Here is a 230,686-nt window from a genome sequence, read left to right as displayed (position 1 = left end):
GACGTGCTATCAGGCACATTGGGCCAGGACGAAATTGATATTCGTACCCTCGGCTCAAAAGGCTTGTTCACCTTTGACCCAGGCTTTACCTCTACTGCATCCTGTGAATCCAAAATTACTTATATCGATGGTGATGAAGGCATTTTATTGCACCGTGGGTTCCCAATAGACCAGTTGGCTAAAGAGTCCAACTTCCTCGAAGTGAGCTACCTGCTGCTGTACGGCGAGGTACCTACCCAGAAACAATACGACGACTTCCGAAAAATCGTTGAACGCCACACCATGGTTCACGAACAAATCACGCGTCTGTTCCACGGCTTCCGTCGTGACTCGCACCCGATGGCCGTACTGTGCGGCGTGACCGGCGCGCTGGCAGCGTTCTATCACGACTCAATTGACGTTGAAAATGAACGTCACCGTGAAATTGCCGCTTACCGTCTGCTGTCAAAAATGCCGACCGTGGCGGCGATGTGTTACAAATATTCCATCGGACAGCCGTTCGTCTATCCGCGTAACGAACTCTCTTATGCCGGTAACTTCCTGCATATGATGTTTGCCACGCCTTGCGAAGAGTACATTGTGAACCCCGTTCTGGAACGCGCCATGGACCGTATTCTGATCCTGCACGCTGACCACGAACAGAATGCCTCCACCTCGACAGTGCGTACGGCTGGCTCAAGCGGCGCTAACCCGTTCGCCTGTATCGCTGCAGGGATTGCTTCTCTGTGGGGACCCGCTCACGGCGGCGCCAACGAAGCAGCTCTGAAAATGCTGGAAGAGATCAGCAGTGTTGAGCACATTCCAGGCTTTATCAAACGTGCGAAAGACAAAAACGATTCATTCCGGCTGATGGGCTTCGGTCATCGTGTTTACAAAAACTATGACCCACGTGCCACCGTTATGCGTGATACCTGCCATGAAGTACTGAAAGAACTCGATCTAAAAGATAACAACCTGCTGGAAGTGGCGATGGAGTTAGAGCACATCGCACTGAACGACCCGTACTTCATCGAGAAGAAACTCTACCCTAACGTCGACTTCTACTCAGGTATCATTCTGAAAGCCATGGGTATTCCGTCCTCGATGTTCACCGTCATCTTCGCTATGGCCCGTACCGTTGGCTGGATAGCGCACTGGAATGAAATGCACCAGGATGGCATTAAAATCGCCCGTCCTCGTCAGTTGTATACCGGCTATGACAAGCGTGATTTCCATTCTCAGCTGAAAAAATAAGCGCTAACTTTCAGCACAAAGAAAGCCTATAGACACAAGAATGGCACCTTCGCGGGTGCCATTTTTTATTCGCTCGATCCACAAGATCCTATTGCTACACCTGCCACACCAGCTACACGTCGTGCGACGAATTCCCGGGCCTTCAGGTATCAGTGCGTTGCGCCCTCCGCCACGCGAAGATCCTGCTCAGTATGCAGGGCAATCGCGATGGTCAGTTCCAGCGCTTCAAGCACGGTTTTCACCGACATGCTCGGCTGACCTGGGTGCGCCGCCGCTTGCTCAGGCGAGTACGGAATATGAATAAATCCGCCCTTCACAACCTGGCAACTCGGCTGTGCCAGACGGTGCAGTAAGCCATACATCACGTGATTGCAGACATAGGTCCCGGCCGTTTGAGAAACAGAGGCCGGAATGCCCGCTTCGCATAATCCGTTCACAATCGCCTTGATAGGCAGCTGTGAAAAATAGGCAGCCGGGCCATCGCTGACAATCGGCCTGTCAATCGGCTGATTGCCGTCGTTATCGGGAATACGTGCGTCATCAATGTTTATTGCCACGCGCTCGACGCTGAAATCAGCCCGTCCACCAGCCTGCCCTACCGCAATAACCATCACAGGATCGACCTCATCGATCGCCGCATTAAGTGCTTCAATGGCTTTGCCAAACACGCAGGGAAGCTGGCGTATAACAATGCGAACCCCCGAAAGCTCGAGGTCTTCCAGCAGTTTCACGACTTCCCATGACGGATTAAGACGTTCGCCACCAAAGGGGTCAAATCCGGTCACCAAAACCTTACGCATAGCCTCTCCTGATATTGTTAACAAAATCAGCCTGCGCTGACCAAAATACCCTGTTCACGGAACGCTTCCTGCAAGCGGCGGGCAAAGTCGAGAGCATGTTCGCCGTCACCGTGCAGGCAGACAGTATCCGCCTGTACCGGAACGCGGACCGCATCGCGGCTGATGACCGTCTGTTGCTGCACCATCATCAGCGTTTGCTGTAAGGCCAGTTCATCGCTTTCAATTAGCGCACCAGGCTGGCTGCGTGGCACCAGTGTGCCGTTGCTTTGATAGCCACGGTCGGCAAAAACTTCCTGACGGGTTGTCAGGCCCAAACGTTCACCGGCACGAATCAATTCACTGCCAGCTAGTCCCACAAGTCGCAATGTCGAGTCAACACTGAAGACCGCCCGAGCAATGACCTCGGCAAGCAGGGGATCGGTCGCCGCTTGGTTGTAGAGCATGCCGTGTGGTTTGACATGAACCATTCTGCCGCCTTCGGCATGACAGAGGGCGCCCAGTGCACCGAGCTGATAGACCACCTGAGCAAAGACGGTCTCTGGCGGTAATTGCATGGCCGTGCGCCCAAAATTTTCACGGTCAGGAAAACTGGGGTGAGCGCCAATCGCCACACCATATTTCAGCGCCCAGCGGACTGACTGTTGCATGATCTGTGGATCGCCAGCATGAAATCCGCAGGCGATGTTAGCCGAGCTGACCAGTTGCAATAGGGCTTCGTCATTGGCGCAGCCTTCGCCAAGATCGGCATTCAAATCCACAGTAATGTTAGCGCCCATGCAGACCCCACTTTATCTGCTCGATAAACCGCTGCTGCTCATGTAATACCGTTTGCGCTTCATCCAGTGAACACTTCACAAAATGCACCGGTTCACCAAGACGAATTTGCGCCAGATTGTACAAATCAGCTTCAATCACACAAGCAATACGCGGGTAACCACCGGTGGTCTGGGCATCCGCCATCAGCACGATCGGTTGACCCGCATGTGGCACCTGAACGACGCCCGGTAACAGACCGTGTGACAGCATTTCGCGTTCAGTGTCACGTTTAAGTGCATTACCATGGAGACGGTAACCCATACGATTACTCTGCGGGCTGAGCTGCCAGGAAGTACGCCAGAAAGCGTCGCGAGCCTCCGTGCTGAACTCTTGATATTCAGGACCCGGCAATGCGCGGATGCGATTGCCGAACAGCAGCTGTTTAACACCGAGAGATTGCTTCGGTTCCGACTCATTTTTACCGATCGCCAGATGGTCACCATCACGTAGCGGCCGCCCGAAAAAACCGCCGAAACCGGTTTTCAGATCGGTGCTCCGTGAGCCCAACACCTCAGGGACATCTATGCCACCAGAGACTGCCAGATAGCTGCGCATTCCGCGCGTTGGGGTTCTCATGCTCAGTCTCTGACCCGGTTTTACGGCATAACGCCAGCCGGTCCAGAGGGATTTTCCATCCAGTTCAGCGTGGCAGCCCGCCCCCGTCAGCGCAATCCAGCCCGCACGAGTAAATTCAGTACTGAACTGGCCGAGAGTGATTTCCAGACCCGCTGCGTTTTCATCATTACCCACCAGCAAATTGCCAATACGCAGCGCAGGTATATCCAACGCCCCCGTCTGGCTAACGCCAAATTGACGATAGCCGCTACGGCCTAAATCCTGCACGGTGGTAAATATTCCTGCGCGAAGAATGTTTAACATACGCCATCCTTATGCGGTACAAAGCGGACTTTATCGCCTGGGCACAACAACGCTGGCAGGGACTTTTGTGGATCAAACATCGCCAGTGGCGTATGGCCGATCACCTGCCAACCGCCTGGGGTGATCAGCGGATAGATACCTGTCTGGCCGCCGCCGATACCCACAGAACCGGCTGGCACGGCCAGGCGTGGCTCAGCGTGACGCGGAGTCGCCAGGGCTTCAGGCATTCCTCCAAGATAAGGAAAACCGGGCTGAAAACCGAGGAAATAGACAATGTACTCAGCGCCAGAGTGCATATCGACCACCTGACGCGGGCTCAAACCAGTATGCTGTGCGACAAACGCCAGGTCGGGGCCTCCACTGCCGCCATAAACCACTGGGATCTCAATCAGCCGTGATTCGGGTTCAATAGCCTCACTCTCTTCCCACCAGCGTTGTAAACGCTCTATGGCATCCAGCGCAGAACCCTGCGCATCGTTTAGCAACACGGTCAGATTATTCATTCCCGGAATGGTTTCACGGACATCTGGATAGACGCAGTGGTCCAGCAAACGTTGTGCCAGACCCCAGATCCGTTGCTGGCTCGCCAAAGAGACCGGTGGCTCAAGCTCCAGTACGACCGCGCGTTCGCCCAGCAGATAACATCGTGCTCGTTGCACTAAACACTCCTAAGAAAAGATGGCTGTGATACACATTAACCGCAAAAAATCGTTAGACTGGAAACAGTTATGCGCGAAACAGGCCGACGATGTCAACTCGACAACGACCTGTTTCCAACCCTTCGGGTTTCGCCCGTGGGTTTCAACTGCTACTCTCACCCTTGTTGTTGTCTTCTACCCAGAATAATTGAAGCAGCAGCAAGAGAAAGAACCCAGATGGGCTGCCTTTTTTATTGATCGAGAGCAGTGAAGGATTCGGGTTCTAAAGCGCAGCAAAGAGTGCTGCACATTCAAATACAAAGGGATGACAGTGAAAAAGCCGCTGGCCGTATTTTTTCCGCTATATACCACCACGTTGCTGATGCTGCTCGGCTCCGGTTTACTCACCACCTACATCTCTTTAAGGCTGTCGGCTATCCATGTCAGTGGCGCAATGATCGGGGCGATCATTGCTGCCAATTACGCAGGGTTAGTTATCGGCGGTAAAATCGGGCATTTCCTGATCGCTCGCGTGGGCCACATCCGCGCTTACGTCTCCTGCTCTGGGATCATCACCGCCGCCGTTCTCGGGCATGGTTTAACTGAAATGATCCCGATATGGGTGGTCCTTCGGCTGATCATCGGTCTGTGTATGATGGTGCAGTATATGGTACTGGAAAGCTGGCTGAACGATCAGGCTGAACCAGCGCAACGCGGTGTGGTATTTGGCTTTTATATGGTGGCATCCTATCTGGGTATGTCGCTTGGCCAGGTGGTTCTGATGGTCAGCGATGGCCTGGGAATGAGCACACTCATCATCATCGCACTCTGTTTCGCCCTTTGTCTGGTGCCGATTGCCCTGACCACGCGAACCAATGTCGGGCATATGTCTCCTGCTCCTATGGAGCTCAAATTCTTTATCAGTGCTATTCCCAAAGTGTTGGCCATCACCCTAGTGATCGGCATGGTGGTCGGTTCGTTCTATGGTCTGGCACCCATTTATTCGAGCCAGCAGGAGTTTAGTACCCAGCAAACGGGCCTGTTTATGGCGCTGGCGATTTTCGCCGGCCTGCTGGCCCAGTTCCCTCTAAGCTGGCTGTCCGATCACTACAACCGTAATATGCTGATGCGCATCAACGCCATACTGCTGGCACTGGTCGCGTTGCCATTGGCGATCCTCACGCATATCTCTTTCCCAATGCTGCTTGGCATTGGGTTTATTGTCAGCCTGATGCAATTTACGCTCTATCCACTGGTGGTCGCGCTGGCAAATGACATGATTGAACCAGAGCGGCGCGTGTCACTTTCCGCCTGTCTATTGATGGCCTTTGGGGTCGGAGCCTGTATTGGGCCATTGGCAGTAGGTGCGCTGATTGAACCGCTGGGCGGGAATATTTTGTACGCGTTCTTCGCACTGTGTGGTGTCGGGATCGTGGCATTGAGCCGAACGTCCGCCAAGGAAGAGGAGAGGGTTATGGCGGTAGATGCTCCGCTGCCGCATATCGCCATGCCGGACAGCTTGAGTAGCTCGCCTCTTTCACCTGCACTAAACCCGGCATTCGATGAACAGATGATTCAGGAAACCATGCCCGCGCCGGAAATGAGCAGCGAAGATGCCGCCGCCAATGACATCGCCAATGAAAATACGGCGCAGGATGAAACCGAAGAAGAGAGCCAGTTTGCACCGCAGGGTGCCGATCCGGACGCCGACACCGGCTTACAACGTGCCTTTACTCTGCTGGAAGACAGCGTACCGGAAGATGCGTTGACCGAGGCAGAAAAGCAAACAAAATAGACTGTTACGCTGGGTTATCGATATCGATGAATTTAACCTCAAATCCATGTTCGCTTTGAAGCCATTCACCCAGTGCTTTCACGCCGTAACGTTCGGTGGCGTGATGGCCTGCGGCGTAAAAATGCAAGCCCATTTCGCGGGCAATGTGAATAGTTTGTTCTGAAACTTCACCGCTAATATACGCATCAACACCAAACTCCGCAGCCTGCTGAATAAAGCCCTGACCACCACCTGAACACCAAGCAACACGGCGGATTTCGTCCGGCCCGCCCTGTGCACTGTGCAATACGTTTCGGTCGAGCAATACTTCTATACGCTGACGCAACGCCTCACCACTCAGCGGAACATCCAGCTCACCGTAAGGCACCAGCGGCATCACTTCACCTTGCACCTGGATACCAAACATTTTTGCTAACTGAGCGTTATTGCCCAATTGCGGATGCGCATCGAGCGGCAGATGATAACCGTATAAATTAATGTCGTTGAGCAGCAAGGTTTTCAGGCGATGACGCTTCATGCCGCGAACCACCGCCGGTTCGTTTTTCCAGAAATAGCCATGGTGTACGACGATAGCGTCCGCTTGATACTCCACTGCGGCATCGAGCAGTGCTTGTGAGGCCGTTACACCCGTGACAATCCGCCTGACGTCAGTACAACCTTCCACCTGCAAACCGTTGGGTGCGTAATCCTGGAAGCTATTAACGTCGAGTTTATGATTGATCAGGGCTTCTAGCTGAAGGTTATTCATGGCGGTAGGTATCTCTGTTAGGGTCTATAGGATGGATAATAACCCATGAGTCGCCATGCCCCAAAAACGCGCACAATAAAGCCCCCTGTTGTACGGCAGATTAGCCTGAAAGCGAAAGCCATAAGTGGGTCGCTTGATTGAGTTAATCAAGCTTCAGCGAATCACCCTGCTGTAAACGCACAAATTTCACGCCCAGCGCATCGCCGGCTGAAAGTTGCTGCATAATCTCGGCTTGCGGATCGGCATCAGCTTTCAGGCTGGGTTTGATGTGGCTGATGATCACGGTCAGCCCGTTGAGTGAACCATTACCCCCGCTGTTTTGCTCCAACACTTTTAACTCTTTCAGCAGCCAGACCGGTGTTAAATGGCCAAACAGTTTGCTGTCCGACACGCCGTCTGGATACGACGTTTCAATGATGATACCTTTCAGCCGTTTAGCCTTCACTTCTCCACTCAGCACCCGCCAGATGGTCTCAAGGTTTTTGGATTTTTCCACTGCATCCGGGCCCGTATCGCCAAAATAGGCAAAAGACTCATTATTACGGCTGACTAAAATCATACTCGAAGGGGTACCGCCGTGGCTGAGCGGATAAATAGTACCATCCAGGCCAGTCAGTCCGATGGAGAAACGCTGTGCCGGACGCGGCGCATTCAGCCGGTAGGTGCCTATGCGCATACCGCTGCCAGAATCACTGAAATTCGGCCACACTCGGCCATTGAAGTAGTGCTGCCGCAGAGTGCCAATAGTGTCTGCGGAGCCGTAAATCGGTTTGCGGCTGTCTTCCGGCGAGCTGATGATAAGCCCGGCGAGATGGTCGAGATGACCATGACTGATGAAATAACCCCCGATCAAATTGCGGAACACCGCGCCCTGTGGGGTATAAGGTGCGGAATTTTCCACCGTCACCTGCGGGAAAGCCCCTTTTTCCAGCGCCTTGCTGATGCCGGGCAGAACCGAACCGGCATCCAACCCGAGATACAATTTTTGAGAGTCACTGCGAATCAAATAGGAAGTGAGATTCCCCTCTTCCACCCCGCCGTCAACGCCAAGCGCCACTACGTTAAAACCAGCAATTGCCTGACCGGCAGTACACGCCAGGATCAGCGCCAACATCTTGTGTTTCATCACATCGCTCCGTGTGTGGTGAAGAATTCTTTGGGTGATCAGCCCGTTGGCTGATTCCTGCGTTTTGCCGATTCGAACGCCGCCAGCGTCTCTTTGCGGGCGAGGGAGTGATCGATAACCGGTGCCGGGTAGTCTAACACGCACTGTTGTTTCTCCGCCCAACGATGCGGCTGATGGATCGCTTTTTCTGGGACATGGCTCAACTCCGGCACCCAGGTTTTAATAAAACGACCCGCCGTATCAAATCTTTCGCCCTGAGTGGTCGGGTTGAAAATACGAAAGTAGGGTGCAGCGTCCGTCCCTGTCGATGCGGCCCACTGCCAGCCGCCGTTATTGGCGGCCAGATCACCATCGAGCAATTGCGACATGAAGTAGCGCTCACCTTCGCGCCAGTCGATCAGCAAATCCTTTACCAAAAAGCTCGCGACAATCATCCGCAGCCGGTTGTGCATCCAGCCGGTATCGTTGAGTTGACGCATGGCGGCATCGACAATGGGATAGCCGGTCTTACCCTCTTTCCACGCTTGTAAATCTTGTGGCGCATGACGCCAGCTCACGTTGTCGGTCCATTCGATAAACGGCTGATGTTTGCAAAGTTTCGGCCAGGCCACCAGTAGATGGCGATAGAACTCACGCCATATCAGCTCATTGAGCCAACCGAAGGCACCACCGTCTCGGCGTTCGAGTACGTCCGGACATTCAGTGCGCAGACGGTTAAAACATTGGCGCGGTGACAACACGCCAATGGCCAGATACGGCGATAGCAAACTGGTCCCATCCTCGGCCGGCAGGTCACGCTGTCCCAGGTAATCCTGCACGGTTTCACGGCAGAATGTGCGCAGACGATCGCGCGCGGCCTCTTCACCGACAGGAAAGTCTTCACCGACCGACTGCTGAGGAAAGTCGAAGGGTGTCAGCCGATGTAAACTCACGTCATTCTGGGTGTTGCGGGCTTTCGGCGCAGGCAGTGAACGGCTGTCGGATTCCGTAAGGCGGTCGAGAAAAGCGCGCCGAAATGGCGTATACACCTTATACATCGAGCCTTCGCCGGTGGTAACCGAACCCGGCGGTAATAGCAGGCTGTCATCAAACGCATGGCACAATACGTCTGAGCTGACCGCTTTTTCCAGCGCGTCATCGCGCAGGCGTTCGTTGATTTCATACTGTTTGTTGTAAAACAGCGCATCCACCTTTTCGCTGGCGCAAAACGCTTTCAGCCAGTTCACGCTGTCCACGAAATCATCGCACTGATGGTAATGCAGCGGGATCCTGCGTTCGGCCAGCGAATGTTGCAGCGTCTGAAGATGCTGATAAATAAACGCCGCCTGACGCGGTGCCATCTCATGCTGTTTCCATTGCTCGGGCGTGGCAATAAAGACGGCCATCACGCGCGCCTGCGGATCTTCACAGGCGGCGTGCAACGCGCGGTTGTCGGTCATGCGCAAATCATTGCGAAACCAGACGAGATGCGTGGTCATAAAGATCCTTTTTAGTGTCCGTAACGTAAGCGCAGAGCTTCAGGATAGGGTTCGAAATAGCGCTGACCGGCCAGATACTCATCTGGATATTCCGACATGTAATGCTTCAGCAAGGTAATCGGGGCCAGTAAGGGCTGCACACCTTGACGATAACGGTCGATAAGCTGGGTCAACTCCTGCCGTTGATGTGCATTCAGTTGGCTGCGGAAGTAGCCTTGTACATGCATCAGCACGTTGGTGTGGTTGCGGCGCGTGGCCTTGTGTTGCAACAAATCCATCAGTCTCTGGCGATACTCAATGAAGTAGTCTTCCAGCGACGACCACTCAGCCATACTGGCCACAAAACGACCCAGCTCCCGGTATTGTGGCTGGGAGTGCGACAACAGTGAAAGTTTGTAACGGCTGTGGAAATCCATCAGTTTTCCGCGCGTCAGACCGCTGGCGCGCAGCTGATTCAGCTCGTACAGCGCAAATACTCGCTCCACAAAATTCTCACGCAGCACCGGATCATTCAGGCGGCCATCTTCTTCCACCGGCAACCACGGGAAACGTTTCATCAGCGCCGCGGCGTAAATGCCCACACCCACTTTTTTGCCATCTTTGCCGTTAGCGCTGTATACCCGCACGCGCTCCATACCGCAGCTTGGCGATTTGGCACACAGGATATATCCGCATAAATGCCCGAGTGGTTCGATGCGCTGTTCAGCGTAGCCTTGCATTTTCTCAGTGATATCGATGCTTTCATCATTGCTAAAACGCATCGCCACGCCGTCATCGAGCCTGACCAGGCGCAGCGCAGGCCTTGGCGTCGGGAGGCCAATCGCCATCTCCGGACAAATCGCTTCGAACCGCACATAAGGTGCCAGTTGTTCGACGGCAAACGCCAACCGCTTATGTCCGCCATCAAACCGGACATTTTCCCCTAACAGGCAGGCGCTGATCCCAACCGGAATATGTTCACTCATGGCGACTCCCTGACTCTCATGTGGAAAAAGGGTTGAAGAAGAACATTCATCAACCTTCGTTATGATTCAGTATAAGTTATACAAAAAAATAATGTTGTACAGGTTTGGGATTCAGGCAATAAAAAACCCCGATCGGCTAATCGGGGTTAAAGCAGGTAGTGAGAAAACCTTCATTAAATGAGGCAAATCCACTGAGTCATTAACGTTACAGCAAGGCAGAAAACACGAGAATCTCGATGAATTGACTAAAGTCGTTGATTCGGGCGAGCACCTGCAGCTAACACTACGGGTGCGCCAAAGACAACAAAGGTTTAGTAAAAGTCCTGGGTAGCGACCTCGGCGTGGCTCAGCCAGACCGGTTTATCGCTGGTTTTTAGCCAGACGCGGTGTAAATAGCTGTAAAAGCGGGCGCGGTCCTGGCGGAACAGCATCACCGGTAATGCCAGCAGGCCAGCGGCCAGCACCAGAGCGCGGCGGGTGATAATACGGGTCAGCGTATACGGCGTGTAATCAGACATAGCGTTGCTCCTTTCGGCAATCCCCTTCGTCTTTCAAGCCATCGCATGGTTGGCAGTCCTCTCTCATCCCGGTCACTGACTTAAGTAAGCACAAGGATTCACTGGTTGGCCGCCTGTCTACGACTTGAAGTCCATTGGGTATAAATTTGAGGTTGATGGAAATTGAACAAATTTTATCGTAATTGATGAAAGTTTACTACTCGTCTGACCACTTAATGTGTAAAAAAACGCCATTTTTTATCTATGGCTGTAACTCGGTTACGAAAAAGTTAAATAAGTACATCACATAGGTTTCATTTCAGTTTCATTTTCAGCCATTTTTATACTTTATTTACACCCGAGCCCCTTATCTTTTCAGGATCTTTCCCCGCATTTTCCTATTCTCGCTGCCATATAAAAAACACACCTGTGGAGGTGGACTGTGACTGTTGGCGTAATCTGCGGCGCACTGCTGGTTCTTTTGCTGCTCGGCTATCTGGTTTATGCCTTGCTGAATGCGGAGGAATTTTAAATGGCAGCTTCGGCATTCTTACTTATCGCCAGTTTTATGCTGGTGCTATTGCTGCTTTCGAAACCACTGGGCAGTTTTATTGCTCAGTTGATTGAAGGTCAACCTGTTCCGTTTTTACAAGGGTTTGAACGAGGGATATTACACACGGCGGGCAGCGCTAAAACCGAAATGACATGGTGGCAATACGCACTGGCGATCATGGTTTTCAACATTCTGGGGATGGTGATTCTGATGTCGCTGCTGATGGCGCAAGGCTCATTACCGCTCAACCCGCAGAATTTTGGCGGTTTGTCATGGGATCTGGCCTTTAACACTGCCGTCAGTTTTGTCACTAATACTAACTGGCAAGCCTATAGCGGCGAAAATACGCTGAGCTATTTGAGCCAAATGGTTGGCCTAACGGTGCAAAACTTCCTGTCCGCGGCCACCGGGATTGCCGTAGCCTTTGCGCTGATTCGTGCTTTTGCACGCCCTTCGGCACAAACAATAGGTAACGCCTGGACTGACTTGTGGCGTATCACCATTTACCTGCTGCTCCCAATATCGCTGCTGATCGCCCTTTTTTTCGTCAGCCAAGGCGTGCTGCAAAACTTTGAAGCCTATCAGCACGTCACCACACTTGAAGGTTTGCAACAAACGTTGCCGATGGGGCCGGTGGCTTCGCAGGAAGCGATCAAGATGCTTGGAACCAATGGCGGCGGCTTCTTTGGCGCTAACTCATCTCATCCATTTGAAAACCCAACGGCACTGAGCAACATGGTGCAGATGCTGGCGATTTTCCTCATCCCTTGTGCCCTGTGCTTCGCCTTTGGCCGCGTGGTTGGTGACAACCGTCAGGGCCATGCGTTGGTGTGGGCCATGTCGCTGATTTTTGTCGTTTCAGTGGTCGTTATCATGTACGCCGAACTGCAAGGTAACCCGCATTTCACCCAGCTCGGCGCTACCAGCAATATCAATATGGAAGGCAAAGAGAGTCGTTTCGGCATCCTGGCATCCAGCCTGTTTGCCGCAATCACCACGGCGGCCTCATGCGGTGCGGTAAACGCGATGCATGACTCCTTCACCGCCATGGGCGGGATGATGCCGATGTGGCTTATCCAGATTGGTGAAGTGGTATTTGGCGGTGTGGGTTCAGGTCTTTACGGCATGCTGCTGTTCGTCCTTCTGACGGTATTCATCGCGGGTCTGATGATTGGCCGCACACCGGAATATCTCGGCAAGAAGATTGACGTTTACGACATGAAGATGACCGCGCTGGCGATCCTGGTCACGCCAACACTGGTGTTGCTTGGCACCGCGCTGGCACTGGTCACCGATGCCGGACGCGCAGGAATACTCAATCCTGGCGCACATGGTTTCAGCGAGGTGTTGTACGCCGTCTCTTCTGCCGCTAACAACAACGGCAGCGCCTTCGGGGGCCTGAGCGTCAATACACCGTTTTACAACGTGCTGCTGGCTATATGTATGTTCGTTGGCCGCTTCGGGGTGATCTTACCGGTTCTCGCCATCGCAGGTTCACTGGTCGCGAAAAAACGCCAGAAAGCGGGTAACGGTACGCTGCCGACTTCAGGCCCGCTGTTTATCGGCCTACTGGTCGGTACCGTACTGTTAGTCGGTGCGCTGACTTTCATTCCTGCGTTGGCTCTGGGCCCCGTTGCAGAGCATCTGCAAGTGTGGTCAGCACAGTAATGCCATGACCCCGTTGATTCATGAACAGTGAGATGAAGAAAATGACTCGTAAGAAACGTGCGCTGTTTGATTCGCGCCTGCTCCGCACCGCGGTGATCGACTCGGTGAAGAAACTGGATCCCCGGGTCCAGTGGCGAAACCCGGTGATGTTCGTGGTTTACCTGGGCAGTATCCTGACCACGGTAATCTGGCTGGCTATTCTTTTTAGACAAACGGATGGCAGCGCCGGATTTACCGGCAGTGTGTCACTGTGGCTGTGGTTCACCGTACTGTTTGCCAATTTTGCCGAAGCGCTGGCCGAGGGTCGCAGTAAGGCGCAGGCAGAAAGTCTGAAAGGGGTACAGAAAACCAGTTGGGCGAAAAAGATTAACGAACCGCGCCCTGATTCGCCGGTGAGTAAAGTCGCGGCGGACGAGCTGCGTAAAGGCGATATGGTGTTGATTGAAGCCGGTGATACCGTGCCCTGCGATGGTGAAGTCCTGGTCGGTGGCGCCTCGGTGGATGAAAGCGCGATCACCGGTGAGTCTGCGCCGGTGATCCGCGAGTCCGGTGGTGACTTCTCCTCCGTCACCGGCGGTACCCGCGTGCTGTCTGACTGGCTGATTGTCGAGTGCTCGGCTAACCCTGGCGACACTTTCCTCGACCGGATGATCGCCATGGTAGAAGGCGCGAAACGTCGAAAAACACCAAACGAAGTCGCGCTGACCATTCTGTTGGTCGCACTGACGCTGGTATTCGTACTGGCAACCGCGACGCTGTATCCGTTCTCACTGTTTAGCGTGGACGCCAGCCACGTAGGTATTCCGGTGTCAGTTACCGTGCTGGTGGCGCTGCTGGTTTGTCTGATCCCAACCACCATCGGTGGCCTACTGTCGGCGATCGGCGTGGCAGGGATGAGTCGTATGCTGGAAGCCAACGTGATCGCCACCAGTGGCCGTGCGGTAGAAGCGGCCGGTGATGTCGACGTGTTACTACTGGATAAAACCGGCACCATTACTTTAGGTAACCGACAGGCATCGCAGTTCCTGCCAGCGCCGCAAGTCACGGAGCAGGAACTGGCCGATGCCGCACAGTTGTCTTCGCTGGCCGACGAAACGCCAGAAGGCCGCAGTATCGTGGTGCTGGCAAAACAGCGCTTCAATCTGCGTGAGCGCGACATTCATTCGCTTAATGCTACCTTTGTGCCCTTTTCGGCACAAACCCGCATGAGCGGCGTAAACATCGGCGATCGCAGCATTCGTAAAGGTGCCGTCGACGCCATCCGCCGTCATGTGGAATCCAACGGGGGTCACTTCCCGCAGGCCATCGAAGGGCTGGTGGAAACCGTCGCCCGCAAAGGCGGCACTCCGCTGGTTGTGGCCGAAGGTGCCCGTGTACTTGGCGTGGTCGAGCTGAAGGATATCGTCAAAGGCGGCATTAAAGAGCGCTTCGCCGAACTGCGTAAGATGGGCATCAAAACGGTGATGATCACCGGGGATAACCGTCTGACCGCCGCTGCGATTGCTGCCGAAGCGGGTGTAGATGATTTTCTGGCCGAAGCCACACCAGAAGCCAAACTGGCATTGATTCGTCAATACCAGTCCGAAGGCCGTTTAGTCGCAATGACCGGCGACGGTACCAATGATGCCCCGGCGCTGGCGCAAGCGGACGTGGCGGTCGCGATGAACTCCGGGACTCAGGCCGCAAAAGAAGCCGGTAATATGGTCGATTTGGACTCCAACCCGACCAAGCTGATCGAAGTGGTGCACATTGGTAAACAGATGCTGATGACCCGCGGCTCACTGACTACCTTCAGCATCGCCAACGACGTTGCCAAGTATTTCGCCATCATTCCGGCAGCCTTCGCAGCAACTTATCCGCAGCTGAATTCGCTGAACGTGATGCACTTGCACTCACCGTCGTCCGCCATTTTGTCAGCGGTTATTTTCAACGCCCTGGTGATTGTGTTTCTGATCCCGCTGGCGCTGCGCGGTGTCAGTTATAAAGCCATGAGTGCCGCATCGCTATTGCGCCGTAACCTGTGGATTTATGGTGTGGGTGGATTGCTGGTGCCGTTTGCGGGTATCAAGCTAATTGACGTGATTCTGACCGTTTTACATTTGAGCTAAGCTTTCTTTGAGGACAATGCACATGTCTGTTACGACAATCAAAAGTACCCGCCACAGTTATCTCCGTCCGGCTATCGTGATGATGATATTACTGACGCTGGCGACCGGGGTAATTTACCCGCTGATCACTACCGGCATTTCAACTGCCCTGTTCCATAAGCAGGCGCAAGGGTCACTGATTATGGACGGTGATAAATTAATAGGCTCTGAACTGATTGGGCAGAATTTTACCCACAATAACTATTTCTGGGGACGCCCGTCGGCGACATCCGATACACCCTATAATGCAATGGCATCCGGTGGCAGCAACCTGGCAGTGAGCAATCCGGCGCTGGACAAAGCCGTGGCTGATCGCGTGGCGGCACTGCGCCGGGCCAATCCGCAAAGTTCACCACAGGTTCCGGTGGATCTGGTCACAGCATCCGCCAGTGGTTTAGACCCGCAAATCTCTGTGGAAGCGGCACAATGGCAGACTCAGCGCGTCGCCAGCGCCCGTGGTTTAACGGTGGCGCAAGTGACTAAATTGATTGATGATAATACCGCCTCGCCGCTGGTGAATTTTCTCGGCCCAACCGTGGTGAATGTGGTGCAATTAAACCATGCATTGGATCAAATAAAGCCAGCACAGTAGCCAGCCGAATCTATTCAGGGCGCAGCAAGCTGCGCCCGTTCGGCATTAAATTAAACAAGGATCATGATGGTTGAAGAATCAAACCGACCCGACCCGGATACTCTTCTGGCACTAGCCAATGAGAAACCTCGCGGGCAGTTGAAGGTCTTTTTCGGTGCCTGCGCTGGCGTCGGGAAGACTTACGCCATGTTACAGGAGGCAAAACAACTGCGTGTCACGGGTCTGGACGTTCTGATCGGCGTGGTGGAAACTCATGGCCGTAAAGAGACCGAAGCGATGCTGCCGGGCCTGAGCCTATTGCCGCTGAAGCGTATTCAACATCGTGGGCGTCAGGTGCAGGAGTTTGATCTTGATGCTGCCCTCGCCCGCCATCCGGCACTGATTCTCATGGACGAACTGGCGCACAGTAATGCCGCGGGTTCACGCCACCCCAAACGCTGGCAAGATATTGAAGAGTTACTCGACGCGGGTATTGACGTCTTCACCACCGTCAACGTCCAGCATCTGGAAAGCCTGAATGATGTGGTCAGCGGCGTCACTGGCATTCTTATTCGTGAAACCGTGCCTGATCGCCTGTTTGATGATGCTACCGAAGTGGTCCTGGTAGACCTGCCGCCCGATTCGCTGCGTCAGCGTCTGAAAGAGGGCAAAGTCTATATTCCCGGTCAGGCCGAGCGCGCCATTGAGCATTTTTTCCGTAAAGGCAACCTGATTGCCCTGCGTGAGCTGGCGCTGCGCCGTACCGCCGACCGGGTTGATGGCCAGATGCGCGAATACCGTGATGATCGGGGTGTTCACCGCGTATTGCATACTCGCGATGCGTTGCTGTTGTGCATTGGACATGGCGGCGGCAATGAAAAACTGGTGCGCGTGGCCTCGCGTCTGGCCGCCAAATTGGGCTGCGTCTGGCACGCGGTTTATGTTGAAACACCGCGTCTGCACCGCCTACCGGAAGGCCAGCGCCGGGGGATTTTACGCTCGCTGAAACTGGCCCAGGAACTGGGCGCTGAAACCGCTACCCTCTCGGACCCGCAGGAGGATCAGGGGATTTTACGCTACGCTCGTGAACACCGGCTGGGCAAAATCATCATGGGCCGCCGTAAAGAGCAACGCTGGAGAATAGGCGGCAGTTTCGCTGACCGTCTGGCCCGCATCGGCCCGGATTTGGATCTGATCATTGTCGGGCTGGAAGATGCCCCGCAGGTCCAGACGCGTAAAGAGCATGATGTGCGTACTTTCGCCGAGAAATTCAGCCGCCAGCTGCAAGGCTGCGCAGTTGCCGTAGCGTTGTGTGCAGTGATCACTGTGTTTTCCCAGTGGCTGTTACCCACCTTCGATCAAGCCAACCTGGTCATGGTCTACCTACTCGGTGTGGTCGTCGTGGCACTGTTTTATGGTCGTTGGCCGTCAGCGCTGGCGGCCGTGATCAACGTCGTCAGCTTTGATTTGTTCTTCGTGCAGCCACGCGGTTCACTGGCGGTCACTGACGCGCAATACCTGGTGACCTTCGTGGTTATGCTGATTGTCGGTATTTTGATTGGTAATCTGACCGCCGGAGTCCGCTATCAGGCACGCATCGCCCGCCACCGCGAAAAACGGGCGCAACATCTTTATGAGATGTCAAAAGGACTGAGTCAGGCGCTGACGCCAGAGACCGTTGCACAGACCAGCCGCCACTTTATCTCCTCCAGTCTTAACGCCAAAACAGCGGTGCTGTTGCCGCAGGAGAATGGCAGTTTACAGCTGGCCGCTTTCGCAGAAGGCGCCAGCATTATGGTGGATGACGCCATAGCACGCTGGAGTTTCGATAAACAGATGCCCGCCGGGGCCGGCACCGATACCCTGCCAGGCGTGCCTTATCAGCTTCTACCGCTGGTGGCATCCGGTCAATCACTCGGTCTACTGGCGGTTGAGCCAGCTAACGTGCGCCAACTGATGGTGCCGGAACAGCAGCGGTTGTTACAGACCTTTACCGTACTGATTGCCAACGCCCTGGAGCGCCTGCATCTGTCGGCCAGCGCTGAATCTGCACGACTCGACACCGAACGAGAGCAACTCCGTAACTCCCTGCTGTCCGCCCTCTCCCATGATTTGCGTACGCCGCTGACCGTGCTATTTGGTCAGGCCGAAATACTGACCCTGGATCTGGCGGCTGAGGGGTCAAAACACGGCCCGCAAGCCAACCAGATCCGCCAACAGGTATTGAGTACCACGCGTCTGGTGAACAATTTACTGGATATGGCGCGGATTCAATCAGGCGGTTTTAATCTGCGTAAAGAGTGGCAGTCGGTCGAGGAGATTGTCGGCAGCGCCTTGCGAATGCTGGAAACCGTGCTCAGTTCCCATGAAATAAAGATCGCATTGCCAGAGACGTTATTGCTGGTCAACTGCGATGGCAGCCTGCTCGAACGCGTGTTCATCAACCTGCTGGAGAATGCCCATAAATATGCAGGCACCGGAGCCATCATCGGTATCCGTGCCACGCCGTTGGACGACTGGCTGGAGATGGAAGTATGGGATAACGGCCCGGGGATCGTGCCCGGCAGTGAACGTGCCATCTTCGACAAGTTCTCTCGCGGTAATAAAGAATCCGCAATACCGGGCGTAGGCTTGGGGTTAGCGATTTGTCGTGCCATTATTGATGTGCACGACGGACGGATTTGGGCCGAAAATGGTCCGAACGGCGGTGCGCGTTTCCGCTTCCGTCTGCCGCTCGAAAGTCTGCCCGAAATGGAAACTGACATGAAAGAGGATCTGTGACTGCTTCCCCCATTAATATTTTGATTGTTGAAGATGAAAAAGAGATCCGGCGTTTTGTCCGTACCGCGCTGGAAGGAGAAGGTTTACGCGTATTTGAGAGCGATACACTGCAACGAGGATTGATTGAAGCCGGCACCCGCAAACCGGATCTGATTATTCTCGATCTCGGTTTGCCGGACGGTGATGGCCTGACGTACATTCGTGATTTGCGCCACTGGAGCAGTATCCCGGTGATCGTGCTGTCGGCCCGAACCCGCGAAGAGGACAAGATTGCCGCACTGGATGCGGGTGCCGATGACTTTCTGACTAAGCCATTTGGCGTCGGCGAGTTGCTGGCCAGGGTACGCGTGGCGTTGCGTCGGCATGCGGGCGGTAACCAAGAGAGCCCACTGGTCACCTTTTCAGATGTCACGGTAGATTTAATCAACCGCCGCGTTCAGCGAAGCGGGGAAGATTGTCACCTGACACCGATTGAATTTCGCCTGTTGGCTGAGCTGCTGGCTAACAGCGGTAAAGTGATCACTCAACGCCAGTTATTGAGCCATGTCTGGGGCCCGAACTACGTCGAACACAATCACTATCTGCGTATTTATATGGGCCATTTGCGCCAGAAACTGGAAGCAGATGCCACCCGTCCACGTCATCTGCTGACTGAAACGGGTGTCGGCTACCGCTTTCTGCCTTAAGGTGCCGTGGTCGCGACCGCTTCGAAGAAACCCTGCTCTTCGAGCAGCATCAGATAAATGACGGCCTTCAAACAGTTTACTTAACATAGATACGATCCTTAAAAGTGGTGTCATTTAGATATATCTTTTTTATTTCTAAACAACAGACATAAAAAAAGCGCTGAATATTCAGCGCTTTTGATAAGGATTAGAAACTAGCTTACTTCGCGTCGGCAAGCACTTTGCTGACAATATCCACAGCTTCTTTCTCAATTTTTTCCCGGTGTTCAGCACCGAGGAAACTTTCACAGTAAATCTTGTAAGCTTCTTCTGTACCCGACGGGCGCGCGGCGAACCAGCCATTTTTTGTCATCACTTTCAGACCGCCAATAGAAGCACCATTACCCGGTGCATTCGTCAGACGCGCGGTGATCGGGTCGCCAGCCAAAGTGTCAGCGGTTACCTGTTCAGGTGAAAGTTTAGACAACGCCGCTTTCTGTGCATGCGTGGCCGGTGCCTGAATACGGTTGTAGCTTGGTGCGCCGAAACGGGCAGCCAGCTCATCGTAATGTTCCTGCGGATTTTTACCGGTGACGGCCGTGATCTCCGCCGCCAGCAAGCACATGATGATACCGTCTTTGTCCGTAGACCAAGGCGTACCATCAAAGCGCAGGAAGGAAGCCCCCGCACTCTCTTCACCACCGAAACCAAAGCTGCCATCGAACAGACCGTCAACGAACCATTTGAAACCAACTGGCACTTCCACCAGCTTACGGCCCAAATCTTCGACCACGCGGTCGATCATCGCGCTGGACACCAGCGTTTTACCTACAGCCACCTCTTTGCCCCATTGCGGGCGATGCTGGAATAGATATTGGATAGCAACGGCCAGATAGTGGTTCGGATTCATCAACCCTTTCGGCGTGACGATACCGTGACGGTCATAGTCCGGATCATTGGCAAAGGCCAGCTCGAACTTGTCACGCAGAGCCAGCAGGCCAGCCATGGCAAATTCAGACGAACAGTCCATGCGGATCACTCCGTCATGGTCGAGATGCATGAAGCGGAAAGTTTGGTCTACCGAGTCATTCACCAGCGTTAAATCTAGCTGATAATGTGCCGCGATGCGTTTCCAGTATTCAATACCGGAGCCACCAAGCGGATCAACGCCCAGCTTCAGGCCCGCTTTCTGAATCGCTTTCATGTCAACGATATCGCCCAAGCCTTCAATGTAAGGCTGAACTAAATCAATCGCAGTCAGGTGTCCGCTTTTCCAGGCAGCATCCAGAGTCTGGCGCTGTACACCGTCGAGTTTAGCGGCCAGCAGAGCGTTGGCACGTTTTTCAATCACCGACGTCAGATCGGTATCAGCCGGTCCGCCGTTGGTAGGATTATATTTGATGCCACCATCTTCAGGAGGGTTGTGTGATGGCGTGATAACAATGCCATCAGCCAGTGCGCCGCCTTTAAGATTATGGGTGAGGATCGCATGCGATACCGCAGGCGTCGGCGTGAAGCCGTTGTCTTCCTGAACGATAACGTCAACGCCGTTAGCGGTCAGCACTTCCAGCACAGAAATAAAAGCCGGCTCCGACAGCGCATGGGTATCTTTGCCCACGTAGCACGGACCGGTAGTACCATGCTCTTTACGCACTTCGGCGATCGCCTGAGCGATGGCCAGAATGTGATTCTCGTTAAAGCTGTGGCGCTCTGCGCTGCCTCGGTGGCCGGAAGTACCGAATTTCACCGCATGCGCAGTATTCGCTGGGTCGGGTTGCAGCACGAAATATTGTGACGTCAACTGCGCCACGTTAATCAAATCGCTTTGCTTAGCAGGTTGCCCTGCACGGGGGTGATTAGCCACGGACGCTTCTCCCTTATGCTGAAAATTAGAGGGTGCCGCACACTTTGTCTGTCAGCTCCACCGGGAACTGCATCAATTGCATGATGTGTTCAATCATGCTGCGTTTGCGACCTGTGTTGGTATTTGTGATCACCCAATACGGCGTTCCGGGAACGTGTTTAGGTTTGGTATGAATGCCATTTTGCAACAGCGTTTGCTGGTCACCAGCAAAATAGGTGCGCGTGCGGCCACGAAGGGAATCTGTCGCGACAGCGAATTCTTTAGGATTCAGGCAATACAGCGTAGACAGAATAAGCATAAAACGGTTTACGGCTTTGGTCTGCTCCGCGTACTCATCAGAAAGCAGCAGTTCTCGCACAGCACGAACTTTGTCACGCGCGGTGTTAGCAGCAACCGCAGGGGCTCTCTCTTGGGCGGCAGCAACAACCGACGCCGCTGAGCTCGCAACGGCAGGTGTAGACTTCACTTCCTGACCTGCAGAAAACTTCAGCATACGGCGCAAAATATCCGACGCTGTTTCACCAATATGCTGCGTATGGCTGGCAATATAACGGTAGAGTTCTTCGTCAACCTCAATAGTTTTCATCTTTTTCCAGTACTGTTTTTCTACTAAATTCATTTGAAAGGATTATACAAATTTATCTGCACCAGCAAACAGCTGAATAGTGGCGCGGCACAAAAAGCAGATTTAACCCTACTTCCCTCTCGCGCACTCATCTGTTGGCTCAGCACTGTCATATCCCACTCAGTTGTCTCACAGAAAACTTTCCGTTTTAAAAATTTTCAGCCACTCATGATAACCTAATGAGATTGTTTCTCTGTATGAACTTCGCCATGAAATTACATTACCGTCTGCAAGGATCCGCCACACCAGAAATAGCCACCTTACCAGTTTTGCTGATCCACGGTTTGTTCGGCACGCTGGATAACCTAGGCGTGCTGGCTCGTGACCTGAAACAACAGCATAGCTTGTTGCAGGTCGATATGCGTAATCACGGTCAATCAGGACGTTCCCATGATATGTCTTACGCAGCAATGGCGGAGGATTTACTGGAAACAATGGATGATGTGGGTTTACAGAAAGCTCTTGTTATCGGCCATTCCATGGGCGGTAAAGCTGCGATGGCGATGACCGCGCTGGCCCCAGATCGGGTAGCAAAACTGGTGGTCATTGACGTGGCACCGGTGGATTACCAGACGCACCGCCACGACGAGATATTTGCCGCTATTAACGCCGTAACCCATGCCAGCATCAGCGATCGCAGTGCCGCCGCCGCATGTATGCGTGAGTATATAAAGGAGGAAGGCGTGATTCAGTTCCTGCTGAAATCATTCCAACAGGGAGAATGGCGTTTTAATGTGCCTGTATTGATGGACGAGTACGAAAAGATCACCGGCTGGGAGAACATTCCTGCATGGCCGCATCCGACGCTGTTTATTCGCGGAGGACTTTCGCCTTATGTACAGGATAAATATCGCGACGCCATTGCCAGTCAATTTCCGCAGGCGCGGGCGCATGTGGTGGCCGGAACCGGCCATTGGGTACATGCCGAAAAACCTGAAGCCGTACTGCGTGCTGTACACCGTTTCATCGATGAAGCCTGATGTTTAATAAGCTGGGGATAAATTGTGCAAAAAGGCTGCATAACTTAACCACTTAGCCATAATTCAGGGCTTTTAACCGTTGTGAACCCCAGCGTGGCTGGGGTATGATTGCGCGCTGAAATTTTGCCTTCTCACGCTCTGTTGTACCGCGTGGTGCAGGGCAAATAGGGTTAGGGTTATTTAACCCGAAATATATAAGGCAACCGTCTGAAACGGCGTGCCGTTTTCCGATGTAACTTTCCTGGTTGTACCGCTACCTATGGCAAAAGAACAACTGGATCGCACGACGATTGATCTGTTCGCAGATGACCGCCGTCCGGGACGTCCAAAAACAAATCCGCTATCCCGTGATGAACAGCTCAGGATCAACAAGCGCAACCAGTTACGTCGAGATAAAGCGAGTGGTTTGCGTCGCGTAGAGCTGAAAATGAATGCTGAGGCTGTTGATACGCTCAATAAGCTGGCAGAAGAACGCAATATCAGTCGTAGCGAATTGATTGAAGAGATGCTTTTAGCCCATCTTAACGGTCATCAAGGCTGATTGAATACGGGTACCCCTTTCTGGCTACCCGTTGGTTTCTCTTTTTAATTCAAGACTTCCCACTTCACAACATGTTCACTACATCACTCAAAATTTTTCCCAGTTTTCAGAACTTTTTACCGAAATCATTCCCGTATCAGGCCGCAATAATGGCGCAGAAATCGCGCTGTTTGGCTTTGCCCCAACGCGAGAGAGGTTGTCTTTCAGCTTAAACGTCGCCACCACGTTGTTGAGCAATGAAGCCTGTTCTTCCAGCGATACCGCAGCCTGTGATGCTTCTTCAACCAGCGCAGCGTTCTGCTGGGTGACACTGTCCATTTGTGTGACGGCAATGGCAACCTGACTAATGCCCTTGCTTTGCTCATCTGACGCCGAGGCAATTTCAGCCATGATGTCAGTGACGTGCGTTATCGATCGCACCACGTCATCCATGGTCGAGCCGGCGGTTTCCACCAATTTTGATCCACTGTCAACTCTTGATACCGACTCACTGATCAGTTGTTCGATCTCTTTGGCAGCCTGTGCACTACGTTGCGCTAAATTCCGAACTTCGCTGGCGACCACAGCAAAACCGCGTCCCTGTTCACCGGCACGGGCAGCTTCAACAGCGGCATTCAGCGCCAAGATATTGGTTTGAAAAGCGATACTGTTAATGACGGAGGTGATCTCAGCGATCTTCTTGGAACTGCCAGAGATCTCTTTCATCGTGCTGACAACATCAGCCACAATGCTGCCACCTTTACGGGCAGTCGAAGAGGCTTCCACGACCAACTGGCTGGCATGATGGGCATTGTCAGTATTATGTTTCACTGTCGCAGTGAGCTGCTCTATGCTGGCTGCCGTCTCTTCAAGAGCCGATGCCTGCTGCTCGGTGCGTGATGAAAGATCATTGTTTCCGGCTGATATCTCTGACGCTCCCTGATAAAGACTGTGAGTACTGTTACGAATGGTTTGTACTGTATTGATCAGACTGGCCTGCATCGAATTAAGCAACGGGATCAGTTTGCCTGTGCAGTTTTTACCGAACTCCTCCAATTCATGCGTCAGGTCGCCTCGTTCAATATGCGCAAATTGCTCACGGATTTTATCCAGCGGTTTAACTAATGCCATCACCAAATAACGGTCAGTCAGCAACAAGAGAACCAGGCCGATCCCAAACGCCGTCAACTGGATCACTTTACTCAACATCGTTAGACGGTTGGATTGAGTTTGCGCAGCGCTGAAGTTCACCGCAATCTGGCTGCTGACTTTCCCCATTGCAGCACCGAAATTGCGGCTCAGTGACGGTACCGTTGAATTCGCTAACTGATTATACGCATCGATATTTTTACTGTTGGCGGCCTCAAATAACGGCATCACACCTTGTGTAACAAGACTCTCCCAACGGGTGACCAATTCCTGAATCGCCGCCTCTTCCAGACCCGGATGAGGGACAGTCTTAAAATCTGCCAGAGCCTGAGTCATGGCATCAAGGGCTTGCTTTGCGGTATCAAAAATCTCCGGCCCTTGGGTTGGGTCAGCCTGAAGCTGCCCCACTGCGCGACTTAAACGGGTTACCATACGGAAATACTGATCATTCCCTTTGTTGATCAACGACATATTGTTGACGAGTTCAGAACTGCTCTTGGTGTTTTGAGTCAGTGTGTTGAGTGAGCTAACGGTGTAAAGAGATACACCAGCCCACATAACGCAAAATATACCGAGTATTGAAAGCAACGCTGTTCTGATCGTAATGTTTTTCAAAAATTGCACAATGTACCTCTCGCGAAACAATAACGTCTCTTTTTTGAGGATTAATAGGGATGCTGAGAATCAAAACATACCCCCGTCAGGTTTGAGTCTCGGGATATGGTTGAACACCTCTCAGGGCATCGATTTCTTTATTATATTGAGATTCCTCTCGCATCATTTATCGGCGATATCAGCGCAATATTTAGTAAAATCGATAACTTTATCTCATATTTGTGAGCACTCGTATTAAACGCAGAGACAGGCGATACCCACACAAAGCGCACGATGGCGATAACGCTTCGCATTAATGCCCGATAAACTTGTGCTTCGATCCGCAAGGTGTGCAGTAGGCGTGTTCTCCGTGCGGCGAGTTTGCTATTATCTGCAGCATTATTGCCTGCAGAGTAAGGCTTTTCATTGAGAACAAGAGGTTAGAAATCTTATGGCCGTAGTAGGAATCTTCTTTGGATCCGATACTGGTAACACCGAAAACATCGCAAAAATGATCCAAAAACAGCTGGGTAAAGATATTGCCGAAGTCCACGACATTGCGAAAAGTAGCAAAGAAGATCTGGAAAAATTCGATATTTTGCTGATCGGTATTCCTACCTGGTATTACGGTGAAGCGCAGTGTGACTGGGACGACTTTTTCCCAACGCTAGAAGAGATAGATTTCGAAGGTAAGCTGGTCGCGCTATTTGGTTGTGGCGACCAGGAAGATTATGCCGAGTATTTTTGTGATGCAATGGGCACCGTGCGTGACATCATCGAGCCGCGTGGCGCGGTGATTGTTGGTCACTGGCCAACTGAGGGTTACCACTTCGAAGCCTCTAAAGGTACCGCTGATGACAAACACTTCATTGGTCTGGCGATTGACGAAGATCGTCAACCAGAGCTGACCAATGAACGCGTTGATGGATGGGTTAAGCAGATTTCACAAGAATTGAGCCTGGCAGAGATCGTAGGTTGAGTTGTCTAACTCAATTTATTTAGGCGTTAGGTTATTGGCCTTGCGTCGTTGATAATGGATTGAAAGGGTTAGTCTATTACTGAAATTAATAATTTAATCGCTACAAAATTGTAACTTTCGACGGGATCAAGGTACACTGAAATCCGCTGTTTTTACTCATGATCAATCCGTTGCGACCTCTTCACTGCAACGTTAAAAGATGTGATGTTTGTTAACAGGAAATCGTTTTATCTTGAACCACAGGCTTCATGCCTCAACGTGACTCGCATAGTAACAGGACTGAATCCGCATGACTGACAATAATACCGCACTGAAAAAAGCTGGCTTAAAAGTCACGCTTCCGCGACTCAAGATCCTGGAAGTGCTGCAAGCGCCGGAAGGTCATCACGTCAGTGCGGAAGATTTGTACAAGAAACTGATAGATATGGGCGAAGAAATTGGTCTGGCGACAGTGTACCGCGTACTGAACCAATTTGATGACGCGGGCATCGTTACCCGTCACAATTTCGAAGGCGGTAAATCTGTTTTCGAACTGACCCAGCAGCATCACCATGATCACCTGATTTGCCTGGATTGCGGCCGTGTGATTGAATTCCGTGATGAATATATTGAAGGTCGTCAGCGTGAAATTGCCAAGAGACATGGCATCAAACTGACTAACCACAGCCTTTATCTTTACGGCCACTGTGAACTCGGTGATTGCCGTGAAGATGACAATTTGCATAACGATAAACCCGCTCTGTAAAACTCAGGTTTTGACGTGATGCATTCTGCTATGAAGAATGACAATTAACCGCTGAAAAGCGGTTTTTTTATGCCTGTAATTTTCACACCCATTCTCTTCGGCAGAGATAAAAAACCCCGGCGAGCCGGGGCTAGATTGTCTTAAAAGAGAATTAGGGCTTACCATCAACCTGCTCGGCACGGCTGAAGCGCTTACCCTCTGCTGACGCGGCTCGGACCCAAACCTTGCCGCTGACCTGCGGTTTTTGCGCGTCATCATAACGCAACCACTGTTCACCGCCATCCAGTGAATACTCGATAGCCAGGCCCGGCAGCGAAACGTTCGCTTCCAGTTTGCCATCCACAACACGGGCCCCGGGAACAGGTATTCGGTAAGCCACGCCTGCCGCATCCATTTTCGGTAATTCACGCTGCCCTATCAGATTAGCGAACAGCATCCATTCTTTATGTAACGCCTGCGTATCAACGTTGTGTGTTTTGCCGCCAGCAAATTCACGCCCGGCTTTATACTCCATTTCCCAGTCGGCACGGTGCCATGCCCGTTCAGCCAGTGGCAATAGGCGCGGATAAATCATGTATTCCATACGTTCATCAGTACGTACCACTTCGCTCCACAACTGAGCTGAAATCCCAAAGGCACCAGGCCACGGTTTATCACTTTTGGCTTCGAAGGCGTTACCGTCGCGGTCAACCGAAGTTTCAGCGTTCTGCGGTAGGTTGTCAGGTGCAAAGCTGAATACTTTGGCTTCATCGCTGAAACGCGTGCCCCAGTAGAAGCCCTTTTCTTGCGGATTAACTTCATACGGGAAGTCGAAATAGACGTAATCCGGGTTGGAGATGATGACGTCGTAACCTTTGTTGGCCCAGTCATTCACACTGTCAAAACCGCCCCAGTAGAGCGTGTCCCAGAAGTTGACACCGGTTCGTTTGGTAGCAAAAGATGAGGCATCTTTGGCATCTTTCAATCCATCCTGCCATGCCTGCATTTTCTCAATGCCGTGAGCGTTGACTATTTTGCTAACTTCAACGGCGAAGTAGCTGGTCAAATGCTCAACGTCCTGAACTTTGCCCTGTTTGACCATCGCCTGACAAGCCTGCGACTGCGCCCACGGCTTGTCCTCCTTGCTAAGGTCAATCAGACCTTTGCCCGGTTCAACGTTGCCGTTTTTATCTTGATAGCCCGGCCCGAGGAAGATATTTTTCGCTTCATCACCGCCGAAGTGCCAGGTCGTCAATGGCTGTCCAGCCTCTTTATGCATCTGTGCAATTTCGCCAATCACTTTATCCGCAAAGCGTTTTGACGAGTCCATGCACGGATTCAGATAACCGTGACGGTCGTAGAACTGTACACCTGTCGTGTTAGAGGTATCTGTTGGGTCCAGCAGGCGGAACTCATTAGCCTCTTTCTCTTTGCCTTGCTGCATCAGTTTTTTGTAGCGCACTTCCATGGAGATCACCGCGGCGCGGGCGTGCGCTGGCATATCGATTTCTGGAATGACGTTTATCTGACGTGCCTTAGCGTATTTTACGATGTCGATATAGTCCTGACGCGAGAAGAAACCGCTGCCGTTATTGGTGGAGTCAGGCCCTGAACCCAATTGAGGCAACAGACATGTCGTTTCGGTCAGGTCGTGGCAGCGCTTGCCGCCGATTTCCGTCAGTTCCGGTAGACCGGGGATCTCAATACGCCAGCCTTCATCATCACTGAGATGGAAGTGGAAAGTATTAAGCTTGTAAGCCGACATTTGATCCAGCAGGCGCAGCACCACAGCTTTGGTGTGGAAGTTGCGTCCTACGTCGAGGAAGATCGCACGGTAATCGAAACGCGGGGCATCTTTGGCGTTCAACTGGGCAATTTTCTTGCTGCCGTCGGACGGCACTAAGCTCAGGATCGATTGCAAACCGTAGAACACGCCAGTTTGATCGTAACCCGTCACTTCCGCCCCTTTCTTGCCAATACTCAGGATGTACGCCCCGGACACCGCCAGTTTCCCCGTAAATCTAGATTTCTCAATACGAGTGGTTATCGGATAACCACCTGCGTTTGCGGCAATCCCCAACAAGGTAAAGCGTTGGGAAACCGCCTGCGCCGCCATTTTCTCCAACGCGCTGAGATCCAGTGCCACACCTTGGGTTAAATCAACATCGCCGGCATGGACCTTCACCTCCAGTGGCGTCGGTACAATTTGCCCACGCAGCGCGGCAGCCGGTAATACTGCCAGCATTTCATTTTTCACAAAACGACTGGCCGGTGTCATTAGCACGTTGTTATCCGTGGAGGTGCGTTTCCACTGGTCGCCTTTAAACGGCGTGACAAACTGATGTAAATCTTCGGTGTCAGTGTTCACCAACACTTTTGGTTGGGCGTCTCCGGATGTCGCATACCAACGCGGGATCAGGTCACTTTCGAACAACTGCCAGTATTCTCCAACGATCGGAATGCTGACGGTCTGATTAGCGGCAAAACCGGTGAATTTATCTGTCGGCTCGAGTTTGTGCAGATCGCCGGTGATGTGTGTAATGGTGAACTGATCGTTATCCACGTCTAAAATACGGCGAATGTTATGGAAGTAGATCGCCCAGTCTTTACCTTTTATCTCTTCACCGGCGTTTGTCAGCGCAATCGTTGCGGTGTTACAAGCTGCCCAGTCAGCGCCGAGTACACTGCAGTGGGTACCATGTTCTCCAGCCTGATTATCCTGCAGGGCATAGTTCACTTTTAATTGGCTGAGTTGATCAACCAGCTGCTGGTCGGCCATCGCACTGCCAGCCCCGCCAAGCATTCCTCCCATCAGGGTTGCAGCGACCAGCGCTTTCAATCTGAATTTTTTCATCTGCAGTCACATCCTTAATTTATTGTGTCAGGTGCATTGTTGGTTCTGATTTCTTATCAAATTTTGCTGTAATCTTCGGCATAGGCCTACCCGTCATCACTTTTACGCATAGACTGCAGACAAAAGTAGGCCATTTCGAATGGATCTCATTTTCATCGGTTCTTCAACATGGCAGCAAACCTCAGAAGATAGTGAACGGCGCGATGACGATAAACTTCACGTCTTTCTCATCCTGGAAGATGTTGCCGTAACCCCCTCCCCAGCTTGGGTTGTCAGAGTGATTGTCGTACTGGGTGTAGTGCAGTTTGAACAGCGTGCCTTTGGCACGGCCTTCCTGAATGGTGTAAAGGGCGTCAAGGCTCCAGGCGCTCTCTTTCAGGCGCTGGCTCTGATCGTACGCAGCATTGGTACTGGGTTTGGCATCCCACGCATAGACATAGGAACCGCCAACCGCCAAGCCGGGAAGATTCCATTTAGCGAGATCGTAAAGCACTCCGGCATACACGGATTTTTCGCCATTAGCGTTGAAATCTGAGCGGTTATCCCACCACACATCCAGGCGTCCGTTTGAGGAGGCATAGGTTGGCGTCATACGTTGCAGGAAGAAACCCTGGTTGCCTTCTGCTTTGACCATCGTGCCTTCAAGACGCCAGTTAAACTGGCCAGTGGTATAACCGAAGGTCAGAGCCTGTAACCAAGCGAGTCCGTCATAAATACTGTTGGGATCGTTTTTGTCGTTAATACGGTCCTGAGCACCATAAAACTGATAGCTGGTAGTCAGCGGATTTCCCGCCAGCTCCATTTTGTAAGAGGCTTTTGCAAAGTACTGATCGATATAGTTTTCGGCCTGGCCGTAAGCCCCTTCCAGCACGAAATCATTTTTGAAGTCATATTTTGCACCGAGGGAGTGAATGTAAGAGACGCCAGTTTTTCGGTCGTTTTGGCGGAAATCATCCATCTCCAGATGCCACGGTGATTTGTACTTGTCCGCCCACATATAGGAAAAACTCAACTCACCTGGCTCGCCGAAATCATGTTTGTAACCAGCTTCAACACCCCGATAAGTGCCCGGCATCAAGCTCCAGTGTGGCGCAATCAGCGTTTGCCCGGCTGGCTGGATATAACCTGCGTGGCCCCAGAAGCCGCCATACTTGAATTTAGCCGCTGCTTTATACAGGCTGACTCCACTTTTATCGCCGGAATAGCTCTCGTTATAGGCGTGGTTGCTAGAGGAGAAGGCAATTTCATTCGGATGGCCACTGTCACTGGCTTCAGCCATTTCGATAGCGGTAAACGCAGCAACGTCGAGGCCCAATACGTTCCAAGCATAGCCCGATGAGAAGTCCAGACTCAGGTTGGCAGTAGAGTGTGAAAGGTTGGTGGCATATTTATTGTAAGCCGGGTTGTTCACCGTCACGTTGCTACCGTCAGGACGGGTTTCTTCTTGGGTTTTATTCAGATCTTTACGGTCACGTTCACGCTGCCAGTAATACACTCCACCCGTCAGTGTTGAGTCATCAATAAAACCTGCGGCATGCGCGTCAGGTGTGGCCATCATTCCGCCGGCCAACGATATACTGGCAAGTGCGAAGGCAACCGGTTTTATTCTGGCTGGCGAGTTCAGACCAGCCGCAGTCCTGCCTTGGTTAGGGTGTTTAGACATAAAAATCCTTTTTTATTGAAAGTTAACGCAAACCCAAAGGGTCATTGACCGGGTGCCAATCAGCTAAATCAGCACAAAGAACAGGGTTAAGAGTATTTTTCGTGACGCGAATTATCAATCAATAATTAAAGACAATTCCCAGAAGTATGACAAAGTGCACATAAATGTGTATTTGTGTTGCGCATTAATAAGGCGGGATAATCATGAATAAAATCAATAAATAAAAATTATAAATCAAAGAGGTAAGCTTTAATAAGTACGATTACCCAGTCCCTAGTCAGAATACATTCGGATTCAAGCGTTTGTTTTCGAGGAGTCTAAGGATGGCGTTAATTCGTGATGAGAAATATAACTGCACTCTTTTTTTTTAATCAAATAATTTAAGATAATTCGTATCTTACTGGCGGCGAGTTTGATACAAGGCAGAATGTTGATGTAAAAAAACGCAGCCGAAGCTGCGCTTTTTATTATCGTGCGAGATCAGTAGGAAACGATCAAACGGCCGGTTTGCTTTCCCAGGTATCACGCAGACCCACGGTGCGGTTAAACACCAAGTGATCGGCACTGGAATAGCGGTTGTCAGCACAGAAATAGCCTTCACGTTCGAACTGGAAACTCACTTCAGGCTGCACGCCGGCAAGACCGGGCTCGACAAAGCCCTGAGCAATAACCAAAGACTCCGGATTAATTGTGGTCAGGAAGTCTTCAGCCTGTGCCGGGTTGGCCACGTTAAACAGGCGGTCATACAGGCGGAACTCTGCTGGTTTTCCTTCTGTCGCGGAAACCCAGTGAATCACACCTTTCACCTTGCGGCCATCGGCAGGATCTTTGCTTAACGTATCAATATCATAGCTACAGAAAATGGTAGTAATGTTACCTTCGGCATCTTTATCAATACGTTCAGCTTTGATAACAAACGCATTGCGCAAACGGACTTCTTTACCCAGCACCAGACGCTTGTACTGCTTGTTGGCTTCTTCGCGGAAGTCAGCCTGATCGATGTAAATCTCACGGGTGAACGGCACGTCACGAGTGCCCATTTCTGGCTTGCCAGGATGATTCGGCATTTTGACCATTTGCACTGCGTCGCCGGCGAAGTTCTCAATGACCACTTTCAGCGGGTTGATCACTGCCATCGCACGCGGAGCATTTTCATTCAGGTCATCACGGATACACGATTCCAGTGCCATCATCTCGACATTGTTGTCCTGCTTAGTCACACCGATACGACGGCAGAATTCGCGGATAGACGCCGCACTGTAGCCACGGCGGCGCAAACCTGAGACCGTTGGCATACGTGGGTCATCCCACCCTTCTACGATGTTCTCAGACACCAGTTGCTGCAGCTTACGCTTAGACATGATGGCGTATTCGAGATTCAGACGAGAAAACTCGTACTGACGCGGATGACAAGGGATAGTGATGTTATCCAGCACCCAGTCATACAAACGGCGGTTATCCTGAAACTCCAGCGTACAGAGCGAATGGGTGATTCCTTCCAGCGCATCGGATATGCAGTGGGTGAAATCGTACATCGGGTAGATGCACCATTTATCGGCCGTCTGGTGATGATGTGCAAATTTAATGCGATAGATCACGGGGTCACGCATGACGAAGAATGGCGAAGCCATATCGATTTTAGCGCGCAAACATGCGGCGCCTTCGGCAAACTCGCCGTTACGCATTTTAGCAAACAGCGCGATATTTTCTTCAACAGTGCGATCGCGATACGGACTGTTCTTGCCTGGTGCAGTCAATGTTCCGCGATACTCACGGATCTGCTCAGGCGACAGTTCATCAACGTAAGCCAGACCTTTATTAATCAGCTCCAGCGCATAGTCATGTAACTGATCAAAGTAGTTGGAAGAGTATTGAATCTCTCCACTCCACTGGAACCCCAGCCATTGCACATCATGCTTAATGGACTCGACGAATTCGATGTCTTCTTTGGCTGGGTTGGTATCGTCAAAACGCAGGTTGCATTGCCCCTGATAGTCTTGCGCGATACCAAAGTTCAGGCAGATGGACTTAGCATGACCGATATGCAAATAGCCATTAGGCTCAGGCGGGAAACGGGTATGAACCTTGTTGTGTTTCCCGGACGCCAGATCTTCATCGATAATCTGACGGATGAAATTTGTTGGGCGGGCTTCAGCCTCACTCATTATGCAATTCCTCTACGCGACATGGACTCTACGGATAACCGCTTATGTTCCAACAAGCCACGTCGGGAAACAACCGTTAGTTACAGAAAATAGGGGTTAAGCGGTTTTGAGACAAAAAAACGGGAAGAGATCTCTCTCTTCCCGTTCAGTTCTAGTGCGAAAACAGGTGAATGATTTGCCCTGCTTATTTGCCTTGAATCTCGAACAGTTTAGTCTGACCAGCCACTACAGAGCCGCTTGCCAGTGATACAACACCTGAATAGTCATCAATATTGCTGACAACAACAGGACTTATCATCGAACGTGCGTTGGCGTTCAGGAAATCCAGATCCAGCTCAAGCACAGGCTGGCCGGCTTTCACCGTTGCCCCTTCCTCAACCAGACGGGTGAAACCTTTACCTTCCAGCGCTACGGTATCAATCCCCATATGCACCACAACTTCAGCACCGGCATCAGTTTCGAGGCAGAACGCATGGTTGGTGTTGAAGATTTTCACGATAGTACCCGCAGCAGGCGATACCACGGTTTTACCGGTTGGGCGAATCGCCACGCCGTCACCGACAGCTTTGCTGGCAAAGGCTTCATCAGGCACCTGATCAAGCGCCACAACATCACCGGTTACCGGAGACACCAGCGTTTCAACCACGGCTTTCACTGTGTTTGGCACCGCCTGAGGCTTAATATCAGCCGCTGGCGTGACAGGCGCAGTGCTTGCGGCAGCAATCGGGCCAGCCGTCATGGCAGTGCGCATAGCCCCTGCGATGATTTCAGCACGTGTACCAACAATCACCTGAACACTCTGTTTGTTAAGACGGATAACACCGGAAGCCCCCAGACGTTTAGCCAGAGCGTCATTGACCAGTCCGGAATCTTTCACGCTCAAACGTAAACGGGTGATGCAGGCATCGATACCGGTCAGGTTTTCTGAACCACCAATCGCGCTGATGTAACGACGCGCCAAAGCCACAGTTTCGTCAACTTTATTACCGGCTGATTCCACATCAACGTTGTAACCGTCAGTTTCGTCGCCCGCAACGGCCAGTTCACGACCTGGAGTCAGCAGATTGAATTTATTGATAGTGAAACGGAACACCACGTAGTAGATAACGAAGAACACCAGACCTTGCGGGATCAGCATGTACCAATGGGTCGCCAACGGATTGCGCGAGGAGAGCACCATATCCACCAGCCCAGCGCTGAAGCCGAAACCGGCGATCCAATGCATGCTTGCTGCGATGTACACAGAAAGACCTGTCAGCACGGCGTGGATGAAGTACAGGACCGGGGCCACGAACATGAAGGAGAACTCCAACGGTTCAGTGATACCCGTAAAGAAGGAGGCAAACGCAGCCGCCATCATGATACCCGCCACTTTCGCGCGGTTTTCTGGACGTGCACAATGGTAGATTGCCAGCGCAGCACCCGGCAGACCGAACATCATGATCGGGAAGAAGCCCGCCTGATAGCGACCTGTGATACCCACAACCGCTTTACCTGACTGGATAGATTCCTGACCGCCAAGGAAGTTAGGAATATCATTAATGCCAGCGACGTCAAACCAGAACACGGAGTTCAGCGCGTGGTGCAAACCAACCGGAATTAACAGGCGGTTAAAGAAGGCGTAGATACCCGCACCGGCAGAACCGAGTTGCTGGATGTGTTCACCGAAGGTCACCAGTCCGTTGAAAATCAGTGGCCATACGTACATCAGAATAAATGCGACAGCAATCATCAAGAATGATGTGAGAATGGGGACCAAACGACGACCACTGAAGAAGGAAAGCGCCTTCGGCAGTTCGACGTGGCTGAAACGGTTATACAGTTCAGCAGAAATGATACCCACCAGGATACCGATGAACTGGTTGTTGATTTTACCGAAAGCAGCCGGAACTTGATCCAATGGAATTTTCTGAATCATTGACACCGCGGCAGGTGAACACAGCGTTGTTAATACCAGGAAACCGACAAAACCCGTCAGCGCGGCGGCGCCATCTTTATCTTTGGACATCCCATACGCAACACCGATCGCAAACAATACGGCCATGTTTTCGATGATTGCGGAACCGGACTTGATGAAAAGTGCTGCCAGAGCATTGTCGCCCCCCCAACCTACCGGGTCGATCCAATAGCCAACACCCATTAAAATGGCTGCGGCTGGCAGCGTCGCGACAGGGACCATCAAGGCCCGGCCTATTTTTTGTAAATAACTAAGAATGTTCAATATTTCCCCCTATTCGCCCCAAAGCGAATCACCTAAGTAGTTTAATAACTATGGTTACTACCTTTATAAATACTGCATAGAAAATCTGATTTCACTGATTACCCAGTCGAGTGTAAAAAATTTATTTCGCATCGCAAATTAAAACCTCGTTTTTTGTGATAATTGTCACTAAAAAACAGTATCCATAAGCCACAAAGCTGGTCAATATGCGAAACTTATTTTATCATTAAAAAAATCTAGACGGCTTTGTGCCACTTCGTAAGCCCGCAGTCTGGTTTACGCTTACAGTGACGAACTTTTGAGCCACAGCTTTCGAACCCCATACAGCATATTCAAATTCTGACAACTAAGAGGTATGTAATGAGACTAATTCCTTTAAACAACCCGACCGAAGTTGGCAAATGGGCAGCACGCCATATCGTTGAGCGTATTAATGCATTCAAACCGACTGCCGAACGCCCTTTCATTTTGGGCCTTCCCACCGGTGGTACCCCGCTTGAAGCTTATAAGCACCTTATCGCTATGCATAAAGCAGGCCAGGTAAGCTTCAAAAACGTGGTTACTTTCAACATGGATGAATATGTTGGCCTGCCGCAGGAACACCCTGAGAGCTACCATACCTTCATGTACAAAAACTTCTTTGATCACGTTGATATCCCAAGCGAAAATATCAACCTGCTGGATGGTAATGCACCAGACATCGACGAAGAATGTCGCCAATACGAAGCAAAAATTAAGTCTTATGGCAAAATTAACCTGTTCATGGGCGGCGTGGGCAATGATGGTCACATCGCGTTCAACGAACCGGCTTCTTCTCTGGCATCACGTACTCGTATCAAAACGCTGACGCATGAGACCCGTATCGCCAACTCTCGCTTCTTCGACAATGATGTGTCTCAGGTGCCAAAATACGCCCTGACCGTTGGCGTGGGTACGCTGTTGGATGCTGAAGAAGTAATGATTCTGGTTATCGGTCATGCCAAAGCGCAGGCTCTGGAAGCCGCGGTTGAAGGCAACATTAACCACATGTGGACGATCAGTTGCCTGCAACTGCACGCAAAAGCCATTATGGTGTGTGATGAACCGTCCACCATGGAATTAAAAGTCAAAACTGTTAAATATTTCCGCGAGTTAGAAGCGGAAAATATGAAGAATCTTTAATTTAACTACATCCCAAAATCATTCGAGTCGCAGCAAGGTGGCAGCACTAAGGTGGCAATAGAGCAACGCTCCGGGAGCTGGCTCAAGTAAGTGGCCGGAGTAAGTGAAAGTAGCCAACGCAGCGGCGGCTCGAAGGATGAAAGGGAATGGGGGCATGATGTACGCATTAATTAACGGCCGGATCTACACCGGTCATGACGTTCTCGATAACCACGCGGTGGTGATTGCCGACGGAAAGATCGACCGTGTCTGCCCGATAGCCGAACTGCCATCAAATATTGAAACCCAAGATCTGGGCGGCGCACATCTCGCCCCCGGATTTATCGACTTGCAGCTTAATGGCTGTGGCGGCGTGCAATTCAACGACTCACTGGAAGCTATTTCCGTTGAAACGTTAGAAATAATGCAGAAAGCTAACCAAAAATCGGGTTGCACTAGCTATTTACCGACGCTTATCACCTGTAGCGATGAGTACATGAAGCACGGCATCAACGTGATGCGTACCTATTTAGAAAAACACCCCAATCAGGCGCTGGGTCTGCATCTTGAAGGGCCTTACCTCAGCCCGGAGAAAAAAGGCACCCACAATCCGGCCTTTATCCGCCTGCCGGATAGCGCAATGATCGACTTCCTGTGTGCAAACGCCGAGGTGATCACTCAACTGACCCTTGCGCCTGAACAAGTCGATGCGAAGTATATTCGTCAGTTGCGTGACGCAGGGATCATGGTATCTGCGGGCCACTCCAATTCAACGTATGAGCAGGCGCGTGCTGGTTTCGCCGCTGGAATCTCCTTTGCCACGCACCTTTATAATGCAATGCCAGCCATTACCGGCCGTCAGCCCGGCCTGATTGGTGCAATTTTCGATACGCCGGAAGTCTATACCGGTGTGATCGCCGACGGTCTGCACGTTGACTGGGCGAATATCCGCAACGCGAAAAAGCTCAAAGGCGACAAGCTGGTACTGGTCACCGATGCTACCGCGCCAGCGGGTGCGAATATTGATGAGTTCATTTTTGCCGGTAAAACAATATACTACCGTGATGGACTCTGTGTGGACGAGAACGGAACACTGAGCGGCTCTGCGCTGACCATGATCGAAGCGGTGCAAAACAGCGTCGAACATATCGGCATCGCACTGGATGAAACGCTGCGTATGGCATCGCTCTATCCAGCACGTGCGATTGGTTTCGATGACCATTTAGGCAGCATCGAAGCAGGTAAAGTCGCCAACCTCACCGCGTTCACTCATGATTTTAAAATCACAAAAACTATCGTTAACGGTGACGAAGTTTAATTGAGCGGATAAAAGTACTGATGACAACTGGCGGACAGCAGGCACAAATCGGCAACGTTGATCTGGTTAAGCAGTTAAACGGCGCGGCGGTTTACCGCCTGATTGATCAGCAAGGGCCGATTTCCCGTATACAGATTGCCGATCACAGTCATCTGGCGCCGGCTAGCGTCACAAAAATCACCCGCCAACTTTTAGAGCGCGGCCTGATCAAAGAAGTCGATCAGCAAGCTTCCACAGGAGGCCGCCGCGCAATTTCGATTATCACCGCAACCCGACCTTTCCATACTGTGGCTATCCGTCTTGGCCGCAATGATGCGACGATTACGCTTTATGACCTCAGCGCTAAAGCCCTTGCAGAACAGCATTATGCTCTGCCAGAACGCACACAGGAGACGCTGGAAAACGCACTCATCTCGGCCATCGCTCAGTTTATTGAATCAAATCAGCGCAAGATTCGTGAGTTAATTTCTATCTCTGTGATCCTTCCCGGTTTAGTTGATCCCAACAAAGGAATTGTGCGCTACATGCCGCATATCAGTGTCGGCAACTGGAGATTGGTCGATGCGCTGGAAGCAAAATTCAACGTCACCAGCTTTGTGGGTCACGATATCCGCAGCCTGGCACTCGCAGAGCACTATTTCGGTGCGACACGCGACTGTCAGGACTCCATTTTGGTTCGTCTGCACCGCGGTACGGGTGCCGGGATCATCGTTAATGGGCAGATTTTTCTCGGCAGCAACGGCAACGTAGGTGAGATTGGTCATATTCAGGTTGACCCATTAGGTGAACGTTGTCACTGCGGTAACTTCGGCTGTCTGGAGACAGTGGCAGCAAACTCGGCGATTGAAAACCGTGTTCGCCATATGTTAACCCAGGGTTATCCGAGCAAACTGACGCTTGATAACTGCTCAATCAGCGCTATCTGTAAAGCGGCAAACCGCAGCGATGGACTGGCCTGCGAAGTCATTGCAGACGTCGGCCGCCAGTTGGGCAAAGGCGTAGCTATCGCCATTAACCTGTTCAATCCGCAAAAAGTCGTGATTGCCGGTGAGATCACCGATGCCGAAAAAGTGCTGATGCCAGCCATTCAAAGCTGCATCAACGCCCAGGTTTTGAAAGATTTCCGCCATAATCTGCCGATAGTGAGATCAGAACTTAACCATCAGTCTGCAATTGGCGCTTTTGCGCTGGTCAAGCGGGCTATGCTCAATGGCGTTCTACTACAGCGTCTGATGGAAAATTAAGCCGTGGTATCGTGCTACATTGCAAGGAAGGGAATAAAGAACTTATGACGATTAAGAACGTAATTTGTGATATCGACGGCGTGCTGTTGCACGACAATACCCCAATTCCAGGTGCCGATCTGTTTCTCGCCCGCATCCAGGAACAGGGCATGCCGCTGGTCGTTCTGACCAACTACCCGTCGCAAACTGCGCAGGACTTAGCCAACCGCTTTTCGGCCGCCGGTCTTGATGTGCCTGAAAGTGCATTTTATACCTCGGCGATGGCAACCGCTGATTTCCTTAAACGTCAGGAAGGTAAAAAAGCCTATGTCGTCGGCGAAGGCGCATTGATTCATGAGCTGTATAAAGCTGGTTTCACCATCACTGATATCAACCCAGACTTCGTGATCGTCGGCGAAACACGCTCTTATAACTGGGATATGATCCATAAAGCGGCTTTCTTTGTTGCTAATGGCGCGCGTTTTATTGCGACTAACCCCGACAGTCACGGCCATGGTTTCTCACCAGCCTGTGGCGCTCTTTGCGCACCGATTGAAAAAATCACGGGTCGCAAGCCGTTTTATGTGGGTAAACCGAGCCCATGGATCATTCGATCAGCACTGAACAAAATGCAGGGCCATTCAGAAGAGACGGTGATTGTCGGTGATAACTTGCGTACTGACATTCTTGCGGGCTTTCAGGCGGGTCTGGAGACCATTCTCGTGCTGTCAGGCGTATCCACATTAAATGATGTCGAAGAGATGCCGTTTCGCCCATCATGGATTTATCCGTCAGTGGCTGATATCGAAATTATTTAGTGCCCGACATAACGTCTGCTCGCCAGAACAGACGGTTTTCCTCTCCTGATTATTTCCTTGCTGTATTTTTACAGCATGTCGAATCGTCTGGAAAAATTGCACATTCTTCAATTTAAATAGTCATAAACTGAGAATCCATCAAAGTTCGACCGACATCTACAAACTATTTTTCAGAAGAAGGTGAAACCACTTGCACACTATAGTGGTTTTGCCGCATTTTCTTAGTCAACCACGCAGCGAAGTCGAACCTTCTATGAGAATTCGGCAAAACGCTTAACAAAAAAACAAAAAAGTTATACCCAAAAACATTCGTGTTGCCGGTGCGTTGGCGGCAACTCGAAGGATGAAGGGTATTGAGAAAAGTCGTTAGGAGAAAGAGATATGTGTTCTATTTTTGGTGTGCTCGATATCAAGACAGACTCTATTGAACTGCGTAAAAAAGCACTGGAGTTGTCCCGCCTGATGCGCCATCGCGGCCCCGACTGGTCCGGTGTCTACGCCAGCGATAAAGCCATTCTGTGCCACGAGCGCCTGTCGATTGTCGACGTCAACAACGGCGCGCAGCCGCTGTATAACGCCGCACACACTCACGTATTGGCCGTTAACGGTGAAATCTACAACCATCAGGCTCTACGTGCTGAATTGGGCGACCGTTACGCGTTTCAGACCGAATCTGACTGCGAAGTGATCCTGGCGCTTTACCAGGAAAAAGGCCCGGAATTCCTCGATGAGCTTCAGGGCATGTTTGCCTTCATCCTGTATGACACAGAAAAAGAGGCCTACATGATTGGCCGTGACCATCTCGGCATCATCCCTCTTTATTACGGCCATGATGAGCATGGCAACATGTACGTAGCCTCAGAAATGAAGTCGCTGGTACCGGTTTGCCGCACGATCAAAGAATTCCCGGCAGGCAGCTATCTGTGGAGTCCGGACGGTGAGATCCGCGAGTATTACCATCGCGACTGGTTCGATTATGACAACGTCAAAGACAACGTCACTGACGCCAAAGCGCTGAAAGACGCACTGGAAGAGTCCGTAAAAAGTCACCTGATGTCTGACGTGCCTTACGGCGTGCTGCTGTCCGGCGGTCTGGATTCCTCCGTGATTTCTGCGATTACCAAGAAATTTGCCGGTCGCCGTATCGAAGACAAAGATCAAAGCGAAGCCTGGTGGCCACAGTTGCACTCCTTTGCCGTTGGTCTGGAAGGTTCTCCGGACCTGAAAGCAGCGCAGGAAGTGGCAACGCATCTGGGTACTGTTCATCATGAAATTCACTTCACCGTTCAGGAAGGCCTTGATGCCATCCGTGACGTGATTTATCACATCGAAACTTATGACGTCACCACCATCCGCGCCTCAACGCCGATGTATTTAATGTCACGTAAAATCAAAGCGATGGGCATTAAGATGGTGTTGTCTGGCGAAGGGGCTGACGAAGTGCTGGGCGGTTACCTGTACTTCCATAAAGCGCCAAATGCTAAAGAGTTCCACGAAGAGACCGTGCGTAAACTGCTGGCATTACACATGTATGACTGTGCACGTGCTAACAAAGCAATGTCGGCTTGGGGCGTGGAAGCGCGCGTGCCATTCCTGGATAAAAAATTCCTCGACGTTGCTATGCGCATTAACCCTAAAGATAAAATGTGCGGCAATGGAAAAATGGAAAAACATATCCTGCGTGAATGTTTTGAATCTTACCTGCCACACAGTGTTGCCTGGCGCCAGAAAGAACAGTTCTCCGACGGTGTGGGTTACAGCTGGATTGACACCTTAAAAGAGGTCGCAGGCCAGCAAATTACCGACCAACAGCTCGAAACTGCGCATTTCCGCTTCCCCTATAACACGCCGGGTTCGAAAGAAGCATACTTATATCGGACTATTTTCGAAGAGTTATTCCCGATCCCAAGCGCTGCAGAATGTGTGCCTGGTGGCCCGTCAGTCGCCTGCTCTTCAGCCAAAGCCATTGAGTGGGATGCGTCATTCAAAAATATGAACGATCCATCAGGACGCGCAGTAGGGGTGCATCAGTCAGCTTACTGATCCTTAGTCGTCGTCATGATTTACCCTAATTAACGGGCCTTTCCAGGCCCGTTTTTTCGTCACTAAAGACATTAGAAATAATGTGTTTTGCTGATTTAATCGCCACACTGGTTATAAGCCAGACAAATGATAGCTCTCAGGGCTTTTTCGTCAAAAAAGAGGTTGACGCAAAACGGTCAACTCCGCATAATGCGCCCCGCAACGCCGATGAAGGTTGCACAAGAAAAGATGGCTACGTAGCTCAGTTGGTTAGAGCACATCACTCATAATGATGGGGTCACAGGTTCGAATCCCGTCGTAGCCACCATCTTTTTTTATGCGGGAGTGGCGAAATTGGTAGACGCACTAGATTTAGGTTCTAGCGCCGCAAGGTGTGCGAGTTCAAGTCTCGCCTCCCGCACCATTTCCTGATATCGGTAAGCACAGTTGGGGTATCGCCAAGCGGTAAGGCACTGGTTTTTGATACCAGCATTCCCAGGTTCGAATCCTGGTACCCCAGCCATTTCTTTCTTGTTATATCTTTGATATATCGCTAAAGAAAACCCAATTTGAAGTGGTTGTACTGTTGGGGTATCGCCAAGCGGTAAGGCACTGGTTTTTGATACCAGCATACCCTGGTTCGAATCCAGGTACCCCAGCCATACTTCTTATTGATAAGCACTTGAAATTCATTAGTAAACGAGTCAACTAGTGCTTGAAGTTTTGCAGTAAGTCAGTAGAATTTGGCTACGTAGCTCAGCTGGTTAGAGCACATCACTCATAATGATGGGGTCACAGGTTCAAATCCCGTCGTAGCCACCATTTTATTGTGTGATGAGTATTTAGATTTACCTTGTTCTTTTGGGGTGTCGCCAAGCGGTAAGGCTCTGGTTTCTGATACCAGCATACCCAGGTTCGAATCCTGGCACCCCAGCCACATTAGAAAAGCCTGCAATTCACGTTGCGGGCTTTTTGCTTTTAAATATCTCCCTTAATACTTCAGGCTACAGATGCGTTGGCTGTACTCAGTCACCCGAATCCCTTACCTGAGTAAGCTCATCGGGTTCCTTCCTCTGCCTAATAACTCAGCCTGGAGTGCCGGCGCAAGGGCTATTCAAAAAGCGCCAAAGGCGTTTCTGTCCTGCCACTCGAATTATTTTGGGGACGGCTTCCGTCTCATTTAAATCCCCAGTGCGTATTTCAATGCTTTGGTTTTCAGGCCACCTGCACGCTCGGCGGTCATCAGCGCCAGATTTCGCAACACTTTCACCGGTGCTAAATCATTGCTGAAAGCAGTATAGAAAAGATCCATCCCGCTTTGCATCAGCAAATTGTCCAGACGGCGCTGACGCTGGTAGCGTAGCAACACGTTCTCGCTGCCCCACGTTTCCCCACTTTCACGCGCTTTTTCCAGCACCGACAATAACGCTGCGACATCCCGGTAACCGAGATTTACGCCCTGCCCCGCCAGCGGATTAATGGTATGTGCCGCATCGCCCACCAACGCCAGTCCCGGTAAGACATAGCGCTGCGCGTGCCGGCGAACCAGCGGGAAAGCGCCCGAAGACAATGCGGTCACCTTCCCAAGACGGGCCGGGAATGCCTGCATGACTTCATTAGTCAGCTGTTTCATGTTCAGCGTTTGCAGATAACGGATGCGCTGCGGGCTGTCGTACCAAACCAGCGACGCCTGACGCCCAAACAACGGCAGGAATGCGCGCGGGCCTGAAGGGAAAAATTGTTGCCAGGTGACATCCTGATCCGGCGTTTCGGTTTCGACGTTAATCAGCATGCAGTTCTGACGGTATTGCCAGCCATCCACACCAATGCCTGCCAGCTGGCGCACCAGGGAATTCGCGCCATCGGCAGCAATCACCAACTGCGTGCGCAGCAGTTCGCCGGTAGTGAGCTGAAGTGACCAGGTTTGGTCATCATGCTGCACAAGATGACACAGTTTAGCCGGGCAAAAACGGGTCAGAGAGGGGAACGCATCAAACTGTTGCCACAATGCCCGCTGAAGGACTGAGTTCTCGACCATGAACCCCAGCTCCGGCAACCCGAGCGATTGCGCATCAAACTTCACTTCGGAGCCATCAAGCTCCCAGGTCTCCAGACGGCGGTATGGCACAGCTCGCATTTGTTCAACGCCCGGCCATGCACCAAGTGTTTTCAGAAAACGTACGGACGCACAGCCAATTGCGGAAATCCGTAAATCGGCGGGCGCTGACGGGTCAAATCCCGCGGGTTCTTCATTCTCGATAACCGCCACCTGAAGACCCTGCTGTGCCAGCCCCAGCGCCGCAGCGGCACCAACCATGCCTCCGCCAACAATCACTGCATCAAATAACTTCTCAGAATTATTCATTTTATTCCGGCTTTTTGTTCAGTTCATTAAGCAAAGTGTACCGGATTTTTGTGTCTGCATCAGAGACTAAGCTGCTTTCCTGCGCTGGTCACCACCGGAGCGAGGGTTTACAATAGCATCCATGAACTGCGCTATACGCTGCGGCATGACCAAACTCCCGTATTTTCCTCCGTTTTGAGTACTGACACACTGATGACGAAAAAACTGCACATAAAAACCTGGGGCTGCCAGATGAATGAATACGATTCATCAAAAATGGCCGACCTTCTCGAAAGCACCCACGGTTACCAGCTCACAGATAATGCTGAAGAGGCAGATATTCTGCTGCTGAACACTTGTTCAATCAGGGAAAAAGCACAGGAAAAAGTGTTCAGCCTGCTCGGTCACTGGAAATTACTTAAAAAGAAAAACCCGGATGTGATCATCGGTGTCGGTGGCTGCGTGGCCTCACAGGAAGGTGAGATGCTGCGCCAGCGTGCGCCTTGTGTCGATGTAGTATTTGGACCTCAAACGTTGCACCGTCTGCCGGAAATGATCAACCACGTACGGGGGACTAAAAGCCCGATTGTCGATATCAGCTTTCCCGAGATTGAGAAATTTGACCGTCTGCCCGAACCGCGCGCCGACGGCCCAACAGCGTTTGTATCGATCATGGAGGGCTGCAACAAATATTGCAGCTTCTGCGTCGTGCCTTATACCCGTGGTGAAGAAGTCAGCCGTCCAAGCGATGATGTGTTGTTCGAAATCGCCCAACTCGCCGCGCAGGGCGTCCGGGAAGTCAACCTCCTCGGGCAGAACGTTAACGCCTACCGTGGCTGCACCTTTGACGGTGGAACATGCAGTTTTGCTGACCTGTTACGCCTGGTTGCGACTATCGACGGCATTGATCGCATCCGCTTCACCACCAGCCATCCAGTGGAGTTCACCGATGACATCATCGACGTCTATAAAGATACGCCTGAGCTAGTGAACTTCCTGCACCTGCCGATTCAGAGCGGTTCTGACCGCATCCTGACCATGATGAAACGCCCACACACAGTGCTGGAATATAAAGCGATTATTCGCAAGCTACGTGCGGTGCGCCCAGATATTCATATGAGTTCTGACTTCATCATTGGCTTTCCAGGAGAGACCAACGAAGATTTCGAAAAAACCATGAAGCTGATTGCTGAGATTAATTACGACGTGAGCTTCAGTTTCATTTACTCTTCCCGGCCCGGTACGCCAGCCGCCGACATGGAGGACAATGTTAGCCTGGAAGAGAAGAAGCAGCGTTTACAGATTTTGCAGGACCGTATTACGCAGCAGGTAGTGCGTTTCAGCCGCGCAACGCTAGGTACCGTACAGCGTATTTTGGTAGAAGGTACTTCCCGCAAAAGCGTGATGGAACTGACAGGACGCACCGAGTGCAACCGCGTGGTGAACTTCGAAGGGACACCGGACATGATCGGCAAATTTGTCGATGTGGAAATTGTTGATGTCTACACCAACTCCCTGCGAGGTGTGGTGGTGCGCACCGAACAGCAAATGGCAATGCGCCTGCATGAATCACCGGAATCGGTGATTGCACGTACCCGTAAAGAAAATGAGATGGGTGTCGGTCTCTATCAGCCCTGATCTGCTCTTTTTGTATGGGCCTTTCATCGACAGGGCGCTTCGGCGTCCTGTTTTTTTTATTGATTGGTATAAGAAAATTGCCAACGTACCTTTCACTACGGTTTAATTTTTCGAGACAGGCCGCATATTGTAACTAAGGTATGCCCGGTTCAACGGGTAACAAGGCATATTTTGCCAACGGCATGTATTATTAACCAAGGTATGGTGAGTTTTGAGCCTCAGTTTCATAATGCGCTGAAGCAAAAATGTCAGGCACGTCAACAGGCCCTGTGTGGCCCAGAGGAATAGTTTGAACGTTGTAACACAAGAGATTTTACTGGAGCCCGAAGACAATCAGCGTTTGCTGAGCCTGTGCGGGCCGTTTGATGACAACATCAAGCAACTGGAGCGCCGGTTGGGCGTTGAAATCAACCGTCGTGATAACGCATTTAAACTGGTCGGGAAAAGCTTGGCCGTCGCCGCAGCCGCCGACATCCTGCGTGACTTATACGTAGACACAGCACCGGTGCGTGGTGAGACGCAGGATATCGATCCTGAGAAAATCCATCTGGCGATCAAAGAAAGCCGGGTGCTGGAACAAACCGCAGAAAGCGTGCCGGATTACGGCAAATCGGTCATCATCAAGACCAAACGTGGCATGGTGAAACCGCGCACGCCAAATCAGGCACAGTACATCGCCAATATTTTCGACCACGACATCACTTTCGGCATCGGCCCGGCCGGTACCGGTAAAACCTATCTGGCGGTAGCAGCCGCTGTCGATGCCCTTGAACGCCAGCAAGTAAGACGCATTCTGCTGACCCGCCCTGCCGTCGAAGCGGGTGAAAAACTGGGCTTCCTGCCAGGCGACCTCAGCCAGAAAGTCGATCCTTATTTGCGCCCGCTGTATGACGCGCTGTTCGAAATGTTAGGTTTCGAGAAAGTCGAGAAGCTGATTGAACGTAACGTGATTGAAGTTGCGCCGCTGGCTTACATGCGTGGGCGTACGCTCAATGACGCTTTTATTATTTTGGATGAAAGCCAGAACACCTCGATTGAACAAATGAAAATGTTCCTGACCCGTATCGGCTTCAATTCAAAAGCCGTGATCACAGGTGACGTGACGCAAATCGACTTGCCACGCCATCAGAAGTCCGGCCTACGCCATGCCATTGAAGTGCTTTCTTCCGTCGAAGAGTTGAGTTTTAACTTCTTTCACAGCGAAGACGTCGTCCGCCATCCCGTGGTTGCACGTATCGTTGTCGCTTATGAAGCCTGGGAAGAAGAAGACCAGAAACGACGAGACGCCATTACAGAGCAACGCCGTCATGAATCCCATCATCCGTCGTCCCAACAGGTTACTCAATGAGTCAGGTTATTCTCGATTTACAGATTGCATGTGAAAGCAGCGACGGCTTACCCACTGAAAGTGATTTTCAGAAATGGCTGGATGTGGTCTTGCCACAGTTTCAGGAAGAGTCAGAAGTCACCATCCGTATTGTGGATGACGCCGAAAGCCACGAGCTGAATATGACATATCGTGGTAAAGACAAATCGACCAACGTGTTATCCTTCCCGTTTGAGGCACCTCCAGGTATGGAGTTACCGCTGCTGGGTGATCTGGTCATCTGCCGACAGGTAGTTGAAAAAGAGGCAGGGGAGCAGCAAAAAGCCCTGCTGGCGCATTGGGCGCATATGGTTGTTCACGGCAGTCTTCATCTGCTAGGGTATGACCACATCGTCGATGAAGAAGCCGAAGAAATGGAGTCTATTGAGATCGAAATTATGCAAAGTCTGGGCTACCCGGATCCGTATATTTTCATTGAAGACACTGGCAAAGACGACCTTCGAGATTAGCGTGATGACTTCCCCCAAAGTCATTGGAGTTGCAGCAAGGCGGCTAACACCACTGCAGCTTCAAGTACCAAGGGACCGCTGATTATTTTATTTTCATCTATATGAGTAAACTTAACCAAACGCCATGAGCGATGACCATTCACAAAATAGTGACAGCCCCAGTCCCAAGAAGGGCTTCTTTTCCCTTATTCTTAGCCAATTGTTTCACGGTGAACCCAAAAACCGTGGCGATCTGGTTGAGCTGATCCGTGATTCCGAGCAGAACGACCTGATCGATCCCGATACCCGTGACATGCTGGAAGGCGTGATGGATATCGCCGAACAACGTGTTCGCGACATCATGATCCCGCGTTCGCAAATGATCACACTCAAACGTAATCAGCCGCTGGAAGAGTGCCTCGATGTGATCATCGAATCCGCACACTCACGCTTCCCGGTGATCAGCGAAGATAAGGACCACATTGAAGGCATCCTGATGGCCAAGGATTTGTTGCCGTTTATGCGCACATCCTCTGAGCCATTCAGCATTGATAAAGTGCTGAGAACCGCCGTGGTGGTGCCTGAAAGCAAGCGCGTTGATCGCATGCTGAAGGAGTTCCGTTCACAGCGTTACCATATGGCTATCGTGGTCGATGAATTCGGCGGGGTTTCTGGCCTGGTCACCATCGAAGACATCCTTGAACTCATTGTCGGTGAAATCGATGACGAATATGATGAAGTGGAAGATCTTGATATCCGCCAGCTAAGTCGTCACACCTACACCGTCCGTGCTCTGGCACCGATTGAAGATTTTAACGACGTCTTCCAGACTCAGTACAGTGACGACGAAGTGGATACGATCGGCGGGCTGGTAATGCAGTCGTTTGGTCATTTACCCGCACGCGGCGAAACCATTGAAATCGGCGGTTACCTGTTCAAAGTTGCGATGGCAGACAGCCGACGTATTATCCAGGTTCACGTAAAAATACCGGACGACGCGCCGCAACCGATACTGGAAGAATAATTACTCCATGGCAATAGCCTCTTTATACCAACGCCAGTGGGTTCGCACCCTACTGGCGCTCTTATTCGGTGCCTGTGGCACACTCTCCTTTTCACCTTACGATTGTTGGCCGGCAGCTTTTGTTTCACTGTTTGGCTTACTGGCGCTTACCCTCGACCGCCGTTCAGGCCAGTCCGCTTGGATAGGTTTTTGGTGGGGCATGGGAATATTTGGCAGCGGCGTAAACTGGGTGTATGTCAGCATTGCCACCTTTGGCGGAATGCCGGAAGCCATTAATCTGTTTTTAGTGGTACTGCTGGCCGGCTATCTATCCCTTTATACCATGCTATTTGCCGGTTTATTAACTCGCCTATTTCCTAACACGACCTGGTGGAAATTGGCGCTGGCAGCCCCTGCCCTATGGCAAGCCACCGAGTTTCTGCGTGGCTGGGTGCTAACCGGCTTCCCATGGTTGCAGTTTGGCTACAGTCAGATTGACGGCCCACTCAAAGGTCTCGCACCTATTGCTGGCGTCGATAGCATCACACTGATAATGACCTCTATTAGTGGCTTGCTGGTTTATGCCGTGCATCAGCGTCGTAAATTGCCCGCCATCATTGCATTGGCATTGCTGTTGTTTCCCTGGTCGCTACGCTATGTCCACTGGTATCAGCCACAGGAAGACAAAAAGGTTGATGTCGCGCTGGTGCAGGGCAACATCGAACAGTCTATGAAATGGGATCCGAATTCGTTAGTCAGCGCACTGCAAACCTATATGGATCTCAGCCGCCCTTATCTCGGTAAGGCGAAGATAATTATTTGGCCGGAATCAGCCATTTCAGATATCGAATCTGACCAGCAGCAGTTCTTGACCATGGTCGATGACCTCTACCGCGCGAAAGGCTCACAGCTCGTGACCGGCATTATTGATGCACGTCGCACCAGCACGGATATGCACGTTTACAACAGCGCGATTGTACTGGGCGGCGACAAACAGTACCGCTACCCGGACAGCAACCGCTTTGATAAACATCATCTGGTGCCGTTCGGCGAGTATGTTCCGCTGGAATCGATCCTGCGGCCATTGGCCCCCCTCTTTGATTTACCCATGTCGGGATTGAGCCGTGGTAATTATATTCAGAAACCACTGCGGGTCAGTGGGCTGAATCTGACCACCGCCATCTGCTATGAAATTGTCTACGGCGAGCAGGTGCGCGACAACCTTCGCCCGGATACAGACTTCCTGCTGACCATTTCTAACGATGCCTGGTTCGGCCACTCTATTGGGCCGTGGCAGCATTTTCAGATGGCACGGATGCGGGCTCTGGAACTGGGACGCCCACTGTTGCGCAGCACCAACAATGGCGTCACGGCAGCCGTCGATGCCAATGGCGAAGTGATTGCTCAGATTCCACAATTCACCCGCCAGGTACTGAACGTGGAGGTCACCCCAACCACAGGGCTTACACCTTATGCTCGCTTTGGCTGGTGGCCAACCTGGCTTATCACTCTCTTAATGGTAGGTGTTGCGTTAACGCTCAACCGACGCCATATCCTGAAATAATCTTGATTGATACAGAACTACGGGCGCTCAATGAGCGCCCGTTTTTTTACGCTGAAAAACCTGCCAGTGGCACGCATCTTGCTTCATCTAATTGAAAGTTATCCGTTTACTGGCTTTAGCTGACAATATGCATCATTTCGGAACATATCGTTTAAAAAACACACACCAGAATGGTGCAGTGATATTTTGTTGCTTTTATTTGGTGCGTGCTTCGTCTCAAAAAAGAAACATTATTGTTTCATTATCTTCACATTGAGCTATTTTCGAGTCAGGTAAATTGAGTAGATACATACTTCACGACCTATAAGTGCTTCCTGATCCATCCGTTTGGATCCTTAATGACAGCAAAGGAGTTGGAACATGCAAATGCGCAAATTGGCGTTATCGGTACTGCTGGCAAGCCTGGCAGCAAGTAGCGTAGCCCATGCAGAGGACCTGACCGGTACCCTGAAAAAAATCAAAGATAACGGTGTTATCGTCGTTGGTCACCGTGAATCCTCTGTGCCATTTTCTTACTACAACAATGAACAAAAAGTGGTGGGCTATTCTCAGGATTACTCCAACGCCATCGTTGATGCGGTGAAGAAAAAGCTGAATATGCCTAACCTGCAAGTGAAGATGATGCCTATCACTTCGCAAAACCGTATTCCTTTACTGCAAAACGGCACTTTCGATTTCGAATGCGGTTCCACCACCAATAATCTAGAACGTCAGCAACAAGCGGCTTTCTCTGACACCATTTTCATCATCGGTACCCGTCTGCTGGTGAAAAAAGGCTCAGACATTAAAGATTTCGATGATCTCAAAGGCAAGACTGTGGTTGTCACGTCCGGCACCACTTCTGAAGTTCTGCTGCATAAATTAAATGAAGACAAGAAGCTGGGCATGCGCATCATCAGTGCCAAAGACCACGGCGACTCATTCCGTACTCTGGAAACCGGCCGCGCCGTTGCTTTCATGATGGATGACGCCCTGCTGGCAGGTGAACGCGCTAAATCCAAAGAACCCAATAACTGGGTGATCGTCGGAACGCCACAATCCAAAGAAGCTTATGGCTGTATGATGCGTAAAGATGATGCCAGTTTCAAAACGCTGGTTGATGACACCATTGCGAAAGCGCAAACCTCTGGTGAAGCCAATAAGTGGTTTGATAAATGGTTCAAACAGCCTATTCCTCCGAAAAACCTGAACATGAACTTTGAATTGTCAGACGACATGAAAGCGCTGTTCAAAGCACCAAACGATAAAGCACTGTAAAAAATACCCGTCAGACAGGTATAACCAAGAGAAGTATCAAGTATAAGAGCTGGCCCACCAGCTTGTGATGATGGCCCGAAAGGGCATACAGACCGGATGCGGGGTGGTCGTTCCCCACCCCGCATTTTTCCGCCACTCAACCGTGTGTTGGTTTCGTCATCACTCAGAGGGGTAGTCTATTACCCACGTCATGGAGTTTTTATGTCAATAGATTGGAACTGGGGCATTTTTCTGCAAGAAGCCCCCTTCGGTAATACCACTTATCTGGGCTGGATTTGGAATGGATTTCAGGTCACTGTCGCCCTGTCGATTTGTGCCTGGTTTATCGCTTTCTTCGTCGGCTCCCTGTTCGGTATTCTACGTACCGTCCCCAACCGCTTTCTCTCCGGCATCGGTACCTGTTACGTCGAACTGTTCCGTAATGTGCCGTTGATTGTGCAATTCTTTATTTGGTATCTGGTGGTGCCTGAGCTGCTGCCGGAAAACATCGGCATGTGGTTCAAGGCAGAACTGGCGCCAAACATACAGTTTTTCACCTCATCCGTTATTTGTCTTGGGCTGTTCACCGCCGCCCGCGTTTGTGAGCAAGTACGTGCAGCGATCCAGTCACTGCCGAGTGGGCAACGCAACGCAGGACTGGCAATGGGGTTGACCCTGCCTCAGACCTACCGCTACGTTCTGCTACCGAATGCTTACCGCGTCATCGTTCCGCCAATGACCTCTGAGATGGTTAACCTAGTGAAAAACTCGGCTATCGCCTCAACCATTGGTCTGGTCGACATGGCAGCACAAGCCGGCAAATTGCTGGATTATTCAGCTCATGCTTATGAGTCATTTACGGCCATTACCGTTGCCTACGTCATCATCAACGCGGTGATCATGCTGCTGATGCATTTTGTAGAACGTAAAGTACGCCTGCCGGGCAATATGGGAGGTAAATAATCATGTATGATTTTGACTGGAGTTCTATTGGTCCTGGCCTGCCCTATTTATGGCAAGGAATGCTGATCACGCTGAAGATCACCGGCGTTGCGATTGTGTTCGGTATTTTGTGGGGAACCTTGCTGGCTGTGATGCGCTTGTCGACATTCAAGCCAATCAGCTGGTTTGCTGCTGCTTATGTGAATTTGTTCCGCGCCGTCCCGCTGGTCATGGTCCTGCTGTGGTTTTATCTGATTGTGCCAAGTTTCCTACAAAAGGTACTGGGATTATCACCGAAAACCGATATCCGCCTGATTTCCGCTATGGTGGCCTTTGCACTGTTTGAAGCGGCTTATTATTCCGAAATTATTCGTGCCGGGATCATCAGTATCGCGCGGGGACAATCCTCCGCTGCGTTGGCGCTTGGTATGACCCAATGGCAGTCGATGAAGCTGGTGATTTTACCGCAGGCGTTCCGCGCCATGGTGCCGCTGCTGCTCACTCAGGCCATTGTGTTATTCCAGGATACCTCGCTGGTCTTCGTTCTCGGCCTGGCGGATTTCTTCCGCAGCGCATCGAATATTGGCGACCGTGACGGTACGCTGGTTGAGATGGTGTTGTTTGCAGGAGTTATCTACTTTGTTATCAGCCTTTCCGCTTCCTTGCTGGTGCGCTATTTGAAGAAAAGGACCGTTTCATGATTTCACTGAAAAATGTTTCTAAGTGGTATGGGCACTTCCAGGTGCTGGCCGATTGCAGCACTGAGGTTAAAAAAGGTGAGGTTGTGGTGGTTTGCGGCCCGTCAGGATCAGGGAAGTCGACACTGATTAAAACCGTTAACGGCCTGGAACCGATTCAGAAAGGGGAGATCCTGGTCAACGGTACGCCAGTCAACGATAAGAAAACCAATCTGGCGCAGTTGCGTGCAAAAGTCGGTATGGTTTTCCAGCACTTCGAGCTTTTCCCACACCTGTCGATCATTGAAAACCTGACGCTGGCGCAGGTAAAAGTACTCAAACGCAACAATGATGAGGCAAAAGATAAAGGACTAAAACTGCTCGAACGCGTTGGGTTATCGGCACATGCTAATAAATTTCCCGGGCAGCTATCCGGCGGTCAACAGCAGCGTGTCGCAATAGCCCGTGCATTATGTATGGATCCCATAGCGATGCTGTTTGATGAACCGACCTCAGCACTTGACCCAGAGATGATCAACGAAGTTCTGGATGTCATGGTGGAACTGGCGAACGAGGGCATGACCATGATGGTGGTTACCCACGAAATGGGCTTCGCACGTAAAGTAGCCAACCGGGTGATTTTCATGGATGAAGGTAAAATTGTCGAAGATCGTAACAAAGACGACTTCTTCAATAATCCGGAATCAGATCGTGCCCGTGATTTCCTGGCGAAGATCCTGCACTAAGCAAACTTATAGCGTCAGGCGTCATCTGCGCAGCCAGTTTGTGTTCAGCCAACATACAGTGCCCAGAGCGTACATAAAGTACGTGAAGAGCACGAGCACTGGCCGAGCACAAACTGGCAAGTAAAATAGCCTGATACTTATTTAGGGTTCGAAGGCTTTTCTGCTGAACTCCGTTCCGCCGCACTCCGGGCACTTACTCAGGACTTCAGGCGTATAGACCGCAAGCGTAAAGTGGCATTTTTCACACACCAGATTCCCGAGCCCCACGACTTCACCACTATGATAGATACCGTGATGGTTAACGTCCTTAAATACCTCCTTCCATTCCAGCTGAGTTTTATCCGTCATATCAGCCAGTTCTTTCCAGAGGCTCTCTTTGATGATGCGCATAAAGACGCTGTCATCTTCATCCTCAACCGGAGTTGCCTGCTGGTTTTCTTTATACTGACGTGCAAACTCGTGAAGATCGCGGCGTACGGAATAGATTAACTGCTCAATTTGCAAGTCGGTCAGCTTTCCTTCCCTTTCCAGCGTAGCGCGGGCATCCTGAACCAGGACATCGATATCGCGTTCACCATTTTGCAAACGCTCAGTTAATGACGTCACTAACTGACGATAATATTGCGCAGCAATGTTCATAAAATCTCCTTAGCAAAACAACATTTAACCGACTTAACCCATGACTTAATCAACGTAACTCTTTATTTAACCGATGTAACGCCATCGAGCTTCTCCATTTACTTTAGCCGTAAATCACTGATCCAGTAAGGACAATATCCCGAGGTGTCTCGCACTTTGAGAATAATCACGCCCCATCACGCAGAAAACCCCCTCCAGATCGTGCTTGGTGTTGTTGCCTCAGGCGCTTATCAGCTATGCTATGCGGATCTTTTGATTAAAACTATTTGAGCTACAAGCGTAGCTGTTTTCACTCACAGGACCACCGGCTGCCATGCAAGAGCAATACCGCCCAGAAGACATAGAGACACAGGTTCAACTTCACTGGCAAGAGAAGCAGACCTTCAAAGTTACCGAGCAACCTGGAAAAGAGAAATATTACTGCCTCTCCATGCTGCCCTACCCGTCAGGCCGCCTGCATATGGGCCACGTACGTAACTACACCATTGGCGATGTGATCTCCCGCTATCAGCGCATGCTCGGCAAAAACGTTCTGCAGCCGATTGGCTGGGACGCATTTGGTTTGCCGGCGGAAGGCGCCGCAGTGAAAAACAACACGGCACCTGCTCCGTGGACTTACGAAAATATCGAATACATGAAGAACCAGCTGAAATTGCTGGGCTTCGGCTATGACTGGGATCGCGAACTGGCAACCTGTCAGCCTGATTACTATCGTTGGGAGCAGTGGTTCTTCACCAAGCTGTATGAAAAAGGCATGGTTTATAAGAAGACCTCTGCGGTGAACTGGTGTCCACATGACCTCACCGTTTTAGCGAACGAACAGGTTATCGACGGCTGCTGCTGGCGTTGTGATACCAAGGTGGAACGCAAAGAAATTCCTCAGTGGTTCATTAAAATCACCGCTTACGCAGACCAATTGCTGAACGATTTGGACACGCTGGAAAATTGGCCTGAACAGGTCAAAACGATGCAGCGTAACTGGATTGGCCGTTCTGAAGGCGTCGAGATCACTTTCGACGTCGAGAACAGTGAAGAGAAAGTCACCGTGTACACCACGCGTCCTGACACCTTCATGGGCGCGACTTACGTCGCCGTGGCTGCAGGACATCCGCTGTCCATGCAAGCCTCTGCCACGCAGCCTGTACTGGCTGATTTTATCGACGAATGCCGCAACACTAAAGTTGCCGAAGCCGAAATGGCGACGATGGAGAAAAAAGGCATGGCCACCGGCCTGTTTGCCATCCATCCGCTGACGGGCGAGAAAGTGGCCATTTGGGTGGCTAACTTTGTACTCATGGAATACGGCACTGGCGCGGTGATGGCAGTCCCTGCCCATGATCAGCGTGACTGGGAATTTGCCACCAAATATCATCTGCCTATTAACCCGGTTATTCTGAATTCGGATGGCACCGAGCCGGATGTCACATCACAAGCCCTGCTGGAAAAAGGCACGCTGTATAATTCCGGTGAATTTGACGGTCTGACTTACGAGCAAGGCTTTAATGCCATCGCAGATAAACTGGTCAGCCTTGGTGTTGGCCAGCGTAAAGTAAACTATCGTCTGCGCGACTGGGGCGTTTCCCGTCAGCGTTACTGGGGCGCACCGATTCCGATGATCACGCTCGAAGATGGTACCGTGATCCCAACGCCAGAAGATCAACTGCCGGTGATCCTGCCGGAAGACGTGGTAATGGACGGGATCACCAGCCCCATCAAAGCCGATCCTGAGTGGGCGAAAACCACCGTGAACGGTATGCCAGGCCTGCGTGAGACGGATACCTTTGACACCTTCATGGAGTCTTCTTGGTATTATGCGCGCTATACCTGCCCACAATACGACCAAGGTATGCTGGACCCAGCGGCCGCCAACTACTGGCTGCCAGTTGACCAATACGTTGGGGGTATTGAACACGCCATCATGCACCTGATGTATTTCCGCTTCTTCCACAAACTGATGCGGGATGCGGGCTTGGTTAATTCTGATGAGCCAGCCAAGCGCCTGCTGTGTCAGGGCATGGTTCTGGCTGATGCCTTCTATTACCCCGGCAACAGCGGTGAGCGCGTCTGGGTTTCCCCGGCCAATGCGACCGTAGAGCGTGATGAGAAAGGTCGTATCGTGAAAGCCAGCGACCCGCAGGGCCGTGAACTGGTTTACGCGGGCATGAGTAAGATGTCCAAATCGAAAAATAACGGCATTGATCCGCAGATCATGGTGGAAAAATACGGTGCCGATACCGTACGCCTATTCATGATGTTTGCTTCTCCGGCAGAAATGACGCTGGAATGGCAGGAGTCAGGCGTCGAAGGGGCGAATCGCTTCCTGAAACGTGTCTGGAAATTGGCATTTGAGCATTCAGAAAAAGGAGCCGCGATCGCTCTGGATGTTGCATCATTAAGTGAAGTGCAAAAAGATCTGCGTCGCGATCTGCACAAAACCATCGCTAAAGTTACCGATGATATTGGCCGTCGTCAGACCTTTAACACCGCCATTGCGGCCGTGATGGAGCTGATGAACAAACTGGGCCGTGCTCCGCAGGATTCCGAGCAAGACCGTGCGTTAATGCAGGAAGCGCTGCTGGCTGTAGTTCGCATGCTTTATCCATTCACTCCACATATCTGTTTCAGTTTGTGGCAGACTCTGGGTGGAGAAGGCGATATCGATACTGCTCCATGGCCGCAAGCTGACGAAAAAGCCATGGTCGAAGATTCCAAGCTGGTCGTGGTTCAGGTTAACGGCAAAGTTCGCGGCAAAATTACGGTCCCAGCAGACTCGACTGAAGAGTTCGTGCGAGAACGTGCTGCGCAGGAACATCTGGTCGCTAAATATCTGGATGGAGTTACTGTACGTAAAGTAATCTACGTTCCGGGCAAACTGCTTAACCTGGTTGTGGGTTGAGTCAAGGAGGCGTTGTGCAACATCGTATTGTGATGCTGTTACTGAGTGCGGCAGTTTTGATCACGTCCGGCTGCGGGTTCCACTTACGTGGAGTCACCAACGTGCCGGACAACATGAAAACCATCGTTCTCGACAGTTCCGACCCTTACGGGCCGTTGACGCGTAATATCCGAACGCAATTGCGTCTTAACGGCGTGACTATTGTTGATGATGTGAAGCGCAAAGATATTCCGTCACTGCGTATCTTGGGTGAAACATCCGGGCAGACGACTGCGTCAATCTTCCAGGACGGTAAAACAGCTGAATACCAAATGGAGATGACGGTCAACGCTCAGGTGCTACTGCCAGGTAAAGATCTTTATCCTTTGCAGGTTAAAGTGTTCCGTTCATTCTTCGACAACCCGTTGGCAGCATTGGCGAAAGATAACGAACAGGACATTATTAGCCAAGAGATGCGCCAACAAGCCGCTCAGCAATTGATACGTAAACTGCTCACCGTGCGTGCATCCGAGAAAGAGAAACAGGAAGCGGCCGCCGTTGATGGCACACCGATGGTTATCACAACCAAATCCTCGGCCAGCGAAATGGCTGAGCAAAACGGGACAAGCGTATCAGACGGTAAAACTGTCCCGTCTAAACCGGTCAGTTCTTCTGCTCAATGATTCGACTTTATCCTGAACAACTTGCTGCGCAGCTCCGTGAGGGGCTGCGCGCATGTTATCTGTTATGCGGGAACGATCCTCTGCTGCTCCAGGAAAGTCAGGACAGCATTCGTAAAGCAGCGCAGGCTGCCGCTTTTGAAGAACACTACACCTTTACTCTTGATGCACATACCGAGTGGGATGCTATTTTCAGCATCTGCCAGGCACTCAGCCTGTTCGCTACCCGTCAAACCCTGCTGCTGATCTTGCCTGAAAATGGCCCACCGGCACCAATGGGTGAACAGCTAGTGAAACTCACCACGCTTTTACACGACGATATTTTGCTGGTTCTACGTGGCACCAAATTGACCAAAGCACAAGAGAACAGTGCCTGGTTCAAAACCCTCAGTGATCGCAGCGTCTTTGTCACTTGTCAGACGCCGGAACAGGCGCAACTCCCACGTTGGGTAGCCAAACGCGCTAAAGAATTATCACTTGAACTCGATGAACCGGCAAATCAACTTTTATGCTACTGCTATGAAGGCAATCTGCTCGCGCTGGCACAGTCACTCGAAAGGCTTTCCCTGCTCTATCCTGACGGGAAACTGACCCTACCTCGAGTTGAAGAAGCCGTTAACGATGCCGCGCACTTTTCACCCTATCATTGGTTAGATGCGCTGCTGGCAGGGAAAAGTAAACGCGCATGGCATATTCTGCGCCAGTTACAGCAGGAAGATAGCGAGCCGGTGATCCTGTTACGCACTCTGCAGCGCGAGCTGCTAATGCTACTGAACCTCAAACGCAAAATGGACGTTACCCCACTTCGCACTCTGTTTGATCAGTACAAAGTGTGGCAGAACCGCCGCACAATGGTGACACAGGCTCTGCAACGGCTATCACTCCGCCAATTGCAGCAAGCCGTCCATTTGCTGACAAAAATGGAAATCACGCTCAAACAGGACTACGGTCAATCTATCTGGCCTGAGCTTGAGAGTCTTTCCATGCTGCTATGCGGAAAACCTCTGCCTGAAAGCTTTATTGAGACACGCGACTTTTGAAAGCCGGAAAGTTGCCCGTTGTGAGCCCTAATCCTGGAACGCATTGATGGTACTGAACACCTCTTCTGATGACACTTTACTCGCGCTATTTGGTGGCACTTTTGATCCCATCCATTATGGTCATCTCAGGCCAGTGGAGCAGTTGGCGAAAGAAACGGCTCTGGATGAAGTGATATTGCTACCAAACAATGTGCCGCCGCATCGTTCCCAACCTCAGGCTTCGGCGCAGCAACGGTTAAAAATGGTCGAGCTGGCCGTGGAAGGTAATCCACTGTTTTCAGTCGACTCGCGTGAACTTGCGGTGGATAAACCCTCATATACCATTGAGACGCTTGAAACGTTACGTAAAGAACATGGCGCGCAGCGTCCGATGGCGTTTATCATCGGTCAAGATTCATTAATTTCACTCTATAAATGGCATCGGTGGGAAGAGTTACTGGATTTTTGTCATTTGCTGGTTATGGCGCGTCCCGGTTATTCAGAGTCCCCCGATACGCCACCCTTACAGCGCTGGTATGACAAACATCGGGTCACCACGCCGGCAGAGCTGAAGCGCCGCCCGCACGGCTTGATTTATCAAGCGAATACGCCATTGCTGGACATCTCGGGGACTGAAATTCGTCAGCGTCGGCAGGAAGGTAAAAGCTGCTCAGATCTCTTGCCAGCCGCCGTTGAGCGCTATATCGATTCGCAGGGCTTATACCACGCGTAGTTAACGCGTGGTATACTGCGCCGCTTAATTTCGGCTTGCGGTAAGGCTGTGATAATAACGAATGTAATTCATTGATTACCCGTAATTTTCAGCATCAATCCCGTATGTCGGCATACACTCTTTTTTGAAAGCCCTCTTCTGCACGCCGCGCAAGCGCCCTTGCAGCAGAAGGTTTTCATCAAGCTAACTCGTTTCAACATCCCCAGGGGGAACCTTTGCAAGGTAAAGCGCTCCAAGATTTTGTTATCGATAAAGTCGATGACCTGAAAGCACAAGACATCATTGCTATTGATGTTATCGGTAAATCCAGCATTACTGACTGTATGATCATTTGCACCGGGACTTCCAGCCGCCATGTCATGTCTATCGCAGGACATCTGGTTGAAGAAGTCAAAGCATTAGGCCTCGACGCCATGGGCGTTAAAGGTATTAATGAAGCTGATTGGGTGGTTGTCGACCTGGGAGAAGTGATTGTTCACGTCATGCAGGAAGAGAGTCGCCAATTGTATGAGCTTGAGAAACTCTGGGCTTAGGTGTGAAACTGCAACTCATCGCTGTCGGCACGAAAATGCCCGACTGGGTTCAGACCGGATTTAACGATTATTTAAACCGTTTTCCGAAAGATATGCCCTTCGAGCTGACCGAAGTTACGGCTGGTAAGCGCGGCAAAAACGCTGATATAAAACGTATCCTTGAAAAAGAGGGCGAACAGATGTTAGCGGCTGTCGGAAAAGGTAATCGTATTGTGACCCTGGATATTCCAGGGACACCGTGGGAGACACCCCAGCTTGCGCAACAGCTAGAGCGCTGGAAACAGGATGGCCGCAACGTCAGCCTGTTGATCGGTGGCCCTGAAGGATTAGCTCCAGCCTGTAAAGCCGCAGCGGAGCAGAGCTGGTCGCTCTCTCAACTGACGTTGCCGCACCCTTTAGTGCGAGTGCTGGTTGCGGAAAGTCTTTACCGCGCATGGAGTATTACCACAAATCATCCATACCACCGGGAATAATCGGTTGGTGAATGTCAGCAACATGAATTAAGTAGTGGGATGAAAATAGATCGTAACCCCTTTCGCGACTATACGGCTGAATCAGCCCTCTTTGTGCGCCGTGCACTGGTGGCGTTCGTCGGTATTCTGCTACTCAGTGGTATTTTGGCATTCAATCTGTACAACTTACAGATTGTCCGCTTTCAAGATTACCAGACCCGTTCTAACGACAACCGCATTAAGCTGGTACCTATCGCACCCAGTCGCGGCATTATTTATGACCGTTACGGTACGCCGCTCGCGCTGAACCGCACTATTTATCAACTCGAACTGATGCCGGAAAAAGTCGACAATCTTAAGGCAACCCTTGAAGGGCTAAAACCGATTGTCGATTTAACACCGGAAGATATCGAAAATTTCCAAAAAGAGCGCAAACGTTCGCGCCGTTTCACGTCGATTGCAGTTAAAACTGGCCTGACCGAAGTTCAGGTCGCCCGGTTTGCGGTCAATCAGTTCAACTTCCCCGGCGTTGAAGTCAAAGGCTATCAGCGGCGTTATTATCCCTATGGTTCCGCTCTCACACACGTCATTGGCTATGTGTCGAAAATTAATGACCGCGACGTCGAACGTCTGGATAAAGACGGCATACTGGCAAACTACGCCGCTACACACGACATTGGCAAACTGGGCATCGAGCGCTATTACGAAGAGACGCTGCATGGTAAAACCGGCTATGAAGAAGTTGAGGTCAATAACCGTGGCCGGGTGATCCGTCAACTTCATGAAGAGGCACCACAGGCAGGTAAAGATATCTATCTGACCATCGATTTACCGCTGCAAACCTATATTGAAGCATTACTGGCAGGCAGCCGCTCTGCCGTGGTGGTCTCCGACCCGCGTGATGGCAGCATACGTGCTCTGGTATCGAACCCCAGCTATGATCCGAACCTGTTCGTTGACGGTATTTCGAGCAAGGATTATCGCACGCTATTGGAAGATCTGAACAAACCACTGATTAACCGTGCCACGCAGGGGATCTACCCCCCAGCCTCGACGGTAAAACCCTATATTGCGGTCTCTGCGTTAACCGCTGGTGTGATCACAAAAAGCACTTCGCTGTTTGACCCTGGCTGGTGGCAGCTCCCTGGCTCTGAAAAGCGATTTCGTGACTGGAAACACTGGGGACACGGTCATCTGAATGTTACCAAAGCACTGGAAGAGTCCGCTGACACCTTCTTCTATCAGGTCGCCTATGACATGGGGATAGACCGCCTGTCAGAGTGGATGGAGAAATTCGGTTACGGACATTATTCTGGCATTGATCTGTCCGAAGAGCGCAGCGGCAACATGCCGAATCGCGACTGGAAATTCAAACGCTACAAGAAACCCTGGTATCAGGGCGATACCATTCCGGTCGGCATCGGGCAAGGTTACTGGACCGCGACGCCAATCCAGATAATGAAAGCGATGACGACACTGATTAATGACGGTACGGTGAAGACGCCGCACCTGCTACTCAGCACCAAGGAGGATGGCAAACTCGTCCCTTATCAGCAGCAGGAAACAACACAGATCGGCGATGTCCATTCTGGCTATTGGGAAATAGCGAAAGATGGGATGTATGGCGTGGCCAATCGGCCAAACGGTACGGCTCGCAAGAGTTTCGCTGATGCGCCTTATAAAGCCGCAGCGAAGTCCGGTACAGCACAAGTTTACGGTTTGAAAGCCAATGAAATATATAATGCGCATAAGATAGCCGAACATCTGCGCGACCATAAATTGATGACTGCCTTTGCGCCATTCAATAATCCGACCGTTGCCGTTGCTGTTATTCTTGAAAATGGCGGCGCTGGTCCTGCTGTGGGTACCATCACCCGCCAGATACTCGACCATATTTTGTTGGGCGATAACACGACACAATTACCGGCTGACGCACCACCGCCGGGAACCGAAGGTGATTAACTGATCATGACTGAAAGCCAACAAAAAGGGTCTCTGTGGTCGAAGATGCACATCGACATTACCCTGTTACTGATCGTGCTGGCATTGCTTGCCTACAGCGCCTTCGTAATGTGGAGTGCCAGCGGCCAGGATGTTGGCATGATGGAGCGCAAAATCGGCCAGATCGTGATGGGGTTAATCATCATGCTGGTGATGGCGCAAATCCCTCCGCGTGTGTACGAAAGTTGGGCGCCCTATTTGTACCTGTTATGCGTGCTGCTACTGGTGATGGTCGATGCTTTCGGAACGATCAGTAAAGGCGCACAGCGCTGGCTTGATCTTGGCGTGGTGCGTTTTCAGCCATCAGAGCTGGCGAAAATTGCCGTACCACTGATGGTGGCTCGCTTCATCAACCGTGACATCTGTCCTCCGTCACTGAAAAATACCGCCATTGCACTGGCGCTGATATTTATTCCAACCCTGCTGGTAGCCGCGCAGCCCGATCTTGGCACCTCAATTCTGATCGCTGCCTCTGGCCTGTTCGTGCTGTTCTTATCAGGGATGAGCTGGAAGCTGATTGCCGTCGCGGCACTGCTGGTGGCAGCATTCATCCCAATCCTGTGGTTCTTCCTGATGCACGACTATCAACGCGATCGCGTGATGATGCTACTGGATCCGGAGAGCGATCCGCTTGGGGCTGGATACCATATTATTCAGTCCAAAATCGCTATCGGTTCCGGCGGATTGTCTGGGAAAGGCTGGCTGCATGGGACACAGTCCCAGCTCGAATTTCTGCCCGAACGTCATACTGACTTTATCTTTGCTGTATTGGCAGAAGAACTCGGTCTGATTGGCGTACTGGTGCTACTTGGGCTCTACTTATGTCTGATCATGCGCGGTCTGGTGATCGCTGCCCACGCACAAACCACCTTTGGCCGCGTAATGGCTGGGGGTCTGATGTTAATTTTATTCGTCTATGTGTTTGTTAACATCGGCATGGTCAGTGGTATTGTCCCGGTGGTTGGGGTACCTTTGCCACTGGTCAGCTATGGTGGCTCAGCGCTCATGGTGCTAATGGCAGGGTTTGGTATCGTCATGTCGATACATACTCATCGAAAAATGTTGTCGAAAAATTTATAGAGGTGAGCAATGCGTAAGGAGTGGCTTGGAGCTGTCATCATTGGGTTGCTGTTGAGTGGTTGTGTGTCTGACGAGACACAACCACAACAAGCTGCGCCACAACAAGCCTATAACGGCCCAGTGGTAGAAATTGGTGGGGCTGACCCGCGTTACGAACCTTACAACCCAGGCACCAGCCAGGATTATTCCGTCAACGGCAAAACCTACAAAATCGTCAAAGATCCGTCTAACTTCTCGCAGATAGGGCAGGCAGCCTGGTACGGGCAGGAAAACGGCGGCAATACCACTGCAATTGGTGAAGAATTCGATCCTAATGCCATGACCGCCGCCCACCCTACACTGCCGATCCCAAGTTACGTACGTGTCACCAACTTAGCCAACGGACGTATGTTAGTGGTACGCGTGAATGATCGCGGTCCTTATGTCGCTGGCAAAATTATTGACCTGTCACAGGCCGCTGCTGAGCGCCTGAATCTGACCAACAGCACCAAAGTGAGAATCGATTTTATTAAGGTGGCACCGGACGGTTCACTGTCTGGTCCCGGCACTGTCGGTACGACCGTCGCCAAGCAGTCCTACGCATTACCTGGTCGTCCTGATTTAGGGTCAAGCGAAATGGGAACGCCGGTGCAAAACACACCAACGAACACCAGCGTAAATGTCCATCCGGTTGATAACAGCACGCTGAGCAATGGGGATGAAACAAACACGCCTGATTCCGCGACAACCGGCGCAAGCGGAAGTTTTCTGAAAGCCCCTTCTGCCGTACCGCAGGGGATCCTGGAAAAAGATGAGCCTGCGGCACCAGCGATGGCCGCCGTTGCCGCTCCGGTCGCTGTCACCGCGCCGTCCACATCTGCTTCATCAACCACCACCGGCCGTTATATGGTGCAGGTCGGCGCGCTGAGCAATCCGCAAAACGCCGCGTTGTGGCAGAAAAGTCTGAGCCAGAAGTTCTCAGTGCCTGGCAAAGTTCAGCCTAATGCTGGGATGTATCGCGTTCAGCTCGGGCCATTAACCCGCCAGCAGGCTGAGCAGCTAAAACAGCGCCTGGCAAGCGAAGATCAACAACAATCTTTTGTTGTTTCAGTGATGTAATTGCAGCGTAAAATCTTTACTGGAATGGGGCTACGGCCCCGTTTCTGTCCGTCGCCTTTTAAAAGTAAAAAAGGGTAAACACTTTCAAGCCGCTGTAATGGCAGATGTCCGAATATGTCGATTCTGCTATAGTGTGGCACGTTTTTAACTTACTTCTACGGATGTTGCTGTCCCCTCATGAAACTTGTAAATACCCCACTTTTAGTCAAGAGCCTCGCTTTTGGCACAGCCCTGACCCTCTGCGCAGCGTCCGCCTATGCCGACGATGTTAACTTAAAGACGATGATCCCAGGCGTTCCGCAAATTGATGCCGAAGCCTACATTCTGATCGACTATAACTCAGGTAAAGTGCTGGCAGAAAAGAACGCCGATGCACGCCGTGACCCAGCCAGCCTGACTAAAATGATGACCAGCTACGTCATCGGCCAGTCAATCAAAGCCGGTAAAATCACGCCAAACGACATCGTTACCGTTGGGCAGGATGCCTGGGCAACCGGCAATCCGGTGTTCAAGGGCTCTTCCCTGATGTTCCTCAAGCCAGGCGATCGCGTGGCGGTATCTGAGTTGAACCGTGGCATTATTTTACAATCAGGTAACGATGCCTGTGTGGCGATGGCTGATTATGTCGCTGGCAGCCAAGATGCCTTCGTCGGTTTGATGAACAATTACGTCAACGCATTGGGCCTGAAAAACACCCACTTCGGTACGGTGCATGGTCTTGATGCTGCTGGGCAGTTCAGTTCAGCGCGTGATATGGCACTGATTGGCCAGGCGCTGATCCGTGATGTACCGGATGAATATGCGACCTACAAAGAAAAAGAGTTCACCTTCAACAAAATCCGCCAAATGAACCGCAATGGCCTGCTGTGGGATTCCAGCATGAACGTGGACGGCATAAAAACCGGCCACACCGAATCAGCCGGTTATAATCTGGTTGCTTCTGCAACCGAAGGTCAGATGCGCCTGATCTCAGCGGTCATGGGCGGTCATACCTATAAAGGCCGCGAAGTTGAAAGCAAAAAACTCCTGACCTGGGGCTTCCGCTTCTTCGAAACAGTTTCTCCACTCAAAGCGGGTAAAGAGTTCGCTTCAGAGCCAGTATGGTTTGGTGATACCGATCGTGTGGTGCTGGGCGTAGATAAAGACGCATACCTGACCATTCCACGTGGCCGCATGAAAGATCTGAAAGCGAGCTATGTACTGAATAGTCCTGAGCTACATGCGCCATTGCAGAAAAATCAGGTCGTTGGCTCAATCAACTTCCAGCTAGATGGCAAAACCATTGACGAGCGCCCATTGGTGGTGCTGAATGAAGTCAAAGAAGGCGGCTTCTTCGGACGTATCATCGATTATATCAAGCTGATGTTCCATCATTGGTTCGGCTAAGTCGGCTTGAAATAACCCACAACGTCCCCATTTGATGGTAATGCATTTAATATTAATAATAGTGCCATCAAATTTCATAACTCCCGCACTGGCGGGAGTTATGATTTTATCAATACGCTGTTAACCACGCTGGAGTGCACATGAAAACCAAACTTAACGAACTGCTCGAATTTCCATGCTCCTTTACTTATAAAGTAATGGGCCTGGCACAACCCGAGTTAGTTGATCAGGTTGTGGAAGTCGTGCAACGCCATGCCCCTGGCGACTACAATCCTCAGGTGAAACCGAGCAGTAAAGGGAATTATCACTCCGTCTCAATCACGATTAATGCTACTCATATCGATCAGGTCGAAACCCTGTATGACGAGTTGGGTAATATCGAAATTGTTCGCATGGTGCTGTAAACCTCTCCTCACAAATGACTAACGCAGCGCCCTGACAGGTGCTGCGTTAATTTTTGGTCACTCTTCTTTTCTAAATAGCGATGGCGGCTGTGCTACAAGATAAACTGCAACAACGCATTGTATTACGTCAGCTAGGTCTGCAGCCTTACGAACCCGTATCGCGCGCGATGCATCTGTTCACCGATACGCGTACCGCCGACACGCAGGATGAAATCTGGCTGGTTGAGCACCAGAAAGTCTTCACGCAAGGCCAGGCAGGCAAAGCGGAACACCTTCTGCTTCCCGGTGATATTCCGGTGATTCAAAGCGATCGTGGCGGGCAGGTGACTTATCACGGTCCCGGCCAGCAGGTAATGTACGTGATGGTCGACTTGAAGCGCAAAAAAATGGGCGTCCGTCAGCTCGTCACAGCGATTGAACAAACGGTTGTCGATACGCTGGCACATTTCGCTATCGACGCCTATCCTCGTGCCGATGCTCCCGGGGTTTACGTCGATGACAAGAAAATCTGCTCTCTGGGACTGCGGATCCGCAAAGGTTGTTCACTGCATGGCCTGGCGCTCAACATCAATATGGATCTTGAACCCTTCCTGCGCATAAATCCCTGCGGATATGCCGGCCTGCAAATGACCCAGGTGAGCGTTGAGAAGCCGGGGATCAGCGTCGAAGACGTCATGCCTGTGTTGGTGAAATCTTTTAATGATCTGATGAATTATCAGCAGATTGATTATCTTCCGTGGCAGGAAGACATCTATTGATGTTAAAAAATTGTACGTTTTGTTGCCTGTAAGCACGTCAAGGGGCTGAATCTTGACCGGCATCAGTGTTATAATTTTTTGAATATTTCTCATTTTTAATCAATCAGCCCGTTCATTGAATGTCCTGAAAACTCGAGTGACGAGAGACAAACCTGGAACCTGCAAGCTTATGAGTAAACCGATTCAGATGGAACGCGGTGTTAAGTACCGCGATGCAGATAAGATGGCGTTAATCCCGGTGAAAACCGTGGTCACTGACCGGCAGGAAATGTTACGTAAGCCGGCATGGATGAAAATCAAACTTCCAGCCGATTCGACCCGAATTCAGGGCATCAAAGCCGCACTGCGTAAGAATGGCCTGCACTCAGTTTGTGAAGAGGCGGCCTGCCCTAACCTCTCCGAATGCTTCAATCACGGCACCGCGACCTTTATGATCCTCGGCGCAATTTGTACGCGTCGTTGTCCATTCTGCGACGTTGCCCATGGTCGCCCGACGGCACCGGACACCAACGAACCTGAAAAGTTGGCACAAACTATCGCTGATATGGGCCTGCGCTACGTAGTGATCACCTCAGTAGACCGTGACGATCTGCGTGACGGCGGAGCTCAACACTTTGCCGATTGTATCGCCGCCATTCGCGCCAAGAACCCGACCATTAAAATCGAGACGCTGGTGCCCGATTTCAGGGGCCGCATGGATCGCGCACTGGATATCCTGACCACGACGCCGCCAGACGTCTTTAACCACAACCTTGAGAATGTGCCACGCGTGTATCGCCAGGTTCGTCCTGGGGCAAACTACGAATGGTCACTCACGCTACTGCAACGTTTCAAAGCCGCGCATCCTGACATCCCAACTAAATCGGGTTTGATGGTGGGCTTGGGTGAAACCAATGCGGAGATTGTGGAAGTGATGCGCGACCTACGCCGCCACGGCGTCACTATGCTGACACTCGGCCAGTATTTGCAGCCAAGCCGTCACCATTTACCGGTTCAGCGCTATGTCAGCCCGGAAGAATTTGATGAAATGAAAGCCGAAGCGATGGCAATGGGCTTTACCCATGCCGCCTGCGGACCTTTCGTGCGTTCGTCATACCATGCGGATCTGCAAGCTAAAGGCCTTGAAGTGAAATAAAGGTTACACTTTGTTACCTTTAAAGGCCCATAAATGACAAAAACGGTTGCTCGCAAGAGCAACCGTTTTTAGTTATACGCAAACCTTCGGGCGTCGGAACAATCGTATCAGGATAAAAGGTGGGGCAATACACCCTACCCTAAAATCAATCTTTGTGTTCTACGCGATCGGCTGGCTGTGCATCAGACTTTGCCGCTGGAGTTGGCTCATCGCTCATGGCTTTCTTGAAGCCACGCAGTGCAGCGCCCAAGTCTCCACCCAGAGAACGCAGTTTACTGGTACCGAACAGTAGAACGATTAACACGCCCACGACCAACAATTTAGTGATGCTTAAACCTTCCATACACACCTTCTTCTAACGAATTGCGAAACTGTTGCCGGCATGATGATAGCCGGTACTTTTTACAGCAAAAATAACCGAATCTATGGGCGTTATTTACAAATAATAATGGCGGAAATACAAGCAAAATATGTAACAGAAATCATCGCACAGCGATCTCAGCAATGCGTATTATGGCCAGACAGTGCTCCCCGCCCCATCATAAGATCTGATGTCAAAAACGGCGGATGCAGCCGAATCGCAACACAATTTAACTCCCCTTTTCACGCCAGCCCGCCGCTTTCAGATAAAACGGCTGAGAAATGCCTGAGTGCGTGGATGCTGCGGATTGACCAACACCTCATCTGCCGTACCCTGCTCCACCACATAGCCACCATCCATAAACACCACCCGATCCGCAGCCTCCCTGGCGAAACCGATCTCATGCGTCACCACGATCATCGTCAGCCCTTGCTGCGCAAGGTCACGCATCGCCGCCAGTACTTCGCCCACCAGCTCAGGGTCTAGTGCCGAGGTGGGTTCATCAAACAGCATCAGCTTGGGTTTAATCGCCAAGGCACGTGCAATGGCAACACGCTGCTGCTGCCCGCCGGAAAGATGGCGCGGATAGGCATTGGCTTTATCGCTCAGTCCGACCTTTTCCAGCAACTCACGAGCATACTTCTCTGCTGCCTGGCGACTCTCTTTATGCACGCCAACCGGTGCTTCAACAATGTTCTGCAACACGGTCATGTGCGGGTAAAGATTAAATTGCTGAAATACCATGCCGATATTGCGCCGCTGGCGGGCGATCGCCTTTTCCGGCAGCTTATGTAACCGGCTACCATGCAGCACGTAGCCAATCTGCTCGCCGCCCACCATGATCGAACCTCGATCAATATCTTCCAGATGATTAATACAGCGCAGAAACGTGGATTTCCCAGAACCTGACGGCCCGAGGATCACGACGACTTCGCCAGGCCTGACATCCAGATCAATCCCCTTAAGCACTTCGTTTTCGCCATAGCTTTTATGCACATTACGCGCAATGACCAGCGGTGCCTGCTCGTCGCTCTGATAGTGACTCATCGATCCTCCTTCTGGGCGACGCCCGGTTGCCTGACAATCGGGATAGTCTTTTCTTCAGCGGAAGTCTGGCGGCGTTTGGTGGCGGATCCCGAACTGCGTGTACCACGGGCGTAATAGCGTTCGATGACTGACTGACCGACATTCAACACTGAAGTGATCAGCAAATACCAGATCACCGCGACCATCAGCAGCGGCACGACTTCGAAGGTACGGTTGTAAATGGTTTGCACCGAGTACAGCAAGTCCCCCATGGCGATCACGCTGACCAGCGAGGTGGCTTTGATCATGCTGATCAACTGATTACCGGTTGGTGGGATGATCGCCCGCATCGCCTGCGGGATAATGATCCGGCGTAATGCCCGGCCACGGCTCATGCCGAATGCTTGGGCAGTTTCTGCCTGACCATTATCCACTGACAGCAGCCCGGCACGGATAATCTCCGCCATATAGGCCGCTTCGTTCAGCGCCAGACCGGCGATCGCTGCAGTCAATGGGGTAATCAGATCGTTGGTATTCCAGCTCATGTACTCGGGGCCAAACGGAATACCCAGTACCACTCGCGGGAACAACGTCGACATGTTGTACCAGAACAACAGTTGCACCAGCAGCGGTGTGCCTCGAAAAAACCAGATGAACATGCCCGACAGGCGACGCAACAGCATGCTTTGCGACAGCCGGGCAATCGCCAGCATCAATCCCAGAAGCACACCCAGCAGCATCGAAATCACGGTAAGGCCGAGTGTGACACCCAACCCCTTCATCACCGTGGCTTCGGTAAACCACTGCGCCACCACATGCCATTCAAAATTAGGATTGCGGGCGACGTTCCAGATAACATCGATGGCGATCAGCAGCACGATAATCCACGCCAGCCAGCGTCCGTAGCGCCGTGGCACATGGGAAAATTCCACGTTACGACGCAAATCTTGCGTATAGTCGTCCTTGACAGCAGGTGGAGAACTATACGTCTTATCCGTCATTGGGGCTGCACCTTGGCCAGATTGATACCAGGCGCGGCGATCATATTCTCTTCCAGACCCCATTTTTTCATGATGATGGCGTAAGTCCCGTTATCAAATAATTTCTGATATCCCGCCAGAATCGCGTCACGCACGGCGGAATCTTTCGGCACTACCGTACCCTGGAAGATATCGCCAAACCCGTTAGCTTTACCAGTGCCTGTCAGCTCCAACTGACCGTTGGCTTTCTGTACGAAATAGGTCAGCGGTGCCTGGGAAGAGAAGAATGCGTCGGATCGGTTGGAACGCACCGCCAGAATCGAGGTGGGCTGATCGGCGTAAGACTGAATGGTAACCGCCGGTTTACCGCCTTTCACGCACAACGCCGACTGCTTACGGATCACCTGCTCAGCCGAGCCACCAGCCATCACCGCGATGCGTTTACCGCAAGTGTCTTCCAGTGCATTGATCTTTTGTGGGTTGCCTTTATGCACAGCAAACACCACGAATTCTTTGACGAAATCGACGAAATCATTTTTCGCCTGACGGTCTGGGTAATCACCAATCGGGCCGATCCCCATCTGATAACGCCCGGCCGCCATGCCGCTCAAAATACCGGACAATCCGCTGACCGAAGCATGTTCAATTTTCACGCCCAGCACGCCCCCTAATGCACGGGCCAGATCGGCGCTGGCACCGTCAAGGGAGTTACTGCCGGTGACAATTTCATAGGGGGGAAACGAGCCATTATTCACCGACGTCATGACCCCGGATTTTTGGATCTCAGCCGGTAATTTTGCATGCAGCGCCGGATCCATCGTTTGAGCCGGGATTGCCACATTTTCAGCAGCCATAACATGGCTGGCGAATATCGAAAATATCGCCGCCGCCAGTAGCGAAGCCTGACGTAATGGTTTTGCCATCATCTCTATTTCCTCTGTTTAAAAGTCGACCTGGATGTTGTGAAAAAATAATAGGAATCATTTTATTTTTGTTAACACCTTCCCTGGTGTTGTTCGCGCCATCTACGTGTTATACCGTCGATTCTGGCGCTAAAGCGACGGGTTTACTGCAGCGCTCCCTGGTGTTGTTCGCGCTTTATTTTTACTGCACGCCCAGCCGCTGAGGATCAGCATGGCATGTTCAAAACTTGTCGTTGCGTAGCTGTGGGATATCAAAGCAGCGATTTTCCAGCACCGGCAATACCTTACGTGCGTGAATAAGACGATCTTTATCCAATTGAGCAAACACCAGAGCCGGTGCTTCGGCAGCGCGGGCAATGGCCACACCAAGTGGGTCAACGACCATGCTGTTACCGATATTGCGCTCGCCGCACTCACCGACTGCCACCATATAAGTGGTATTTTCCAGCGCACGAGCGGTCACCAGCACTTCCCAGTGCATCTCTTTGAGTGGACCTTTTACCCAAGCGGCAGGCAACACTAATACCTCGGCACCGTCGAGCACCAGACGGCGTGCCAACTCAGGAAAACGCACGTCATAACAGGTCATTAAGCCGACTTTAAAACCCGCCACCTCAACCAGCGGCGGAACCTCTTTACCGGGCGTAACATTTTTAGACTCTTGCGCTGAAAATGCGTCATACAAGTGCAGCTTGCGGTACTCAGAAATGATCTCGCCGTTGCGGATGGAGATCAGCACATTCCAGACGCGGCCATCGGGTGCAGGAATATGCACACTCATCATGGTGGTCATCTGATTGCCAACGCTGGCTGCCAGTAGCTGGCTGACAAATGGGCCATCGAGCGGCTGGGCTGCTTTCAACACCAAATCAGGATCAGCGATATCTCGCGCCAGGATGCCTTCCGGCAACACCAGTAAATCAATCCCGGCTTCGCGAGACGTCGCCATCAGCGAAAGACAGGTTTCTGCATTGGCTTGCCACTCTTTGGCAACAGCGAACTGCCCTAATGCAACTTTCATGTTCATTCCTTAACTTCAGTGGCTGTCAGATTCAGCGGCAAATTGCGGGAAAAGGTCTGCCGCACTTAAGGGCCGGGCGATCAGATTCTGCTGATGTAACTCCTTAGCAAAATCTTCAATCATTCGTTTGTTGGCAACGTAACCGTTTGCATTCCAGTCCACAGGTAAATCCATCACGGTGCGACGCAGATCGTCCAGCAACCAAGGTGTGGTATCGGCATATTTGGCACGTTTATCCATCCAAACCTGATAAGAGCGTTCAATAATGTCGCTCAAGGCCTGGGGTAACCACGGATGCGCTTCGGCCAGCGCGGGTTTGATCGCCAGTAGGTGAATGCCGGGAACGTAACCCACCTTATTAAAATAGGTCAGTTCGGCCTGACGGAAATCGGGCTGGAATTGACGAAACCCGGAGTCCGGCCTGAAAAAACCCTCTGGCATAAAAGGCGTGAACACGGCATCGAGCCAGCCTTCCTGCAACAGCTCCATCATCGGACGCTCTTTGGGTACCACTTCAATACGCCCCGCACGGCCAAAACCGGCCAGCCGGTCAACAATCGGATGATCGGCCGTCAAGCGCCCCACATACCAGTTGGCATCTTCAATCCCTACCCCTTCGAGCGCCAGCAGCGTGCGTGTCCATGTATTGCCTGAATCCTGCCAGCCCGTTAGCCCAATTCGCTTACCTGCCAGTTGTGACAGTTCGGTCAACGGACTGTCGTCACGGGTGATAATGCAGCGCTGACGAAAGCCGCGCATCAGGAAGTGGGGTATGGCCAGCAGATCGTTTTCTCTTTTGGCACATCTCTGAGCATAACGGCTGAAGGAGACTTCGCCCGCGTCGTAGCGATCGCTGGTAGCTAAATCGCCCACCAAAGTGTCGACGCGGTCAACTTCAAGATTGAAACCCTCTGGTTTAACATCGCCTAACGCCAGCGGCGTAAAGTAATCCCAGTCACGAACTGCCAGTCTGATGGTGATTGCCACAGTGTTCCTCGTATGAATGTGTAGAAATGAGACATCACGAAAACAACATCCCATTGAGCATTAGCGATCACATTGATGTCAGTGTGATTATTTTATCGTCCAATTGGTTAAGTTTGATACTAATGTCATAATATAATATGTACAATATATTCTTTGTTACTGAACAAAAGGAAAATAATGAGTGACCGTCTGCAGGTAAAAACACGGGATGCTGAGTGGTTCGCCGCTCATTTGGAAGACCGTTCAATGCGCGGCATTGCGCTCGAAACGGCGTCGATGATCCGCTCGGGTATTATTGAGATTGGCACACACTTACCGGCGGTACGTGAACTGGCGCAGGCACTGGGCGTCAGCCCGGCTACGGTATCGGCCGCATGGAGTCAGCTTCGTCGCCAGAAAGTGATTGCCGGGCGCGGGCGCAACGGCGTCTGGGTATGCGGCGATACGCTCTCTCCTCGCCCCGCGCGTTTTGAGAAAATCGGTAACTTCGGGGATCACATCATTGCCGATTTAGCCCTGTCGTCACCGGACCCCACCCTATTGCCTGATCTTAGCGCCGCACTCCAGGCCGGTGTCAGCGCAGATAATCTCAATAGCTATCAGCGCGAGGCGATTGCGCCTGCACTGTTGAAGGCGATTAAACCCAGCTGGCCTTATGAAGCCGGGGCTTTTATGGCGGCAGACGGTGGTTTTGACGCCATGAACCTGACGCTGCAAACCCTGCTGATGCAAGGCTCGGTGGTCGCCATTGAAGATCCGACAGCCACCCGCCTGCTGGATATGCTGGACAATCTGGGGGCGCAGGTTCTGCCAGTAAAATGTGATGAATTTGGTCCCATTCCCGAATCATTACAGATGGCGTTGGCGAAAAAACCGTCCTGTTTTATCTATCAACCACGGACGCATTCTCACTGTGGCCACGCACTGAATGCCGAACGTTATGCGGTACTGGCGGAGATCCTCAGTGCGAGCAATACACTGATCATTGAAGATGATGGCATCGGCCAGTTGTCGCGAGAAAAACCAATCAGCATGGGTAGCGTGCTGCCACTGCGCACCGTCCACGTTCGCTCGTATTCCAAAGCCTACGGGCCAGATCTGCGTCTGGCGGTGATATCCAGCTCTGAAGATTTGATCAAACAGATCAAATCATTCCGCAATTTTGGCGCAGGCTGGTCGAGCCGTATTTTGCAGCAGGCGCTGGCCTATCTGATCAATGATCAAAAAACGCAAGAAGGGATTGAACAGGCTAAGCGGGTTTACGCAGAACGGCGCAAGGCGATGTCGGATGCGCTAAAAATACGCGGGGTTAATATCCCTCACCGGGACGGTCTTTCGATCCTGATCCCGGTGCCTTCTGAGCAGTTTGCCTTGGTCACTCTTGCCGCCAGAGGTATTGCCGTGCTGCCCGGTGAACGCAGCCGGACCGGGCCAGGACAGTTTATTCGTATCAGTACGTCGCAGCTCAAAGCCGAACAGATTGATGTGATTGCCGATGCGATTGTATTGGCCCTTGGCTAAGTTCATTAATCTCTTGATGAGACGCTACAAATTATTGCCTTAGCCGTGTAAAATCCCGCGACATGATGGAGATGACATTCCTCCGAAACCGCCTTTACCGGCTAATGATGTCTACGTAATCTCATTGAGAGGTTCGTAGCATGACGCCGGAACCTTTCTAAATAATCACTCAACCTCACGAAAGGCTTTTATGTTCAGTACATTACTTGCAGTATTTATTGGTGGCGGTTTGGGCAGTATGGCCCGTTGGTATGTCAGTATGAAAATGAATGGTATGACGCCCGTTCTGCCTCTCGGAACCTTGACCGTCAATCTGGTCGGCGCGTTTATCATCGGACTCTGTATTGCTACTTTCAGTCGTCTTACCCACCTTGACCCGGTATGGAAACTGCTGCTGACTACCGGTTTTTGCGGCGGGCTGACCACCTTCTCGACCTTCTCACTGGAAGTGGTCTACATGTTGCAAAATGGCCGCTTTGCCGGTGCGCTACTCAATATGTTCGTGAACCTGGCTGGATCGCTGACCATGACATTGCTGGCCTTTATGCTGGTCAGTTGGTACACCGCACACTAGTTTTGAATCACAACGATGCCTTTTTATGATCAAGGCATCGTTAGCGGCTCATTCTGTGAGATAAATCCGTTGGCATTAGGTATTTCCCCCACCGTCTTAATGTTTCCTTCATTTTAGAACTTCATACTGGTAGGCATAAACTGTGGATTATCCGGAGCCTATAATGTTCTCAATGCCAAAAAATTTTTCAGAAATGCTGGTAGTGTCGCTGTGTCTACTGGTTAGCGCCATTTTCCTACACGACTATTTTATCTCCTGACCCGATTTCCACTGCCCGCACCTCGACGGCGTAGACTTTCTGAGTCTGCGCTGTTTTTTTAGTATTTACCTTCAACACTTCGTAATCTATACTTGAGAACGAACGTTCACACCCACTGTGCACGCCTAACCTCAGGTCATCCAACCCAATGCTTCATCCTCAGGAAAGTAAAGAACAGCGCATCTGCGCCAGACGGGATCAAATTATCGCCGCATCACGGATTTGCTTTCGAAAACATGGATTCCACGGTGCTGGCATGGCGGAAATAGCCAAGACATCGCGGCTTAGCGTTGGGCAGATTTATCGCTATTTCGCCAATAAAGATGCCATTATCGAAGAGATCGTAAGACGCATCGTATTTAAGAAAATCAGTCTGATGACCGGCAATGCCCATAATCTACGGCAGATGGCCGAGAATCTTGCCCACCGGCGTATTGGCAGCTTGCATGTCGAACACCCACGGAACGCCAGCCCTGAGCGGAGTCTGGAACAGCCCGAAATAGATCATGCCCTGATGTTAGAAGTGACCGCCGAAGCGACACGTAACCCCGTGGTGGAACAGATTTGGCGCGATGCAGAAGGCCAACTGTTTAATGAAGCCAAAGCCATGCTGGCAAGAACCTATTCCCACTTGTCGGATGATGAATTAGCCGCCAGAGTCGAAATACTGGCGGTCATTTGTGAAGGCACGGCATTTCGCCACCTGACGACCCAGCATGCCGATCCCATTCATCTTGATGTACTTTATGATCGGCTGTTTAGCCGACTGTTTGATCCTGCAATGCTACCTCCCCAGCCTTAACCCTCGTTTTCATCCCAAAAACCACCAGAAATGGATAAAGTAATGAGCAATCACCTGACAGAAAAACGCCTGGGTTATGCCTTGGTTTTGGGTTCACTCGCAGCGCTCGGGCCGCTGTGTACGGACCTTTATTTGCCTGCACTGCCCGAAATGGCGGTCGAGCTTAATACCACCACCGCCACCAGTCAGTTGAGTCTGACCGCCGGTTTGTTGGGGCTCGGTCTGGGCCAGCTGATTTTTGGCCCGCTGAGTGACAAATATGGCCGTATGCGCCCGCTGTTGTGGTCGCTGGCACTGCTGTTGGTGGCTTCAGTGGGCTGTGCCGTCGCGCAAAATATTGACCAACTGATCGTTGCCCGTCTGTTACAGGGTGTTGCGGGCGCAGGTGGTGCGGTGCTGTCGCGCGCCGTGGCCCGTGACTTATATAATGGTCACGAGCTGACACGGTTCTTTGCGCTGCTGATGCTGGTCAATGGACTGGCACCGATTATCGCGCCGGTATTGGGCGGCGGCTTACTGAACTTTATGAGCTGGCGCGGGGTTTTCGGCGCACTGGCGATAATTTCCGTGCTGCTTTTCAGCTTCTCCCTGCTGAAGTTGCACGAAACACTCCCCATTGAGCGGCGCTCACAAGGGGGTGTGATGGTGATGGTACGTTCGATTGGCCGTCTAATGAAAGACCGGCAATTTATGGGATTATGTTTAACTCAGGGCTTTACGATGGCCGGTATGTTCGCCTATATCGGTGCATCGCCTTTTGTTTTGCAGCAAATCTATCACCTCAGTCCGCAGATGTTCAGCCTGTGCTTTGCCGCCAATGGTCTTGGCCTGGTGATTGCCGCACAGGTCTCAACGCGCCTGAGCCGCAAGTGGGGCGAGCTGGCACTGGTTAAAATCGGCCTGTGTCTCGCCGCAGTCGGTTCTGTCTCTCTGGTTATTGCGGCAAGCCTGCACGCTCCACTGATCCTGCTGATGGTGCCACTGTTCTTCTCAGTCATTACTATCGGGATTGTTGGTCCGAATGCGGGTTCACTGGCGATGCAAAGTCAGGGGAAGAATGCGGGCAGCGCGTCGGCACTGATTGGTGTGTGCATGTTCGCTCTGGGAGCGATTAGTGTTCCACTCAGTGGGCTGGGCGGCACGTCGGCGTTGTCGATGGGACTGACGATCCTCGGCTGTTACGCGATCGCCATCATACTGTTTGTCTCACTGGTACGTAAAAATACGGCGGCGGCGTGAACCCTGCCTAACCGATAGAAGAATAAAAAAAACCCGCATCAGCGGGTTTTTTCAAAATTTGGCTAGAGTTAAATAGGTTTAACGTCAGCAGCCGATGGACCTTTAGCGCCCTGTGTGATTTCGAACTCAACACGTTGGCCTTCAGCGAGGGTTTTAAAACCATTGCTGGCAATAGCAGAGAAATGCACGAAAACATCTTTGCTACCATCTTCAGGGGTAATGAAACCAAAACCTTTAGATTCATTGAACCACTTAACGCTACCTGTAATCTTTGACATCAAACTTACCTTTACGTTAATGAACGACACAAAACGTGTGTCAGTTACAGTACAGCAACAGATTCAGCTTTTGTCCAGAATTCCGATTGCAATAAGCGATAAACCTCTCACTCTTACAACTTGTACGATAATTCCTACTGTAAAAACGCCTTCGAAAACCATAAAACATTAGAAAAAGGAGTCGTCGTCATTACTAAAATCATCGGAGCTGCCATCGTCAGCGCCAAAACCAAAACCTGAATTGTCGCTGTTATCACTCATTGAGGCATCCTGCCAGTCCGGCTGACCGCTGTCGAAATTTTGCTGTTGGAAATCATTATTATTGAGGAAGCTGGCGTCGTTCGGATCCAGATTCTGCACCGGTGGCTCTTGAATAATATTCATGATTTCCTGCGGCTGGCTTTGATGGAACATGCCGGTTAGCATCTCGGCCAGCACCACGCCGCCGGCCACACCGGTCGCCGTACGCAAGGCGCTGCCGAGGAACCCTGGCTGCTGAGGTGCCGCCTGTTGTGGTGCTGCTTGTGGCTGGTAAGCCTGTTGCTGCTGCGGTGGCGCGTTGCGGTTATCCCAGCCGCTGGTACCGGGGATCGGCTGGCTGCCTGCATGACTTTGCCCTGCAGACTGCGGTTGAGTTTGCGCCGATGATCCGCCGCCAAACAACCCGGACAGGAACCCACTGCTTGCCGGACGCACGGATTTAGCCTGCTCTTGTAACTGCTCAATTTGTTGCTGCTGCGCCTGAACCTGCTGATTCAGCCTGGTTAGCGCCGCTTCCTGAATGATCATCGCCTGCGCCATATAATAAGGCGCTGACGGCTGCTTACTGATGCAAGCCTGAATCACACGTTCTGCATCGGCGTCGCGCGGTGCCGTGCCGGACTCAGCCTGTTGCAAACGGCTAAAAAGACCTTCGATTAAACGCTGTTCTTCGGATTGCATAAATTCACCTTGTCGATGTGTGTTGCTCCCCCTTCGCGTTGTCAAAAACGCATAGCGGAAAGAGGGAATCTATCGATCACACTAAACCAAATAGTGACCGGGATGAATTAACCGAGTGTCAACAAATGTGATCAGGGTAAATAATGGCGTCGCAGACGTCAGAGAGGGGCTTCGTTGGATCATACTCTGCCTGCCGGGAAGGCAGACAGAGTGCGTGAAAGTCGCCGTTACTTAGCCTCTGACCAGCCGAAAATGAACGCAGTGTCTGGCAGTTGGGTGTAGTTACGCACCAGATCGTGGTAAGTCTTCGCCGGATCCAAATCCTTAAACTGCTGCGGATAGATAAACTTCGCCAAATACTCCATACCGACAATATTGTACGGATGGTCGTAGAACTGATGATAAACGCCGTAAGCGCGCTTGTCGGTCACAGCAGAGATCTGCGAGATACCGTTACGGGACAGTAGCGCCAAACCTTCACGATCGACGCTGGCTTGGTCAGCACCGTAGCCCAGCGGCAGAATATGCGACACGCTGCCATTACTCGGCCGCGCCGAACCGGTCATGATGTAGGCATCGGGCTTCATGCTGATCACTTTTTCCAACGACACGTCACCCGACGCTCCCGGCAACAGATCAGTGCCGATATTGTCAGCGCCCACCGCCTGAACCAGTTTTCCCCAACCAGAATCACCATGGGTGAAGCAGCAGGAGTCGGAACGTCCGGCGATAGCTTCAATAAATACCTTAGGCTTCGGATTCACTGACGCCACGACCTGCTGAATATGCTGATAGTGCTGCTGGTAAAAGGTACTGTAAGCGCGGGCGTTATCTTCCTGGTTAAGAACCTTGCCAAGTAGTTCAATACTCGGCGCGGTATTTTTCGCCGGATCACGCTCGTAATCGACGAACAGAACAGGGATCTTCAACGCACTGAGTTTGTCGAGAACCCCCGCCTCTTTCAGCGAATCTTTTGCCCGTAGCTGCGCCACCATCAGGTCAGGTTTTTGGGCGATCACCGTTTCGAGATCAACCTGCCCTTTGTCGCTGAATCCCATATCCAGAATTTTGGCAGAATCCGGCCATTTGCTTTTCAGCATGTCCCAGGTGCCGCTGTCGGTTTTCTTCAGAAGATTATTCCACGCCACCACATGCTGGAACGGATTGGCTTTATCAAGCACGGCCAGCGAAAGAATATCGCGGCCATCCTGCAAAATAATGCGCTGTGGCGCTTTGGTGAACGTCAGTTTCTGACCATCAAGGTCAGTGACAGTCAGTGGATAGGTGGTGGCAAAACTGGCAAAAGAGATAGCCATCAAGCCTGAGACAGACAGTACACGAGCGGTATTCTTCAACATGTTCGTACCCGGCAATGAGAATTAAAAATAAATGATTTTGAGAACCATTATCAAATGATGTCAGAATCATAAACAATCCCTGATCCGCAGAGCAATGTTTTTAAAGCGCAAAATGTTACTAAAACATGTCGAAATATAAATAGAAGGGTTTCAATAAAAAAGTCTGGCCATCATTGACCCGACTTTTTCAGCCATTATACCGCACGGCGTTTAACGGCAGCTCTGCCCGGTGAAGCGCAGCAAGAATTCGCTGACCATCGCACGTTTGAACGCGGATTGCGCCTTGTCGGCCGCGGCGCTGTGACCTCCCTCCGTGTTCTCATAGAACCAGACCTCCGGTAAGCCCAGCGCCTGCATTTTGGCTGCCATTTTACGGGCATGTCCCGGCCCGACCCGGTCATCACTGGTGGCCGTGGTGAACAGCACCGGCGGATATTTTTTAGTGGCATCGATATTATGATACGGCGAAAAATCCTGGATGAACGCCCACTCTTCCGGCTTCTGCGGATCGCCATATTCAGCAATCCATGAGGCACCAGCCGAAATTTGTGTATAGCGTTGCATGTCTAGCAAAGGGACTTCACAGACAATGGCGGCAAACAACTCAGGGTACAGCGTCAGCATGTTGCCGACCAACAGGCCACCGTTACTCCCGCCCTGCGCCGCCAGATGTTGCGCAGAAGTGATATTGCTGTTCGCCAACGCTTTACCGACAGCGGCAAAATCTTCATAGGCACGCAGACGCTTGTCCTTCAACGCTGCCTGATGCCAGCGCGGGCCATATTCCCCGCCGCCGCGAATATTGGCGAGAACAAACACCCCACCGCGATCCAGCCACGCCGGGCCGCTGACGCCAAGATAATAAGGTTCGAGTGAGACCTCAAACCCCCCATAACCGTACAACAGCGTTGGGTTCTGACCGTCGTACACCAGATCTTTTTTTGCTACGACAAAATAAGGTACGCGGGTTCCGTCATCCGAGTGCGCAAAATGCTGGCTCACCGTATACCCCGATGCGTCAAAATGCGCAGGATCCTGTTTGAGGATTTCAGCCGGCAGGTCCTTGCGGTCAAGGTTGCCGAGGTAGAGCGTCGTCGGTTGTAGAAAACTGCTCACCGTCATCATGTAGTCATTACTGTCATCATCGACGCCGTGGGCGCTGATGTTACTCATCGCAGGCGCATTGCCAAAAGGTTCACGCAGCCAGTCATCTCTCTGAGGCGTCAAAATTTCCAGACGGTTCACCACATCTTCGGAAATGCTGAGGATCAGGAAGTCACGGGTCATTGAGTAGTCGCTCAGCGCCGTCGTCTCGCCGGGTATAAATAGCGTGGTCATCTGACGACTGCCCGCCATAAAGTCATCAAATTTTATCGCCAACAACGCGCCAGAGGGAAAGCTCTGCCCGTCGACATCCCACTGGCTGGCAGGCTGAACCAATAGCCACTCACGCCACCAGCTGGATTTGGCATCTTGCGGTAAATCCACTTTATGGAGAGTGTTCTGCGCGTCGAGCAAAAAAGTTTCGCGGCGATAAAAGTCGATCACACGGACAACGAAATTACGCTTATAGCCCTGAGAATCGCTGTGATAACCCACCACCATCATGTCGTCATGTTCAGCACTGAACTGGGTTTGTGCCGCACTCAGCGGCGTGCCGCGCTGCCAGATTTTGGTGAGGCGCGGGTAGCCAGAAGCCGTCATCGATCCTGCCCCAAAATCGGTGGAAACAAACAGACGATCGCGGTCTATCCAGCACACTCGGCTTTTGGCCGAAGCTAAATTGAAACCGTCCGTGACGAAACTCAGCGTTTGCAGGTCAAACTCACGAATCGCCGATGCGTCACCGCCGTCAGGAGAAAGATGCAACAGTGCGCGCTGGTAATCAGGTTTGAGTACCTGGATACCGTGATAAACCCACTCTTGATCCTCGGCTTTACCGAGTGCATCGATGTCCAGCACGGTTTCCCATGCCGGTTCGGCCTTACGGTATTCATCAAGTGTGGTGCGGCGTAGCAGGCCGCGTGGATTTTTTTCATCCTGCCAGAAGTTGTACCACTGGTTTCCACACTTATGGATACCTGGGATCTGTGCCGGTGAGTTCAGCCCGCTGAGCACTTGGTGGCGAATACGTTCGAAATCATTGCCGTTGGCAAACTGGCTCACGGTCAGGTCATTTTGCTGCTGTGCCCACTCGAGTGCGGGCTGTTCGCGAATACCTTCAAGCCAGATAAAGGGATCCTGCGTCTCGGTGTGCTGTTCCGGTGATACGCTATTTTCAGATGACATAATGGGGGCTCCTGCAGGTCTAAAAGTGAGAATTCGAGGTTTGCCGCTGTCGGCTTATTGCAACAGAATGCCCTGAATCAGGCTGGCTTTCACCACCCTCACTTAAGGTATTTTCAGCCATTGCAGGAAAGCGGTAAGCCAATGCGTAAATCCTCACCGGTTTTTTGATTGGCTTCATAAATAAAAGTATGACACAGGTAAATGGGAGAATGATGGGGGAATGGGGGCTAAAGGAATTTGGCTATTCAGGAAATCATTCGAATGTATTAGGGGAAAAGCATTACACAGCCCACCCGCACTGAATGTGCAGCAGGCCGCGGTCGCGCTCAGCTAATTACATTCAGCCTTTGCTCACAGAGACAATATCTTTGATCTGGCTAAAGTTAGAATCACCGTGATCGGTTTTAACGGTTGGGTAAACGCGTTCCCCTTTTTTCACAAAGCCTGTTACCACGTGGGTAGAACCGCTCTTTACAGTAAGAGTATCGCCAACACTGATCGAACTTTCGACTTCGCTCATAACAATCCTTAATACTTACAATAGATTAACTTCAGAGTGCCCAATTAATACCTATAAAGAGTAGGCCTTTATCTCGCACATAACCAGCGGCATCGCTTTCTGCTTGTTATCGCTCACCGTATAGCCACTCGCCTAGGAAAATTCCTGAAGGGTTTAACATAAGTAAAATTAGTGAAAGTTATGCTTGGCCTATTTAATACCCTAAGTTACTATAAGCGCGCAATTACTTATTTCCCTATAGGTCATTGCACCTCATTGGACTATCCCCTTGTAAGGTATTACGACATCCCGCCCTCCTTGAGCGGGATTTTTTTTATCTATCATTTGCCAGCGCTTAGCCTTCGTCGACCCACACACGCATCTCCCCTTCCCCGCGATTCGCCCAACTGAAATAGGGAACAAACGTCAAGGTTTGTGGCTGCATCTGCGCAGGAGGAGAGTTAAAACTGTAGAGCGGCTGCTGCAAGGCTTGGGTAGAGTTCACCCTCGTTCCTTGCGTTTGCAGTAGGGTTTTTCCTTTGAACAAACCGCTGCCGGCAATCAGCTTGAACGGCGCATCAGCCGGCAATTGCAGGTTATGCAGTTCGCTGCCGTTATCTGCCTGCTCGAGGCAATAGACCAACGGTCCTCGCTGAATCGCCACTTTGCCAGCTAAGTGGCGCAGCAGAGGATTCCCCTTCACGCGCGTCACGGGCATCGGCAACGTTAGCTGTAAAACGTCGCCGTTCTGCCAATAGCGTGTCAGGCGCACGTAACCACGATGCACATAGCCGTGAAGTTCCAGCGGCTCTCCATTGACCAGCAACTGTGGGCTGGCACACCAGTCCGGCAGACGCAGTGCCAGTGTCGTTTTCAGGGGTTTTGCGATTTCCAACTCTATCTTCACCGTGTCTTGCCACGGATAACCCCCGCTCTGTTTGAGCCGCAAGGTTTCCCCCTCCACCTCAATCTCCACGTCGCTGCCGATATACAGATTGATATCCACGCCGTCGTCACGCCGGGTATAAATATAACTGCCAAGTGAAGCCAGTAGCCGCGCGATATTCGGTGGACAACAGGCACAGCCGAACCAGCGCTGGCGTACCGGTTTAACATGATCATAAATATGGTTGAACTGAATACTTTTTGGATGCACTTCCAGCGGATTAACGTAGAAGAAGTGCTTACCGTCAAGCGCCATTCCAGCCAGCACGGTGTTATACAATGCGCGTTCCATCACGTCGCCATAACGGCTGTCAGCCTCCAGTTGCAACATCCGATTGGCAAACATCATCAGACCGATGGACGCGCAGGTTTCGGTATACGCCGTATCGTTCGGCAGATCGTAATCACAACTGAACGCCTCGCCGCTGCTTTGTGAACCGATGGAACCGGTGATGTACATCTGGCGTTGGGTCATGTTTTCCCATAGCCGCTGACACACGTCGCGCTTTTCCTGATCCTGACTGAGACGTGCCAGATGTGCCACGCCAGCATACAAATAGACGAAGCGTACCGCATGGCCGATAGCGGTTTTCTGTAACGCGACCGGCAGATGCGCCTGACTGTAGGCTTTGTCTTTGACCATCCAAGCGGGACCGTGAATATTCCAGTGCGAGGTGCGCCCACGCTTTTCATACTCAAGATCGTAAAAATGGGGCTGAGTACCGCGCTGCTCGACGAAATAACGGGTCAGATCAAGATAACGCCGCTCGCCGGTCGCTTCATACAACCGCATCAGTGCCAACTCAATTTCCGGGTGACCGGGATAGCCTTGAATCTGTCCATTTTCCGGGCCGAACACCTGCGCGATATGGTCAGCCAGTTTACAGACGACCTCCAGCAGACGGTTTTTCCCGGTGGCCTGCGCATAGGCCACACCCGCCTCAATCAAGTGCCCGGCGCAATACAACTCATGGCATTCCGCCAAATTGCTCCAGCGCAGTTCGGGCGCTTTAACGGTGAAATAGGTATTCAGGTAACCGTCGGGCTGCTGAACGGCGGCAACCCGTTCAATCACCTGATCAGCCGTCTCTTCCAGCGTAGCGTCAGGGTTCTTCACCAGCAGATAAGCCACGGCTTCCAGCCATTTCGCCACGTCACTGTCCTGAAATACCATGCCGTAAAATTCACCGTCACTCTGGCCAGCAGCAATGCGAAAATTTTCAATTGCATGGCTGGGTTCGGCTTCCGCCACCTGATCATTGAGCGCCAGCCACTGATAAGGCACTACCACCTCTTTCACCAGACGCTGATACTCGAGCCAAAATGCATCGGTTATCTGGACTTTATCCAGCGGGACCTCAAGGCAATCAATAGGATGAAAAGACATGCAACCTCCTGAATTTGTGTCGTTAAACAATGTCGTAAAATTAAATGTTTTTGACCAGCGCGTCGAACATACGATTGAGTAGGCTGTTATCGAGCTTGCAGAAGGTAATGGTGATAGCCAGCATCAGATGCAGTGCGGCAGGCAGTAGCGTTTCAAACAGCCGGATGCCGGTCAGCGAGGCTGACGTTTGATGGTCAACACCGGCATGATAGGAAACCAGAATAAACACCAGCGCGATGATCCCGGCACTGGAAGCCCAGGCCAGTTTGATGAAAAAAAGATTGAAGGCGAAGTTCATGCCCGAAGAGCGGATACCATTTTTCCAATATCCATAGTCGTCAGCAAACGCCATGATGGAAAAGTGCAGCGGCAGCGTGAAGCCAAGGATCACACAGTGTACAAAGATGATACCCAGCCATAGCGACTGCCACTGTTCACCCACCGGCACAAACCACATCAGCAGTGAGAACACCGCCAGCACGAGGTTAGTCAGCATGTACAGGCGCACAGTGTCGATAAACTTGGTCAATTGATTAACGATCACCGCGCCAAGAATCGACGCCAGCGTCACCATGCCAAAAAACATCGAGGCATATCCGGCTCCTCCCTTCAACACATAGGTGATGAAATACATATAGCCGCCTCCGCGTAGGTTAAACACATTGATCAGCAGGAAGGACATCAGCAGCACCAGTAGCAACTGATCATTTTTCAACATACCGCGAATATGCTCACGCACGCTGAACTGGCCGAGCATAGACAATGGCAGACGTTCACGGACGGTAAAAAAGCACCACAGGAACATCACGACGGCGACCGCGCACAATAGTCCCACACCCTGCTGATAACCGAGCGCGACGTTACCATGGCCAAAATATTCCACCAGCCACGGCAGCCCCACCGACACCAAGAACCCGGCAACACCGCACAGCACAAAGCGCCACGCCTGACAGGAGATAACTTCATGGTGATCGGTGGTCATGGTGTTGATCAGTGCGCAGTACGGCACATTGATCGCGGTGTAAGAGACGGAGAGCAAAAAGTAAGTGAAGAAGGCATAGGCAATTTTGGTATCACCACTGAGACTGGGCACGGTGAAGGTCAAAAAACCGATCACACCAATAGGCAAGGCGATCCACAATTGCCATGGGCGAAAGCGTCCCCAGCGGCTTTGGGTACGGTCAGCCAAAATCCCCATCAGCGGATCGGAGATGGCATCGATAATACGCAGGGAAATAAATAGCGTGCCGACAATCGCCGGGGTCAGACCAAAAATATCGGTATAAAAAAAGGTCAAAAAGTTGGCAATCAGGCAAGTAATAATTGTGCCACCAGCATCACCGAGTCCGTAACCTATTTTCTCACTGACCGTTATTTGGCTATTCTTTTCTTTAATCTGCGCTGGGACAGTATCAATTGAAGTGGTTTGCATCATTTCCTCGCTCATATTTATACTTTTTATTCTCAGCAATAAGAAACAGACAGCCATAATATAAATAATCATGGCATCGGGACATTTTTAAATAATAAGGTACACACCTAATCTGACATGACAGCAAAAGGACAACAAGTGGTGAATCAAGTAGTAAAAAGGGACAATTCCGACCTGTATCTGGTTTTGTGAAGCGGATCAAATCTTGCACAGCCCAGTCAATGTTCGAAACGCCACTCTGCTAGCCTAAAGCCTGTACATACCCGTCTTCCATTACCGGAGTGCAGAATGAAATGCTTTCTATTTCCGTAAGTTATCCGCTACGCGTGCAAAATGGTGGCCTGTTTATCTCTCGCGGTATAGGCACACATCCGACCCGCACATTGACCTCTTTTGAACTGATCTATGTCGTGCGTGGGTCGCTCTCATTACAGGAAGAAAATACCCGTTTTGATTTGCAAGCCGGTGAAAGTCTGATTCTATTTCCCGATAGAAAACATCAGGGCATCGGGGTATTTGACGCACAATTAAAATTTTATTGGCTGCACTTTGATATTTTACAACATCAGCAAAAAGATCCTTCTTTACAGCTGAATATTCCACAGCACTGTAAAGTTAGCGATGCTGAGAGAATATTGGCGTTATTCAGATTATTTTTAAATGAGCAGCAGCGCAGTGCGCAAAGCCCTTCGCTGGAACTGTTTTTGTTATTGTTATTACAGGAAGTCGGACAGGCGCCCGTCGGCGTTCCCGAACCGGGTGGTCCTGGTGTAGCGCTGGCCTATAAAGCCCGGCAGTTGATTGCTACGCGTTATCACCAACCGCTGGGTACCGCTGAACTGGCGGCATTACTCCACTGTAATGCGGACTACCTTGGTCGCGTTTTTCGCTCTACCTTTAACCTCACGCTCACCGATGCCTTGCACCAGCAGCGCGTTTCGGCAGCAGAAAACCTACTGCTGACCGATAGCGATAGTCTGGCGGAGGTGGCACGGCGAACCGGTTTTAATGATGTGGCTTATTTCCGGCGGATATTCAGGAAACGAGTCGGGATAACACCGGCTGCTTATAAAAAAAGATACTGCCGTGAACACATTAATTCTGACTAAGCACTCATCGGATCTGTTATGAACAATGAGGTAACAATCTCAAAATTCTGAGGAAAGTCATGATACTATTGGGCTATTCAAGCTGCTGAAAATGTCAATTTGCCTATGACTAAATCCTACGAATTTCTCAATAATATGCCGGTAAATCAGCAGATCTACCGGGCCTTGCGTCAGGACATCGTCACCTGTGAGATCCCGCCGGGAACGCTGCTGTCCGAAAAAGAAATTTCGTCACGCTTTAACGTCTCGCGCCAACCGGTGCGTGAAGCCTTTATTAAACTGGCGGAAGCGGGTCTGGTACAGGTTTTACCCCAGCGAGGAACCTTCGTGATGAAGATTTCCGCCAAACGTGTGGCCGATGGCCGTTTCATCCGTGAAGCGGTGGAAACCGCGGTGGTGCGCCGCGCGGCCATGGTAGCGACGCCCAATGACCTGGCACTTTTAGAACATAATCTGCAGCGCCAGCGGCTGGCAGCAAAAAGCCAACAGACGCAGGAATTTCTGCTGCTCGACGACGAATTTCACCGCACGATCGCGCAAGTCATTGACTGCCGCCTGGCGTGGGAAACCGTCGAGCACATCAAGGCCACGATGGATCGCGTACGTTTCCTCACCCTGAGCAAGGTCTCGCCGCCAGAAAATTTGATCGAGCAACACGACAACATTTTTGCGGCGCTGAAAGCCCATGATCCGGACGCCGCCGAGCGCGCCATCCGCATTCATCTGCAAGAGATGATCTCGACCATCACACCTATCGCCGAGCAAAATAGCGACTGGTTCGAGGCCGAATAACCGCTGGGCTGTCATGCGCCTATTCGGTTCGGTCCGTACAGGCGTTTTACCGCAATAATCTATAAAAAAATGCAGTTTATGTTAGCCGTGACATAAATATGTATAACAACTTAAGTTAAGCTATAAACCGTGTGCTTTCCATGGAATTCCAGCTATGACATCTGCTCCGTCTTTAACACCCGATACGTTGAAAAAATGCTATTACAGCAATGAAGAAACCCTTTCTCTCAGTCTGCTGGATGTAGAGAAAATTGAACAGATCGCCCGCGATTTGGATATTGCCGATAGCGAAAAAGAGCATTATGTCACCGGTTGGATGGGCCAAAATAGCGTGGTTCTGGTTCGGAATTATCAGGAAAAACGAGGCACATCCAATGGACTGGTGATGTCACGTGGCCAGCGCTACAAACTCAGCGTACAAGCGATAAAATTCCGGATTCCAAAGTTTCTGTTGTGGATAACCTTACGCCGCAAACCACGCACTATGTCGGTGGTCGGTTATACCAAGTTGGGTGAACAGGCCAGCGGCTTACAGCAATTTCACAATATCCTCGACGATGAGCTTAAACTTCAGCTGCAAAACGACTGGCGGGAGTTGAATGACTATCTCGGCATGGCCTGCTGGCAGATGGAAAATAATCAGCCACTATGGCGCACTTTACAGCGGGAAATCACGCCGCAAGCCTTGTGGTTCCTGGCCGACAGCAACTGGTTCAATGGTAAGAAGTTGCAAAAAGATGGCGACTGCGAAAGCCTTTGGGCTCACAACCGTTTTGTGGGCCGCCGTACCGGCGAACATGCCGCCTTGATGATCTCCTGGCGTGATGAAGAGAACGACGACATCGCCAGCTATTTTTTCGAGCGTGTTTCTGCCACACAGATCCGGTTGTCACTGCGTCCCCGCAAAGACGAAAAATTCTACCCACTCAACCCGTTTGATGCCCGACATTTACAGAACGCGCTGGCGCTATTTCAGCAGGTGGAAACCGAATTATGTCGTGAGAAAATTCGCGCCTGATAAAAATTTAAGTCCCCTTTCAGGTGCGACTGGAAGGGGATTTTCGCTTACCACCATGCGTGAAAATGGTGTACCGGTCCGATCCCGTGTCCTACGTCCAGCGAGTCAGCCTGCATCAGCGCCAGCTGTAAATACGCTTTGGCAGCACGTACGGTATCTGGCCAGTTATCATGGCGTGGACGCAGTGCTGCCAGCGCAGCCGACAGCGTACAGCCAGTACCGTGAGTGTGTCTGGTGTTTACGCGCGGCGCAGTAAAACGCTGGCGGAAATCGTGCATAAATAGCCAGTCAGGGCTTTCATCGTTCTTACCCGTCTGCAAATGCCCACCCTTCATCAGTACCGCTTCACACCCCATTGCCAGCAACGCCTCGCCCTGCTCCTGCATCGCCTGTTCGCTCTGCGCAATGTCGCATTGCAGCAACGCGGCGGCTTCCGGCAGGTTCGGCGTGATCATTGACACCTGCGGCAGTAATGATCGTCGTAGCGCCTCTATTGCATCCGGTTGTAATAATGCATCGCCACTTTTTGCCAGCATCACGGTATCAAGCACCACAAAGGGCAGCGCATAATGGCGCAGCCGCTCCGCGACCACGTCAACGATCGCCGAGTTGGCCAACATGCCGATTTTTGCGCTATCAATACGCACATCGCTCAGAACGGAATCTAGCTGGGCCGCCACAAACGCCGGCTCAATGTGGTGAACCGATTGCACGCCACGGGTGTTTTGCGCCACCAGTGCGGTGATCACGCTGGTGCCGTAGGCGGCGAGCGCAGAGAAGGTTTTGAGGTCGGCCTGAATACCCGCCCCGCCGCTTGGATCGGTACCGGCGATGGTTAATGCGTTGATACGCTTCATGCCAATGCCTCTTGATCCAGAAGATAGAGATTATCGAGAAATGCAGGGATGAAACTGCCCGGTCCTCGCGTTTGCTGGCATGCCAGCTCACCGGCGCACGACATCACGCGACAGGCTGCCGCCACGTTCTCCAACCGGTCGCCCGGCAAGGCAACAAAAGCCGCCACCACCGCCGACAACGCACAGCCAGTGCCAACCACGCGGGTCATCAACGCATCGCCGCCGGACACTGCCAGACATCGTTCCCCCTCAGTAACGTAATCAACATCTCCTGTCACGGCGACAATCGCCCCGGTTTGCTTCGCCAGAAGCCTGGCCGCCGGTAAGGCTGAGAGGGCATTATCGCCGCTGTCAACGCCACGACCGGACGCACTCATGCCACTCAGTGCAAGGATTTCAGAAGCATTGCCACGTATAGCCGCCGGCCTGAGTTTAATAAGTTCCAGACAGAATTCAGTTCGCAGCGTCAACCCCCCTACGGCCACGGGGTCAAGCACCCAGGGCTTTCCAGCTCGATTAGCAGCCTGCACCGCAGCGCGAATGGCGTCGGCGTGAGGCAGGGTCAAGGTGCCGACATTCACCAACAGCGCATCGGCTATGGTGGCAAACTGCGCGGCTTCAGTTGGGTCCACCACCATCGCGGGTGATGCTCCTACCGCCAGCAGCACGTTGGCGGTAAAGGATTGCACCACGTCATTGGTCAGGCAATGCACCAGAGGTGCGGTATTACGAAGGTTTTGCAAAGCATTGGCAGCATACACGCCGGAAAAATCGACAGGTTGGATATTCATACTTCTCCCCACCGGCGCTCAAGAAGGCGGTATCGGGAGAGATACCTGACTTCCCTACGCTGGCATAATCCAGATCAGGTAATACGGGTAAGCTCTCAGCCCTTTCTTTTGCAAGCGGGCACCCCGAGTCAACGACAGTCATTATTGGTGGGCGCTGCAGGAAGATCAACCTACAATCATCCCAAGACAATAAAAACGGAGAGTGCCCCCTTGCAGATTCGCCCTTACCAGGAAGCTGACCGACCCTTTTTACGTACGCTTTATCTGGCGTCGCGCAAAGACACCTGGACATGGATGGACACGGAAAATTTACAACTGGAAGATTTTGACCGCGCAACGCTTGGCGAAACAGTGATCGTGGCCGTTCGCGACAGCAAGTTAGTCGGTTTCGCGTCAATATTCACGCAGGAGAATTTTCTGCATAACCTGTTTGTCGATCCGGCGGTCAAAGGCACAGGCGTAGGTACCGCACTGCTTCGTGCGGTTGAGGCGATGTTTACCGGCACCGGTTCACTGAAATGCCTGATCAAAAGTGAAAGCTCAGTGGAATTTTATCTCGCCAAAGGGTGGAAGATTATCGCCGAGGGCGAAAGCCCAAAAGGGAATTACTATCTTTTCCATTGCTTAAAGAAATAGCCTCCAACGCATCTCACCCTTCGGACACTCTCAGTGGATGTCGACAAATGACGATGATCCGGATAAATCTGTTAATCGGCCCAGCCGACTCCCAACGGCCTGTTAATGACTATACTTATCCTCAATGTTCAACAAACCGGAGGATTAACATGACCATTCATAAAAAAGGACAGGCACACTGGGAAGGCGACATTAAGAAAGGGAAAGGCACGATTTCTACCGAAAGTGGCGCGCTGGAAAAACAACCTTATGGTTTCAATACACGCTTTGAAGGCAAACCGGGAACCAATCCAGAAGAACTGATTGGTGCGGCGCATTCAGCGTGTTTTTCAATGGCACTGTCACTGATGCTCGGCGAAGCGGGGCATACTCCAGAAAGTATTGATACCGTCGCTGACGTATCACTTGATAAAGTCGATGGGGGTTTTGCTATCACCAGCGTGGCGTTGCAAAGCAAGGTGAAGCTACCCGGTATTGAGAAAGCGGAATTTGATAAAATCATTCAGGCAGCCAAAGCCGGGTGTCCGATTTCTAAATTGCTTAAAACAGAGATCACCCTCGATTATCAGCTTGAAAACTAAGCCCGCCTGACACCCTATATTTTCCCTTTTTAATCGATAAAGCCTTCTGCAAATGCAGAGGGCTTACTGCGTTGTGGCGATCGACTAAGAGGACGATTCAGAGCCAAATCACTCCTTATTTCCATCACCGAGAAGTGAGATCTAACTCACAAATTTCAATCAGTTAGCTGACGACACAAACCGCTTAGCCTGCCAAATAGCCGCTTATCTTCCTATATGACCGCTTAACCACTCTTTCGCCCGTACTGTGGTGAAAGTCGCCATCATATAGGCGACACCCCTCTCTTATAAAAGCCCCATTCAACAATATGGAGAGGGATTTTTTTGGCTATTCAAATAACCGGGTCTCTTATGAATAAAAAAACGCTACTCAAGCACATACCCTGGATGATTCTTGGAATCATCGGTGCTTTTTGTCTGGCAGTGGTTGCCCTACGGCGGGGTGAAAGCATCAGTGCGCTGTGGATTGTCGTGGCATCGGTTTCGGTGTATCTCGTGGCCTACCGCTATTACAGTCTTTATATCGCGCAGAAAGTCATGAAGCTGGACCCTACACGCGCGACGCCGGCAGTGATCAACAATGATGGTCTGAACTACGTCCCGACTCACCGTAATGTCCTGTTCGGTCACCATTTCGCCGCTATTGCTGGCGCGGGTCCGTTAGTCGGGCCGGTGCTTGCTGCACAAATGGGTTACCTACCCGGCGTGCTGTGGCTGCTGGCTGGCGTGGTCATTGCCGGTGCGGTACAGGACTTTATGGTGCTGTTTATCTCGTCCCGCCGTAACGGTGCCTCTCTGGGGGAAATGATCAAAGAAGAGATGGGGCCTATTCCGGGCACTATTGCTTTGTTCGGCTGTTTTCTGATCATGATTATTATTCTGGCTGTGCTGGCACTCATCGTGGTGAAAGCACTGGCGGAAAGCCCATGGGGCGTATTTACGGTGTGTTCGACCGTGCCTATTGCGCTGTTTATGGGGATTTACATGCGCTTTATTCGCCCCGGACAGGTAGGCGAAATTTCGGTGATTGGGGTAATACTGCTGGTCGCCTCCATTTGGTTCGGCGGTGTTATTGCCAGCGACCCTTACTGGGGCCCGGCGCTGACCTTCAAAGATACCACCATTACATTTACCCTGATTGGCTACGCATTTGTCTCTGCTCTATTGCCCGTGTGGCTGATTCTGGCCCCGCGTGACTATCTGGCAACCTTCTTGAAAATTGGGGTGATTGTCGGCCTGGCTATCGGCATCGTGATCCTTAATCCTGTGCTGAAAATGCCCGCTATCACCCAGTACATCGATGGTACGGGCCCGCTGTGGAAAGGGGCATTATTCCCGTTCCTGTTTATTACTATTGCCTGTGGCGCGGTATCTGGCTTCCATGCTCTGATCGCCTCTGGCACGACACCAAAACTGCTGGCCTGCGAAACTGACGCTCGTTTTATCGGTTACGGCGCGATGCTGATGGAATCCTTTGTGGCCGTGATGGCGCTGGTAGCCGCTTCAATCATCGAACCGGGTCTCTACTTCGCCATGAACACGCCGCCAGCCGCTCTGGGTTTTACCATGCCAAATCTGCATGAGCTTAGCAGCGGTAACGCGCCGATGATCATGGCACAACTGAAAGATGTGACTGCTCATGCCGCCGCCACCGTCAGTTCCTGGGGTTTTGTGATTTCACCTGAACAAATCATGCAAACCGCCAAAGACATCGGTGAACCTTCAGTGCTGAACCGGGCAGGTGGCGCACCGACGCTGGCGGTAGGCCTTGCCCATGTATTCCACAAGATTTTACCTGTGGCGGATATGGGGTTCTGGTATCACTTTGGTATTCTGTTTGAAGCACTGTTTATCCTGACGGCGCTGGATGCCGGTACCCGTTCCGGGCGCTTTATGCTGCAGGATCTGTTGGGTAACTTTATTCCCTTCCTGAAAAAGACCGATTCGCTGGTCGCTGGGGTAGTGGGTACTGCGGGTTGTGTCGGGCTCTGGGGCTACCTGTTGTATCAGGGCGTAGTCGATCCGCTGGGCGGCGTGAAAAGCCTGTGGCCGCTGTTCGGGATCTCAAACCAGATGCTGGCAACGGTGGCGCTGGTGCTGGCGACCGTGGTCCTGGTGAAGATGAAGCGCACCCAGTATGTCTGGGTCACCATCGTTCCGGCTATCTGGCTGTTGATTTGTACCAGCTGGGCGCTGGGTTTGAAGTTGTTCAGCAGCAATCCGCAGTTGGAAGGCTTCTTCTTTATGGCAAACCAGTATAAAGAGCGGATTAATGCGGGGGGTGCCGAGCTAACGGCTCTGCAGATCAGAAATATGAATCATATTGTGGTCAACAACTACACCAACGCCGGTCTGAGTATTCTATTCCTGTTTGTGGTGTACAGTATTATTTACTACGGTATCCGTTCTTGCATTCAGGCGAGCAAAACCGAAGCGCGTACGGACAAAGAAACGCCGTATATTCCGGTGCCAAAAGAAGGCATTAAGCTTTCTTCAGGCCACTAGATAACAGAGTCTCATTGCCCCGCTAATGCGGGGCTTTCTTCCCGGTCGCAGGCGATGTCAGCCGGCAACCGGGAGACACGATAAGGAGCCGCGTATGTTCGACAATTTAGGCGCTGCTAAAAAATATCTCGGTCAGGCGGCACGCATGCTGGTAGGTATCCCCGACTACGATACCTACGTCCTGCACATGCAAACCAATCATCCGGATAAACCGGCGATGACCTACGAAGAATTTTTCCGTGAACGCCAGCAGGCTCGCTACGGCGGCGACGGTAAAGGCGGAATGCGCTGCTGTTAACAGGAATGACGCTATGACACCGATTGCGGTAACCGTATTAACCGGTTTTCTGGGCGCAGGAAAAACAACACTGCTGCGTCAGATGCTGCACCAGCAGCACGACTATAATATTGCCGTCATTGAGAATGAATTTGGCGAAACCGCCATCGATAGCCAGTTGATTGGCGATCGTGCCACCCGCATTACTACACTGACCAACGGCTGTATCTGCTGTAGCCGCTCACGTGAGCTGGAGGACGCACTACTCGATCTGCTCGATAGCCTCGATAAAGGCGAAGTGCAGTTTGACAGGCTGGTCATTGAGTGCACCGGCATGGCCGACCCTGGGCCGATCCTGCAGGCATTTTTTTCCCATGAGATTATCTGTCAACGCTATCTGCTGGACGGCGTCATTACCCTGGTGGATGCGGTACATGCTGCGCAGCAGCTGGATAAGTTCCCTCTGGCTCAGTCGCAGATTGGCTATGCCGACCGTATTTTACTGACTAAAACGGATGTGGCCGGTGACAGCACGGTGCTGACGGAGCGCCTGCAACGCATCAACGCCCGCGCGCCCATTTATACGGTGGTCAATGGCAATATCGATCTGGCACTGCTGTTTGATACCCGCGGATTTATGCTTGAAGAGGCCGTGGTGGTGGCGAAGCCCCGCTTCCAGCGTATTGCACAGCCGGAGAACAGCATTTCGTCCATTGTGGTGGAGTTTGGCTATCCGGTGGCGCTGCCAGCCGTGTCTGCGGTGATGGAGAATCTACTCTCCGGTTTTGCTGATAATCTACTGCGCTATAAAGGCATGCTATGGATTGAAAATCAGCCATGCCGTTTACTGTTTCAGGGGGTTCAACGGCTGTACAGTGCGGATTGGGACCGACCGTGGCAGCCCGATGAGATACCGGGAAGCACGCTGGTGTTTATCGGTATCGCGCTGCCAGAAGCAGACATTCGAGCTGCGTTCGCCGGGCTGCAACAGGTTTGAACCAGGGTGGGGATCACAGCCCCACCGCCTCTTTCAGTGATTTCAAATAACGGCGACTGACTGGCACCGTTTGACCATCACGCAGTAACAGCTCGGCCTGGCTGTTATCTTCCAGGCGGATCTCTTTCAAATAATCCATATTGACCAGATACTGCCGGTGGCAGCGCATCAATGGTGTACGAATTTCCAGCGTGCGCAGAGTCAGTTCAGTAAAGCCCTCTTTGCCATCCTGACTGGTCACGTAGACTCCGCTCATCCGGCTGCTCACATAGGCGACTTCTTCGATCTGTAACAGACGGATACGACTGTGGCCGCTACAGGGTATGAATTTCAGTGATTGCAGGGTTTCCGGCATTGGCGGAATGTCCTGCACCTGCTCTTTCTGCCGCAGCCTCGCCAGCGTTTTTTGCAGCCGCAGGGGTTCAATCGGTTTCAGCAGATAGTCAAAAGCGCACTCTTCAAAAGCCTGTACCGCGTATTCATCAAAAGCGGTGAGGAAGACAATATGCGGACGATGACGGGTATCGAGCATCCCGACCATCTCCAGCCCGCTAATGCGTGGCATCTGAATGTCGAGGAACAGCACATCGGGGTGAAGTTTATGCACCGCACCGATCGCTTCAATCGCATTGGCACATTCGCCGACAATGTCAATATCGCCCTCATCCTGCAGCTGAATACGCAGGTTCTCGCGCGCCAGGGGTTCATCATCAACAATCAGCACTCTCAACATGCAGGTTCCTCTATCGGCAGACGCAATGTGACGCGAGTGAAACGGTCCATATCACAATTGACCGTAACACCGTAACTGTCGCCAAAGCGTGCGCGCAGACGTTTATCCACCAGGCTCATGCCCAATCCATTACTGTTAACTTTCGGTTGATACAATCCGGCATTGTCCTCCACCTCCACGATAACGTGGCGCCCATCAATGCGGGCACGGATGGTGATGACACCGTTACCCAGCAACTGAGAAGTGCCGTGCTTAATCGCATTTTCCACAATCGGCTGAAGGATGAAGGCGGGCAAGTGCTGAGACGCCAGTGAGTCCGGCACCTGGAACTTAACGTTCAGTTTAGATTGAAAGCGCGCCCGTTCGATTTGCAAATAGGCGTTTACGTGCTCAATCTCGTTAGCCAGCGTGACAATCTCAGAGGAACGTTTCAGGTTTTTACGAAAAAATGTCGACAGATACTGCACGAGTTGCCCGGCTTTATCACTGTCATGGCGGATCACAGCCATTAGCGTATTCAGCGCATTGAATAAGAAATGCGGATTAACCTGCGCGTGTAGCAATTTGATCTCTGACTGGGCGAGCAGAGCCTTCTGCTGCTCATATTTGCCAGCCAGAATTTGTGCTGACAGTAACTGAGCTATACCTTCCCCCAGCGTACGGTTGATTGAGCTGAACAGGCGATTGCGTGCTTCATACAGTTTTATCGTCCCGATAACACGTTGATTTTCACCCCGCAAAGGGATCACCAGCGTTGACCCGAGCTTGCAACTGGGATGCAGCGAACAGCGGTAAGGCAGTTCGTTGCCATCGGCATATACGACTTCGTCGTTCTCAATGGCCCGCAGCGTATAGGCGGAAGAGATCGTTGTACCGGGCAGATGGTGATCATCGCCGACACCGGTAAACGCCAGCAGTTTCTCTCGATCGGTGATAGCCACGGCGCTGATATCCAGTTCTTTATGGAGCACCAGCGCCACCTTCATACTGTTCTCTTGATTAAAGCCCTGTCGCAGTATCCCTTCGGTAGAGGCGGCCACCTTTAACGCCGTGGCGGAAAAAGCAGAAGTGTATTTCTCAAACATGGCTCGTTTATCGAGCAAGATACGCATAAACATCGCCGCGCCGAGAGTGTTGGTCACCATCATCGGCGCGGCGATGTTGCTCACTAAATGTAGCGCGTCCTGAAAGGGTCGGGTGATCAGCAGGATAATCAGCATCTGCGCCAGCTCGGCGATAAGCGTCGTTACCCCGGCAGTCAGTGGGCTAAACAATTTATCGGTACGCCCGCGTTTAATCAGAATGCTGTGGATCAAGCCACCGAGCAGACCTTCCACAATGGTGGATACCATACAGCTGAGCGCCGTCATCCCGCCCAGTGAATAGCGGTGTACCCCTCCGGTAAGTCCGACCAGTCCTCCGACCAGTGGTCCACCGAGCAACCCTCCCATCACCGCACCGATAGCACGTGTGTTGGCAATGGAGTCGTCTATATGCAGGCCCAGATAAGTGCCCAAAATGCAGAAAACGGAAAAGGTGATATAGCACAGCAGTTTATGCGGCAAGCGCACAGTAACCTGCATTAGCGGTATAAACAGACGCGTTTTACTCATCAGCCAGGCAATAACCAGAAAGACACACATCTGCTGTAAAAGCAGTAAAATCAACTTGAACTCATACATGCCCTGACATCCACAACCCATGATGTGGACAACTTAGCGTGATTAACAAAAAATTTCTTAGGCACAGCCCAGAAAAACGAGATCAGTTTCTCAATTTTTGGGGATATATTGCGTCAGTATCAGCGTGCATCAGCAATCAATCGCTCACCTTTCGGCCAAGGCCGCGTCAATGCATTAAACAACGTTGATGCTGCCAATCCTGATTCTCTGGATAGAGCAGCGAGTGTTGTTTAACGTTTTTTGAAACCCGCGAGAATGTCAGCTCGCTGCCAATATCCGCATTAGCCTGCCGGTTATCACCTTTATAACGGTTTTATCTCATAGTCCGGCAGAGCAAATTGGCCAATAAATGCATCAAGTGCCTGAGTATCCGGCAAGGCAGTTAAGGCACCTTTGCGGGTAGTGGCAAGTGCGCCACAGGCGCTGGACTGGGTGATGGCTTGCCGGAGCTGAGCAAAACTCTGCGGCATACCGGCATGCGCTATGTATGCCAGCAAACCGGCCAGGAAAGCATCGCCCGCCCCGGTCGTATCGACGCTCTCGACGGTATAGCCGTTGAAGTGGATGACGCTATCGCGCCAGAGCACCATGGCACCTTGTTCGCCGTAGGTCACGACTTTGAGCTGAGCGGGCAGCGTTTTAAGGGCATCCAGCGCTCGGGTAAAATCGTGAGTGCCGGTCATCCAGTACCACTCTTCTTCCGATAATTTCAGGATATCGGCCTGAAGAGCAAAATGGTGCACGCAAGCAAGCATGTCTTGCTTATCACTCCACATTTGTTCACGTAAGTTCACATCGAAACTCAACAGTCCGCCGCGCTGTTTTACTTCCCCTATCGCGGTAGCTAACGTATCGCGGCAAGCTTCGGCGACCAGTGCCAGCGAGCAGAAGTGCAGAATGTCGTTGCTAAAGTCGGGAAGCGCATCCGGCGTTAAAAATTGATCGGCAGAAGGATTAGTCAGAAACGTAAATCCACGCTCTCCGCCACTGTTCAGGGAAACCAGTACCGTACTGGTTCTGTGCTGGCTATCCATCTGAACGCTTTGGGTTGAGACACCTGAATCACACAGTGTTTTTTTTAAAAAATGCCCAAAGTCGTCATCGCCAACCCGACCAATAAAGCCACTATGGCAGTCTAAACGGGCGGTACCCACCGCAACGTTGAAGGGCGCGCCACCGGCACAGGCGTGATACTGCATATTGGAAAGCGGTAAGAGATCGACCACCGCATCGCCAAGCGTCCAGATATTCATGACATTTCCTTAAATAATAATTAAACAGCGCTGTTCTGGAATAACCCGCGGTGGAGGCACGGTGATTTCGATAATGTGTTATCCGCTGCTCTTGCACCGCTGGTCATGGAAACCCTATTTTTAAAAGTTATAATCCAGCATTAACTTATAATCAGTGGTAATGGCATCGCCATTGGTTACCCAGCTCCCATTCTGATTCATCAACGCACCAGTGACTTCTCCGGAAACCGTGAATCGTTGAGTCAAAGGATAATTTACCGACACCTTCAGGAAGCGATTGCGGGTATTTTGGAATACCTCACCATCTTCGGGTTGCGCATTATTTTTCTTATAATGGCCGTAGCCGCCGCTGAGCGTGGTTGATAATTTCCCCCAGTTGTGCCAGACACCCATTGATGTAGTCCAGCTCTTGTCATCGATATCGACCCATTGTTTTCTGTCTAATATTGCAGAGGCGAATTGCTGGCGGAACCAGACGCCGGTTGTGTTGTTAATAATATATTGCACACCAGGTTCGATTCTAAATGAGCGCACGTCACGGTCATTTTGTGAAGCGCCGCTGCGGCGATGATCAATCTGCTGATACAAGTAATTGAAGAAGGAGAAGCGGTCCGTTACGCGGAGATCACTAAAGAACTTGATGCGCCCTTGCCAGCGGTCCTCGATTGACGAACTTCCTCCCATCACATCCCAGCCAAAACGTAGACGCTTGTAGAAGTATTCATGGCCAATAATCAGTTGCGTCCACTGATTTTGGTCGAGGTAAGTCTGGTTCTCCCACGTACCGTTATAATCTGTGGTTCTGCCTTCAGAAAATGCCAGATACCACCCAGGTAAAGCATCGTGGCGCATAACGCCCTGAACGAAAGTCAGTGAATCATTCCCATTGTGGAAATGGCTGTTACGCCAGTTATTATCCTCAATCGAATATTTCATCTTAAGCTGGCCGTGAACACGACCGCCGGCAGGATTGGAGGAGCGGGTTGAGGTCCACATAACGTCCTCATCCAAATATGACCACGGATCAACAGCAATCACCTTTCCCGATAAATCCTTCATGATGCTCATGCTGGCATGGGCCAGAGATGGAAGCATAAGGGCAAAAATAACCGCCACGGCATGATGTATTTTCATAATAATATCCCGTTATTTCATTTCTTGAATTTTCAACGTGGCGTGAAAACTATCGCTTTGAGGCAGACTGATACTCCATGGTTTTCCTGGCATGGAATACATCCGGGTACTGAATGCCGCTGTGTTATTAATATAAAAAACAGCCATTGAGTCCTGAATCAGGATGTGTAGTTCAATTTTTTCTCCCATCGGAACATCCATCCAGGATTCTGCATTTGCGCGATGAATTGACGTAAGTGGGGAATTAAAGAAATAGATTTTTCCTTTTGTTTTATTAAATACAACATTTAGCGTTGAATCACTGATGTGATCATCCGTCAGACCAAAACTCATGATCATGCCAGCAGAAGGGATATCAACGGTTGCCGTAAGCTCGCCGCGCTTAGGCAGTGGAGGATAAACATAGGATTGTAATGGACCAAACTGCGTTGCCGTTTTTAGCGTTTTTACAGGCTGCAATGAGCGAACGGAGCCAGGGTTGTCATTAATAACCCCCTGCAGTTCCTGCGGTATAACGCTTTTGAGCTGCCCGTCCTTATCCGCGATCAGTTCATGAACAACCAGATTTCCTGCCCAGTCGATGTTGCCTTGGTCGCTATTTCCCGCTTTGGTCGGAATCCAGCCGAAAATAAATAAACGGTCGTCTTTGATGGCCAGTTTACCCGCGTAGAAGCCTGCCCCATCCACAGCATAATTACCCAGTTTGCGCCACGGCCCTTCCGGATTGTCCGCAACACGGTACTGCGTCAAGCGCAGCGGCCACTGATCGCTAAAACTCAGATACCAGCGCCCGTTAAAGAAGATAAGCATAGGACATTCAAGGTTTGAATTGCTGGTCAGGGTATCGTTGTCAAAAAATACGCCGCGATCTTCCCAGTTTTTTAAATCCGTTGAGCTGTAACGCGCAATAACACCGCGACCGTTACTGCGGGTGGTAATCAGCATCCAGTATTCTTTCTTTTCTGCCACCCAGACGACGTGAGGATCGCGGAAGTCATTACCCCGATAGTTATCGCCCGGCAGAATAGTGTCCTGCGGGTGTTTCACCCAGTGAAGGCGGTCTTTACTGGTGGCATGCATGATTGACTCAACCGGGAACACGTTTTCATTGTGTGCGGTATACCAGGCATGCCAGGTATCGCCCACTTTGATAATAGAGCCAGTCCCCAAAAGCAGCTCGGGATCGTTAACATTGTTAACGTAAGGAATCACCTCCGAATGGTTCTGATAATGATATAAGTCGGTGGTGGATAGCAGATGAATGGCATGCACGCCTAAATCACTGCCGCCGCGCACGTCATTAAGGTAAAAAATATCGAACTCGCCTTCGTTATAGACCGGCATCGGATCGCCAACAAATGACCCGTCTACCCGAGGGAAAAACGCATTAATATGGGTGATACTTTTATTCTGTAGTGTTTCTTTAGACATTTTTGAATACGCAGGCGTATTGCTAATATATATCGCCAACAGAGCAAAAATTATCGCTGAAGTTAATTTTTTCATGCTAAACCCTGAGTCTCAGAAGTTATAAGTAACACCCACCACGGTGAATGGATTCCATGAGTGACCGGCGGATGTCCAAAGCCCGGTTTCTTTCGTGAATCTCGCTTTAAATTCACCATACAGACGAACGTCGCCAAAGACCGGATAGCTAATGGTGCCACCAATGAATTTATAACGACCGTCGTAAAAGATTTCCTGGGCGTTGCTGGCGTTATCCGTTTTGTCCTGCCCGAAGCCGATATATATTGACGTTAACAGTGGATACCAGTTTTTCCAGAGTCCGGCCGTCACTTTCCATTCCTGCTCAACAATATCCCCCCAATTTTCACGCACCTGGCGGTTATAGTAATAATAAGGACGTAAATACAGCCCGAGATCCGGGTTCACGCGATATTGAATGGCGGGCTCTATTTCGAAAATATACTGTTCAAGATCGCCATTTCCTGGCTGATTGCCCTGAGGTTGATATTCGCCATAGGCATATCCGGCAAGGCTCCATTTACTGGAAAGGCGTAAGTCCTGCCAGACTTTAAAACGGTTTTTCCAGCGTTTGGTTGTCGTTTCTGAACCGAGCATCACTTCTGTACCAATATTTCCTCGCCAGGTTTCGAAAATATGCCCGATGAAAAATTCATTAATGGTGTTAGTGCCTTGATAGCTTTGATTACTGAATTGTCCTTTATAGCTATCTTCCCTGGCATTCCAGAAGCCGAAGTACCAGTTAGGCAGTTCATCATGCCTTAAAAAAGCCTGAATGGTTGCGAGTTTAAATTTGCCGCTATTTTTCTGATTATCGCTCCTGCGAACATCATCAATTTCTATCTGGCTGCCGATGTTGCCGTGCAGGCCACCCGCCTCCATATTCCGGCCAATATTGTTCCAGTGAACCGGAGGATCTTCCTGCCTTAAGCGCAACAGACTGACGTCTGCCTGTTTACCCGCAGCACTCTTTTTTTGAGGACTTGGTGTTTTTTTATCGGTCTCAGAGGTTAAGGCTACCGGTGCTGAAGATGCCGCCTGCCCGGTTGCTCTGCCCGCCGGAACAGGGGTTGGTGAAACGCGGGTTGTCGAATGTTGACTTCCCTCTTTAACAGGAGAGATATTGCTCTGCAGGTTATCAGAGTCCTCGTGAAAATAGCTTTGATAGTTTCCGATATAAATATCCGGCTTCTCGGCTGTCTCTTCGGCGAAGGCAGGCAAAGCGGCTAATGACATCAGAATCGCCAGCGTTTTTTTCTTTAAAGGGAATATTTTTTTATTCATCGTAATAAGGTGATGATGAGGTATTAATATTTTATTCATTTTGCTATCTCATTATTTCAGACAATATAATGCCAGCCAGAGACTGGCAGAAATAAAAATTCACAATGTAAAAAGCAAGGTATTTTTAGCTGTGTTATTTATTCAAAGACCAATATCCAGCATCTTTTAAAGTAGCGGTTCCGTGATTCGCGAACAGTATGAGATCGCGCTGACCCGGCTGCGGATAAATTCGGCTGCTTAAACAGGCTTCACCCTCATTGACAAACACTTCCACGGAGGAGCGGTCGATGAAAATTCGCAAAGAAAGTGTACTGTCAGCGGGCAGCGCAATACTGCGTGTTCCTTCAAGCGAGAATTCAGGATAGCGACGGTCCACCACCAGACGCTGGGCCTGATTATCAACATAAATACTCAGCCCCTCGCCCAGCGCAATGCCATATTGTTCAGCCGTAGAAGCGTTACGCTCCCATGTCAGCAGTACCTCCACCGCGTCGGCATCTGACGCGACAAATATCTTCTGATTATTCAGGTTATGAGCTGGCGCAGGATAATAGTTACCGCGCAAGGCCGTGACTTCTGCGGCGGGTTTTATCAGCACGCAATTATTGTCACCAAGGCTTAATTCTCGCGGCAGAGAGAGCATACCGGCCCATCCGTCCTGCTGTTCCGGCAGCGGTGATTCCCACATATCCAGCCAGCCGATGACAATGCGGCGGCCATCCGGGCTCAGGAAACTTTGTGGGGCATAAAAATCGTGGCCGTTGTCCATTTCGATGAATTGTCCGTCATGGCTGAAAGGTTGGCCTGACTGCCACTCGCCGAGCAAATACCCACTCTGGAAGAGGTTGCGATTTTTATAGCCTTCCGCCGCCAGACCCTGCGGGGAGAACATCAGCACGCGTTTACCGCCCAGAGTAAAGAAGTCAGGGCACTCCCACATATAGCCCATATCGTCTTCGGCCTCGGCGAGGATGCCTTCGTCGTGCCATTCGCGAAGGTCGGTAGAGCGGTACAGGCGCACCTGGCCGGTATTCTCCACGCGGGAGCCGACAACCATGTACCAGTATTCACCTTCGCGCCATACCTTTGGATCGCGGAAATGATGTAGGCCTGGCGGTGTATCAATCACCATTCCATGACGTTCGAAATGGATGCCGTCACGACTGGTTGCCAGACACTGTACCTGGTAGAGGTTGTCGTCAGTGTCCACTGAGCCGTGAAATTTATGTCCGGTATAAATCAGCGCCAGCGTATCGCCGTCCACCACCGCAGAGCCGGAGAAGCAACCGTCTTTATCCGCCGGACCTTCCGGTGCCAGTGCGACAGGCAGATGCTCCCAGTGAACCAAATCTTTACTGCGGGCGTGACCCCAGTGCATCGGGCCCCATTTTATTGAATAGGGATGATGTTGATAAAACGCATGATACCAACCATCAAACCATACCAGGCCATTAGGGTCGTTCATCCAGCCTGCGCGAGCAGCAAGGTGATAGCGCGGATACCAGCGAGGATTAATCCCGGACTGTGCTTTTTCAAGCGTCTGTTCAGCCTGTTCTAATAAGGATGTCATTGTGGTTGCTCCCGATAAATTACACAGCGCCTTGCTGCAAAAAAGATTGCTCAGAAGAAGACTTATTTGAGCGCAAAAGGAAAATGGAAATAAACGTGGTGCAGAACACCATGATGCCCATGATCAGATAGGATTGGGCAAAGCCAAATTTCTCATAGCTGAAGCCAGCCAGCGGTGATAACACGGTGCCAATAATTGAGCTGGTGCAGGCGAATCCCACCAGATAAATCGTGGAGGACAAGCGCTTATCGAAATTCAGGCTGTTGTATTTGAAAATGGAGACTAGCAGTATCGGCAGCTCTACAGCGTGCAGTAGTTTGGTGATCGAAATAAGCAGCGGTCCCGCCACCATTCCTGAGGCGATCATGCGCAGCGCCATGACCATACCTGCGAATATCAGGCCATTTTTAGCGCCAATCCGGTTAACCAGCCACGGGGCACAGAACATGCCTGCCGCTTCCAGGAAGACCTGTAAGGAATTTAAATAGCCGAACATGGCGTTCCCTTCTTTTAATGTCGGGAACTGCGAGGAAAAATAGACCGGGAATTGCTGATCGTAGACGCCGTAAATACAGGTTCCGATCACGAAAAAGATCAGTGCCCAAAAGCGCGGCAGCGTCAGCAGACGCAGGGCATCTTCAAGGGAGACACTTTTAGCCCCTATTTCTAGTTTCTCCATACTCGCGGGTACCGCAATTTTTAAGCGGGCCAGCAGGCAGAAGAAGACCACCCCAGAGCATGACGCCACCAGGAAGTTAAGGTTGGGGTTGATATTAAACAGCAGCCCGGCAAAAAACGTGGCGACGGCCCACCCCAGTGAACCCCACATGCGGGCTCGACCAAATTCAAAGGTACTCTGACGCGAAACTCGCTCGGTATAGGACTCCAGCACGCCGATCCCGCCATTAAACGTCAACCCGACAAACAGGCCGCCGAAAACACTCCCCAGCAAAATATTTACGCTAAGCAAATAGCTAAAAAGGAGATAAGCAGGCCCGGACAGAATCAACAGTGCGGTGATAAGCCACAGGAGATTTTTTCGCAGACCAAGCCGGTCCTGAATAAAGCCATAGAAGACTTGGGCGAACAGCGCGGAGACCGATAAAACAGAAAAAATAATGCCCATGTCTGCCGAATTTAACCCAACCTCCTGATGAAGCCAGATAGAGAGAAGTGAACTGGACGAGGACCAGGTAACAAAGAAAAAGAACAGCAAAGCACTGAGCAGCAGATAACTGCGGGAAGGCCGTTTTTTCATCAGAGCAATCTCATAGCGGATTATATGCCAAGATGATAACGTTAACATTTAAGGTATTCCTGACGTTTTGGCCTGATATCCGATGTTAATCACAAAAGTTAACGTTAACATAAATTGTTTGGGATCGAGATCAAATTTTGCCCCCCGACTTGCAAGAAAACGGGGATCAATGCTTAGAATAGGAATTCACTTTTACTGAAAATCTTTGTGATTGGATTTAATTGCGCAACAAGGATTGGTTTATTTGCTAAATGGAAGGTTATGGCGTCTTTAAAAGATGTGGCCAAACTGGCTAATGTGTCATTAATGACAGTGTCGCGGGCGCTGAACAACCCTGAACGTGTAAAGCCTGAAACCCTTTCCCGAGTGCAGGAGGCTATTCTACACCTGAACTATGTACCGGACCTGTCTGCCAAACAGATTCGGAGTGTCGGCACCAAAAATAAAACGATTGGTGTACTGGCGCTGGATACCGTAACCACGCCTTTCTCGGTCGAAATCACGCTGTCTATTGAGGAAACCGCCCGCGCACACGGCTGGAATAGCTTCGTGGTTAACATGTTCTCTGATGATAACCCCGATGATATTGTCGATCTGCTCCTCGCTCACCGGCCGGGGGGCATTATTTTCACTACCATGGGGCTGCGCGAAGTGCGCGTTCCGCCCAAATTACTGACGCATCCCTGCGTACTGGCAAACTGCGAGAACAAAGGCGAGCCAGTTGCCTGCTATATCCCGAACGATGAACAGGGCCAGTACACCGCAGTGCAGGCGCTGCTGGCGGCGGGGTACCGTCGCCCCATCTGCCTACATTTACCGGTTAATCATCTGGCGACGACTCGCCGTCGTCAGGGGCTGGAACGCGCCTGCCGTGAAGCTAACATCAATCCCGATTCGCTTGAGCACTGCTATATGCAATTTGGCGATGAACATTATCGTGATATTCCGGGCATCCTGCTTGCGCATATTCATCAGGGTAAACCGCAGTTTGATTCCGTGATATGTGGCAATGACCGTATTGCATTCATGGTGTATCAGACGCTACTGGCTCAGGGAATACGTATCCCTCAGGATATTGCCGTTCTTGGGTACGATAACCTGGTGGGCATCGGTAACCTGTTTTTGCCTCCGCTGTCTACGGTACAGTTACCGCATTACGAAATTGGTCGCCTGAGTACATTGCACATTATTAATGGTGACAGCCATCGAGAAAGAGTGCTGGTTGATAGCCCGTGGCTATCGCGCGAGTCATTTTAAGAGTGCATTGCCTGAGCTTGCGGGTCTAAGCATCGATGAGATAGAGGGGCGTGCCCGTTTGACCACACAACGTCTATCGCCCCTCTATTTATGAGGTCCCCTCTTCCCAAACCGCTCTATTTCGACCTCCGGCCTTTGCTTTGTAAAGACGTTCATCAGCCGTGATTAAAAGATCCGTCAGACTCCGTGTTTCTTGAGATTGTGATGTTACAACCCCAATACTGACTGTTATCCGAAGTATTTTTTGATCAGCCAGAACAATGGAAGTCTCTTCGACTTTCCGGCAAAGTCTCTGCGCGAATTGAAGTGCCTCCTCCCTGGGAACATTGCTGGCAAGCACAGAAAACTCCTCTCCACCCAAGCGTCCAAAAAGATCTCTTTCCCGCAACTCACTCTTTATCGCCTGGCAAAATGCAACAAGTGCCGTGTCACCGACATGGTGACCAAACTGATCATTCACTGATTTAAAATGATCAATGTCCAATAACAGTAATACCGCGGCTGATCGCGAGAGTTCCGCTTTCGCTTTTTTCAAGAAAGCGGCTCGACTTAAAATTCCCGTGAGTGAATCGTAGGTGACCGTTTTTTTTAGCTCGAGTAATAGTTTGTTACGGCTAATATTGATGCTGCCAACGGTTAGCGGTGCGAGCGCCAGTAGTGCAATGCCTATTCGCAATGAAACCACATCAGCGACGTCATTAAGGGGTATTCCGACATCAACCCAGCCCAGCATAATTGCAGCCTGACACCACTGTACATAGGCAAGAACAATACATGTTGTAGCAAAGAGCGAGAACGTCATTGCCATCCAAAGCAGGGCTGGAACGGCAAAAATGATGGCACCGGGGCCACCCACTTGAACGCCAAGAACGCAGCTTCCAAAAAATAACATCCATATGAGTATATTCATGCCTGTTGCTGAGGGGGTATCCGGCTTGCTTGGTCGAGACCCTTTGCTCCAGAAACCCCAACGCTCAGGAAGCGTTAAAATGAAGGGCATGAATGCCAGATAATTAACCATTTCTTCGGAAAACCATATGGCGAGAGCTGGAAAGTAATTTCCACCCGATATAAAAGTCGATGCCCCTGCGCCTAAGATTGACGTGACACCCGCCGTTGCAACGCTGACACCGATGAGAGTGGTTGTGGACATGGGCCGCCGCAAAAGGCGGAGTTCTCGCGGATACTGCATATAGATGTAATAACCAATGGCAACACCGGTCAAGTTCGAAGCATCCATCAGAAGGGTTGAAAAAAGACTACTGCCGGTCACAACATCGGCCAAGACGTAAGCCATGCTTGCGGCCAACCAATTTATTGGCGTAGCTAATGATGGAAATCTCACAAACATGGCGACCAGAATGGCATTCGCGGACCACATCGATGTGAAGAAGCCGAACTGGCTGGATAAAATTCCGCTCAGGCAGGCAATGCCTACAACCAAAAAGACAACAACACAATCTCGCGTGGCACTGTGAGCAAACAACTTCATGCCACCCGCCTCAGAAAGTCATATTTCATATTGATCACTTTTAAATTTGGTAAAACCGATGATCGTAACTGTCGGCGATCAAGTACGGTTGCAGATGTTTGGATGTTTGCCGGTGACTCTTCTGGAGAAAATCCAGCCGAAGCCGAGGACGTCCCAGAATGTCTCCCCGACGCACGAATCATTGGACAATTTAACAGTGTGGCTCAGATACGCAAAGCTGCAACAACTTACCGACAAAAGCCCGCAATTACGCGGGCTTTGGGGAGTTATTACAGCTTGGTGCCGGTCTATGCCGGACGCGAGATCATTCCCACTCGATCGTCGCTGGTGGCTTCCCTGAGATGTCATACACGACGCGGGAAATGCCGTCGACTTCGTTGATGATGCGGTTGGAGCAGCGGCCGAGGAAATCGTACGGCAGGTGTGCCCAATGCGCAGTCATGAAATCGATGGTTTCTACTGCACGCAGTGACACCACCCAGTCGTATTTACGGCCATCGCCCATGACGCCAACCGAGCGCACTGGCAGGAAGACGGTGAACGCCTGACTGACTTTGTTGTAGAGATCCGCTTTGTGCAACTCTTCGATGAAGATAGCATCGGCACGGCGCAACAGGTCGCAGTACTCTTTCTTCACTTCGCCCAGCACGCGCACACCCAGACCTGGCCCTGGGAACGGGTGACGGAACAGCATGTCGTATGGCAGGCCGAGTTCCAGACCGATTTTACGCACTTCGTCTTTGAACAGCTCTTTCAGCGGCTCAACCAGACCCAGCTTCATCTCTTTTGGCAGACCGCCCACATTATGGTGCGATTTGATCACGTGCGCTTTGCCGGTGGCAGAGGCAGCGGATTCAATCACGTCAGGGTAGATAGTGCCCTGCGCCAGCCATTTCACTTGCTCTTGTTTACAGGCTTCTTCATCGAACAACTCGACAAATACGCGGCCAATAATCTTGCGTTTAGCTTCCGGCTCATCAACACCCGCCAGCGCTGACAGGAAACGATCTTCGGCAGCAACGTGAACGATGTTCAAACCAAAACGGTCACCGAACATTTCCAGCACCTGATCGGCTTCGTTCAAACGCAGCAAACCGTTGTCTACGAAGACGCAGGTCAGACGGTCGCCGATGGCGCGGTGCAGCAGCATGGCGGTGACAGAAGAGTCAACGCCGCCGGACAGACCAAGGATCACGTGATCATCGCCAATCTGCACACGCAGGCGCTCAATGGCGTCTTCGATGATCTTCGCTGGCGTCCATAGCGCTTCGCACTGGCAGATATCCATCACGAAACGTTCCAGGATGCGCAGGCCCTGACGGGTATGCGTCACTTCCGGGTGGAACTGTACGCCGTAGAAACGTTTTTCTTCGTTAGCCATAATGGCAAACGGGCATGTGTCGGTGCTGGCAACGGTGACGAAATCAGACGGGATGGCGGTGACTTTATCGCCGTGGCTCATCCAGACGTCGAGCAACGGTTGGTTGTTTTCGCTCAAGGCATCCTGAATGTCGCTGATTAAGGCACTGTCAATTTGAACTTCAACCTGCGCATAACCAAATTCGCGCTGGTTGGAGCCTTCAACGTGACCGCCTAACTGTATCGCCATGGTCTGCATGCCGTAGCACACACCAAGAACCGGTACACCGGCTTCGAAGACGTAGTCTGGCGCACGCGGGCTGTTATGCTCGGTGGTACTTTCCGGGCCGCCGGACAGGATGATCCCGTTCGGATTGAATTCGCGGATTTGGGCTTCGGTTACGTCCCAGGCCCAAAGTTCGCAATAGACACCCAGTTCACGTACGCGGCGCGCAACAAGTTGAGTGTACTGAGAGCCGAAATCGAGGATCAGGATACGGTGCTTGTGAATATTTTCGCTCATGAGGGGCGTTTTCCAGAAAGCAATAAAAGCGTTAAAACGGAATGTTAATCAGCCCGGCAAACGCCGGACTGGATAAGAATCTACTTTGTGATAATTCGGTCCCAGCGCTCGCGCACTGGGTAAGATGAGGCAAGGCGGAAGCGGGTAAAAAAGCGCAGTGTACATGGCGTAAATGCGCATTTTGAGCCAGTTTCCCACCCCGCATCACCAACGCGCAGCAGTGTCTGTAGAATCAAGACCCCATGCGGTAATTTGGCGACTCCTTGGTAATCGTCACGTCATGTACGTGACTCTCCTGGATCCCGGCACCGCTGATGCGAACAAATTCAGCCTTGGTACGCAGTTCGAGGATGGTCGCACAACCGGTCAGCCCCATACATGAACGCAACCCGCCCATTTGCTGGTGCACAATCTCTTTCAGGCGACCTTTATAGGCTACGCGACCTTCGATACCTTCAGGGACTAATTTGTCAGCAGCATTATCGCTCTGGAAGTAGCGGTCAGAAGAGCCTTTGGACATCGCACCCAGAGAACCCATCCCACGATAAGATTTGAATGAACGGCCCTGGTACAGCTCGATTTCACCCGGAGATTCTTCCGTTCCTGCCAGCATCCCGCCGACCATCACGCAGCTCGCGCCAGCAGCGATGGCTTTCGCGATGTCACCAGAGAAGCGGATACCACCATCGGCGATAACCGGAATACCTGTGCCTTCCAGCGCAGCAACGGCGTCAGAAACAGCAGTGATTTGCGGAACCCCCACACCCGTCACAATACGGGTGGTACAGATAGAACCAGGACCGATTCCGACTTTCACAGCACTCACGCCAGCTTCAACCAGTGCCAGTGCGCCAGCGCCAGTCGCGACGTTACCGCCGATGATTTGGAGGTCAGGATATTTTGCGCGGGTAGCACGAATACGGGTAAGAACGCCTTCAGAATGGCCATGCGAGGAGTCAATCAGCAACACGTCAACGCCAGCGGCGACCAGTGCGTCAATTCGCTCTTCGTTGCCTTCGCCAGCACCTACTGCCGCGCCAACGCGCAGACTGCCCTGCTCATCTTTACAGGCATTAGGTTTACGTTCGGCTTTCTGGAAATCTTTAACGGTGATCATACCGACCAGATGGAATTGCGCGTCAACAACCAGCGCTTTCTCAACGCGCTTTTCGTGCATTTTCTGCAACACGATTTCGCGGGACTCACCTTCTTTGACCGTCACCAGACGCTCTTTCGGGGTCATCACGGCGGTGACAGGTTGTTCCAGATCGGTGACGAAGCGCACGTCACGACCGGTAATAATACCGACCAGTTCGTTCTCTTCGGTAACGACCGGATAACCGGCAAAGCCGTTAATTGCAGTGAGCTCTTTAACCTGACGCAGAGTGGTCGCCGGGGTGACCGTTTTAGGGTCAGCAACAACGCCGCTTTCATGCTTCTTAACGCGGCGAACTTCTTCGGCCTGACGTTCAATAGACATGTTCTTATGTATGAACCCCAGACCGCCTTCTTGCGCGAGAGCAATCGCCAGATTCGCTTCAGTCACGGTATCCATTGCTGCGGAGAGCATAGGGATATTTAGACGGATTTTAGCGGTCAGTTGAGTGCTTAGATCTGCGGTATTAGGCAGTACTGTGGAGTGGGCTGGGACAAGGAGGACGTCGTCGAACGTTAGTGCTTCTTTTGCGATGCGTAGCATGGGCAATATCTCACCAGGGTGGATGCGGAAAGGGGAAAATATTGCAGCGGGATTATACAGGTGAGCAGGCAAAGCCACCAGAACTATTTTGAGAAACTCCTTGATTACCTATTTCGTGCATGTAGTATCGACCGATTAAGTCTCTGTTTTTGAATTTGAACTGGATCACATGTCGCTACCTTCTTCCCCATCAATTTTTACCGTAAGCCGCCTCAATCAGACGGTCCGACAGTTGCTGGAGAATGAAATGGGCCAGGTCTGGCTCTCCGGTGAGATCTCAAATTTCTCTCAGCCCGCTTCCGGCCACTGGTATTTCACGCTCAAAGATGACCGTGCGCAGGTTAAATGCGCCATGTTCCGCAATACCAATCGGCGCACGACGTTCCGTCCGCAAAATGGCCAGCAGGTTTTAGTCCGCGCGACCATTACGCTGTATGAACCGCGCGGTGATTATCAACTGATTGCCGAAAGTATGCAGGAAGCCGGTGACGGTCTGTTGCAGCAAAAATTCGATTTGCTGAAACAGCAGTTGGCGGCCGAAGGGTTGTTCGATACCCAGTTCAAACAACCTCTGCCCTCACCGGCCAAATGCGTCGGGGTGATCACCTCGTCAAGCGGCGCGGCTTTGCATGACGTGTTAAACGTACTGAAACGCCGAGATCCGTCACTGCCCGTCATTGTTTATCCGACTGCCGTTCAGGGTGTCGATGCACCGATGCAAATTGTCCGGGCTATCGAACTCGCTAACGCGCGCGAAGAAGTGGATGTCTTGATTGTCGGGCGCGGCGGCGGTTCGCTGGAAGATTTATGGAGCTTCAATGACGAACGTGTGGCGCGGGCGATTTTTGCCAGCCGCATTCCGATTGTCAGCGCCGTCGGCCATGAAACGGACGTCACTATTGCCGATTTTGTCGCTGATTTACGCGCGCCGACACCGTCGGCCGCCGCCGAGTTGATCAGCCGTAATCAGTTGGAGCTGCTGCGTCAGATCCAGTCCCAGCAGCAGCGGCTTGAAATGGCGATGGACTACTACCTCGCCCAGTTGGCCCAGCGGTTTACCCGTCTAAATCATCGTCTGCAACAACAGCACCCACATTTGCGTCTGGCACGTCAGCAAACCGCACTGTTTAAACTGCGCCGGCGCTTAGATGAAGCCATGCAAAACCAACTGCGCCAGATGTTGCGTCGTGCCGATCGCTTGCAGCAGCGTTTAACGCAGCAACAACCTCAGCCACGCATACATCGCGCTCAGCAAAAAATTCAGCAACTGCAGTATCGACTGCAACAGGCGCTCACCACCCAGCTCTCAGACCGCCGCCAACGTTTCGGCACGCTATGTGCGCAGTTGGAAGGCGTCAGTCCGCTGGCGACGCTGGCACGAGGTTATAGCGTGACGACCACGCCCCAAGGCACATTGCTGAAGAAAACCACCCAGACCGCACCGGGCGAGACACTGAAAACACGTCTGGCCGATGGCTGGATCGAAAGCGAAGTGAAATCGATTGTGGTGGAAAAGAAAGCGCGGAAACGGGTGGTAAAAGGGGCCTGAAACAGGCCCCGGAATTGATCATCAGATCGTATAACTTTTTGTGGGTTCACCGTTCACCCACACGCCACGCGTCTCCCCCTTCGGCAGCACGATATTCAACGTTTTCCACGCCGGTTTGAAATCACCGCGCTGAGTGATAGTGATGTCGATGCGTTGCTGGTTACTGAGAATTTCCCAGTTCAGCCACAGTGCATGATTTTGCTGCCAGCGATGGCTTTCACCGTCATCTTCAAACAATATTCCCGCCGATTTCACCTGACCCGGTGCCGGATAAACATGCAGCTCCCGCGTGATGTCTTGGGTGACATCGACGTGCGCCAGACGAACTGATTGAGGCAGTGCAGCACCAGCGCGTACCAGAAGCGGCAATCGGTCGAGCGGTGCATCGAGGGTGATCATCTGCCCACCGGCGAACCATTCTCCAGTGTAGAAATCGCACCAACCGATGCCGTTATCCGGCAGATAAACCGCGCGCGCTCGTTGCCCCTCTTCGACCACACTGGCCACCAGCAGGTCTTGTCCCATCAGGAAATCATCGGTTTCGGTGAAGGTCTTTTCATCATGCTCGTGATCGAGGAAAGTTGGACGCAGCATCGGCTCATCGTCGGCATGTGCCTGCCATAACAGTGTGTAAAAATAAGGCAACAAGCGGTAACGCAGGCGGATTGCATCGCGGATCAACGGCGTCACTTGCGGGTACATCCACGGCTCGTTGACGGTGTGATCATCATTCCACGAGTGAATGGTGAAGCGCGGATGCATCACGCCGTTCTGTACCCAACGCACAAACAGTTCAGCATCAGGCTTATCGCCGGAAAACCCGCCGACATCGTGGCCGACATTGTACAAGCCGGACAAACTCATGCCGATGCCCATCCGCGTGTTGTAGCGTAGCGTCTGCCAGTTGGTGCGGTTGTCGCCGCTCCAGGTCTGTACGTAACGCTGCATACCTGCGCAGCCTGAGCGGGAGATCAGATACGGCCTCAGGTTAGGTGCAAAGGTTTGCTGGGCTTCAAACGATGCGCGCATCATCAGCAGCGGCATCACCGGGCGCATATGTTTGATGGCGATAGACTTACCGAAACCGTGACAACGCGCGTCACTGTCCCAGACTTCGTATTCGTTATTGTCGTTCCAGGTCGAACCGATGCCTTTTTTGAGCAACTGTTGTGTTACGCCATCCTGCCACCAGCGAACGGCGGCTGGATGGGTGAAATCGAGGTGAGATCCTTCGTCATCCCAGAACACCGAGCGCTCAGGTTGATCACTTTCACTGTCGCGAACAAACAGTCCCTGCTCTGCTACCTGTGCATACTGCGGGTGATCCTGTAACAAACAAGGTTTGATATTGGCAGCCAGGCGGATACCGGCGTCAAGAAACGCCTGTGACATCACTTCCGGCTGCGGCACTTTGTCGTAGTTCCAGTTGAAGACGTAACGCTTGTTACCAATCGACGTATAGCCTGATGAAAGCTGGAACGAGTCGCAGGGAATGTCATGCTGCTGGCACAGGGTGATAAATTTCATCAGTTGCTGCTGGGCATCCGGCGCGTCGGTGTAATACATGGTCGAACCGCTATAACCGAGGCTCCATTTTGGGCCAAACGTGGTTTTACCGGTCAACTTCACCAGCTTTTTAGTGACATCCAGCGAGGTCGGTCCGATAAAAAGATAATAATCCAGATCGCCCGCTTCGGCGCTGAAACGTCGATATGGCAGGTGGTAGTTATCAAGCTCATTGCCGAGATCAAGCCAGACATTGCTAAGATTGTCGTAGAACAGGCCAAAACTGACGTCATTACGACGCGTCATGGTAAACGGAATGTGTTTGTACAGCGGATCGGTAGTGGCGGCGTTATACCCCATGGCATCAAGATTGCGCATTTCAAAGCGGCGACCGCTGCGGTTAAGGTCACCGGATTTTTCACCCAATCCGTAAACGCCATCCTGCGCCTCACGCAGCTGATAGTGTGCTGACGCATCGCCTTTTAGCGCCAGCATATATGCGCCGGTTTTACGGTCGCTGACCAACGGTAGCCATTCGCCCGCCGCATTTTTATGCTCCCACTCCAGCCACAGCGGCTGATGTACGGTGATGCGCAACGCTTCGGTCGTCACCGTCAGGCTATTTTCGCCCTGCGTCATCTGATAACCCGGCAGCGTGAAACCTTCATTACTCAGGCGATCGCGCCCTTCCCAGGGCACATCATTTTGCGGCGCGATGCTCCAGGTGCGATCCAGCGCCAGCTCGCCGTTACGCTGGATGAACACGCGCACTAATCCTTGCTCCAGTACGCGCAGACAAAACAGATGCTTACCTTCGACACGCAGATCCACACCGGCGTCATGATGTCCGGCCAGCTCCCAGTGTTTCAACGTCTTCATACACTCTCCCTTTTTGCCGGATTACGGCGTTCAGCGATCAGCGCAATCAGGAATACCGCACCGATCAAATCAAAGAATCCCATCGCGATAAATAACGGGTTAAAGCCAATATTGTCGGCAACAGCGCCGATCAGCAGCGAAAAAAGAAAGCTGGCAATCCACGCCGACGAGCCACGCATGCCGTTGACGGTCGCGACCTGGCTTTTGTCAAACGTCTCGACCACCACAGCACTCAACATGCAGGAGATCACCTGATGCCCAAAGCCGCCGATGGAAATCAACGCAATCGCGGCATAAGGACTTTGCGTGAGTGCAACCAGCGCCAGCGACAGCATCATGAAAGCGCCGGTAACCGAACTGGCGACGATAGAATTAATACGCGTGCAGCCAAACACTTTGCGGTACAGCGTGGTGAGATAACCGCTGGCAATACTGCCGAGGTCAGCGGCCAGGAACGGCAACCAGGCAAACATAACAATGTGTTTTAAATCCATTCCGCGTTCGTTGGCGAGATACAGCGGTACCCAGAAACTGAACACTGCCCACGCCGGTTCAGCCAAAAATGCGGGGATGGCAATCCCGTAGAATTTTTTGTTTTTACAGACGGTTTTCATCGACTGGATAAACGGCAGGCGCGTCTGCTGCGGTTCATTGTCCTGACGGATCAGCGCCAGCTCCTCTTTGCTCAGGTTCGGGTGGTTTTCCGGCGAATGGTAGAACTTCCACCACAGCAACACCCACAGCATCGACAATACACCGCAGAACAAGAACGCACCGCGCCAGCCAAAGGACATATGGGCTACCAAAATGATCGGCGGCGCCAACATGGCACCAATCGAGAAGCCCACGCCAGCCCAGCCTGACGCTACCGGCCGCTCTTTACGCGGGAACCAGTCGGAAATCGCTTTGGCGTTGGCCGGCGTGGCCGCCGCTTCGGCGCTACCCATGAAGAAGCGCAAGATCGCCAGTTGGACCCAGCTTCCGGCTCCGGCATGCAACATGCACACCACAGCCCAGATGGAGGCGCAAATCAGGAAGCCAAGCTTCAATCCAATGACGTCAATCAGCCAGCCACACAGTGGTTGGAATAGGGTGTAGGCCGCCTGAAACGCCGCCACAACGTAAGAGTATTGTTCGGTCGTCATGCCCAAACTGGTTTTCAATTCGGCAGCCAGCAAGCCCAGTGAATTACGAGTGATGTAATTGACGGTTACCCCAAGTAAAAACAGCGACAGCATCCACCAGCGTAATGCCTTTATTTTCCTGCGTGCTGTCACCGCAGTTGTCTCCGTGTTGATTTGACTTGTCATGCCCATTCTCCCCCCGTCAGCCAATGCCGCAGATGATGTGTTATGTAAGGTACTTCTGCAGAGTAGGCAGACGAATTTGTGAGCGGAACGTGATTCTTTGCAAGAACTTTCACGGTATAAATTTTAACGCTGATTTTTGCCATTAAAGCCAGATAACACGGCACCTTTAAGCCATGAAAATTTATTCATTTTCGAATTTGAACAGGATCACACTTTGAAAGGAAAACTAAAAATCCAGCAAATTGCCGACCAAACGGGGCTATCGATCAGCACCGTTTCGCGCGTTTTAGCGGGGAAAAATAATACCAGCGCCAAAGCTCGTGCCCAGGTGATGGAATGTGCAAAGTCACAGGGCATCTTTACCGGGCTGTCGACCGGCCGGCTAATGCTGAACAACATTATGATTTTCGCCCCGGCCCGCGCCTTCGATGTGCGTAGCGATATTTTCTATTACAAAGTGGTTCAGGGCATTCTGGAGGCTACCGCACCTCATGAAGTGCGCGTGCGTTATTGCGCGATGGAAGAAGAGAATGCCGATGCAGCCCTGTTTATCGCAAAGATGACCGACCCGTTGACCGAAGCAGCATTGTTGGTTGGCATTGACGATCCGCATATCCATCAGCTTGCCGCCGAAATGGGTAAACCCTGTGTACTGGTGAACTGCCATGACCGGTATATGCGCCACGACAGCGTGAGCCCAGATCATCAAACCATGGGCGATTTTGCCTGCGACTATCTGTTCTCTCAGGGACATCAACATATCGTGACGCTGCAATGCCTGCGCCGTCATACCATGGAATTGCGCCTGACGGGCATCAAGCAGGCGTTCTCGCGCCATCATCATACCTTTAGCGACAGCCATCATTTGCTTGTCACCTCGGGATTTGGTGCGCAGGAAAGTGAACAGGTGCTGCTTAACTATCTGGATGCCTTACCGCCGGGCCAGCCGCTGCCGACGGCGATTCTGGCCGGTGGTGACTTCATGGCATCCGGCGTGGTTGCCGCACTGAGTAAGAAAGGGCTGTCAGTGCCTGGAAATATCAGCGTGCTCAGCACCGATGGGTTTAATCTGGCGGAAATTCATGATGTGCCACTGACAGCTGTGCACGTTCCGCGCGATGAGCTGGGAACAGAGACCATTGCACTCTTACAGCGGCGTATGCTGCGTCCTGACGCGCCATACACGACACAGTTATTGCAGGGAAGGTTAGTGGTCAGGGAATCGGTGTGTAAGGCCTCCGGCCGCGCAGTGACGCCCCACCCCCATCAATTGTATGACCTGCAGCCGGACAGATAAATCTCATCTTTAATGGTATGACGTGGAGCAGTTCTATACTAAATGGTGACGGCTATTCATTAGCCGCTTTTCAGTATCTGACTTTCAGAACACCTTTCTTTCACCTCAGGGTGAACCTTGATAAGGAGATTCACGATGAATCATCGTTCAGCGAAACGTTATAGCAGCGTCATCCCGCCCTACATGCTCAACCGCATCATCGAACATGGCTCAGAACCGCAGAAACGATGTGCGCGCCAGACCCTGGTCCATGTCAATACGCTGATGGCAGAACCTTATGCCAAGTCTACAGCGGTGAAAACAGCCAAAGCGGGCCAGGTGGAGCGGGATATTTATGATGCTAAAAACGCGACCACCTTACCGGGCGAATCCGTTCGCAAAGAGGGCCAGGCCAGCAACGGTGATATCACCGTTGATGAAGCTTATGATTATCTTGGCGTCACTTATGATTTCTTCTGGCAGGCGTACCAACGTAACTCACTCGATAACAAAGGGCTGCCGCTGTTAGGGACAGTGCACTACGATAAGGACTACGAGAACGCCTTCTGGAATGGTCAACAGATGGTGTTTGGCGACGGTGACGGCGAGATCTTCAATCGTTTCACGATTGCCATCGATGTCGTCGGCCATGAGCTTGCCCACGGTGTCACGGAAAGCGAAGCCGGACTGGAATATAACGGGCAATCTGGCGCATTGAATGAATCGCTGTCTGACGTGTTTGGCTCGCTGGTTAAACAGTTTCACCTGAAACAAACCGCCGATAAAGCAGACTGGATCATCGGAGAAGGTTTACTGGCTAAAGGCATTCATGGCACCGGCCTGCGTTCAATGTCGCATCCCGGCACCGCCTACGATGATCCGCTGCTCGGCAAAGATCCGCAGCCTGCCGACATGGGTGGTTACGTGAAAACCCGCGACGATAACGGCGGTGTACACATCAATTCCGGGATCCCCAATCGTGCATTTTATCTTGCTGCAACCAAACTGGGCGGTAATGCCTGGGAGCGCGCTGGGTATGTGTGGTATGACACCCTGTGCGACAAGTCACTGCCGCAAGATGCCGACTTTGCTACCTTTGCCCAGAAGACCATTGCACATGCTGAAAAGCGTTTTGACAGCGCCGCCGCACAGGCGGTACGGGAAGCCTGGGAGCAAGTCGGAGTGATGTAAATGAAACCATTGGACACACTGGATAGCAGTGCCGTAATTGAAATGTATCGGGAAGGTGGAATAGCGTTTATGCCAAAACTCAACGGGCCTCGTCGTGTTGAACTGGCCGGAATGAGCGATGATAAACGCCGCAAAATTTGCCAGCTGATTAATCAGTCCCTGCCCTATGCCAAACCGCCCGAAAAGGTTGGGCATGGCGATCAACGCTATTATCGGCTGGATATTCACTATGCCACACCCGGTCAGTCCGGCAGTCTGATGGTGATTATTCCTGAAAATCAAATCCCCGCTGAACTGGTCGAGTTGTGGAAAGCGGCCTCGCCAGACGGTTAATCGCCCAAAGGCGCATAGCTGAACACCACCCGCTTTTTAGAGATCATCCCATGCTCGTTTTGGCAGAAGTAATCTACCGCACCGCAGGCTTTCAACGCCTGTAATGGCAGATGACAATCAGGGCAGTGAGGCGTTTGTTTATACTCCGCATGGCAAGTGTCACAATGGAAGTGACCACTTACCCAGCTCATCGGCTGGCCGCAAACCGGACAGTATGCATCCATCTCTTTATCCCCCAATGATAATGTTAGACCACGCCCAGCGTCCGTAATAAATACAGCCCCAATGCGGTAGTCAAAAATGATCCCAGGGTAGTCACGGCAATGATATTTGCAGCCAATGTCGCGTTTCCCCCCATTGCGCGGGTCATGACGTAACTTCCCGCCGCCGTTGGTGTACAAGAAAAGAGGAAAATAACACCAAGCGGCACACCGCGAAAACCCAAGGCCCAGGCCCCGAAGGTCATCAGTGCGGGAACAAATACCACTCGCGATGCCGATGACCATGCTGCGACGCCAGAACTGCGGAACATTGCCCGCCAGTCCAGACTCGCGCCGGCACACAACATCGCCAGCGGCAGCGCCATACCTGAGATAAATGACCCCGTGCTGGCAATGGTATTCGGCATCGGCAAATGGCTGTACTGAAATGCCAGACCTGAAACCAGCCCGAGAATCAGCGGATTCGTCACGATGCCGCGTAAAATCGACTGTATCCCGATCCCTTTGCCCTGCCCACCTTGCAAACTTCGGGTCAGCGTGATCACCGACAGTACGTTGAACAAAATGACGGTTACTGCCAAATACATTGAGCCGAGAGCAACACCTTCTCTGCCAAATGCCAGCGAAGCATAAGCCAGGCCAGCGATCCCCGTATTGGCGCGAAATCCCCCCTGAACAAAAATTCCGCGTTCTCGCGGATTTTTCACCAGCTTCAGTGCGACCAGTTCAAGCAACAAGAAAGCGACCACCGTTGCAACGCCGCCATAAATGGCCAGCGGCAGGTTGGAGCCGGAAGAGTCGTGCCCTTGCGCTACGCTGAAGAAAAGCAGGCAAGGTAGCGCGATATTGAACACCAACCGGCTGGCTTTCTCATTAAAACTGTCGTCCATCAGGCCAGTCCGACGCAGCAACATGCCTAATAACAGGATCAATAAATTGGGAACCGTCACACCAAATGCAAAACTCCAGGTCTGCCAAAACATCCGGACTGCTCCTTGCGAGGGAAATGAGACAAAAAAAGGGGGTACATTTTCATGCACCCCATCAATTTAGGATTTGTTTTTCAGATGCTGCAGAAGACGTCTGCGCTTACGCTGCTGGTGTGGCGACAGCGAGTTCTTTTTGCCTTCATAAGGGTTTTCACCCTCTTTGAACTGGATGCGGATCGGTGTTCCCATCACTTTCAATGAACGACGGAAATAGTTCATCAGATAACGCTTGTAGGAATCAGCCAGGTCTTTCACCTGATTGCCGTGGATGACCACGATCGGCGGGTTATACCCACCAGCGTGAGCATACTTCAGTTTCACGCGACGACCATTAACCAACGGCGGCTGATGATCGTCAGCGGCCATCTGCATGATACGCGTCAGCATCGAGGTGCTGACGCGGGTGGTCGCACAGGTATAGGCCTCTATCACTGATTCGAACAGATTACCCACGCCGCTGCCGTGCAGAGCGGAGATAAAGTGAATACGTGCGAAATCGACGAAACCGAGACGCAGATCCAACTGATCCTTAACCTGAGCACGCTCATCTTCGCTCATGCCATCCCATTTATTGACTACGATCAGCAGTGAGCGCCCACTATTAAGAATGAAGCCCAACAGCGAAAGGTCCTGATCCGAGATGCCGTCGCGTGCATCGATAACCAGCATCACCACGTTGGCATCTTCGATGGCTTTCAACGTCTTGATAACGGAGAATTTCTCAACGGTTTCCGTCACTTTGCCGCGTTTACGTACACCCGCGGTATCGATCAGGACGTATTCACGTTCATCGCGGATCATCGGAATATAAATACTGTCACGGGTGGTGCCCGGCATGTCGTAAACCACGACGCGCTCTTCGCCCAGAATACGGTTAGTAAGTGTGGACTTACCTACGTTAGGACGCCCAACGATAGCCAGTTTGATCGGTAAAGAGCGTGGGTCGAAGTCATCTTCGACGTCGGCTGGGATTTCGTCTTCTTCAAGGCCAGCTTCCTGCTCCGCCCAATAGGCGGCATTCGCCTCTTCTTCGGTCAGTTCCACTTCTTCTGGCGCGGCACCCACGAATGGCACCAGCACGTGCTCAATCAGTTGTGCCACACCACGGCCATGCGAAGCCGCAATGGGATAGACTTCGCCTAACCCCAGCGCGTAAAAATCGCCTACGGCGCTGTCAGGATCAAGACCATCCGTTTTGTTAGCGACCAGGAAGGTGGCTTTGTCACGGCTGCGAAGATGCTGGGCAATGCCCTGATCAGCAGGCATCAGGCCCGCTCGCGCATCAACCATAAACAGCACGATGTCCGCTTCTTCGATAGCCAGCAGTGACTGCCCCGCCATACGGGTTTCTACGCCATCTTCTGTACCGTCAATACCTCCGGTATCAACGATGATGAATTCGTTACCCTCAATCTCAGCACGACCATACTTGCGGTCACGCGTTAGCCCCGGGAAATCCGCGACCAACGCATCACGCGTTTTGGTCAAACGGTTAAATAAAGTGGATTTACCCACATTCGGGCGCCCAACCAGCGCGACGACAGGTATCATTTTTGAAGCCTCAATTTTTTTATTGCAAAAAGTTCTAATGCAAAAATTCTAATGCACAAGTTATAACGCAAAACATTAAGAGTGACATCGCGATAAAAAACCGCAAATCACTATAAATCAATTCATTACATCGCAGCCGAAGGTGGCAGGCTGCGTATATTTCAGAATACGAAACGGCCCCTGATACATTCAGGAGCCGTTTTTAAGCCCGGTTAACTTCAATCCCGGGCCAGACGCTGTTAGCGAAAGTTAGCGGGTGAAGGAGTAAACTTCACCGCCTTTTGCCTGGATAACCAGCTTATCGCTTGCGACGATTGGCGCACCGAGGAAGCCGGAACTATCGACTTTCTGCTGCACCACGAAACGGCCATCAGTGGTATTGATCCAGTGCAGATAACCTTCGGAATCACCGACCACAATATACCCATTATACAACACAGGCGCTGTCAGGTTACGGTGCAATAAATCACTTTGACGCCACAGGCTTACACCGCCCTGGGTATCAAGAGCCATGACACGGTCGTCCTGATCAACAATATAAATGTGACCAGCATCGACGATAAAGTCACTGATCGAACCGACATCACGTTTCCACGCTATCTGGCCAGAACGGAGGTCCATCGCCACCAGACTGCCATTGTAAGCCAGCGCATAAACTACGCCATCAACGATAATCGGCGTGGTATCAACATCACTCAGACGGTCAATCTCTGTTGCACCACTCGGCTGAGAAATACGTTGCTGCCAGATCATCTGGCCTTCTTTCATCATCACAGCGCTCACGCGACCATTGTCACCACCAACAATGGCAGCGCCAAATGCGGTAGCCGGAGCAGACTCGCCGCGCAGGGAGAGCGTTGGCATATCAAGGTTAGCCGTCCACTGGATGCTGCCATCCGTTTCACTCAGCCCTTGTAACATACCGTTGCCGGTGTGAATCAGTACCAAGCCGTCACTGACCACTGGGCGTGAAAGCGCTTCACCCGCCACACTGGTCTGCCACGCGATGCTGCCATCACTGCTGTTCAATGCGTAAACGATAGCTTTCTCGCTACCAATATAGACATGCGAACCTGCGGCGGTAACACCACCTGAAAGTTGCGCTGAGTTATTGCTGGAGAAGAAACCCGTTTTTTCAGACAGGTTCACTTTCCACTTTTCTTTACCACTGTCTGCATCAAGTGCTTTTACGATGCCAAAACGGTCAGCTGCATAAATTGTATTATCTTGCCAGGCCGGACGTAGGTGCGAGTAGTAATCACCAACACCATCACCGACGGATGTACTCCAGACTTTCGTCGGTGTGAATTGATTTTCAACTTTCGGCAATGGGGACATCTTGACGACATCTTCTTCGCTGTTAAACAAAGAACAGCCACTCAGCAGGGCAACAGAGACCCATCCTACCAAGAGTGTTTTACGCAATTGCATCGGGGTTCCCCTTAGCTGGATAAGTTGTTCAATTTCATACGCAACATGTTTTGCAGCGTTTGAGAAGGTTTAGAATCGAGGCCTTTGCTGTAGGCTTCACGTGCGCCTTTTGCATCGCCTTTCGCCAGCAGGACATTACCGCGAACATCTTGTTGCAGCGCTGTCCAGCCTTCACCCTTCACGCCATCTAACGTTTTGAGTGCGTCATCGAACTTGTTTTGCTGTATCTGGATACGCGCTAAACGCAGATTCACCAGCGACAGTAAATTCTCTTCTTTTGCCTGTCCCTGTGCCTGAGTCAGTTGCTTCTCGGCATTGGCAAAGTCTTTGACTTGCGCAAAATGGTCAGCCAATTGCAAAGCAGCAAATACGCCGTAATTGTTACTATTGCTCTGGACAAATTTTTCCAGGTCTTCAACACCCTGGGCTTTTTTATCCGTCATGGCCTGATTGGCTTGCTGAAAAGCAGCGGAAGCTTGTGTCATCTCAGAACTTTGATGGGTTTGCCAGTAACGCCAGCCACCCAATGCGGCAATGCCCAGCACAACGCCTATCGCCAATGCTTTTCCATTTTCAGCAAAGAAACGACGAACGGCATCAGCTTGTTCGTTTTCAGTGGTATAGACTTCCACGTGGTCTTTCTCCTTAACCTATCATCGAGGCCAAACGCGCAGCGAGGGAGCTTTGCGCCAGCGTTTCTTGCTCACCACTTCGCAGATCTTTAACCACTACCTGCCGGGCCGCGACTTCGTTTTCACCTAATACCAGAGCGACACGCGCTCCCCATTTGTCAGCGCGGGCAAACTGCTTCTTGAAGTTGCCACCGCCGTAGTTAGTCATCACTTTCATCTCTGGCAGCGCATCACGCAGGGATTCAGCCAGTTGCATAGCCACGCCCTGAGTACCAGCACCGGAAGAAATCACATAAGCATCCACCGTGGCAGGCGCTTTGAAATCAGGATTGACAGCCTGAACCAATAACACCAACCGCTCAAGACCCATTGCAAAGCCAACCGCAGGTGTTGCACGCCCGCCTAACTGTTCTACTAAGCCATCATAACGGCCACCGGCACAGACGGTTCCCTGTGCGCCAAGATTGGTGGTTACCCATTCGAAGACGGTACGGTTGTAGTAATCAAGGCCACGAACCAGACGCTGATTTACCGTATATGGGATACCTGCTTGCTCTAAAAGTTCACACAGACCAGCAAAGTGTTCTTTAGATTCGGGATCCAGGTATTCAGCCAGTTCCGGTGCATCGTTCAATAGAACCTGCACATCTGGATTTTTAGAGTCCAGAACGCGCAGCGGATTGGTGTACATGCGACGTTTACAGTCTTCGTCCAGCTTATCTTTATGCTGCTCGAGATAGGCTACCAGCGCCTCGCGGTAATCGGCACGGGCTTCAAGCGAGCCAATAGAGTTCAGTTCGAGTGCAACATGCTCAGAAATACCCAGCGCACGCCACCAGCGCGCAGTCAGCAGGATCAGTTCAGCATCAATGTCCGGGCCCTGCAGGCCGAAGACTTCAACACCCAACTGGTTAAACTGGCGATAGCGCCCTTTTTGCGGGCGTTCGTAGCGGAACATCGGGCCGATGTACCACAAACGCTGTTCCTGATTGTACAGCAGACCATGCTCAATACCGGCACGCACACAGCCCGCCGTTCCTTCAGGCCGCAGCGTCAGACTTTCACCGTTGCGATCTTCGAAGGAATACATCTCTTTTTCTACGACATCAGTCACTTCACCAATGGCGCGTTTAAATAACGGGGTCTGCTCTACAATCGGCATACGGATTTCACTGTATCCGTAATTACCCAGCACCTGCTTAAGGATGCCTTCGATCTTCTGCCACAGCGCGGTATCTTCCGGCAGGTAATCGTTCATGCCACGAATGGCCTGGATATTCTTTGCCACGTCAATTCTCTACCGTTTTATAAAAAATGAACCCGATTATAAGGGCTTTGCGTCACGCGGTTCAACGCACAGACGCTTCCCACTGTCGGGTCCAATATAATGCAGGGGCTTAAACGCGCCCGCAACCGATGTTACTTTTCGATATGATTGATAACGATACGATTACTCTTATCCATGATGGCTGCCTTCGCGCGGATCTTCGCTTCAAGCTGGTCGATCATTTTTTCGTTATCAAAACGCTCTCTCTGACGCACGCCGTCTTCGTAAAAACCGCTCTTGTTATGACCGCCGGTAACGCCAATGGTGGAAACCAGTGCTTCGCCAGGTCCGTTCACCACACATCCGATAATAGAGATATCCATCGGGGTGATCAGATCCTCAAGGCGCTGTTCCAATGCATTAACGGTACCGATAACGTCAAACTCTTGGCGCGAACACGTCGGGCAGGCAATGAAGTTAATACCACGGGCTCGAATACGCAGGGATTTTAGAATGTCAAAACCGACTTTGACTTCTTCCACAGGATCGGCAGCCAGTGAGATACGCAACGTATCACCAATACCTTCGGACAACAGCAAACCAAGACCAATTGCAGATTTCACGGACCCACTGCGCATCCCCCCCGCTTCGGTAATACCTAAATGAAGGGGTTGATCGATACGCGAAGCCAACAGGCGATATGACTCAACGGCCAGGAAAACATCAGAGGCTTTTACGCTGACTTTAAACTGATCAAAATTAAGACGATCGAGGATATCGACATGACGCATGGCAGATTCAAGCAGCGCTTCAGGCGTGGGTTCGCCATACTTTTCCTGGATATCTTTTTCCAGAGAACCGCCGTTCACACCAATACGTATAGGAATATTGTGGTCACGCGCGCAGTCGACCACAGAGCGAATGCGGGACTCGTTACCGATGTTGCCCGGATTAATACGCAGGCAATCCACGCCATATTCTGCAACCTGCAGCGCAATACGGTAGTCGAAGTGGATATCGGCAACCAGTGGGACATTGACCTGTTGCTTGATCAGTTTGAAGGCTTCAGCAGCATCCATTGTCGGCACCGACACACGCACAATATCAACGCCAACACGTTCCAGCGCTTTAATTTGCGCTACAGTCGCAGCGACATCAGTAGTACGTGTGTTGGTCATTGATTGCACAGCAATCGGCGCACCATCACCGATTGGCACCTTGCCGACGTAAATCCGGGTTGATTTTCGACGGGTAATGGGTGCTTGGTTATGCATGACTTACTCTCCCTTGCTGCAAGAATTTACGAGCCGCCGAATTATTCGGCAGCCAGAGTAAACCGCGCAACACGGCTTGATTTAACAAAACGGCTCAAATCAACAGGTTTACCTTGGAACTGGATTTCAACAGCACCAGGTGCACCAATTTTCAATTTGTATGGGGCAGTTCCTTTAACCGTTAAGGATTCGCCACCTTTCTTCATGCCGCTGAACAAGGTTTTGCCAGAAGCATCATCAATCTGCAACCAACAATCCGACTTGAACGTCAGCGCCACAGCATCAGCGGTTTGCGCATTGGTATTTGTACTCGCATCTGCCGTCGGCAGACTGTTCTCAGCCGTATTTTGGCTGGTCGATACTGCGACAGGCGCTTGCTGGGCTTGAGTAGCCGGAGCATTAGATGCCGCAGAGGTACTCATAGGTACTGAATTCGCAGGCTGTGCCGGAACGGCACCGGTGACGTCATCAGCAGGCGGCGTGCCTTGACTCGGCTCGCCTTCTGTTGGTGCCGAATTAGCATTGTCACCGTTGCTCAGGGCAATTGACTGCCCCTGAGCGTTATCCTGATTTAACTGCGCCGTTGACTGATCAGCCATCGCGACAATATCTTTCTGCTGTGCCTGATGGTTTTGCCACCACCATGCGCAAGTCAGACCGAGAACCACGAGCACGACTAACCATGTAAAGCCCATCAGCCAGCCATCACGTTTCTTACGTGATTTACCGAGTGAAAAACCTTGCATGGAGACAACTTTCGGCACTTTGATTGGCGCTTGTTTGCCAATCATGCTTGAAAGTTCATCTTCAGGTACATGGACTAATTTAGCGTAGGAACGAATGTAACCACGTAAAAACGTTGGCGCAAGATCGGCCGGCGTGGTCCCGTCTTCAATTTGGCGAATAGTCGAGACTTTGAGACACAGGCGTTCTGCAACGGCCTGATGAGTCAATCCCAGCTGTTCACGAGCTTGACTCAGGCGTGCACCTGTCGTCATTGTTTCTTTATTTTCTTTGGGGGCTTCAGTATTCATTAGCTAAGAACTGCTGGTACTGTTGAGATTGTGGAAAACTTCGCGCCAGTTGCTTGCCGTAGCGCTGAACGCTAACCGGATTGCTTGCTGACGCAGCGAATCGAATCTGTAACATGAGGCTTTCAGCACTGGCTGGCTGCACATGTTGGTAGACATCCAGTAGTACTTGCGCATGCGCGCGTTTCCCTTCGCCAAATTGTTTAGTTGCTTCAGCAAGCAAAGGCCCACCTTTATCAGGATCAATTTTTAATGCCCGACTCAGTAACACGCTTGCCTCCTCATTCTGATTGGCCTTCAGAAAACAGTAGCCTGCGTTTTCAAGACTGTCAGCCACCTGACCGTAATCTGGAACATTAGCCGCCGCGCTAAACTGCTGTTGTGCCGGTACATACTGCCCTAAACTACACAGAAACGCACCGTAATTATTCAGCACGGTTCCATTTTGCGGGGCCAGCTTCAAAGCCTGTTGATAGCGGCTTCGGGCCGCGTCGTTATCGCCGTTTTTTTGCTCGTAAAGCGCCATACCCAACTGAGTACGATAATCGTCTGGTGCGCCTTTTACTGCCTGCTGTAAATTTGACTTAGCGCCGTCCATATTGCCCTGAGACAAATAGGCCATACCCAGCTCAAGGCGGGTTTGCAACGCACCAGTGGCCTGCTCAGGCGCAGGTTTAGAACTTGAGCAACCTGCGAGCAGGCAGAAGGTAAAGCTTAGCGCAAATGCCTGTCTCCATCCGAGTTCAATCGTCATACTTATTAAATCCCTTTATTTGCCATCGGCCGGACCTCAAAAAAACATAACTGTCTGCCTTACACCCGGTGACATCCGTCGTAAGGCAGATCAGCACATCACTGTTTTTAGACTGCCTTGATAGCGATAGATTCACCCGCCATCTTTTTCTTTAAAGCACGCTTGGTCCGGTCAATCACTTCACCCGCCAGTTGACCACAGGCGGCATCAATGTCATCACCACGGGTTTTACGTACAATGACAGTAAAACCATAATCCATCAGTACTTTAGAGAAGCGATCAATTCGGCTGTTTGAACTACGCCCATAAGGCGCGCCAGGGAACGGGTTCCACGGAATCAAGTTGATTTTACACGGCGTATTTTTCAGACGTTCTGCCAACTCGTGAGCATGCTCAGTACCATCGTTGATATGATCCAGCATCACATATTCAATCGTCACCCGGCCCTGATTAGCGTTGGATTTACTGATGTAACGCGCTACGGCCGCAAGGAAAGCGTCCATGTTGTATTTGCGGTTAATCGGGACGATTTCATCACGAATGGCGTCATTCGGCGCATGCAGTGAGATGGCCAGCGCCACGTCAATCATATCGCCCAGTTTATCCAGCGCAGGTACCACACCTGACGTTGAGAGCGTCACACGGCGCTTGGAAAGACCAAAACCGAAGTCGTCGAGCATGATTTCCATCGCCGGAACAACGTTATTCAGGTTGAGCAAAGGTTCCCCCATGCCCATCATCACCACATTGGTGATCGGGCGGGTGCCGGTCACTTTGGCCGCCCCTATGATTTTCGCCGCACGCCACACCTGACCGATAATCTCGGATACGCGCAGGTTACGGTTAAAACCTTGCTGAGCCGTTGAGCAGAAAGGACATTCCAGCGCACAACCCACCTGCGAAGAAACGCAAAGCGTGGCACGATCGCCATCCGGGATATACACGGTTTCGACCTGTTGATCGCCTACTTTGATGGCCCATTTAATGGTGCCATCAGTAGAGCGCTGTTCCAGTGCGACTTCCGGCGCGCGGATCTCGGCAACTCGGGCCAGCTTTTCACGCAGTGGACGGTTGATATCGGTCATCTGCTCGAAATCATCACTGCAATAATGGTACATCCACTTCATGACCTGATCGGCACGGAAGGGTTTTTCGCCCATGTTGGCAAAAAACTCACGCATCTGTTTGCGATTAAGATCGAGGAGGTTAATTTTGGCCACCACGGGTGCCACAGTATTCACGGCATCAGCGGGTTGAGAAGTCAGGTCAGTCAAGTTTTGCTCGGGCGTGTTTGATTCAAACATAATACGAATTGGCCTCGTTATTACACGTTATGGCATCAGGGAAGTGCAGAACTAATAAAGAACAGCCTGCAATACATTCTTTAACTATGGCTCTAGTTACGGCACGTTCAAAAATACATGCGCCCCAAAGAGGCTGGCTCATTCGGGGCGCAACATTGTACAAATTCTAGGGCAGGGTTTCTATGTTTGAAAGGCCAGACCCACATATTTATTGTATCTGTGGGTGAATGCTTCCAAAAATTCCAGCCACAAAATCTTAACGCGGACAGATTTCGCTTTCGGTGAAGAAGTAAGCGATTTCACGCTGTGCTGATTCAACAGCATCAGAACCGTGCACGGCATTAGCGGTAAAGCTGTCAGCGAAGTCAGCACGCAGAGTACCGGCAAGCGCGTTGTCTGGGTTAGTTGCCCCCATAATGTCACGGTTGCGCTGAACGGCATTTTCGCCTTCCAGAACCTGAACCATAATTGGGCCAGAGGTCATGAATTCAACCAGACCATCGAAGAAAGGACGACCTTTATGTTCAGCGTAAAAGCCCTCAGCCTGCTCTTTAGTCAATTTCAGCATTTTAGATGCGATGATCGTGAAACCAGCACGTTCAAAACGCGCGTAGATTGCGCCGATGTCGTTGTTAGCTACGGAGTTTGGCTTGATGATGGAAAAAGTACGTTGGATAGTCATGTAAAACCTCTGGCTGACTCTTATAGGTAGGGCCGGTTAATTTAATGTTACACCTGCCGTAAAATGGCGCAAATTATAGGGGGCGAAGTTAAGATTGCCTACCAGTATCACGCTATTTAGTTAAAAAAATGTGTCACTAAATGACTTTTGCAACTGAAGTCGCTATTTCTTTAGTATCTTGCTCGCCAACATCCGCGCGTTTAGCAAAATGAAAAGGAGCCAATGGCCCCTTTTCTATGACACGACGGGATCAGGCCTTACCGGATGAAGGAATGATGTTGCGTAGCCAACTGCCCCATTTGCGCTGATAAAAAGGCTGAGTGTGGCTAATCAAATAGTGGCTGATACCACGCTCTTTTTCAGAAACAACACAAAAATCAACCGGCAAATCATCTGGCGACGTTTCGCTGGCGACATTGCCCGCTTCGCGAATCAACTCATCCACTTCAGCTTCAGTCCCCTCAGCTTCAATACCGACCAAGAGGTTAGGCTGCTCATCAACGGCTTTATCGTGGATTAGCGCTAAGAAAGCACGACGGATCTGCTTTTTCTGGGTAAATAACGTGGTCAGGGCATCGACCATTGCCGATGGGTACTCCTCCGGCTGGCCAATCATCAGTTGGCTCTCTTTATCCAGCACCAGCTCAACCGGTGCAGTCAACCCTCCGGTTTTTAACAGCAGTGTCACCTCGCTCGCCGTGAACTCTTTACCGTACTCAGATTTTGGATTGAGGAACAGTTCCTCACCCAAGGTCATTTCAAACAAAACACGGGCAGGAAGCGCCACAAATGCCTGCTCTTCAGGACTTTCGCCCGCACTGGCGCGCTCAAGAACCTCGATAGATGAAAAAAGGGGAATGACTGAACTGCCTTCCTGTTTTTCCCAATGCAACAGATTGAGTTCACTGCCCGCGGTGATAGCCACCTCGCCCGCCCCTTCTTCCTGCTGGCCCGCATCGCCAAGCACATAGACCGTTGCATCAAGCAAAACCTGGTAGAACGCCGGGCGGTACGCCGCTTCAGTAACAGACAGGCGCAGCAAACGCTCAAGTTCATTTTCATTGTTAACCGCAGCTGCCGCTGGCAGGTGATCGTGCGGGACACTCATGTTATTTCACTCCGATAAAACAGGGCACCTTCCAGTGCCCTATTATAGTCTTTCTGTCACACCAGAAAATTTACTTCGCTTTTGCCAACAGCAGGTTAGCCACCGTTCTCACACCCAGGCCGGTTGCGCCAGCAGACCACTGGTCAGCCGCGCTTTTACGGTAGGTCGCTGAACAGTCGATGTGCAACCAGCCCTTTTTGTAGTTCTTAACAAAGTGAGACAAGAACGCCGCGGCGGTACTCGCCCCAGCGGTATGTGCCGGGCCTGCAATGTTGTTCAGCTCTGCAAAGTTGGACGGCAGATGCGAACGATGGAACTCTTCCAGCGGCAGACGCCAGAAAGGTTCGTGCTCGGCTTTGGCGCTGTTTTGCAATTCAGCCGCCAGTTCGTCGTCAAAGCTGAACACCGCATGATAATCATTACCCAGCGCCGTTTTGGCCGCGCCAGTCAGGGTCGCTGCGTCGATAATCAGTTCAGGATTTTGCTCAGAGGCATCAATCAGGCCATCAGCCAGCACCAGGCGGCCTTCCGCGTCGGTATTCATCACTTCAACCGTTTTACCGTTACGGTAGCGGATGATATCGCCCAATTTCAGTGCGTTACCGCTGACCATATTGTCCGCGCAGCACAGATAAAGCTTCACGCGCTTGTTTAGCCCGTTAGCCGCTGCCAATGCCAGAGCGCCGGTCAACGTGGCCGCACCACCCATATCGGCCTTCATGGAATCCATGCCCGCACTCGGTTTCAGGCTGTAACCTCCCGTATCAAAGGTGATCCCTTTACCAACCAGACAGGCATAAACCGGTTCGTCAGCGTTGCCGCTCGGGTTGTAGTCCAGTGCCAACAGCACAGGCGAACGGTCAGAACCGCGACCCACAATGTGTAAACCCGCATAGTTTTGCTGACGCAGGTCCTCGCCTTTGGTAATGCGGTAATTCACGTTGCCATTGCCAAATTCACACATCAAATCAACAGCACGGGTAGCCAGTTGCTCCGGCCCTAACTCTTCAGCCGGAAGATTGATGGTGTTACGGACCCAATCGATGATTTTCAGGCGTTGTTGCAAGGTCTGAGCGTCTTCAACTGACAGTTCAGCCCACTTCACGGTGCGGTTGCCTTTTGGCCCACGAAAACCCTGCCAGAAAGACCAGCTATTTTCCAGATCCCAGCCATCTCCGGCCAGTGTAACGTTCTTAATCCCCTGACCGTCGATACGGCGTGCCGCACGGGCAATCGTGGTCAATGCCTCGTCTGAGGTCAGATGAATAGTCATGCCTTCTGCATGAGCCGTTAGTGTCGCTTTTTCACCCCAGCGCGCATCAGCGGGCTGAGAGGAGATGAAAATGGGCATGGATTCATGGGTGGTGACTTCGGAACTCATAACTGCACTCCTGATTTTTTATCTTCAAAGAAAGTCATATTTTCAATGAACGTTTATTTTCAATGGCAGGCTTTTTTGTCCTGGCGTTCAATAGCGCTTTAATCAACACTATTAAGACGAAAATACTGGTGGCAATTCACGCAACCGATTGACAGATTTAACTATAAGTTCAATAGCATAGTCGACTTCATGCTGAGTGGTGAAGCGCCCCAGGGAGAAACGGATAGAACTGTGGGCCAGCTCTTCACTCAGACCCAAAGCGCGTAAAACATAAGACGGCTCAAGGCTGGCGGATGTACAGGCCGAACCTGATGACACCGCCAAATCTTTCAGCGCCATGATCAGTGATTCACCATCAACACCGGCAAAACTGACATTCAGGATATTGGGTGCTGCGCGTTTGGGCGTGCCATTGAGATGCACGTCTTGTAATTGCTGTATACCTTGCCACAAGCGATCGCGTAATGCATGCAGGCGCTGTGCTTCTTCGGCCATCTCTTCTTTCGCAATGCGAAACGCTTCTCCCATGCCAACAATCTGATGCACCGGCAATGTCCCTGAACGCATACCGCGCTCATGTCCGCCGCCGTGGATCTGCGCTTCGATGCGAACCTTCGGTTTACGACCAACGTACAAGCCGCCGATACCTTTAGGACCATAGATTTTATGTGCAGAGAAAGACATCAAATCCACCGGTAGCACATGCAGGTTTACCGGGATTTTGCCAACACTTTGCGTGGCGTCCACGTGGAAAATAATGCCACGACTGCGGCACAGTTCACCAATGGCGGCAATATCCTGAATCACACCAATTTCATTATTCACATGCATGATTGAGACCAGAATGGTGTCATCACGCAACGCAGCCTCAACGGCAGCGGGAGTAATAAAACCGTCCCGGCTCGGTGCCAGATAGGTCACCTCAAAACCTTCATTCTCCAATTGACGGCAGGTGTCCAGCACCGCTTTATGCTCAGTCTGACTCGTAATGATGTGCTGACCTTTATCGCGGTAGGCGTGCGCGGCACCTTTAATCGCCAGATTATCCGACTCAGTAGCACCCGAAGTGAACACTACTTCGCGGGGATCGGCGTTGATCAAGTCGGCAATCTGATTGCGGGCAACATCCACGGCCTCTTCCGCCTGCCAGCCAAAGCGATGCGAACGGGAAGCTGGATTACCGAAAATACCGTCCAAAGTGAGGCACTGCATCATGACCTGCGCAACCCGCGGATCGGCAGGTGTCGTGGCAGAATAATCCAGGTAGATAGGTAGTTTCATGGTGGGCATACTCCGTACTGCGCATTTGGGACGAACAAAAGTGGAAAAAGAAAGTTAGTTTAAAACGGCTTCCCTGATTGTTAAAAGGGAAATAGTGCCGTGGCTGAAATGATAAAAAAAAGGCTGCCATTGGCAGCCCTCTCATCATGCTAGAAATCGTCAGTCTAAAGACACACTCAGGCTCTTAAATTGACGTTGATGGTTTCAAGAATGCGGCTACTGGCCTGACGGCGTGGTTCACCGTTCTGGCGGTCGGCTACTTGCAGGATTTCCTGATTGTTGACCAATTCACCCAGCGTAATATTGTTGAGGAAGCCGCTGATGCGCTCACTCAGATCACGCCACAGAGTGTGGGTAAGACAACGTTCGCCATTCTGGCAGCCTTCTTTACCCTGGCAGCGCGTGGCGTCAACTGATTCATCAACGGCGGTGATCACCGCGCCAACGGCTATCTCACCAGCATCTTTACCCAGCAGATAACCACCACCCGGGCCACGCACGCTAGCGACCAGACCGTTTTTACGCAAACGCGAAAACAGCTGCTCAAGGTAAGAAAGAGAGATGCCCTGGCGTTCGGAGATATCGGCTAAAGGCACCGGACCTTCCTGTGAATGCAGTGCCACGTCAAGCATAGCGGTTACGGCATAACGACCCTTGGATGTCAGTCTCATAGCATGGTTACCTGTTGATGAATACGATGGGGTAGAACATACAAATAAGTCTGCCATTCCCGAGTAAAACAGTCAACTATTTAACCTAGTATTTTACTCAAGTATTATTTATGGCCTTTATCGACAGAGGTCAAAATGCCCCGCAGGATATTCAACTCCTGAGATTCAGGATGCGCACGGGTGAACAAACGGCGCAGTTTACTCATCACCTGGCCCGGATGCGCCGGACGGATAAAGCCAGTTTGCAGCAGGGTTTGTTCAAGATGCTGATAGAAGCGCTCGAGGTCATCCACCAACGGATAAGCGTCTTCTTCCGTCTGAACAGCCGGTTTGTCTGCTTCGAGCAAAGCCAGATGCGCGACGCGGACTTCATAAGCAATAATTTGCACCGCCATTGCCAGATTTAACGAGCTATATTCCGGATTCGCCGGAATGCAGACGTGGTAGTTACATTTTTGCAGCTCTTCGTTAGTCAGCCCTACACGTTCGCGGCCAAATACCAGCGCGACCGGCGCGGTTGCCGCCGTTTTGGCGCTTTTCTCACCGCATTCACGCGGTTCGAGCATTGGCCACGGCAGCGTGCGTGAGCGGGCACTGGTGCCGATCACTAAACTACAACCGGCCAGCGCGTCGTCGAGCGTATCAACGATTTTAGCATTGCCGATAACATCACTGGCGCCAGCGGACAAAGAGATGGCCTGAGAATCAGGCTTAACCAACGGGTTAACCAGATACAGGTTAGATAAGCCCATGGTTTTCATGGCGCGGGCAGTCGAACCCATGTTACCCGTGTGGGAGGTTTCAACCAAAACGATGCGGATATTGTGCAGCATAGAGACTCTGAGCGTAGCGGAAAATCACAACAGCTTAACACAGCGGTAGTCAACTTTACGAACCCCTGCTATACTGCGCGCCGTTTCCCGTATTCCCGTTCTTTAACATCCTAGTTGGAAGATATCCATGCATCCGATGCTCACCATCGCCGTGCGCGCTGCGCGCAAGGCCGGTAACCTGATTGCCAAACATTATGAAACGCCAGACTCTGTAGAAACGACTCAAAAAGGTACCAATGATTTTGTTACCAACGTAGATCGCGATGCAGAACACATGATTATCGACGTCATTCGCAAGTCTTATCCAAAACACACCATCATCAGTGAAGAGTGTGGCGAACTTGCAGGCGAAGACAAAGATGTACAATGGATTATCGACCCACTGGATGGCACCACCAACTTCGTTAAACGTCTCCCTCATTTTGCTGTTTCTATCGCCGTGCGCATCAAAGGCCGCACTGAAGTTGCGGTAGTTTACGACCCTATGCGTAACGAACTCTTCACCGCCAGCCGCGGTCAGGGCGCACAGCTCAACGGTTATCGTCTGCGCGGCACCAGCGCCAAAGATCTGGACGGCACTATTCTGGCGACCGGCTTCCCTTTCAAAGTGAAGCAACACGCAAACAGCTACATGAATATCCTCGGCAAACTGTTTGGCGAATGTGCTGACTTCCGCCGTACCGGTTCTGCTGCGCTGGATCTGGCCTACGTGGCTGCCGGCCGCGTTGACGGTTTCTTCGAAATCGGTCTGAAACCCTGGGATTTCGCCGGTGGCGAACTGCTGGTTCGTGAGTCAGGCGGTGTCGTGACCGATTTTGTTGGCGGCCATAACCATTACACTTCTGGCAACGTGGTTGCCGGTAACCCACGCGTGGTGAAAGGTATTCTGACAACTATGCGTGATGAACTGAGCGAAGCCCTGAAGCGCTAATTCTGTTTCAGACCGCTCAGTAATAAAAAACGGGTGCCAAAAGCACCCGTTTTTTATTACCTCAAATCTGGCCACTATCCTCGGCCGAAGGGACCTATCCCGCCACCAGCCGACGCTGCGCTGGCATTATAAAGCAACACTCCCGCCAACAGCAGGATCACTCCGCCCGCCAGCGCCAGTAATGACCACGCCACTGTTTGCCATGCCGCTGGCGTTCGTTTCGCACTAAGCTTTACGGCTACCGCCCGGCTGTAAAACACCAGCAGACCGATCAACGACACCGTAATCGACGTGCCGAGCGCCATCATCAGCGCGGAAAGCACGCCCCAGACATAGACACCAATCACTTTAGAAAACAGCAATACCATGATTGCCCCGGAGCAAGGCCGCAACCCCATCGCCAGAACGATCGTTGCCTGCGTGCGCCAGTCACTGCCCGCCTGAAGTTGTTGATCGGTGGGAAGATGCTGATGCCCACAGCCACAGTGATCATCATGAACATGTGGCCGAAGACGATGAATATGTAAACCTGGCTGTGGCCTGAGACTTTTCAGGGTGAGGTAACAACGCCGGATAGCACGCCAGCAAAGCAACACACCCAGCAGCATCACTAACAGGAAACTGCCCTTCTCCAACCAAAAACTGCTTTCGTGCAGCTGGCGCGACGAAAGCTGAAGCACTCCCAGCATCACCGTGACCAACAATACCGCCACCAGACCTTGCAGCACCGCGGAGGCGAATGTCAGTCTCAGACTATTTTTCAACCGGGAAGGATGGGTCGCTAAATAGGTGGTGATGACAATTTTGCCATGCCCAGGCCCTACTGCGTGGATGATGCCGTAAATCAGACTAAAGCCCATCAGCGTCAGACCAGCTTGGTGCGGACTGGCTTTCACTCGCTGTAAAAGATTGGCCAGTTCTTGGTGTAACTCCCGCTGCCAGATAATACTATTGAGCAAAATTCGCGGCCAGTATTGCCACAACAGCACACCACCTGTAGCCAGCAGCAGCAAAAACACCAGTAGAGGCCAGAGATCCCAGGCCCAATGGCGGCGGTTCTCACTTATATTCAATGACATTGTACGGTGACCTTTTGTGCGAACTGCTGGCCAAGATCCATGTCTTCCGGCGGCGCATCAGCCTTATCCAGTGACAGCGCATAACTTTGCAGTGAAGCATTCGGCATAGGGGTAAATAAACTTAGCGTGCAGGATTGTTCCAGTTCCGGCGGCAAATGCAGCGCACTCTGATCTTTATAGGTCATATCCACGAAGTAACTCGGATCGAAAGTGGAGAAAATCATCGGTTTTCCACTTAAAGGCTGCGGGACGGCCAGCGGCATCACAAACTCCAGCACCGCCTGATCGCCTTTGCGCGACAGCTTATATTCGCTGGGAAGGTCCCGATATTTAACCGGTTTACCGTCGCGATAAAAATCCGTGAAATAGTGCTGGCTGAGCACGCGGGCCATCACTTCGGCAGCCAGCTTTTTCCAGATATCCGAACCGGCTTTGGCTTTTTGTGCGTCATAGAGAAGATCTGCAGAAGTGATCACATCCATCGTCCAGACCATTTTCAGACCGGTCAACTGCTGTTGGTGAACCACCAGCGTGGTTTGCATATCGATAAAGCTGTGTGGGTGCGCCGAGACGGCCACTGGCCAAGCCAGACAGCTGCTCAGCAGCAGCATATTACAGCGAATATAGCGCCGATTTTTGGCGTAAAAAGAGATCTTTTCCATGGTTAAGGCCCGTAAAATCAATTATATGTCGTATATAACTGTTACAAAGTAACAGCTTTTTCTTAACCAATTAAGCCATCGAAAGAAATATCTGTGATCTGAGTTGTAACCCGGTGTAAAACCGTGAACTCCAGCCCGATGCGCAACAGCTCATTTGCTATGCTTAACTCATAATTTCATATTGAATGGTTACCGATAACGCTATGAGCCTGGACACTAACCCCGTGCCTGAGCTCTCCTGTCAACAACGACGCTGCCATGTTCTGTTGATGCTGTATGCGCCATTATCGGCGGTGCAACTGGAGACGATCAGCCGAATCAACGGCACAGATCTCCCGACAACCCGGCAGGATATTGCCGAGGTCACCCGCGAGATCCAGCGCTTACATCATCTTGATATTCTCCCCTACGGCGAAGATGCCTGCCATTTACAGGGAAGATTGCTGGATCAGCGACTGTGTCTGTTCAACGGACTACGGCGTGCTCTACGCACATCCCCGTGGTTTATCGACGATCATTTTACGCCCTGGCTGCATCAGGCTATGCAACCGCACCCCTTTGCTGACGACCATTTTCGCCAACAACAGCTGACGAACTTAATTGAGCGTTGCGCCATACGACTGGGTCGAGAATTCAGCGAGCGCGATCAGGCGTTCCTACGTATCTATCTACAATATTGCCTGTGGCAGAATGCCGGGCAAGGTCGCTCGCCTGTCGGCCCGCTCCAGTTTAATGCCCGACAATGTCAGTGGTTACGTGAGAAGCCGGAATACACTGCGGCCAGTATGCTGTTCAACGAATTGCAGCAGCTCAGTGCGGGTCTGTTGGCTGAAGAAGAGCGTGACTTTTTTATCCTGCTGCTCAGGTTACTGAAGAATCACAGTTATCACAGTTCAGGCTCAACGGAAGATCAACGACTGATGCGCCAAATTGAGCGGATGGTGGCAAACTTTCAGGATGTTGCCGGAATGAAATTCAGCAGCGACGAAGGGTTAATTCGTCAGTTGTTTGCTCATCTCGGTCCGGCCATTGAACGTTGCCATTTTGCCATCGGCATCGACAATTTATTGCAAGATGAAGTGACCCGCATGTATCCGCGGCTGGTGCGTACCTCTCGCAAAGCACTGGAGAGTTTTCAACTGGAGTATCAAATTCGTCTTTCAGAAGAGGAAATTGGACTGGTCGCCGTGACTTTTGGCGCCTGGCTGATGCAAGGCAATGCGCTACAGGAGAAACAGATTCTGCTGCTGATCAACGATAACCGGTCACTGGAAGAGGCTGTCGAGCAGCAAATCCGCGAAGCGACGTTACTGCCGCTCAACATTCAATATCAAACGCTGCTGGCGTTTCAACAACATGGTGCGCCGGATGGCGTTGCAATGATCGTTACGCCTTACGCCACCAAAAAAACCGATGCCGACCCTTTGGTGATCCATACTCAGCTTCCACTGACCAAAGAGCAGCGAAAACGTATCCGCTCACTGCTCGAAGCCCCTTAAGTCGCCGCGCTCGGTGTCACTCTTGGCCGAAGGAAAATAGCCGGAATCGCCAGTGCTGCCATCACGAAGAATAGCCCTGCATGCAAATATTCAAACAGGAAGCCCGACACCATGGTCATTACCGCGATACCGCCGCCCATCGCCAGTGCGGAATAGACCGACTGTAAACGGATCACCTGATCCCTTGGCCGTGACGCGATAAACCGCATCGCCGCCAAATGGCAAACAGTGAAAGTGCCGCAGTGCAGAATCTGAATCAAAATCAGCCAGGGCAGTTCAATAAAGGCACCCATCAGCGCCCAGCGCACCACGCCGCAGCAGGCCGATAGCAGTAACAGATCGCGCGCTGACCAGCGGCGAAAAAGCTGATTACTGAACGTGAAGACCAGCACTTCCGCCACGACACCCAGTGACCATAAATAGCCCACCACTGACGCTGAATACCCCTGCTCCTGCCAGTAAATAGCACTGAATCCGTAATACGCCGCATGCGCACCTTGTAATAAGGTGACGCACAGCAAAAAGCGCCAGACCGGGGTTTCACTGAGCAGGGCTTTCAATGAAATGGTCGGCGCATTGCTTTCGCGCTTCTCGCCTGCCGGTTTCACGCTTGGGCGCAGCAACATGCCGAGGAACATGGCCGCCACGGCAACGATCAGCGAGTACAGAATCGCATTGTGGCCGAACACTGAGATCAGCTTGCCGGTGAGGGCAGAGCCAATCACGAAGGCAATCGATCCCCAGACGCGGACTTTGCCGTAGTCCATGTTGATTTGTCGTTGCAACGTGCCGGATAAAGCATCCGTTAGCGGAACCAGTGGACCGAAGAACAGGCTGAAACCTGCGATGTTGATCATCAACCACGCCCAACTGTTGCCGAAGCAATAACCGACGGCAAAGACCAGGGTGAGCAGCGCCAGAATACGCAGACCGGTGACTAAATGTGCCGGGTCTTTGATGGCAGGGGAAATAATCAAGGTACCGAGGAAGCGTGAAACCAGACCGGCTCCCAGCAACAAACCAATACTTTCAGAAGAGATGCCCTCACCTTTGAGCCACACGCCAAAGAAAGGCAGGAAAATGCCATAACTGAAAAAATAGGTGAAATAGCTCAGTGCCAGCCAATAGGTTGAACGCAATACCATAATTCCTCCGGTTTGAGGACGATACTTTGACAGAGGTCACAATTGCTAGCAATCAGCAGTGATGTTCCTTATGGAAGAATGCAAACCAGATCACAGTTATGTCCTTATTCCAAAAAAAAACCCGCCGCAGCGGGTTTTTTCATTCGAAAACAAAGCGTTTTAACTGAGTCGATTAGGCATAAACCGGGAAGCGCTCGCAGATATCGAGAACTTTCTGTTTAACGCGTTCGATTGTCGCTTCATCGTTAACGTTGTCGAGAACGTCGCAGATCCAGCCAGCCAGTTCACGGACTTCCGCTTCTTTGAAGCCACGGCGAGTCACAGCCGGAGTACCAATACGCACACCAGAGGTCACGAAAGCACTTTTCGGATCGTTTGGCACGCTGTTTTTGTTCACGGTAATATTGGCACGGCCAAGCGCAGCATCAGCTTCTTTACCGGTCAGGTTTTTATCCACCAGATCCATCAGGAACAGATGGTTATGCGTACCACCGGAAACAACCTTGTAGCCACGTTCCAACACTACGGCGACCATCGCCTGCGCATTTTTAGCCACTTGTTGCTGGTAAATTTTAAACTCAGGTTCCATCGCTTCTTTCAGCGCTACCGCTTTACCGGCAATCACATGCATGAGCGGGCCGCCCTGGCCCCCAGGGAATACGGCTGAGTTGAGTTTTTTGTAGAACTCTTCGCTACCGCCTTTAGCCAGAATCAAACCACCGCGCGGACCGGCCAGCGTTTTATGCGTGGTCGTGGTAACAATGTGGGCGTGTGGCACTGGGTTCGGGTAAACACCCGCAGCAATCAGGCCTGCAACATGCGCCATATCCACGAAGAAGTAAGCGCCAACGCTGTCAGCGATTTCGCGCATTTTTGCCCAATCAACGATACCGGAGAAAGCGGAGAAGCCACCGATGATCATTTTTGGCTTGTGAAGTTCAGCCTGATTTTTCACATCGTCGTAATCGATATCGCCGCTTTCGTTAATGCCGTAAGGCACCACGTTGTACAGTTTACCGGACAGGTTTACCGGTGAACCGTGGGTGAGGTGACCGCCATGGCCCAGGTTCATCCCCAGAATGGTGTCACCCGGTTGCAGCAGTGCGGTATAGACCGCGAAGTTAGCCTGTGAGCCGGAGTGCGGCTGAACGTTGGCAAAATCTGCGCCAAACAGCTCTTTTGCGCGATCAATAGCCAGTTGCTCTACGATATCAACATACTCACAGCCGCCGTAATAGCGTTTGCCCGGATAGCCTTCGGCATATTTGTTGGTCAGTTGAGAACCCTGTGCCTGCATAACACGCGGGCTGGTATAGTTTTCTGACGCAATCAGCTCGATATGTTCTTCCTGACGAACAACTTCTTTCTCCATTGCTGCCCACAGCTCAGCATCATAGTCGGCAATGTTCATTTCACGCTTTAACATCTGCATCTCCTGACTCAACAAACTAAAGATTAAATGCCCCTTCCGGGTTCTGCGCCACAGTGTAAATGTTTAGGACGCCTGCGGATAGGGTCAGTTAAAGGTTTTTAGGCAAACGATTGGCTCTAGTTGTGGCAAGGCTTTGATCTACTAAACACTCTGCATAATCAAGGGAGATATCTTCAACATGCCATGCATATTTTTCAGCTTTGTGACTGTACGCGCAGCGTTGATAAGTCCTGGGTCAGACCGTTCCTGGCGAGTGTCGGCCAAACTCGAAGGCTCGGCATGCTGAATGTATGGGCGGCGCAGTAACGGCTGGCGGGGAATAGCGGCTGTTTGCCTTCGCTAAGTCGCCATCACAAAAAAAGCTGACGCAATGTCAGCTTTTTCACTTTCAGCGAAGTTAACCGTGCTGAAAATCAGATGGCTTCTTCGTCCTGTTCGCCGGTACGGATACGCACTACGCGGGATACATCGAAAACAAAGATTTTACCGTCGCCAATTTTACCGGTCTGCGCGGTGGTCATGATCGTTTCAACACAGGTATCTACGATGTCGTCAGCCACGACGATTTCAATCTTCACTTTTGGCAGGAAATCCACCATGTACTCCGCACCGCGATACAGTTCAGTATGGCCTTTTTGACGCCCGAACCCTTTTACTTCAGTGACGGTCATCCCGGTGATCCCGACTTCGGCCAGCGCTTCGCGCACATCATCGAGTTTGAACGGCTTAATAATCGCATCAATTTTCTTCATGGCGGACCCTTATCATCATTCGTTTGCTCTCCGCCTTCCTGAGCGGCAGCATGATTCACATTTGCGCTGCCGTCGTGAACGTACAGGCAGGTGCTAAAGGTATCATAGTAGCAGAGCAGAGTGGCTACTCTTTAAAGTCGGTGGCTTCCAGCTCGTGACGGGAGAGCAACTTGTAGAATTCGGTTCGGTTACGCCCGGCGATCCGCGCCGCATTGGTGACGTTACCTTTGGTTATCTGCAATAACTTACGCAGGTAATTCAATTCGAACTGATGACGAGCTTCAACAAAGGTTGGCAACGCCGTGTTCTCGCCTTCCAGCGCCTGCTCCACTAACGCTTCACTAATCACCGGTGCCGACGTCAGTGCTACGCACTGCTCAATAACGTTGACCAGTTGGCGAACATTGCCGGGCCAGCTGGCAGCCATCAACCGCTTCATGGCATCGGTGGAAAAACTGCGCACAAAACTTTTGTGACGCTGGGCGGAAGCCCGCAGCAAATGAATAGCCAGCAGCGGAATATCTTCGGCGCGTTCAGCGAGCGTAGGTAACTTCAGGCTCACCACATTCAACCGATAAAACAGATCTTCGCGAAACTCCCCTTTTTCCATGGCTTTAGGTAGGTTGCGGTGAGTCGCAGAAATGATGCGGACATCGACGTCAATATCATGATTACTGCCGAGCGGACGCACTTTGCGCTCCTGTAATACTCGCAGTAGCTTAACCTGCAATGACAGTGGCATGTCACCGATTTCATCGAGAAACAGCGTGCCGCCGGTCGCAGCCTGGAACAACCCTTCACGGCTGCTTACGGCACCGGTGAAGGCACCTTTGGCATGACCGAACAGCTCAGACTCCAGCAGTTGCTCGGGCAACGCGCCGCAGTTGATCGCTGTAAAGGCTTTTTTAGCTCTCGGGCTGGCAGCGTGAATGGCCTGCGCCAGCACCTCTTTGCCCGTGCCACTCTGGCCGTTAATCAGTACGCTGACGTCAGACTGTGCCACCATATTGGCCTGCTCCAGTAAACGTTGCATCGTTGGATTACGCGTCACGATAGCCTCGCGCCAGCTTTCATCACTCGCAGGAGCAGAGAGTGCGAGTGCCGCATCAATGGCTTTGTACAGCGCGTCGCGGTCAACCGGTTTGGTCAGAAAGCTAAACACACCCTGCTGGGTAGCGGCCACCGCATCGGGGATCGAACCATGCGCGGTAAGAATGATCACCGGCATACCCGGCTGATGTTTCTGGATTTCGGCAAACAGCGCCATTCCGTCCATTTCATCCATGCGCAAATCGCTCAGTACCAGATCAATGCGCTCGCGGTTTAGCAAACGCAAGGCTTCAGCGCCACTCCCGGCGGTCGTGACACGAAAACCTTCACTGGTCAGGCGCATACCCAGCAATTTAAGCAAGCTGGGGTCGTCATCAACCAACAATAAGCTGTAGGCTTTGCGCAGGGTCATGGGGTCTTTTTCTCCCTGGTTGGCGGCTGGTAAGTTTCTTGCGGTTTAACCTGAGGAGCTAAGGTACTGTCGCTGTCCGGCAAATCACTCTGCATCTGTTTGCGCGAAGAGAGCTGACGTTCAATATCTGTCAGGTTTTTCAGCTTACGCTGCGTATCTGCCAGACTGGCCTGCAATTCGGCTTGCTGCTGCGCCATCAGCGCCACCTTACTCTCCTCAACCTGTTGCTGGCGGGCATTACGGCTTTTTTCATCACTCAGCGTGACTTGCAGCGTCTGTCGTTCGCGCCAGAGTTGTACCAAAGGACGGATAGCACCGGGCATCTGTGCACGGTACTGATTGACATGGGCGAGCAAAGCACGCCGCTGCTGCGGTTCGGGATCGGTGCCGGAGATCAAAATACTCTGCTTGAACACTGTATCCCAGCTGTTCGCCTTGATCTGCTGCGCCTGAAACCGAGCCTGCGTATCGCTCATCCGCTCGGCACAGTCCATGGCCCGTAACCAGTAAAGTGAGTTAGTCATGGCCTCGCTATCATCAAGAGCCCATAAAGTTTCACAAGGCGCGACGCGAAAATCGACCACTTTACTGGTCGGGATCATATCCTCAATCGTGCGGAAATGGGCTTCGCTGGCAGAATGGGGTGTACAACCCATGAGCAAGGCGGGCACGGCGACCAGCGCCAGTGCAGCGCGGCGCGAAGCAACATTCAGCCAATGCACAACGGGCACGAATAAAGGGCTTACTGTTGCCATCGGATGCTCCTGCATGAAGATGGGATCATTTTGGGGATTTCTCAGCAGTTAAGGGTAATTCAATACGAAAACAGACGTCAGCGTCCTCTACGACCACCAGTCTTAATTCACCGCGCATCCTGCGTATGCAATCTTTTGCAATACTCAACCCCAAACCGCTGCCTTTTACAGCACCTTTGCGTTGCTGGCTTCCCTGATAAAAAGGTTCGAATATCATCGTCTGTTCTGCCTCTGGAATGGGAGTGCCGCTGTTAGCGACATCAATAACCACCCGATTTTCCAGCTGCTGACTACGCACCCAAATGGTACCGGATTCAGCACCGTAGTGCACCGCATTGGAATAGAGATTATCCAGCACGCGCATCAGTAATGCCGGTTCTGCCCAGCAAGATTGTGCGCCAATGCTCACTTCACTGCGGATCTGTTTGGCCCGCGCGGGCAAACTGTTCGAGGCCACGACGCTTTGGATGATAGCAGTGAGATCGACCTGCTTTTTTTCTGTCGGGCCATCGGCCAGTTTGCGGTTGTAGTCGAGCAGTTGTTCGATCAGTGTCTGTAGATGACGACTGCTGTCATTTAGGATCGCCACCACTTCTTTTTGATCCGGCGTCAACGGCCCCGCCACCTCATCTTGCAATAATTCAGTGCCTTCCCGCATGCTGGCCAATGGCGTTTTCAGTTCATGCGAGATGTGACGTAAGAACTCATGCCGCTGTGACTCCAGCCAGGCCAGTCGCTCACTCAGCCAAACAATGCGCTGTGCCAGAGAGCGGATCTCGCGTGGCCCTTTAAATTTGACAGTATTCCCGAGCGGCCTGCCTTCCCCCAGTCGGTTAATCATCCTTTCCACCCCTTTCACCGGGCCGATGATCATACGTGTAAACAACAGTACCAGTGCACCGCTGAGCAAAAACAGTACCAGCGCCTGCCAGCCAAAGAATTGCCCGCGTTCGGCAATCGCCTGCTGCAATTGCTGACCGCGAGAAAAAATCACTTCACGGGTGGCTTGTACCATTTCAGCGTTGGAGCGGGCAAAATTTTCCAGTTCGCCCGCAGAAGCCGGAGTCGGATCGTTACTTGCGCATTTTAGTTCGGTTAATTGAGTGAGCAGTGCACGTAGAGTCTGGTAATAGCGCACGTCAGGCAGCACTGGCGCATGAGCATCCAGCATTTGTGAATAACGTTTGTGTTGTGTCTGATAGAGGCGGGACAAGGTGACATCGTCCAACACGCAGTACTGGCGATAACTACGCTCCATTTCCAGCGCCACACTAGACATCGCTTCACTGCGGCGGGCATCGGTCAGTGTCGTGCGGTTGATTTCGGCCGCTTGAGAACTGAGATGGTCCAGACTCTGGTAAGCCTGATAGGCCAGTACCAGCAAAGGCAGCATCACCAGCAAAAAGGCCATCAGCACTAACTGACGCAGGGATCCGGGAAATAGGCTTCCTCTTTTCAACGCATTCATCTCATTGGCTGGCGATCTGTAAATGCTAACTGAGTAACGCGGTGACAGCCAGAAAAGAGTCAGGCAAAAGATACATTGAAGAGGGTGAGGAAAAATAGGGAATTGAATTTTTGGACTTTGGTGTTGCCGAACGCCATGATAGCGTTCAGCAAACCGGAAGAGGTGGTGCCTCACTCAACGTGTCGTTCGATGCTTGATAACGAGCTTTCGCCGCGATTATCGGTATTGTGAACGATAGGCACCTTTCTTTGGCGTCATTCGGGCATTATGGGCGTTGATTGCGGATTAGCGCATGCTTTCATAATCAATTGAATGAGCAACTGAATGTATTAATGCAGAATATGTGCCAACCTTTAAAATAAACCCATAATACATTGTTTTTATTGGGTTAATAAAAACTCTGCGTTTTAATGCCTCATTAAAAATGAACAACACGACGTGAAAATTCAATAAAGTGTCGCCAAAAAACAACACACAACGACATGAAATTTAAAATCATTTAAAATCAATGAGTTAAATGTCTCCATCTTGAGACACTCCCTGTGGCCTTTTGTCGTCATTTTTAGACACCGCTCTCCAGCCTCAACAGGAACAATCAATGTTCACTGAAACCTAACCCAGCCGCAGTAGGAACGTCCTGCTCACAGTTGGCTGGATTATCCACCTTGGCAGGATCACATTTCGCCACAGCTTCAGGCGGCAGGAAAATATGGTCCAGGATCGCCCGGGCTGTCGGACCCGCCACCACACCATCACCACCGCCGTTCTCCAAAATCAGCGCCATCACTACCGTCGGATTTTTATAGGGTGCAAACGCGGTATAAAAGATGTGGTCACGCAGGCGGACCGGCGTCATCTTGGCATTGTAAGTCTCGTTCTCGCCTAAGCTAAAGACCTGCGATGTCCCTGATTTTGCGGCGATCTGATACGGTGCGGTATGAAATAACTTATAGCCGGTACCATTGGGGAAGTTCGCCATACCAAACATGCCGTTACGTACGAGCGCCCAGATAGGTGATTTCGGATCGGCAATTTGCACGGCGGGCGGCTGTATATACGGGGTGATGACTTTACCCTTTTTGCTCGAATAAAGGAGATGTGGGGTTTTCAACTTGCCGTTGTCCACCAGTGCACTTAACGCGCGCACCATCTGAAGCGGCGTCGCCACCCAATAACCCTGCCCGATGCCCACTGACACGGTATCTCCCTGATACCAGACTTTCTTGTGGACGCGCATTTTCCACTCACGGCTGGGTAATAAGCCGCTGTACTGCTCGTCCAGGTCAATACCCGTGGGCTGACCATAACCAAATTTAGTCAGCCATTCATGAATGCGATCAATACCCATCTCATAGGCCACCTGATAGAAAAAGGTATCGGCGGACTCCTCAATGGCTTTGGTCACATTAAGCAGACCATGGCCCGTTTTAAGCCAGTCGCGATAATGCCGGTCGGTTCCCGGCAGAGTCCAGGTGGGTGCGCCGAAGAAAGTGGTTTGCGGCGTGATCACCCCAGCAAACAGTGCCGACGTCGCCATAAAAGGTTTGACCGTAGATGCTGGCGGATAGAGGCCTTGCGTCACACGGTTGATCAGCGGCAGATCCGGATTTTTCAGCAAGGCACGGTACTGCTTGCTGGAGATACCGTTAACAAACGGATTGGGATCGTAACTCGGGCTGGATACCATCGCCCTAATACCGCCATCGCGCGGATCCATTACGACCACGGCTGCCCGCTGGCCTTTAAGCACTTTCTCAATGTACTGCTGTAAACCAAGATCCAGTGTCAGATAGATATTTTGGCCGGCCTGCGGTGGCACCTCTCGCAGCAGGCGGACAATATGGCCATGATTATCCACTTCGACTTCCTGGTATCCCGTGTGACCATGCAGGATATTTTCGTAGTACTTCTCTATGCCTAGCTTACCAATGTTATGATCGGCGGCGTAGTTCTCGGAAATGCCCTCTTTTTCAAGCCGTTTTTCATCTCTATCATTAATTTTAGAGACATAACCCACCACATGAGCCAGCTCCGCGCCGTAAGGGTATTGCCGTTGCTGATAGGTGCTGATCGACACGCCGGGAAATTTGAACTGATTGACGGAGAAACGTGCGACTTCGAGGTCACTGAGTGCCAGTTTCAGCGGAATCTCGGCGAACTTCCGCCCGTGGTACATCGCATCATGGAAAGCATCAATGTCATCTTTGGTCAGATCAATAATTGGCGTCAACGCCCGTAATGTGGCTTTCAGATCATCCACTTTGCCAGGGATCACCTCAATCTGATAGAGGGTGATATTACGCGCCAGGATCACGCCATTACGGTCCATGATCAGCCCTCGACTCGGCGCTATGGGCAGCATTTTTATATCGTTCTGATTGGAGCGAGTCTGGTAAAAATCATGCATTCCTACCTGTAAATGATACAGGTTGAACACCAGAATGGCTGAGAGCAGTATCACCACCACAAAGGCAATGACGGCCCGGCGGACGAAAAGAACGGACTCGGCGGTGTGGTCACGGATTTCGTCATTGAGTAGAGCCATAAGTGGGCAAGTACCTTTCTGGTCGGTTTCTTATGCGGTAGATAAAGCGCAGAGGCGAAAAGTGCGCAAGTCTAGCCCGTAAGCGCGAGAGCGACTACCAGAAGTGTGCTAATGAAGTGGCAGTAATGTTTCTATTTATGAATACTTCGATCATACCTGCACTGGACAATAAAAAACCCGGCACGGTGGCCAGGTTCAGTCTGCCCGGACTTAATACCTATTTTGTGCTGATTTGCACGCAGTCGCCATAGACGTAACCTTCACTCTCAGTGGCGACGACAAAGCTATTTTTAACGTGAATATACATCAGGTTATTTTCTGTCCCGGCTTTCATCGGCTGGTTATTTTGACCAATAATATCGGTCAACTCTGGGCTGGTGGCCATTTTGGCCCCATCTGGCGAGAAGGTGAAAGTGTTTCCTGCATCAAATACATGTGCATCTTTATTGATCACAGTTGCAGTTTCCGTTCCGTCTGCCGCCTGCACATTGTGTGTCAGCACGCATTTATATACCGTAACCGCAGAGGCTGAAAAAGAAGTCAGCGCCAGTAAAACCGCCACCAAAGCACCCAACCTGAACATAAGAATATTCCTAGCATGAAAGTTGCGCCACATCCTATCACTTGAGCCTTTTATAGAAAGGGGCTGGCGAAAAAATATTCACGTTGGGGTGATCACATCAACGCCATAAAACTAACATCGCAAAGCATGACCCAGATCAAACAAAACCTGCCACCTGACTGGCCTGCAAGGCCGTTTTAACTGAAATTACCGGCGTACTTTAGGCCAAAAAACGCCGTTCATACCGCCAATGATGCAATTCATTCCTGTCACGCGGCATCTCATGCCGCAAACGGATCACCTGACGAAGTTCGATTTATCATACAAACAGATTAATTGACTTCACTTCGCTCGGGAGAACCCACTAATGAGTGACACATCAGGCATGCAGAATTATAACCGCACCCGTTGGCTGACACTGTTCGGCACCATTATTACTCAGTTTGCCCTCGGCTCTGTTTATACATGGAGTTTGTTCAACGGCCAATTGTCGCAAAAGCTGGATGAGCCGATCAGTCGCGTTGCATTCTCTTTCGGTTTACTGAGTCTTGGTCTGGCGATTGCTTCTTCCGTGGCCGGTAAACTTCAGGAACGTTTCGGGGTGAAGAAAGTCACCATGGCAGCCGGTGTGATGATGGCCGTCGGTTTTGCCCTGACGGCTCATTCCAATAACCTGATCATGCTATATCTCAGCGCGGGTATATTGGTCGGTCTGGCCGATGGTGCCGGGTATCTGATGACCCTCTCCAACTGTGTGAAATGGTTCCCGGAACGCAAAGGAATGATCTCCGCTTGTGCCATCGGCGCTTATGGCCTTGGCAGTTTGGGGTTCAAATTCATTTGTGGGCATTTACTGGCGGTCAACTCGCTGGAAAACACCTTTATCATCTGGGGTGTGATGGCGATGGTAATGATCATTATCGGTGGTCTGATGATGACTGATGCGCCAAAACAGGCCGCAAAAACCGTCACCTTTGATGAGAATAACCTGAGCAACAGCCGCGATTTCACGCTGGCTGAAGCCGTTCGCATGCCGCAGTACTGGATGCTGGCGCTAATGTTCCTGACGGCCTGCATGAGCGGTCTGTATGTCATCGGCGTGGCGAAAGATATCGGTGAAGGTATGGTACATATGAGTGCCATCACGGCAGCCAATGCGGTGACGGTGATCGCGATTGCCAACCTGAGTGGACGCCTGATCCTTGGCGTGCTGTCAGACAAAATGGCGCGTATCCGGGTGATCTCAATGGCGCAAGTCATCTCCCTGGTGGGCATGAGCATCCTGCTGTTCTCCAGCATGAATGAGACGCTGTTCTTTATCTCCGTGGCCTGTATCGCTTTCAGCTTCGGCGGGACCATCACCGTTTATCCTTCACTGGTGAGCGACTTCTTTGGTTTGAATAATCTGACCAAAAACTACGGCCTGTTGTATCTCGGTTTCGGTATCGGCAGCGTTATGGGCTCGTTGATTGCCTCTCTGTTCGGCGGCTTCGTGGTGACCTTCACCTTCATCACTGTGTTACTGATTGTGTCATTAATTCTGTCTGCCACAATTCGCCTACCGAATAAATTAGAGCAAGGGCATAATGCGCCACAGCATGCATAGGGCAGTTGTTGTGAGAAGTTAAAATGATGAAAGGGAGCATAATTCGCTCCCTTTATTTATGGCTTAAAGCGTTATCACTGAGCGCTGTCCTCTGCATAATTTACTCATATTTTGATCGGACACGTACCAATGAACCGCACTATTGCCGTACTTTTCATTCTGACTTTCAGCACTCTGGCATTCAACAGCGTTGCCGCGCAGCCATCAACCGCGCGGGATATTGCGTCAGAACTGAGCCGCAGAGCACATGAAGGTGGGGAGCCACATAACACCACGATCAGCGCCAGTGCGCAGAATAAACTATCTGCTCCTGCCGATACGCTGAATTAATCAACAGCATCGATCGCGGACGAGAAATCATAAGCAGGAAGCCGTGATAAAAATATTAAAGACTGCTTTTACATCTTCTGCCTAAACCTTACCGAGCGATGACAAAAACATACAGAGCGTTTGGTAACGTAGAGACATCAAGAAGTTGTGTGATGTCCCTGTGTAGAAAGTCCCTTGTAGAACCCTGTTATTTTGCCCGCCTAGTGCGGGCTTTTTTTTAGCGTTAATTTGCCGAAGTCAGGCGAAAAAGGGCTGAAGGACAAAAACGAAAAAAGCCGCGCCTGGGCGCAGCTTTTATTGATAAGTACCGGTAACTTTCCCGGTCGTCATATTGTGGCGCAAGCGTTCATCGAACACTCCAACATTGCGCAGTCTGAGCATGACCATTTCACAACAGAAAAATAGGCTCGCTATAAACTCTTATTTATCCGGTAAGAAAACAGATTAAGAGTAAACCGACTTTTCTGTTGGTAAACAGATAAAGCAAAAATACAGTTCCAGAGAGCAATAAACCCCGGTTTTCACCGAGGTTTATTTGTATCGTAATCATCGCTGTCTTAATTATTTGCCTGTCTGCTCCGGGTTATCCCCATCATCGCTATTGCAGGTTAAAAACAATATGACAGACCAATGTTACAGTACGACTACGTTGCCGGCTGATGGGCCTTTCATACCATTTTCAATGGTAAATTCAACGTTTTGGCCTTCGTCCAGAGTTTTGAAATCATTGCTCTGGATTGCAGAGAAGTGTACGAACACATCTTTGCTGCCGTCTGCAGGGCTAATGAAACCAAAACCTTTACCAGCGTCAAACCATTTTACTAAACCAGTCATTTTATTAGACATAAGAAATACCTTCTTCGATTTTATTTTTTAGATGCCATAGGGCAGTGAGGGTCTGTTTTTATTATGAGTTACTTATGGGGGCACTAGAGAAGAAAATTCGTCGGAGAAGAGATTTGTTATATCACTTGGACCAGGAACTGCTTTACTAAAATGTCTTTCATAAATAGGTCTTAACGACAAACCGTTGAAGCTATTTACTCATAGATAACTATTTGACGCAAGCTTTATTTCAGAACACTTTGAATAGGGCGATCTTTATTCTCTAGAATTATAAACCGCCAGACGTCTATTCAAATCGCCCATGCACCCTGTGCGTCACCCCGCGTTCGCCACACACTTCCGCCGCCGTTCATCAACACGCTTAGCGAACCAGGCCGTCGTCAGCTTGCGGGTGATTTTCGGGCTTTCCAATTGGATGCCCGGCAATATTTCCCGTGGCTGACGCTTCGCGGTGGCTTTATCTGCCAGCGCAAAAACCTGTTTATATAAAGACGACTGCTCAAAATCTGGCTGATCGCCTTTTTCCAGCGCACGCCGGATCGCAGAATGGCTCATGCCCAGACGTTTACCTAAGACCCGCACCGCCAATTCGGTCGAACCAGGTCTATCTGTACCGAAGTTGATCAGGTCACCGTCCAGCGCTAACGGAATACCCGAAGTCAGGCTGACCGCACGCTGAAACGCCGCATTTCGGCTGGCATACCAACCGGCATTGAAATCGGCAAAACGGTATAGCGTCTGGCTGTAGCTGGCCGGATAGCCCAGTAAATGCAGAATGCCAAAATACATTCCACCGCGACGGCTAAACACTTCATGTCGAATAGTCCCCGCCACCGGATACGGATAATTTTGGGTATGGGCTTCGGCAAAAGCCATACTCACCTGCATCGGGCCACCGGTATGCACTGGATTGAGATTGCCAAACAGCTTCTGCCCCATCGGCACCATACTGATGAAATCATCAAAAATGGCGCTCAGCTCTTTCTCACTGCGCACCTTATCCAGGCGCTCACTGTATGATTTACCGTTGGGCGATTTCAGCATCAGCGCAGTGTGTACCAGGAAATTCGGCACATGAACCGCATCAGCACGCCGGTCAATCTCCTTCCACGCAATTTTCCCAAGGCCAGGCACGGGCGCATCAACGCTAAAATTAGACTCCTGCGCTGTCACCGCCAGCACCGCACAGATATTCTCTGTGGTGGGGGCAATATTCTGCGCGGCAAACGCCGCTGTAATATCCTTAGCCCAGCCCTGCCGGTCAGATACGTTGGCTGGCATCAGGTGGACAATTTGGGTTTTTACGTCAGCCGGATGCTTCACCGCGGGTTCACTCGGCTTTTTACTGCTGCATCCTGCCAGCACCAACAGTGCAGCAAGGGATAGTACGTACTTACTTTTATAACGAATCATACGTCCACGTTTTATCATTCTGTTTTATATAAAGTTACCCATACCTACCGATTGAGATAAGCGAGGTATAGTCTATATTTGTAGCCTGGGATGTCTCAAACAAGGAACAGAAGTTAATGTACACCAGCAATAATCATACCCGTTTTATACGCTATTTAATGCTGTCACTGATGCTGGCAATGTTGATTCTATCGGTCAGCGGCTGCGGTGATAAAGAACCGGCACAGCGCAAAGCGTTTATCGATTTCCTGCAGACACGTATTCTCGCTAAGCAGACGGTTTCGGTGCCACCGCTCACCGAAAAAGAACGCGAGCAGTTTGGCCCTTACAGCGATGACTACACCCTTATCACCGATTTCCACCAGCAGATGAACAGCGAAATGAATGCCTCACTCGGGCCGGTTTTCAGCAGTCTGAACGAGACCGTCACGGTGAGTAAATTGCTGGAAAAACGTGACGATCTGCAAAAAATGGTCGAAAGCAGTACCCATTGGCGTGAAAAGTTAGTGATATTGCGCAAGCAGGCCGACACGCGCCACACGGCATTGAAACAACCGGATGATCTAAAAAAGGTGTATGACCAGGCCTACACCAAAGTCATCGTGCAGCCAAGTGAAGTGGCCGAACAGGCATTCACGCTGCTGCCGAAAGTACTGACGCTGGTCGTCGCCAAATCAGATTTCATCAAAGCTCAGGGCAAAAAAGTCACTATCTCAGGCAACACTCTACAGTTTGATAAGCAAGCCACTCTCGATAAATACAACGCGATTCAGCAACAGTTACTGCCGCTGAACGCCGAGTTAATCAAGCTGAGTAGACAGATGCAAAGCATGGTGCGCTGACCCCTCATAGTGACTCAACCGCCGCAAGGCGGTTTTTTTTGTGCCAGATATTTTGTTAAGGTGTGCGCCATTACTTTTAAGGAGATAACCATGAGCGATGATATTCAGGCTAAACGTATTGATCAGCTGGAACGCGTGAACCGCGAACTGCTGGTACAGATTTCGGCCATGCGTATTCTGTTCGGCACCGTCGGCAATGTAATTAATGCACAGCACGACAATGCTTTCACAACTGCCGTGAATGAGACCATCAACGCAGGCAAAGCCGATGTCGACAGCACACCGGACCTTGACGACGCATCAAAGAAATTCCGCGAAGACGTCTTCAAATGCGCGCAATCACTACTGCCTGGCACCAAAGCCTGACAGCACGCGCACAAAACAACGTCAGGCGCAGTAAAAAATTGGCCTGACGTTGCTATACCTGACGATGCTAGTCCCTACAACTTCCGCTAATACTGTCACGACCATGTGTGCACACATCCGTCGATGTGGGTATTAGTCCCCACAAATGGCTGTCTGCAACACACCCAGATAACATTGCTATCACTGCGAGCATTAGGATGATTTTGCCACTCTGAAATTTTGGGCTTTTAAGCATAATTCCTACTATTACGGCTCTGTGGTCAATAGGTCTGACAATTTTTCTTCGACTGGCTCATGGAGCCATCACGACAAAGGAATTTCTCACCATAGCAGTGCGAAATACCGCCTTTACGGCCAGAACATGGCGTATTCGCAGCGGTGGCTGTCAATGTAAACAAAAGGAAGGAGAGTGCAATAAGGCATTGGTTCATTTTCATTCCCTGGTAATAATGTTGAACAGAAACTTTCCTGCTCAACATCTTAGCGATCACACGCACTCACTGATGTGACTCCATACTCATATCACCGCTGTTTTTACTTGCGCAATATTTTCTGTAACCTCGCCTGCTCCAAACGGATCAGCCAGTCACGCATAACAAATATCCGCAGCCCCCGAAAAATAAGTAACCCACCCCATATCCCCAATGGCCAGAAGAACCAGTGATTGCCTGGCGTGGTGACCTGGTTAATAACGAATAAAATAACATTGACGATCATGAAAGTGACCAATCCGCGATAAAAATTGCTTTCACTTCGTACCTGCCGTCTCGCTGCCTGGATCTGTTCATCCAGCGCCCGACCCGGCGTGCTATTTTCGCTCATCTCGGCTGGCGCGATTAGTTCAGCGACTTTAATGTCGAAGGCTGCAGCGATAGCACCCAAGGTTTCCAGGCTGGCCTGTTCGCCGTTTTCGATACGCTGGATAGTACGAACACTGAGTGACGAAAGTTCAGCCAGTTGCTCCTGTGACCACGCACGGGAAATTCTCAATTGTTTAATACGGTTTAGGTTCATGGATATCACCTTTAGCTGTTTGTTGAACACCTAAGTAGCATGTATTCAACGGCAAACATTCAACACGACAGCAACCTGACATCAACGCGACACGGTGCCGACAGGCATGAACAGTGTAGAGTTTACAGCCCCGACGACAATGACGGTTTGTCGATTATTCACTATCTGAGGGGATCAAACCTGCTTTACCCACGGGTTTGTCGAAGGAAAGAGGCGAAAAACCTGCCCGTGCGCAACGTTCGCTGGGTTAAATGCACCCCGGAAGCGGTTCAGGCTTGAATCCTGAGGCTATGCGGGTCAAAATATGTCCTGTCCCTCTGCGGAGTTCATATTATTATCAAAACTATCAGTACTGACAAACCACGCCGCCCACATGGGCGATGGACCTACTTCATCATGCATGAAGACATTCTCTGGCCATGCCCTGTTCACTGGGAATGGGAAGACAGCTACGGCGGCTGGATACCCTATTATTTATCACCAACGCTTGAGTTTGTTGCAGGCGATCCCCTTCTCGCGTCGAAAGTATCGAGAGACAAGCCAGCGCCAGACAATAATCCTGAAATATAACCCCGCTCCTTAGGGTATTCACTGCTACACTTAAACTAACCGGTTGTCACCTACACCGTCCATCCGTGAAGCTTCCCAGCTCGTTCTTCACTCACTCAGCGTACGTACACATTCAGCCATACCGATAACTGTCCTTTTGCGTACGCATAAGGAATGTTCGTGTGAAAAACCCTTTCAATGTCTGGTTAAAGGATCGAAGAGATCTCCCCGTATCGACGGGCGCAATGCCCCGCACTACTCGGGAGAATCAGGAAAACATTCCTATTGCAGCAGAACTTTTCTCTGCTGACCAGATGGAACGTTATGGTCAAAAGTTGGCGCAATCCCACAAGCTGTCCAGTAAAAAAGCGCCCTACTATCTATTAAAACGGCTGGCCGCAAATGAAACACTGCTGACCCGTAATTGCCATATTCTCAGCAGTGGCGAGAAAAATAGCATCGCGCCCGCCGGTGAGTGGTTGCTCGACAATTTTTATCTGATTGAAGAACAGATCCGTCTGGTGCGTCAGCTGCTGCCGAAAAATTTTGGCAAAGGCCTGCCGGCACTCGCCGCGCCACATTCTTGCCCGCGCATTTATGACATTGCCACTGAAGCCATCGCCCACAGCGATGGCCACTGGGATCCCGCGACCCTAACGCGCTTTATCGCCGCCTATCAAAAAGTCACACCACTAAAACTCGGTGAACTGTGGGCGCTACCCGGTATGCTGCGCCTGGCACTGATCGAAAATCTGCGCCGTGTAAGTATTGACGTCGCAAAAGCCCAGCAGGAACGTAATCTGGCTGACCGTTGGGTGGCCAAAATGCAGGATGCCGCCGAGAACGATCCAGCCCGTCTTATCATCGTTATCGCCGATATGGCGCGCGCCAACCCGCCGCGCACCAGTGCTTTTGTCGCTGAACTGGTACGCCGTCTACAGGGTCACGGCTCGATGCTGGCACTGCCATTGACCTGGATTGAACAGCGACTGGCGGAAGCGGGCCTGACCACGGCCGAACTTATTGCGCGTTTTAACCAGCATCTGGCGGTCAGTCAACTCTCGGTTAGCAACAGCATCACCGGTCTGCGCCAGCTCAACGAAATGAACTGGGCGGACTTCGCTGAAAGCATGAGTCTGGTCGAACATATCCTGCATCAGGATCCGTCTGGTGTTTATCCGACCATGCATTTTGACACCCGCGATAACTACCGCCACGTGATCGAAATGCTGGCGCGACATTCCCCGTATGACGAACCCGGCGTTGCGCGTCAGGTCATTCAGTTGACCAAAAATGCAGAACAGGGCAGCCGGATGCAGCATGTCGGTTATTTTCTGGTGGATAAAGGCCGCGAAGCGCTGGAAAAACACCTTAAGGTCCGCTTCTCATCCCTCAGCAGTTTTCGCTCTCAGCTCAATAAAACCACGCTGCTCTCCTGGCTCGGCAGCCTGAGCCTGCTCATTACCGCCATGACTGCCGACTTGCTTTTCCGCACCCATACGCATGGCATGAACTGGGTATTGTGGCTGCTGGCAATACCGGTGGTGATCGCGTGCAGCCAGTTCATCATGAACCTGTTGAGCGAGGTCACCACCCGCGCTCGTACACCACATCCGTTGCCGCGACTGGATTTCTCCGAAGAGATCCCCGAAGCATTCAGCACGTTGGTGGCCATCCCCAGCCTACTCGGTAGCCGTAGCGGCATTGATACCCTGCTCAACAGCCTTGAAGTCTGTTACCTGGGCAATATTCACGCGCATCTCTATTTTGCGTTGGTCACCGATTTCTACGACAGAAGTACCCAGTCTCACCCCGCCGACGATCTGTTGTTAGAGTATGCCAGCGCGCAAATTAACCAACTCAACCGGAAATATCCAGACAGTGGTGGGCATCGATTTACCCTGCTGCACCGCGAAAACCAGTTCAACACGGCGCAGGGTGTCTGGATGGGGTATGAGCGCAAACGCGGCAAACTCGGTGCGCTGAACCGCTGGCTGCGCGGTGAAGCACAGCAGTTCAGCACCGTAGTCGGGGCAACCCAAAGCCAGCTCGGCATCATCAAATATGTCATCACGCTCGACAGCGATACTGTGCTGCCGCGTGCCACTGCGCATCAATTGATCGCCGCGATGGCTCATCCGCTCAACCATCCCGTCTATGATCCCAAACGGTTACGGGTGGTGGAGGGTTACGCTATTTTGCAACCGCGTCTGGCCGAAGAGATCCCGCGCTATGGTCAGAGCCGTTATGCGGCAATGAGCAGCAGTATTCCTGGCAATGATCCTTACTCGTCAATGTCTTCCGATATTTATCAGGACCTGTTTGGCGAAGGTTCTTTTGTCGGCAAAGGCATTTACGACGTGGATATGTTCAAACAAGCCACCGCCAATGCCTGTCCGGAAAATCTGGTGCTCAGCCACGACCTGCTGGAAGGCTGTCATGCCCGTTCAGGCATGCTGAGTGATGTGGTGCTATATGAGCAATATCCAGCCAATTATTTGGTCGATGTGTCGCGCCGTTCGCGCTGGATCCGGGGCGACTGGCAGTTGCTCAACTGGCTGGGCCTGCGCGTGCGTCAGGCTGAAGGCCGCCGCTGCACCAACCCGCTTACCACACTATCTCGCTGGAAACTGCTGGATAACCTGCGTCGCAGTCTGGTCGCGCCAAGCTTGCTGGTGATGATTTTCGCCACCTTGTCACTGGTGCCAAACTCGGGTTACTGGCTGGCGTTTACCGCCACACTGCTCCTGTTCCCTATCGCCATTGCGCTGGTGCTGGATCTGCTCAATAAGGGACCACGTCGTCCGCTTCTCCAGCATATTCGTAGTGTCATTTCCGGCACCTTGAGCCGCCTTTCACACATTGTTCTGTATCTGGCTACCTTGCCGCATGAGAGTCTCTATACCCTCAAAGCGATTGTAGTCACACTGTGGCGGCTGGTTGTCAGCCATAAACATTTGCAGGAGTGGGACAGCTTTGACGCCAGCAAAGCACGCTTTTCGCTGGCACCGGAGAACTTCTACCGCGCAATGTGGATAAACCCGCTGGCGGGCGTGGGGCTGATTTTGCTGACCATGCACTTCAACCCGATGCTGATGATTATTGCTGCGCCTCTCGGTGCGTTGTGGTTCCTGGCGCCGCGTCTGCTGAGCTGGCTGAGCAAAACACCGACACAACCGAAGGCCAGCATTAACCTCCGGCAGCGCCGCTTCCTGCGCCAGACCGGCCGCGAGACCTGGTCATTTTTTGCCACCTTCGTCAACCAGCAAGAGAACTGGCTACCACCGGATAACTATCAGGAAGTACCGGAACCGGTGATTGCCCACCGCACCTCGCCAACCAACATCGGCCTGTCGCTGCTGGCTAACATGACCGCGCTGGATTTCGGTTACATCACGCAGGGTGAACTGCTGCTGCGAACCACCAGGACGTTGGATACCCTCGACAAACTCGAGCATTTCCGTGGACATCTTTATAACTGGTATGACACTCGCACGCTAGCACCGCTCAACCCACGCTATATTTCCAGTGTCGACAGTGGCAATCTGGCGGGCCATCTGCTCACTCTCAGTACCGGGTTTTCCGGAATGTGCAACCAGCCCGCCATGAGTATCACGGACGTGCTCGCCGGCCTGGAAGATACCTTGAATTTGGTAGAAAGTGGCGCAGGCACAGCCAAACGCGAAACGCTCAAGCCATTGCGTCAGCACTGGATGAATGCAGGCGCCTTGCCTGTGCATCAAGTGTTTGGCGAATTAAATGTCATGCTGACGCTCACCTCGACCCTGTTGCATGACACCACCGATGACCCTCGCTGGCTGAGTGCGCTGCAACACCAATTGAGTGAGTTCTGCGAAGAGTGGGCGTTGCTGTTTGGCTGGATGCAGAAAGAACCGGCCACAAAAGTGCTGCCATCGCTGGTATGGCTATCGCGGCTGGAAGCCGAGATGCCGGGCTTGAACCGGGCAAAAACTGCCCTGACGGTGAAACTGGCGTGCAAGCGCTTGGTCTTGATAAGCGAACTGGAACAGCGGTTGGCTGAACATGCCAGGATGGACTTCAAATTCCTCTATAACAGTACCACCAGCCTGCTGAGCGTCGGTTTTAACTGTGACATCGGCAAGCTCGACAGCGGCAGTTATGACCTGCTGCCCTCAGAGATCCGCCTGACCAACTACTTCACCATCGCCACCAACCAGTTGCCGCAAAAAAGCTGGTTTGCGCTGGGACGTCTCTTCACGGTGATCAACAAGCAACCCTCGCTGATGTCGTGGAGCGGTTCAATGTTTGAGTACCTGATGCCACAACTGGTGATGCCGGGCTATCCCGACACGCTGCTGGTGCAGATGTGTAAAGCAGCGGTTAACCGGCAGATTGAGTGGGGTAACGAGCACGACTTGCCGTGGGGGATTTCTGAATCCGCCTACGCGTCCTTCGACCCGAACCATAACTATCAATATCACGCGTTCGGCGTACCGGGCCTCGGCCTCAGACGCGGTCTGGGTGAAGACATGGTGATCGCGCCTTACGCGACGATGATGGCGCTCGTGGTTGAACCGCAAAAGGCCTGCGATAACCTGATTGAACTTGAAAAAATGGGCGCACGCGGTATGTATGGCTTCTATGAAGCCCTGGACCACTCGCCGTCGCGGCTTAATCGTGGCCAAACCTACGTGATTGTCCGCTCCTACATGGCGCACCATCAGGGCATGAGCCTCCTTGCGCTTTCCCATCTGCTGCTCGATGCGCCGATGGTGGATCGCTTCGCTGCCAATCCCTGGTTCCAGTCCGCACGTCTGCTGTTGCAGGAACGGGTGCCAGACGCCGTTGAATTCTACAGCCCACGCCGTCAGTTTGACGCGATAGAGGTGGGACTCAAAGCCACCAACGTGGAGATCCGCCAGTTCCACAACGTGGACAGCCCGATTCCAGAAGTTCAACTTCTCTCCAACCCCCACTACCATCTGATGCTGACACAGGCTGGCGGCGGCTATAGCACCTGGCGAAATCTGGCACTGACTCGCTGGCGGGAAGATGTGACCCGCGATAACCGCGGCACCTTCTGTTATATCAGCGACCCGCAGTCAGGCGAGATGTGGAGCAATACCTGGCAGCCGGTAGGTAAAAAAGCCAAACAGTATCAGGCAGTATTTACCGATGCCGGTGTGGAGTTTAAACGTACCGAAGGCGCACTGACTATTCACACCAAAATCGTGGTATCGCCAGAAGATGACGTTGAACTGCGACGCATGACCCTAACTCACCGCGGCCGCCAGCCGCGCACCATTGAAATCACCACCTATGCCGAAGTGGTGCTGGCACCCGCGGCCAATGATCTGACGCATCCGGCCTTCAGCAACCTGTTTATTCAGACTGAACTGGTGCCCGACCGAGAAGGGATCCTCTGTCACCGTCGTCCTCGTGAAGAGAACGAAGCCTGCCCGTGGCTGTTCCATATGATGGCTATCCACGGTCCGACCGATCGTGAGACGTCATTTGAGACTGACCGCGCGGCCTTTATTGGCCGAGGCCAGACCACCGCCGCCCCCCAGGCGCTGCGCACCCACGGACCGCTCGGCAACAGTGCCGGACCAGTGCTTGATCCTATCATTGCGATCCGCCAGCGCGTGGTGCTCAAACCCGGTATTCCGTTGATCATCGACATGGTATACGGCATTACAGAAGAGCGTGATCTCAGCCTGGCGTTGATGGAAAAGTACCGCGACCACAATATCGCCGACCGCGTATTCGAAATGGCCTGGTCACACAGTCAGGTATTACTGCGCCAGATTAATGCCAATGAGGATGATGCCAATCTATTTAATCGACTGGCCAGTGCCGTACTGTTCCCGAGTGCAGAAATGCGCGCCGACGCACACACGCTAACGCTCAACCGACGTGGACAGTCCGGTCTGTGGGGCTATGCGCTCTCAGGTGACCTGCCTATCGTGCTGCTGTCAGTGACCAACAATGAAAATATGCTGATGGTCACCTGCCTTATTCAAGCGCATACCTACTGGCGGCTGAAAGGGCTGAGTGTCGATTTAGTGATCCTCAGTAACGATCAGGGCGGTTATCAGCAGGAGTTGCACAACGAGATCATGAGCCGCGTGGCCGCAGGGGCAGAATCGAGCCTGATCGACAAACCGGGCGGGATTTTTGTGCGTAAAGCTGAACATATGGCTTTAGAAGATCGTACCTTGCTGATGAGCGTAGCGAGTATTTTGATTGACGACCGTCGCGGCAGCCTGATTGACCAGGTAAACCAGAAAATGCAAGCCCCACTTAACACACCGCCAGCACTGGTCGTGCTGCCTGGCCTGCCGAATAAGCACTATATGCCGCGTAAGTTCGACACTTCATCGCTGGCCTTCTTTAACGGTTTCGGCGGTTTCTCACCGGATGGTCGCGAATATCAGATCCTGCTGGGCGAAGGAAAAAATACGCCGGCACCTTGGTCTAACGTCATCGCCAACGCGAATTTTGGGACGGTAGTGTCTGAAAGTGGACAGGCTTACACCTGGTTTGAGAATGCGCATGAATACCGGCTGACGCCGTGGGAGAACGATCCCGTCAGCGACAGTTCTGGCGAAGCCTTCTATCTACGAGATGAAGAGAGCGGAGAAGTGTGGTCGCCGACACCGTTGCCGGTACGTGGCACCGGCGAATACCTCACGCGTCACGGTTTTGGTTATAGCATCTTCGAGCACCGCCAGAGCGGTATCGACAGTGAACTGACGGTACTGGTGGCCGAACATGCACCGGTCAAACTGTTCATCCTCACACTGAGTAATCACTCCGGGCGACCGCGCAGGTTATCGGCCACCGGATATGTCGAGTGGATCATGGCGGATCTGCGCGCTAAATCTGCTATGCATATCATTACCCGTTCCGGCCCTACAGACCGGGGTTGCAGCGTGCTCGCAACCAACCTTTATGGCGGAAATGGTGCTGAGCGCACCGGTTTCTTTGCCGTTACCGGCGTACACTGTTCAGTGAGCGGCGACCGCCGCGAGTTTCTGGGCCGCAACGGATCGGCGGCCTCGCCAGCCAGTATGTTGCAGCAACGGCTGTCAGGTAAAACCGGCGCGGCCCTCGATCCGTGCGGCGCGGTGCAATCTGCCACCACGCTGATTGACGGCGACCAACGCACTTTCGTCTTCGCCTTAGGTTTAGGGCAGAGCGCACAAGAGGCAGAACAGCTTATCGGCCAGTTCCTCAATGAAGGCACGGCCCGCAGCGAACTGGATAATATTCACCAGCACTGGCATCAGGTGTTGGATAGAATTCAGATCACTACCCCGGAACCGGCGGTCAATTTGCTGGCTAACGGCTGGCTGATTTACCAGACGCTGGCCTGCCGTATCATGGCGCGCAGCGGCTATTACCAATCTGGTGGCGCATTTGGATTCCGCGACCAGTTGCAGGACACCCTCTCATTGACCCACGCGGCACCGGAGCGGATGCGCGAGCAGATCCTGCTGTGTGCATCACGTCAATTTGTCGAAGGCGATGTCCAGCACTGGTGGCATCCGCCATCCGGTAATGGTGTGCGTACCCGCTGTTCAGATGACTACCTGTGGCTGCCGCTGGCGATGTGCCACTACATCGACGTGACCGGCGACACCGGCATCGCGCAACAGCCAGTCGGCTATATCGAAGCACGCCTGCTGGCACCGGAAGAGGAGTCATTCTACGAGCAGCCAACCCTCAGTCAACTGAGCGAATCGCTGTTTGAGCATGGCGTGCGTGCCATCAAACATGGCCTGAACTTTGGCAAAAACGGCCTGCCGCTGATGGGCGCCGGGGACTGGAATGACGGCATGAATAATGTCGGCATCAAGGGCCAGGGCGAAAGCGTGTGGCTCGGTTTCTTCCTTTACAATGTCCTGCAACGCTTCGCGGCGCTGGCCGAACGGCTGGATCATCCCGACGTCGCCACCCTGTGCCGCCAACAGGCTGCCACGCTTAAACAGAACCTGCACGATAACGCCTGGGACGGTGAATGGTATCTGCGTGGCTATTTTGACAACGGAGAAACTCTCGGATCGCACCTTAACAATGAGTGTCAGATTGACGCCATCGCACAGAGTTGGTCGGTCATTTCCGGCGCAGGCGACCCGCAACGCAGCCAGCAGGCCATGAAAGAACTGGATGCGCGGCTGGTCGACGATGAAACAGGAGTGATTAAACTACTGACCCCCCCATTCAATGGTGACGGACCGAACCCCGGCTACATTCGGGGTTACCTGCCTGGCGTGCGCGAGAACGGCGGCCAGTACACTCACGGTGCTATTTGGGCGGTCATGGCCTTCGCCGAAATGGGTAACATTGAGCGGGCGTGGCAGCTAATGCGGCTGATTAACCCAATCAATCACAGCCTCACGACTGACGCTGTTGAACGCTATAAAGTCGAGCCATACGTCATCACGGCTGATATTTACACCGTCGACCCACATAACGGACGCGGTGGCTGGAGCTGGTACACCGGTTCCGCCGGCTGGACCTACCGGTTGATCACTGAGTCACTGCTGGGTATTCAGCGTCATGGCGAGTTTATCTCCATCAATACCCGCCTGCCTGCTGACTGGCCGCAGGTTACCCTCACCTATCAACAAGGCAATAGCCAGTACCAGATCACCGTCCAACGCGGCGAAGGAACCTATCAGGTAATGATGGATGAACAACCGCTGGCGGACGGAATGATCCCGCTGACCGACGACGGTGAAAATCATGTGGTGAAAGTGTGGCTGGCGGAGTGATGCACATTTCGCTCCACACCGAAGCATCACATGTTGAATCCAGTAAAGTGATGCTCATTCCTACACCAGAGAGAAGAATGATGATCGCAGTGATTTTCGAGGCGGATACCGTTCCGGCTAAACAAGCGCGCTATCTTGAGCTCGCTGCCGAATTAAAACCCCTGCTGGCTGACATAGCCGGTTTTATTTCTATAGAGCGTTTCCAAAGCCTGACGACGGAGGGGAAAATCCTTTCGTTATCGTGGTGGCAAGATGAAGAGTCGGTGCTTGCCTGGAAGAAAAATATCTTTCACAAAGCGGCACAAGCTGAAGGACGTGAATCCGTATTTTCCTTTTACCGGATCCGCATTGCGCATGTTGTCAGAGATTACTCATCAGAAAACAGGAGGTTAAGCCATGCATGATATTCATGTCATTTTGAAAAATGTGCCGGGTGAACTGGCCCTTTTAGGCGCAACCCTCGGGCATAATGGCGTGGGACTTGAAGGCGGCGGCCTATTTACAATAGGTTCACAGTGCCACGCCCATTTTCTGGTTGAAGATGGCCTGAAAGCCAGGCTCGCGCTTGAAAGCGCAGGTATTGAGGTGCGAAAAATTCATCGGCCTCTGATCCGAAAACTCAAGCAGGAACGCCCCGGCGAGTTGGGGGAAATAGCCGCAGCGTTGGCTGAAAAAGGCATCAACATCCTGACGCAATACAGTGACCATGCAAATCAACTCATCCTCATTACGGACAATGATATTATCGCGCGCCAATTAACCGAAAAGTGGGCCGTTCAGGGTGAGTAAACATGCTTAAAAAACGTGAACCGGTTGAAGATAATGACTCACTCGAACGCTCAATATCAGCCATTGCGGCGGCGATGTCTGATCCCTCCAGAGTCAAAATGCTTTGCGCTTTAATGGATGGACGGGCATGGACAGCAACGGAGCTCAGCATAGTGGCAGATATCGCCTCTTCGACGGCCAGCGCGCATCTGTCCCGGCTTTTCAATGAAAAAATGGTGACCTGCCTTTCGCAAGGACGGCACCGCTATTATCGTCTGGCGGGACATGACATTGCCGAATTGATTGAGACGATGATGGGGGTGTCATGGAAAAGGATCGTGCCTCCGGAAACCCGCGCACCGATGGGGTTAAGAACCACCCGCACCTGTTACGACCATCTGGCCGGTGAAGTCGCCGTTAAGATCTATGACGTGATGGTCAATGAAGGATGGTTTGACTCTGAGGGTACGTCAATGACGCCTGAAGGCCGCAAAAGGTTTCAAGCGTTAGGCGTTGTTCTGGATACAAAGACAAGGCGTAAAGCCTGCTGCGCCTGCCTCGACTGGAGCGAACGACGTTTTCACCTCGGCGGAGATGCGGGTGCAGCGTTCTTCACCCACTGCGAACAAAAAGGTTGGTTAACCCGCGTGCCGGGCTTCCGGGAAGTCAACATCACCTCCAGCGGCAAACTGGCCTTCAGAAGGTTATTTACTCTCGAAGTCTGATTTTCCCGGGTCTCTGATAGACCATGACAACATCGTGGGCAGGACGTCCCATAGGGATAGGCTGTTTTTTGCGCGTTATAAATAGAAGGTGATGGTGATGAAACCGCAAAGGATCAGTCCACTCAGGGTGATTTCAAACCGGTATCGATGCAGCATCATGGTTCAATACCTCAGGCCAAAGCGGAAGACAAAAACACCCGGCAAGCCGGGTGTTTAATCATCAGTCAGGATAATGGGGAGTCATATTACTCACCCCACTGTTTGACTTATGCTGCTGGAGTACTTTTTGCAGCTGGAGCCGCTTTTTTAACGTGTTTCACATGTTTAACGTGTTTTTTAGCAGCCTGTGCTTTCTGAGCAACAGGAGCCGCTTTCTTAGCGTGTTTCACGTGTTTTTTAGCAGCCTGCGCTTTCTGAGCAACAGGAGCCGCTTTCTTAGCGTGTTTCACGTGTTTTTTAGCAGCCTGCGCTTTCTCCGCTTTCTTAGCGTGTTTCACGTGTTTCTTAGCAGCCTGCGCTTTCTGAGCAACAGGAGCCGCTTTCTTAGCGTGTTTCACGTGTTTCTTAGCAGCCTGCGCTTTCTGAGCAGGTTTTTTATGTGATTTTTTAACAACATGTTTAGCCGGAGCTTTAACTGCCGCAGCAGTCGTTGTAGCAGGTGCTGGCGTCGCGGTAGTTTCAGCAGCGAACGCAACAGAAGACAGACCCATCGCAGCAGCAACAACCAGAGCTAATACTTTTTTCATTTTAATTCCTTTGCGTTTTATTGTTTAGGTATGCCCTACACTGCCGGGCCGTTGAAAAAAGATTAAGCTTTTGTAGGCGGGAAGTAAGTGAGTGAATGGTGTCGGTAAGTAACCATATGTACATTCACTCACAATACTGCCGTTTTGACGCTGGTGCGAAGGTCAGGTGCGGGCGATTACCAGGTGGTTCCATTGGAGCGGTTAATATAAATAGCCCCAGATGGCACCAAATTTTTGGTACATAAGAACGTCAGGTGAACTTCACGTCCGTCGTTGCTTTCACCCAAAATGTCGTACTTTCCGCCGCAAAAGTCATAGATTTTTTTGAAGGTATCTTCGCGGCGGCTACGTTCAAGCGGAGCAATTATGGACAAGGTGTAACTCGCTTCACCTTTGATCCCGCTGGCGTTGAGCGGGCGGTAGGTGGCAGAACCGACCGGTTTATCAATGCTTGAACAACCCGACAGAAGGCTGATGCCCGCAGCCACCACTAGAACGCTGATGTATTTCATAACGATCTCTGAAAATAAAGGAGTGATACCAGTGTATCGGCTGAAAAGGCAGAGACATGAATTTTTCAGCATCTCCAGTATCAGGAAGGAATTATCTCCCCTTTATGATGTTGCATGAAGCGTTGGTGATGCTCGCCATCATCGCGGTCTGAATCAGTAATAAAGGAAAGTGAGAATGTCATGACAACGCAACTGATAGACGCCCTCAAAGCGCATTCCGGCACGCAAACGCTCATTTAACGTCATGGTTAACTCCAGCGTGAAGCGGCATTCCTCTTCATTCAGGGAGACGAGCTGTGCGTCAAGAAAACCAAACAACCTGCCCACCTGCGGATAGAGCATTTTAAACAGGCTCTCTTTCGCCGAGAAGGTTAAAGTCAGTAATACAGAAAGAGAGAGCTGCGGGTGACGGCGAAGCCGTTCATATTCCGCGCCGTTGACAATCATCGGCAAAAAATCCAGCGCCTGCTGCTCTTCCATCAAGGTTTCAACATCAATACCTACGCCGCCCAACGGCGGTGAAGTCTCGTAACGCTGCGCCACACACAGCACCGTATCTTGGTTATGACTGATCGAACCTCTGACGGTTTGCGGCCAACGCGGTGCGCGATCCTCGCCGATCTCAATAGTGAAGTGCGGGTAGCCGAGTGAGTCTAAAACCCTCGACGCCAGATAGCGCCCAGCCAAAAACTCAGCGCGTCGTTTGGGTACGGCGCGGAGTAAGGAGGAAGGGAAAACCACGCCAAGCTCCGCAAACAACGCGTCGCAATAGGCTGTCACCGCAAAGTGACAGCGCGCAATTTTACCCGGAAACGGCGCCGCCTGCGGCAGGTTCAGCCACTCGACGGCGGTAATAAATGAGTCAGGCACTCAGTGTCGCGCCACCGTCGATCACCATATCCTGCATCGTAATATGGCTCGCGCTGTCGGAGGCCAGGAACAACACGGCGTCGGCCACCTCCTGCGGCAGCGCAATTTTGCCGAGCGGAATCCCCAGTTTGAACTGGTCGGGAAATCCGGCAATGGTGCGCTGTTCGGCGTCGGGCGTTTGCCACATCGCCTGCTGCATTGGCGTATTGGTCGAGCCCGGCGACACCAGATTACAACGCACGCCGAACGGGGCCATTTCCAGGCCGACGGTTAAACACAAGCTCCGCAGCGCCGCTTTCGAGGCGCAGTAGGCCGACATCCCGACGCGCGGCACATGGGCAGCGTTGGAGGCAATACTGACAATCGCGCCGCGTTTTTGGCGGCGGAATACCGGCAGCGTATGACGGAACAGGTTGAATGCCCCGCCCGCATTCACTGCCAGACACTCCTGCCAATCGCTGTCGCTGATGTCATCCGTCGCGCCCATGCGCAAAATACCTGCGCCATTGACCAGCACGTCCAGCACCGGTTGTTCAACCAACAACCGTTGGCAAACAGACATCACCGACTGGCTGTCGGTGATGTCCATCACTTGCGTACGAAATGGATAGGTCTCGCCGCTGAACGCTTTATCAAAACCTGTCACTGTCGCGCCCGCGTTCTGAAACGCCAGCGCGGTGTGCAGACCAATCCCCTGCCCCGCGCCGGTCACCCAAACTTGCTTACCGCTAAAATCCCATACCGTACTCATTACACTTTCTCCCCGGACAGCAGCCGCCACCAGCCATCAAGGGTCGGCGTTTTGGCCAGCGCGACAAAATCGATATCAGCGCGGATTTTACGCCAGCGAGTCGCCAGCGCCATAATACGCACAGAATCCAGACCGTAGTCGATCAAGTTCTCATCGTCGGCGATGTCGCCGCTATCGTCATCCAATAATGGCAAAATCATCGCTCGCAATGCCGCTTTACTGGCCATGCCCTGACTGCCGGTATCCGGCAACAGTTCGGCGGTCGTCACCACCTGCCCACAGCGACCGGCGGTATAGCGCAGCGCCATCAAATGCTCGTCACGGGAGAAGTCAGCCAGACCGTCGGCCACCATAAAAGGTTGAATGTTGCGCATAAAGGCATCAATGGCCGTCGTCAGGCAGCCGATGTGTGCGTAAACACCACAGATGAGTAGTTGGTCACGGCCGCTCTCTTGCAAAATATCCTGCAACGGTGAACGATGAAATGCGCTGTAGCGCCACTTAACGAGGACCTGATCATCAGCGTCGGGAGCGAGTGTATCCACCACCGCCTGCTGGTCAGGATGTTTATTCAGCCCCGGTCCCCACATGTCGTTGAGTAGCGCGCGATCTTCATCGCTCTGATTATTGGGTTGAGCGGTATAAAAAACCGGGATCCCGACTGACTTGCAGTAACGGCGCAGGTTAGCAATATTCTCTACAACTTGCTGAATCAGCGGGCTATCTTCGCTCCAGAAGTTAAGAAAATATTTCTGCATATCGTGGATCAACAACGCTGCGCGCTGCGGCTCAACCGTCCATTTGACTTTATTGACGGGCAGTTCACTCACCGCAGGCAATGCGTAGGATTCGAGTTTTGGAATGGCCATGAATTATTCTCCCTGAGGCTCAGTCTGTTCTGGTGCAACCATTGAGAGTTGCGTATCCAGGGTTTCGCGCAGATGTTTTTTATCCACCTTGCCGACCGGTGTCAGCGGTAGCCGGTCAACCCGCACAAAGCGATCGGGCAGTTTGAATTCCGCGACGCCCAGCTCACGCAGATGGCGGCGCAGTTGTACCGGTTTGAACGCTGAGTGAGTCACCACAAATGCGCAGCTTTTCTCGCCCATTAAGCTGTCAGGCATCGACACCAACGCGGCGTTAATCACACTGGCGTGGCGCAATAGCAGATTCTCAATCTCTTCCGCCGCGATTTTTTCGCCGCCACGATTGATCTGATCTTTCAGCCGCCCCTGCACCTGCACATAGCCGTCTTCGGTCAGGGAAATCAGATCGCCTGAACAGTAAAAACCCTGTGGGTCGAAAGCTTCGGCATTATGTTCAGGGCTTAAATAGTAACCGCGGAAGGTATAAGGCCCACGCGTCATCAGGCGGCCGGTCTGGCCGACAGGTAACGCATTCCCCTGTTCGTCAGCAACCCAGACTTCATCATCGGGTGACATCGGCGTGCCTTGCGTAGTGAAAATGTGCCGCTCATCGTCATCCAGCAGGGTGTAGTTCACCAGCCCTTCGGCCATGCCAAATACCTGCTGCAACGCGCAGCCGATTTCCGCCGGGATGCGCGCCGCCAGCGTTTCACTCAGTTTTGCGCCGCCCACCTGCAACAACTGCAAGCTGTCGAGAGACGGATGCGCTTCCCATTCACTCATCGCCTGCAACCACAGCGTCACCGCCGGGGGAACCAGCGCGGTGACCGTGATAGCGTGCTGTTCAATCAGCGGGAAACACACTTGTGCGCTCGGGTCGCTGGCCAGAATGACCTGGCCGCCGCCAAAAAATACGCCGAGCGCGCCGGGCGAACTCATTGGGTAGTTATGAGCAATTGGCAATGCGCATAAATAGCGGGTATGAGCATCGAAACGGCAAATTTCTACGCTGCGCCGGATGCTGTAGTAGTAATCATTATGGGTACGCGGGATCAGCTTCGGCGTACCTGTGCTGCCACCAGAGAGTTGGAAAAAGGCGACTTCGTTGGCCGGGGTCGGCGTGGCGTGAAAGTCATCGGCATCTTCGGCAATCCAGGCCGTCAGCGAATATTCTTCATCCGCCGCCGCATTAAGCAGCGCCATCACCCGCAGCGAGGGGTACTGCGTAATAAAAGCCTCGGCAAAAACATTATCCGCAAATAGCGCATGGGCGCGGTCAGCAATCAGCAGCGCGGGTTGGATCTGCGAGGCATAGGCACTCATTTCACTGCGCTGATGGCTAAACAGCGCATTGACGGGCACGACGCCGATTTTCAGCAGCGCGAAAAACACCACATAGAATTCCGTGACATTCCCCAGTTGAACCAGTGCCGTGTCGCCGGACTTCAGCCCACGCCGTTGCAGCGCAGCAGCCAGCCGGTCCGAGTGCGCAGCCAACTGACGGTAACTGAGGCTGGAGGTTGAATCAGCGATCGCTACAGCGTTGTTGTCGCTCTGACGTTGTAAAATATCGGTCAGTGGCAGATCCAGCCAGTAACCGCGTTCGCGATAGCGCTGCTCCAGATCATCCGGCCAGCGGGTAAAAGCAATAGTCATGACGACTTCCTATCTTTGGTTCAGTCCAAATGCATGCAGCATGGTGGTGAGTTTGGTGCCGGTTTCTGCCCATTCAGAGGCTGGGGATGAGTCCGGCACAATGCCCGCACCAGCAAAAAGAGTCACCTGCCTGTCTACTACTGTTCCGCAGCGAATCGTGACCACCCACTCGCCGTTTCCCTGTGCATCACACCAACCGACAATGCCGCCAAACAGACCCCGCTCGAAAGGTTCAAGCTGTTCGATAAGCTCACGGGCCGTTGACATCGGTGAGCCACACAGCGCCGGTGTCGGGTGTAAAAGGCAAGCCAGCGACAGTGCATTTTCAGCCGGATCAGCCACGTCCCCATCAATCGGGGAGGACAGATGCCAGAGCGTCGGCGTGCTAAGCAGCTCAGGCTGTTGAGGAATATTCAGATGACGGCAACGTGCGGCGAGTACCTCGCGCATGCCTTCCGTGACGATGTGATGCTCGTAGGTATCTTTCGTCGATGCCAGTAACTGACGGCTGATATGCTGATCCTGTTGAGGATCACTGCTGCGTTTGGCTGAACCCGCCAGCGGTGTAGAGTGAAAATGGTTGTCCAATTTACGTAGCAGCAATTCGGGGCTGGCACCGAGTAACGCGCCCTGCTCCAGCGGAACATGGAAGTGGAAACCGTCCGGATTTTGCTCGATCATCCGTGCCATCAGCGCCGGTTTATCCACCGAGTGGCGGGTCTCAATCTCTAACAACCGTGAAAGCACCACCTTGCTGAGCGCGCCGTCACGGGTGGCTTTCACTGCCGACGACACCATCTGCATAAAATCGTTTTTCGCCGGATGCTCGGTTTGGCTGACCATCTCAAGCAACTCAGCATCGGCAGGGATCTGGCGGTGCAGAAATGGCTGCCGGTCAAACCACTGTACCTGCTGAGGGACAAACAACGCAGAAGGTTGCCGCGTATCAAAGGGAATAGCGCCGCAGAGGATTGGATTAGCGATTCCGGCCGCTTGTGCCTGGCTAAATGCCTGCTGCACCGCCTGCTGGAACGCACTATTGAGTGATTCACCGCCCGCGGCAGGCTGGCTCAGGCGAGTAAAACAGCCCTGCGTAGCCAGACTGCGAAATGGTGAGGTGAAGAAGAAACCCGACGTGGGAGAAATATTTGCTGGGTTATCAACACTGCCTCTGAGTCGCTCATTTGTCTGGTTGACCATGTTCACTGTTGCATCCATTGGTTCACTCCTGTTAACAAAATGATAATGCATATAATAACCATTATCATTTGTATTTATTGCAGGTAAACTACTTGACGAATTTATGCCTGTCAATAAACGTAAACCACGTTTTGTACGTTTAGGATTGGGATGCTAAGCGTGAACATGCTGTGAAATTAGCGATACCAGCATGTAATAACTAAGGATTGCAATTAATGAAGAACACTCTATTTCAACGTCTCAGCCTGTCTGCGGCGGTTTTGGCATTACTGATGCAAACTTGCATCGCTGCCTCGGTGGGATGGCCACGAGAGATTAAAACCGAGCACGGCATCGTCACGCTCAACCAACCACCGCAACGCATTGTCTCTACTAGCGTGACCGTCACCGGCACTTTGCTCGCGATTGACGCGCCGGTTATTGCCAGCGGCGCGACCACGCCCAACAGCCGTATCGCTGACGCGCAAGGGTATTTAAATCAGTGGAGCCAGATTGCGGCTGAGCGCAACGTGCAACGGTTGTATATCGGTGAACCCAACGCCGAAGCCATCGCCGGGCAAGCGCCGGACCTGATTATCATGTCGGCCACAGGCGGAGATTCGGCCCTCAAACTTTACGATCAGCTTGCCGCCATTGCACCGGTACTGGTGGTCAACTATGACGACAAAAGCTGGCAGGAGCTGGCACGACAACTCGGTGAAGCCACCGGCCATGAAGCGCAGGCCAAAGCCACCGTGAAGCAGTTTGACGAGAGAGTCAAAAAGCTTAAAGCCGAGCTGGCATTACCCGCTCAACCCGTCTCCGCGCTGGTCTACCGCCCGGAGGGTCAGTCAGCTAATCTGTGGACTGCCGCCTCACCGCAGGGGCAACTGCTGCACCAACTGGGCTTTACTCTGGCCGAACTTCCCGCCAGCCTGCATGGCAGCCAGAGCCAGGGCGTACGCAAAGACATTGTGCAACTGAGCGGTGAAAACCTGGCTGAAGGACTGAATGGCCAAACACTGCTGCTGTTTGCTGGTGATAACAGTGACAAACAGCGGCTAATGAGCAACCGCTTTCTGGCCCACCTTCCGGCGGTGAAAAACCAACAGGTTTATCCGCTCGGCAATGACACTTTCCGCCTGGACTATTACAGCGCCAGTAACCTGCTAACACGGCTGGAAACGCTGTTTATTTCTCACTAACTGTATCGGAGGGCGCGCCCGGCTGCCCCAGCATGAGACTGTCGTTAAAATGTGCCGGTTGCACCGCTCCTGGATGTGTACCATAATACGTACGTACAGAATCATGTACATACGGAGAAATACTATGCACACACTTACCAGCACCGAATTACGCCAGACCTTAGCGCCCGTCCTGGACGAGGTAAGCGCAAGCCGCGCCCCGATCATGGTCACACGGCAGGGCGCTGAAAATGTCATTCTGATTGCAGAATCCGAATGGTCTGCCATGCAGGAAACGCTTCACCTGTTTAGCAATCCAGCGAACGCCGCGCACCTGATGGAAAGCATCGCGCAGGCCGAACGCGGCGAAGTAATACCTTTCGACCTTTCGGCCGGAACTTTTAAATGAATGTCGTTTTTACCCATAAGGCGAAAGAGGATTATGACTACTGGGCCGAGGTAAACCCGAAGACCCGCGATAAGATTCTGGAGCTGTTACGCAATACCGCAGAAACACCTTTTAAAGGCATCGGCAAGCCGGAAGCCCTTAAACATAAAAAGCCGCTATGGTCGCGCAGGATAACGCAGGAGCACCGCCTGGTGTACTGGGTAGAGGGTGATACTGTCACCGTAGTGGGCTGCCGATATCATTACACCAATATCTGAATTACCCAGGATGATGTTGGTTTTTTTTGGCTGGAAGCGCACTCAGTTAACGGTATCTCGTAACGCCCGCATCGCAAACGCCAGCACCACGCCGAGAACCGCAGCAGAGAAACCGAAACTTGCGGTGGTCATCGCGGGTAACATCACTGAGCCCATCGCGCCGAGCAGCAACGCACCGATGGCATCGCCAGTGACGTTCTGCGCGGTCCACAAGCCGTTAATCCGGCCAAGGAAATCATCCGGCGTCAGGTTCTGGATTAGCGCATATTGCAGCAACGCATTAATAGCGCTGAGATAGCCGAAGATAACCAAAAAGACCAAGCCCAGCCCAAACCACGGCATCAGGCTGAATAGGCCGATGGCAACGAACGCGCCGATGGCCGTCATCAGCAGCATCCAGCCGGGCCGAGCCACATTCGCCACCCGTCCGCTGGTCAGTGCACCAACAGCCGCACCCAGTGGCACCGCCGCGTACATCAGCCCCAGCTCAGACGCGCTAACCTGCCAGAGACCGGACAGCGCCGGGTAGAGCACACGCACCGCGCTTGCCATGGTCAGCAGTGCACCAATCAGCGCGACCATGCCAATCACCCGGTTCTGCAACAGGAAGGCGAAGCCGGACACCAGCGCCCGCAGCGGATGTTCGCGTTTTTGTACCGGTGGCATCAATTGTGGCAAACGCAGCAGCGGGATCAGCGTCAGGCCAGTACCGAGCGCCGCCAGAGCGTAGTTCCACACGACCCCACCGCTGGCGATCACCAGCCCGCCAATCGCTGGCGAGAGAATCGAGCCAAACCGCACGGTAAGCATGCTGATCGCCCCGGCCTGCACCAGATTTTCACGCCCGACAATCGCGGGCGTGGCCGCCAACAGCGCCGTAACACCTACCGCACCAAAGAAACCATCCCACACCGCCAGCAGATAGATCAGGGTCAGCGAGGGCGCAGGCAAAGCCGCATTGATACACAACCCGATAAACCCCAGCCCGCAGGTGCTGCGCGCAAACAAGATCAAGCGACGACGCTCATAGCGGTCGGCCATCACGCCGCCCATCAACAGACCAACAAACATGCCGCTTCCAGCCAAGGTAACCGACAACCCCACCAACAGCGTGGAACCCGTCATGGCCTGAATTTGTACCGGCACCGCAATACCCAGCAGACCCAATGCCAGAATCGAAATAAAGCGGGCGCAGAAGACGGCACGGAAAGTGGCATGGGTTTTCAGCAGGGAAAAGTCGAGCAAAATCGAGGGTTTATTCATTATAAAATTGTCTTAAACCAGTAAAAGGCACAGTCGGAGTGATGCTATTGAGAGAGAACTCATGCTACCATAGTCAAACGCAATAGATAATGATAATAAATATCATTCAGATTAACTTTGGTATCTTTCCTTACTATGTCACGGCTTCTAACCGCTAAACCTCACAAGCTTTGCCCCACACCACAACAGCGGCAACCTGCCACCTCGCAGGCATTCCTGCGCCGCGCTGTCTGTATGTTGTTGGCCATTGCCGGGCTGGCGCTGGTTATTTTCCTCAGCCTCTCCGTTGGCGCAAAATCCATCCCGCTGCATACCACGATCGCCGCTTTGCAGGGCCAGTGCACCCAGCCTGACTGCGTGATCATCCATGATGCTCGTTTGCCACGCACGCTGGCCGGGCTGTTGGCAGGCGTGGCGCTGGGACTTTCCGGCGCACTGATGCAAATCCTCACCCGCAATCCGCTGGCCGATCCCGGGATTCTTGGCGTCAACGCCGGTGCCGGTTTTGCCGTGGTGCTGGGCATCACCTTTTTCGGCGCCGTCGACGTCAGCCAGTATTTATGGTTTGCCTTTGCCGGTGCGCTGGTCGCGACGCTGATGGTGGCGTTGATCGGCGCTATCGGTGGCGGCAAGGTCAGCCCGATACGCCTGACGCTAGCGGGCGTGGCGCTCGGTGCCGTGCTGGAAGGTTTTAGCTCAGGGCTCTCCCTGCTCAATCCTTTGGTGTTTGATCAACTGCGTTTCTGGCAGGCTGGCTCGTTGGATATCCGCAGTATGGCGGTGATCCACGCGGTAACATTGCCGATCCTCAGCGGAGCCTTCCTCACGCTGCTGATGACCCGTGCCCTGAATAACCTGAGCATGGGAAGTGATCTTGCGACAGCGCTGGGGACCCGCATTATTCCTACCCAGCTGTGCGGTCTGCTGGCCGTGACATTACTGTGCGGCAGTGCCACGGCGGCGGTCGGGCCGATTGCCTTCGTTGGCCTCATCATGCCGCACATCGCACGCCACATGGCGGGCTCAGATCCACGCTGGATGCTGCCCTGGACGCTGGTACTGACGCCGATTTTACTGCTGACGGCCGATATTGTCGGACGGTTGCTGATACCGGGCGAACTCCGCGTCTCTATCGTGACAGCCTTTATCGGCGCACCGGTGCTGATTGTGCTGGTGCGTAACCGTGCGCTGATGAAGCGGGGTTCATAATGACAAGCTTCATTTCAACCACACCACCTTCGCGCAAGATAGCGCCATTTTCGCGACAAATACTCACGATCTTATGCCTCATGATCCTCTGCGTGATATTGGCGATATACGGGCTGGGCAGCGGCACGCTCTCACTTAGCCCGATGCAGGTGATTAACGCCCTGCACGGAGAAGGGCCACATAATCTAACGGTTATTGTCACCCAGTGGCGGCTGCCCCGCGTAACGATGGCGTTGATTTTGGGCGCGGCGCTGGCGGCCAGCGGGGCAATTTTTCAGTCGCTGATGCGTAATCCCCTCGGCAGCCCGGATGTGATTGGCTTCAATACCGGTGCCTACAGTGGCGTACTGGTGGCGATCGTGTTGTTCAATAGCTCGATGCTGGGCATTACCGCAGGCGCGATGACTGGCGGCCTGCTGACAGCCTTACTGGTCTACCTGCTGGCGTGGCGTAACGGGGTTGAAACCTTCCGCCTGATTATTGTGGGTATCGCCATACGTGCGCTGCTCGTGGCTGGCAACACCTGGCTGGTGATTTCGGCCTCGCTGGAGTCAGCACTGGCGGCCGGGTTATGGAGCGCAGGTTCGCTGAACGGTATGACCTGGGCTAAAAGCCTCCCGGTAGTGGGCCTGATTATTCTGGCCTGGGGACTGGCGCTCATGCTCTCGCGGCGTATGCATTTGCTGGAGATGGGCGATGATATGGCCCGTGCGCTGGGTGTGCCGGTAGAACGCTCGCGGCTGCTGTTGATGCTGACGGGCGTGGCCCTGACTGCCGCCGCCACTGCGGTCGCCGGGCCGATCTCCTTTATCGCGCTGGTTGCCCCGCAAATTGCCCGCCGGTTGTGTCCCAATCAGTCACAGCCGCTGCTCATTGCTGGCCTGACCGGCGCACTGCTGTTGCTGGCAGCAGACGTCGCGACACAGCGCCTGTTCTTACCTTACCAGTTGCCGGTCGGTGTGCTGACCGTCAGTCTCGGCGGCATTTATCTGATTGGATTATTAATTCGTGAGTCGCGCAGAAAATGATGACGCAAAAACACCATAACGCCCCGCTGCGGGGTGAAAATCTAACCCTAAGCTATGACAAAAAAGTGGTGATAGAGGATCTGAATATCACCATTCCACACGGCGAACTGACCGTGATTATCGGTCCTAATGCCTGTGGAAAATCGACTCTTTTACGTACGTTGAGTCGCCTGATTTCACCGCAATCTGGCACTGTGCTGCTCAATGGCCGACAGATAAGCGACTACGCGACCAAAGAGGTGGCGCGTGAACTCGGGTTGTTGCCGCAAAGCTCGGTCGCGCCCGGCGATATTTTGGTAGAAGATTTGGTTGGCCGTGGCCGTTATCCGCATCAACGGATGTTCAGCCGCTGGAAAGAGGCTGACCGGCTGGCGGTCAGTGAAGCCATGCAGGCAACGGGTATCAGCGAGCTGGCGGATCGTGCCGTCGATACCCTGTCAGGCGGACAGCGCCAACGGGTGTGGATAGCCATGGTGCTGGCTCAGCAAACACCGCTGTTGTTACTCGATGAGCCGACCACTTGGCTGGATATCACTCATCAGATTGATTTGCTGGAATTAATGCAGGATCTCAACCGTAATCTGGGCCGCACGCTGGTGGTGGTGTTGCATGATCTCAACCACGCCTGCCGTTATGCCACGCACTTGATCGCCATGCGCGAGGGCAAGATTGTCGCCCAAGGATCACCGGCAGAAATTGTGACCACCACACTGATTGAAGCCGTATTCGGTCTACGCTGTATGATCATCGACGATCCCGTTTCGCATACGCCGCTAGTGGTACCGCTGGGAAGAGAACCCTCCCCAGCGATACGCCGCCCTGATTGACCTAAGGTTACGTCGTTAAGGTTCTTAAGACACGATTGAGCAACGGCCCAAGGACGTTGAACGAAGCCGGGGAGACAATATCTACGTGCGCACAGTCCAGTTCGTGAACCTGCAAGGCATCAACGTATTTCGCCCAGGTTTGTTGTACGTCCATCCCTTCCTGCAACGTTTGCCGCGCGACAAACAGCGTGGCCTGTCCGTGGAAGCGCGCGGTGTGGGTCGCCGACAACAGGCGCACTGAATCCGCATAGTTGGCCTCAATATGATCGAACATGGTCTGGCGGGCCTCGCTCTGTTCGCCATCCAGTGTCTGCTCTGAAGCCGCCCTGAACTGCTGGCGTTCGCGCTGGATCTCCTGCAACACGTTGTCATCCAGCATCACATCCCAGCTCTGGGTTTCCGGCGGGTAGGTGTCCAGCAACCCGAGAAACGCCACCTCTTCCCCTCTGGCTTGCAGGCGGGCCGCAATGCCCTGTGCCAGCGTCCCGCCAAGTGAATAACCGATGAAATGGTAAGGGCCATGCGGCTGCATGTTGACGACCGTTTGCAGGTGAGCATCACATACCTGTTCCATATCCTGGCTGACGGCCAGCGGGCCATCAGGATGTGGCGACTGAATGCCCACCACAGACCAGTGTTCGTCCAGGTAGCGCGGCAGTACGCTGAACTGCCAGGCAAAACCGGACGCCGGATGCAGACAGAAGAGGATCGGGCCACGGCTGATGCGCAGCGGCAACAGCGTATCAAAACCGCTGCGGTCCGCCTCTTCCTGCGTGCGATCTTCGGCCAGTAGCTGCGCCAGTTGTTCTACCCGCGATGCCACCATCACCTGCCCGACCGACACGGGTTTGCCGAGTTCACGCCGCAGTTCAGCGGCTAAGCGCATTGCCAGCAGCGAATGTCCACCGAGTGCGAAAAAGTCGTCATCGGCAAAGACCTGTTCACATTGCAATAAACGCCCGAACAGCGTCGCAATCGTGCTCTCGATCCCCGGTAAGGGTTCGCGTCCACACAGGTTTGTGGCACTTTGCGGCGGCGGTAACGCTTTCCTATCGAGCTTGCCATTAGCGCTGAGCGGCAACGCGTCGAGTGTCACCAACACCACCGGCACCATATGCGCAGGCAACCGTTCGGCCAGCGCGGCGAGCAGACTTCCGGCATCCAGTGTCACGCCAGGTTGTGCGACCAGGTACCCCACCAACTGACGTGCGTCACCACAGGTGGCGTCGCTGCTGACCGCGCCCAAGACCGTGGCGTGAGTCACGGCCTGCTGCACACCGGGCAGCGACAGCAGGGCATGGTCGATGTCGCTCAGTTCAATGCGTTGACCGCGAATTTTGAGCTGATCGTCACTGCGCCCGAGATACTCCACTGCACCGTCAGGCAACCATCGCGCCACATCACCGGTGCGGTACATGCGTCCGCCCTGCCCGAACGGGTCAGCCACAAAGCGGCTGGCGGTGAGCTCAGGTCGACCAAGATAGCCTTGAGCCAACTGGTCGCCGGTCAGGTAGAGATCCCCCGCCACGCCCGGCGGCACCGGCTGTAACCGTGCGTCAAGAATACGCAGCCCCGTGTTCCACACGGGCAGGCCGATGGGAACGTTAGCCCCGTTGACCGCCGCCAATGCATCGCCCCATGCGGGGTGCCAGCTGACATCTACCGCGGCTTCGGTCGGGCCATACAGATTGTGCAGCGGCACGCCGGTTTTACGCTGCCATAAACGGCAAAGCTCGGTGGGTAGCGCTTCTCCGCTGCAAAATACCTGTTTGAGCGAAGCACACTGGGCGACGGCCTGCGGGGTGTCCAGCGCAGCGACAAACGCCGCCAGCATTGACGGCACAAAGTGCAGCGTGGTCACTTGATGTTGTTCAATCAGATTCAACAGCGATTCGGGATCGCGGTGCGCTTCCGGCGGTGCCATCACCAAACGCGCGCCAACCATCAGCGGCCAGAAAAACTCCCACACCGAGACATCAAAACTGCACGGCGTTTTTTGCAACACCACATCCTGACAGGTTAGCGGGTAGCGATCCTGCATCCACAGCAGCCGGTTAACGATGGCCTGATGCCCGACCACGACCCCTTTAGGGCGACCTGTCGATCCTGAGGTGAAGATCAAGTAAGCCGCATGTTCAGGCGTTGGCGCATTAACCGGCAGCGCGGCTACCGCATCCGGCGGGAAAGGTTTGTCCACCAGCAGTATGCGGCCCTGATCAGCAAAACGCGCCAGCTGGTCGGGATGTGTGATGATCAACCGCGGGCTGGCATCTTCCAGCATCATCCTCAGCCGCTCATCGGGGTAGCCGGTATCGAGCGGCAGGTAAGCTGCGCCCACCTCAACAATCGCCATCAGCGCCAGCGACAGAAACACCGAGCGCGGCAGCGCAACGGCCACAATATCGCCGCGTATCACGCCCTGTTTCGTCAGCTGTTGTGCCAGTGCCACAACCTGTGCGCGGGTCTGTGCATAGCTGAACTGATGATGCTGATCGGCCAACGCAGGCGCGTGCGGCGTGCGTTCTGCCTGTTCCGCCAACTGCTGGCTCAGCGTACTTTTCACCACCGGATGGGCGGTATTGTTGACCCGTTCGAGCAACTGACGGTCTGCGTCGCTCAGCAGGTTCGCCGCACCGATCGGCAATGCCGTATCTGCGGCAAACTGACTCAGCAACAACGGCAGGCGCTGCAAATGCGCCTCAAGCTCGTCGCGATCATAGCGTTCAGCATTGGCCTGCAGATCCACCGTTAGCGCACCGCGATCACCGATATGCAGCGCGATCTCCAGATCCCGCACCGGCCCGGAGGCAAGATCGTGCGTGGTGCCTGCCACACCGTCGAAATCGATGTGGTAGTCGAACATTTTAAAGTTGAATACCGTGCCGTACAGCGGTCGGGCATCACCAGCAATGCCCATGTCACGGGAGATCTGCTCGGCATCGTAACGTTGATGGCGGCGAACTTTTTTGAGTTCGTTGCGCAGGCTAACGGCCAGTTCAGCCAGCCTGTGAGTGGGAGCCACGTTCATCGCCACCGGCAGCACGTTGATCACGGGACCGGTCGCACACAATGCGGCTGAGCCCATGCGGCGCATGAAAATGAAACCGCCACAGAAATCTGTCTGACCACTCAAACGTGATACCCACAGCACCACCAGCGCGATGGCGATGTCGCTGGCAGTCAACGCGTCTTCTGGTGCCATCGCGATCAGAGACGCCAGCTGACGAGCGTTGCAGTCACATGAAAGCCGATGAAGGCGCACCGACGGTACCTGCCCGGTCAATGGCTGCGGGCAGAGGGTCGCTGGCGCGGGTAGCGTCGCGGCTTTTTCACGCCAGAACTGGGCATCACGCGCAAAAGCGGGTCCTTGCTGGTACTGCTGATACTCCTCCACCACCTCCCGGAACGGCACAAATGGCGTAGGTTCTGGCGTTTGCCCCTGGCGCCGCGCGGTATAAAGCGTGGCGATACGCCGGGCAATCGCGGTGAAGCTAAAGCCATCGACCTGAATATGGTGATAGCGCTGATACCAAAACCAGCGCGCATCGGCGATGCGGATCAGGACATGGCGGTGCAGAATCTTGCCACTGAGAATACGCAGTTCCGCCGCCAGATCCTGGCGCATCAGGTTCAGCGCGGCATGCTCAGGATTGGCCGACTCGCGCAAATCCAGGCACTCTGGCTGAAAAGCGGAAGCCGGTGACTGCGGGCTTTGCCACGCAAAGCCGTCCTGCTCCTCATAACGCATATGCAGCGTATCGGCTTCAGCCAGGCCCTGCACGATGGCTTGCATCATGTCGCCGGTATCGAGCGAGCCGTTAATGTCAATATAATGGGCGACGGTGTAGGCATTGCCGTGCGGCGAAAGCTGGTCCGCCATCCAAATGCCGGGTTGCGCGGCCACCAGCGGCATGGCGGTGGTCACGCCTTTACGGGGTGCTAATCGCGAAGTTTCAGACACCAGATCACTCCTGTTCGAAAGAGGCTGCATCATGCAGGCGCAGGGATTGTGGGCGCATGTCACGCCAATTTTCCTCCAGCCAGTTGGCGCATTGCTCGCGGGCCGACGGGCCAAAGACTACGTGCCAGCCCGCGGGAACCAACAAAGTGTCCGGCCACAGGCTGAACTGCTGCTGGTCGTTACTTAATACGCAGCACACCCCATTTGGGTCATCAAACGGGTTAAGGTTTTCCATCACACACTCCTTCGACTTCACGCACTGCCGCGGTGGTAACCACAAAGTGTGGTGACCACAACATCGCCAGCCCGTCCATGAGTCCGCCGCGCCAGCAAAGGGCATCATGCCCGCCGACAACATCGCGGTAATGAAGCTGATGCGACGTCTGCTGTAACCGTTTCACCAGTTCGCCGTTCATCCGATGGATCAGACGCTCATGCACACCCGCTTCCATAAAGATTTTCAGCGATGCAGCCTGCCCAACACCCTGCTCGATCTGGCGCAGTAACCAGCCGGATTGATCCTCAGACGGTTCTGCCTGCTGGATTTGGCGTTGCGGCCACCAGAAGGAGCCAGACTGACTGAGCGCACAGCCAAAGGTTTGTGGCCAGTGCAGGCAGGCGTACAGCGCCGAGAGGCCACCAAAACTTTGTCCGGCCACCAGGGTGGTGTCGGGCGAATCACGGTATGGCGCCCAGACGCGCAGCTGCGGCAGAAGTTCCTCCTGCACCGCCAGCCAGAAGTCAGCATTGCAGGTCAGTTCGCGGCTGCGGTGTTCGATATCTATCGCCTCAATTAACAGATACACCGCCTCGGGCAGTTTGCCCTGCTCCGTCAACTGATGCAGCGGTTCCCAGACCGGCATCTCCTGCGACCAGAACTGGCCATCCAGCAGAATGGCTAACGGGCGCGAGGTGGGATCGCTGTCGCCGGTGGTATACACCCAAACCGTGCGGCTGTTACCGAGACGCGGGCTGTGCCATTGCTGTTTTTGCAGCAAGGTCGGCGGTGCTGGCGTACAGCGGCCACAGCCGGTCGCGAAGTTGTCGAAATCTCGCCACACGCTTTGCGGCAGAGCGTCCGGCATATGCAGCCCGGATACCCGATGTCCGCGTCCGCCGGACCAACTGCGGTGGGCGTTGAGGATGTCGTGCGTTGAGGTCGTAAAGCGATCACTCCACCAGTGGCGCAACGCCATCATGTTGGCATGAGGGTCATCTGACGGGGGTATGAAAGGATGACTCTCGGTGACGGGCATAAAACTGTAACTGCCGCGCCAGCCCGCTTCGATGTCGGTTTGCCAGAACCAGACATCCGTGCCGGTTAGGCGTTGCAGGCTTTGTGGAAGAGCGGTCTGATGGTGGTCGGTCTTGCCGGTAATGTTGATCCACACATGCTGACAGGCTGACGTGAATTCGTTGCCTTGCGGATCACGCCAGAAGAAGGTGACCTTCCAGTGACCCGGTTTTGAAGGCTCAATCCATGGCGTTCCGCGTCGGGCAATGTCCAGCCACCAGCGGTTACTGCCCGCATACCGGCTGGACAGTTGCGCGCCACTTTCTGACTCTGATTCCATTTCCAACATACCTACTCACTTTGTGGTGGTTTATTTAACATAGCCATAACGTCATCTTTTATAACAAGTTACATGTAGAAATCATTTTTGGCGTTACGTCAAACGATAAGGAGAATGGTATTGATAATTGTTTTCATTTGCAATAGTGTGTGTCTGCCCAAGCGTATTGGGCAACAATTGACGACACACCCCATGACAACCGGCTGTCCCGCTGCTGGCTTTTATCTCCCCTCATGCAGCCATTGCAACCAGTGGTTCAGGGACGGAAACCGGACCAGGAACGAAAATGAACAACACATTGTCCAGCTACTCTTTAGCGACGCTTTTAGGATTGGGCCTCGGGGCCAGCACATTCTCAACCTCTCTCAGCGCCGCGACCACGGTTGAGTCATCGGCAGATCACACCGAGTCCAATAAAACCGAAGATCTCAATGGCGACACCATCATGGTCACCGCCGCGCAGCAAAATCTACAGGCACCGGGCGTCTCCACCATCACTGCGGATGAAATCAAAAAACGGCCTCCGGCACGTGATATCAGCGAGCTGATACGCACCATGCCCGGCGTCAACCTCACCGGGAACTCCACCAGCGGCCAGCGCGGTAATAATCGTCAGATTGATATTCGTGGTATGGGTCCGGAAAATACCCTGATCCTGATCGACGGCCTTCCAGCCAACAGCCGCAACTCGGTACGTCAGGGCTGGCGTGGCGAGCGCGATACTCGCGGTGACACCGCCTGGGTACCGCCAGATATGATTGAACGCATCGAAGTGCTGCGTGGCCCAGCCGCGGCACGCTACGGCAACGGTGCGGCAGGTGGCGTCGTCAATATCATCACCAAACGCGATACCAACGCGTTGCACGGCTCATGGAATACCTACATGAACGTGCCACAACATGATCAAGAAGGCTCGACCAAGCGTACCGACTTCAGCCTCTCCGGCCCGCTCGGCGATCAGTTCAGCTTCCGCCTGTTTGGCGGCTACAGTAAAACCCAGGCTGACGCGCAAGATATCAACCAAGGGCATCAATCTTTACGCACGGGCACCTACGCGGATACGCTGCCTGCCGGGCGTGAAGGCGTGATTGATAAAAACATCGATGGCCTGCTGCGTTGGGATTTCGCACCGATGCAGTCATTGGAGTTCGAAGTTTACAATGGACGTCAGGGCAACCTGTATGCCGGTGATACGCAAAATACCAACACCAGCGACCTGGTGAAAAGCCAGTATGGTAATGAGACCAACCGCATTTACCGCCAGACCTATGCGCTGAATTATCGTGGCGCGTGGGATAACGGCATCAGTACCACCAACTATGTGCAGTATGAGAAAACCAGGAATACGCGTTTGAATGAAGGGCTGGCTGGCGGCACCGAGGGGATTTTCGCCAGCACGGCTTTCAATACCACCTCGCTTAATAACGTCTTGCTGCACAGTGAAGTGAGTGTGCCGTTCGATCTCTGGGTGCCGCAGACCGCGACCCTCGGCACCGAGTGGAATCAGCAAAAGATGAAAGACCCTTCCTCCAATACCCAGACCATGATGGGAGGAGATATTGCGGGTGTGGATAGCACCAACCGCAGTCCTTACGCTTCCGCTGAGATTTTCTCGCTGTTTGCAGAAAACAATATGGAGCTGACCGACAGCACCACACTGACGCCAGGCCTGCGTTTTGATCACCACTCGATTGTGGGTGACAACTGGAGCCCATCCCTGAACCTGTCACAGGAACTGGGTGACGACTTCACGCTGAAAATGGGTATCGCCCGCGCTTACAAAGCCCCCAGCCTCTACCAGACCAATCCAAACTACGTGCTCTACAGCAAAGGTCAGGGTTGTGCCGCCAGCAGCGGAGGTTGTTACCTGCTGGGAAATGACGACCTGAAGGCTGAGACCAGCATCAATAAAGAGATCGGGTTGGAGTTCCACCGCAATGGTTATCTGGCGGGCCTGACCTATTTCCGCAACGATTACCGCAATAAAATCGAAGCGGGCTCTGTGGCAAGCGGCACCTCAACCAACGGTAGCTCCGATGTTTATCGCTGGGAAAACGTACCGAAAGCCGTGGTTCAGGGGCTGGAAGGAACGCTGAATATTCCGGTGACTGACACCCTTGCCTGGAATAACAACGGCACCTACATGATTGAGAGCAAGAATAAAGAGACCGGCGATTATCTGTCGATTATTCCAAAGTTCACCATCAACTCTACGTTGAGCTGGCAGGCCACGGAAGACCTCTCGCTGCAATCCACCATGACCTGGTATGGCCGTCAGAAGCCGAAGAAATACAACTACAAAGGTGAAGCGATCACTGGCAGCGAACGGAATGAAGTGAGCCCTTACGCCATATTTGGCCTGAGCGGCACCTACACAGTGAATAAATATGTCAGCGTGACGACCGGTATTGATAACTTGTTCGATAAACGCCAGTACCGCGAAGGCAACGCTCAGACCGTCGGTAACGCCATCACCAACGCCTACATGTACGGCGCCGGGGCCGCGACCTACAACGAACCGGGCAGAACCTATTATATGAGTCTGAACACCCACTTCTAAGTCAGGTAAGTTAGGTTAAAAAATGCCGCTGCGGATCACTCCGCAGCGGCATTTTTCTAAATACAAACGCTAAATCCAGATCCAACATCATTCGCGTTGCAAAAGACGGGCTGCAACGCGAAGTCCCCTCGCGACATTACTTATCAGTAAAGGTTATACGCACCACATCATCCGGCTCAGTGGCCTCTTTCTGCTTCGATGCGGCCTGTTTTACGCTAACAAACAGCGACTGACCGTCGTCCGACAGCGCCAGGCTGTTCGGGTGAACCGGCGTGTCGATGCTGTGCAATACCTTGTAAGTTTTCGCGTCAATCACGCTGACTTGGCCCGCGTTACGGTGGGTGACGTAAATTTCATCACGAACCGGGTTGAACAACACGGCCAGCGAGACTGGCAGGTCGATTTTGTGCAGCACCTGGCCATTTGCGGTATCCACCACCAGTAAATGCGGTGATTTGGAATCCGTAATAAAGGCGCGATGTGTGGCCGGATCCAGTGCGATATTCAAATAGAAGTGTTCACCGTCGGCGTCCAGTTTCACGCGTGAGAGAACTGCATTGGTTTTTGTGTCGATGGTAATAAATTCATTGTTTGCATTGGTCACATACAAACGCGATGCCGCACTGTCGAGCGCCAGCCCGGTGGCATATTTCCCCAAGTCTGCAATGGTTTTGCGCAGTTGCAACGTTGCACCGTCAATGACCCACACGACACTTTGATCCCCTAATCCCCCCATATAAACGGTGTCGGTTTTCTCATCCACGACCAATTCACGTGGTGCCAGCGGACGCTCAGTTTCGGTGCGCGGGCGCTTATCCAGCACCAGCGTCCCCTTCACTTCCCCCGTTTTTGCATCCACAGCGGTTATCGCGCTGTTGACAGTATTACCGAGGAACAGCGTGTCGGTTTTCTTGTTCATCGCCAGACCAAAGGGTTTCAGCGCATTTTTAATGGTCTGCGTAACGCTCAACGTGGCCGGGTCAAGACGGTACAGAATGCCGCCTTTGTCGAGCTTGCGGCTGCCCGATGTCGCCAGATACAAAGCCTGCGAAGAACGGTACACCAGTTCATAAGCCCCTTTATTCACCGGTTTACGTTCAACACTGAACGTACTTTCAGCCCATGCAGAACCCGAGGTGACGAGTGAAATGAATAGTGCCAGCGGCAGGATGCGCTTCTTTATTAAGGGGGATGTCAACGATCTCATAAATCCTCTCAAACAATAACTAACAGAGCCGCCACGGGGGTTCAGATCCACCGCAGCCAGGAAAAGAACAAACATAAATGATAATTATTATCATTCTAATTCAAAGTTAACCATAAGGCCATGATAAATGAGATCAATGCACGGTTATCAGGGGAAGACGTCCGGGAGGTCACGATAGGTGAGGCAATAAAAAGCCCACTCGAAAGTGGGCAAATGAGGCAGACTTATTTTTTACTACTGACTTCCCCTGGTGTGGCAAAAATTACTCTTTCACGGTTTCCTCTAACGTGAAACGGCCTAACGGATTCTGATGGAAATCTTTGATATTTTTACGGGTCACATTGCGATACGGGCTGTAGTACAGATCGATCCAGTTCACGTCGGCTTTGGCCATTTTCTGCAAATCAATGTACATCTGCTCGCGTTTGGCCGGATCCATTTCGATACGCGCGGCGGCGACCAGCGCTTTCACCTTCTCGTTATGGTAGTGGGTCATGTAGTTATTGTTCGAATCGTGACCCAGCGTAAAGGTGGTTTTCTGGTCCGGATCGAGGATATCGTTGGTCCAGTACATGACCGAAATGTCGTAATCCCCCGCCACCAGCATGTCCCAGCTCTGGCTCGGGTCAACTTTTTGCAGATTGGCGGTGATCCCCGCTTTTGCCAGCTGTTGCTGTAAAAGGACGGCGATTTGCTCATCCACTTCATCCCCGGCGTTCACCAGATATTTCAGCGTCAGATTTTTCACCCCCGCCGCCGCCAGCAGCGCTTTGGCTTTTTCCGGATCATAAGGACGTTGCAGGTTCGCGGCGTAATGATACAGCGCGCCATCCGGGATGTAGGAGTTGGCGATTTTGCCGTAGCCGAAGGTCACGGTATCGATTATCGATTTCTTATCAATAGCGAAATCCAGCGCCTGCCGCACTTCCACTTTGGCAAGATCGCCGTGGGCGTGGTTGATCAGCAGATGATCTTCGCGGGTGGAAGTATCCAGCTCAACGTTCAGTTTCGGATCTTTTTGCAGCGATGAAATGCGCGAGAACGGAATGGACAGCGCCGCATCGATTTCTCCGGCCTGCACTTTCAGCATACGGGTATTGTCATCCGGCAGCGTCAGCCATTCGACGCCGTCCAGTTTTACCTTCGCCGCATCCCAGTAATACGGGTTTTTTACCAGTTCAACTTTCTCACCGCGCGTCCACTCTTTCACGCTGAATGCGCCGGAGCCGACCGGATGCTCAGCAAAATCCTCCGCGCCCTGTTTGGTCAGCGCCTGTTGTGAAATCACCGAGGCGTTCGGTAGCGCCAGCTGGGATAAAAATGCCGCCGACGGCGTTTTCAGGGTGATCACCAGCGTGTGCGGATCGGCAGCTTTGAGCGTATCGATAATGCTGTAGGAGTCTTTCCACATAGAGCCCGCATCGTCACGGATACGTGTCAGGCTGAACACGGCATCTGAAGCTGTCACCGGCGTGCCGTCAGAGAATTTTGCCTCACGCATTTTCAGCGTATAAGTCTTGCCGTCCGGCGAGATAGACCAGCTTTCCGCCAGCCCCGGCAGCAGTTTAGTCCCACTGTTATCGACCCGGACCAGCGGATCAAAGACATTGGAGAAGACCCAGTTATCGGCGTTTTGCGCGGATTTGATGGGGTCAAAGGTAGTGCTGTCTTCGCGACGACCAATGGTTAACACCCCGGCAGCCTGCGCCATTTCGCTGACCAGACTTAATGCCAGCAACACCCCGGCGGCCACAACGTTAAAATGCTTTTGCTTCATGTCACATTCCTTCAGTCATCGGATAAAGCCTGTCGCGGCTGTGGCTATCAAGCACACAGGCGAAGGCATGGTCGGCAATATGCCGGGTTTCTGGTACCGCGCCCTGTCTGCACGCGGGAAGTGCGTGAACACAGCGTGGGTGAAAAGCGCAGCCCGCCGGCAAAGAGACCGGGCTTGGCGGCTCGCCCTGTAGCGGATGCGCCGGCAGTGGCCGGTCGGGGTCGATTTCTGGAATGGCCGCCACCAGCGCGGCGGTATAAGGATGGCGCGGTGTGTTAAACACGGTCTGCGTCGGGCCGCTTTCGACGATGCGCCCGAGGTACATCACGGCCACGCGGTCGCACAGACGGCGGACAATCGCCAGATCATGGGCGATAAACAGGATCGCCAACCCCATGTTTTCGCGCAGATCCATCAGCAAATTAATGATTTGTGCCTGAATCGACACATCCAGCGCGGCCACGCACTCATCAGCGACGATCAGTCGCGGTTCGATCGCCAGCGCGCGGGCAATGCCGGCGCGCTGACACTGCCCGCCGCTCAGCGCCTGTGGCCGTTTACCCGCATGTTCCGGGCTGAGGCCGACCAGCGTCAGCAGTTCGCTGACCCGCGCAGGAATGTCTGCTTTCGTCACTTTTTGATGCACACGCAGCACTTCGCTGATACTTTCCCCCAGCGTCTGACGCGGGTTCAGCGAGGAGAACGGATCCTGAAAAATCATCGCGGTTTGTTGGCGCAGACGGGCGATATCCGGCTTCACGCCGTCGGTGATCAGTTGCCCGCGAAACCGCACGCGTCCGGCGCTGGCGGTTTCCAGATGCAGTATCGCCCTGCCGAGCGTACTTTTGCCGCTGCCCGATTCACCGACCAGCCCCAGCGTTTCCCCCGCGTTGATGTGTAACGAAACACCATTCACCGCCTGCACATAACGTTTTTTAAGACCAAAACCGCCAGAGACAGGAAACACCACGGACAGTTCTTCAACTTCCAGCAGCGGGTAGGGTTTATTGACCATATTCACTCCCGGATGTCATAACGTGCAGCGGATGATGGCAGGCGGCCACGTGGCTGTGAGCCAATGAAGCGGTTTGCATGGCTGGCTGAAGGTGCTGGCACAGCGGCGTGGCTCGGGTGCAGCGGGGATGAAAGCGACAGCCGACAGGGAAACTCGCCGCAACCGGCGGCTGGCCGGGTAGTGTGACCAGCCGCCCGGTGCCGCCTTCGCTGACTGGCTGACAGTCAATCAAACCGCGGGTATAAGGGTGTAGCGCCTGTGCCAGTACCGGACGTTTCTCACCGGTTTCGCATAGCCTGCCGCCGTACATCACCGCAATACGGTCACAGGTTTGTGCCACCACGCCAAGATCGTGCGTAATCAGAATAATGGCGATCCCCAGACGGTCGCGCAGATCACGGAGCAGCCGTAAAATCTGCATCTGCACGGTAACGTCCAGCGCGGTGGTGGGTTCGTCGGCGATCAGCATTTTCGGCTCGCAAGCCAGGGCGACAGCGATCATCGCGCGCTGGCGCATGCCGCCGGAAAACTCATGGGGATAATTGTCTGCACGGCGCTGCGGATCAGGAATGCCGACCTGCCGCAATAACGCTATCGCCTGAAGATGGGCTTCACGGCGGCTCGCACCGAAATGTAAGCGACGGCTTTCGGCAATTTGCTGGCCGATGGTCATCACCGGATTAAGGTGGCTGGCCGGATTCTGGAAAATCATGCCGATTTCCCGCCCACGGATCGCCGTCATACGTTTATCACTCAGGGTCAGTAAATCCGTGCCATTAAACCGGATCTCGCCACCGCTGATCGTCAGTCCTTCACCGGGCAAAAGGCGCATCATCGCCCGGCAGCTCAGGGTTTTGCCCGAACCGCTCTCGCCGACCAGTCCAAGAATGTCGCCCGGGTTCAGCGTCAGAGACAATTGATCCACTAACGTGATGCCTTGCCGGTCTTCAACCGTTAAACCGTTAACCTGCAATAGTGTCATGGTCGCTCTCCCAGTTTGTCGCCCAGACCGTCAGCCAGCAGGCTGAAACTCATTGCCAGCACCACAATCGCCAGGCCGGGAAAGGTCGTTATCCACCACGCCGTGGTGATAAAGCTTTGCCCTTCGGCGATCATCACGCCCCATTCTGCCACTGGCGGCTGGACGCCAAGCCCGAGATAACTCACCGACGCGCCGCTGAGCAATACCAGTACGCAGTCAGACATCGAGAACACCAGCGAACTGGTCAGGGCATTCGGCAACAGGTGTAAAAGTAAAATACGCGGATGGCTGTAGCCCAGACTGCGCGCCGCCAGAATAAAATCTCGGTGTTTGAGGGTCAGTACCTGCGAGCGCACCAGACGGGCATAAGATACCCAGCCGACCATCGCCATCGCGATGTAAAAGCTGCCAAGCCCCGGCCCGAGAATGGCGATGATCGACAGCATCAGCACCAGAAACGGAAACGCCAACACCACGTCAATGACCCGCATCAAGAAGGTATCGACCGCGCCGCCGAGATAGCCGGAAAACGCGCCGATCAGCGTGCCGAAGGTAAACGGAAAAATAACGCCGATGAGGCAGATTTGCAGGTCTACCCGGGCGCCCCACATCACCCGCGAGAGGATGTCGCGGCCAAAGTTATCGGTGCCAAACGGATGCGCCAGATTGGGCGGCAAGAGTGTCGCGGCGGCATCCTGGGCAATCGGATCATAAGGCGCAATCCACGGGCTGAGCAGCGCGACCAGGACCCACACCAGTAACATCAACATGCCCAGCCGCAGTGCCTGCTGACGCGGCAGCCAGCGCAGGTGAAACGTCGCCAGACGCTGAGCGGGCACGTTGCCTGTTAGGCTCATTTTCATAGTTTCACCCTCGGATCCAGCGCCACCGTCACGAGGTCTGCGACCAAATTCACCCCCACCGTCGCCAGCGCAAACACCAGCACCACGCCCTGCACCACCATGTAGTCCCGGCTGATAATCGCTTTAACCAGCAGCTGCCCCATGCCGGGAATGGCAAAGACGCTTTCGATCACCACCGTGCTGCCAATCAGCCAGCCAATATTGACCGCCAGCAGATTGATGGTCGGCACCAGCGAATTCGGCATCACGTGACGCCAGAAAATACGGTTCTCGCTTTGCCCGCGCGCACGGGCGGCGGTGACGTAATCATTCTGCAACTCCATCAGCAAGCTGGCGCGGAGGTTGCGGGTCAGCACCGCCGAGAGCGCCAGCGCCACCGTCAGGCAGGGCAAAAATAGATGATGCAGACGTTCACCCATATCGCTGCCGTAGCCCGAGACCGGAAACCAGCCGAGTGACAGGCTGAACAGCAAAATCATCATGATCGCCAGCCAGAACGCAGGCAGACCCAGGCCGACGGTGGAAAGCAGACGGATCACCTGATCCACCAGACGTCCGCGATGTCTCGCCGCAGCGGCGGCCAGCGGCACAGTCAACAGCATCGCCAGCAGCACGCTGCCGAGTACCAGATAAAGGGTCGGTTCGATACGCGACATAATCAGCTTCAGCGTATCAATGCGGTAAATCAGTGATTTGCCCATTTCACCCTGCATCAGATTGCGCAGGAAATAGAGATATTGTTGCCAGATCGGTTCATCCAGCCCGTATTGCGCACGGATACGGGCAATGGCTTCCGGTGAACTGTGCACACCGAGCAGGATCCGCGCCGGATCACCCGGAATGGCGCGAACCATGATGAAAGTGAGAACACTGATCCCAAGCAATACCGGCAGCAGTTGCAGCGGTCGCCAGAGCAGGAAACGATAACGGTGCATGGCAATCCTCTTAATGGCATATGCAGGTGCAGGTTGGGCTGACAGCGAAGATTGCGCACCGTGGTGGTGCAATCTCGCCTTATTGGATTCACCGGCGACCCCCTTCGGCTTTCCGTCAGTGAGGGTCTTTTGCCCTGTGCCCCTACGTTAGCCTTAGCGCCACATCCGCGGTAGTTAGCAAAAATGCTAGTTTTGTTATTGCTGGATTCTGGCATTGCGATTGCATGTTTTTTAAACATAAGCAGGATCAACGGTGGAGATGAATTCATGAAACTCGCGGTGAGAGACAATACCGAAGCGATGCGGGCGACCACGGTAGACGGCGCTTTTGATCAGCTTTTTGCCCAGACGTCGCGTCTGGGGTTCGACGCCCTGATCTACGATTACACGCCGGTTCCCCGCTCGCTGGAAGGTGACTTGATCTCACCGTCGCTGCTGCATATGTGCAACGTGCCGGGGGATATGCAACGGTTATGGCTGGAGAGCGGATACTATCAGGTGGATCCGGTGCAGCATTACGCGTTAGAGAGTTGCGCGCCGTTTGTCTGGTCTTATCAGCGACCGGATAAAACGTCACTGCAAAATCGCCTCAGTGATCTCAACAAACCGGTCACTCATTACATGTGTGACAACAATATGCCCTGCGGCGCGACGGTCCCGCTGCATCTGCCTAACGGTGGGTTTGTGACCGTGACCGGCATTCATACCGGTGCCGGGCATGAGCTGGATGTTCATGACGTACTGGCAGAACTGAGCCTGCTGGCACTGACCTTTCAGGAGTGCGTGTTTCCGCTGTTCGACACCAGCGTGCTGACGTGCCAGCACGTGCGGTTAAGCAAACGCGAGCGCGAATGCCTGGCGTGGGCGGCGGAAGGGTTAACCGCCAAAGAAATTGCCCGCAAACTCAACCGTTCGATTGCCACCGTCACCCTGCATCTCAACACGGCGGCCCGTAAACTGGGTGCCAGCAACCGCGTGCAAGCAGTGGTGCGTGCACTGCATTACCGTTTGCTGGATAGCTGAGCCGAAAACGCACCGCCACATTTTCTATCTTTTTTACTAGCTGTTTAGCGCCGTCCTGATGTTTACCCTGTGATGATTATTCACCGACAAGGGAAACAAAATGGTCAACCTCACTGAAGGCTATGCACCGTTTCAGGAATACCAGACCTGGTATCGCATCTGCGGCGATCTGCACAATGGCGTCACGCCGCTGGTGATCGCACACGGCGGGCCGGGCTGTACGCATGATTATGTGGACGCCTTTCGGGATATTGCCGAAACCGGCCGCGCAGTGATTCATTACGATCAAATCGGCAATGGACGATCCACTCACCTTCCCTCGAAACCCACGGATTTCTGGCAACCGTCGCTGTTTTTGGCCGAGCTGGATAATTTGCTTAAGTATCTGGGTATCGATCAGGATTACGCGCTGCTCGGGCAATCCTGGGGCGGGATGCTCGGCGCTGAACATGCAGTCACACTGCCGTCCGGTCTGAAAGCCCTGGTCATCGCTAACTCGCCGGCGTCGATGGCGCTCTGGCTACAGGCTGCCGCCCGACTGCGCAGTGAGCTGCCTGCCGACGTGCAGGAAACCCTACTGGCGCATGAAACCGCTGGCACGATCAACAGCGCGGCCTACAAAGCGGCATCCCAGGTGTTCTATCAGCGCCACGTCTGCCGTCTGGATCCGTGGCCAGATGAAGTCCTGCGCACCTTCGCTGCGATGGACGCCGATCCCACGGTGTATCACGCCATGAACGGTCCAACCGAATTTCACGTTATCGGCAGCATGAAAGCGTGGACGGTGATCGACCGGCTGTCCGCCATCGAAGTCCCGGTGTTGCTGATTTCCGGCCGTTATGACGAAGCCGCTCCCGAAGTCGTGCAGCCCTTCGCTGACCACATTAAACAGGCAGAATGGGTGATCTTCGAAAACTCCAGCCACATGCCCCACGTTGAAGAACGCGAAGCCTGTATGCGTTGTGTGGCGGATTTTTTACAACGTAAGATCGCGTGAAAGGCAATGCCGGAGTGGCAGCCACTCCGGCTATCGATTTCCGGTAGGGAATTAGCCTTCCACTGGCTGGCAGATCTCCAGGATCGCCAGCAGATAAATACGCACGATATCCAGGAAATCACGAATGTGCACGCGCTCGTCAGGCATAGTGTTAAATTTCCCACCCGGCCCGCACACGATGCCCTCCATGCCCAACATCTGGTAGAAATGTGCGGCGTCGGTTCCATAAAAGGCCGGCGGAGTTATCACGCCAGTCGGCTGATCTTCGCCCCGAATTTGGCGATAAGCACGCCCTACCGCTTTGACGATCGGTGATTGCGGCGACACTTCAAACGGCATCATCGTTGGACGGTCACGTTTTCCATCATCAAACAATTCAGCCTGCAAACCCGGATATTTTGCGCACAGGGCATCCAGTAATTGCTGAATATCTGCCAGCACACCCTCAACGCTCTGACCCGGCGCAAAACGCGCGGACCCTTTTAGCCTGACAAAGTCGGCCACCTGAGGGGGTCGCCAGTCCTGTAAATCCCGGCCTAATGCGCCGAACATCGACCCGATGTGACCCCGGTTGATTTTCAGATGCTCTGCGGTTTTCGCGCCGGTAAAGGTCATGCCGTTAATTTGTGGCACCAGGTCTAGCGCGGCCACAATGGCGTCCACGGCTTCTTCGCGTTTGGATAAATGGCGGGTGTCGCCGGTCAGCTCAATGGTGAACATCAGCGAGCCCGCGTGCATGGTGAGGGCCTGCACATCGGTCGGCTCCGAGTTGATAAAGTAGTCCGCTTTAATACCCTGTTCAATCGCGGCAATGGTTCCCACGCCGCCTTGCAATTCGCCGACCACGTAGGTCAGAATCACATCGCCTTTAAGCTTCACACCGGCATCAATCAGCGTTTTTAATGCGCAAAAATAGGCCGCATCTCCCGCCTTCATGTTTGACACGCCAATACCGTAAATGAATTCGTCGTCGATTTTTCCTTCCCAGGGATCGACCGTCCAGCCTTCGGTCACGGGATTGGTATCAAGATGGCCATTGAACAGTAGGCTGTTTCCGCCACCGCCCGCGCCGCGTAATGTACCAATCGCGTTAACGCGGTCGCCGGGGACGGCCTGCATCTGGGTTTCAAGGCCCAATGCCTGCATCTGGCTGGCCATATACTCCGCCAGTTGGCGCTCACCGTCGGTCGCGCTATAACTTTTGTGTTGCACCATCCGCGCCAAAAAATTGAGGCAGTAGTCATCATCGATAGAAGCCAAAAGCTGTTCAGCGTTCATGGTAAAACCTTTTATTTCAGGAGAGTTCAAAGGGTATTTCGCCAACCGTAGGGTTGACGTCAGGCGTATGAATCGCGGCTAATAACGCGCGGGTATAATCATGCTGTGCGTGATGCTGCATCTCTTTGCCCGGTAACAACTCCACCACATCACCGCGATACATCACGGCGACCCGGTGAGCAATCTGGCGAACCAAATTGAGATCATGGGTAATAAACAGATAGGCCGTTCCATAGCGACGGCGCAGTTCGAGCAATAATTCAATCACCGTCGCCTGAACGGACACATCAAGCGCGGCGGTGATCTCATCGCAAATCACTAAATCAGGCGGATGGGCAAAGGCGCGTGCAATGGCCACACGTTGCTTTTGACCACCGGAAAGCTCATGCGGAAAACGCCGGGCAAAAGCGGCGGGTAACCGGACATCCTCCAGTAATCTTGCCACCGCTTGCGCTTCGGTTTCTCCTTCGGGTAACCCGTATAACCGCAGTGGCCGGGCAATAATGTCACCAATGCGCTGACGCGGATTGAGTGAGGCATCGGGATGCTGGAAGATCATTTGCACCCGGCGGCGGTAATCTTTGCTCATCTGCGCGCGACCCAACAGGTCATCACCATCGAAATTAAGCTTCCCGCTGAACGGCACCAGCCCCGTCAGCGCTTTGGCTAAGGTGGATTTACCCGAACCTGACTCACCGACAATTCCCAGGATTTCCCCATGATGTACAGTAAAACTGACGTCACTCGCCGCGCGGGTCTGGCGGTTCTCACGTTTAAATAAGCGTTCAATCAGGCCATGCGTGCCGTAATCAATAGTGAGTTTTTCGAGGCGTAATAAGGCTTGCGGAGAGACAGGTTCGTCGTCGAGTAAACGGTGGGCAGGATCAGGCACGGCGGCGACCAATTTTTGGGTATAGCGGTGCTGCGGCGTACTGAATAACTGCTTTGCCGACGCCTGTTCGACAATCTGGCCCTTTTCAAGCACACAGACACTATCTGCCACAGCCGAGACCAGGGAGAGATCATGGGAAATATACAGCGACGCCACGCCCGTTTCTTCGCGCAAACGGGCGAACAACGCCAATATTTGGGCGGAGCTGATCACATCAAGCGCGGTGGTCGGTTCGTCAATAATCAAACAGTCCGGCTGACAGGCAAAGGCGGTCGCGATCAAAATGCGTTGTTTTTCTCCGCCCGAGACCTGGTGCGGGTAGCGCCGCATCATCGCGGCCGGATATTTAAGTTCAACGTCGTGAAGCAGTTGAACGCCCAGCTCATGCGCTTGGCGGGGTGTCAGCGCCCGGTGACGAATAAGGACTTCTGTCACCTGCTCACCCAGCGTCAGCGTCGGATTTAATGAGGCGCTGGGATCCTGAAAAATCATCCCCAGTTTACCGCCGCGCAATGCCTCAATATGTTGCTGAGGCATCTGGCGTAAATCGTTGCCGAGCAGACGGATTGAACCGCTGCGCTCACGGGCGTTGGCGGCCATATAACGCATAATTGACCAGCCGAGCGTGGTTTTTCCTGAGCCGGACTCGCCCACCAGCCCGACCACTTCACCGCGTTTAACCTCAATATTGATGTTTCGCAAAACCTGCAAAACATCCCCACCCGGCAGCACGTAATCCAGACTGTAATCTTCAATCGACAGCACGCTATCGTTGACCGGCGTCAGGTGTTCATCATGAAGGAGAGTCATATTAATGGCTCCTTGGGTTGAGTGCATCGCGCAGGCCATCGCCCAGCAAGTTGAAACCGATCGCGACGATGGCAATCGCTATACCCGGAGCCAGCATCATCCAGGGCGCGTTGAAGAAATAGGCGCGCCCCTCAGAGACCATCAATCCCCATTCGGGTTCCGGGGGTTGTGCACCCAGTCCGAGGAAGCTCAGCGTGGCAAATAACATGATGGCGAACGCCACGCGGATCGTGGCTTCAACGATGATCGGCGCGACAATATTGGGTAACATTTCACGCAGAATGATGTAGTGGGTTGATTCACCACGGGCAATGGCCGCATTGACGTAATCCTGCTGGCGTGCGGCCAGTGAAACACTGCGCGCAATGCGTACCATGCCGGGAATAAAAGCAATGGTGATGGCCAAAACGGCATTAAAACTGCTCTGCCCCAGCGTGCTGACGATAAGCAACGCAAACAGCAGACTCGGAATCGACATCACGGCGTCCATGGTTCGCATGATGATTTCGTCAATTTTGCCGCCCATATAGGCGCTGGCGGTCCCGATAATGGCACCGATAACCATCGACATCAGCGTTGCCAGTAGTGAAAGCACGATCGTCGCGCGGGCACCGATCAATACGCGGCTGAAAATATCCCGGCCTAACTGGTCCGTGCCCAACCAATGTTCCAGACTCGGCGCTTTATAGCGGGCCAAAATCGACAGCGCCTCCGGGTCGTAAGGCGCAAAATGCGCACCACCCAGCACCATCAGTGTGGCAATAATGAGAATGAAAAGCCCCACCGCGCCTTGCGGGGAGCGGGCTAATTGCTTCACGATATCATGCATAACTGATCCGCCGGTCAAGGTAGACATAGGCCAGATCGGCCAGGAAATTGGCTATCGAATAGGTTGCAGCAAGGATTAACACGCCGGCCTGAATGGTCGGCAGATCCCTCGCCTGAACGGCCACAATCAGTTCGCGGCCCACGCCCGGAATAGCAAAAATCTCCTCGACCACCACGATCCCACCGAGCAAATAGCCGACATCGAGCGCCACTATCGTGATGGTCGGCAACAGGCCATTGCGCAAGGCATGTCGCCACAGCACTCGCCGTTTCGACAAACCCTTAAGGTGTGCGGCGCGAATATAGTCAGTTTGCAATACGTCGACCATTTCGGAACGCACCATACGGGAAACGTGGGCGACTAAAATCAGTGCGACGGTGACAGAAGGTAAAATGAGGTGGCTGACACCGCCCCAAAAATCCTCAGTGATCGGCACATACCCCGTGGCTGGCAAGAGTTGCCAGACGTCGGAAAACAACAGCAGCAACAGTGTGGCCGTCACAAATTCGGGAAAAGAGATCCCCACGTATGACAATACACTGACCAGCATATCGGCCATTTTTCCGCGCCTGACGGCGGCCCAAATCCCTAACGGAATCGCGACGATTAACATCAGCACCAGCGCGCAGGCTGCCAGTAACAAGGAGCGCGAAAGCGCCGCCAGAATGGTGGGAGCAACCGGTAAACCATTACGCATCGACACGCCAAAATCACCGTGCAGGATGCCCCATAGCCAGTGCCAATATTGCAGCCATGCGGGGGCATCCAGCCCCAGACGAACACGCACCGCGGCCAGCGCTTCTGGCGTGGCATTTTGCCCCAACAAGGTGACCGCCGCATCGGCTGGCAACAGTTGCGTGATGCCAAAAACCAGCAGCGAAACCACCAACAGGGTGTACACCACCAGCATAAGGCGTTTTAAAAGATAACTTGCCGTCACACTGATCCCCCTACTGTTTGCGGTTAGGTGCTTTATCGGTCACCCAGACGTGATCCAAACGGAACACCGCACCACGCGGATTCAGCTGATAACCAGCCACGTAATCACGGCTGGCAGCCAGCAAGTCGAAGAACATCGGGATCACCGAAGGTACCTGCTCATGCATTAATTTCTGCGCCTGCCCATAGAGTTCAGCGCGCTTCGCGGGATCAACGGTTTCACGGGCAGACTGCACCGCTTTATCAAAGTCGGGGTTATTCCAGCGGGTTTCGTTCCATGATGCCGTCGAGGTGTACAGCAGCGAGAAAACGGCATCAGCCGTCGCTTGCATATTGTAGAAACCGACGTAGAAGTTACCTTTTTTCCACACCTGATCCAGATAAGTACTGTTCGCCATGGTTTGTACTTTGATGCGAAAACCGGCAGGTTTCGCCATCTCACGTAAGGCCACGCCAAGCTGAGTCCGGGTCGAGGGTTTATCTGAAGCAATCAACGTGATATCCAAACCGTCGGGGTAACCGGCCTCAGCCAGCAGTTTTTTTGCCCTGGCGTAGTTGACCTGTTTGAGCGGCTCTTGCATAAAATATTGATACGCCGTGTTCAGCGGGGTGTCATTGCCCGGCGATCCGAATCCGTTGGCGACAAAATCGACCATCGCTCCGCGGTCGGTACAGAGTGCCAGTGCCTGACGGACTCGCACGTCGTTAAACGGCTTCACATCACAGGCCATATTGACGTTGAGGAATTGCCCGGCCGGCACCCGCAGAGGGATCACACCGGCAGACTTGGATAACCGCGAAAACTCGGTGGATTGGACGGCCTGCATCAGGTCAGTATCCCCAGAGATTAACGCAGAACCTTCGGCAATCACGTCGGGATAAACCACCACTTCTACCCTGTCGAGATAAGGGCGTTTGGGATCGTAATAATGCGGGTTACGTTCGACCACGACTAAACGGTCCGGGGCAAACGACACCAGTTTAAACGGCCCGGTGCCGATAGCCTCTTTGCTCAAGCGGGCCAGTTGGCCGTCGGCAATCGAAGCAGGAATAATTTTAGCGGCTGGATAGGCCAACATGACGGGTAAATCGGCGTAAGGTCCATCGGTGGTGATGACCACGGTCAATGCATCAGTGGCGGTGATGGTTTTAATCGGCCCGATATTATGTTGAGCGGAGGACGCATTTTTGCTGTCCAGAATCGCATTCAGACTTGCCACCACGTCTTTGGCGGTGCAGCTTGAACCGTCATGAAACGTCAGACCGCTGCGCAGCGTGAAGGTCCACTGCGACAAGTCGGCGTTGGGCGTCCAGGACTCGGCCAAGTCGGCTTCGGCTTTCATCTCCTGCGTCAATCGCGTGACACCGCTGTACAGCAGTTCGGCCAGTAAGTATTCAGGAACCACCCGCGCCTGATGCGGGTTTAGCATATTCGCGGCCTGATCAACACTGATGCGTAATACTCCCCCGCGCCGCGCCTGCCCCTTGGCTGGCGTTGAACTTGATGCGGGCGTAGCGGCCTTTGCAGACCAAGGAATCATTGCCGCGCCGGTTAATACGGTACTGGCGGCGATGAACTGGCGGCGGTTAACGTCTTTCATTGCACACATGATGACTTCCTCAGTGAGAGATTAAAAAACCTGGGTTGGCGTTATCAATAAAATCAAAGTGAACACTAACTATCAGTCGCAGAGAGGGATGGCTCAGGTTCAAAATCCACGGCGATATACGCCAGAATGGACTGAGCCAGAGCCACAATATCCTGCATCGTGGTGTACTCGTCCGATGCATGAATACGATTCTCCGGGCGGGCTAAACCGCCGAGCAGAATTTCTTTAATGCCGGCCTGTTGAACCCAACCCATATCTGAACTGGTTGAAGATCCCCAAACGGCGTAATCGTTTGCGTTAAAACCAAAACCTTGACTGAGTGCAGCCAGCCAACGCGGCCAATGGGGACCGGTCGGATCACTCACCGGCGCCAGATGACCAATAAGATGATAATCAACCCGCAAGGCGGCCGAGCCGGACATCGCCTTGTCGATACATTCGGTGAGTTCCGCAAGAACCTGCTCAAACGACTCCTCCGGGGAATAACGCCGGTTGATTAACAGCTCAAAACGGGCCGGAACGGTGGAGCCTTTACTGCCGCCCTGCACTGCCGCCAGCGTGAGACGCGACGTTAAAGGCCGCCCTTCAAAATGCGGTGGCGCTGGCATGGCGGATTCGCGTTGCTCGACCTGCTGTTTCAACGCATATAAGGCATTCAGTAGCGGTAAACCTTGTTCGATGGCGTTAATTCCCCCAACCGGGTCGCCAGAATGCGCAGACCGGCCAGTAACGCTGATTTTCAGGTCAATACTGCCAAAGCATCCGCCCCAAATGCGGGCCACCGCGCCACCATTGAAGCTAAGCATGTGGCCATCAAAGCGTTTCTGTTCCGCCAGATAGCGAACGCCGGGATACAGTCCGCCCTCTTCATCGGTGCACAATAACAGCACCGGATTAAACCGCAGCGCCAGATTCAGCCGCTGTGCGGCACGCATGGCGGCCAGCGTCGCCACGATCGTACCTTTCATATCGGCACTGCCGCGACCAAACAACTTGCCGTCGGCCTGGGTCAGCGCCAGCGGCGGGTAATTCCAGCCATCGCCAGCAGGCACGGTATCAACGTGAAAGTAAAGATTGCAGGCTTCGGCAGCCCCCGCATCCAGCGTCGCAAGCAGGTTGACGCGTTCCCCTTGCGCACTGCCGTCCGGCGTTTGCCAGAGGAATTCCGGCACCACCACGCGTTCACAGGAGAACCCCATCGGTTGTAATAAGGATTGCATGACGTCGGCAAACGCCGGATAACCGGTTCCCGGAGGAAAGCAGGTATCCACCTCAAGCATCTGACTCAGATCCCGTAAAATGGTCTCAGAATCTTGCTCTATGGAATCCAATGCTAATTGCAAACTTCCTTCGCGCGGCATGCTACACTCACTTAATCTTATTTCTATATAGTTTATAGATAAAGCAGATATCCCCTCAGGTCAACAGGTAATCAGGTATGAATCAGAAAAAACAAGGTGAGCAGGAAGTAAACAGCTTTGCCCGTTTAGGCGACAGGGAAGGCGCGCCGCTGTATGAGGTGGTGAAGCGTCATATCAGTGAATCTATCCTGATGGGGCAGTTGACGCCGGGCATGGTATTACCCAGCGAGAATGCGCTGGCGGCAGATTTTGGTGTATCAGTGGGCACTGTGCGCAAAGCGCTGTCGGCGTTAACCACCGAAGGGCTGCTGATGCGCCGCCGTAAAACCGGCACGGTGGTTACCGGTTGGGCGCCGCTGCACAATTTAAGTTATTTCTTCCAGTATTTTCGCCTGCACGGTCGTGATGGTTCGCTGGTCCATTCCGAAACAGTGGTCATTGATTACCAGACCGGCCAGGCCAATGCCGATGAAGCAGAAAAGTTACAGATTGCGCCGCAGTCCAGCGTTATCCGGCTTAAGCGTTTACGCAAAATACATGACATTCCCACCATGCATGAACAGTTGGTTCTGGCCGCCGATCGCCTGCCCGACTTTCCTGATGCTGAAGATTTACCGCCGCTGTTGTACCGCTTTCTGCTGGAAAAATACGGCCTCCGCGTGGCTGCCGTGCGTGAGCAGATCACCGCATGCCTGGCGACCGAAGAGGATTTACATTTACTGGCACTGCCCTCGCCTCACGCCGTGATGGTGATCGACGAAGTGTCATTTGACCAAAGCGCAGTGCCAGTTATTTTGGCGCATCACCGGTTCAGTACCGATAATTACGTCTATATGAACGAGATCAGATAAGGCGTTATTGCCACGCTGGGGTTGCTGTGGGGGGAGTATCGGGATTGGAGGGAATTCTTGAGAGATTCACAGGCGGCAGCGATCTTCAACCGTCGCCTGAAGATCAAAATTAGCGTTTATTCGGTGCGCGTAGCGGTCGGGCTATTAAATTACCCTGCTGATCAAAATAGCGACTTGGCCAAACCGTTTGCGGATCCACACCGATAGCCTGACTAATCAGGGCTTCACCTTTCGGCCAGGGTCTGGACAGTGCATTCGCCAACGTGGAAGAACTCAGCCCCGCCGCGCGAGAAACCGCCGCCAGCGTGGTGCCTTTTTTGCGCAATGCCGCAATGGTGTCGGCCTGATGCCAGTCGGATTTTGTTTTCATTTGATACTCCTTCAGATAGTTGATCACTACCACGGGAGCTGCGAAACCCATTGGTGGTAGCCCAGACGAGGTTCGCAGTACCGGTTCTGAAGGCTACCGGCCAGCCCGGAGGCTGCCCCGCCTGAGCCACCATTGAGATACTGCGAGTGGAAAGAAACCACAGATTCAATAGTTGGATCAAAGCGACGGCACACGCAACGCGCGGTGCCGCCTTCAGATTAAACGAGCTGCGAAACTCGGCTGCGGATTGGGCCGCAGCGATGCAGATTATATCGCAATTATCCATGACGAACCAAGTAACTCGTTGAAGTTGCGAGAAGGGTTCCAGTGAATTTATTTGGCAAAGACTTAAAAGGATGGAAAGTCATGATAAATGCTTACGCATTATATGATGTAGACACTGCCGCTAAGAGTAACGCAAGAAAAACAATCATTAATATCTATGTTCCGTATACTTATCAATAAGTCATCAATTTAATAACAAGCGCGTTATAGAGAACTGGAGAGGGTATGATGGAAAATAAAATCGTCGAGATCTTACAATACACATTGCGTAAAGGCACCGGTGTTGAGTTCCACAATATCATGGCTGAGATCAGTGTCCCACTTCATAACCTGCACGGTATAGACGTCGTTTCATACGGAAATTCCCTGCATGATCCCGATTGTTACTGCCTCATCCGCAGCTTTGAAAACGAGGAAAGCATGTCTTCCGTCCTGGCTGCATTTTACGCAAGCAGTGGCTGGATCAATGGCCCACGGGAAGAGATTATTAGCCGAATTGAAAACAGCCTAAAAACAATATTGAATTTGCCTCAGAAAGGTATCGATGGGCTTAGGAAGCCATAGTGAATGACCCGGATTAATAAGGCATATTCAATACGCATTGGGATTGCGCCATTAAAAGAAGCAACATTAGATAAATTCTAGCGGGTACGGGTACTAAGATTTCTCACTGAGGGTCTGCGAATAACGAACTTAAGAAATGGTGCCGACTACCGGAATCGAAAATACAAGCAATCATTTGTTTTATATATAATTTTATAAAACAATCAAAAAAATGCCCCCATAAGAACCCCCATCAAACAATTTACGACGCAAGGAGTTCATGCCCTCAGCACTTGGTCATTTTATGTGCTTTTCTTCCAATTCGTCATTGGCTTCTATTAATTCTTGTTGCAGCTTATCATTCCATATCGTTAGAATTTTAGTACTAATCATAGAGTCTACAGTTGGAATCACTGATAGTAGTGAGTCAGTAATATCAACCAGCGATAATCCTGCACACTGCATTGGATCTACTAATCCTTCGTTAGAGGGCCCAGAAAGCAAAATTTCATCATCCCGAATTTTATATGATGAAGACAAGCTCAGTTTATAACCTATGCTTTTCGAACCGATGTGAACTCTATTACTCGAAAATTTATAAAATGGCCTCAAATATGATAGCCCGACAAAAGACTCCACATCAAAAAATGTAACTTTTTTCTTATTAAAAAGCTCAACACACCAGCCATAATCACTTTTATAACTCTCGCCATATTTAGTTAAAAGTTCATTATATTTATTTTTTATTTTGCTAAGAGATCGCTCATCTAACTCTTCGAAACCCAGGCGTTCACAATGTTCTCCATAACTTAAAGAAAACTTATAATCATCTATAAATTTATGGAAGTAATATCTTTCTGCCAATGAATCTTCATTCATTGATATTAGGCGAGATATAACTGCTGACTCATGCAAAGACCGCCACCTTGCCATGGCTCCATCTGCGAACCCACCCTTTAGTAACTGGAGGATTTCACAAGCTATTTGTAATGAATGTGCGTGTAGCCTAGTTAGCACGTCTAACTTATAACTTTTACTATTCCCACTTCTATATTCGTCATTAACTTCTGAACCTAGTTCTCGACACATGACGATCATCATTTCAAAGCGTCCTAACGGCTGACCCCACGTGTTATTAAGCCTTTGTTGAAAACCTTTCATTTCATTAAGATGGGTTCTCAAGTAATCATATTTATTATTTTCCAATCCAGAGTTATGAATATTTGCCAGCTCATCAAGTAGTGGCTCAAACTTGTCCTTAAGTTTTTCAAAAACATAATCGATAGTTGTATTATTCTTCTCTGCTATTTTCATTGCATTATCTAAAAACATCTGTTCAATCTTTCTGGATATCATATAAAAACCTACGAAATGGTTCAGAATAGAATAAAAATACACAAGTGAAATTTAACACATAAAATCATAAAAGTGACGAAAATTGCACTACACCGCACCCGCCTGCGGCTTTAGTATCAGTTAATTTTTTCAGTTTCATTTTTCTCCAAACCTATACGCCAGGCCGCGCCGTACCTGGAATTCTGCAATGAATACCAAACTGAAAAGTGTGAAACGGATTTCAGTCTTTTTCAGTTTCGCCTCTCCGGCAACCTTGTAAAACTGTCCGTAACTCATTGTTTAAATTGAGCGTGTTTATTTTTCGTGGAAAATGCCGTGATAAAAGTGCAGTGGTGAGACATACCATAAAATCTGAAAACCCTTGCGTCACGGGGCATGCGGTGGCGGCAACGGGTTGGGCGAACCTTGAGAGCCCCTGCGACGATATACGCATCGTTAACCTAACCACCGGTTCAAACATGCAAGAAAACTGGATTTAATGATCGTCATTGATGACACAGATATGTCACAAGATGGATTTGATAAGGTAATAAATTTGGGGTAACTGCTTAAGAAATGGTGCCGACTACCGGAATCGAACTGGTGACCTACTGATTACAAGTCAGTTGCTCTACCTACTGAGCTAAGTCGGCATTGTGTTGCGAGGACTTCGGGGTGACAAACTATTGGAATCTGAGGCTGTCGTCAAGTCCTTGAAAGTGCGTTTGCTGCTTTTCTCATCATCTTGTTGTTTTTAAGCATTTTTGCACCGGCTTCATGCGTAAAAATCCACCGGTGCTTGTGCTTACGGACGAACTAAATCATCCCCGTAACCAATCCACTTGTAAGTGGTCAGGGCTTCTAATCCCATTGGGCCGCGAGCGTGAAGCTTTTGCGTGCTCACCGCCACCTCAGCGCCGAGGCCAAACTGGCCGCCGTCGGTGAAGCGGGTACTGGCGTTGACGTAAACTGCCGAGGAGTCGACCTCATTCACAAAGCGGTCAGCCTGGCTGATGGAACGGGTGAGGATCGCGTCGGAATGTTCAGTGCCGTAAGCGCGGATATGCGCGATGGCGGCATCGATGTCGGCGACAACGGTAACGTTGAGATCCAGCGACAGCCATTCGTCCGAGTAATCCTCTTCTGCGACGGCAACCACCGTCGCCGGGCCGTTCTGCAAATGCGGCATGGCGGATTCACTGGCGTGCAGCGTCACACCGACGGCGTGCATTCTGGCACTCAGTTCCGGCAGGAATTGTGCAGCAATGGCCTGATGCACCAGCAGCGTCTCAAGGCTGTTACAGGCGCTCGGGCGCTGCACTTTGGCATTTTCAATCACAGTTAGCGCGTTGGCGAAATCCACATTGTCATCGACGAAGGTGTGACACACGCCAATGCCACCAGTGATCACCGGAATGGTGGACTGCTCGCGGCACAGTTTGTGCAACGCCGCGCCACCGCGTGGGATCAGCATGTCGATGTATTGATCCAGGCGCAGCATTTCAGCCACCAGCGCACGATCCGGGCTGTCGATGGCCTGTATGGCCGCCTTCGGCAATCCGCACTGCTCCAGCGCCTGCTGGAGCACTTTCACTGTGGCCTGATTGGTATGGTGTGTCTCTTTGCCGCCGCGCAGAATCGCCGCGTTGCCGGTTTTCAGACACAAGCTGGCGACGTCAATGGTGACGTTAGGCCGCGCTTCGTAAATCACGCCGACCACGCCCAGCGGCACACGGCGGCGCTGGAGTCTCAGCCCGCCATCCTGGGTTGAGCCGTCGATCACCTGCCCGACCGGATCACTCAGACGGCAGACGTCACGCACGTCGCTGGCAATGGCGAATAAGCGTGCGGGCGTCAGCAACAGGCGGTCCAGCAGCGCCTCGGTCATGCCGCTTTCACGCGCGGCGGACATATCCAATTCATTGGCCTGAATAATGCTCTGGCTGTTGGCTTCGAGCATGTCGGCAATCGCCAGCAGCGCGCGGTTTTTCTCTGCGGTGCTGAGGGTGGAAAGCTGGTAGGAGGCCTGTTTGGCGGCCTTGCCCATTGCATTCAACATGGAGTTTCCTTAACTGACAATCATGTCGTCACGGTGTACGGCAACCGGGCCGTACTCGTAACCGAGGATATCACTGATCTGTTGGGAATGGTGACCGGCAATCATGCGCATGGCGTCGCTGTTATAACGGGTGACACCGTGGGCCAGATCACGCCCGGCCAGGCTGAGGATACGGATCACTTCACCGCGTGAGAAGTCGCCTTTCACCTCGCGGATGCCCTTCGGCAGCAGCGAACTGCCGCGCTCGAGCATGGCACCAACGGCACCGTCATCAATGGTGATTTCACCCGCCGGTGGCGCACCGAAGATCCAGCGTTTGCGGCTCTCCAGCGGTGTTTGCATGGCGTGGAAACGCGTACCAACGGAGACACCGTTGATCACGTCGCTAATCACGCCCGGCAGGCTGCCTGCGGCAATGATGGTATCGATACCCGCACGGCAGGCAACGTCAGCGGCCTGTAATTTGGTGGCCATACCGCCGGTACCGAGGCCCGATACGCTGTCACCGGCAATGCCGCGCAGCGCATCGTCAATGGCGGTGATCTCACGAATTAACTCCGCTTCCGGGTTAGTCCGGGGATCGGCGGTGAACAGGCCCGGTTGGTCAGTCAGCAGCAGCAGTTTGTCGGCTCCGGCGAGGATCGCCGCCAGCGCTGACAGGTTGTCGTTATCGCCGACTTTAATCTCGGCCGTCGCGACGGCGTCGTTCTCGTTGATCACCGGTACGATGTGGTTATCGAGCAGCGCATTCATGGTGTCGCGCGCATTGAGGAAGCGTTCGCGGTCTTCCAGGTCGGCGCGAGTCAGCAGCATCTGACCAATGTTGATGCCGTAAATGGAAAACAGCTGCTCCCACAGTTGGATCAAACGGCTCTGCCCGACGGCAGCCAGCAGCTGTTTTGATGCGATGGTCGCAGGAAGTTCAGGATAACCCAGATGTTCACGCCCGGCGGCAATCGCCCCCGACGTCACAATCACAATTCGATGCCCGGCAGCATGTTGCTGCGCGCATTGGCGGACCAGCTCAACGATGTGAGCCCGGTTAAGGCGACGGGAGCCGCCGGTGAGCACGCTGGTGCCCAGTTTTACAACCAAGGTTTGGCTGCCACTCATAATCATTCTGCCGTGTGAAATAAAAGTATTGAACCGAGTTTAAATGAAGAGGTGGGTGATTGTCTTCGTAAAAGGAGAGAAGCGTTATGCCCGAAGGCATAACGCGACATTGCAGATATCACGATGAGGTGAAGCCTTAACGTCAGGCTGACAGCTTCAAAGGTTCGTCACTGAAATCTTCGGCAGGTTCGAGTTTTAATGACATATCAACAATCATGGTGTTGAGGTTCTTGTAAAAACCACGCAGCGTGGTTTCCAGCTTGTCCTTAACTTCAGCATCTTTAATGTTTTTGGTCTTCCAGTTGCCGTCTTTATCAAACAATCCAAAGTGATAAATATAAGTAAAACGCTCAGCTTCTGCTTGCAGTTCTATCCACCAACCCCAGAATTCACGTTTCTCTGGTGCCGGTTTCGCATCGACGCAGACCGCCAGACAGTCAAAGAAGAAGCGGTCGTTCTCGCATTTTCCTTCGCGGATATAAGGCCCCAGAGTACCGAAGCGTTTCATTAGCCGGCTTTTAGGATGACCACTTGGTAACGTCATTGTACAACCTCCATATGTAGGTCATCCTTTTTAGCAAAACGTTAAAAATTAGCAACTGTTTAGTTACCGCATTCTCATTACGAGCCAGTCGCAAATCTGGTGTAATGCACGATCGAAGTTAAGGAAAAGCGGCTCTGACTTGATGGTTAACAGCTTGCCATCCGCCGATGAGTCGGCAATCAGCTTCGATTCTTCCTTCGGGCTGAAGGGGTCGTCCTCCCAGTAACCGGCTAACATCGGTGTAGCGGTCCGCCGCCCGAGCAAACCCTGCGTTTTCAGAGAATAGCGATTAAGTTCGGTCTTCAGCGCGCTGTCGGAGGCATTCGACATCGCCAAGCGACTGGCCAGCACATCCATATACATGTCAGGCACTTTTCCCTGGCATTTAGCGTCACAAAGCAAGGTATGCACCAGTGCGCCGAGTGTCGCCACTGCCCGCACGCGGCGTGGTTCGAGATAGGCTAAACGCACCGCCACATTAGCACCGAAGCGGAAACCAATCAGGCTGACGTTGGTGGCATCGACCCAGGCAACGTTGCTCAGTTGTGCCAGCACCTGTTGATGCAGGAAGCTGGTGTCCTGGGTCAGTTTCCATTTGATGGAAAACCCAAGCGACGGCATGTCGATGGTCAACATGGCAATACCCCGCGGAGCCAGATATTCGCGAAAGAGACGCTGATGGTCACTTTGTAAGGTGTCCAGCCCGCCGCACACCATAACGGTCGGGAAAGGGGCTTTGCCTTCATTCGGCAGGTGCAGGAAACCGGTTATCGGTGCCCCACCTTCGATGGCAAAGTCGATCTCTTTTAGTTGGTAAGGCGAATGTAACGCAGATTGTTCGAAGGCTTTGTTGGCCAGCACTTGTGCCTGTTCAGCCAGCGTGTCGCCTTTCAGATGCGGGTAACCGGCGATGCTGTAAAGGTTAGCGGCTTTGAGCCAGTACTGACTGGCCTGATTGACATCCTCCGTCTCCTGCGCTTTTTGCTGCCAGACCATCCCCTGCTGTGACCATTCGTAGATCCAGTTACCGCTGCGATAACCAATCACCGTATCCAGAAGCCGCTCATCGCTGTGTTTGGAGGTTGACACGGCAATGCGCGACAGGACTTCTTCGACTTCAATCGGATCAACACCACGCCATAGCCACATCAGACGGTTGATTGTGCGGTACCAACAAGGTGCAGAGTCGCCCTCCAGCGCAGAGTGCAGCGAATCGTCACGGTGATGACGAACACGATTAACCAGCGTCGACGTCTCAGGATATTTAAAGGTCGGTTTGAACAACTTTTCCGTAAGATTGACGGGTGCCATAGTGCGGTGTCCTCCATTTTCAAGCGATGTGAGCGCTATTCTGCCATCTCGATATAGGGAGTACGTTGCGACAAGACAAGAGACAGGTCAAGCGTGATAGGAAGCAACCTTTAACGGCCCCGAAAAACCAAAGCAAAACGCCCGGCGATTAACCAGGCGTTTTCTTAAGGGGGATCATTGAAATCCCCTCAATGATTGGCGTTCTATCCGGCGGCAACCGAGCGATAAATCGGTCGGGAACCGATTTGAACAGCGCTGGCGCTGGCCCGAAGGATAACGGGAATTATTGACCGACCAATGGCGGCACAAAGACAACACCCATATCCCACGGCTGCTCGATCCAGGTGTCCTGCGGGATATCGATCACATAATCGTCAACCAGTGGCGCACCGGCTGGCTTGGCGAAAATGGTAATAAAATGGGCTTTCGGGTACATCTTGCGGATAGCTTTGGCGGTTCCGCCGGTATCGACCAAATCGTCAATCACGATAAAGCCTTCACCGTCACCTTCTGCGCGTTTCAGCACATGCATATCGCGCTGATTATCATGGTCGTAACTGGAGATGCAGACGGTATCCACATGCCGAATGCACAGTTCACGCGCCAGCAGAGCCGCAGGAACCAGACCGCCACGGCTGACTGCAATAATGCCAGTCCACTGTTCAGCCGGTAGCAGACGCTTTGCCATGGTGCGGGCATGGATTTGCAGCATGTCCCAGGTTACAACGTATTTTTCGCTCATATCAGTGTCTCAGCCAGTGAATTGAAGGCTTCTAAAAATATATACCCTAAATAATTCGCGTTGCAGGCAGGCGGCAAACGAAGGAATCCCCAGGCGCATGGCCGTACCATGTGACTGGAGTGACTACGCGCAGCCAACACACTTGCAATAGGAAGTATGACGAGTGTATTCGGGGAAAAAAGGTTGCGCAGGATTATAGTGAGTCCGGCTCACAAAAACCAGCGATTATCTGGACGCACTCGACCCAAAAACCCGGATTTTCTCCCCCGCGTACGCGCACAGGTTAAGATTAAGTGATAATCTGTCAGGCCACTCGCCACAACATCTGGCGGGGATTACTTAACCTTAAACCTACAGTTTCTCTATCAGTTCACCTGCACATTGCACCTGACTGAGTTGACTGTTACAGGAGACTTATAGTGTCTGAACTGTCTCAACTTTCACCACAGCCGCTGTGGGATATTTTTGCCAAAGTCTGTTCCATTCCACACCCTTCTTACCACGAAGAAGCCCTGGCGAAACACATTGTTGAATGGGCGCAGGAAAAGGGTATCCACGCTGAGCGTGATGAAGTCGGTAATATTTTGCTGCGTAAACCTGCTACTAAAGGGATGGAAAACCGCAAACCCGTGGCGCTGCAAGCCCATCTCGACATGGTGCCGCAAAAGAATAACGATACCGTTCATGATTTCACTCAAGATCCTATCCAACCTTATGTCGACAACGGCTGGGTAAAAGCCCGTGGCACCACGCTGGGTGCTGACAACGGCATCGGTCTGGCATCGGCACTGGCGGTGATCGCGGATGAATCGGTTGAGCACGGTCCGCTGGAAGTCCTGCTGACGATGACCGAAGAGACCGGTATGGCTGGCGCATTCGGCCTACAGCCGAACTGGTTACAGTCTGAGATCCTGATCAACACCGACTCAGAAACCGAAGGCGAAATCTACATGGGTTGCGCAGGCGGGATTGATTTCACCTCTACCCTGTCCCTGACCCGCGAAGCGTTGCCTGCCGGCTACACCACAGTGAAGCTGACGTTGAAAGGCCTGAAAGGCGGTCACTCCGGCGCGGAAATTCACCTTGGCCTCGGTAACGCCAGCAAACTGCTGGTGCGTTTCCTGGCGGAGCACGCTGATAGCCTCGGTCTGCGACTGATGGACTTCACTGGCGGTACGCTGCGTAACGCCATCCCACGTGAAGCCATCGCAACGCTGGCCGTGTCTGCGGCTAACACCGACGCGTTGAAAGCGGCGGTGCAACAGTTCCTCGCAACCCTTCAGTTTGAACTGTCTGCTGTTGAGAAGAAAATTGCCTTCGTGATTGAAGCCGTTGAAAGCCCGGAAAAAGTGCTGAACGTAGCAAGCCAGAACGCTTTCATTGCACTGCTGAACGCGACGCCAAACGGCGTGATCCGCATGAGTGATGACGTTAAAGGCATCGTCGAAACCTCACTGAACGTCGGTGTTGTCACCATGAAAGATGACGAAGTGGCGATCAACTGCCTGATCCGTTCGCTGATCGACAGCGGTAAAGAGTACGTGGTGAGCATGCTTGACTCACTCGGCAAACTGGCCGGCGCGAAGACGTTGGCAAAAGGCAGTTACCCTGGCTGGAAACCTGAGCCAAGCTCACCGGTGATGACGCTGGTGCGTGAAACCTACCAGCATCTGTTCGATAAAACCCCGAACATCATGGTGATCCACGCCGGTCTGGAATGCGGTCTGTTCAAAAAACCCTACCCTGACATGGACATGGTCTCCATCGGGCCGACCATCACTGGCCCACACTCGCCGGATGAGCAGGTTGAAATCGCCAGCGTTGAGTTGTACTGGAAACTGTTGACGGCTCTGCTGAAAGCCATTCCTGAACGCGGTTAATACCCGATCGGTCCCCTAAATCATTCGGGCTGTATCAAGGTGGCAACGGAGTCAATTCCCCGGGAGCATACAGGCAGTTGATCGCCAACAAGTATGTGACCGGGATTTGCGAAGGCAGCTAACGCAGAGACAGCTTGAAGGATGACGGGGATCATTCCCAGGGTAGCAGCAACTGCCTTTCTATCTGAGGATCCTGCAAGGTCACATGTAAACCCACCAGTCTTACGCCCCGCCCGTCACGCCGCTGTTCCCAGGCTTCTCGCGCGACTTTCAGTAAATCCTCTTTATTTAGCACCTGCCAGACGTGTTCCTGGGTGGTCTGCTGGAAATCATGGAATTTAAGCTTGATGCCTTGTCGTGCAATGCGCAGGTCTGGGCTGACATGCCGTAGACGCGTTTCGAGTTCAGGGAACAAGCGTTCAATCAGCGCGACACACTCTTCCCAGTTGTGAATATCCTCCGCCAGCGTGCGCTCCACACCGACTGACTTACGCAGCCGTTCCGGCGAGACATCACGCTCATCAATTCCCTGACAGCGCTCCCACAAGACACGCCCAAACTTACCGAAGTTTTTCAGCAACTGCGCCAGATCATAACGTTGCACGTCGCCGCAGGTCACCAGACCGCGCTCCTGTAAACGCTGCGCGGTCACTTTACCCACGCCGGGAATTTTGCTCAACGGCAGGTCCAGCAGGAAATCCGCCACCTGGTCAGGCGTTATCACATATTGCCCATCAGGCTTATTGAGATCGGAGGCAATCTTCGCCAGAAATTTAATCGGCGCGATGCCGGCAGAAGCCGTGAGGTGTATTTCATCGGAAATCGTCTGGCGGATCTCAGAGGCAATCAACGTCGCCGAACCGCTGCATAGCGTTGTTGCTGAAACATCCAAATAGGCTTCATCCAGCGACAGCGGTTCAATCAGAGAGGTGTAACGAGAGAAGATTTCGCGGATATGGTTTGAGGCTTCTTTATAAGCTTCCATCCTGCCTGGGATCACTTTGAGATGCGGGCAGAGTTTCAACGCCATGCCGGTTGGCATCGCGCTGTGCACACCGAATTTACGTGCGGGGTAATTGGCGGTACTGATGACGCCGCGACGGTCACGGCTGCCGCCGATGGCGATCGGAATATCGCGCAGGGAAGGATCGTCTCGCATTTCCACGGCGGCAAAGAAGCAGTCCATATCGACGTGAATAATTTTGCGCATAACCCTCCCCAATAACTGTATAAGTATACAGTTATTGGATGGAAATTCAAACACCGAAAATAGCGATAAATTTGACTTAACAGATCATCCACAGTAACAAAGATGACAAATTAACAATGTAAAACTCATTATTGATTATTTGGTGATTGCTAAAAAAGCCATCAGTATTAAGATGACAGCAAATCAAGCATGTTACGTGCCGATTGTACATCAGTGGCGGTCTTAAAGATCCTGGTATCTGTAGACAAAATAATCAGACCTATTTTATTAGCAGGAAGAAGAATGTTCAGAATCGCGCTGTTGCTTGCGATGCTCCTCAGTGTCCCTTTATTTACCCTCGGAACCGCGGCCGCCAGTGAGCCAGTCCCGGTAGATCAGGCGCTTAAGCACAAACTATTAGGTTCTCCGGTCTATATTCAAATCTTCAAGCAGGAACGTAAGCTTGAACTTTATGCCGAACTTCAGGGTGAATATCGCCTGATTGGCACGTACGGTATTTGTGATTTCTCCGGCGGCTTAGGGAATAAACGCCGCGAAGGGGATTTCAAAAGTCCGGAAGGGTTTTACAGCGTAGATATGCATCACTTAAAACCTGACAGTAAATTCTATCGCGCGATTAACATCGGCTTTCCGAATGATTACGACGTGGCTCAAGGTTATTCTGGCAAATATTTGATGATCCACGGTAACTGTAAGTCTATCGGCTGTTATGCGATGACCGACCAGTATATGGATGAGATTTTCACTTACGTACAAGCGGCCTTCCAGTTTGGTCAGCGCAATGTGCAGATCAGCATTTATCCATTCCGCATGACCGACGCCAATATGCTGGCGCATAAAAACTCTTCGTATATCAGTTTCTGGAATGAGCTGAAACCCGGTTACGACTATTTCCAGAAAAACCACATTCCACCAAACATAGTGGTCAGCGCAGGGAAGTATGTGCTGACTCAACCGGTGAAAGTGGCTCCGCTGGCATCACAGTTGGCGTTCGCCACAGTGAAATAATGCGAACTCGCCTGGAGCAATCTTGTTCCAGGTTTCGTTACCCGTCAGCGGTTGAGTCGCGATCACCGTGACGACATCATTGGGTGTTGTCTGCTGCTGAAAATCAATTTCCACGTCCTGATCTAACAACGTTGCCTTACCAAACGGCGCCCGCCGCGTGATCCAATAGAGATTGGTCGAGCAATAGGCCATCACAAAACGCCCATCTGACAGCAGCATGTTGAACACGCCCTTCTGGCGTAACTCGTCAGCCAATGACGCAATATAGCGAAACACTGACGGCCAGTTCCCCGGTGTACGTGGATAGCGCTCAGTCAGTTTATGCAGTAACCAGCAGAAGGCGAATTCGCTGTCGGTCTGGCCTATCGGGCGCAATGTGCCAGTCACCAACTGACGGTAACCGCGCAACTGGCCGTTGTGGGCATAAGTCCAGTTGCGGCCCCACAGCTCACGGGTAAACGGATGGGTATTTTCCAGCGAAACTTCACCGCGGTTGGCCTGACGGATATGCGAAATGACCGCGCAGGATTTGATCGGATACTCCTGAACCAGGCGGGCGATGGGCGAATTAAAACTCGGTTGCGGATCCTTAAAGGTGCGGCAGCCATTGCCTTCATAGAAAGTAATGCCCCAGCCATCTTTATGTGGGCCGGTCCCGCCACCACGCTGCACTAATCCACTGAAACTAAAACAGATATCAGTAGGAACGTTAGCGCTCATCCCGAGCAACTCGCACATCACCAGCCTCCTTCTATTAACTCAATAATTCGCTGCACTAAGGTAAGACAAGGCGAAATCGGGCGAAAAAGCGGAATTTACACAGAGTAAATAAGCATTCTGAGCCCGATTTCAACGCCGGATCACCGATGTGCGGCGGATTATTTCGCCATCTCTTTTTCGATCAATAAGATCAGAATATGAATTACTTTAATGTGAATTTCCTGCACGCGATCGGCGAAGCCGAAATGCGGTACGCGGACTTCCACATCGGCTGAGCCGTCCATCTTGCCGCCGTTCTTGCCGGTCAGCGTGATGACTTTCATGCCCTTGGCACGCGCCGCTTCAACCGCTTTGATCACGTTGGCGGAGTTGCCAGACGTTGAAATACCAAACAGGACATCGCCTTTCTGGCCAACGGCTTCGACATAACGTGAGAAAATATGGTCAAAACCGAAATCGTTACCCACGCAGGAGATATGGCTGACGTCCGAAATGGCGATGGCCGGGTAACCAGGACGATTTTCACGATAACGACCGGTCAGCTCTTCGGCGAAGTGCATGGCGTCGCAGTGCGATCCGCCATTGCCACAAGAAATCACTTTTCCACCCGCTTTGAAAGAATCTGCCAGCAACACAGCAGCACGTTGAATTGATTCGATGTTAGCCGGGTCGCTGATAAATTTGGTCAGTGTGTCAGCAGCTTCATTCAGTTCACTACGGATAATATCCAGGTACATGACAGCCTCTTTTATGTCCATTAGCAGCAGATAAGATGTTCCGTCTCGCAGTGTAACGGATCGCCGAAACCCCGAGAAGTCATGAAGCGGTAATGAATCTGATAGTTTGCTATTTTAGCCCTTCGTGCTGTCGGTTTGTGAGCCAAGTTGTAATTAAGATGTAAATACGTTGATAAAGAAATAGACCTGGACTAAAACCAATATATCCACCTAACAGGTCAGACCTCCTACAACTCAGGAGCTTTATCATGATGATTCTTAGCATTGTCGCCCTACTGGTTATCATCGGTGCGTTGTTCTATCACCGCATCAGTTTGGCATTAAGTAGCCTGGTGATCGTCGCGTTTACCGCCACCATGGGTGCCATTGATTTATGGACGCTATGGCTGCTGGTGCCGGTGGTGATCATATTGTTGCCCTTTAACCTTCCGCCGCTGCGCCGTTCGCTGTTCTCCGCCCCGGCCCTGCGAACTTTTCGTAAAGTGATGCCGAGCATGTCACGCACGGAAAAAGAGGCTATTGACGCGGGGACAACCTGGTGGGAAGGCGATCTGTTCAGCGGTGCGCCGGACTGGAAAAAGTTGCAGGATTATCCGCAGCAGCGCCTGACCGATGAAGAACAGGCATTTATTGACGGTCCGGTAGAAGAAGCCTGCCGCATGGCCAATGACTTCGAAATTACCCATGAGCTGGCTGACCTGCCGCCAGCACTGTGGGCCCATCTGAAAGCGCATCGATTTTTCGCGATGATCATCAAGAAAGAGTACGGAGGTCTGGATTTCTCCGCTTATGCTCAGGCCCGCGTGTTACAGAAACTGTCCGGTGTCTCTGGCATTCTGTCCATCACTGTTGGGGTGCCCAACTCCCTGGGCCCAGGCGAGCTGCTGCAACATTACGGGACGGATGCGCAGAAAGATCACTACCTGCCTCGGCTGGCGCAGGGACTGGAAATTCCTTGCTTCGCCCTAACCAGTCCGGAGGCCGGTTCCGACGCTGGTGCCATTCCTGACTTTGGCATCGTGTGTAAGGGCCAGTGGGAAGGTGAAGAGGTGCTGGGTATGCGCCTGACCTGGAATAAGCGCTATATCACGCTGGCCCCGATTGCCACCGTGCTCGGTCTGGCGTTTAAACTGAAAGACCCAGATCATCTGCTGGGCGATACCACTGAGCTCGGCATCACCTGCGCACTGATCCCAACGGACACGCAGGGCGTGGAGATCGGTCATCGCCACTTCCCGCTGAACGTGCCGTTCCAAAACGGTCCGACACGCGGTAACGATATTTTCGTGCCGATCGATTACATCATCGGTGGCCCAAAAATGGCCGGTCAGGGCTGGCGTATGTTGGTTGAATGTCTGTCCGTTGGCCGTGGTATCACCTTACCGTCTAACGCGACCGGTAACCTGAAATCACTGGCTCTGGCGACCGGCGCTTATGCTTATATACGTCGTCAGTTCAAATTGCCGATCGGTAAAATGGAAGGGATCGAAGAGCCACTGGCGCGAATTGCCGGCAACGCATATGTGATGGATGCCGCCGCAACGCTTATCACTAACGGCATTATGCTCGGTGAAAAACCGGCCGTACTCTCAGCGATCGTGAAATATCACTGCACCCATCGCGGCCAGAGAGCTGTGATGGACGCCATGGATATTACCGGTGGTAAAGGCATCATGCTGGGTAAAAGCAACTTTGTCGCTCGTGCTTATCAGGGTGCGCCGATTGCCATCACGGTGGAAGGCGCCAACATCCTGACCCGCAGCATGATCATCTTTGGACAGGGCGCTATCCGCTGTCACCCTTACGTATTGAGTGAGATGGCGGCAGTAGAAAGCAATAATCTGCACGATTTCGACCGCGCGCTGTTCGGCCATATCGGCCACGTGGGTAGCAACAATATGCGCAGTTTCTGGCTCGGTTTGACTAACGGCCGCACCAGTGTCACCCCCGCCAAGGATGCCACGGCGCGTTACTACCAGCACATCAACCGCCTGAGCGCTAATCTTGCCTTGCTGTCGGACATTTCGATGGGCGTGTTGGGAGGCAGCCTGAAACGTCGTGAGCGTATCTCGGCGCGTCTGGGCGATATTCTTAGCCAGATGTATTTAGCCACAGCGACGCTGAAACGTTATGAAGAAGAAGGCCGTCACGAAGCGGATTTACCGCTGGTCCATTGGGGCGTGCAAGATTGTCTGAATCAGGCCGAAATCGCCATTGACGATCTGCTGCGTAACTTCCCGAACGCTTTTGTCGCCGGCGTCATGCGCCTGGTTATCTTCCCGCTCGGCCGGGCGCACGCTGCGCCGTCTGACCAGTTAGATCACCAGTTGGCGCGCATTCTGCAAGTGCCGTCTGCCACCCGCAGCCGCATTGGACGCGGTCAGTTCTTTGAAGCCAGCGAACATAATCCGATTGGTCAACTGGAAGCCGCACTGGTCGACATCATCGCCGCCGAACCGGTGCATAAACGTCTGAGTGACGCGATGGGCAAGAAACTCTCATTTACCCGTCTGGATATTCTGGCGCAGCAAGGCCTCGACGCCGGTCATCTGACCCCTGATGAAGCCCGTATTCTAAGCCGCGCAGAAGAGAGCCGTCTGCGTTCGATTAACGTCGATGAATTTGAAGCAGATGAGCTGGCAGCAAAAAAGCAGCCGCCGGAAATGAAGAAAGAAGCGAAACCGCGCCACACTGAAGCGGCGTAAGTCTCTTTTAATCCGGCGACTAATAGCAAAAAAGCCTGAGTGCGATAAACACTCAGGCTTTTTTATTCAGCCGTTAACGGCATCCGTTTCAAAGGAAACGCTTTTAGCTTTTTTTGATTGGTTTTTGCGTTGGCTTTTGGGTTGGCTTTTGCGCCGGCGTTGGCTTTTGCGCAGGTTTTTGTGCTTGCGTTTGCGGACGGACTCGCGCGGTCAGACCTTTAAGGAAATAACGCAAAACCTGATCGCCGCATGGACGGTAGTTCTTATGACCTTCCTTGCGGAAAAATGCACTTAACTCGCCTTCGGACATCTTGAAGTCAGCCAACGCCAATACGCTCAACATGTCTTCGGTTTTCAGCTCGAACGCCACGCGAAGTTTTTTCAGCATGATGTTATTGGTGACGCGTTTTTCCACTTCCGGCACAGGGAAACGGTCATTTTTGCCACGTTTGAACGTGATCAAACCGTTCAGGAAGTGACTCATCACTTCGTCCGGCACTTCCATGTAACCTTCTTCATCCTCTTTCTTCAGATAGCGCGACATGACTTCCGGGCTGACGGGAGTATCGGTCGTTTTAAGGATTTCAATCAGTTTGCCTTCGCTTAAATCCAGCATGTGGCGCACGCTGCGCAAGACATCGTTATGCATCATAATTCTTGTATTCCTGTATGGAGTAAACCGAGGAAATGCCACCGGGCCTACACCCTAAATAATGTTCGCACCTCGAAGCTGGGCATTATACAAGAAAAGGACACATTTAGCTGAACTGACGGATACGAGCAATCAACGATTCAATATCGTCAATCTGTGGTGCCGTCAAAATAAGCTTCTGCCCCAAACTCAAGGCATGGCGCTGGCAATCGGCGCGCATGGCATCATCTTTAATGGTGTCGAGATCGGCAACATGCGCCAGACCGATGGTGCGGCGGATCAGCTCTGCGCCGCAATACCCTACCGCATCATGCCAAGCCTGTTGCAGGAACTGCGCCGCATAGCCCTCTTCGGCCAGTGAGGGGTCCTGCGTTTTATCGCGTGCCAGCCGCAAGAAACCGTTGGAAAAACTGAGCCAGAGTTCGCGTAAATCACTCAGACGCTGCTCGCGCCCATCAGCGGCTTCGCGCACCGCCACCAGGCCCGGTAGGCCGCAATAATTGAGCAGTAAATTCCCCATTACCGAACCCGGATCAAATCCTAACGGTCCGTAAAAACCAAACTCGGCATCAATGGCTTTCAGTTTTCCGTCGGCAACAAAAACTGAGCCGCTGTGAATATCGCCATGCAGCAGCGCTTCCGCCTTACTGAGAAAACGGTGTTTCAGCGACGCCACCGCCAGACGCAGCGATTTGTCGGCACGGAGTGCGTCGACTTTCGGCTGTAGAATTGGCTCGAAATTATTGCGTTCGTGATCAACGTAAGGATCGGTGAAAAACAGATCTTCTGTGATCTGACAAAGTTCTGGATTAGTAAAGCGCGCGACTTCGGCTTTCTTTAACTGAGCATTCTGATAAAAATCGGAAGTATGAAACAGCGTTTGCGCCAGGTATTCACCCAACTGGCTGGCGGCCTGCGGATAATGCTTGCCCTGCACCAACTCACTGCGCCAGATAGCGTGATCAGAGAGATCTTCCTGCACCATCACCGCCAGTTCTGCGTCGTGATGTAACACTTTTACCGTATACTGTGGAGCAAACGTGCCATGCGCGACCAACGTTTCGGCTTCAATACGCGCCCGGTCCAGCGTCAGCGGCCACGACTCACCCACACAGCGCACATAAGGCAGCGCCTGTTTCACGATAACCCGACTGATGCCCGCAGTATCACGGATTTTAAACACCAGGTTCAGGTTACCGTCGCCAATTTCTTCAGCGGAAACCAGGGAGTGTGGATCAGACACGCCGCCAAACTGGCGGGCATATTCAACGGCATCTGCAGCAGTAAACGTGTAATAGCGGGGCATCGCGACCTCTCGAATTCAATTCTCAATAAAACATCCAGACGTCTATACATCCGTAAAGCATGTTGGCAGAATAAGCAAACAGATGCAACTGGGCAACAAAGGTTTAACCAACAATGAAGAATCTTACAACCACCAGTTTACGAGTTCGTGAAAATCAGCTGTGGATCCTCGATCAGCAAGCCCTTCCCCAGCAATCCGACTGGCTCCCTTGCGCGGATGTCAGCGCACTGGTTGATCATATCCGCACCTTACGCGTACGCGGCGCACCACTGATTGGCCTCTCAGCCAGCCTGCTGTTAGCACTGCTGGCTGAGGGCGGAATGCCACAGCCGCAACTGCACCAGGCACTGAAAACATTGCGCGAATCACGGCCAACTGCCGTTAACCTGATGAATAATTTGGATCGTATGAAGGTCGCGCTGGAACAATCGGATTTCATTCCGAAGTTGGTGAATGAGGCGCTACGTCTGGTGGATGAGGATAAAGCGCTGTGCGCCAGTATTGCGGACCACGGTGCCGGGCTGGTCAAACCTGGCAGTTGCCTGTTGACCCATTGCAACACCGGCGGCCTGGCGACTGCGGGCGTAGGGACCGCATTGGGGGTAATTTCTCGTGCTTACCAGCAAGGGAATGTTCAACAAGTTTGGGTCGATGAGACGCGCCCCTTGTTACAGGGCGGGCGTTTAACCGCCTGGGAACTCGGCGAACGGGGCATTCCCTATCAGCTGATTTGTGACTCAATGGCCGCCAGCTTAATGGCGCTGGGTAAAGTGGATGCCATCTGGGTTGGCGCTGATCGCATTGCTGCCAACGGCGACGTCGCGAATAAGATTGGTACTTACAGTTTGGCGGTATTGGCTAAATATCACGGCATTCCGTTTTACGTTGCCGCGCCGCACACCACCCACGACCCGCACTGCCCAAACGGTGCCGCTATTTCCATCGAACAACGTGATCCGCACGAAGTCACCGGCGTCTCTGGCAGCTTTGGCTCGGTGCAATGGGCACCACTGAATGCGAACGTTTATAATCCAGCCTTTGACGTTACGCCCGCCGCGTTAATCAGCGGTTGGGTACTGGATGTTGGCGTGGTCATGCCGGAGCAGGTGAGTGAAGGGATATTCCAGACCTCGTTAAAATGACGCTATCGGGTGAGGTATTCCTCACCCCTTTGTTGATGATTAACACAATACATAAGCTAAAAAGATGATTTCCGTTTTCCCTCGCCTTTTCCCTATCCAAAATAACAATTTTAGACCCCCAAATGACATTTGGTGCTACTATTCTTTCCCCTCTTTTTATATATGGACATTACCTTCCTAGGAATTGATTCCTATGAATAATATTCATGTTATCCATAAATGAGCCGATAACGATTAACGGTACTTTGCGTCAGGCTTATCGACGGTATAAAGAGCGGCATTCTGTAAGTAAAACTAATCTATAGGGATAAAGGATAGATACATGAGAAAAACACTATTCATTGCACTGGTTGCCACTGCAACACTGAGTGGTTGTGCAACAGAGTCTTCGCGTTCTTTAGAAGTGGCAAAAGTGGCCTCTTACAACACGCAATATAACGGTCAGCGTAGTCCCATTGCGGTGGGCAAGTTTGATAATCGCTCTAGCTATATGAGCGGGATTTTCTCTGACGGTGTCGACCGTCTGGGAAATCAGTCCAAAACGCTGCTGGTCACTGACCTGCAACAAACCGGACGCTTCAACGTTTTGGATCGCACCAATATGGATGAGATCAAAGAAGAAGCCAGTATCAAAGGCCAGGCACAGACGCTAAAAGGTGCCAATTACATCATCACCGGCGATGTGACTGAATTCGGTCGTAAAGAAGTCGGCGATAATCAGTTGTGGGGCATTCTTGGCCGTGGCAAACAACAAATTGCCTATGCCAAAGTCAACCTTAACGTGGTCAACGTACAGACGTCAGAAGTGGTCTATTCATCGCAGGGTGCGGGCGAATACAGCCTTTCAAATCGAGAAATTATTGGTTTCGGCGGCACGGCAAGTTATGACTCCACCTTAAATGGCAAAGTACTCGACCTGGCGATCCGCGAAGCGGTGAACAACCTGGTGAATGGAATCGAAAGCGGCGCATGGCGTCCTGCTCATTAATATACGGAAATAATCATGAAATTCATTCAACAAAAAAGTGCGTGGCAAAAAAGCGGTCTGGCAATGTTGTTACTTGTATTAGCAGGTTGCGCGACACAGCCTAAAACCCTTTATAACTGGGACCAATATCAAACCACGGTTTATCAGTATTATCAGAGTGACAAGGTGGGACCAGAGCAGCAAATTGCCGCGTTGAAAGAGTCTATTGAGAAATCTCGCGCCACCAATAAACAGGTTCCTCCTGGTCTGCATGCCCAGCTTGGATTGCTTTATGCCAATACCGGCAATACCGATCAGGCATTCCAGGAATTCAATACTGAGAAAACATTATTTCCAGAGTCAGCGGCATATATGGATTTCCTGCTGAAAAAAAATAAAGGGAGCATCAAATGAATCGTTTATTCCTGCTGACTGCGGCATTAATGACATTGGTATTAACCGGCTGTGCAAAACCGGTATCTTACGATTACACCGCGTTTAAAGAGAGCAAACCGAAATCTATTTTGGTATTGCCGCCGGTAAACCATTCTCCTGATATTAACGCCAGCCACAGTGTGTCGTCAGTGGTGACGATGCCATTAGCGGAAGATGGTTATTATGTTTTCCCGGTTGCCGTGGTGGATGAAACCTTCAAACAAAACGGCATGACGTCGCCGGAAGATATTCGCGCCGTTAGCGTCACGAAACTGCGTCAAATCTTCGGTGCCGATGCCGCGCTGTATATTGATGTTACCGATTACGGCAGCAGCTATAAGGTCATCTCCAGTGAAGCTCGCGTCACAGCTAATGCCAAACTGATTGATCTGCGTAACGGCAAAGTCCTGTGGACCGGCAATGCTACGGCCTCCAGCAATGAGCAGAGGAGTAACAATAACGGTATTATCGGCATGCTGGTGCAAGCCGCCGTGGACCAAGTCGCCAATACCCTGAACGATAAGAGCCATGATGTGGCTGCCGTGACCAGCAGCCGTCTGCTCAGTTCCGGCACCGCTAACGGGTTGTTGTATGGGCCGCGTTCTGCGAACTACGGGAAAGAAGTCACACGTTAAGGTCGTGGGCGCCGGCCCACACCGGTTGGGGCTCGGGTTACGATCCGAGCTCGTTTTTTCAGTTCAAGGTCAAGACTGTGGGTACCATTCAACACCGTACTATGTTGGATGGCGTTCCAAATCCGCTTTTTAAATTCAAATTCAACATCAAAGTCGTGGGCGCCGGCCCACACCGGGTTAAGGGCCGTAAACGCGGCCCTTAACAATCCTGCGTTTTTTAAAAACAGCAGCTACGCAAGTCACCATGGCCGTGTTTCAGGTATCTCTGCGATAGCCGCAAAATATCATCGCTCCGCGATTCCCGGCTGCGGGTTTGAGCCAACGGTAAAGATGTTGTCTCGCCACCGACTTGCCAGTGATATTTTGAATGCGGCCTCAACATTTTTAAAAACCGATACAACCTGTTTTTTTGAATTTGAATTTGAAAAAGCCTCGGCCGCATTCAAAACGACGTCGAATAAGCGGTGGAAAACCGCGCGTCAGTTTGCGCGGGTTGTAACCCGCAATGAGAGCACCGCGCAGCGGCGGAGTTTGCGGCTGTCGTCATGGCCCCTGAAACACGTCCATTGTGACCTGCGCAGCTGCCGGTGTTGCATAAAAAAGCGCGGAGTCCAGAGGCCCGCGCGATTGCGGGTCTCTGGTCGGTGTGGGCCGACGCCCACGGTCTTGATGTTGAATTTGTGTTTGATGTTGATGTTGATGTTGAT

The 230,686-nt window shown here is 52.3% G+C and carries 198 protein-coding genes, 7 tRNA genes, 3 pseudogenes and 2 riboswitches (1 of these 210 cut by a window edge); of the genes and pseudogenes, 92 read left to right on the top strand and 116 right to left on the bottom strand.

Annotated elements, in window-relative coordinates; all coding sequences use genetic code 11:
* Window positions 1–1,233, top strand: partial view of a citrate synthase gene (locus IEV89_RS01265; protein ID WP_188469622.1) — the 3' portion only. 54 nt of this gene lie to the left of the window's left edge; 1,233 of the gene's 1,287 nt are visible here — the last part of the coding sequence; its start codon lies off the left edge, out of view; its stop codon occupies window positions 1,231–1,233.
* Window positions 1,234–1,382: 149 nt separating this feature from the next.
* On the opposite strand, the gene pcp is transcribed toward IEV89_RS01265, so the two are convergent.
* From pcp to pxpB, 4 genes are read right to left on the bottom strand one after another with little or no spacing between them, the layout of a single operon-like run.
* Window positions 1,383–2,033, bottom strand: coding sequence for a pyroglutamyl-peptidase I (pcp, locus tag IEV89_RS01260; RefSeq protein ID WP_188469615.1), 651 nt, complete (start codon window positions 2,031–2,033; stop codon window positions 1,383–1,385).
* 26 nt (window positions 2,034–2,059) lie between these two features.
* Entirely contained in the window at window positions 2,060–2,797 is a 738-nt protein-coding gene (gene pxpA / locus IEV89_RS01255) for a 5-oxoprolinase subunit PxpA (RefSeq protein WP_188470323.1), read from the bottom strand.
* Between the two features lies 1 nt (window position 2,798).
* A complete protein-coding gene (gene pxpC / locus IEV89_RS01250; RefSeq protein ID WP_188469612.1) occupies window positions 2,799–3,728 on the bottom strand; it encodes a 5-oxoprolinase subunit PxpC in 930 nt (309 codons plus the stop codon).
* Window positions 3,722–4,387 (bottom strand): 5-oxoprolinase subunit PxpB, encoded by a 666-nt coding sequence (gene pxpB, locus IEV89_RS01245; protein ID WP_188469610.1) that lies wholly within the window; start codon window positions 4,385–4,387, stop codon window positions 3,722–3,724. The genes pxpC and pxpB overlap by 7 nt, the downstream gene beginning before the upstream one ends.
* A 310-nt stretch (window positions 4,388–4,697) precedes the next feature.
* On the opposite strand from pxpB, the gene IEV89_RS01240 reads away from it, so the two are divergent.
* The gene (locus IEV89_RS01240) at window positions 4,698–6,161 is read left to right on the top strand and encodes an MFS transporter (RefSeq protein ID WP_188469602.1); all 1,464 of its coding nucleotides are present in this window, start codon (window positions 4,698–4,700) and stop codon (window positions 6,159–6,161) included.
* Between the two features lie 4 nt (window positions 6,162–6,165).
* On the opposite strand, the gene IEV89_RS01235 is transcribed toward IEV89_RS01240, so the two are convergent.
* From IEV89_RS01235 to IEV89_RS01215, 5 genes are all read right to left on the bottom strand, one after another.
* Complete coding sequence (locus IEV89_RS01235) at window positions 6,166–6,909, bottom strand: type 2 GTP cyclohydrolase I (protein WP_188469601.1); 744 nt, start codon at window positions 6,907–6,909, stop codon at window positions 6,166–6,168.
* Between the two features lie 142 nt (window positions 6,910–7,051).
* Window positions 7,052–8,035 (bottom strand): MBL fold metallo-hydrolase, encoded by a 984-nt coding sequence (locus tag IEV89_RS01230; RefSeq protein WP_188469597.1) that lies wholly within the window; start codon window positions 8,033–8,035, stop codon window positions 7,052–7,054.
* A 38-nt stretch (window positions 8,036–8,073) separates the two neighbouring features.
* Entirely contained in the window at window positions 8,074–9,513 is a 1,440-nt protein-coding gene (gene phrB / locus IEV89_RS01225) for a deoxyribodipyrimidine photo-lyase (RefSeq protein ID WP_188469595.1), read from the bottom strand.
* Between the two features lie 11 nt (window positions 9,514–9,524).
* Window positions 9,525–10,478, bottom strand: a complete 954-nt coding sequence (locus IEV89_RS01220) for a YbgA family protein (protein ID WP_188469592.1) — start codon at window positions 10,476–10,478, stop codon at window positions 9,525–9,527.
* Between the two features lie 311 nt (window positions 10,479–10,789).
* The gene (locus IEV89_RS01215) at window positions 10,790–10,996 is read right to left on the bottom strand and encodes a DUF2517 family protein (RefSeq protein ID WP_188469591.1); all 207 of its coding nucleotides are present in this window, start codon (window positions 10,994–10,996) and stop codon (window positions 10,790–10,792) included.
* Window positions 10,997–11,417: 421 nt separating this feature from the next.
* Between IEV89_RS01215 and IEV89_RS01210 the strand changes: the two genes are divergently transcribed.
* The 6 genes from IEV89_RS01210 to kdpE all read left to right on the top strand — a co-directional run bounded on the left by IEV89_RS01210 (window position 11,418) and on the right by kdpE (window position 19,381).
* Window positions 11,418–11,507, top strand: coding sequence for a K(+)-transporting ATPase subunit F (locus IEV89_RS01210; protein ID WP_100937756.1), 90 nt, complete (start codon window positions 11,418–11,420; stop codon window positions 11,505–11,507).
* Window positions 11,508–13,196, top strand: coding sequence for a potassium-transporting ATPase subunit KdpA (gene kdpA, locus IEV89_RS01205; protein ID WP_188469589.1), 1,689 nt, complete (start codon window positions 11,508–11,510; stop codon window positions 13,194–13,196). It begins immediately after the preceding gene.
* A gap of 41 nt (window positions 13,197–13,237) precedes the next feature.
* A complete protein-coding gene (kdpB, locus tag IEV89_RS01200) occupies window positions 13,238–15,304 on the top strand; it encodes a potassium-transporting ATPase subunit KdpB (RefSeq protein ID WP_188470321.1) in 2,067 nt (688 codons plus the stop codon).
* 22 nt (window positions 15,305–15,326) lie between these two features.
* Window positions 15,327–15,935: a potassium-transporting ATPase subunit KdpC gene (gene kdpC, locus IEV89_RS01195; protein ID WP_188469587.1), complete on the top strand. Its 609-nt coding sequence runs from the start codon at window positions 15,327–15,329 to the stop codon at window positions 15,933–15,935.
* A gap of 63 nt (window positions 15,936–15,998) precedes the next feature.
* A complete protein-coding gene (kdpD, locus tag IEV89_RS01190) occupies window positions 15,999–18,695 on the top strand; it encodes a two-component system sensor histidine kinase KdpD (protein ID WP_188469585.1) in 2,697 nt (898 codons plus the stop codon).
* Window positions 18,692–19,381, top strand: a complete 690-nt coding sequence (gene kdpE / locus IEV89_RS01185; protein WP_188469583.1) for a two-component system response regulator KdpE — start codon at window positions 18,692–18,694, stop codon at window positions 19,379–19,381. The genes kdpD and kdpE overlap by 4 nt, the downstream gene beginning before the upstream one ends.
* A gap of 199 nt (window positions 19,382–19,580) precedes the next feature.
* Here kdpE and pgm read toward each other — a convergent pair whose 3' ends face one another.
* Window positions 19,581–21,224: a phosphoglucomutase (alpha-D-glucose-1,6-bisphosphate-dependent) gene (gene pgm / locus IEV89_RS01180; RefSeq protein ID WP_188469581.1), complete on the bottom strand. Its 1,644-nt coding sequence runs from the start codon at window positions 21,222–21,224 to the stop codon at window positions 19,581–19,583.
* Between the two features lie 25 nt (window positions 21,225–21,249).
* On the bottom strand, window positions 21,250–21,810 hold the full coding sequence (gene seqA, locus IEV89_RS01175) for a replication initiation negative regulator SeqA (protein ID WP_188469579.1): 561 nt from the start codon (window positions 21,808–21,810) through the stop codon (window positions 21,250–21,252).
* Between the two features lie 236 nt (window positions 21,811–22,046).
* On the opposite strand from seqA, the gene ybfF reads away from it, so the two are divergent.
* Both ybfF and ybfE read left to right on the top strand, forming a co-directional pair.
* On the top strand, window positions 22,047–22,829 hold the full coding sequence (gene ybfF, locus IEV89_RS01170; RefSeq protein WP_188470319.1) for an esterase: 783 nt from the start codon (window positions 22,047–22,049) through the stop codon (window positions 22,827–22,829).
* 259 nt (window positions 22,830–23,088) lie between these two features.
* Window positions 23,089–23,370, top strand: a complete 282-nt coding sequence (ybfE, locus tag IEV89_RS01165) for a LexA regulated protein (RefSeq protein ID WP_188470317.1) — start codon at window positions 23,089–23,091, stop codon at window positions 23,368–23,370.
* Between the two features lie 87 nt (window positions 23,371–23,457).
* Here the strand turns inward: ybfE and IEV89_RS01160 are convergent, their stop codons facing one another.
* Window positions 23,458–25,122, bottom strand: coding sequence for a methyl-accepting chemotaxis protein (locus tag IEV89_RS01160; protein ID WP_188469576.1), 1,665 nt, complete (start codon window positions 25,120–25,122; stop codon window positions 23,458–23,460).
* A 421-nt stretch (window positions 25,123–25,543) separates the two neighbouring features.
* Between IEV89_RS01160 and fldA the strand changes: the two genes are divergently transcribed.
* Both fldA and fur read left to right on the top strand, forming a co-directional pair.
* Complete coding sequence (gene fldA / locus IEV89_RS01155; RefSeq protein ID WP_188469574.1) at window positions 25,544–26,071, top strand: flavodoxin FldA; 528 nt, start codon at window positions 25,544–25,546, stop codon at window positions 26,069–26,071.
* Between the two features lie 289 nt (window positions 26,072–26,360).
* Window positions 26,361–26,816 (top strand): ferric iron uptake transcriptional regulator, encoded by a 456-nt coding sequence (gene fur / locus IEV89_RS01150; RefSeq protein WP_188469572.1) that lies wholly within the window; start codon window positions 26,361–26,363, stop codon window positions 26,814–26,816.
* 151 nt (window positions 26,817–26,967) lie between these two features.
* Here fur and IEV89_RS01145 read toward each other — a convergent pair whose 3' ends face one another.
* The 4 genes from IEV89_RS01145 to nagE all read right to left on the bottom strand — a co-directional run bounded on the left by IEV89_RS01145 (window position 26,968) and on the right by nagE (window position 35,698).
* The gene (locus tag IEV89_RS01145) at window positions 26,968–29,649 is read right to left on the bottom strand and encodes a beta-N-acetylhexosaminidase (protein ID WP_188469570.1); all 2,682 of its coding nucleotides are present in this window, start codon (window positions 29,647–29,649) and stop codon (window positions 26,968–26,970) included.
* Window positions 29,650–29,830: 181 nt separating this feature from the next.
* On the bottom strand, window positions 29,831–31,312 hold the full coding sequence (chiP, locus tag IEV89_RS01140) for a chitoporin ChiP (RefSeq protein WP_188469568.1): 1,482 nt from the start codon (window positions 31,310–31,312) through the stop codon (window positions 29,831–29,833).
* Between the two features lie 494 nt (window positions 31,313–31,806).
* The gene (gene glnS / locus IEV89_RS01135; protein ID WP_188469566.1) at window positions 31,807–33,477 is read right to left on the bottom strand and encodes a glutamine--tRNA ligase; all 1,671 of its coding nucleotides are present in this window, start codon (window positions 33,475–33,477) and stop codon (window positions 31,807–31,809) included.
* A 184-nt stretch (window positions 33,478–33,661) separates the two neighbouring features.
* Window positions 33,662–35,698, bottom strand: a complete 2,037-nt coding sequence (gene nagE / locus IEV89_RS01130) for an N-acetylglucosamine-specific PTS transporter subunit IIBC (protein ID WP_188469565.1) — start codon at window positions 35,696–35,698, stop codon at window positions 33,662–33,664.
* A 360-nt stretch (window positions 35,699–36,058) separates the two neighbouring features.
* On the opposite strand from nagE, the gene nagB reads away from it, so the two are divergent.
* The 11 genes from nagB to IEV89_RS01075 all read left to right on the top strand — a co-directional run bounded on the left by nagB (window position 36,059) and on the right by IEV89_RS01075 (window position 43,156).
* A complete protein-coding gene (gene nagB / locus IEV89_RS01125; protein WP_188469563.1) occupies window positions 36,059–36,859 on the top strand; it encodes a glucosamine-6-phosphate deaminase in 801 nt (266 codons plus the stop codon).
* A 157-nt stretch (window positions 36,860–37,016) separates the two neighbouring features.
* Complete coding sequence (gene nagA, locus IEV89_RS01120) at window positions 37,017–38,156, top strand: N-acetylglucosamine-6-phosphate deacetylase (RefSeq protein WP_188470315.1); 1,140 nt, start codon at window positions 37,017–37,019, stop codon at window positions 38,154–38,156.
* Between the two features lie 20 nt (window positions 38,157–38,176).
* Window positions 38,177–39,400: a DNA-binding transcriptional regulator NagC gene (gene nagC, locus IEV89_RS01115; RefSeq protein ID WP_188469561.1), complete on the top strand. Its 1,224-nt coding sequence runs from the start codon at window positions 38,177–38,179 to the stop codon at window positions 39,398–39,400.
* Between the two features lie 44 nt (window positions 39,401–39,444).
* Window positions 39,445–40,197 (top strand): HAD-IIA family hydrolase, encoded by a 753-nt coding sequence (locus IEV89_RS01110; RefSeq protein ID WP_188469559.1) that lies wholly within the window; start codon window positions 39,445–39,447, stop codon window positions 40,195–40,197.
* 381 nt (window positions 40,198–40,578) lie between these two features.
* A complete protein-coding gene (gene asnB / locus IEV89_RS01105) occupies window positions 40,579–42,240 on the top strand; it encodes an asparagine synthase B (protein ID WP_188469557.1) in 1,662 nt (553 codons plus the stop codon).
* Window positions 42,241–42,470: 230 nt separating this feature from the next.
* Window positions 42,471–42,547 (top strand) — tRNA-Met (locus IEV89_RS01100).
* A gap of 11 nt (window positions 42,548–42,558) precedes the next feature.
* Window positions 42,559–42,643 (top strand) — tRNA-Leu (locus IEV89_RS01095).
* Window positions 42,644–42,667: 24 nt separating this feature from the next.
* A tRNA-Gln gene (locus IEV89_RS01090) sits at window positions 42,668–42,742 on the top strand.
* 64 nt (window positions 42,743–42,806) lie between these two features.
* Window positions 42,807–42,881 (top strand) — tRNA-Gln (locus IEV89_RS01085).
* Between the two features lie 83 nt (window positions 42,882–42,964).
* A tRNA-Met gene (locus IEV89_RS01080) sits at window positions 42,965–43,041 on the top strand.
* A gap of 40 nt (window positions 43,042–43,081) precedes the next feature.
* Window positions 43,082–43,156, top strand: a tRNA-Gln gene (locus tag IEV89_RS01075).
* A 243-nt stretch (window positions 43,157–43,399) separates the two neighbouring features.
* On the opposite strand, the gene ubiF is transcribed toward IEV89_RS01075, so the two are convergent.
* Window positions 43,400–44,584, bottom strand: a complete 1,185-nt coding sequence (gene ubiF, locus IEV89_RS01070) for a 3-demethoxyubiquinol 3-hydroxylase (RefSeq protein ID WP_188469555.1) — start codon at window positions 44,582–44,584, stop codon at window positions 43,400–43,402.
* A gap of 192 nt (window positions 44,585–44,776) precedes the next feature.
* Between ubiF and miaB the strand changes: the two genes are divergently transcribed.
* The 9 genes from miaB to IEV89_RS01025 all read left to right on the top strand — a co-directional run bounded on the left by miaB (window position 44,777) and on the right by IEV89_RS01025 (window position 54,184).
* Window positions 44,777–46,201, top strand: coding sequence for a tRNA (N6-isopentenyl adenosine(37)-C2)-methylthiotransferase MiaB (gene miaB / locus IEV89_RS01065; RefSeq protein WP_188469553.1), 1,425 nt, complete (start codon window positions 44,777–44,779; stop codon window positions 46,199–46,201).
* A 271-nt stretch (window positions 46,202–46,472) separates the two neighbouring features.
* Complete coding sequence (locus IEV89_RS01060; RefSeq protein WP_188469551.1) at window positions 46,473–47,549, top strand: PhoH family protein; 1,077 nt, start codon at window positions 46,473–46,475, stop codon at window positions 47,547–47,549.
* The gene (gene ybeY, locus IEV89_RS01055; protein WP_188469549.1) at window positions 47,546–48,037 is read left to right on the top strand and encodes an rRNA maturation RNase YbeY; all 492 of its coding nucleotides are present in this window, start codon (window positions 47,546–47,548) and stop codon (window positions 48,035–48,037) included. The genes IEV89_RS01060 and ybeY overlap by 4 nt, the downstream gene beginning before the upstream one ends.
* 124 nt (window positions 48,038–48,161) lie before the next feature.
* On the top strand, window positions 48,162–49,040 hold the full coding sequence (gene corC, locus IEV89_RS01050; protein WP_188469547.1) for a CNNM family magnesium/cobalt transport protein CorC: 879 nt from the start codon (window positions 48,162–48,164) through the stop codon (window positions 49,038–49,040).
* A 7-nt stretch (window positions 49,041–49,047) separates the two neighbouring features.
* Complete coding sequence (gene lnt, locus IEV89_RS01045; protein WP_188469545.1) at window positions 49,048–50,583, top strand: apolipoprotein N-acyltransferase; 1,536 nt, start codon at window positions 49,048–49,050, stop codon at window positions 50,581–50,583.
* A 360-nt stretch (window positions 50,584–50,943) separates the two neighbouring features.
* Window positions 50,944–51,840: a glutamate/aspartate ABC transporter substrate-binding protein gene (locus IEV89_RS01040; protein ID WP_188469543.1), complete on the top strand. Its 897-nt coding sequence runs from the start codon at window positions 50,944–50,946 to the stop codon at window positions 51,838–51,840.
* 201 nt (window positions 51,841–52,041) lie between these two features.
* Window positions 52,042–52,782 carry an amino acid ABC transporter permease gene (locus IEV89_RS01035; protein ID WP_188469542.1) on the top strand — a complete coding sequence of 247 codons (741 nt, stop codon included), beginning with the start codon at window positions 52,042–52,044 and terminating at the stop codon, window positions 52,780–52,782.
* Between the two features lie 2 nt (window positions 52,783–52,784).
* Complete coding sequence (gltK, locus tag IEV89_RS01030; protein ID WP_188469540.1) at window positions 52,785–53,462, top strand: glutamate/aspartate ABC transporter permease GltK; 678 nt, start codon at window positions 52,785–52,787, stop codon at window positions 53,460–53,462.
* A complete protein-coding gene (locus tag IEV89_RS01025) occupies window positions 53,459–54,184 on the top strand; it encodes an amino acid ABC transporter ATP-binding protein (protein WP_188469538.1) in 726 nt (241 codons plus the stop codon). Before gltK ends, IEV89_RS01025 begins: the two co-directional genes overlap by 4 nt.
* A 141-nt stretch (window positions 54,185–54,325) precedes the next feature.
* Here IEV89_RS01025 and IEV89_RS01020 read toward each other — a convergent pair whose 3' ends face one another.
* Window positions 54,326–54,823, bottom strand: a complete 498-nt coding sequence (locus tag IEV89_RS01020; protein ID WP_188469535.1) for a zinc ribbon-containing protein — start codon at window positions 54,821–54,823, stop codon at window positions 54,326–54,328.
* A 313-nt stretch (window positions 54,824–55,136) separates the two neighbouring features.
* Between IEV89_RS01020 and leuS the strand changes: the two genes are divergently transcribed.
* The 13 genes from leuS to lipA all read left to right on the top strand — a co-directional run bounded on the left by leuS (window position 55,137) and on the right by lipA (window position 68,977).
* Window positions 55,137–57,719, top strand: coding sequence for a leucine--tRNA ligase (gene leuS / locus IEV89_RS01015; RefSeq protein ID WP_188469533.1), 2,583 nt, complete (start codon window positions 55,137–55,139; stop codon window positions 57,717–57,719).
* Between the two features lie 14 nt (window positions 57,720–57,733).
* A complete protein-coding gene (gene lptE / locus IEV89_RS01010; RefSeq protein ID WP_188469531.1) occupies window positions 57,734–58,381 on the top strand; it encodes an LPS assembly lipoprotein LptE in 648 nt (215 codons plus the stop codon).
* Window positions 58,378–59,418 carry a DNA polymerase III subunit delta gene (holA, locus tag IEV89_RS01005; protein WP_188469529.1) on the top strand — a complete coding sequence of 347 codons (1,041 nt, stop codon included), beginning with the start codon at window positions 58,378–58,380 and terminating at the stop codon, window positions 59,416–59,418. Before lptE ends, holA begins: the two co-directional genes overlap by 4 nt.
* Before the next feature lie 46 nt (window positions 59,419–59,464).
* A complete protein-coding gene (gene nadD, locus IEV89_RS01000) occupies window positions 59,465–60,130 on the top strand; it encodes a nicotinate-nucleotide adenylyltransferase (protein WP_188469527.1) in 666 nt (221 codons plus the stop codon).
* 215 nt (window positions 60,131–60,345) lie between these two features.
* Window positions 60,346–60,663, top strand: a complete 318-nt coding sequence (gene rsfS / locus IEV89_RS00995) for a ribosome silencing factor (RefSeq protein ID WP_188469525.1) — start codon at window positions 60,346–60,348, stop codon at window positions 60,661–60,663.
* A gap of 2 nt (window positions 60,664–60,665) precedes the next feature.
* The gene (gene rlmH / locus IEV89_RS00990) at window positions 60,666–61,136 is read left to right on the top strand and encodes a 23S rRNA (pseudouridine(1915)-N(3))-methyltransferase RlmH (protein ID WP_188469523.1); all 471 of its coding nucleotides are present in this window, start codon (window positions 60,666–60,668) and stop codon (window positions 61,134–61,136) included.
* Between the two features lie 39 nt (window positions 61,137–61,175).
* On the top strand, window positions 61,176–63,077 hold the full coding sequence (gene mrdA, locus IEV89_RS00985) for a peptidoglycan DD-transpeptidase MrdA (protein ID WP_188469522.1): 1,902 nt from the start codon (window positions 61,176–61,178) through the stop codon (window positions 63,075–63,077).
* A gap of 6 nt (window positions 63,078–63,083) precedes the next feature.
* Complete coding sequence (gene mrdB / locus IEV89_RS00980; protein WP_188469520.1) at window positions 63,084–64,196, top strand: peptidoglycan glycosyltransferase MrdB; 1,113 nt, start codon at window positions 63,084–63,086, stop codon at window positions 64,194–64,196.
* Window positions 64,197–64,205: 9 nt separating this feature from the next.
* Window positions 64,206–65,294 carry an endolytic peptidoglycan transglycosylase RlpA gene (gene rlpA, locus IEV89_RS00975; RefSeq protein WP_188469518.1) on the top strand — a complete coding sequence of 363 codons (1,089 nt, stop codon included), beginning with the start codon at window positions 64,206–64,208 and terminating at the stop codon, window positions 65,292–65,294.
* Window positions 65,295–65,471: 177 nt separating this feature from the next.
* Window positions 65,472–66,680: a D-alanyl-D-alanine carboxypeptidase DacA gene (gene dacA, locus IEV89_RS00970; protein WP_188469516.1), complete on the top strand. Its 1,209-nt coding sequence runs from the start codon at window positions 65,472–65,474 to the stop codon at window positions 66,678–66,680.
* Between the two features lie 140 nt (window positions 66,681–66,820).
* Window positions 66,821–67,084 carry a DUF493 family protein YbeD gene (gene ybeD / locus IEV89_RS00965; protein WP_140470528.1) on the top strand — a complete coding sequence of 88 codons (264 nt, stop codon included), beginning with the start codon at window positions 66,821–66,823 and terminating at the stop codon, window positions 67,082–67,084.
* Between the two features lie 89 nt (window positions 67,085–67,173).
* On the top strand, window positions 67,174–67,842 hold the full coding sequence (lipB, locus tag IEV89_RS00960; protein ID WP_229746328.1) for a lipoyl(octanoyl) transferase LipB: 669 nt from the start codon (window positions 67,174–67,176) through the stop codon (window positions 67,840–67,842).
* Between the two features lie 169 nt (window positions 67,843–68,011).
* Window positions 68,012–68,977, top strand: a complete 966-nt coding sequence (gene lipA, locus IEV89_RS00955; RefSeq protein ID WP_188469512.1) for a lipoyl synthase — start codon at window positions 68,012–68,014, stop codon at window positions 68,975–68,977.
* A gap of 145 nt (window positions 68,978–69,122) precedes the next feature.
* Here the strand turns inward: lipA and tatA are convergent, their stop codons facing one another.
* From tatA to IEV89_RS00925, 6 genes are all read right to left on the bottom strand, one after another.
* Complete coding sequence (gene tatA, locus IEV89_RS00950) at window positions 69,123–69,320, bottom strand: Sec-independent protein translocase subunit TatA (RefSeq protein ID WP_188469510.1); 198 nt, start codon at window positions 69,318–69,320, stop codon at window positions 69,123–69,125.
* A gap of 279 nt (window positions 69,321–69,599) precedes the next feature.
* Window positions 69,600–70,385 (bottom strand): amino acid ABC transporter ATP-binding protein, encoded by a 786-nt coding sequence (locus IEV89_RS00945; protein WP_188469508.1) that lies wholly within the window; start codon window positions 70,383–70,385, stop codon window positions 69,600–69,602.
* Complete coding sequence (locus IEV89_RS00940; protein WP_188469506.1) at window positions 70,382–71,365, bottom strand: amino acid ABC transporter permease; 984 nt, start codon at window positions 71,363–71,365, stop codon at window positions 70,382–70,384. The genes IEV89_RS00945 and IEV89_RS00940 overlap by 4 nt, the downstream gene beginning before the upstream one ends.
* Window positions 71,362–72,270: an ABC transporter substrate-binding protein gene (locus tag IEV89_RS00935; RefSeq protein WP_188469504.1), complete on the bottom strand. Its 909-nt coding sequence runs from the start codon at window positions 72,268–72,270 to the stop codon at window positions 71,362–71,364. Before IEV89_RS00935 ends, IEV89_RS00940 begins: the two co-directional genes overlap by 4 nt.
* Window positions 72,271–72,487: 217 nt before the next feature.
* Complete coding sequence (locus IEV89_RS00930) at window positions 72,488–73,288, bottom strand: deaminated glutathione amidase (protein WP_188469502.1); 801 nt, start codon at window positions 73,286–73,288, stop codon at window positions 72,488–72,490.
* 15 nt (window positions 73,289–73,303) lie between these two features.
* Window positions 73,304–74,275, bottom strand: coding sequence for a substrate-binding domain-containing protein (locus tag IEV89_RS00925; protein ID WP_188469500.1), 972 nt, complete (start codon window positions 74,273–74,275; stop codon window positions 73,304–73,306).
* A gap of 177 nt (window positions 74,276–74,452) precedes the next feature.
* Between IEV89_RS00925 and IEV89_RS00920 the strand changes: the two genes are divergently transcribed.
* The 4 genes from IEV89_RS00920 to IEV89_RS00905 all read left to right on the top strand — a co-directional run bounded on the left by IEV89_RS00920 (window position 74,453) and on the right by IEV89_RS00905 (window position 78,670).
* On the top strand, window positions 74,453–75,796 hold the full coding sequence (locus IEV89_RS00920) for an aminotransferase class I/II-fold pyridoxal phosphate-dependent enzyme (RefSeq protein ID WP_188469498.1): 1,344 nt from the start codon (window positions 74,453–74,455) through the stop codon (window positions 75,794–75,796).
* 58 nt (window positions 75,797–75,854) lie between these two features.
* A riboswitch (Fluoride riboswitch) is annotated at window positions 75,855–75,917 on the top strand.
* A 69-nt stretch (window positions 75,918–75,986) separates the two neighbouring features.
* Window positions 75,987–76,370 (top strand): fluoride efflux transporter CrcB, encoded by a 384-nt coding sequence (gene crcB / locus IEV89_RS00915; RefSeq protein ID WP_188469496.1) that lies wholly within the window; start codon window positions 75,987–75,989, stop codon window positions 76,368–76,370.
* A 407-nt stretch (window positions 76,371–76,777) separates the two neighbouring features.
* Window positions 76,778–77,431 carry a TetR/AcrR family transcriptional regulator gene (locus IEV89_RS00910; RefSeq protein WP_188469494.1) on the top strand — a complete coding sequence of 218 codons (654 nt, stop codon included), beginning with the start codon at window positions 76,778–76,780 and terminating at the stop codon, window positions 77,429–77,431.
* A gap of 42 nt (window positions 77,432–77,473) precedes the next feature.
* Window positions 77,474–78,670: a multidrug effflux MFS transporter gene (locus IEV89_RS00905; protein WP_188469492.1), complete on the top strand. Its 1,197-nt coding sequence runs from the start codon at window positions 77,474–77,476 to the stop codon at window positions 78,668–78,670.
* A gap of 68 nt (window positions 78,671–78,738) precedes the next feature.
* On the opposite strand, the gene cspE (IEV89_RS00900) is transcribed toward IEV89_RS00905, so the two are convergent.
* From cspE (IEV89_RS00900) to IEV89_RS00870, 7 genes are all read right to left on the bottom strand, one after another.
* Complete coding sequence (cspE, locus tag IEV89_RS00900) at window positions 78,739–78,948, bottom strand: transcription antiterminator/RNA stability regulator CspE (RefSeq protein ID WP_140470542.1); 210 nt, start codon at window positions 78,946–78,948, stop codon at window positions 78,739–78,741.
* A 168-nt stretch (window positions 78,949–79,116) separates the two neighbouring features.
* Window positions 79,117–79,890, bottom strand: a complete 774-nt coding sequence (locus IEV89_RS00895; RefSeq protein WP_188469490.1) for a DUF2076 domain-containing protein — start codon at window positions 79,888–79,890, stop codon at window positions 79,117–79,119.
* A 227-nt stretch (window positions 79,891–80,117) separates the two neighbouring features.
* The gene (locus IEV89_RS00890; RefSeq protein WP_188469488.1) at window positions 80,118–81,248 is read right to left on the bottom strand and encodes an ABC transporter substrate-binding protein; all 1,131 of its coding nucleotides are present in this window, start codon (window positions 81,246–81,248) and stop codon (window positions 80,118–80,120) included.
* Window positions 81,249–81,458: 210 nt separating this feature from the next.
* Window positions 81,459–83,537 (bottom strand): prolyl oligopeptidase family serine peptidase, encoded by a 2,079-nt coding sequence (locus tag IEV89_RS00885; RefSeq protein ID WP_188469486.1) that lies wholly within the window; start codon window positions 83,535–83,537, stop codon window positions 81,459–81,461.
* A 340-nt stretch (window positions 83,538–83,877) separates the two neighbouring features.
* Window positions 83,878–84,057, bottom strand: coding sequence for a hypothetical protein (locus IEV89_RS00880; protein WP_188469484.1), 180 nt, complete (start codon window positions 84,055–84,057; stop codon window positions 83,878–83,880).
* 334 nt (window positions 84,058–84,391) lie between these two features.
* Complete coding sequence (locus IEV89_RS00875; RefSeq protein ID WP_229746353.1) at window positions 84,392–86,353, bottom strand: glycoside hydrolase family 127 protein; 1,962 nt, start codon at window positions 86,351–86,353, stop codon at window positions 84,392–84,394.
* Between the two features lie 55 nt (window positions 86,354–86,408).
* Window positions 86,409–87,800, bottom strand: coding sequence for an MFS transporter (locus IEV89_RS00870; protein WP_188470313.1), 1,392 nt, complete (start codon window positions 87,798–87,800; stop codon window positions 86,409–86,411).
* 293 nt (window positions 87,801–88,093) lie between these two features.
* Here IEV89_RS00870 and IEV89_RS00865 point away from each other — a divergent pair, with 293 nt between their 5' ends.
* The 3 genes from IEV89_RS00865 to IEV89_RS00855 all read left to right on the top strand — a co-directional run bounded on the left by IEV89_RS00865 (window position 88,094) and on the right by IEV89_RS00855 (window position 90,719).
* The gene (locus IEV89_RS00865; protein WP_188469480.1) at window positions 88,094–88,909 is read left to right on the top strand and encodes an AraC family transcriptional regulator; all 816 of its coding nucleotides are present in this window, start codon (window positions 88,094–88,096) and stop codon (window positions 88,907–88,909) included.
* A 105-nt stretch (window positions 88,910–89,014) separates the two neighbouring features.
* Window positions 89,015–89,701: a GntR family transcriptional regulator gene (locus IEV89_RS00860; protein WP_188469478.1), complete on the top strand. Its 687-nt coding sequence runs from the start codon at window positions 89,015–89,017 to the stop codon at window positions 89,699–89,701.
* Window positions 89,702–89,855: 154 nt separating this feature from the next.
* Window positions 89,856–90,719 (top strand): hypothetical protein, encoded by an 864-nt coding sequence (locus IEV89_RS00855; RefSeq protein WP_188469476.1) that lies wholly within the window; start codon window positions 89,856–89,858, stop codon window positions 90,717–90,719.
* 47 nt (window positions 90,720–90,766) lie between these two features.
* On the opposite strand, the gene thiD is transcribed toward IEV89_RS00855, so the two are convergent.
* The gene (thiD, locus tag IEV89_RS00850) at window positions 90,767–91,576 is read right to left on the bottom strand and encodes a bifunctional hydroxymethylpyrimidine kinase/phosphomethylpyrimidine kinase (protein ID WP_188469474.1); all 810 of its coding nucleotides are present in this window, start codon (window positions 91,574–91,576) and stop codon (window positions 90,767–90,769) included.
* Complete coding sequence (gene thiM / locus IEV89_RS00845) at window positions 91,573–92,367, bottom strand: hydroxyethylthiazole kinase (protein WP_188469472.1); 795 nt, start codon at window positions 92,365–92,367, stop codon at window positions 91,573–91,575. Before thiM ends, thiD begins: the two co-directional genes overlap by 4 nt.
* Window positions 92,368–92,401: 34 nt before the next feature.
* A riboswitch (TPP riboswitch) is annotated at window positions 92,402–92,503 on the bottom strand.
* Between the two features lie 74 nt (window positions 92,504–92,577).
* On the opposite strand from thiM, the gene IEV89_RS00840 reads away from it, so the two are divergent.
* The 5 genes from IEV89_RS00840 (at window position 92,578) to yjiA (ending at window position 97,363) form a co-directional block, all read left to right on the top strand.
* Complete coding sequence (locus IEV89_RS00840; RefSeq protein ID WP_188469470.1) at window positions 92,578–93,003, top strand: GNAT family N-acetyltransferase; 426 nt, start codon at window positions 92,578–92,580, stop codon at window positions 93,001–93,003.
* 149 nt (window positions 93,004–93,152) lie between these two features.
* Entirely contained in the window at window positions 93,153–93,584 is a 432-nt protein-coding gene (locus IEV89_RS00835; RefSeq protein WP_188469468.1) for an OsmC family protein, read from the top strand.
* 351 nt (window positions 93,585–93,935) lie between these two features.
* Entirely contained in the window at window positions 93,936–96,089 is a 2,154-nt protein-coding gene (locus IEV89_RS00830) for a carbon starvation CstA family protein (RefSeq protein ID WP_188469466.1), read from the top strand.
* 94 nt (window positions 96,090–96,183) lie between these two features.
* Window positions 96,184–96,387 carry a YbdD/YjiX family protein gene (locus IEV89_RS00825; protein WP_188469464.1) on the top strand — a complete coding sequence of 68 codons (204 nt, stop codon included), beginning with the start codon at window positions 96,184–96,186 and terminating at the stop codon, window positions 96,385–96,387.
* 13 nt (window positions 96,388–96,400) lie between these two features.
* Window positions 96,401–97,363 (top strand): GTPase, encoded by a 963-nt coding sequence (yjiA, locus tag IEV89_RS00820; RefSeq protein WP_188469462.1) that lies wholly within the window; start codon window positions 96,401–96,403, stop codon window positions 97,361–97,363.
* Between the two features lie 13 nt (window positions 97,364–97,376).
* Here the strand turns inward: yjiA and btsR are convergent, their stop codons facing one another.
* From btsR to IEV89_RS00775, 9 genes and pseudogenes are all read right to left on the bottom strand, one after another.
* Window positions 97,377–98,096: a two-component system response regulator BtsR gene (btsR, locus tag IEV89_RS00815; protein ID WP_188469460.1), complete on the bottom strand. Its 720-nt coding sequence runs from the start codon at window positions 98,094–98,096 to the stop codon at window positions 97,377–97,379.
* On the bottom strand, window positions 98,090–99,778 hold the full coding sequence (locus IEV89_RS00810) for a sensor histidine kinase (RefSeq protein ID WP_188469458.1): 1,689 nt from the start codon (window positions 99,776–99,778) through the stop codon (window positions 98,090–98,092). Before IEV89_RS00810 ends, btsR begins: the two co-directional genes overlap by 7 nt.
* A gap of 119 nt (window positions 99,779–99,897) precedes the next feature.
* Window positions 99,898–100,035: pseudogene (locus IEV89_RS00805) on the bottom strand (helix-turn-helix domain-containing protein).
* A 45-nt stretch (window positions 100,036–100,080) separates the two neighbouring features.
* A complete protein-coding gene (locus IEV89_RS00800) occupies window positions 100,081–101,031 on the bottom strand; it encodes a PfkB family carbohydrate kinase (RefSeq protein ID WP_188469456.1) in 951 nt (316 codons plus the stop codon).
* Between the two features lie 120 nt (window positions 101,032–101,151).
* Entirely contained in the window at window positions 101,152–102,165 is a 1,014-nt protein-coding gene (locus tag IEV89_RS00795) for an OmpG porin family protein (RefSeq protein ID WP_188469454.1), read from the bottom strand.
* A gap of 12 nt (window positions 102,166–102,177) precedes the next feature.
* The gene (locus tag IEV89_RS00790; protein ID WP_188469452.1) at window positions 102,178–103,671 is read right to left on the bottom strand and encodes a family 43 glycosylhydrolase; all 1,494 of its coding nucleotides are present in this window, start codon (window positions 103,669–103,671) and stop codon (window positions 102,178–102,180) included.
* A 15-nt stretch (window positions 103,672–103,686) separates the two neighbouring features.
* A complete protein-coding gene (locus IEV89_RS00785; RefSeq protein ID WP_188469450.1) occupies window positions 103,687–104,973 on the bottom strand; it encodes an OmpG porin family protein in 1,287 nt (428 codons plus the stop codon).
* Between the two features lie 94 nt (window positions 104,974–105,067).
* On the bottom strand, window positions 105,068–106,504 hold the full coding sequence (locus IEV89_RS00780) for a glycoside hydrolase family 32 protein (protein ID WP_188469448.1): 1,437 nt from the start codon (window positions 106,502–106,504) through the stop codon (window positions 105,068–105,070).
* A 19-nt stretch (window positions 106,505–106,523) separates the two neighbouring features.
* Window positions 106,524–107,765 (bottom strand): MFS transporter, encoded by a 1,242-nt coding sequence (locus IEV89_RS00775; RefSeq protein WP_188470311.1) that lies wholly within the window; start codon window positions 107,763–107,765, stop codon window positions 106,524–106,526.
* A 258-nt stretch (window positions 107,766–108,023) separates the two neighbouring features.
* Between IEV89_RS00775 and IEV89_RS00770 the strand changes: the two genes are divergently transcribed.
* Entirely contained in the window at window positions 108,024–109,019 is a 996-nt protein-coding gene (locus IEV89_RS00770) for a LacI family DNA-binding transcriptional regulator (protein ID WP_188469446.1), read from the top strand.
* 88 nt (window positions 109,020–109,107) lie between these two features.
* Here IEV89_RS00770 and IEV89_RS00765 read toward each other — a convergent pair whose 3' ends face one another.
* The 3 genes from IEV89_RS00765 to guaB form a co-directional block, all read right to left on the bottom strand.
* A complete protein-coding gene (locus IEV89_RS00765; protein WP_188469444.1) occupies window positions 109,108–110,511 on the bottom strand; it encodes a GGDEF domain-containing protein in 1,404 nt (467 codons plus the stop codon).
* Between the two features lie 304 nt (window positions 110,512–110,815).
* Window positions 110,816–112,393, bottom strand: a complete 1,578-nt coding sequence (gene guaA, locus IEV89_RS00760) for a glutamine-hydrolyzing GMP synthase (RefSeq protein WP_188469442.1) — start codon at window positions 112,391–112,393, stop codon at window positions 110,816–110,818.
* Between the two features lie 232 nt (window positions 112,394–112,625).
* A complete protein-coding gene (guaB, locus tag IEV89_RS00755) occupies window positions 112,626–114,092 on the bottom strand; it encodes an IMP dehydrogenase (RefSeq protein ID WP_188469440.1) in 1,467 nt (488 codons plus the stop codon).
* A 169-nt stretch (window positions 114,093–114,261) separates the two neighbouring features.
* On the opposite strand from guaB, the gene xseA reads away from it, so the two are divergent.
* Window positions 114,262–115,641 (top strand): exodeoxyribonuclease VII large subunit, encoded by a 1,380-nt coding sequence (gene xseA, locus IEV89_RS00750; protein ID WP_188469438.1) that lies wholly within the window; start codon window positions 114,262–114,264, stop codon window positions 115,639–115,641.
* 21 nt (window positions 115,642–115,662) lie between these two features.
* Here the strand turns inward: xseA and IEV89_RS00745 are convergent, their stop codons facing one another.
* Both IEV89_RS00745 and IEV89_RS00740 read right to left on the bottom strand, forming a co-directional pair.
* Window positions 115,663–118,026, bottom strand: coding sequence for a glycoside hydrolase family 31 protein (locus IEV89_RS00745; RefSeq protein ID WP_188469436.1), 2,364 nt, complete (start codon window positions 118,024–118,026; stop codon window positions 115,663–115,665).
* Entirely contained in the window at window positions 118,023–119,336 is a 1,314-nt protein-coding gene (locus IEV89_RS00740) for an MFS transporter (RefSeq protein WP_188469434.1), read from the bottom strand. Before IEV89_RS00740 ends, IEV89_RS00745 begins: the two co-directional genes overlap by 4 nt.
* Before the next feature lie 214 nt (window positions 119,337–119,550).
* Between IEV89_RS00740 and IEV89_RS00735 the strand changes: the two genes are divergently transcribed.
* The 3 genes from IEV89_RS00735 to IEV89_RS00725 all read left to right on the top strand — a co-directional run bounded on the left by IEV89_RS00735 (window position 119,551) and on the right by IEV89_RS00725 (window position 122,136).
* Complete coding sequence (locus IEV89_RS00735) at window positions 119,551–120,633, top strand: LacI family DNA-binding transcriptional regulator (RefSeq protein ID WP_188469432.1); 1,083 nt, start codon at window positions 119,551–119,553, stop codon at window positions 120,631–120,633.
* A 135-nt stretch (window positions 120,634–120,768) separates the two neighbouring features.
* Window positions 120,769–121,803 carry a M4 family metallopeptidase gene (locus tag IEV89_RS00730; RefSeq protein ID WP_188469430.1) on the top strand — a complete coding sequence of 345 codons (1,035 nt, stop codon included), beginning with the start codon at window positions 120,769–120,771 and terminating at the stop codon, window positions 121,801–121,803.
* Complete coding sequence (locus IEV89_RS00725; RefSeq protein ID WP_188469428.1) at window positions 121,804–122,136, top strand: protealysin inhibitor emfourin; 333 nt, start codon at window positions 121,804–121,806, stop codon at window positions 122,134–122,136.
* On the opposite strand, the gene IEV89_RS00720 is transcribed toward IEV89_RS00725, so the two are convergent.
* The 16 genes from IEV89_RS00720 to trmJ all read right to left on the bottom strand — a co-directional run bounded on the left by IEV89_RS00720 (window position 122,133) and on the right by trmJ (window position 138,546).
* Window positions 122,133–122,360, bottom strand: coding sequence for a zinc ribbon domain-containing protein (locus tag IEV89_RS00720; protein WP_188469426.1), 228 nt, complete (start codon window positions 122,358–122,360; stop codon window positions 122,133–122,135). The genes IEV89_RS00725 and IEV89_RS00720 overlap by 4 nt on opposite strands.
* Before the next feature lie 23 nt (window positions 122,361–122,383).
* A complete protein-coding gene (locus tag IEV89_RS00715) occupies window positions 122,384–123,340 on the bottom strand; it encodes an AEC family transporter (protein ID WP_188469424.1) in 957 nt (318 codons plus the stop codon).
* A gap of 66 nt (window positions 123,341–123,406) precedes the next feature.
* Window positions 123,407–124,897, bottom strand: a complete 1,491-nt coding sequence (gene der / locus IEV89_RS00710; RefSeq protein WP_188469422.1) for a ribosome biogenesis GTPase Der — start codon at window positions 124,895–124,897, stop codon at window positions 123,407–123,409.
* A 249-nt stretch (window positions 124,898–125,146) separates the two neighbouring features.
* Window positions 125,147–126,328 carry an outer membrane protein assembly factor BamB gene (gene bamB, locus IEV89_RS00705; protein ID WP_188469420.1) on the bottom strand — a complete coding sequence of 394 codons (1,182 nt, stop codon included), beginning with the start codon at window positions 126,326–126,328 and terminating at the stop codon, window positions 125,147–125,149.
* Window positions 126,329–126,339: 11 nt separating this feature from the next.
* Window positions 126,340–126,960 carry a YfgM family protein gene (locus IEV89_RS00700; RefSeq protein ID WP_188469418.1) on the bottom strand — a complete coding sequence of 207 codons (621 nt, stop codon included), beginning with the start codon at window positions 126,958–126,960 and terminating at the stop codon, window positions 126,340–126,342.
* Between the two features lie 13 nt (window positions 126,961–126,973).
* The gene (hisS, locus tag IEV89_RS00695; protein ID WP_188469416.1) at window positions 126,974–128,248 is read right to left on the bottom strand and encodes a histidine--tRNA ligase; all 1,275 of its coding nucleotides are present in this window, start codon (window positions 128,246–128,248) and stop codon (window positions 126,974–126,976) included.
* A 131-nt stretch (window positions 128,249–128,379) separates the two neighbouring features.
* A complete protein-coding gene (gene ispG / locus IEV89_RS00690) occupies window positions 128,380–129,501 on the bottom strand; it encodes a flavodoxin-dependent (E)-4-hydroxy-3-methylbut-2-enyl-diphosphate synthase (protein ID WP_188469414.1) in 1,122 nt (373 codons plus the stop codon).
* A 41-nt stretch (window positions 129,502–129,542) separates the two neighbouring features.
* Entirely contained in the window at window positions 129,543–130,535 is a 993-nt protein-coding gene (gene rodZ, locus IEV89_RS00685; RefSeq protein WP_188469412.1) for a cytoskeleton protein RodZ, read from the bottom strand.
* A complete protein-coding gene (gene pilW / locus IEV89_RS00680) occupies window positions 130,525–131,286 on the bottom strand; it encodes a type IV pilus biogenesis/stability protein PilW (RefSeq protein WP_188469410.1) in 762 nt (253 codons plus the stop codon). Before pilW ends, rodZ begins: the two co-directional genes overlap by 11 nt.
* A 107-nt stretch (window positions 131,287–131,393) precedes the next feature.
* Window positions 131,394–132,590: a dual-specificity RNA methyltransferase RlmN gene (gene rlmN, locus IEV89_RS00675; RefSeq protein WP_188469408.1), complete on the bottom strand. Its 1,197-nt coding sequence runs from the start codon at window positions 132,588–132,590 to the stop codon at window positions 131,394–131,396.
* Window positions 132,591–132,846: 256 nt separating this feature from the next.
* Window positions 132,847–133,272 carry a nucleoside-diphosphate kinase gene (gene ndk, locus IEV89_RS00670; RefSeq protein ID WP_140470980.1) on the bottom strand — a complete coding sequence of 142 codons (426 nt, stop codon included), beginning with the start codon at window positions 133,270–133,272 and terminating at the stop codon, window positions 132,847–132,849.
* A gap of 250 nt (window positions 133,273–133,522) precedes the next feature.
* A complete protein-coding gene (sseB, locus tag IEV89_RS00665; RefSeq protein ID WP_188469406.1) occupies window positions 133,523–134,380 on the bottom strand; it encodes an enhanced serine sensitivity protein SseB in 858 nt (285 codons plus the stop codon).
* A 70-nt stretch (window positions 134,381–134,450) separates the two neighbouring features.
* The gene (gene pepB, locus IEV89_RS00660) at window positions 134,451–135,761 is read right to left on the bottom strand and encodes an aminopeptidase PepB (RefSeq protein ID WP_188469405.1); all 1,311 of its coding nucleotides are present in this window, start codon (window positions 135,759–135,761) and stop codon (window positions 134,451–134,453) included.
* 111 nt (window positions 135,762–135,872) lie between these two features.
* Entirely contained in the window at window positions 135,873–137,042 is a 1,170-nt protein-coding gene (locus tag IEV89_RS00655) for an IscS subfamily cysteine desulfurase (protein ID WP_188469403.1), read from the bottom strand.
* 176 nt (window positions 137,043–137,218) lie between these two features.
* The gene (iscR, locus tag IEV89_RS00650; RefSeq protein WP_188469400.1) at window positions 137,219–137,713 is read right to left on the bottom strand and encodes a Fe-S cluster assembly transcriptional regulator IscR; all 495 of its coding nucleotides are present in this window, start codon (window positions 137,711–137,713) and stop codon (window positions 137,219–137,221) included.
* Between the two features lie 104 nt (window positions 137,714–137,817).
* Entirely contained in the window at window positions 137,818–138,546 is a 729-nt protein-coding gene (gene trmJ / locus IEV89_RS00645) for a tRNA (cytosine(32)/uridine(32)-2'-O)-methyltransferase TrmJ (protein WP_188469399.1), read from the bottom strand.
* A gap of 127 nt (window positions 138,547–138,673) precedes the next feature.
* Here trmJ and suhB point away from each other — a divergent pair, with 127 nt between their 5' ends.
* Window positions 138,674–139,477: an inositol-1-monophosphatase gene (gene suhB / locus IEV89_RS00640; RefSeq protein ID WP_188469397.1), complete on the top strand. Its 804-nt coding sequence runs from the start codon at window positions 138,674–138,676 to the stop codon at window positions 139,475–139,477.
* Between the two features lie 74 nt (window positions 139,478–139,551).
* Here suhB and IEV89_RS00635 read toward each other — a convergent pair whose 3' ends face one another.
* Window positions 139,552–140,556, bottom strand: coding sequence for a nickel/cobalt transporter (locus IEV89_RS00635; protein ID WP_188469395.1), 1,005 nt, complete (start codon window positions 140,554–140,556; stop codon window positions 139,552–139,554).
* On the bottom strand, window positions 140,547–141,167 hold the full coding sequence (locus tag IEV89_RS00630) for a DUF1007 family protein (RefSeq protein ID WP_229746352.1): 621 nt from the start codon (window positions 141,165–141,167) through the stop codon (window positions 140,547–140,549). Before IEV89_RS00630 ends, IEV89_RS00635 begins: the two co-directional genes overlap by 10 nt.
* Before the next feature lie 254 nt (window positions 141,168–141,421).
* Here IEV89_RS00630 and csiE point away from each other — a divergent pair, with 254 nt between their 5' ends.
* Window positions 141,422–142,717 (top strand): stationary phase inducible protein CsiE, encoded by a 1,296-nt coding sequence (gene csiE / locus IEV89_RS00625; RefSeq protein WP_188469391.1) that lies wholly within the window; start codon window positions 141,422–141,424, stop codon window positions 142,715–142,717.
* Here csiE and IEV89_RS00620 read toward each other — a convergent pair.
* The 6 genes from IEV89_RS00620 to IEV89_RS00595 form a co-directional block, all read right to left on the bottom strand.
* Window positions 142,714–143,862, bottom strand: a complete 1,149-nt coding sequence (locus IEV89_RS00620; protein ID WP_188469389.1) for a 3-phenylpropionate MFS transporter — start codon at window positions 143,860–143,862, stop codon at window positions 142,714–142,716. The two genes, csiE and IEV89_RS00620, sit on opposite strands and share 4 nt — an antisense overlap.
* A 172-nt stretch (window positions 143,863–144,034) precedes the next feature.
* The gene (gene glyA, locus IEV89_RS00615) at window positions 144,035–145,288 is read right to left on the bottom strand and encodes a serine hydroxymethyltransferase (protein ID WP_188469387.1); all 1,254 of its coding nucleotides are present in this window, start codon (window positions 145,286–145,288) and stop codon (window positions 144,035–144,037) included.
* A gap of 419 nt (window positions 145,289–145,707) precedes the next feature.
* Window positions 145,708–146,046: a nitrogen regulatory protein P-II gene (glnB, locus tag IEV89_RS00610; RefSeq protein WP_169405210.1), complete on the bottom strand. Its 339-nt coding sequence runs from the start codon at window positions 146,044–146,046 to the stop codon at window positions 145,708–145,710.
* 124 nt (window positions 146,047–146,170) lie between these two features.
* Window positions 146,171–147,508 (bottom strand): two-component system response regulator GlrR, encoded by a 1,338-nt coding sequence (glrR, locus tag IEV89_RS00605; protein ID WP_188469385.1) that lies wholly within the window; start codon window positions 147,506–147,508, stop codon window positions 146,171–146,173.
* On the bottom strand, window positions 147,505–148,263 hold the full coding sequence (gene qseG, locus IEV89_RS00600) for a two-component system QseEF-associated lipoprotein QseG (protein WP_188469383.1): 759 nt from the start codon (window positions 148,261–148,263) through the stop codon (window positions 147,505–147,507). The genes glrR and qseG overlap by 4 nt, the downstream gene beginning before the upstream one ends.
* Before the next feature lie 25 nt (window positions 148,264–148,288).
* Window positions 148,289–149,731 carry a HAMP domain-containing sensor histidine kinase gene (locus tag IEV89_RS00595; protein ID WP_188469381.1) on the bottom strand — a complete coding sequence of 481 codons (1,443 nt, stop codon included), beginning with the start codon at window positions 149,729–149,731 and terminating at the stop codon, window positions 148,289–148,291.
* Window positions 149,732–149,833: 102 nt separating this feature from the next.
* Between IEV89_RS00595 and IEV89_RS21880 the strand changes: the two genes are divergently transcribed.
* On the top strand, window positions 149,834–149,962 hold the full coding sequence (locus IEV89_RS21880) for a hypothetical protein (RefSeq protein WP_268235619.1): 129 nt from the start codon (window positions 149,834–149,836) through the stop codon (window positions 149,960–149,962).
* A 364-nt stretch (window positions 149,963–150,326) separates the two neighbouring features.
* On the opposite strand, the gene mrdA2 is transcribed toward IEV89_RS21880, so the two are convergent.
* Window positions 150,327–152,276, bottom strand: coding sequence for a peptidoglycan DD-transpeptidase MrdA2 (mrdA2, locus tag IEV89_RS00590; RefSeq protein ID WP_188469379.1), 1,950 nt, complete (start codon window positions 152,274–152,276; stop codon window positions 150,327–150,329).
* 217 nt (window positions 152,277–152,493) lie between these two features.
* Window positions 152,494–152,892 (bottom strand): hypothetical protein, encoded by a 399-nt coding sequence (locus IEV89_RS00585; RefSeq protein WP_229746319.1) that lies wholly within the window; start codon window positions 152,890–152,892, stop codon window positions 152,494–152,496.
* 313 nt (window positions 152,893–153,205) lie between these two features.
* On the opposite strand from IEV89_RS00585, the gene IEV89_RS00580 reads away from it, so the two are divergent.
* Together IEV89_RS00580 and IEV89_RS00575 are read left to right on the top strand one after the other, a co-directional pair.
* Entirely contained in the window at window positions 153,206–154,444 is a 1,239-nt protein-coding gene (locus IEV89_RS00580; protein WP_188469377.1) for an L-lactate MFS transporter, read from the top strand.
* A gap of 129 nt (window positions 154,445–154,573) precedes the next feature.
* On the top strand, window positions 154,574–154,774 hold the full coding sequence (locus IEV89_RS00575; RefSeq protein ID WP_188469375.1) for a hypothetical protein: 201 nt from the start codon (window positions 154,574–154,576) through the stop codon (window positions 154,772–154,774).
* Window positions 154,775–155,407: 633 nt separating this feature from the next.
* Here IEV89_RS00575 and cspE (IEV89_RS00570) read toward each other — a convergent pair.
* Both cspE (IEV89_RS00570) and IEV89_RS00565 read right to left on the bottom strand, forming a co-directional pair.
* The gene (gene cspE / locus IEV89_RS00570; RefSeq protein ID WP_034788110.1) at window positions 155,408–155,620 is read right to left on the bottom strand and encodes a transcription antiterminator/RNA stability regulator CspE; all 213 of its coding nucleotides are present in this window, start codon (window positions 155,618–155,620) and stop codon (window positions 155,408–155,410) included.
* Window positions 155,621–155,935: 315 nt separating this feature from the next.
* The gene (locus IEV89_RS00565; protein ID WP_188469374.1) at window positions 155,936–157,033 is read right to left on the bottom strand and encodes a DUF1615 domain-containing protein; all 1,098 of its coding nucleotides are present in this window, start codon (window positions 157,031–157,033) and stop codon (window positions 155,936–155,938) included.
* Window positions 157,034–157,149: 116 nt separating this feature from the next.
* Here IEV89_RS00565 and IEV89_RS00560 point away from each other — a divergent pair, with 116 nt between their 5' ends.
* Window positions 157,150–157,875, top strand: coding sequence for a DUF3053 domain-containing protein (locus IEV89_RS00560; protein ID WP_188469372.1), 726 nt, complete (start codon window positions 157,150–157,152; stop codon window positions 157,873–157,875).
* A gap of 90 nt (window positions 157,876–157,965) precedes the next feature.
* The gene (locus IEV89_RS00555; protein ID WP_188469370.1) at window positions 157,966–158,241 is read left to right on the top strand and encodes a hypothetical protein; all 276 of its coding nucleotides are present in this window, start codon (window positions 157,966–157,968) and stop codon (window positions 158,239–158,241) included.
* A gap of 260 nt (window positions 158,242–158,501) precedes the next feature.
* Here the strand turns inward: IEV89_RS00555 and IEV89_RS00550 are convergent, their stop codons facing one another.
* Both IEV89_RS00550 and IEV89_RS00545 read right to left on the bottom strand, forming a co-directional pair.
* Entirely contained in the window at window positions 158,502–158,672 is a 171-nt protein-coding gene (locus IEV89_RS00550; RefSeq protein ID WP_188469368.1) for a YdcA family protein, read from the bottom strand.
* A gap of 103 nt (window positions 158,673–158,775) precedes the next feature.
* Window positions 158,776–159,255, bottom strand: a complete 480-nt coding sequence (locus IEV89_RS00545; protein ID WP_188469366.1) for a 2TM domain-containing protein — start codon at window positions 159,253–159,255, stop codon at window positions 158,776–158,778.
* A gap of 345 nt (window positions 159,256–159,600) precedes the next feature.
* Between IEV89_RS00545 and IEV89_RS21575 the strand changes: the two genes are divergently transcribed.
* From IEV89_RS21575 to IEV89_RS00525, 5 genes are all read left to right on the top strand, one after another.
* A complete protein-coding gene (locus IEV89_RS21575; protein ID WP_229746351.1) occupies window positions 159,601–159,825 on the top strand; it encodes a hypothetical protein in 225 nt (74 codons plus the stop codon).
* Window positions 159,826–159,986: 161 nt separating this feature from the next.
* Window positions 159,987–168,566: a glycoside hydrolase family 94 protein gene (locus IEV89_RS00540; protein WP_373283333.1), complete on the top strand. Its 8,580-nt coding sequence runs from the start codon at window positions 159,987–159,989 to the stop codon at window positions 168,564–168,566.
* Window positions 168,567–168,646: 80 nt separating this feature from the next.
* A complete protein-coding gene (locus tag IEV89_RS00535) occupies window positions 168,647–168,970 on the top strand; it encodes an antibiotic biosynthesis monooxygenase family protein (RefSeq protein ID WP_188470308.1) in 324 nt (107 codons plus the stop codon).
* Window positions 168,963–169,355, top strand: a complete 393-nt coding sequence (locus IEV89_RS00530) for an amino acid-binding protein (protein ID WP_188469362.1) — start codon at window positions 168,963–168,965, stop codon at window positions 169,353–169,355. The genes IEV89_RS00535 and IEV89_RS00530 overlap by 8 nt, the downstream gene beginning before the upstream one ends.
* A gap of 2 nt (window positions 169,356–169,357) precedes the next feature.
* Complete coding sequence (locus tag IEV89_RS00525; RefSeq protein ID WP_188469360.1) at window positions 169,358–170,059, top strand: ArsR/SmtB family transcription factor; 702 nt, start codon at window positions 169,358–169,360, stop codon at window positions 170,057–170,059.
* Between the two features lie 75 nt (window positions 170,060–170,134).
* Here the strand turns inward: IEV89_RS00525 and ydgU are convergent, their stop codons facing one another.
* The 8 genes from ydgU to IEV89_RS00490 all read right to left on the bottom strand — a co-directional run bounded on the left by ydgU (window position 170,135) and on the right by IEV89_RS00490 (window position 176,678).
* Window positions 170,135–170,215, bottom strand: a complete 81-nt coding sequence (ydgU, locus tag IEV89_RS22100; RefSeq protein WP_460527186.1) for a small membrane protein YdgU — start codon at window positions 170,213–170,215, stop codon at window positions 170,135–170,137.
* 110 nt (window positions 170,216–170,325) lie between these two features.
* Entirely contained in the window at window positions 170,326–170,805 is a 480-nt protein-coding gene (asr, locus tag IEV89_RS00520; RefSeq protein WP_188469358.1) for an acid resistance repetitive basic protein Asr, read from the bottom strand.
* A 176-nt stretch (window positions 170,806–170,981) separates the two neighbouring features.
* The gene (locus tag IEV89_RS00515; protein WP_188469356.1) at window positions 170,982–171,317 is read right to left on the bottom strand and encodes a hypothetical protein; all 336 of its coding nucleotides are present in this window, start codon (window positions 171,315–171,317) and stop codon (window positions 170,982–170,984) included.
* 153 nt (window positions 171,318–171,470) lie between these two features.
* Window positions 171,471–172,187 carry a 4'-phosphopantetheinyl transferase family protein gene (locus IEV89_RS00510; RefSeq protein ID WP_188469354.1) on the bottom strand — a complete coding sequence of 239 codons (717 nt, stop codon included), beginning with the start codon at window positions 172,185–172,187 and terminating at the stop codon, window positions 171,471–171,473.
* Window positions 172,180–172,938 carry a 2,3-dihydro-2,3-dihydroxybenzoate dehydrogenase gene (gene dhbA / locus IEV89_RS00505; protein WP_188469352.1) on the bottom strand — a complete coding sequence of 253 codons (759 nt, stop codon included), beginning with the start codon at window positions 172,936–172,938 and terminating at the stop codon, window positions 172,180–172,182. Before dhbA ends, IEV89_RS00510 begins: the two co-directional genes overlap by 8 nt.
* Window positions 172,938–173,807, bottom strand: a complete 870-nt coding sequence (locus tag IEV89_RS00500) for an isochorismatase family protein (protein ID WP_188469350.1) — start codon at window positions 173,805–173,807, stop codon at window positions 172,938–172,940. Before IEV89_RS00500 ends, dhbA begins: the two co-directional genes overlap by 1 nt.
* Before the next feature lie 3 nt (window positions 173,808–173,810).
* On the bottom strand, window positions 173,811–175,460 hold the full coding sequence (locus IEV89_RS00495; protein WP_188469348.1) for a (2,3-dihydroxybenzoyl)adenylate synthase: 1,650 nt from the start codon (window positions 175,458–175,460) through the stop codon (window positions 173,811–173,813).
* A 9-nt stretch (window positions 175,461–175,469) separates the two neighbouring features.
* Window positions 175,470–176,678: an isochorismate synthase gene (locus IEV89_RS00490; protein WP_188469346.1), complete on the bottom strand. Its 1,209-nt coding sequence runs from the start codon at window positions 176,676–176,678 to the stop codon at window positions 175,470–175,472.
* 197 nt (window positions 176,679–176,875) lie between these two features.
* On the opposite strand from IEV89_RS00490, the gene fepB reads away from it, so the two are divergent.
* The 3 genes from fepB to IEV89_RS00475 all read left to right on the top strand — a co-directional run bounded on the left by fepB (window position 176,876) and on the right by IEV89_RS00475 (window position 178,489).
* A complete protein-coding gene (fepB, locus tag IEV89_RS00485; RefSeq protein WP_188469345.1) occupies window positions 176,876–177,844 on the top strand; it encodes a Fe2+-enterobactin ABC transporter substrate-binding protein in 969 nt (322 codons plus the stop codon).
* Window positions 177,845–177,968: 124 nt separating this feature from the next.
* Complete coding sequence (locus tag IEV89_RS00480; RefSeq protein ID WP_188469343.1) at window positions 177,969–178,232, top strand: type II toxin-antitoxin system Phd/YefM family antitoxin; 264 nt, start codon at window positions 177,969–177,971, stop codon at window positions 178,230–178,232.
* The gene (locus IEV89_RS00475; RefSeq protein ID WP_188469341.1) at window positions 178,229–178,489 is read left to right on the top strand and encodes a Txe/YoeB family addiction module toxin; all 261 of its coding nucleotides are present in this window, start codon (window positions 178,229–178,231) and stop codon (window positions 178,487–178,489) included. The genes IEV89_RS00480 and IEV89_RS00475 overlap by 4 nt, the downstream gene beginning before the upstream one ends.
* A gap of 42 nt (window positions 178,490–178,531) precedes the next feature.
* On the opposite strand, the gene entS is transcribed toward IEV89_RS00475, so the two are convergent.
* On the bottom strand, window positions 178,532–179,752 hold the full coding sequence (gene entS / locus IEV89_RS00470) for an enterobactin transporter EntS (RefSeq protein ID WP_188469339.1): 1,221 nt from the start codon (window positions 179,750–179,752) through the stop codon (window positions 178,532–178,534).
* A gap of 135 nt (window positions 179,753–179,887) precedes the next feature.
* Between entS and fepD the strand changes: the two genes are divergently transcribed.
* The 3 genes from fepD to IEV89_RS00455 all read left to right on the top strand — a co-directional run bounded on the left by fepD (window position 179,888) and on the right by IEV89_RS00455 (window position 182,816).
* Entirely contained in the window at window positions 179,888–180,961 is a 1,074-nt protein-coding gene (gene fepD, locus IEV89_RS00465) for a Fe(3+)-siderophore ABC transporter permease (protein WP_188469336.1), read from the top strand.
* Between the two features lie 80 nt (window positions 180,962–181,041).
* A complete protein-coding gene (fepG, locus tag IEV89_RS00460; RefSeq protein ID WP_373283339.1) occupies window positions 181,042–181,989 on the top strand; it encodes an iron-enterobactin ABC transporter permease in 948 nt (315 codons plus the stop codon).
* Window positions 181,986–182,816 carry an ATP-binding cassette domain-containing protein gene (locus IEV89_RS00455; RefSeq protein WP_373283332.1) on the top strand — a complete coding sequence of 277 codons (831 nt, stop codon included), beginning with the start codon at window positions 181,986–181,988 and terminating at the stop codon, window positions 182,814–182,816. Before fepG ends, IEV89_RS00455 begins: the two co-directional genes overlap by 4 nt.
* A gap of 7 nt (window positions 182,817–182,823) precedes the next feature.
* Here the strand turns inward: IEV89_RS00455 and IEV89_RS00450 are convergent, their stop codons facing one another.
* From IEV89_RS00450 to fes, 3 genes are read right to left on the bottom strand one after another with little or no spacing between them, the layout of a single operon-like run.
* Complete coding sequence (locus IEV89_RS00450) at window positions 182,824–186,729, bottom strand: enterobactin synthase subunit F (protein ID WP_188470304.1); 3,906 nt, start codon at window positions 186,727–186,729, stop codon at window positions 182,824–182,826.
* A gap of 52 nt (window positions 186,730–186,781) precedes the next feature.
* On the bottom strand, window positions 186,782–187,012 hold the full coding sequence (locus IEV89_RS00445; protein ID WP_188469332.1) for an MbtH family protein: 231 nt from the start codon (window positions 187,010–187,012) through the stop codon (window positions 186,782–186,784).
* Window positions 186,999–188,351, bottom strand: coding sequence for an enterochelin esterase (gene fes, locus IEV89_RS00440; protein WP_188469325.1), 1,353 nt, complete (start codon window positions 188,349–188,351; stop codon window positions 186,999–187,001). Before fes ends, IEV89_RS00445 begins: the two co-directional genes overlap by 14 nt.
* A 286-nt stretch (window positions 188,352–188,637) precedes the next feature.
* Here fes and IEV89_RS00435 point away from each other — a divergent pair, with 286 nt between their 5' ends.
* Window positions 188,638–190,911: a TonB-dependent siderophore receptor gene (locus IEV89_RS00435; RefSeq protein WP_188469323.1), complete on the top strand. Its 2,274-nt coding sequence runs from the start codon at window positions 188,638–188,640 to the stop codon at window positions 190,909–190,911.
* A 136-nt stretch (window positions 190,912–191,047) separates the two neighbouring features.
* Here the strand turns inward: IEV89_RS00435 and yncE are convergent, their stop codons facing one another.
* The 6 genes from yncE to IEV89_RS00405 form a co-directional block, all read right to left on the bottom strand.
* Complete coding sequence (gene yncE, locus IEV89_RS00430; protein WP_188469320.1) at window positions 191,048–192,118, bottom strand: 7-bladed beta-propeller protein YncE; 1,071 nt, start codon at window positions 192,116–192,118, stop codon at window positions 191,048–191,050.
* 262 nt (window positions 192,119–192,380) lie between these two features.
* Window positions 192,381–193,895 (bottom strand): ABC transporter substrate-binding protein, encoded by a 1,515-nt coding sequence (locus IEV89_RS00425; protein ID WP_188469318.1) that lies wholly within the window; start codon window positions 193,893–193,895, stop codon window positions 192,381–192,383.
* A 1-nt stretch (window position 193,896) separates the two neighbouring features.
* Complete coding sequence (locus tag IEV89_RS00420; protein WP_188469316.1) at window positions 193,897–194,910, bottom strand: ABC transporter ATP-binding protein; 1,014 nt, start codon at window positions 194,908–194,910, stop codon at window positions 193,897–193,899.
* Window positions 194,900–195,892, bottom strand: coding sequence for an ABC transporter ATP-binding protein (locus tag IEV89_RS00415; protein ID WP_188469314.1), 993 nt, complete (start codon window positions 195,890–195,892; stop codon window positions 194,900–194,902). The genes IEV89_RS00420 and IEV89_RS00415 overlap by 11 nt, the downstream gene beginning before the upstream one ends.
* The gene (locus IEV89_RS00410; protein WP_188470302.1) at window positions 195,889–196,749 is read right to left on the bottom strand and encodes an ABC transporter permease; all 861 of its coding nucleotides are present in this window, start codon (window positions 196,747–196,749) and stop codon (window positions 195,889–195,891) included. Before IEV89_RS00410 ends, IEV89_RS00415 begins: the two co-directional genes overlap by 4 nt.
* A 2-nt stretch (window positions 196,750–196,751) precedes the next feature.
* Window positions 196,752–197,690 (bottom strand): ABC transporter permease, encoded by a 939-nt coding sequence (locus IEV89_RS00405; RefSeq protein ID WP_188469312.1) that lies wholly within the window; start codon window positions 197,688–197,690, stop codon window positions 196,752–196,754.
* Between the two features lie 267 nt (window positions 197,691–197,957).
* Here IEV89_RS00405 and IEV89_RS00400 point away from each other — a divergent pair, with 267 nt between their 5' ends.
* A complete protein-coding gene (locus IEV89_RS00400) occupies window positions 197,958–198,713 on the top strand; it encodes a LuxR family transcriptional regulator (RefSeq protein ID WP_188469310.1) in 756 nt (251 codons plus the stop codon).
* 100 nt (window positions 198,714–198,813) lie between these two features.
* Window positions 198,814–199,710, top strand: coding sequence for a proline iminopeptidase-family hydrolase (locus IEV89_RS00395; protein WP_188469308.1), 897 nt, complete (start codon window positions 198,814–198,816; stop codon window positions 199,708–199,710).
* 51 nt (window positions 199,711–199,761) lie between these two features.
* Here the strand turns inward: IEV89_RS00395 and IEV89_RS00390 are convergent, their stop codons facing one another.
* From IEV89_RS00390 to IEV89_RS00365, 6 genes are all read right to left on the bottom strand, one after another.
* Window positions 199,762–200,988 (bottom strand): M20 family metallopeptidase, encoded by a 1,227-nt coding sequence (locus IEV89_RS00390; protein WP_188469306.1) that lies wholly within the window; start codon window positions 200,986–200,988, stop codon window positions 199,762–199,764.
* 16 nt (window positions 200,989–201,004) lie between these two features.
* Window positions 201,005–202,690, bottom strand: a complete 1,686-nt coding sequence (locus IEV89_RS00385; RefSeq protein WP_188469304.1) for a dipeptide ABC transporter ATP-binding protein — start codon at window positions 202,688–202,690, stop codon at window positions 201,005–201,007.
* Between the two features lies 1 nt (window position 202,691).
* On the bottom strand, window positions 202,692–203,519 hold the full coding sequence (locus IEV89_RS00380; RefSeq protein ID WP_188469303.1) for an ABC transporter permease: 828 nt from the start codon (window positions 203,517–203,519) through the stop codon (window positions 202,692–202,694).
* Window positions 203,512–204,459 (bottom strand): ABC transporter permease, encoded by a 948-nt coding sequence (locus tag IEV89_RS00375; protein ID WP_188469302.1) that lies wholly within the window; start codon window positions 204,457–204,459, stop codon window positions 203,512–203,514. The genes IEV89_RS00380 and IEV89_RS00375 overlap by 8 nt, the downstream gene beginning before the upstream one ends.
* Window positions 204,460–204,469: 10 nt before the next feature.
* Complete coding sequence (locus tag IEV89_RS00370; protein ID WP_188469301.1) at window positions 204,470–206,068, bottom strand: ABC transporter substrate-binding protein; 1,599 nt, start codon at window positions 206,066–206,068, stop codon at window positions 204,470–204,472.
* 65 nt (window positions 206,069–206,133) lie between these two features.
* A complete protein-coding gene (locus IEV89_RS00365; protein WP_188469300.1) occupies window positions 206,134–207,429 on the bottom strand; it encodes a M20 family metallopeptidase in 1,296 nt (431 codons plus the stop codon).
* A gap of 77 nt (window positions 207,430–207,506) precedes the next feature.
* Here IEV89_RS00365 and IEV89_RS00360 point away from each other — a divergent pair, with 77 nt between their 5' ends.
* The gene (locus IEV89_RS00360) at window positions 207,507–208,280 is read left to right on the top strand and encodes a GntR family transcriptional regulator (protein ID WP_188469299.1); all 774 of its coding nucleotides are present in this window, start codon (window positions 207,507–207,509) and stop codon (window positions 208,278–208,280) included.
* 109 nt (window positions 208,281–208,389) lie between these two features.
* Here the strand turns inward: IEV89_RS00360 and IEV89_RS00355 are convergent, their stop codons facing one another.
* Entirely contained in the window at window positions 208,390–208,650 is a 261-nt protein-coding gene (locus tag IEV89_RS00355) for a helix-turn-helix domain-containing protein (protein WP_188469298.1), read from the bottom strand.
* 37 nt (window positions 208,651–208,687) lie between these two features.
* A pseudogene (locus IEV89_RS21875) lies at window positions 208,688–208,936 on the bottom strand (ash family protein); the annotation flags it as partial.
* Between the two features lie 227 nt (window positions 208,937–209,163).
* Between IEV89_RS21875 and IEV89_RS00350 the strand changes: the two are divergent.
* The gene (locus IEV89_RS00350; RefSeq protein WP_188470300.1) at window positions 209,164–209,499 is read left to right on the top strand and encodes an NIPSNAP family protein; all 336 of its coding nucleotides are present in this window, start codon (window positions 209,164–209,166) and stop codon (window positions 209,497–209,499) included.
* Window positions 209,500–209,775: 276 nt separating this feature from the next.
* Here IEV89_RS00350 and IEV89_RS00345 read toward each other — a convergent pair whose 3' ends face one another.
* The 7 genes from IEV89_RS00345 to gpt all read right to left on the bottom strand — a co-directional run bounded on the left by IEV89_RS00345 (window position 209,776) and on the right by gpt (window position 216,582).
* Entirely contained in the window at window positions 209,776–210,810 is a 1,035-nt protein-coding gene (locus tag IEV89_RS00345) for a DUF5677 domain-containing protein (protein WP_188469297.1), read from the bottom strand.
* A gap of 580 nt (window positions 210,811–211,390) precedes the next feature.
* Window positions 211,391–211,466: transfer RNA gene (locus tag IEV89_RS00340), tRNA-Thr, on the bottom strand.
* A 152-nt stretch (window positions 211,467–211,618) separates the two neighbouring features.
* Entirely contained in the window at window positions 211,619–212,872 is a 1,254-nt protein-coding gene (gene proA / locus IEV89_RS00335) for a glutamate-5-semialdehyde dehydrogenase (protein WP_188469296.1), read from the bottom strand.
* A gap of 9 nt (window positions 212,873–212,881) precedes the next feature.
* Window positions 212,882–213,985, bottom strand: a complete 1,104-nt coding sequence (gene proB / locus IEV89_RS00330; RefSeq protein ID WP_188469295.1) for a glutamate 5-kinase — start codon at window positions 213,983–213,985, stop codon at window positions 212,882–212,884.
* A gap of 142 nt (window positions 213,986–214,127) precedes the next feature.
* Window positions 214,128–214,529 (bottom strand): sigma factor-binding protein Crl, encoded by a 402-nt coding sequence (gene crl, locus IEV89_RS00325; protein WP_188469294.1) that lies wholly within the window; start codon window positions 214,527–214,529, stop codon window positions 214,128–214,130.
* 63 nt (window positions 214,530–214,592) lie between these two features.
* Window positions 214,593–215,840 (bottom strand): esterase FrsA, encoded by a 1,248-nt coding sequence (gene frsA, locus IEV89_RS00320; protein WP_188469293.1) that lies wholly within the window; start codon window positions 215,838–215,840, stop codon window positions 214,593–214,595.
* Between the two features lie 283 nt (window positions 215,841–216,123).
* Entirely contained in the window at window positions 216,124–216,582 is a 459-nt protein-coding gene (gpt, locus tag IEV89_RS00315; protein ID WP_188469291.1) for a xanthine phosphoribosyltransferase, read from the bottom strand.
* A gap of 419 nt (window positions 216,583–217,001) precedes the next feature.
* Between gpt and pepD the strand changes: the two genes are divergently transcribed.
* Window positions 217,002–218,462, top strand: a complete 1,461-nt coding sequence (pepD, locus tag IEV89_RS00310) for a beta-Ala-His dipeptidase (RefSeq protein ID WP_188469289.1) — start codon at window positions 217,002–217,004, stop codon at window positions 218,460–218,462.
* A gap of 151 nt (window positions 218,463–218,613) precedes the next feature.
* Here pepD and dinB read toward each other — a convergent pair whose 3' ends face one another.
* Window positions 218,614–219,672 (bottom strand): DNA polymerase IV, encoded by a 1,059-nt coding sequence (dinB, locus tag IEV89_RS00305; RefSeq protein WP_188469287.1) that lies wholly within the window; start codon window positions 219,670–219,672, stop codon window positions 218,614–218,616.
* Between the two features lie 282 nt (window positions 219,673–219,954).
* Here dinB and dpaA point away from each other — a divergent pair, with 282 nt between their 5' ends.
* Complete coding sequence (gene dpaA, locus IEV89_RS00300) at window positions 219,955–220,680, top strand: peptidoglycan meso-diaminopimelic acid protein amidase (protein WP_188469280.1); 726 nt, start codon at window positions 219,955–219,957, stop codon at window positions 220,678–220,680.
* Here dpaA and IEV89_RS00295 read toward each other — a convergent pair.
* The gene (locus tag IEV89_RS00295) at window positions 220,651–221,418 is read right to left on the bottom strand and encodes a class II glutamine amidotransferase (RefSeq protein ID WP_188469278.1); all 768 of its coding nucleotides are present in this window, start codon (window positions 221,416–221,418) and stop codon (window positions 220,651–220,653) included. The two genes, dpaA and IEV89_RS00295, sit on opposite strands and share 30 nt — an antisense overlap.
* A gap of 140 nt (window positions 221,419–221,558) precedes the next feature.
* The gene (lpcA, locus tag IEV89_RS00290) at window positions 221,559–222,137 is read right to left on the bottom strand and encodes a D-sedoheptulose 7-phosphate isomerase (RefSeq protein WP_188469276.1); all 579 of its coding nucleotides are present in this window, start codon (window positions 222,135–222,137) and stop codon (window positions 221,559–221,561) included.
* 248 nt (window positions 222,138–222,385) lie between these two features.
* Here lpcA and fadE point away from each other — a divergent pair, with 248 nt between their 5' ends.
* Window positions 222,386–224,842 carry an acyl-CoA dehydrogenase FadE gene (fadE, locus tag IEV89_RS00285; protein ID WP_188469273.1) on the top strand — a complete coding sequence of 819 codons (2,457 nt, stop codon included), beginning with the start codon at window positions 222,386–222,388 and terminating at the stop codon, window positions 224,840–224,842.
* A 181-nt stretch (window positions 224,843–225,023) separates the two neighbouring features.
* Here the strand turns inward: fadE and IEV89_RS00280 are convergent.
* Window positions 225,024–225,494 (bottom strand): annotated as a pseudogene (locus tag IEV89_RS00280) (YehS family protein); the annotation flags it as partial.
* Between the two features lie 106 nt (window positions 225,495–225,600).
* Entirely contained in the window at window positions 225,601–226,800 is a 1,200-nt protein-coding gene (gene mtnK, locus IEV89_RS00275) for an S-methyl-5-thioribose kinase (RefSeq protein ID WP_188469269.1), read from the bottom strand.
* 113 nt (window positions 226,801–226,913) lie between these two features.
* On the opposite strand from mtnK, the gene mtnA reads away from it, so the two are divergent.
* From mtnA to IEV89_RS00255, 4 genes are all read left to right on the top strand, one after another.
* The gene (gene mtnA / locus IEV89_RS00270) at window positions 226,914–227,942 is read left to right on the top strand and encodes an S-methyl-5-thioribose-1-phosphate isomerase (RefSeq protein ID WP_188469267.1); all 1,029 of its coding nucleotides are present in this window, start codon (window positions 226,914–226,916) and stop codon (window positions 227,940–227,942) included.
* A 322-nt stretch (window positions 227,943–228,264) separates the two neighbouring features.
* On the top strand, window positions 228,265–228,930 hold the full coding sequence (locus IEV89_RS00265) for a CsgG/HfaB family protein (protein WP_188469265.1): 666 nt from the start codon (window positions 228,265–228,267) through the stop codon (window positions 228,928–228,930).
* Window positions 228,931–228,945: 15 nt separating this feature from the next.
* Complete coding sequence (locus tag IEV89_RS00260; RefSeq protein WP_188469263.1) at window positions 228,946–229,323, top strand: DUF4810 domain-containing protein; 378 nt, start codon at window positions 228,946–228,948, stop codon at window positions 229,321–229,323.
* The gene (locus tag IEV89_RS00255; RefSeq protein WP_188469261.1) at window positions 229,320–229,979 is read left to right on the top strand and encodes a DUF799 domain-containing protein; all 660 of its coding nucleotides are present in this window, start codon (window positions 229,320–229,322) and stop codon (window positions 229,977–229,979) included. The genes IEV89_RS00260 and IEV89_RS00255 overlap by 4 nt, the downstream gene beginning before the upstream one ends.
* Before the next feature lie 479 nt (window positions 229,980–230,458).
* Here IEV89_RS00255 and IEV89_RS21565 read toward each other — a convergent pair.
* The coding region (locus IEV89_RS21565; RefSeq protein WP_229746314.1) for a hypothetical protein at window positions 230,459–230,686 on the bottom strand (228 nt) is incomplete at its 5' end.

Source organism: Hafnia psychrotolerans, from assembly GCF_014639435.1.
GTDB lineage: Bacteria > Pseudomonadota > Gammaproteobacteria > Enterobacterales > Enterobacteriaceae > Ewingella > Ewingella psychrotolerans.
The sequence above is the reverse complement of the archived record's forward strand: the minus strand, read 5'-3'. Positions and strand labels throughout refer to the sequence as shown.

Excerpts from the sequence above, each read along its gene's own strand:
- der (WP_188469422.1), bottom strand. The coding sequence starts at position 124,897 with ATGATACCTGTCGTCGCGCTGGTTGGGCGCCCGAATGTGGGTAAATCC.
- yncE (WP_188469320.1), bottom strand. The coding sequence starts at position 192,118 with ATGAGATCGTTGACATCCCCCTTAATAAAGAAGCGCATCCTGCCGCTG.
- kdpA (WP_188469589.1), top strand. The coding sequence starts at position 11,508 with ATGGCAGCTTCGGCATTCTTACTTATCGCCAGTTTTATGCTGGTGCTA.
- nadD (WP_188469527.1), top strand. The coding sequence starts at position 59,465 with ATGGTACTGAACACCTCTTCTGATGACACTTTACTCGCGCTATTTGGT.
- IEV89_RS00525 (WP_188469360.1), top strand. The coding sequence starts at position 169,358 with ATGCTTAAAAAACGTGAACCGGTTGAAGATAATGACTCACTCGAACGC.
- dacA (WP_188469516.1), top strand. The coding sequence starts at position 65,472 with ATGAAACTTGTAAATACCCCACTTTTAGTCAAGAGCCTCGCTTTTGGC.
- btsR (WP_188469460.1), bottom strand. The coding sequence starts at position 98,096 with ATGTTGAGAGTGCTGATTGTTGATGATGAACCCCTGGCGCGCGAGAAC.
- IEV89_RS01035 (WP_188469542.1), top strand. The coding sequence starts at position 52,042 with ATGTCAATAGATTGGAACTGGGGCATTTTTCTGCAAGAAGCCCCCTTC.
- seqA (WP_188469579.1), bottom strand. The coding sequence starts at position 21,810 with ATGAAAACTATTGAGGTTGACGAAGAACTCTACCGTTATATTGCCAGC.
- IEV89_RS00255 (WP_188469261.1), top strand. The coding sequence starts at position 229,320 with ATGAATCGTTTATTCCTGCTGACTGCGGCATTAATGACATTGGTATTA.
- nagB (WP_188469563.1), top strand. The coding sequence starts at position 36,059 with ATGAGACTAATTCCTTTAAACAACCCGACCGAAGTTGGCAAATGGGCA.
- mtnA (WP_188469267.1), top strand. The coding sequence starts at position 226,914 with ATGAAGAATCTTACAACCACCAGTTTACGAGTTCGTGAAAATCAGCTG.
- asr (WP_188469358.1), bottom strand. The coding sequence starts at position 170,805 with ATGAAAAAAGTATTAGCTCTGGTTGTTGCTGCTGCGATGGGTCTGTCT.
- IEV89_RS00415 (WP_188469314.1), bottom strand. The coding sequence starts at position 195,892 with ATGACACTATTGCAGGTTAACGGTTTAACGGTTGAAGACCGGCAAGGC.
- tatA (WP_188469510.1), bottom strand. The coding sequence starts at position 69,320 with ATGGAAGGTTTAAGCATCACTAAATTGTTGGTCGTGGGCGTGTTAATC.
- IEV89_RS00355 (WP_188469298.1), bottom strand. The coding sequence starts at position 208,650 with ATGAAAACAAAATCCGACTGGCATCAGGCCGACACCATTGCGGCATTG.
- kdpB (WP_188470321.1), top strand. The coding sequence starts at position 13,238 with ATGACTCGTAAGAAACGTGCGCTGTTTGATTCGCGCCTGCTCCGCACC.
- IEV89_RS00725 (WP_188469428.1), top strand. The coding sequence starts at position 121,804 with ATGAAACCATTGGACACACTGGATAGCAGTGCCGTAATTGAAATGTAT.
- IEV89_RS00565 (WP_188469374.1), bottom strand. The coding sequence starts at position 157,033 with ATGATTCGTTATAAAAGTAAGTACGTACTATCCCTTGCTGCACTGTTG.
- IEV89_RS00855 (WP_188469476.1), top strand. The coding sequence starts at position 89,856 with ATGACATCTGCTCCGTCTTTAACACCCGATACGTTGAAAAAATGCTAT.
- ispG (WP_188469414.1), bottom strand. The coding sequence starts at position 129,501 with ATGCATAACCAAGCACCCATTACCCGTCGAAAATCAACCCGGATTTAC.
- IEV89_RS00730 (WP_188469430.1), top strand. The coding sequence starts at position 120,769 with ATGAATCATCGTTCAGCGAAACGTTATAGCAGCGTCATCCCGCCCTAC.
- nagA (WP_188470315.1), top strand. The coding sequence starts at position 37,017 with ATGTACGCATTAATTAACGGCCGGATCTACACCGGTCATGACGTTCTC.
- proA (WP_188469296.1), bottom strand. The coding sequence starts at position 212,872 with ATGTTGAATGCAATGGGCAAGGCCGCCAAACAGGCCTCCTACCAGCTT.
- IEV89_RS00585 (WP_229746319.1), bottom strand. The coding sequence starts at position 152,892 with ATGTGGCGCAACTTTCATGCTAGGAATATTCTTATGTTCAGGTTGGGT.
- IEV89_RS01220 (WP_188469592.1), bottom strand. The coding sequence starts at position 10,478 with ATGAGTGAACATATTCCGGTTGGGATCAGCGCCTGCCTGTTAGGGGAA.
- xseA (WP_188469438.1), top strand. The coding sequence starts at position 114,262 with ATGTCGCTACCTTCTTCCCCATCAATTTTTACCGTAAGCCGCCTCAAT.
- IEV89_RS01110 (WP_188469559.1), top strand. The coding sequence starts at position 39,445 with ATGACGATTAAGAACGTAATTTGTGATATCGACGGCGTGCTGTTGCAC.
- asnB (WP_188469557.1), top strand. The coding sequence starts at position 40,579 with ATGTGTTCTATTTTTGGTGTGCTCGATATCAAGACAGACTCTATTGAA.
- IEV89_RS00515 (WP_188469356.1), bottom strand. The coding sequence starts at position 171,317 with ATGAAATACATCAGCGTTCTAGTGGTGGCTGCGGGCATCAGCCTTCTG.
- miaB (WP_188469553.1), top strand. The coding sequence starts at position 44,777 with ATGACGAAAAAACTGCACATAAAAACCTGGGGCTGCCAGATGAATGAA.
- mrdA (WP_188469522.1), top strand. The coding sequence starts at position 61,176 with ATGAAAATAGATCGTAACCCCTTTCGCGACTATACGGCTGAATCAGCC.
- IEV89_RS00495 (WP_188469348.1), bottom strand. The coding sequence starts at position 175,460 with ATGACTATTGCTTTTACCCGCTGGCCGGATGATCTGGAGCAGCGCTAT.
- glrR (WP_188469385.1), bottom strand. The coding sequence starts at position 147,508 with ATGACCCTGCGCAAAGCCTACAGCTTATTGTTGGTTGATGACGACCCC.
- IEV89_RS00940 (WP_188469506.1), bottom strand. The coding sequence starts at position 71,365 with ATGACGGATAAGACGTATAGTTCTCCACCTGCTGTCAAGGACGACTAT.
- thiD (WP_188469474.1), bottom strand. The coding sequence starts at position 91,576 with ATGAAGCGTATCAACGCATTAACCATCGCCGGTACCGATCCAAGCGGC.
- IEV89_RS00620 (WP_188469389.1), bottom strand. The coding sequence starts at position 143,862 with ATGGTATTGCGTTCAACCTATTGGCTGGCACTGAGCTATTTCACCTAT.
- IEV89_RS00425 (WP_188469318.1), bottom strand. The coding sequence starts at position 193,895 with ATGAAGCAAAAGCATTTTAACGTTGTGGCCGCCGGGGTGTTGCTGGCA.
- pepB (WP_188469405.1), bottom strand. The coding sequence starts at position 135,761 with ATGAGTTCCGAAGTCACCACCCATGAATCCATGCCCATTTTCATCTCC.
- glnB (WP_169405210.1), bottom strand. The coding sequence starts at position 146,046 with ATGAAGAAAATTGATGCGATTATTAAGCCGTTCAAACTCGATGATGTG.
- leuS (WP_188469533.1), top strand. The coding sequence starts at position 55,137 with ATGCAAGAGCAATACCGCCCAGAAGACATAGAGACACAGGTTCAACTT.
- lnt (WP_188469545.1), top strand. The coding sequence starts at position 49,048 with ATGGCAATAGCCTCTTTATACCAACGCCAGTGGGTTCGCACCCTACTG.
- glnS (WP_188469566.1), bottom strand. The coding sequence starts at position 33,477 with ATGAGTGAGGCTGAAGCCCGCCCAACAAATTTCATCCGTCAGATTATC.
- IEV89_RS00530 (WP_188469362.1), top strand. The coding sequence starts at position 168,963 with ATGCATGATATTCATGTCATTTTGAAAAATGTGCCGGGTGAACTGGCC.
- IEV89_RS00475 (WP_188469341.1), top strand. The coding sequence starts at position 178,229 with ATGAATGTCGTTTTTACCCATAAGGCGAAAGAGGATTATGACTACTGG.
- IEV89_RS00910 (WP_188469494.1), top strand. The coding sequence starts at position 76,778 with ATGCTTCATCCTCAGGAAAGTAAAGAACAGCGCATCTGCGCCAGACGG.
- IEV89_RS00895 (WP_188469490.1), bottom strand. The coding sequence starts at position 79,890 with ATGCAATCCGAAGAACAGCGTTTAATCGAAGGTCTTTTTAGCCGTTTG.
- IEV89_RS00295 (WP_188469278.1), bottom strand. The coding sequence starts at position 221,418 with ATGTGCGAGTTGCTCGGGATGAGCGCTAACGTTCCTACTGATATCTGT.
- fldA (WP_188469574.1), top strand. The coding sequence starts at position 25,544 with ATGGCCGTAGTAGGAATCTTCTTTGGATCCGATACTGGTAACACCGAA.
- frsA (WP_188469293.1), bottom strand. The coding sequence starts at position 215,840 with ATGGCACCCGTCAATCTTACGGAAAAGTTGTTCAAACCGACCTTTAAA.
- bamB (WP_188469420.1), bottom strand. The coding sequence starts at position 126,328 with ATGCAATTGCGTAAAACACTCTTGGTAGGATGGGTCTCTGTTGCCCTG.
- kdpC (WP_188469587.1), top strand. The coding sequence starts at position 15,327 with ATGTCTGTTACGACAATCAAAAGTACCCGCCACAGTTATCTCCGTCCG.
- fepB (WP_188469345.1), top strand. The coding sequence starts at position 176,876 with ATGAAGAACACTCTATTTCAACGTCTCAGCCTGTCTGCGGCGGTTTTG.
- rlmN (WP_188469408.1), bottom strand. The coding sequence starts at position 132,590 with ATGTTTGAATCAAACACGCCCGAGCAAAACTTGACTGACCTGACTTCT.
- IEV89_RS00930 (WP_188469502.1), bottom strand. The coding sequence starts at position 73,288 with ATGAAAGTTGCATTAGGGCAGTTCGCTGTTGCCAAAGAGTGGCAAGCC.
- IEV89_RS00655 (WP_188469403.1), bottom strand. The coding sequence starts at position 137,042 with ATGAAACTACCTATCTACCTGGATTATTCTGCCACGACACCTGCCGAT.
- IEV89_RS01230 (WP_188469597.1), bottom strand. The coding sequence starts at position 8,035 with ATGAAACACAAGATGTTGGCGCTGATCCTGGCGTGTACTGCCGGTCAG.
- IEV89_RS00785 (WP_188469450.1), bottom strand. The coding sequence starts at position 104,973 with ATGAATAAAATATTAATACCTCATCATCACCTTATTACGATGAATAAA.
- ubiF (WP_188469555.1), bottom strand. The coding sequence starts at position 44,584 with ATGAATAATTCTGAGAAGTTATTTGATGCAGTGATTGTTGGCGGAGGC.
- fepG (WP_373283339.1), top strand. The coding sequence starts at position 181,042 with ATGATCCTCTGCGTGATATTGGCGATATACGGGCTGGGCAGCGGCACG.
- IEV89_RS00870 (WP_188470313.1), bottom strand. The coding sequence starts at position 87,800 with ATGCAAACCACTTCAATTGATACTGTCCCAGCGCAGATTAAAGAAAAG.
- fepD (WP_188469336.1), top strand. The coding sequence starts at position 179,888 with ATGTCACGGCTTCTAACCGCTAAACCTCACAAGCTTTGCCCCACACCA.
- phrB (WP_188469595.1), bottom strand. The coding sequence starts at position 9,513 with ATGACCACGCATCTCGTCTGGTTTCGCAATGATTTGCGCATGACCGAC.
- csiE (WP_188469391.1), top strand. The coding sequence starts at position 141,422 with ATGAGCCTGGACACTAACCCCGTGCCTGAGCTCTCCTGTCAACAACGA.
- entS (WP_188469339.1), bottom strand. The coding sequence starts at position 179,752 with ATGAATAAACCCTCGATTTTGCTCGACTTTTCCCTGCTGAAAACCCAT.
- IEV89_RS00260 (WP_188469263.1), top strand. The coding sequence starts at position 228,946 with ATGAAATTCATTCAACAAAAAAGTGCGTGGCAAAAAAGCGGTCTGGCA.
- IEV89_RS00490 (WP_188469346.1), bottom strand. The coding sequence starts at position 176,678 with ATGGATGCAACAGTGAACATGGTCAACCAGACAAATGAGCGACTCAGA.
- IEV89_RS01040 (WP_188469543.1), top strand. The coding sequence starts at position 50,944 with ATGCAAATGCGCAAATTGGCGTTATCGGTACTGCTGGCAAGCCTGGCA.
- IEV89_RS00770 (WP_188469446.1), top strand. The coding sequence starts at position 108,024 with ATGGCGTCTTTAAAAGATGTGGCCAAACTGGCTAATGTGTCATTAATG.
- yjiA (WP_188469462.1), top strand. The coding sequence starts at position 96,401 with ATGACACCGATTGCGGTAACCGTATTAACCGGTTTTCTGGGCGCAGGA.
- IEV89_RS00500 (WP_188469350.1), bottom strand. The coding sequence starts at position 173,807 with ATGGCCATTCCAAAACTCGAATCCTACGCATTGCCTGCGGTGAGTGAA.
- IEV89_RS01025 (WP_188469538.1), top strand. The coding sequence starts at position 53,459 with ATGATTTCACTGAAAAATGTTTCTAAGTGGTATGGGCACTTCCAGGTG.
- IEV89_RS00560 (WP_188469372.1), top strand. The coding sequence starts at position 157,150 with ATGTACACCAGCAATAATCATACCCGTTTTATACGCTATTTAATGCTG.
- ybeD (WP_140470528.1), top strand. The coding sequence starts at position 66,821 with ATGAAAACCAAACTTAACGAACTGCTCGAATTTCCATGCTCCTTTACT.
- IEV89_RS01020 (WP_188469535.1), bottom strand. The coding sequence starts at position 54,823 with ATGAACATTGCTGCGCAATATTATCGTCAGTTAGTGACGTCATTAACT.
- fur (WP_188469572.1), top strand. The coding sequence starts at position 26,361 with ATGACTGACAATAATACCGCACTGAAAAAAGCTGGCTTAAAAGTCACG.
- mrdB (WP_188469520.1), top strand. The coding sequence starts at position 63,084 with ATGACTGAAAGCCAACAAAAAGGGTCTCTGTGGTCGAAGATGCACATC.
- IEV89_RS00480 (WP_188469343.1), top strand. The coding sequence starts at position 177,969 with ATGCACACACTTACCAGCACCGAATTACGCCAGACCTTAGCGCCCGTC.
- IEV89_RS00890 (WP_188469488.1), bottom strand. The coding sequence starts at position 81,248 with ATGTTGAAGAATACCGCTCGTGTACTGTCTGTCTCAGGCTTGATGGCT.
- IEV89_RS01235 (WP_188469601.1), bottom strand. The coding sequence starts at position 6,909 with ATGAATAACCTTCAGCTAGAAGCCCTGATCAATCATAAACTCGACGTT.
- nagC (WP_188469561.1), top strand. The coding sequence starts at position 38,177 with ATGACAACTGGCGGACAGCAGGCACAAATCGGCAACGTTGATCTGGTT.
- fes (WP_188469325.1), bottom strand. The coding sequence starts at position 188,351 with ATGGAATCAGAGTCAGAAAGTGGCGCGCAACTGTCCAGCCGGTATGCG.
- mtnK (WP_188469269.1), bottom strand. The coding sequence starts at position 226,800 with ATGCCCCGCTATTACACGTTTACTGCTGCAGATGCCGTTGAATATGCC.
- dhbA (WP_188469352.1), bottom strand. The coding sequence starts at position 172,938 with ATGAGTACGGTATGGGATTTTAGCGGTAAGCAAGTTTGGGTGACCGGC.
- IEV89_RS00360 (WP_188469299.1), top strand. The coding sequence starts at position 207,507 with ATGAATCAGAAAAAACAAGGTGAGCAGGAAGTAAACAGCTTTGCCCGT.
- IEV89_RS00865 (WP_188469480.1), top strand. The coding sequence starts at position 88,094 with ATGCTTTCTATTTCCGTAAGTTATCCGCTACGCGTGCAAAATGGTGGC.
- crcB (WP_188469496.1), top strand. The coding sequence starts at position 75,987 with ATGTTCAGTACATTACTTGCAGTATTTATTGGTGGCGGTTTGGGCAGT.
- glyA (WP_188469387.1), bottom strand. The coding sequence starts at position 145,288 with ATGTTAAAGCGTGAAATGAACATTGCCGACTATGATGCTGAGCTGTGG.
- IEV89_RS00630 (WP_229746352.1), bottom strand. The coding sequence starts at position 141,167 with ATGCTGCTGCTGAGCAGCTGTCTGGCTTGGCCAGTGGCCGTCTCGGCG.
- IEV89_RS00780 (WP_188469448.1), bottom strand. The coding sequence starts at position 106,504 with ATGACATCCTTATTAGAACAGGCTGAACAGACGCTTGAAAAAGCACAG.
- pxpC (WP_188469612.1), bottom strand. The coding sequence starts at position 3,728 with ATGTTAAACATTCTTCGCGCAGGAATATTTACCACCGTGCAGGATTTA.
- kdpD (WP_188469585.1), top strand. The coding sequence starts at position 15,999 with ATGATGGTTGAAGAATCAAACCGACCCGACCCGGATACTCTTCTGGCA.
- thiM (WP_188469472.1), bottom strand. The coding sequence starts at position 92,367 with ATGAATATCCAACCTGTCGATTTTTCCGGCGTGTATGCTGCCAATGCT.
- IEV89_RS00365 (WP_188469300.1), bottom strand. The coding sequence starts at position 207,429 with ATGCCGCGCGAAGGAAGTTTGCAATTAGCATTGGATTCCATAGAGCAA.
- cspE (WP_034788110.1), bottom strand. The coding sequence starts at position 155,620 with ATGTCTAATAAAATGACTGGTTTAGTAAAATGGTTTGACGCTGGTAAA.
- IEV89_RS00905 (WP_188469492.1), top strand. The coding sequence starts at position 77,474 with ATGAGCAATCACCTGACAGAAAAACGCCTGGGTTATGCCTTGGTTTTG.
- dinB (WP_188469287.1), bottom strand. The coding sequence starts at position 219,672 with ATGCGCAAAATTATTCACGTCGATATGGACTGCTTCTTTGCCGCCGTG.
- fadE (WP_188469273.1), top strand. The coding sequence starts at position 222,386 with ATGATGATTCTTAGCATTGTCGCCCTACTGGTTATCATCGGTGCGTTG.
- ydgU (WP_460527186.1), bottom strand. The coding sequence starts at position 170,215 with ATGCTGCATCGATACCGGTTTGAAATCACCCTGAGTGGACTGATCCTT.
- crl (WP_188469294.1), bottom strand. The coding sequence starts at position 214,529 with ATGACGTTACCAAGTGGTCATCCTAAAAGCCGGCTAATGAAACGCTTC.
- IEV89_RS00835 (WP_188469468.1), top strand. The coding sequence starts at position 93,153 with ATGACCATTCATAAAAAAGGACAGGCACACTGGGAAGGCGACATTAAG.
- proB (WP_188469295.1), bottom strand. The coding sequence starts at position 213,985 with ATGAGTGGCAGCCAAACCTTGGTTGTAAAACTGGGCACCAGCGTGCTC.
- IEV89_RS00535 (WP_188470308.1), top strand. The coding sequence starts at position 168,647 with ATGATCGCAGTGATTTTCGAGGCGGATACCGTTCCGGCTAAACAAGCG.
- IEV89_RS00390 (WP_188469306.1), bottom strand. The coding sequence starts at position 200,988 with ATGAACGCTGAACAGCTTTTGGCTTCTATCGATGATGACTACTGCCTC.
- IEV89_RS00380 (WP_188469303.1), bottom strand. The coding sequence starts at position 203,519 with ATGCATGATATCGTGAAGCAATTAGCCCGCTCCCCGCAAGGCGCGGTG.
- IEV89_RS00715 (WP_188469424.1), bottom strand. The coding sequence starts at position 123,340 with ATGTTTTGGCAGACCTGGAGTTTTGCATTTGGTGTGACGGTTCCCAAT.
- pilW (WP_188469410.1), bottom strand. The coding sequence starts at position 131,286 with ATGACGATTGAACTCGGATGGAGACAGGCATTTGCGCTAAGCTTTACC.
- IEV89_RS00635 (WP_188469395.1), bottom strand. The coding sequence starts at position 140,556 with ATGTCATTGAATATAAGTGAGAACCGCCGCCATTGGGCCTGGGATCTC.
- IEV89_RS00860 (WP_188469478.1), top strand. The coding sequence starts at position 89,015 with ATGACTAAATCCTACGAATTTCTCAATAATATGCCGGTAAATCAGCAG.
- IEV89_RS00880 (WP_188469484.1), bottom strand. The coding sequence starts at position 84,057 with ATGAGCGAAGTCGAAAGTTCGATCAGTGTTGGCGATACTCTTACTGTA.
- ndk (WP_140470980.1), bottom strand. The coding sequence starts at position 133,272 with ATGACTATCCAACGTACTTTTTCCATCATCAAGCCAAACTCCGTAGCT.
- mrdA2 (WP_188469379.1), bottom strand. The coding sequence starts at position 152,276 with ATGGCTCTACTCAATGACGAAATCCGTGACCACACCGCCGAGTCCGTT.
- ybfF (WP_188470319.1), top strand. The coding sequence starts at position 22,047 with ATGAACTTCGCCATGAAATTACATTACCGTCTGCAAGGATCCGCCACA.
- IEV89_RS00935 (WP_188469504.1), bottom strand. The coding sequence starts at position 72,270 with ATGATGGCAAAACCATTACGTCAGGCTTCGCTACTGGCGGCGGCGATA.
- IEV89_RS00885 (WP_188469486.1), bottom strand. The coding sequence starts at position 83,537 with ATGTCATCTGAAAATAGCGTATCACCGGAACAGCACACCGAGACGCAG.
- dpaA (WP_188469280.1), top strand. The coding sequence starts at position 219,955 with ATGTTCAGAATCGCGCTGTTGCTTGCGATGCTCCTCAGTGTCCCTTTA.
- IEV89_RS00405 (WP_188469312.1), bottom strand. The coding sequence starts at position 197,690 with ATGCACCGTTATCGTTTCCTGCTCTGGCGACCGCTGCAACTGCTGCCG.
- IEV89_RS00830 (WP_188469466.1), top strand. The coding sequence starts at position 93,936 with ATGAATAAAAAAACGCTACTCAAGCACATACCCTGGATGATTCTTGGA.
- IEV89_RS00720 (WP_188469426.1), bottom strand. The coding sequence starts at position 122,360 with ATGGATGCATACTGTCCGGTTTGCGGCCAGCCGATGAGCTGGGTAAGT.
- IEV89_RS00825 (WP_188469464.1), top strand. The coding sequence starts at position 96,184 with ATGTTCGACAATTTAGGCGCTGCTAAAAAATATCTCGGTCAGGCGGCA.
- IEV89_RS00410 (WP_188470302.1), bottom strand. The coding sequence starts at position 196,749 with ATGAGCCTAACAGGCAACGTGCCCGCTCAGCGTCTGGCGACGTTTCAC.
- trmJ (WP_188469399.1), bottom strand. The coding sequence starts at position 138,546 with ATGCTGCACAATATCCGCATCGTTTTGGTTGAAACCTCCCACACGGGT.
- lipA (WP_188469512.1), top strand. The coding sequence starts at position 68,012 with ATGAGTAAACCGATTCAGATGGAACGCGGTGTTAAGTACCGCGATGCA.
- corC (WP_188469547.1), top strand. The coding sequence starts at position 48,162 with ATGAGCGATGACCATTCACAAAATAGTGACAGCCCCAGTCCCAAGAAG.
- IEV89_RS00445 (WP_188469332.1), bottom strand. The coding sequence starts at position 187,012 with ATGGAAAACCTTAACCCGTTTGATGACCCAAATGGGGTGTGCTGCGTA.
- suhB (WP_188469397.1), top strand. The coding sequence starts at position 138,674 with ATGCATCCGATGCTCACCATCGCCGTGCGCGCTGCGCGCAAGGCCGGT.
- rlpA (WP_188469518.1), top strand. The coding sequence starts at position 64,206 with ATGCGTAAGGAGTGGCTTGGAGCTGTCATCATTGGGTTGCTGTTGAGT.
- sseB (WP_188469406.1), bottom strand. The coding sequence starts at position 134,380 with ATGAGTGTCCCGCACGATCACCTGCCAGCGGCAGCTGCGGTTAACAAT.
- IEV89_RS00945 (WP_188469508.1), bottom strand. The coding sequence starts at position 70,385 with ATGAGTCACTATCAGAGCGACGAGCAGGCACCGCTGGTCATTGCGCGT.
- gpt (WP_188469291.1), bottom strand. The coding sequence starts at position 216,582 with ATGAGCGAAAAATACGTTGTAACCTGGGACATGCTGCAAATCCATGCC.
- IEV89_RS00345 (WP_188469297.1), bottom strand. The coding sequence starts at position 210,810 with ATGTTTTTAGATAATGCAATGAAAATAGCAGAGAAGAATAATACAACT.
- IEV89_RS00790 (WP_188469452.1), bottom strand. The coding sequence starts at position 103,671 with ATGAAAAAATTAACTTCAGCGATAATTTTTGCTCTGTTGGCGATATAT.
- ybeY (WP_188469549.1), top strand. The coding sequence starts at position 47,546 with ATGAGTCAGGTTATTCTCGATTTACAGATTGCATGTGAAAGCAGCGAC.
- IEV89_RS00745 (WP_188469436.1), bottom strand. The coding sequence starts at position 118,026 with ATGAAGACGTTGAAACACTGGGAGCTGGCCGGACATCATGACGCCGGT.
- IEV89_RS00580 (WP_188469377.1), top strand. The coding sequence starts at position 153,206 with ATGAGTGACACATCAGGCATGCAGAATTATAACCGCACCCGTTGGCTG.
- cspE (WP_140470542.1), bottom strand. The coding sequence starts at position 78,948 with ATGTCAAAGATTACAGGTAGCGTTAAGTGGTTCAATGAATCTAAAGGT.
- IEV89_RS00450 (WP_188470304.1), bottom strand. The coding sequence starts at position 186,729 with ATGCCGCTGGTGGCCGCGCAACCCGGCATTTGGATGGCGGACCAGCTT.
- IEV89_RS00370 (WP_188469301.1), bottom strand. The coding sequence starts at position 206,068 with ATGTGTGCAATGAAAGACGTTAACCGCCGCCAGTTCATCGCCGCCAGT.
- pcp (WP_188469615.1), bottom strand. The coding sequence starts at position 2,033 with ATGCGTAAGGTTTTGGTGACCGGATTTGACCCCTTTGGTGGCGAACGT.
- IEV89_RS00555 (WP_188469370.1), top strand. The coding sequence starts at position 157,966 with ATGAGCGATGATATTCAGGCTAAACGTATTGATCAGCTGGAACGCGTG.
- IEV89_RS00550 (WP_188469368.1), bottom strand. The coding sequence starts at position 158,672 with ATGAACCAATGCCTTATTGCACTCTCCTTCCTTTTGTTTACATTGACA.
- IEV89_RS00545 (WP_188469366.1), bottom strand. The coding sequence starts at position 159,255 with ATGAACCTAAACCGTATTAAACAATTGAGAATTTCCCGTGCGTGGTCA.
- guaB (WP_188469440.1), bottom strand. The coding sequence starts at position 114,092 with ATGCTACGCATCGCAAAAGAAGCACTAACGTTCGACGACGTCCTCCTT.
- IEV89_RS00740 (WP_188469434.1), bottom strand. The coding sequence starts at position 119,336 with ATGACAAGTCAAATCAACACGGAGACAACTGCGGTGACAGCACGCAGG.
- IEV89_RS00385 (WP_188469304.1), bottom strand. The coding sequence starts at position 202,690 with ATGACTCTCCTTCATGATGAACACCTGACGCCGGTCAACGATAGCGTG.
- IEV89_RS00800 (WP_188469456.1), bottom strand. The coding sequence starts at position 101,031 with ATGAATATCTGGACGCTTGGCGATGCGGTGGTCGATCTCTTACCGCTT.
- IEV89_RS00265 (WP_188469265.1), top strand. The coding sequence starts at position 228,265 with ATGAGAAAAACACTATTCATTGCACTGGTTGCCACTGCAACACTGAGT.
- IEV89_RS01145 (WP_188469570.1), bottom strand. The coding sequence starts at position 29,649 with ATGAAAAAATTCAGATTGAAAGCGCTGGTCGCTGCAACCCTGATGGGA.
- IEV89_RS00765 (WP_188469444.1), bottom strand. The coding sequence starts at position 110,511 with ATGAAGTTGTTTGCTCACAGTGCCACGCGAGATTGTGTTGTTGTCTTT.
- IEV89_RS00420 (WP_188469316.1), bottom strand. The coding sequence starts at position 194,910 with ATGGTCAATAAACCCTACCCGCTGCTGGAAGTTGAAGAACTGTCCGTG.
- IEV89_RS00810 (WP_188469458.1), bottom strand. The coding sequence starts at position 99,778 with ATGTATGAGTTCAAGTTGATTTTACTGCTTTTACAGCAGATGTGTGTC.
- IEV89_RS00350 (WP_188470300.1), top strand. The coding sequence starts at position 209,164 with ATGGAAAATAAAATCGTCGAGATCTTACAATACACATTGCGTAAAGGC.
- IEV89_RS00795 (WP_188469454.1), bottom strand. The coding sequence starts at position 102,165 with ATGAAAATACATCATGCCGTGGCGGTTATTTTTGCCCTTATGCTTCCA.
- iscR (WP_188469400.1), bottom strand. The coding sequence starts at position 137,713 with ATGAGACTGACATCCAAGGGTCGTTATGCCGTAACCGCTATGCTTGAC.
- IEV89_RS00435 (WP_188469323.1), top strand. The coding sequence starts at position 188,638 with ATGAACAACACATTGTCCAGCTACTCTTTAGCGACGCTTTTAGGATTG.
- lpcA (WP_188469276.1), bottom strand. The coding sequence starts at position 222,137 with ATGTACCTGGATATTATCCGTAGTGAACTGAATGAAGCTGCTGACACA.
- IEV89_RS00920 (WP_188469498.1), top strand. The coding sequence starts at position 74,453 with ATGAGTGACCGTCTGCAGGTAAAAACACGGGATGCTGAGTGGTTCGCC.
- gltK (WP_188469540.1), top strand. The coding sequence starts at position 52,785 with ATGTATGATTTTGACTGGAGTTCTATTGGTCCTGGCCTGCCCTATTTA.
- IEV89_RS00400 (WP_188469310.1), top strand. The coding sequence starts at position 197,958 with ATGAAACTCGCGGTGAGAGACAATACCGAAGCGATGCGGGCGACCACG.
- rodZ (WP_188469412.1), bottom strand. The coding sequence starts at position 130,535 with ATGAATACTGAAGCCCCCAAAGAAAATAAAGAAACAATGACGACAGGT.
- qseG (WP_188469383.1), bottom strand. The coding sequence starts at position 148,263 with ATGGCAACAGTAAGCCCTTTATTCGTGCCCGTTGTGCATTGGCTGAAT.
- IEV89_RS01215 (WP_188469591.1), bottom strand. The coding sequence starts at position 10,996 with ATGTCTGATTACACGCCGTATACGCTGACCCGTATTATCACCCGCCGC.
- IEV89_RS00455 (WP_373283332.1), top strand. The coding sequence starts at position 181,986 with ATGATGACGCAAAAACACCATAACGCCCCGCTGCGGGGTGAAAATCTA.
- IEV89_RS00575 (WP_188469375.1), top strand. The coding sequence starts at position 154,574 with ATGAACCGCACTATTGCCGTACTTTTCATTCTGACTTTCAGCACTCTG.
- chiP (WP_188469568.1), bottom strand. The coding sequence starts at position 31,312 with ATGTCTAAACACCCTAACCAAGGCAGGACTGCGGCTGGTCTGAACTCG.
- holA (WP_188469529.1), top strand. The coding sequence starts at position 58,378 with ATGATTCGACTTTATCCTGAACAACTTGCTGCGCAGCTCCGTGAGGGG.
- IEV89_RS00395 (WP_188469308.1), top strand. The coding sequence starts at position 198,814 with ATGGTCAACCTCACTGAAGGCTATGCACCGTTTCAGGAATACCAGACC.
- IEV89_RS00595 (WP_188469381.1), bottom strand. The coding sequence starts at position 149,731 with ATGAATGCGTTGAAAAGAGGAAGCCTATTTCCCGGATCCCTGCGTCAG.
- ybfE (WP_188470317.1), top strand. The coding sequence starts at position 23,089 with ATGGCAAAAGAACAACTGGATCGCACGACGATTGATCTGTTCGCAGAT.
- guaA (WP_188469442.1), bottom strand. The coding sequence starts at position 112,393 with ATGAGCGAAAATATTCACAAGCACCGTATCCTGATCCTCGATTTCGGC.